Source organism: Psychrobacter raelei (assembly GCF_022631235.3).
Lineage (GTDB): Bacteria > Pseudomonadota > Gammaproteobacteria > Pseudomonadales > Moraxellaceae > Psychrobacter > Psychrobacter raelei.
The window spans coordinates 2,479,879-2,710,564 of record NZ_CP093310.2 but is presented as its reverse complement, the minus strand read 5'-3'; the positions used below and the strand labels follow the sequence as shown (position 1 = coordinate 2,710,564).

Annotated in this window: 180 protein-coding genes, 9 tRNA genes and 4 pseudogenes (2 of these 193 running past the window's edge); 110 read left to right on the top strand and 83 right to left on the bottom strand. The window is 44.3% G+C overall.

From position 1 onward, the window contains the following. Window positions 1–368 carry the beginning of a sodium/glutamate symporter gene (gltS, locus tag MN210_RS11365; protein ID WP_011961293.1) on the bottom strand. It extends 907 nt beyond the left edge of the window, so 368 of the gene's 1,275 nt are visible here — the first part of the coding sequence; the start codon lies at window positions 366–368; the stop codon falls past the left edge of the window. Window positions 369–1,121: 753 nt separating this feature from the next. Beyond that, entirely contained in the window at window positions 1,122–2,420 is a 1,299-nt protein-coding gene (locus MN210_RS11360) for a glutamate-5-semialdehyde dehydrogenase (RefSeq protein ID WP_241878612.1), read from the bottom strand. A gap of 363 nt (window positions 2,421–2,783) precedes the next feature. Between MN210_RS11360 and MN210_RS11355 the strand changes: the two genes are divergently transcribed. The 8 genes from MN210_RS11355 (at window position 2,784) to MN210_RS11320 (ending at window position 12,573) form a co-directional block, all read left to right on the top strand. Beyond that, window positions 2,784–3,596, top strand: a complete 813-nt coding sequence (locus MN210_RS11355; RefSeq protein WP_041773361.1) for an ABC transporter ATP-binding protein — start codon at window positions 2,784–2,786, stop codon at window positions 3,594–3,596. Between the two features lie 469 nt (window positions 3,597–4,065). Next, window positions 4,066–4,860 carry a transporter substrate-binding domain-containing protein gene (locus MN210_RS11350; protein ID WP_110817041.1) on the top strand — a complete coding sequence of 265 codons (795 nt, stop codon included), beginning with the start codon at window positions 4,066–4,068 and terminating at the stop codon, window positions 4,858–4,860. A 109-nt stretch (window positions 4,861–4,969) separates the two neighbouring features. Next, window positions 4,970–5,812 (top strand): ABC transporter substrate-binding protein, encoded by an 843-nt coding sequence (locus MN210_RS11345; RefSeq protein ID WP_011961288.1) that lies wholly within the window; start codon window positions 4,970–4,972, stop codon window positions 5,810–5,812. Window positions 5,813–6,072: 260 nt separating this feature from the next. Beyond that, window positions 6,073–6,837, top strand: a complete 765-nt coding sequence (locus MN210_RS11340; RefSeq protein ID WP_425605655.1) for an ABC transporter substrate-binding protein — start codon at window positions 6,073–6,075, stop codon at window positions 6,835–6,837. 354 nt (window positions 6,838–7,191) lie between these two features. Continuing rightward, window positions 7,192–7,932: an ABC transporter permease gene (locus MN210_RS11335; RefSeq protein WP_011961286.1), complete on the top strand. Its 741-nt coding sequence runs from the start codon at window positions 7,192–7,194 to the stop codon at window positions 7,930–7,932. Window positions 7,933–7,941: 9 nt separating this feature from the next. Next, window positions 7,942–8,667 carry an ABC transporter permease subunit gene (locus MN210_RS11330; protein WP_011961285.1) on the top strand — a complete coding sequence of 242 codons (726 nt, stop codon included), beginning with the start codon at window positions 7,942–7,944 and terminating at the stop codon, window positions 8,665–8,667. A 318-nt stretch (window positions 8,668–8,985) separates the two neighbouring features. Continuing rightward, window positions 8,986–10,929, top strand: a complete 1,944-nt coding sequence (locus MN210_RS11325) for a PhoX family protein (protein WP_241879748.1) — start codon at window positions 8,986–8,988, stop codon at window positions 10,927–10,929. A gap of 156 nt (window positions 10,930–11,085) precedes the next feature. Then, a complete protein-coding gene (locus MN210_RS11320) occupies window positions 11,086–12,573 on the top strand; it encodes an esterase/lipase family protein (protein ID WP_338412233.1) in 1,488 nt (495 codons plus the stop codon). Between the two features lie 141 nt (window positions 12,574–12,714). Here the strand turns inward: MN210_RS11320 and hslO are convergent, their stop codons facing one another. Continuing rightward, window positions 12,715–13,644: an Hsp33 family molecular chaperone HslO gene (hslO, locus tag MN210_RS11315; RefSeq protein ID WP_011961282.1), complete on the bottom strand. Its 930-nt coding sequence runs from the start codon at window positions 13,642–13,644 to the stop codon at window positions 12,715–12,717. A 603-nt stretch (window positions 13,645–14,247) separates the two neighbouring features. Between hslO and MN210_RS11310 the strand changes: the two genes are divergently transcribed. The 10 genes from MN210_RS11310 (at window position 14,248) to MN210_RS11265 (ending at window position 25,745) form a co-directional block, all read left to right on the top strand. Continuing rightward, window positions 14,248–15,948 carry an AMP-binding protein gene (locus MN210_RS11310; protein ID WP_425605654.1) on the top strand — a complete coding sequence of 567 codons (1,701 nt, stop codon included), beginning with the start codon at window positions 14,248–14,250 and terminating at the stop codon, window positions 15,946–15,948. Between the two features lie 111 nt (window positions 15,949–16,059). Beyond that, window positions 16,060–17,670, top strand: a complete 1,611-nt coding sequence (locus MN210_RS11305; protein ID WP_338412231.1) for a carboxyl transferase domain-containing protein — start codon at window positions 16,060–16,062, stop codon at window positions 17,668–17,670. A gap of 83 nt (window positions 17,671–17,753) precedes the next feature. Further along, window positions 17,754–18,227 (top strand): hypothetical protein, encoded by a 474-nt coding sequence (locus MN210_RS11300; protein WP_241878607.1) that lies wholly within the window; start codon window positions 17,754–17,756, stop codon window positions 18,225–18,227. A 23-nt stretch (window positions 18,228–18,250) separates the two neighbouring features. Further along, window positions 18,251–19,030: an enoyl-CoA hydratase/isomerase family protein gene (locus MN210_RS11295; protein ID WP_241878606.1), complete on the top strand. Its 780-nt coding sequence runs from the start codon at window positions 18,251–18,253 to the stop codon at window positions 19,028–19,030. A 42-nt stretch (window positions 19,031–19,072) separates the two neighbouring features. Then, window positions 19,073–19,501 carry a GFA family protein gene (locus MN210_RS11290; protein ID WP_338412230.1) on the top strand — a complete coding sequence of 143 codons (429 nt, stop codon included), beginning with the start codon at window positions 19,073–19,075 and terminating at the stop codon, window positions 19,499–19,501. 124 nt (window positions 19,502–19,625) lie between these two features. Continuing rightward, window positions 19,626–21,728, top strand: a complete 2,103-nt coding sequence (locus MN210_RS11285) for an acetyl/propionyl/methylcrotonyl-CoA carboxylase subunit alpha (protein WP_338412229.1) — start codon at window positions 19,626–19,628, stop codon at window positions 21,726–21,728. A 70-nt stretch (window positions 21,729–21,798) separates the two neighbouring features. After that, the gene (locus MN210_RS11280) at window positions 21,799–22,713 is read left to right on the top strand and encodes a hydroxymethylglutaryl-CoA lyase (RefSeq protein ID WP_110817033.1); all 915 of its coding nucleotides are present in this window, start codon (window positions 21,799–21,801) and stop codon (window positions 22,711–22,713) included. 50 nt (window positions 22,714–22,763) lie between these two features. Beyond that, on the top strand, window positions 22,764–23,951 hold the full coding sequence (locus MN210_RS11275) for an isovaleryl-CoA dehydrogenase (RefSeq protein ID WP_011961275.1): 1,188 nt from the start codon (window positions 22,764–22,766) through the stop codon (window positions 23,949–23,951). A 174-nt stretch (window positions 23,952–24,125) separates the two neighbouring features. Beyond that, window positions 24,126–25,004, top strand: coding sequence for an FAD-dependent oxidoreductase (locus tag MN210_RS11270; RefSeq protein WP_338412228.1), 879 nt, complete (start codon window positions 24,126–24,128; stop codon window positions 25,002–25,004). Between the two features lie 42 nt (window positions 25,005–25,046). After that, the gene (locus MN210_RS11265) at window positions 25,047–25,745 is read left to right on the top strand and encodes an FAD-dependent oxidoreductase (RefSeq protein WP_338412847.1); all 699 of its coding nucleotides are present in this window, start codon (window positions 25,047–25,049) and stop codon (window positions 25,743–25,745) included. A gap of 250 nt (window positions 25,746–25,995) precedes the next feature. Here the strand turns inward: MN210_RS11265 and MN210_RS11260 are convergent, their stop codons facing one another. From MN210_RS11260 to metX, 3 genes are all read right to left on the bottom strand, one after another. Further along, window positions 25,996–26,577: a tetratricopeptide repeat protein gene (locus MN210_RS11260; RefSeq protein WP_011961273.1), complete on the bottom strand. Its 582-nt coding sequence runs from the start codon at window positions 26,575–26,577 to the stop codon at window positions 25,996–25,998. A gap of 451 nt (window positions 26,578–27,028) precedes the next feature. Further along, window positions 27,029–27,649: a methionine biosynthesis protein MetW gene (metW, locus tag MN210_RS11255; protein ID WP_011961272.1), complete on the bottom strand. Its 621-nt coding sequence runs from the start codon at window positions 27,647–27,649 to the stop codon at window positions 27,029–27,031. After that, window positions 27,646–28,845, bottom strand: coding sequence for a homoserine O-succinyltransferase MetX (metX, locus tag MN210_RS11250; RefSeq protein WP_338412846.1), 1,200 nt, complete (start codon window positions 28,843–28,845; stop codon window positions 27,646–27,648). The genes metW and metX overlap by 4 nt, the downstream gene beginning before the upstream one ends. A gap of 437 nt (window positions 28,846–29,282) precedes the next feature. Here metX and hemH point away from each other — a divergent pair, with 437 nt between their 5' ends. Next, window positions 29,283–30,302, top strand: a complete 1,020-nt coding sequence (gene hemH / locus MN210_RS11245; RefSeq protein ID WP_011961270.1) for a ferrochelatase — start codon at window positions 29,283–29,285, stop codon at window positions 30,300–30,302. A gap of 111 nt (window positions 30,303–30,413) precedes the next feature. Here hemH and MN210_RS11240 read toward each other — a convergent pair whose 3' ends face one another. The 3 genes from MN210_RS11240 to MN210_RS11230 all read right to left on the bottom strand — a co-directional run bounded on the left by MN210_RS11240 (window position 30,414) and on the right by MN210_RS11230 (window position 32,023). Further along, window positions 30,414–30,632 (bottom strand): hypothetical protein, encoded by a 219-nt coding sequence (locus tag MN210_RS11240; RefSeq protein ID WP_110817030.1) that lies wholly within the window; start codon window positions 30,630–30,632, stop codon window positions 30,414–30,416. Between the two features lie 81 nt (window positions 30,633–30,713). Then, window positions 30,714–31,256, bottom strand: coding sequence for a ferritin (locus tag MN210_RS11235; protein ID WP_011961268.1), 543 nt, complete (start codon window positions 31,254–31,256; stop codon window positions 30,714–30,716). 344 nt (window positions 31,257–31,600) lie between these two features. Beyond that, window positions 31,601–32,023, bottom strand: a complete 423-nt coding sequence (locus MN210_RS11230; RefSeq protein WP_338412227.1) for a hypothetical protein — start codon at window positions 32,021–32,023, stop codon at window positions 31,601–31,603. A gap of 473 nt (window positions 32,024–32,496) precedes the next feature. On the opposite strand from MN210_RS11230, the gene MN210_RS11225 reads away from it, so the two are divergent. Both MN210_RS11225 and MN210_RS11220 read left to right on the top strand, forming a co-directional pair. Further along, window positions 32,497–33,735: an alkane 1-monooxygenase gene (locus MN210_RS11225; RefSeq protein WP_338412226.1), complete on the top strand. Its 1,239-nt coding sequence runs from the start codon at window positions 32,497–32,499 to the stop codon at window positions 33,733–33,735. Window positions 33,736–33,811: 76 nt separating this feature from the next. Beyond that, a complete protein-coding gene (locus MN210_RS11220) occupies window positions 33,812–35,080 on the top strand; it encodes an oxygenase MpaB family protein (RefSeq protein WP_241878601.1) in 1,269 nt (422 codons plus the stop codon). Window positions 35,081–35,099: 19 nt separating this feature from the next. Here the strand turns inward: MN210_RS11220 and MN210_RS11215 are convergent, their stop codons facing one another. From MN210_RS11215 to MN210_RS11205, 3 genes are all read right to left on the bottom strand, one after another. After that, window positions 35,100–36,251 carry a catalase family protein gene (locus MN210_RS11215; protein ID WP_338412225.1) on the bottom strand — a complete coding sequence of 384 codons (1,152 nt, stop codon included), beginning with the start codon at window positions 36,249–36,251 and terminating at the stop codon, window positions 35,100–35,102. Between the two features lie 604 nt (window positions 36,252–36,855). Next, the gene (gene polA / locus MN210_RS11210; RefSeq protein WP_425605653.1) at window positions 36,856–39,819 is read right to left on the bottom strand and encodes a DNA polymerase I; all 2,964 of its coding nucleotides are present in this window, start codon (window positions 39,817–39,819) and stop codon (window positions 36,856–36,858) included. Window positions 39,820–40,234: 415 nt separating this feature from the next. Next, a complete protein-coding gene (locus MN210_RS11205; protein ID WP_155587586.1) occupies window positions 40,235–40,645 on the bottom strand; it encodes an organic hydroperoxide resistance protein in 411 nt (136 codons plus the stop codon). A 309-nt stretch (window positions 40,646–40,954) separates the two neighbouring features. Here MN210_RS11205 and MN210_RS11200 point away from each other — a divergent pair, with 309 nt between their 5' ends. The 19 genes from MN210_RS11200 (at window position 40,955) to MN210_RS11110 (ending at window position 62,315) form a co-directional block, all read left to right on the top strand. After that, window positions 40,955–42,550 carry a peptide chain release factor 3 gene (locus MN210_RS11200; protein ID WP_011961259.1) on the top strand — a complete coding sequence of 532 codons (1,596 nt, stop codon included), beginning with the start codon at window positions 40,955–40,957 and terminating at the stop codon, window positions 42,548–42,550. Between the two features lie 324 nt (window positions 42,551–42,874). Then, window positions 42,875–43,699, top strand: coding sequence for an RsiV family protein (locus MN210_RS11195; protein WP_338412223.1), 825 nt, complete (start codon window positions 42,875–42,877; stop codon window positions 43,697–43,699). A 136-nt stretch (window positions 43,700–43,835) separates the two neighbouring features. Beyond that, entirely contained in the window at window positions 43,836–44,969 is a 1,134-nt protein-coding gene (locus tag MN210_RS11190; protein WP_338412222.1) for an FHA domain-containing protein, read from the top strand. A gap of 95 nt (window positions 44,970–45,064) precedes the next feature. Then, a tRNA-Thr gene (locus MN210_RS11185) sits at window positions 45,065–45,140 on the top strand. Window positions 45,141–45,209: 69 nt separating this feature from the next. Continuing rightward, a tRNA-Tyr gene (locus MN210_RS11180) sits at window positions 45,210–45,293 on the top strand. A gap of 101 nt (window positions 45,294–45,394) precedes the next feature. After that, window positions 45,395–45,468 (top strand) — tRNA-Gly (locus MN210_RS11175). A 25-nt stretch (window positions 45,469–45,493) separates the two neighbouring features. Beyond that, window positions 45,494–45,568, top strand: a tRNA-Thr gene (locus MN210_RS11170). A gap of 334 nt (window positions 45,569–45,902) precedes the next feature. Further along, window positions 45,903–47,093: an elongation factor Tu gene (gene tuf / locus MN210_RS11165; RefSeq protein WP_011961077.1), complete on the top strand. Its 1,191-nt coding sequence runs from the start codon at window positions 45,903–45,905 to the stop codon at window positions 47,091–47,093. A gap of 306 nt (window positions 47,094–47,399) precedes the next feature. Then, window positions 47,400–47,475 (top strand) — tRNA-Trp (locus MN210_RS11160). Window positions 47,476–47,585: 110 nt separating this feature from the next. Beyond that, complete coding sequence (secE, locus tag MN210_RS11155; RefSeq protein WP_241878593.1) at window positions 47,586–48,059, top strand: preprotein translocase subunit SecE; 474 nt, start codon at window positions 47,586–47,588, stop codon at window positions 48,057–48,059. Between the two features lie 166 nt (window positions 48,060–48,225). After that, complete coding sequence (gene nusG / locus MN210_RS11150) at window positions 48,226–48,756, top strand: transcription termination/antitermination protein NusG (protein ID WP_011961254.1); 531 nt, start codon at window positions 48,226–48,228, stop codon at window positions 48,754–48,756. A 120-nt stretch (window positions 48,757–48,876) separates the two neighbouring features. Beyond that, window positions 48,877–49,308 (top strand): 50S ribosomal protein L11, encoded by a 432-nt coding sequence (gene rplK, locus MN210_RS11145; RefSeq protein ID WP_007395730.1) that lies wholly within the window; start codon window positions 48,877–48,879, stop codon window positions 49,306–49,308. Next, entirely contained in the window at window positions 49,309–50,010 is a 702-nt protein-coding gene (gene rplA, locus MN210_RS11140; RefSeq protein ID WP_011961253.1) for a 50S ribosomal protein L1, read from the top strand. Between the two features lie 423 nt (window positions 50,011–50,433). Beyond that, entirely contained in the window at window positions 50,434–50,961 is a 528-nt protein-coding gene (gene rplJ, locus MN210_RS11135; RefSeq protein WP_011961252.1) for a 50S ribosomal protein L10, read from the top strand. A 138-nt stretch (window positions 50,962–51,099) separates the two neighbouring features. Then, complete coding sequence (gene rplL / locus MN210_RS11130) at window positions 51,100–51,477, top strand: 50S ribosomal protein L7/L12 (RefSeq protein WP_110817018.1); 378 nt, start codon at window positions 51,100–51,102, stop codon at window positions 51,475–51,477. Window positions 51,478–52,092: 615 nt separating this feature from the next. Next, entirely contained in the window at window positions 52,093–56,211 is a 4,119-nt protein-coding gene (gene rpoB, locus MN210_RS11125) for a DNA-directed RNA polymerase subunit beta (protein ID WP_110817017.1), read from the top strand. Between the two features lie 168 nt (window positions 56,212–56,379). After that, window positions 56,380–60,600 carry a DNA-directed RNA polymerase subunit beta' gene (rpoC, locus tag MN210_RS11120; protein WP_011961249.1) on the top strand — a complete coding sequence of 1,407 codons (4,221 nt, stop codon included), beginning with the start codon at window positions 56,380–56,382 and terminating at the stop codon, window positions 60,598–60,600. A 446-nt stretch (window positions 60,601–61,046) separates the two neighbouring features. Further along, a complete protein-coding gene (locus MN210_RS11115) occupies window positions 61,047–61,718 on the top strand; it encodes a hypothetical protein (protein WP_241878591.1) in 672 nt (223 codons plus the stop codon). A gap of 87 nt (window positions 61,719–61,805) precedes the next feature. Beyond that, the gene (locus tag MN210_RS11110) at window positions 61,806–62,315 is read left to right on the top strand and encodes a DUF6586 family protein (RefSeq protein WP_011961247.1); all 510 of its coding nucleotides are present in this window, start codon (window positions 61,806–61,808) and stop codon (window positions 62,313–62,315) included. 46 nt (window positions 62,316–62,361) lie between these two features. Here MN210_RS11110 and MN210_RS11105 read toward each other — a convergent pair whose 3' ends face one another. Beyond that, the gene (locus tag MN210_RS11105) at window positions 62,362–63,054 is read right to left on the bottom strand and encodes a DUF4442 domain-containing protein (RefSeq protein ID WP_241878590.1); all 693 of its coding nucleotides are present in this window, start codon (window positions 63,052–63,054) and stop codon (window positions 62,362–62,364) included. Window positions 63,055–63,273: 219 nt separating this feature from the next. On the opposite strand from MN210_RS11105, the gene MN210_RS11100 reads away from it, so the two are divergent. The 16 genes from MN210_RS11100 to MN210_RS11025 all read left to right on the top strand — a co-directional run bounded on the left by MN210_RS11100 (window position 63,274) and on the right by MN210_RS11025 (window position 77,997). Continuing rightward, entirely contained in the window at window positions 63,274–64,719 is a 1,446-nt protein-coding gene (locus MN210_RS11100) for an McrB family protein (RefSeq protein WP_241878589.1), read from the top strand. Window positions 64,720–64,826: 107 nt separating this feature from the next. Continuing rightward, window positions 64,827–66,344 carry a 5-methylcytosine restriction system specificity protein McrC gene (locus tag MN210_RS11095; protein WP_338412221.1) on the top strand — a complete coding sequence of 506 codons (1,518 nt, stop codon included), beginning with the start codon at window positions 64,827–64,829 and terminating at the stop codon, window positions 66,342–66,344. 157 nt (window positions 66,345–66,501) lie between these two features. Continuing rightward, window positions 66,502–66,578: transfer RNA gene (locus MN210_RS11090), tRNA-Pro, on the top strand. Window positions 66,579–66,656: 78 nt separating this feature from the next. Next, window positions 66,657–66,733, top strand: a tRNA-Arg gene (locus MN210_RS11085). 56 nt (window positions 66,734–66,789) lie between these two features. Next, a tRNA-His gene (locus tag MN210_RS11080) sits at window positions 66,790–66,865 on the top strand. Window positions 66,866–67,113: 248 nt separating this feature from the next. Continuing rightward, the gene (locus MN210_RS11075; RefSeq protein ID WP_338412220.1) at window positions 67,114–68,148 is read left to right on the top strand and encodes a hypothetical protein; all 1,035 of its coding nucleotides are present in this window, start codon (window positions 67,114–67,116) and stop codon (window positions 68,146–68,148) included. A gap of 231 nt (window positions 68,149–68,379) precedes the next feature. After that, window positions 68,380–70,683, top strand: a complete 2,304-nt coding sequence (locus MN210_RS11070; protein ID WP_338412219.1) for a cytochrome c biogenesis protein CcdA — start codon at window positions 68,380–68,382, stop codon at window positions 70,681–70,683. Window positions 70,684–70,882: 199 nt separating this feature from the next. Beyond that, window positions 70,883–71,500, top strand: coding sequence for a DUF3465 domain-containing protein (locus MN210_RS11065; RefSeq protein ID WP_338412218.1), 618 nt, complete (start codon window positions 70,883–70,885; stop codon window positions 71,498–71,500). 152 nt (window positions 71,501–71,652) lie between these two features. Continuing rightward, window positions 71,653–72,954 carry a phospholipase A gene (locus tag MN210_RS11060; RefSeq protein ID WP_011961240.1) on the top strand — a complete coding sequence of 434 codons (1,302 nt, stop codon included), beginning with the start codon at window positions 71,653–71,655 and terminating at the stop codon, window positions 72,952–72,954. Between the two features lie 145 nt (window positions 72,955–73,099). Then, window positions 73,100–73,708 (top strand): ComF family protein, encoded by a 609-nt coding sequence (locus MN210_RS11055; protein WP_227535202.1) that lies wholly within the window; start codon window positions 73,100–73,102, stop codon window positions 73,706–73,708. A 181-nt stretch (window positions 73,709–73,889) separates the two neighbouring features. Then, window positions 73,890–74,411, top strand: coding sequence for a type IV pilin protein (locus MN210_RS11050; protein ID WP_110817010.1), 522 nt, complete (start codon window positions 73,890–73,892; stop codon window positions 74,409–74,411). A gap of 34 nt (window positions 74,412–74,445) precedes the next feature. After that, window positions 74,446–74,988: a type IV pilus modification PilV family protein gene (locus tag MN210_RS11045; protein WP_241878574.1), complete on the top strand. Its 543-nt coding sequence runs from the start codon at window positions 74,446–74,448 to the stop codon at window positions 74,986–74,988. A 3-nt stretch (window positions 74,989–74,991) separates the two neighbouring features. Next, window positions 74,992–76,005 (top strand): prepilin-type N-terminal cleavage/methylation domain-containing protein, encoded by a 1,014-nt coding sequence (locus MN210_RS11040; protein ID WP_110817008.1) that lies wholly within the window; start codon window positions 74,992–74,994, stop codon window positions 76,003–76,005. Next, window positions 76,002–76,895 (top strand): hypothetical protein, encoded by an 894-nt coding sequence (locus MN210_RS11035; protein WP_338412217.1) that lies wholly within the window; start codon window positions 76,002–76,004, stop codon window positions 76,893–76,895. The genes MN210_RS11040 and MN210_RS11035 overlap by 4 nt, the downstream gene beginning before the upstream one ends. Beyond that, a complete protein-coding gene (locus MN210_RS11030; RefSeq protein WP_255016700.1) occupies window positions 76,888–77,460 on the top strand; it encodes a type IV pilin protein in 573 nt (190 codons plus the stop codon). Before MN210_RS11035 ends, MN210_RS11030 begins: the two co-directional genes overlap by 8 nt. Before the next feature lie 144 nt (window positions 77,461–77,604). Beyond that, entirely contained in the window at window positions 77,605–77,997 is a 393-nt protein-coding gene (locus MN210_RS11025; RefSeq protein WP_303623938.1) for a type IV pilin protein, read from the top strand. A 122-nt stretch (window positions 77,998–78,119) separates the two neighbouring features. Here MN210_RS11025 and fdxA read toward each other — a convergent pair whose 3' ends face one another. Both fdxA and mutS read right to left on the bottom strand, forming a co-directional pair. Then, window positions 78,120–78,443, bottom strand: coding sequence for a ferredoxin FdxA (fdxA, locus tag MN210_RS11020; protein ID WP_011961232.1), 324 nt, complete (start codon window positions 78,441–78,443; stop codon window positions 78,120–78,122). 223 nt (window positions 78,444–78,666) lie between these two features. Continuing rightward, window positions 78,667–81,711 (bottom strand): DNA mismatch repair protein MutS, encoded by a 3,045-nt coding sequence (gene mutS, locus MN210_RS11015; protein WP_338412216.1) that lies wholly within the window; start codon window positions 81,709–81,711, stop codon window positions 78,667–78,669. A gap of 393 nt (window positions 81,712–82,104) precedes the next feature. Here mutS and secA point away from each other — a divergent pair, with 393 nt between their 5' ends. Together secA and MN210_RS11005 are read left to right on the top strand one after the other, a co-directional pair. After that, complete coding sequence (gene secA / locus MN210_RS11010; protein WP_011961230.1) at window positions 82,105–84,882, top strand: preprotein translocase subunit SecA; 2,778 nt, start codon at window positions 82,105–82,107, stop codon at window positions 84,880–84,882. A gap of 66 nt (window positions 84,883–84,948) precedes the next feature. Then, window positions 84,949–85,293, top strand: coding sequence for a hypothetical protein (locus MN210_RS11005; RefSeq protein WP_241878569.1), 345 nt, complete (start codon window positions 84,949–84,951; stop codon window positions 85,291–85,293). A gap of 211 nt (window positions 85,294–85,504) precedes the next feature. On the opposite strand, the gene MN210_RS11000 is transcribed toward MN210_RS11005, so the two are convergent. The 8 genes from MN210_RS11000 to coaD all read right to left on the bottom strand — a co-directional run bounded on the left by MN210_RS11000 (window position 85,505) and on the right by coaD (window position 95,416). After that, entirely contained in the window at window positions 85,505–86,218 is a 714-nt protein-coding gene (locus tag MN210_RS11000; RefSeq protein ID WP_241878568.1) for a YsnF/AvaK domain-containing protein, read from the bottom strand. 229 nt (window positions 86,219–86,447) lie between these two features. Then, a complete protein-coding gene (locus tag MN210_RS10995; RefSeq protein ID WP_110817001.1) occupies window positions 86,448–87,296 on the bottom strand; it encodes a DUF2382 domain-containing protein in 849 nt (282 codons plus the stop codon). Between the two features lie 478 nt (window positions 87,297–87,774). Beyond that, window positions 87,775–88,956: a thiolase family protein gene (locus MN210_RS10990; RefSeq protein WP_338412215.1), complete on the bottom strand. Its 1,182-nt coding sequence runs from the start codon at window positions 88,954–88,956 to the stop codon at window positions 87,775–87,777. Window positions 88,957–89,075: 119 nt separating this feature from the next. Beyond that, window positions 89,076–90,413, bottom strand: a complete 1,338-nt coding sequence (locus MN210_RS10985; RefSeq protein ID WP_110816999.1) for a homoserine dehydrogenase — start codon at window positions 90,411–90,413, stop codon at window positions 89,076–89,078. Window positions 90,414–90,727: 314 nt separating this feature from the next. Further along, window positions 90,728–91,561: a DsbC family protein gene (locus tag MN210_RS10980; RefSeq protein WP_338412214.1), complete on the bottom strand. Its 834-nt coding sequence runs from the start codon at window positions 91,559–91,561 to the stop codon at window positions 90,728–90,730. Between the two features lie 188 nt (window positions 91,562–91,749). Next, window positions 91,750–94,203, bottom strand: coding sequence for a YgiQ family radical SAM protein (locus MN210_RS10975; RefSeq protein ID WP_011961222.1), 2,454 nt, complete (start codon window positions 94,201–94,203; stop codon window positions 91,750–91,752). Window positions 94,204–94,550: 347 nt separating this feature from the next. After that, window positions 94,551–94,802 carry a YfhL family 4Fe-4S dicluster ferredoxin gene (locus tag MN210_RS10970; RefSeq protein WP_011961221.1) on the bottom strand — a complete coding sequence of 84 codons (252 nt, stop codon included), beginning with the start codon at window positions 94,800–94,802 and terminating at the stop codon, window positions 94,551–94,553. 104 nt (window positions 94,803–94,906) lie between these two features. Continuing rightward, the gene (gene coaD, locus MN210_RS10965; RefSeq protein ID WP_011961220.1) at window positions 94,907–95,416 is read right to left on the bottom strand and encodes a pantetheine-phosphate adenylyltransferase; all 510 of its coding nucleotides are present in this window, start codon (window positions 95,414–95,416) and stop codon (window positions 94,907–94,909) included. Between the two features lie 429 nt (window positions 95,417–95,845). Here coaD and smpB point away from each other — a divergent pair, with 429 nt between their 5' ends. After that, a complete protein-coding gene (smpB, locus tag MN210_RS10960; RefSeq protein ID WP_011961219.1) occupies window positions 95,846–96,322 on the top strand; it encodes an SsrA-binding protein SmpB in 477 nt (158 codons plus the stop codon). A gap of 126 nt (window positions 96,323–96,448) precedes the next feature. Here the strand turns inward: smpB and gorA are convergent, their stop codons facing one another. The 5 genes from gorA to MN210_RS10935 all read right to left on the bottom strand — a co-directional run bounded on the left by gorA (window position 96,449) and on the right by MN210_RS10935 (window position 101,359). Next, complete coding sequence (gorA, locus tag MN210_RS10955; RefSeq protein ID WP_110816996.1) at window positions 96,449–97,804, bottom strand: glutathione-disulfide reductase; 1,356 nt, start codon at window positions 97,802–97,804, stop codon at window positions 96,449–96,451. A gap of 220 nt (window positions 97,805–98,024) precedes the next feature. Further along, complete coding sequence (locus MN210_RS10950) at window positions 98,025–98,477, bottom strand: threonine/serine exporter family protein (RefSeq protein ID WP_011961217.1); 453 nt, start codon at window positions 98,475–98,477, stop codon at window positions 98,025–98,027. A gap of 1 nt (window position 98,478) precedes the next feature. Next, window positions 98,479–99,267: a threonine/serine exporter family protein gene (locus tag MN210_RS10945; RefSeq protein WP_241878566.1), complete on the bottom strand. Its 789-nt coding sequence runs from the start codon at window positions 99,265–99,267 to the stop codon at window positions 98,479–98,481. A 238-nt stretch (window positions 99,268–99,505) separates the two neighbouring features. Continuing rightward, entirely contained in the window at window positions 99,506–100,480 is a 975-nt protein-coding gene (locus MN210_RS10940) for a DUF368 domain-containing protein (protein ID WP_338412213.1), read from the bottom strand. A gap of 246 nt (window positions 100,481–100,726) precedes the next feature. Continuing rightward, window positions 100,727–101,359: a nitroreductase family protein gene (locus tag MN210_RS10935; RefSeq protein WP_338412212.1), complete on the bottom strand. Its 633-nt coding sequence runs from the start codon at window positions 101,357–101,359 to the stop codon at window positions 100,727–100,729. A 350-nt stretch (window positions 101,360–101,709) separates the two neighbouring features. On the opposite strand from MN210_RS10935, the gene MN210_RS10930 reads away from it, so the two are divergent. Next, the gene (locus MN210_RS10930; protein ID WP_241878564.1) at window positions 101,710–102,222 is read left to right on the top strand and encodes an SMI1/KNR4 family protein; all 513 of its coding nucleotides are present in this window, start codon (window positions 101,710–101,712) and stop codon (window positions 102,220–102,222) included. Window positions 102,223–102,331: 109 nt separating this feature from the next. On the opposite strand, the gene MN210_RS10925 is transcribed toward MN210_RS10930, so the two are convergent. Then, entirely contained in the window at window positions 102,332–103,432 is a 1,101-nt protein-coding gene (locus MN210_RS10925) for an alpha/beta hydrolase (RefSeq protein WP_338412211.1), read from the bottom strand. A 60-nt stretch (window positions 103,433–103,492) separates the two neighbouring features. Beyond that, window positions 103,493–104,551: an alpha/beta hydrolase gene (locus MN210_RS10920; protein ID WP_241878563.1), complete on the bottom strand. Its 1,059-nt coding sequence runs from the start codon at window positions 104,549–104,551 to the stop codon at window positions 103,493–103,495. A 226-nt stretch (window positions 104,552–104,777) separates the two neighbouring features. On the opposite strand from MN210_RS10920, the gene MN210_RS10915 reads away from it, so the two are divergent. Further along, window positions 104,778–105,059, top strand: a complete 282-nt coding sequence (locus MN210_RS10915) for a DUF503 domain-containing protein (RefSeq protein ID WP_241878562.1) — start codon at window positions 104,778–104,780, stop codon at window positions 105,057–105,059. Window positions 105,060–105,108: 49 nt separating this feature from the next. Here MN210_RS10915 and MN210_RS10910 read toward each other — a convergent pair whose 3' ends face one another. The 9 genes from MN210_RS10910 to uvrA form a co-directional block, all read right to left on the bottom strand. Beyond that, window positions 105,109–106,212, bottom strand: coding sequence for an ArsO family NAD(P)H-dependent flavin-containing monooxygenase (locus MN210_RS10910; protein ID WP_338412210.1), 1,104 nt, complete (start codon window positions 106,210–106,212; stop codon window positions 105,109–105,111). 310 nt (window positions 106,213–106,522) lie between these two features. Beyond that, complete coding sequence (locus tag MN210_RS10905; RefSeq protein WP_338412209.1) at window positions 106,523–106,834, bottom strand: hypothetical protein; 312 nt, start codon at window positions 106,832–106,834, stop codon at window positions 106,523–106,525. A gap of 10 nt (window positions 106,835–106,844) precedes the next feature. After that, window positions 106,845–107,813, bottom strand: coding sequence for an IS4 family transposase (locus MN210_RS10900; RefSeq protein WP_338412833.1), 969 nt, complete (start codon window positions 107,811–107,813; stop codon window positions 106,845–106,847). 153 nt (window positions 107,814–107,966) lie between these two features. After that, a complete protein-coding gene (locus MN210_RS10895) occupies window positions 107,967–108,290 on the bottom strand; it encodes an MAE_28990/MAE_18760 family HEPN-like nuclease (RefSeq protein WP_338412208.1) in 324 nt (107 codons plus the stop codon). A gap of 48 nt (window positions 108,291–108,338) precedes the next feature. After that, a complete protein-coding gene (locus tag MN210_RS10890) occupies window positions 108,339–108,644 on the bottom strand; it encodes a transposase (RefSeq protein ID WP_489739898.1) in 306 nt (101 codons plus the stop codon). A 34-nt stretch (window positions 108,645–108,678) separates the two neighbouring features. After that, window positions 108,679–109,754, bottom strand: a protein-coding gene (locus tag MN210_RS10885; RefSeq protein ID WP_425605606.1) for an IS3 family transposase whose coding sequence is annotated in 2 segments (ribosomal slippage) — window positions 108,679–109,505 and window positions 109,505–109,754 — 1,077 coding nt in all. Because the reading frame shifts where the segments join, the coding sequence is not laid out codon by codon here. Window positions 109,755–109,804: 50 nt separating this feature from the next. Continuing rightward, window positions 109,805–110,176 carry a hypothetical protein gene (locus MN210_RS10880; protein WP_338412207.1) on the bottom strand — a complete coding sequence of 124 codons (372 nt, stop codon included), beginning with the start codon at window positions 110,174–110,176 and terminating at the stop codon, window positions 109,805–109,807. A gap of 12 nt (window positions 110,177–110,188) precedes the next feature. After that, window positions 110,189–111,349 (bottom strand): GmrSD restriction endonuclease domain-containing protein, encoded by a 1,161-nt coding sequence (locus MN210_RS10875; RefSeq protein WP_338412206.1) that lies wholly within the window; start codon window positions 111,347–111,349, stop codon window positions 110,189–110,191. A gap of 402 nt (window positions 111,350–111,751) precedes the next feature. Further along, window positions 111,752–114,730 carry an excinuclease ABC subunit UvrA gene (gene uvrA, locus MN210_RS10870; protein ID WP_338412205.1) on the bottom strand — a complete coding sequence of 993 codons (2,979 nt, stop codon included), beginning with the start codon at window positions 114,728–114,730 and terminating at the stop codon, window positions 111,752–111,754. 266 nt (window positions 114,731–114,996) lie between these two features. Here uvrA and MN210_RS10865 point away from each other — a divergent pair, with 266 nt between their 5' ends. The 6 genes from MN210_RS10865 to MN210_RS10840 all read left to right on the top strand — a co-directional run bounded on the left by MN210_RS10865 (window position 114,997) and on the right by MN210_RS10840 (window position 119,555). Continuing rightward, window positions 114,997–115,254 (top strand): hypothetical protein, encoded by a 258-nt coding sequence (locus tag MN210_RS10865; protein ID WP_241878559.1) that lies wholly within the window; start codon window positions 114,997–114,999, stop codon window positions 115,252–115,254. Between the two features lie 10 nt (window positions 115,255–115,264). Next, on the top strand, window positions 115,265–116,629 hold the full coding sequence (locus tag MN210_RS10860; RefSeq protein ID WP_338412204.1) for an MFS transporter: 1,365 nt from the start codon (window positions 115,265–115,267) through the stop codon (window positions 116,627–116,629). Between the two features lie 96 nt (window positions 116,630–116,725). Beyond that, window positions 116,726–117,409, top strand: a complete 684-nt coding sequence (ssb, locus tag MN210_RS10855; protein ID WP_241878558.1) for a single-stranded DNA-binding protein — start codon at window positions 116,726–116,728, stop codon at window positions 117,407–117,409. A gap of 121 nt (window positions 117,410–117,530) precedes the next feature. Continuing rightward, window positions 117,531–117,761, top strand: a complete 231-nt coding sequence (locus MN210_RS10850) for a hypothetical protein (protein WP_041773359.1) — start codon at window positions 117,531–117,533, stop codon at window positions 117,759–117,761. Next, window positions 117,751–118,641, top strand: coding sequence for a TatD family hydrolase (locus MN210_RS10845; RefSeq protein ID WP_338412203.1), 891 nt, complete (start codon window positions 117,751–117,753; stop codon window positions 118,639–118,641). Before MN210_RS10850 ends, MN210_RS10845 begins: the two co-directional genes overlap by 11 nt. A gap of 107 nt (window positions 118,642–118,748) precedes the next feature. After that, on the top strand, window positions 118,749–119,555 hold the full coding sequence (locus tag MN210_RS10840; protein ID WP_241878557.1) for a tRNA threonylcarbamoyladenosine dehydratase: 807 nt from the start codon (window positions 118,749–118,751) through the stop codon (window positions 119,553–119,555). Between the two features lie 39 nt (window positions 119,556–119,594). Here MN210_RS10840 and mnmC1 read toward each other — a convergent pair whose 3' ends face one another. The 4 genes from mnmC1 to ispZ all read right to left on the bottom strand — a co-directional run bounded on the left by mnmC1 (window position 119,595) and on the right by ispZ (window position 123,384). Continuing rightward, the gene (gene mnmC1 / locus MN210_RS10835) at window positions 119,595–121,814 is read right to left on the bottom strand and encodes an FAD-dependent 5-carboxymethylaminomethyl-2-thiouridine(34) oxidoreductase MnmC1 (protein WP_338412202.1); all 2,220 of its coding nucleotides are present in this window, start codon (window positions 121,812–121,814) and stop codon (window positions 119,595–119,597) included. Window positions 121,815–121,884: 70 nt separating this feature from the next. Continuing rightward, complete coding sequence (locus tag MN210_RS10830; protein ID WP_110816976.1) at window positions 121,885–122,451, bottom strand: SH3 domain-containing protein; 567 nt, start codon at window positions 122,449–122,451, stop codon at window positions 121,885–121,887. 36 nt (window positions 122,452–122,487) lie between these two features. Next, entirely contained in the window at window positions 122,488–122,784 is a 297-nt protein-coding gene (locus MN210_RS10825; protein WP_041773804.1) for a YciI family protein, read from the bottom strand. A gap of 30 nt (window positions 122,785–122,814) precedes the next feature. Further along, the gene (gene ispZ, locus MN210_RS10820; protein WP_011961200.1) at window positions 122,815–123,384 is read right to left on the bottom strand and encodes a septation protein IspZ; all 570 of its coding nucleotides are present in this window, start codon (window positions 123,382–123,384) and stop codon (window positions 122,815–122,817) included. Between the two features lie 237 nt (window positions 123,385–123,621). On the opposite strand from ispZ, the gene MN210_RS10815 reads away from it, so the two are divergent. Next, the gene (locus tag MN210_RS10815; RefSeq protein ID WP_011961199.1) at window positions 123,622–124,551 is read left to right on the top strand and encodes a PHP domain-containing protein; all 930 of its coding nucleotides are present in this window, start codon (window positions 123,622–123,624) and stop codon (window positions 124,549–124,551) included. Between the two features lie 23 nt (window positions 124,552–124,574). Here MN210_RS10815 and truD read toward each other — a convergent pair whose 3' ends face one another. After that, complete coding sequence (gene truD, locus MN210_RS10810) at window positions 124,575–125,744, bottom strand: tRNA pseudouridine(13) synthase TruD (protein WP_338412201.1); 1,170 nt, start codon at window positions 125,742–125,744, stop codon at window positions 124,575–124,577. 133 nt (window positions 125,745–125,877) lie between these two features. On the opposite strand from truD, the gene MN210_RS10805 reads away from it, so the two are divergent. Then, the gene (locus tag MN210_RS10805) at window positions 125,878–126,477 is read left to right on the top strand and encodes a GNAT family N-acetyltransferase (protein ID WP_241878550.1); all 600 of its coding nucleotides are present in this window, start codon (window positions 125,878–125,880) and stop codon (window positions 126,475–126,477) included. A gap of 40 nt (window positions 126,478–126,517) precedes the next feature. On the opposite strand, the gene MN210_RS10800 is transcribed toward MN210_RS10805, so the two are convergent. The 4 genes from MN210_RS10800 to lon all read right to left on the bottom strand — a co-directional run bounded on the left by MN210_RS10800 (window position 126,518) and on the right by lon (window position 132,847). Next, window positions 126,518–127,753: a regulatory protein RecX gene (locus tag MN210_RS10800; protein WP_338412200.1), complete on the bottom strand. Its 1,236-nt coding sequence runs from the start codon at window positions 127,751–127,753 to the stop codon at window positions 126,518–126,520. Between the two features lie 146 nt (window positions 127,754–127,899). Beyond that, window positions 127,900–128,949: a recombinase RecA gene (gene recA, locus MN210_RS10795; RefSeq protein WP_011961195.1), complete on the bottom strand. Its 1,050-nt coding sequence runs from the start codon at window positions 128,947–128,949 to the stop codon at window positions 127,900–127,902. Window positions 128,950–129,470: 521 nt separating this feature from the next. Then, window positions 129,471–130,022 carry a superoxide dismutase family protein gene (locus MN210_RS10790; protein ID WP_011961194.1) on the bottom strand — a complete coding sequence of 184 codons (552 nt, stop codon included), beginning with the start codon at window positions 130,020–130,022 and terminating at the stop codon, window positions 129,471–129,473. Window positions 130,023–130,267: 245 nt separating this feature from the next. Continuing rightward, entirely contained in the window at window positions 130,268–132,847 is a 2,580-nt protein-coding gene (gene lon, locus MN210_RS10785; RefSeq protein WP_338412199.1) for an endopeptidase La, read from the bottom strand. A 498-nt stretch (window positions 132,848–133,345) separates the two neighbouring features. On the opposite strand from lon, the gene MN210_RS10780 reads away from it, so the two are divergent. Beyond that, complete coding sequence (locus tag MN210_RS10780; protein WP_338412198.1) at window positions 133,346–134,740, top strand: Na+/H+ antiporter family protein; 1,395 nt, start codon at window positions 133,346–133,348, stop codon at window positions 134,738–134,740. Window positions 134,741–134,875: 135 nt separating this feature from the next. Here the strand turns inward: MN210_RS10780 and MN210_RS10775 are convergent, their stop codons facing one another. Together MN210_RS10775 and MN210_RS10770 are read right to left on the bottom strand one after the other, a co-directional pair. Then, entirely contained in the window at window positions 134,876–135,175 is a 300-nt protein-coding gene (locus tag MN210_RS10775; protein WP_338412197.1) for a hypothetical protein, read from the bottom strand. A 9-nt stretch (window positions 135,176–135,184) separates the two neighbouring features. Beyond that, entirely contained in the window at window positions 135,185–135,799 is a 615-nt protein-coding gene (locus MN210_RS10770) for a 5-formyltetrahydrofolate cyclo-ligase (protein WP_110816970.1), read from the bottom strand. Window positions 135,800–135,985: 186 nt separating this feature from the next. On the opposite strand from MN210_RS10770, the gene fumC reads away from it, so the two are divergent. From fumC to MN210_RS10755, 3 genes are all read left to right on the top strand, one after another. Next, window positions 135,986–137,374 (top strand): class II fumarate hydratase, encoded by a 1,389-nt coding sequence (gene fumC, locus MN210_RS10765; RefSeq protein WP_110816969.1) that lies wholly within the window; start codon window positions 135,986–135,988, stop codon window positions 137,372–137,374. A gap of 390 nt (window positions 137,375–137,764) precedes the next feature. Continuing rightward, a complete protein-coding gene (locus tag MN210_RS10760; RefSeq protein ID WP_241878546.1) occupies window positions 137,765–138,196 on the top strand; it encodes an ACP-like domain-containing protein in 432 nt (143 codons plus the stop codon). 241 nt (window positions 138,197–138,437) lie between these two features. Then, complete coding sequence (locus MN210_RS10755) at window positions 138,438–139,370, top strand: lysozyme inhibitor LprI family protein (RefSeq protein WP_011961187.1); 933 nt, start codon at window positions 138,438–138,440, stop codon at window positions 139,368–139,370. Window positions 139,371–139,567: 197 nt separating this feature from the next. On the opposite strand, the gene MN210_RS10750 is transcribed toward MN210_RS10755, so the two are convergent. The 3 genes from MN210_RS10750 to MN210_RS10740 all read right to left on the bottom strand — a co-directional run bounded on the left by MN210_RS10750 (window position 139,568) and on the right by MN210_RS10740 (window position 142,996). Beyond that, window positions 139,568–141,028: a lytic murein transglycosylase gene (locus MN210_RS10750; protein WP_338412196.1), complete on the bottom strand. Its 1,461-nt coding sequence runs from the start codon at window positions 141,026–141,028 to the stop codon at window positions 139,568–139,570. A 114-nt stretch (window positions 141,029–141,142) separates the two neighbouring features. Further along, complete coding sequence (gene ybeY, locus MN210_RS10745; protein WP_241878543.1) at window positions 141,143–141,700, bottom strand: rRNA maturation RNase YbeY; 558 nt, start codon at window positions 141,698–141,700, stop codon at window positions 141,143–141,145. A 156-nt stretch (window positions 141,701–141,856) separates the two neighbouring features. Next, window positions 141,857–142,996: a PhoH family protein gene (locus MN210_RS10740; protein WP_110816966.1), complete on the bottom strand. Its 1,140-nt coding sequence runs from the start codon at window positions 142,994–142,996 to the stop codon at window positions 141,857–141,859. A gap of 450 nt (window positions 142,997–143,446) precedes the next feature. Here MN210_RS10740 and MN210_RS10735 point away from each other — a divergent pair, with 450 nt between their 5' ends. The 4 genes from MN210_RS10735 to MN210_RS10720 all read left to right on the top strand — a co-directional run bounded on the left by MN210_RS10735 (window position 143,447) and on the right by MN210_RS10720 (window position 147,399). Further along, window positions 143,447–144,733 (top strand): UbiH/UbiF/VisC/COQ6 family ubiquinone biosynthesis hydroxylase, encoded by a 1,287-nt coding sequence (locus tag MN210_RS10735; protein ID WP_110816965.1) that lies wholly within the window; start codon window positions 143,447–143,449, stop codon window positions 144,731–144,733. Window positions 144,734–144,816: 83 nt separating this feature from the next. Continuing rightward, window positions 144,817–146,076: an FAD-dependent oxidoreductase gene (locus MN210_RS10730; protein WP_241878541.1), complete on the top strand. Its 1,260-nt coding sequence runs from the start codon at window positions 144,817–144,819 to the stop codon at window positions 146,074–146,076. Further along, window positions 146,077–146,769 (top strand): OmpA family protein, encoded by a 693-nt coding sequence (locus tag MN210_RS10725; RefSeq protein ID WP_110816963.1) that lies wholly within the window; start codon window positions 146,077–146,079, stop codon window positions 146,767–146,769. Window positions 146,770–146,793: 24 nt separating this feature from the next. Beyond that, on the top strand, window positions 146,794–147,399 hold the full coding sequence (locus MN210_RS10720; protein WP_110816962.1) for an OmpA family protein: 606 nt from the start codon (window positions 146,794–146,796) through the stop codon (window positions 147,397–147,399). Between the two features lie 681 nt (window positions 147,400–148,080). Here MN210_RS10720 and MN210_RS10715 read toward each other — a convergent pair. The 3 genes from MN210_RS10715 to nadA form a co-directional block, all read right to left on the bottom strand. Next, window positions 148,081–149,007: a LysO family transporter gene (locus MN210_RS10715; RefSeq protein WP_227535198.1), complete on the bottom strand. Its 927-nt coding sequence runs from the start codon at window positions 149,005–149,007 to the stop codon at window positions 148,081–148,083. A 225-nt stretch (window positions 149,008–149,232) separates the two neighbouring features. After that, window positions 149,233–151,104 (bottom strand): L-aspartate oxidase, encoded by a 1,872-nt coding sequence (gene nadB, locus MN210_RS10710; RefSeq protein WP_338412845.1) that lies wholly within the window; start codon window positions 151,102–151,104, stop codon window positions 149,233–149,235. A gap of 110 nt (window positions 151,105–151,214) precedes the next feature. Next, window positions 151,215–152,402 (bottom strand): quinolinate synthase NadA, encoded by a 1,188-nt coding sequence (nadA, locus tag MN210_RS10705; RefSeq protein ID WP_338412195.1) that lies wholly within the window; start codon window positions 152,400–152,402, stop codon window positions 151,215–151,217. 559 nt (window positions 152,403–152,961) lie between these two features. On the opposite strand from nadA, the gene MN210_RS10700 reads away from it, so the two are divergent. The 3 genes from MN210_RS10700 to MN210_RS10690 all read left to right on the top strand — a co-directional run bounded on the left by MN210_RS10700 (window position 152,962) and on the right by MN210_RS10690 (window position 155,992). Further along, window positions 152,962–154,035, top strand: a complete 1,074-nt coding sequence (locus tag MN210_RS10700) for an NUDIX hydrolase (RefSeq protein ID WP_155587444.1) — start codon at window positions 152,962–152,964, stop codon at window positions 154,033–154,035. 183 nt (window positions 154,036–154,218) lie between these two features. After that, the gene (gene nadC, locus MN210_RS10695; RefSeq protein WP_011961176.1) at window positions 154,219–155,115 is read left to right on the top strand and encodes a carboxylating nicotinate-nucleotide diphosphorylase; all 897 of its coding nucleotides are present in this window, start codon (window positions 154,219–154,221) and stop codon (window positions 155,113–155,115) included. A 235-nt stretch (window positions 155,116–155,350) separates the two neighbouring features. Then, window positions 155,351–155,992 carry a MarC family protein gene (locus MN210_RS10690; RefSeq protein ID WP_011961175.1) on the top strand — a complete coding sequence of 214 codons (642 nt, stop codon included), beginning with the start codon at window positions 155,351–155,353 and terminating at the stop codon, window positions 155,990–155,992. 190 nt (window positions 155,993–156,182) lie between these two features. Here the strand turns inward: MN210_RS10690 and MN210_RS10685 are convergent, their stop codons facing one another. Continuing rightward, on the bottom strand, window positions 156,183–156,776 hold the full coding sequence (locus MN210_RS10685; RefSeq protein WP_110816958.1) for a LysE/ArgO family amino acid transporter: 594 nt from the start codon (window positions 156,774–156,776) through the stop codon (window positions 156,183–156,185). 220 nt (window positions 156,777–156,996) lie between these two features. Here MN210_RS10685 and MN210_RS10680 point away from each other — a divergent pair, with 220 nt between their 5' ends. Beyond that, window positions 156,997–157,587: a hypothetical protein gene (locus MN210_RS10680; RefSeq protein WP_011961173.1), complete on the top strand. Its 591-nt coding sequence runs from the start codon at window positions 156,997–156,999 to the stop codon at window positions 157,585–157,587. 76 nt (window positions 157,588–157,663) lie between these two features. Beyond that, window positions 157,664–158,224, top strand: a complete 561-nt coding sequence (locus MN210_RS10675; protein WP_241878538.1) for a hypothetical protein — start codon at window positions 157,664–157,666, stop codon at window positions 158,222–158,224. A gap of 178 nt (window positions 158,225–158,402) precedes the next feature. On the opposite strand, the gene rluB is transcribed toward MN210_RS10675, so the two are convergent. The 5 genes from rluB to trpS form a co-directional block, all read right to left on the bottom strand. Continuing rightward, entirely contained in the window at window positions 158,403–159,440 is a 1,038-nt protein-coding gene (gene rluB, locus MN210_RS10670) for a 23S rRNA pseudouridine(2605) synthase RluB (RefSeq protein WP_011961171.1), read from the bottom strand. A gap of 196 nt (window positions 159,441–159,636) precedes the next feature. Next, window positions 159,637–160,644, bottom strand: coding sequence for an alpha/beta fold hydrolase (locus MN210_RS10665; RefSeq protein WP_338412194.1), 1,008 nt, complete (start codon window positions 160,642–160,644; stop codon window positions 159,637–159,639). A 137-nt stretch (window positions 160,645–160,781) separates the two neighbouring features. Continuing rightward, window positions 160,782–161,339, bottom strand: coding sequence for an SMC-Scp complex subunit ScpB (scpB, locus tag MN210_RS10660; protein WP_041773796.1), 558 nt, complete (start codon window positions 161,337–161,339; stop codon window positions 160,782–160,784). A gap of 175 nt (window positions 161,340–161,514) precedes the next feature. Further along, complete coding sequence (locus tag MN210_RS10655; protein ID WP_241879742.1) at window positions 161,515–162,390, bottom strand: segregation and condensation protein A; 876 nt, start codon at window positions 162,388–162,390, stop codon at window positions 161,515–161,517. 84 nt (window positions 162,391–162,474) lie between these two features. Then, the gene (gene trpS, locus MN210_RS10650) at window positions 162,475–163,572 is read right to left on the bottom strand and encodes a tryptophan--tRNA ligase (protein ID WP_110816952.1); all 1,098 of its coding nucleotides are present in this window, start codon (window positions 163,570–163,572) and stop codon (window positions 162,475–162,477) included. 500 nt (window positions 163,573–164,072) lie between these two features. Between trpS and MN210_RS10645 the strand changes: the two genes are divergently transcribed. After that, window positions 164,073–165,941, top strand: a complete 1,869-nt coding sequence (locus MN210_RS10645; RefSeq protein WP_338412193.1) for a calcium-binding protein — start codon at window positions 164,073–164,075, stop codon at window positions 165,939–165,941. A gap of 84 nt (window positions 165,942–166,025) precedes the next feature. Here MN210_RS10645 and MN210_RS10640 read toward each other — a convergent pair whose 3' ends face one another. Then, the gene (locus MN210_RS10640; RefSeq protein ID WP_049751110.1) at window positions 166,026–167,012 is read right to left on the bottom strand and encodes an LpxL/LpxP family acyltransferase; all 987 of its coding nucleotides are present in this window, start codon (window positions 167,010–167,012) and stop codon (window positions 166,026–166,028) included. A gap of 253 nt (window positions 167,013–167,265) precedes the next feature. Then, window positions 167,266–169,227, bottom strand: a complete 1,962-nt coding sequence (locus MN210_RS10635; protein WP_110816950.1) for an ATP-binding cassette domain-containing protein — start codon at window positions 169,225–169,227, stop codon at window positions 167,266–167,268. Window positions 169,228–169,394: 167 nt separating this feature from the next. On the opposite strand from MN210_RS10635, the gene MN210_RS10630 reads away from it, so the two are divergent. The 5 genes from MN210_RS10630 (at window position 169,395) to MN210_RS10610 (ending at window position 182,401) form a co-directional block, all read left to right on the top strand. Then, window positions 169,395–169,646, top strand: coding sequence for a SlyX family protein (locus MN210_RS10630; RefSeq protein ID WP_011961163.1), 252 nt, complete (start codon window positions 169,395–169,397; stop codon window positions 169,644–169,646). A gap of 377 nt (window positions 169,647–170,023) precedes the next feature. Beyond that, on the top strand, window positions 170,024–171,583 hold the full coding sequence (locus MN210_RS10625) for an outer membrane protein transport protein (RefSeq protein WP_110816949.1): 1,560 nt from the start codon (window positions 170,024–170,026) through the stop codon (window positions 171,581–171,583). A gap of 295 nt (window positions 171,584–171,878) precedes the next feature. Then, window positions 171,879–173,423 carry a hypothetical protein gene (locus tag MN210_RS10620; protein WP_338412192.1) on the top strand — a complete coding sequence of 515 codons (1,545 nt, stop codon included), beginning with the start codon at window positions 171,879–171,881 and terminating at the stop codon, window positions 173,421–173,423. A gap of 321 nt (window positions 173,424–173,744) precedes the next feature. After that, window positions 173,745–175,151, top strand: coding sequence for a transferrin-binding protein-like solute binding protein (locus MN210_RS10615; RefSeq protein ID WP_338412191.1), 1,407 nt, complete (start codon window positions 173,745–173,747; stop codon window positions 175,149–175,151). 215 nt (window positions 175,152–175,366) lie between these two features. Beyond that, window positions 175,367–182,401, top strand: coding sequence for a transferrin-binding protein-like solute binding protein (locus MN210_RS10610; protein ID WP_338412190.1), 7,035 nt, complete (start codon window positions 175,367–175,369; stop codon window positions 182,399–182,401). Window positions 182,402–182,456: 55 nt separating this feature from the next. On the opposite strand, the gene MN210_RS10605 is transcribed toward MN210_RS10610, so the two are convergent. After that, entirely contained in the window at window positions 182,457–183,758 is a 1,302-nt protein-coding gene (locus MN210_RS10605; RefSeq protein WP_338412165.1) for an IS4 family transposase, read from the bottom strand. A gap of 261 nt (window positions 183,759–184,019) precedes the next feature. Here MN210_RS10605 and MN210_RS10600 point away from each other — a divergent pair, with 261 nt between their 5' ends. Both MN210_RS10600 and MN210_RS10595 read left to right on the top strand, forming a co-directional pair. After that, window positions 184,020–186,842 carry a transferrin-binding protein-like solute binding protein gene (locus tag MN210_RS10600; RefSeq protein ID WP_338412189.1) on the top strand — a complete coding sequence of 941 codons (2,823 nt, stop codon included), beginning with the start codon at window positions 184,020–184,022 and terminating at the stop codon, window positions 186,840–186,842. A 326-nt stretch (window positions 186,843–187,168) separates the two neighbouring features. Then, window positions 187,169–188,722, top strand: coding sequence for a surface lipoprotein assembly modifier (locus MN210_RS10595; protein WP_011961156.1), 1,554 nt, complete (start codon window positions 187,169–187,171; stop codon window positions 188,720–188,722). Window positions 188,723–188,818: 96 nt separating this feature from the next. On the opposite strand, the gene putP is transcribed toward MN210_RS10595, so the two are convergent. Beyond that, a complete protein-coding gene (gene putP / locus MN210_RS10590; protein ID WP_011961155.1) occupies window positions 188,819–190,315 on the bottom strand; it encodes a sodium/proline symporter PutP in 1,497 nt (498 codons plus the stop codon). A gap of 446 nt (window positions 190,316–190,761) precedes the next feature. After that, window positions 190,762–191,637, bottom strand: coding sequence for a LysR family transcriptional regulator (locus tag MN210_RS10585; RefSeq protein WP_011961154.1), 876 nt, complete (start codon window positions 191,635–191,637; stop codon window positions 190,762–190,764). 331 nt (window positions 191,638–191,968) lie between these two features. On the opposite strand from MN210_RS10585, the gene leuC reads away from it, so the two are divergent. The 4 genes from leuC (at window position 191,969) to MN210_RS10565 (ending at window position 196,803) form a co-directional block, all read left to right on the top strand. Beyond that, complete coding sequence (leuC, locus tag MN210_RS10580; RefSeq protein ID WP_011961153.1) at window positions 191,969–193,405, top strand: 3-isopropylmalate dehydratase large subunit; 1,437 nt, start codon at window positions 191,969–191,971, stop codon at window positions 193,403–193,405. A gap of 56 nt (window positions 193,406–193,461) precedes the next feature. Beyond that, window positions 193,462–194,112, top strand: a complete 651-nt coding sequence (leuD, locus tag MN210_RS10575) for a 3-isopropylmalate dehydratase small subunit (RefSeq protein WP_011961152.1) — start codon at window positions 193,462–193,464, stop codon at window positions 194,110–194,112. An 86-nt stretch (window positions 194,113–194,198) separates the two neighbouring features. After that, entirely contained in the window at window positions 194,199–195,302 is a 1,104-nt protein-coding gene (gene leuB / locus MN210_RS10570; RefSeq protein WP_011961151.1) for a 3-isopropylmalate dehydrogenase, read from the top strand. A 247-nt stretch (window positions 195,303–195,549) separates the two neighbouring features. Continuing rightward, entirely contained in the window at window positions 195,550–196,803 is a 1,254-nt protein-coding gene (locus tag MN210_RS10565; RefSeq protein ID WP_155587493.1) for a L,D-transpeptidase family protein, read from the top strand. A 177-nt stretch (window positions 196,804–196,980) separates the two neighbouring features. Here MN210_RS10565 and infA read toward each other — a convergent pair whose 3' ends face one another. The 4 genes from infA to MN210_RS10545 all read right to left on the bottom strand — a co-directional run bounded on the left by infA (window position 196,981) and on the right by MN210_RS10545 (window position 200,611). Further along, complete coding sequence (gene infA, locus MN210_RS10560) at window positions 196,981–197,205, bottom strand: translation initiation factor IF-1 (protein ID WP_011961149.1); 225 nt, start codon at window positions 197,203–197,205, stop codon at window positions 196,981–196,983. Window positions 197,206–197,366: 161 nt separating this feature from the next. Further along, on the bottom strand, window positions 197,367–198,275 hold the full coding sequence (gene truA / locus MN210_RS10555) for a tRNA pseudouridine(38-40) synthase TruA (protein ID WP_338412188.1): 909 nt from the start codon (window positions 198,273–198,275) through the stop codon (window positions 197,367–197,369). Window positions 198,276–198,342: 67 nt separating this feature from the next. Continuing rightward, on the bottom strand, window positions 198,343–199,428 hold the full coding sequence (locus MN210_RS10550; RefSeq protein WP_338412187.1) for an asparaginase: 1,086 nt from the start codon (window positions 199,426–199,428) through the stop codon (window positions 198,343–198,345). Window positions 199,429–199,522: 94 nt separating this feature from the next. Continuing rightward, window positions 199,523–200,611, bottom strand: coding sequence for a FimV/HubP family polar landmark protein (locus tag MN210_RS10545; protein WP_338412186.1), 1,089 nt, complete (start codon window positions 200,609–200,611; stop codon window positions 199,523–199,525). A 437-nt stretch (window positions 200,612–201,048) separates the two neighbouring features. On the opposite strand from MN210_RS10545, the gene tgt reads away from it, so the two are divergent. After that, a complete protein-coding gene (gene tgt / locus MN210_RS10540; protein ID WP_011961144.1) occupies window positions 201,049–202,200 on the top strand; it encodes a tRNA guanosine(34) transglycosylase Tgt in 1,152 nt (383 codons plus the stop codon). 236 nt (window positions 202,201–202,436) lie between these two features. Then, on the top strand, window positions 202,437–202,574 hold the full coding sequence (gene ykgO, locus MN210_RS10535) for a type B 50S ribosomal protein L36 (RefSeq protein ID WP_011961143.1): 138 nt from the start codon (window positions 202,437–202,439) through the stop codon (window positions 202,572–202,574). Window positions 202,575–202,652: 78 nt separating this feature from the next. Here the strand turns inward: ykgO and MN210_RS10530 are convergent, their stop codons facing one another. The 4 genes from MN210_RS10530 to MN210_RS10515 all read right to left on the bottom strand — a co-directional run bounded on the left by MN210_RS10530 (window position 202,653) and on the right by MN210_RS10515 (window position 207,068). Further along, window positions 202,653–203,135, bottom strand: a complete 483-nt coding sequence (locus MN210_RS10530; RefSeq protein ID WP_110816937.1) for a GAF domain-containing protein — start codon at window positions 203,133–203,135, stop codon at window positions 202,653–202,655. A gap of 225 nt (window positions 203,136–203,360) precedes the next feature. Then, window positions 203,361–204,542, bottom strand: coding sequence for a tRNA preQ1(34) S-adenosylmethionine ribosyltransferase-isomerase QueA (gene queA / locus MN210_RS10525; protein WP_241878513.1), 1,182 nt, complete (start codon window positions 204,540–204,542; stop codon window positions 203,361–203,363). A 166-nt stretch (window positions 204,543–204,708) separates the two neighbouring features. Further along, on the bottom strand, window positions 204,709–205,821 hold the full coding sequence (gene dinB / locus MN210_RS10520) for a DNA polymerase IV (RefSeq protein WP_241878512.1): 1,113 nt from the start codon (window positions 205,819–205,821) through the stop codon (window positions 204,709–204,711). A gap of 545 nt (window positions 205,822–206,366) precedes the next feature. Beyond that, window positions 206,367–207,068, bottom strand: a complete 702-nt coding sequence (locus tag MN210_RS10515) for an IS1-like element ISPa14 family transposase (protein WP_015586042.1) — start codon at window positions 207,066–207,068, stop codon at window positions 206,367–206,369. A gap of 167 nt (window positions 207,069–207,235) precedes the next feature. Here MN210_RS10515 and MN210_RS10510 point away from each other — a divergent pair, with 167 nt between their 5' ends. From MN210_RS10510 to MN210_RS10495, 4 genes are all read left to right on the top strand, one after another. Next, window positions 207,236–207,775 (top strand): fimbrial protein, encoded by a 540-nt coding sequence (locus tag MN210_RS10510; RefSeq protein WP_338412185.1) that lies wholly within the window; start codon window positions 207,236–207,238, stop codon window positions 207,773–207,775. A gap of 95 nt (window positions 207,776–207,870) precedes the next feature. Beyond that, window positions 207,871–208,602, top strand: a complete 732-nt coding sequence (locus MN210_RS10505) for a fimbrial biogenesis chaperone (protein ID WP_338412184.1) — start codon at window positions 207,871–207,873, stop codon at window positions 208,600–208,602. Between the two features lie 74 nt (window positions 208,603–208,676). Further along, complete coding sequence (locus MN210_RS10500) at window positions 208,677–211,244, top strand: fimbria/pilus outer membrane usher protein (RefSeq protein ID WP_425605605.1); 2,568 nt, start codon at window positions 208,677–208,679, stop codon at window positions 211,242–211,244. Then, complete coding sequence (locus tag MN210_RS10495; RefSeq protein ID WP_338412183.1) at window positions 211,234–212,226, top strand: fimbrial protein; 993 nt, start codon at window positions 211,234–211,236, stop codon at window positions 212,224–212,226. Before MN210_RS10500 ends, MN210_RS10495 begins: the two co-directional genes overlap by 11 nt. Before the next feature lie 112 nt (window positions 212,227–212,338). On the opposite strand, the gene MN210_RS10490 is transcribed toward MN210_RS10495, so the two are convergent. Both MN210_RS10490 and MN210_RS10485 read right to left on the bottom strand, forming a co-directional pair. Then, window positions 212,339–214,897, bottom strand: a complete 2,559-nt coding sequence (locus MN210_RS10490; RefSeq protein ID WP_338412182.1) for a DUF2357 domain-containing protein — start codon at window positions 214,895–214,897, stop codon at window positions 212,339–212,341. A 31-nt stretch (window positions 214,898–214,928) separates the two neighbouring features. Continuing rightward, window positions 214,929–216,923 carry an MrcB family domain-containing protein gene (locus MN210_RS10485; protein WP_338412181.1) on the bottom strand — a complete coding sequence of 665 codons (1,995 nt, stop codon included), beginning with the start codon at window positions 216,921–216,923 and terminating at the stop codon, window positions 214,929–214,931. 73 nt (window positions 216,924–216,996) lie between these two features. Between MN210_RS10485 and MN210_RS10480 the strand changes: the two genes are divergently transcribed. Genes MN210_RS10480 through tnpC form a run of 3 tightly spaced genes read left to right on the top strand, consistent with a single transcriptional unit; the run spans window position 216,997 to window position 219,530 of the window. Next, window positions 216,997–217,392 carry a transposase gene (locus MN210_RS10480; RefSeq protein ID WP_338412180.1) on the top strand — a complete coding sequence of 132 codons (396 nt, stop codon included), beginning with the start codon at window positions 216,997–216,999 and terminating at the stop codon, window positions 217,390–217,392. Then, complete coding sequence (gene tnpB, locus MN210_RS10475) at window positions 217,389–217,733, top strand: IS66 family insertion sequence element accessory protein TnpB (protein ID WP_115342999.1); 345 nt, start codon at window positions 217,389–217,391, stop codon at window positions 217,731–217,733. Before MN210_RS10480 ends, tnpB begins: the two co-directional genes overlap by 4 nt. Before the next feature lie 42 nt (window positions 217,734–217,775). Beyond that, the gene (gene tnpC, locus MN210_RS10470) at window positions 217,776–219,530 is read left to right on the top strand and encodes an IS66 family transposase (protein WP_338412179.1); all 1,755 of its coding nucleotides are present in this window, start codon (window positions 217,776–217,778) and stop codon (window positions 219,528–219,530) included. A gap of 929 nt (window positions 219,531–220,459) precedes the next feature. On the opposite strand, the gene MN210_RS10465 is transcribed toward tnpC, so the two are convergent. Together MN210_RS10465 and MN210_RS10460 are read right to left on the bottom strand one after the other, a co-directional pair. Then, window positions 220,460–221,260 carry a COG4705 family protein gene (locus MN210_RS10465; protein WP_110817374.1) on the bottom strand — a complete coding sequence of 267 codons (801 nt, stop codon included), beginning with the start codon at window positions 221,258–221,260 and terminating at the stop codon, window positions 220,460–220,462. Between the two features lie 288 nt (window positions 221,261–221,548). Then, window positions 221,549–222,685: pseudogene (locus tag MN210_RS10460) on the bottom strand (IS3 family transposase). Between the two features lie 486 nt (window positions 222,686–223,171). On the opposite strand from MN210_RS10460, the gene MN210_RS10455 reads away from it, so the two are divergent. The 5 genes from MN210_RS10455 to MN210_RS10435 all read left to right on the top strand — a co-directional run bounded on the left by MN210_RS10455 (window position 223,172) and on the right by MN210_RS10435 (window position 226,123). Next, the gene (locus MN210_RS10455) at window positions 223,172–223,954 is read left to right on the top strand and encodes a tetratricopeptide repeat protein (RefSeq protein WP_241878506.1); all 783 of its coding nucleotides are present in this window, start codon (window positions 223,172–223,174) and stop codon (window positions 223,952–223,954) included. Between the two features lie 13 nt (window positions 223,955–223,967). After that, window positions 223,968–224,285 carry a YkgJ family cysteine cluster protein gene (locus MN210_RS10450; RefSeq protein ID WP_338412178.1) on the top strand — a complete coding sequence of 106 codons (318 nt, stop codon included), beginning with the start codon at window positions 223,968–223,970 and terminating at the stop codon, window positions 224,283–224,285. Between the two features lie 20 nt (window positions 224,286–224,305). Next, window positions 224,306–225,235, top strand: a complete 930-nt coding sequence (locus tag MN210_RS10445; RefSeq protein WP_338412177.1) for a hypothetical protein — start codon at window positions 224,306–224,308, stop codon at window positions 225,233–225,235. Between the two features lie 16 nt (window positions 225,236–225,251). Continuing rightward, window positions 225,252–225,677, top strand: coding sequence for a hypothetical protein (locus MN210_RS10440; RefSeq protein WP_241878503.1), 426 nt, complete (start codon window positions 225,252–225,254; stop codon window positions 225,675–225,677). Between the two features lie 314 nt (window positions 225,678–225,991). After that, window positions 225,992–226,123 (top strand): transposase, encoded by a 132-nt coding sequence (locus tag MN210_RS10435; RefSeq protein ID WP_241878502.1) that lies wholly within the window; start codon window positions 225,992–225,994, stop codon window positions 226,121–226,123. Here MN210_RS10435 and MN210_RS10430 read toward each other — a convergent pair. Beyond that, window positions 226,120–226,524, bottom strand: a pseudogene (locus tag MN210_RS10430) (RidA family protein). The gene MN210_RS10435 and the pseudogene MN210_RS10430 sit on opposite strands and share 4 nt — an antisense overlap. A gap of 302 nt (window positions 226,525–226,826) precedes the next feature. Here MN210_RS10430 and MN210_RS10425 point away from each other — a divergent pair. Further along, window positions 226,827–228,086 (top strand): annotated as a pseudogene (locus MN210_RS10425) (MgtC/SapB family protein). Window positions 228,087–228,271: 185 nt separating this feature from the next. Here MN210_RS10425 and MN210_RS10420 read toward each other — a convergent pair. The 3 genes and pseudogenes from MN210_RS10420 to MN210_RS10410 form a co-directional block, all read right to left on the bottom strand. After that, window positions 228,272–228,616: pseudogene (locus tag MN210_RS10420) on the bottom strand (PaaI family thioesterase); the annotation flags it as partial. Between the two features lie 233 nt (window positions 228,617–228,849). After that, window positions 228,850–228,936, bottom strand: a tRNA-Leu gene (locus tag MN210_RS10415). Window positions 228,937–229,056: 120 nt separating this feature from the next. Then, window positions 229,057–229,830, bottom strand: coding sequence for a ferredoxin--NADP reductase (locus tag MN210_RS10410; protein ID WP_011961133.1), 774 nt, complete (start codon window positions 229,828–229,830; stop codon window positions 229,057–229,059). A gap of 483 nt (window positions 229,831–230,313) precedes the next feature. Here MN210_RS10410 and tsaA point away from each other — a divergent pair, with 483 nt between their 5' ends. Beyond that, window positions 230,314–230,686 carry the 5' portion of a tRNA (N6-threonylcarbamoyladenosine(37)-N6)-methyltransferase TrmO gene (tsaA, locus tag MN210_RS10405; RefSeq protein WP_241878501.1) on the top strand. Its footprint extends 419 nt past the window's final position, so 373 of the gene's 792 nt are visible here — the first part of the coding sequence; the start codon lies at window positions 230,314–230,316; its stop codon lies beyond the right edge, outside the window.

Below are 230,686 nucleotides of genomic sequence, written 5' to 3'. Positions count from 1 at the left end.
TCAAGCCCCAATACACTGGCCATGGTCACACCCACCACGTCTTGCAAAATGATAAATACTGAGACCACAATGGTGAAGATTAATAGAGGGGAACCACCGGCTTTTAGGCGGCTAAAGTCAGCGCTTAGACCGATTGAGGCGAAGAACATCAGCATACAAGCGGTTTGAAGCTCCTGCTGGAAGTTAAAACTATACCCCCATATGATATTAAGTGCATAAACAATGGCGGCTGCAACTAAGCCACCTGCCACAGGCTCAGGGATGTTAAAGTCTTCTAAAAACTTCACCCTTTTTACCAAAAACCGTCCCAAGAGTAGGACGAGTGTGGCTAATATCAGCGTATAGTAGCCATTTAAAGTAACTTCCATTCGTTGCTCCTTTTTATAAAAATAAAGTTACCCTCATTGGACTTCCAGCATGAGCTGCTCCAAAATAAGGTTTGCTTTGTGCATTAGACTTTAAATAGTAGTTAAAAAATAATCATTAATTTAGCCAGAGCACGGGCTTTATTGGCTTATGATAAGCGCTACTGGGCCACATCTTTTGGCTAACTATTAAGACTTTAGGTATATGGTTAAAGATTAGAAAATCACTAACTAATAGATGTTACCGAAGCGGTAAACCGTAGATAACCACAAAAGATAACCACAAACTTTAGGTATCCCTGAGGAGAGTTGCAGCTATATGTTCGACAAGCCAAATATCTGTCTTAAGCAGATCACGTGACCCACTTTTACACACAATCAGCGTTGCCGGTTGTAGAGGATAGGCCTATATTACTAAAGATGCGGCTGTAAATCACTCTAAAACTTATTTAGATCGTTATTTAGAGGGCGCATTTTATCTCATAATTATCTTTTAAAAAAATAGCTACGCGGGTTTTGTGATGATTTTAACGCACAAGACTCAGTGCCAAGCTAGGTCATAAATGATCTTAAATGGCTGAATTTGATAAGATTATTTCGCAGCCAGTTAACCTAACTGCGCCATAAAAAAACGCCAGCATTTCGCTGACGTTTTTGATAAAGGGTCTGATGGAGTTTGATTAACATAATCACTTTTATCAACCAAATTACTCCCAAAAATGGCCACCTTGAGCCAATGGGCTAGGCAATCCTAGCCTAGCTACGCACCTCGCCATGACCATAGACAACCCATTTTTGAGAGGTAAGGCCATTGAGTCCGACGGGGCCACGGGCATGGATTTTGTCAGTTGAGATGCCAATTTCAGCACCCAAGCCATATTCAAAGCCATCTGCAAAGCGGCTTGAGGCGTTAATCATCACACTGGCTGAGTCCACTTCGCGAATGAAGCGCTGCGACTTACTATAGTTATTAGTGATAATCACATCAGTGTGATGGCTGCCATGGGTATTGATGTGGTCAATGGCGGCATCTAAGCCGTCTATAATTTTGACCGCTAAGATGGGTGCTAAGTATTCGGTATCCCAGTCGCTATCTGTGGCATCACTTAAGTGGCCGGCAAGCTTAGCATTGTCTTGTAAAATGGCTTTTGAGGCGGCATCTAAGCGAAGCTGCATGGCGTCATCGGCTGCGACAATGGCCTCGGCTATCTGAGGTAACAACTCATTAGCAATCGCTTGATCTACCAACAAGGTTTCCATGGTATTACAGGTGCCGTAGCGATGCGTCTTGGCATTAACACTGACCTTAATAGCAATCTCAGGGTCGGCGTCACTGTCAATAAAGGTGTGGCAGTTGCCATCTAAATGCTTAATAACCGGCACGCGCGCATCTTGGCTAATACGGGCAATAAGGCCCTTGCCGCCACGTGGCACAATCACATCAACATATTCTGTTAAGGTAATCAGCTCTCCCACTGCGGCGCGGTCTGTGGTCTGTAACACCTGAACACCGTGCTCAGGCAGACCGGCCTGTTTTAGACCAGATAAGATATATTTGGCAATCGCTTGGTTTGACTCATAGGCTTCTGAGCCGCCGCGTAAAATAATGGCATTGCCAGATTTTAGTGCCAAAGAAGCGGCCTCTAACGTCACATTGGGACGAGACTCATAAATCATGCCCACCACGCCCAAAGGTACCCGCATTTTACCCAGCTGAATACCAGAAGGACGGTAAGTCATGTCAGTGACTTCACCAATAGGGTCAGGCAAAGCGGCCACATCTTTTAGGCCTTGTAGCATCGCCTCAAAGCGAGATTCATTAAGTGCCAAGCGGTCAAGTAGGGCGGCATCTAAGTTGTTGCTTCGGCCATTGTCCATATCGATTTTATTGGCGGCTAATATTTCGTCTTTGGCCTGTTTTAATTGCTCATAAATAATTAACAAAGCGGCATTTTTGTCACCGGTATTGGCGGCGGCTAACTTTCTTGAGGCATTTCTTGCCTGTTTACCAACTTGCTGCATATAGGCTTTTATATCACTGATGGCTTGTGTCATTGTTGTCTCCTGATGCTTTTTTGCTTATTGATTGGGGTTGTTTTTTATAAAAATAAGATGAGGTTTAACATAAAGCAGATGTCCCTAATAGTAAAGTGACCACACAAAACTTGACAGTGATTTTTGGGCATAATCCACCGCATAAAGGCATCACAACATTTGCCTATGTGTGGCTAATAAGCGACAATATGCAGTTTTATTGGGCTATTTTGATCGCCCATAATTGAGCATTTTTATCATCACAGCTGCTATAGGCTTTAATACATCGTATTTTTTGAGGCGATTGTCTATTAATCTGCTTATTCAAAAGCCTTGCAGTGTTATAATCTCTTCTCAAACTTATTTTGGATGCGTGCCACTGTTATGCCACACACTACTTCAGATCGACCCATTGCCCTTGATTTGCAAAATATTCATAAAAGCTACGGCTCGCTTGAGGTATTAAAAGGGGTCTCCCTCACCGCTTATGATGGCGATGTCATCTCAATTTTGGGCTCATCAGGCTCAGGCAAGTCTACGTTACTGCGCTGTATTAACCTGCTCGAAAAGCCCAACCAAGGCACAATTACCTTAGGGGGTGAGTCGCTTAATTTGGTACCGGGTAAGTCAGGCGAACTACAAGCAGCCAACAGAGCCCAGCTTGAGAGCTTCCGTGCGCGCGTCGGTTTTGTTTTCCAAAACTTCAACTTATGGCCGCACAAAACCATCATTCAAAACATCATCGAAGGCCCAACACAGGTGCTAAAAATCAGCAAAGATCAGGCCATTAGTGAGGCTGAGCAGCTGTTAAAAAAAGTTGGGTTACTGGATAAAAAAGATGCCTACCCTGACAACTTATCAGGTGGTCAGCGTCAGCGTGTGGCCATTGCCCGTGCGCTGGCGATGAACCCGCAAGTCTTGTTATTCGATGAGCCGACATCTGCTCTGGATCCTGAGCTGGTCAATGAGGTGCTAGCAGTGATGCGTGATTTAGCAGCAGAAGGGCGCACCATGCTGATTGTGACCCATGAAATGCGCTTTGCCCGTGACGTGTCCTCACAAGTGGTGTTTTTGCATCAAGGCCGTATAGAAGAGGCGGGTACACCAGAGCAGGTATTTGATAATCCAAAGTCTGCTCGGGTTCGTGAGTTTATGGCCTCACATCGCGCTGATGCCAATAAGCTGCCTTTAAATTAGTTGGCCCAGACTGTAAACCTAGCTTTTTAGATAGATGAATAAAAAAGAGTGTGTGCTTCTTAAAGTGCGCATTCTTTTTTTTGGCTTATACAAGGCTTGAGCGCCGCATCCGCTTTTTTTGCGGGCATAACTGGGGTTGGAATGAGTGAAGTAAAGCATCGAAATGATTTGTTTTTAGCCCATTGCTCATGTATTATTTTTGTTTATAAAGTTTTACACAACTATTTTTCATTATATAGCCAGTCTCACCACAGTCGTACCACGAAAATCTAGTAATCTGGCCTAGGTAATACGCTTTGTCGTGAGTTATTTTTTTTATACGGCTCAAGTGGTATAAGTTCGGCTAAATCCATATCTAATAATCGATACCCCTTAATTCGTGCTTGATGAGCGCTTAATTAATCCAAATTAATCACGTTAAGCCAATTAAATAAGCAATAAGCCAATGTTGGCTTCGGAGAAACAACCCATGAAGTTATTTGAAAAAAAGTTATCACGAACGAGCTTGTCTGTTTTAGCCTTAGCCGCCGTAGTGGGGCTAACGGGCTGTTCAAAGTCTGAAGATACCAAAGCGGGTGAAGCCACTTCAGCAGAAGGTAAAACCATTCGCATTGCGACAGAAGGGGCCTACCCTCCGTTCAACTACACCAATAATGATGGCAGCTTAGGCGGCTTCGATGTTGATGTGGCCAATGCTGTGTGTGAACAGATGAAAGCCAAATGCGAAATCGTTGCTCAAGACTGGGACGGTATTATCCCTGGTCTATTGGCCAATAAGTACGATGCCATTATCGCCGGTATGTCCATCACACCAGAGCGCGCGGCAACGGTTGATTTTAGTGCCCCTTATTTCTCAAATACCATGGTTTGGTTGGCCAAAAAAGACGGGAGCTTTAGCCCTGATGATGTGACCAATAAAGACTTAGGCAGCCAGCGCTCAACCACTTTAGGCGAGTATTTGCTAGATAACTTCGATGGCAAAGATGGCAACAAGGTTAACTTATATGATACCTATGAAAATGCCTACCTTGACCTAAAATCAGGGCGCGTAGATGCCGTATTGGCAGAAAAAGTATCTGCAGCTGACTGGTTACCTGAGAATCCTGACTACGCCGTCATTGGTGAAGAGATTGATAACGACGATCACTTAGGGATTGCACTGCGCAAAAACGACCCTCTAAAAGCTGAGTTTGACAAAGCCATTGAAGCCATCCGTAGCAATGGCAAATTGGCTGAGATTGAAGCGGCTAATTTTGGCAAATAATTAAGCCACTTAGTTATCGCAGAGCATTAAAGATTATTCAATGGCTATGAGACACTTGTTAAATAGCCATTAAACGGTTATCAAATTTTATCTAAAGTTAGGACTTATCATGACAACTTTCCCAAAAGCAAAAAGTAAATGGGCTGTATTATCTATGGCCTTATCTGGTCTGATGCTGGCCGCTTGTAACAACAGCCAAGCGCCTGCTGATGCCGAAACTGGCGCAGCTGAGGCAGCTGATAGCGCAGGTCAGACTATCCGTATCGCTACCGAATCAAGCTATAAGCCTCTTAGCTATACCGATGCTGATGGTAAGTTAATCGGCTTCGAGATCGACTTAATCCATGCCTTATGTGATGAGATGAAAGCCAAGTGTGATATCAGCTCACAAGAGTGGGATGGCTTAATTCCAGGGCTTCAAGCTAAGAAGTTCGATGCCATTATCGCTGGTATGTCTATTACCCCTGAGCGTCTTGAAAAGGTCGATTTTACTGACCCTTACCTAAATAACGGCCTTATCTTAGTGGCCAAAAAAGGTGAGAACGTTAGCGTAAAAGATGATTTTAGTAATATTCCAGTCGGTGCTCAGCGCGCCACCATCGCCGCTCAGTATATCGAAGCGTCGCATCCTGAAGCTAAAGTAAGCTTATATGACACCCAAGAAAATGCTTATCTAGATCTCACTTCAGGTCGTATTCGTGCCTTGTTCTCAGATAAAGTTACTGCCGCCTATTGGTTAACCAGTGAAGAGGGCAAAGCTTTTGAACAAAAAGGCGAAGAGTTCAATAGCGATGATGCGATGGGTATCGCTGTGCGTAAAGGCGATGCGCTGGCCGGTAAGTTCAACCAAGCATTAGCCGCGATTAAAGAAAGTGGTAAATATGATGAGATTTCGGCGCCTTACTTTGGTACCAGCAACACCGCTGCGGCCCAAAAAGCGGCTGCTCAATAGGCCATTATCTCTATTCATTGCTGTCTATTGTAAGACAGCAATATAAGCACGTTAGCGCCTAAGGCAATGACAAGGTGCTGGTATTGCTGGCTGAAATCGTAAGTTTTTAATTTGCCATCTGGTTTTGATGGGGCAGATAAGGCGATAAGATTTCAGGCCAGCTTTTTTTAGATTTTTATAAGGACGTAAGGATGGTTAACTCACTACCTGCCGCGGCTCAATTCAAAAAAAGCCGTTTGCTTAAAGGCACCGCCACTGTCATGGCCACACTATCATTGTCGCTACTTTTGAGTGGTTGTAATAACCAACAGACTGAAGCGGACGATAAAGCTGCGGGCGCACAGGAAGGACAAAAAGTGCTGCGCATTGCCACTGAAGGCTCTTATGCACCCTTTAATTACACCGATGCTGAGGGTAATTTACAAGGATTTGATGTCGATATTGCCAACGCCTTATGTGAGCAAATGAAGGTGAGCTGTGAGATTCAGGCTCAAGATTGGGAAGGCATTATTCCAGGTTTAAAAGCCAAAAAATACGACGCCATTGTGGCCGCCATGTCAGTGACTCCAGAGCGCTCACAACAAGTCGACTTCACCGACCCTTATTTTACCAATGCCTTGGTGTTTATTGCCAGTAAAGACAGCACATTTGATCCCAGTCACAGCGATAATATAACCAGCAGCAAGATTGCCGCTCAGCGCTCAACCATCTCATCTCAGTGGTTAGAGTCTACCTATCCCAAGGCCAATATGCAGCTGTATGACACCCTTAATAATGCCTTTTTGGACTTAGAGTCTAATCGTGTTGATGCTATGATTTCTGACAAACTGCCGGCGATAGAATGGTTAAGCAAAAACAACTCACAGTTTGAAGTTAAAGGGGCGGATATCGAAATTGATGATAACTTTGCCATTGCGGTGCGCAAGCAAGATGCACTAAAAGAGCAGCTCAATGAAGCGTTGGCTGCGATTAAAGCCAATGGCACTTATGATCAAATTAAAGATAAGCATTTTTCGATCAAATAATCAGTGACATAAATAGCCAAAGTGACAAGTAAGTGCGTAAGCTTTAGGGCTAATTTAGAACAATTAATATAAAACAAAGACAGCCTCACTAAGCAGTGGGGCTTTTTTATGCCCGAAAATTGACTTAAGCAGTCAAATAAGCGCCATCGTCAGCGCATCTTATACTTAACGAACCCTAGTAGAATATGTTAGAATTCGCCGCTTGCATGTTTTTTATATGAAAAACTCGTCTCAGTGTGTTCTCCATGCTTAATGACAGCCGCCAGATTGAAGACGGGTCAATGAGCGTTCGGTTTAACGGCTCTTGTCAGCGCTTCTTTCCTTCTACTTCTCATTATTTAGGTATCTTCTCACGTGTTTGATTTGCAAGGTTTTGGACATCTCTTACTTAGTGGCTCGTTGATTACCATCAAACTTGCTTTATCAAGTCTTGCAATAGGTTTGGTATTGGGGCTATTGGGCGCTACTGCGAAGCTCTCAAAAATTTGGATATTACGCAAGTTGGCGACGGTATATACCGCAACCATGCGTGGTATCCCAGAGCTGTTATTAGTGCTGTTTTTATACTACGGCGGCTCCATGCTGATTATGGCCATATTACAAAAATTTGGCTATAACGACTATGTGGAAGTGAGTCCGTTTTTGGCAGGTGTGTTGGCACTATCTATTGCCTTTGGGGCGTATGCGACCGAAGTGTTTCGCATGGCGATCCAAGAGATTCCCAAAGGGCAATGGGAAGCAGCTGAAGCCATAGGTATGAAGCCAATGCAGCTTTATTTTCGCATCATAGTGCCCCAAGTCTGGCGCTTGGCGCTGCCAGGTCTGGGAAACTTGTTTTTGGTATTGTTAAAAGATACGGCCCTGGTTTCTGTGGTGGGTCTAAAGGACATCATGTACCATGCGGCGCGCGGGGCACAGGCCACGCAGCAGGCCTTTACCTTTTATATGGCGGCCGCTTTTATTTATCTGGGTCTAACCATAGTGGTGACCGCCTTTATGATGTGGCTTGAGTGGCGGGCCAACCCGTCAAAACGCTATGCAAAAAAATTGGCAAAGCAGCAAGTTTCACACTCACTAGATGCAGCACAAGGGTAGGGGGCAATTATGGATTGGAATTGGCAAGTAATTTTTACATACCTACCTGATTTACTAAGTGGGGTTGTGCTGACCACGCAGTTGGTGGTTATCTCTGGTGTGCTTGGCCTGTTTTTTGGACTGGGTCTGGCATTATTGCGCTTATCGGCTAGTCGCTGGGTTCAAGTGCTGCCATTTTTGTATATATTCTTTTTCCGCGGCACACCGCTGTTGGTACAGATTTTCTTGATTTATTATGGTCTGTCACAGTTTGAGTTTATCAAAGATTCAGCGCTGTGGGAGCCGGTGTTAAAGCAGCCCTTTTGGTGTGCAATTATCGCCTTTACTTTAAATACCAGTGCTTATACTGCTGAGATTATTCGCGGGGCCATTCAGTCTATTCCACCTGGTGAATTGGAGGCAGCTGACGCCATAGGTATGTCGCGTTGGCAAAAACTTACCCGAATTACCTTGCCGCGTGCTTTTGGCATCATGCTACCTGCCTACAGTAATGAAGTTATCTTTATGCTAAAAGGCAGCTCGCTTGCCATGACCATTGCGTTAATGGACATTACGGGTATTGCTAAGACCATCAGTGCGCGCACCTATACCATCTTTGAGCTGTATTTTGCTGCAGGTTTAATCTATTTAGTGTTGTCTTGGGTGATTTTACTAACGTTCCGCTTCTTAGAGAAGCGTATGAATCGTCATCACACTTATGTACCACCTGATGTGGCGACCACCACCATTCCTTAGTCCCTGATAAGCTAGTTACTTCATATAAGCGGCTAACCCTCACATTAAGTCAAAAGCCAGTGCCAAATCGCACTGGCTTTTTTGTCATCTGGGTGTCATAAATCTTTAAACAAGCTGTCATCTCATCGAAGTAGGCTAGGGCACTGTACTCTTTGTCCAGAGTTATCCCCCGTTGAACATTTTTTTGAGGAATCTATGATGCGCCGCCCAGTTGCCCTTTGTTCTAGCCAAGACAGCATTCGCCAAACACCGGCTGACATAAACTTAGACTTCGCTGATCACGCCAATATTGAAAAATCCGGCAGCAAATTGGCCAATATGTCAGCGACTCGCCGCAGTGTGATTGCCTTTTTGGCCGGTGTGCCCATGCTACCTTTGGCAGGCTGCAATACCTCAGCTCGCCTCAATGCTGTGCCTGTTGCAACCGGCGCTGCGCCTTTAGCTAAGGCGATTAAACAGGTGAGGTTTTTGGGTATGCAAGCGCCGTCGCTCGCCAATCCTGAGCAGATGGCTACAGTCTATGTCGATTCAAAAATGCAGGCAGAATTCACCGATGGCAGCACTCAAGTATTTGATTTGGCTTACACGCCGTTTTTTGTGACCGGTGATATGGTGCCCGATGGTCTAGGAGGACTCACCCGTGCTGGCCAGTTGTACGACATCAATAACCGACCGTTATATGATGCGTCAGCAGGCGAGCCGGTGCCTTTTTATTCTAATTGCCCAGATGGCTCTTCATTGATTGCTGTTAAAGGCGCTCGTGTACCGGGCGTAAAAGGCAATACAGTATTTGCGGTAGTGCAATTTGAATATGCCAGCATGAACCGTGCCGGTAAGGACACCTGGGGTCGCCTGCCATCTCCTATTGCAGTACTTACTTTGGATCAAAACCCAAATACTGGTGAGCTGAGCTTGGTGAAGTATCATAATGTTGATACCTCAGCTGTACATGGTCTATGGATTACTTGCGGTGCCTCATTGTCTCCTTGGGGTACTCATTTATCCTCTGAAGAGTATGAGCCGGATGCCCATGATTTAGCAAAGCAAGATGGGGGTAAGTTTTTGGATTTTAGTCAAGCGCTTTATGGGGATCAAAACAAAGCCAATCCTTATCATTATGGTCATATGCCAGAGGTGTTTGTTAATCCAGACGGTACAGGCTTTGTCAAAAAACACTATAACTTGGGACGTATCTCACATGAATTGATACAGATGATGCCAGATGAGCGTACTGCTATCATGGGCGATGATGCCACCAATGGCGGTCTGTTTATGTTTGTGGCCGACAAGCCCAGAGACTTATCAGCTGGTAATTTATACGTCGCAAAAGTCACTCAGACGTCAGCTAAGGGTGTGGGCACAGGCGAATTTACCACGCGCTGGATTCATTTGGGTCATGCCACCAGCAGCGAAATTGAAGCGATGGCCAACAGCTTTAAGCCTGAAGATATCATGAGTGTTAAATACACTGACCCAAAAGATGCCAGCTATACCAAGATTTATTATGGCGGCAAACCCAACTGGATTAAATTAAATACCAGCAACAGGCATGCTGAAAAAGCCGCTGCCTTCTTAGAGACCCATCGTTATGCGGCGCTAAAAGGTGCTTCTATGGCCTTTACTAAAATGGAGGGGACCACGGTGAATGTCAAAGATAAAATCGTATATTCGGCGATGGCAAGGATTGAAAAATCTATGGTCGATCCTACTAAATATGGTGACTATGATGTGCACGTGGCTGAAAATAAGTCAGGTGCAGTCTATGCCCATCAGCTGCGCAGTGGCCAAGTGACCCTAAATACTAAGCAGCCTATCCACTCAGATTGGGTACCAGTCAGTATGGCTGTACCACCGAATTTGGCCGGTCAAGATATCGAGGCGGATGCGTTGGGCAATCAATCGCATCCGGATAAAGTGTCTTGTCCGGATAACTTAAAATTCTCCGAAAAAATGCGCACGCTATTTATCGGTGAAGACTCAGGCACCCATGTTAATAACTTTTTATGGGCCTACAATGTAGATACTCATGAATTGGTCCGCATTTTATCGACACCAGCTGGTGCAGAGTCAACCGGCCTTCATGCAGTAGATGAAATGAATGGCTATACGTATATTATGAGTAATTTTCAGCACTCAGGTGAAGGGATCGAAAAAAACACTAAAGTGGCCGCTCAAGTTATGCCATTCATTAAGCGCAATTATAAAGATACTTATGGGGCAGCTGTGGGTTATTTAGGCTTTAAGCTTGGTGGCAATCGTTAAAGCAGCAAACCGTTAAAGACAAGCCAATCTTTAATTGTGAAAATAAAGTTATGATAATTATACTAAAAACAAACCTCAAGTTAACACTTGGGGTTTTTACTTTATCTAAATTAACAGATAATATGAAGCCATCCCAACTTATAAAATATAACTATTATGTCAAACAGCACTTCACCCACATCGCCTGCTTCTGAAGACTTATCGCAGCAATATTCTTTATATGAGACGTGTGAGCTTATTAATGCGTCCAATCCGGTGTATTTAGAGGACTTGCACCAGCAGTTAGACCATCTAGATTACCTCGATGAAAATGCCCTAATTAATATGGCCTATGAGCCGAGTGCACCATCAAAAAAACCACCACTGTCGGTGAGCAATGTACTTGAGGGTCTGGTGCAGCTTGCTACCACAGGTGCGGTGGGGGCCACTGAGATTATTGAGGCCATACACTCTGAGATTCTCTTGCGTCCTTTGGGCCGCTTTAATGAAGATCATCTCAATCGTTGGCAGCAAGGAGTGACTCGCAGATTGTACAATGTGGTGCGCTATACCATGCAAAGTGTAGGCCGTGGTGTCACGAGCAGCAGCATGCAGCTGTACCGAAAAAGCCTCATTAATCAAAGACGTCGCCTACTTCCTGAACGTCTAAAGCAGCTGGTTAACGTGATTAATGGTATGGTTGGCGATCATCTGGTTGCTCGCGACAATCCACTGGCGGTGCCCATGGTGCTCTATGATAGATATGGTCAACCGCTAGGCGCTAAGGCAGATCCGTTGTGCGGGCGTGTGATTGTGTTGTGTCATGGTCTGTGCTTGAGTTATCTAAGCTGGCATCCTTGTGAAGAGGACAGCTTAGGTGAGCATATTGCACTGAGTGTCCCTAAAAGTACGGTGCTTTACTTAGATTACAATACGGGTAGACGCATCTCCCAAAACGGTCATAATTTGGCCAATTTACTACAGCAACTGGTCATAAAAAATCCAGACATTACCCAAATAGATTTAGTAGGCTATAGCATGGGGGGACTGGTGTCTCGTAGTGCGCTGTTTTATGGTGAGCAAGAGCGCCAAGATTGGGTAGCGCGCGTGGGCAACTTAGTAACCATAGGCTCACCGCATCAAGGCGCCATACTTGAGCGCATCAGCTATCACCTATTAGATATTATGGCCAAAGTGCCCTTTGCAGGTTCGTTATCTAAGCTTGGTGATATACGTAGTGCCGGTATTATTGACCTTCGTCATGGCTGTATTCGCGATGAGGATTGGAAGGGGCTTAAAGTACGGGATGTATTGCCCGAAGACTTTCGCCATCCGACCAAGTTGCCACGTCACATCAATACCTTTTTTATTGCCGGCTCTATTGCTGAGGGGGTGTATGAATCTAAGGCGAGTAACTTGGTGGGTGATGGCTTGGTGATGATAGAATCGGCGCTCGGTGAGGCTGGCAAGACTCATGAAAATCACCATTTATATGTGCCTGAGGGTCGAAAAGCGGTGTTTTATGGGGTCAATCACATCAACTTGCAGTACGATGAGCGTGTGCATAATCAAGTCAGTGAGTGGTTACAGGCCAATAGAGACAGTGAGTCAGCCTTAAAGCCGCGTATTCACTCCTTTCCTGATGAGATTGAGGTGGTGGTCTAATACCGCGCAATCATAAGATGCGCCTATGACAAAGTAATCACGGCCATAATCGCTGTCACAAAACCACGCTGGAATTAAAAATCCCCCTTAGGCTCGAGCCTAAGGGGGAGGTATATTTTTGGGTAATTAACCGCTTAACGCTTAAGCAAAGATGTGCTCGACATCCTCTTTGGTAAATTTGTAGATAGAGCCACAAAAACCGCAATCCATCTCAAAGGTACCGCCTTGCTCCTCTACAATCTCTAAAACTTCTGCTTCGCCGATTTGCAAAATAGCCCCTTCACATTTTTCACGTGAGCAGGTGCAGCCAAATTCTAAAGAGATAGGCTCAGGGGCGACCACACTCTCTTCGTTGTATAAGCGGTAGATGATTTCGCTGGCCTCTAAGGTGGTTAGCTCTTCAAACTTTAAGGTACGCGTCAATAAGGTCAAGCGGGTCCATAGATCATCATCAATACCGGCCGTTTCATCTTGCTCAATAGCGTGTTGTTCCTCGGCAGTGCGGGGCAGCATTTGTACCAAGATACCACCAGTTTGCAGGCCATCACAAGCCAAGTTAATCAAAGTTGGGATTTGCGCCGATTGCAATTGATAATGGGCCAAGCATTCAGCTAAGTTGTCATGACTGCGCTCAACGATACCTTGATAAGCTTCGCCGCGCTCAGGTTGAATGTTGATAAACATGACGCCTTTACCCACAGCACCGAGCTCAGCAAAAGCATCATCGGCAGTCGCCTTGTTCGCCCAAGCTTGCTGCTGCTCTTCGGTGTCTTGCTTCCAGCTGGCTAAAGCGCGAATGATGCCAGACTGATTGCATTCAGCCATTGCCCAGTTCAATAAGCTGCTCTCATCAGAGGACTGCAACTGGATAGATAAGCTACCCTCAATTTTTAGGGTACCAATTAATAAGCTGGCTGCAGTTAGCATCTCACCAAGCAAACGCTTAATAGACTCAGGGTAGGGTTTTTGGGCAGTAATGGTGGCATAGCTTTGCTTTAAGCGCACCACATCGCCGCGTACAGGAGAGTCAGCGATAAAAAAGCGTTGGCGTAAATCAGTAAGTTCGGTCATAGGGGGTCTCAATTAATTATATAGAGCAGTTGTCTGCTAGATAGACTCATCTTTCATGCAATGTCATTTATATTGGGGTAATGGGGTATTTATCAACATAAAAATCCGCTCACAGATAAGTTTTTTATCACTAAAGCCTAGCACAGAGGCGAGCTGCCTTGGTTAACAGGGATATTGTAGAGGTGAATTTATCGGATTTAGTTAATTAATGATGAACTAAGTTATTGTTATTAGTAGTAGTTGTTGACACCAGTTGTCATTAGCCTTTATATTAGAACAGGAAACAACGCTAACCTAGAATAAACCGCAGTTTTTTAGAAGTAAGTGGTTGTTTTAAAATATGAAAGATGACGCGTTATCTGTCATATATCGCAGATATATTATTAAATGGATTTAGGTCATTATGGGGGATGATTGTGCCATCAACCTACAGATTGTAGGCTGCACAGTCGCATACCATAGTGACATTTTTTATCGAAATTTTTATCCAATATTGCAACGAAAGGATTCGTTATGTTTGGCTCTACCTCTTTTTCACATCCCTCCAATAACATCGATTCTTCCTCTGTTTCTATAGATTTAGATACGATCCCTCGCATTAGTATGGGCGCCAAATCGGGCAATGCGCCGCTTAAGCTGAGCCAAGATCAAGGCCCCCAAACGGCGTTAATCGAAGTCACTATTGGTGACTTTTTTGATGCCGTGGTAGAAAAATATCCCGATCAAGAAGCCCTAGTGGTGTGCCATCAAGGCATACGTTGGACTTACCGTGAGCTGCAACAAAAAGTCAATCAACTGGCCAGCGCTATGATTGAAATGGGTCTGGAGATTGGTGATCGCGTTGGTATCTGGTCACATAACAACGCTGAATGGCTGCTTATGCAATTGGCCACTGCCAAGGTAGGCGTGATTTTAGTAAATATTAACCCCGCCTACCGTAGCTTTGAGCTGCAATATGCGCTAAATAAATTGGGCTGCTCAGCTTTGGTGCTTATGCGCCATTTCAAAACCAGTGATTATGCCAATATCATTCGCGAATTATGTCCTGAGATTTATCACAAGCAGTACACCCAATTAGACTTGGTTGAGATACCTACTGTTGAGCGTATTATCTGGATTGATGAGTCAGACACGGATGAAGAATTTGGCTTTATGCAAAAATTCTCAGAGTGGATGAAAGAGGGCGATGCTAATGATCCACGGGTGGCTGAGCGTCAGGCCAAATTAAAAAATACTGATCCCATCAACGTTCAGTTCACCAGTGGCACCACAGGTACCCCAAAAGGGGCAACATTAACCCATCGCAATATCTTAAACAATGGCTATTTTATTGGCGAGGCGATGGATTTAAGCGAGGAAGATCGCTTATGTATCCCAGTGCCGCTATATCACTGCTTTGGTATGGTGCTCGGTAACTTAGCAATTTTAACCCATGGTGGTTGTATCGTTTATCCTAATGATGGGTTTGATCCATTAAGCGTGTTAGAAGCGGTACAAAACGAAAAGTGTACCGCGCTGCATGGCGTACCGACCATGTTTATTGCAGAGCTTGATCACCCAGACTTTGATAAATACGACTTATCGACCTTACGTACCGGAATCATGGCCGGCTCAAGCTGTCCGATAGAGGTCATGCGCCGCGTCATCGATGAGATGCATATGAATGAGGTCACCATTGCTTATGGTATGACCGAGACCAGCCCTGTATCTTGTCAGACCAACAAACACACCCCGCTTGATAAACAAGTCTCTACTGTGGGCTTAGTGCAGCCTAATTTAGAGGTGAAAATTGTCGATACCCAGACCGGAGAGGTAGTGCCTATCGGTGAAACAGGTGAGCTATTAACCCGTGGCTATTCGGTGATGAAAGGCTATTGGGGCAGCCGCTTTAAGACCCGTGAAGCCATTCAAGATGGCTGGATGCACACTGGCGACTTAGCGACCATGGATGAAGAAGGCTATATTAAAGTGGTTGGCCGTAGTAAAGATATGGTCATCCGCGGCGGTGAAAACATCTATCCGGTAGAAATTGAGAACTATTTATACCGCCATCCAAAGATTAGTGACGTACAAGTTGTGGGCGTTCCGGATAAAAAATATGGCGAGGTACTGGCAGCCTGGATTATTGCTAGAAAAGGCGAGCAGCTGACAGAGGATGAGGTTAAGCAGTTTTGTAAAGACAACATCGCGCATTACAAAGTGCCACAGTACTTTCGCTTTGTTGAAGAGTACCCGATGACCATTACCGGTAAAATCCAAAAATACAAGATCACGGAAATGATGATTGAAGAGCTGGGATTATAACTGCCCAGCATTTGTAACCATTAATTATAAATAACCAATTATAAATAACCGCCACTGTACACCAATACTTAGTACAAACAGTGGCGAGTAAAATCATAGATAAGGGATGTCATGAGTGCCATTATTACCAGTAAGCTGAGTCCAAATTCCAAAGAGTTTGCCGACAATACTGCTGCCATGCAGGCAGTGGTTGACGACCTACACGCGCACCTAAAAAAGATTGCTCAAGGGGGCCCTGAGCGAGCACGTGCCAAACATTTGGCGCGAGGTAAGCTGCTGCCACGTGAGCGGGTTGAACGCTTGCTAGATCCAGGCACTGCTTTTTTGGAAGTGGCACCCATGGCAGCCTTTGATATGTATGATGCTGACATTCCTGCGGCAGGGGTGATTGCAGGTATCGGCCGTATTAATGGTATTGAATGTATGATTGTCTGTAATGATGCGACTGTTAAAGGCGGCACTTATTATCCGATGACCGTCAAAAAGCATCTACGCGCGCAAGAAATCGCCCAAGAGAACAACCTACCTTGTGTATATCTAGTTGACTCAGGTGGTGCCAACTTGCCCAATCAAGATGAGGTATTTCCTGATAAAGAGCACTTTGGTCGTATCTTCTTTAACCAAGCCAACATGAGTGCGGCCGGTATCCCGCAAATTGCAGTAGTGATGGGCAGCTGTACCGCAGGCGGTGCTTACGTTCCGGCGATGAGTGATGAATCTATCATCGTCAAAGACCAAGGTACTATCTTTTTAGGCGGTCCGCCACTGGTGAAAGCGGCAACTGGTGAGGTGGTGAGTGCTGAGGACTTAGGCGGTGGTGATGTGCATACCCGTCTGTCTGGTGTGGTCGATTATCTTGCACAAAACGATTTGCACGCCTTATCGCTGGCACGTGACATTATCGGTAATCTCAATCGTCCGCCAAAACACATCCCCAATCAAATTGAGCCACGTGAGCCAAAATATGATGCCAAAGAGCTGTATGGCGTGATTCCGACCGATACCCGTAAGCCGTTTGATATTCGTGAAATCATCGCACGTATTGTAGACGCCAGTGAATTTGATGAATTCAAAGCCCGATTTGCGACAACGCTGGTTTGTGGTTTTGCTTATATTGAAGGCATGAAAGTCGGCATTATCGCCAACAATGGTATTTTATTTAGTGAGTCGGCTCAGAAAGGAACCCACTTTATTGAGCTGTGCTGTAAGCGCAATATTCCATTGGTGTTCTTACAAAATATCACCGGTTTTATGGTCGGCCGCAAGTATGAGAACGAAGGTATCGCGCGTCATGGTGCGAAGATGGTAATGGCGGTGGCCAATGCCAAAGTGCCTAAGTTCACGGTCATTGTTGGCGGCTCATTTGGTGCCGGTAATTATGGTATGTGCGGCCGAGCGTATAGCCCAAGATTCTTATGGATGTGGCCGAATGCACGTATCTCGGTGATGGGCGGTGAGCAAGCAGCGTCAGTATTGGCCACAGTCAAACGTGACAATATTGAGCGCAAAGGTGAGACGTGGAGCGCTGAGGAAGAAGAAGCGTTTAAAGCCCCGTACAAAGAGATGTACGAAAAACAAGGGCATCCTTATTATGCCAGCGCCCGCTTGTGGGATGATGGGGTGATTGATCCAGTCGATACTCGAAAGGTATTGGCCTTGGGATTAAGCGCGGCATATAACGCTGAAATTGAAGAGACTAAGTTTGGCGTGTTTAGAATGTAATAGTTTAAAGGGTAGTATCCAAATCAATCAAGGTCAATTGAGCAGTAACCCATTACCTTAAAATTAATATAACAGGAATAAAAATGTCTAAAAAGTATACGATTGATTTACCAGTCACTGATACTTGGCTAGGAAGTAACAATCCATTTAGTAACAGCAAGTTATTTGAAATAAGTTCAGAGTCTGATGTTGAGTTAAGGGATATTCTAGAAAGCTTTGCTAGGTACTTTAAAGAAGAGATGCACTATGACAATGTACAGTACTATTCTAATAGTCATAAAAGTAATTTAGTAGGGTATTTGTTTAGAAATTCAGCATTAGATGTAGTTACAGAGGAGCACACTTCATCGCCAACCAGGTGGTTCGGAGGGTGTCTATTTGAATATGAAAATGATGAATGGACTTTATGCTGGGTTTGGCTACATCCTTTCTTTAGAAATAGAGGTGAGTTAAGTACTGCTTGGAAAGAATTTAAAGATAAATACGGTGACTTTAAAGTCCAAAAGCCTCTATCGGCTCAAATGGAAAAGTTTTTAAGTAAAGAAAAGAGATATTAATAATTGAGCCCTAGAGGATTTGTATGAATGCTTTAAAAATTTCAACTCATGATTATATCGCTACCGTTACTCTGGCACGCCCAGACAAGCGTAATGCCTTTAATGATGACGTCATTGAAGAGTTAAACCAAGCGTTTACCCATCTAGGCAATAGCGATGCAGTGCGAGTTATTGTGTTAGCAGCCGAAGGTAAGGCATTTTGTGCCGGCGCCGATTTAAACTGGATGCGTGCCATGGCTGATTATAGCCGTGATGAGAACCTTGCAGATGCCGATAAACTGGCGCAAATGCTCAAGGTGATTTATAGCTGTCCTAAGCCAACCGTTGCCGCCATTCAAGGCGACGTTTATGCCGGTGGTATTGGTCTTGTCTCTGCCTGTGATGTTGCCATAGCCGTCGACTCAGCCAATTTTTGTCTTAGTGAGGTGCGTCTAGGATTGGTGCCAGCTACCATTAGCCCTTATGTGATTAGAGCGATGGGTGCTCGAGCCGCTCACCGTTATTTCTTAACTGCAGAAATATTTGATGCGGTTGAAGCACAGCGGACTGGATTGGTTCATGAGACTGTGGCTACTGATAAACTGGATGAGACAGTCGCTGCAATTACCAAAAAGCTGCGTAACAACAGCCCAAATGCGGTTAAAGAGTGTAAAAATCTGCTGCACTATGTCGCAGGAGAAACCATTGATGAGGCTTTAATTGCCCAGACCGTAGCTGGTATTGCCGATATTCGTGCCTCTGATGAAGGTAAAGAGGGCGTGCAGTCCTTTTTGCAAAAACGCAAACCTAATTGGTTAAATTGATAGTAACTACTAATTACTAACTACTTTTGGGACAAGACGACGATGCAAGGAAAGTGCTTGTGTGGCAATATTGAATTTAGCTGTGATGTCTCTACTACGCCGCTTAAAATTTATCAGTGTCACTGCTCCTTATGCAAAAAACAATCTGGTTCAAGCGCTAACTCAGCTACGATTATCGAAGCCACTCATTTTCAATGGATAAAGCGGCATAATATAAAGATTTGGAAAAAGCCGACTGGATTTAGTGCCCACTTTTGTGGTGAATGTGGCTGCCCAGTGCCAAATGACTTTGCGGGTAAATATGTATGGATACCTGTCGGTCTGCTGGAGATGGCTGACCGCTCAGTTACGGTAGAGGTCGTCGCGAATTTTTGTTTACGCTCAAAGTCTGATTGGCATAGCATCGATTCAGAAGCCGCTAATTTTGAGGGGTTACCCCCATTTAAAGAGGTGTTAGCGCTTTTGAGCTAACTGTGCTTTTATCAGCCAGATATCAAACCTGCTAAGACCTCAGATTAAAAGTTAATTCATTAATAGCCATGTAATAAATTCTACTCTTAAATTTTGCAATATAGATTAAACGATAAGGACTGTCATGTTTTCTAAAATACTCATTGCCAACCGCGGAGAGATCGCCTGCCGAGTGGCCGCAACAGCCAAGCGCATGGGCGTTCGCACTGTCGCTGTATACTCTGATGCCGACCGTTATGCCAAGCATGTCAGTGTCTGTGATGAAGCTGTCTATTTAGGCGGCTCAGCGCCAAAAGACAGTTACCTCAAAGGCGACTTGCTGATAAAAATTGCGCAGCAGACAGGGGCTGAGGCCATCCACCCCGGTTATGGGTTTTTAAGTGAAAACGCCTCTTTTGCCAAGGCGTGTGAGGAGGCCGGTATTGTCTTTATTGGTCCTTCTGCGGCGGCAATTACTTCTATGGGTTTAAAGGCGGAGTCAAAGCAGCTGATGGAAACCGCTGGCGTGCCATTGATTCCCGGTTATCATGGCAGCAACCAGGACCCTGAGTTTTTATTGCAGCAAGCGGACCGGATCGGTTATCCGCTGTTAATCAAAGCCAGCTCAGGTGGCGGCGGTAAAGGCATGCGCTTGGTTGAGCGCCGTGAGGACTTTATCAGTCTGTTAGATTCGTGTCGCCGCGAAGCCATCACCAGCTTCGGCAATGACGCGGTATTAATTGAAAAATATGCCTTAAATCCACGTCATATCGAGATTCAAGTCTTCGGTGACAGTCATGGCAATTATGTGCATTTGTTTGAGCGCGACTGCTCGGTGCAGCGCCGCCACCAAAAAGTACTAGAAGAAGCCCCTGCACCCAATGTTGATGAGGCGATGCGTCAGGCCATGGGTACTGCTGCCATTAATGCTGCGCGTGCGGTCGACTATGTGGGCGCCGGCACCGTCGAGTTTATTGTCGAGCAGCGCCCAAGCGCCGATGGTAAAGTTGAGATGAATTTTTACTTCATGGAGATGAACACCCGTTTGCAAGTAGAGCATCCGGTGACCGAAGCCATTACCGGTATGGACTTGGTAGAGTGGCAGCTTATTGTGGCCGCAGGCGGTGAGATTCCGGTCAAACAACAAGACTTGGCTATTAACGGCCATGCCATTGAGGCGCGCATCTGTGCTGAAAACCCAGACAATGGTTTTTTACCTGCTACAGGCACACTGTTTACCTATCGTAAGCCTGTGCACACGGCCTTTAGTGTTAGTGCGGTGCGAGTCGATGATGGGGTAGAAGAGGGTAATGTGATCAGCCCTTTTTATGACTCAATGATTGCCAAATTAATTGTGCATGCGCCAACCCGTGAGCAGGCCTTGGCAAAGTTAGATCAGGCCTTGGCGCAAACTCGTATTGTGGGGCTGCCCAATAATGTGGCGTTTTTACGTCATATCCTAGCCACGCCATCTTTTAGTCAAGCCAAGCTAGATACGGCATTGATTGAGCGTGAAAAAGAGCGCTTATTTGACCAGCAGCCTTTATCATTGCAAACGCTGGTTTCAGCCGCGGTTATCAACAAACTAAACCAAGAGCAGCGAGCCGGCCATGCGAACGTGGCCACACAAAATGCAGACCCCTTTATCAAGTTTGGCGGCTGGCGCGGCTATAGCGATTATCAGCGCCAATTTGATCTGGTAGTAACGCAAGGCGATAGCGAGCAGACCTATCAGGCAGTTATCCATCACGTTGAGCCGTTAAATCAGCAAACCGGCCAAAGCTTTGAGCTGACTATTAATCTGCTAAACTCAGACGCTGATGCCAAGCAAAGCGTTCAAAGCTGTTATCAAGGTCAGGTACAGTATCAAGCGGACGATGAGCACAGCTATGTGGTATGGCTAGAGGGTCAGCGTATTAGATTACAAAGCTTTACTGAAAATGAAACGGTACACGTCTTTACCGACAGCGGCAGTGGTGAGATTGTATTAATCGATGCCATGGCGCATGTTGATGGCGATACCCAAGCTGTCGGTAGTTTAAAATCACCGATGCCCGGTCAAGTGGTGGCCTTTAAAGTGGCCGCTGGCGATAGCGTAAAACAAGGTCAACCTTTGGCGGTGATTGAAGCGATGAAGATTGAGCACACCATCAATGCGCCTGCCGACGGGGTGGTGGCTGAGCTGTTATTTGCGCCAGGCGATTTGGTGGCAGATGGAGATGAGCTGCTGCGTTTGGATACCGAGTAGCTATATATAACCAATCGACTCACTTTGCATAAACGCCATAGACATAACCTTTATAAAAAAGAGTACGCCAATGAATGTTCCAGGTAGTGTTCAAATTATTGATGTCAGTCCCCGTGATGGACTGCAAAATGAAAAGCAAACCGTGCCCACTGAGATAAAGTTTGAGCTCATTGAAGGCCTAATTGATGCCGGCATTAAAAAGCTTGAGGCGACAAGCTTTGTCTCCCCAAAATGGGTGCCGCAGATGGGCGACAACAGTGAGCTTATGCAGCTGATTAATCAGGCGCGTCATCCTGAGGTTTGCTACTCGGTACTGACTCCTAATATGCGCGGTTTTGAGGGTGCTTTAAAATTTGCTGCAGATGAGGTGGTCATCTTTGGCTCAGCCAGCGAAACCTTTAGCCAAAAAAACATCAATTGCAGTATTGATGAGAGTATCGAGCGCTTTGCCCCCGTGGCAGCAGCAGCCAAGGCGGCGGGTATTAAAGTACGTGGGGTTATCTCGTGCGCCGTGGGCTGTCCTTATGAGGGTGAGATTGCACCAAGTCAGGTGGCTTATGTGACCAAGCGCTTGGTTGATATTGGTGCTGAACATATTGGGGTTGCCGACACGATCGGTGTTGGCACACCCATTAAAGTACAAAACGCGCTAAAAGCTGCCATGCAGTACATCGATGTCAAAGACATTTCAGGTCATTTTCATGACACCTATGGGCAAGCATTGGCCAATATCTTGACCTCGCTTAGCTTAGGCGTGGCGCAGTATGATACTTCAGTTGCAGGCTTAGGCGGCTGTCCCTATGCAAAAGGCGCTACTGGCAATGTGGCCACAGAAGATGTGGTGTATATGCTGCACGGCATGGGTATCGATACCGGCGTTGATTTAGACAAACTGATCCATGTGGGTCAGCGTATCAGTGATTTTTTGGGGCGTAATAATGGCTCAAGAGCAGCCAAGGCTTTGTTGGCGAAGCTGCAAGATTAGCAGCATATAATACTTAACTTCATTCTCCACCGACATAAAAAAGGATATTTATGAGTTTACCAGGATTAGATTTTCAATTGGGCGAAGACATTCAAGCACTGCGCGATTCTGTGAGAAGTTTTGCTGAAAAAGAGATTGCCCCACGCGCTGCTGATATTGATAGTAGTGATGAGTTCCCAATGGATTTGTGGCAGAAGATGGGTGATCTGGGGCTGCATGGTATCACAGTCCCTGAACAATACGGCGGCGCTGATATGGGCTATGTGGCACACATGGTGGCCATGGAAGAGATTAGCCGGGCTTCTGCCTCAGTCGGTCTAAGTTACGGCGCCCATTCCAACTTGTGTGTGAACCAGATCAAACGTAATGGCAGTGAGTCACAAAAGCAGAAGTTTTTACCCAAGCTGATTAGTGGTGAATTTGTCGGTGCTTTGGCGATGAGTGAGCCGGGTGCCGGCTCTGATGTCACCAGCATGAAGCTGCGTGCTGAAGCAAAAGATGGCGGCTATGTGCTAAATGGCAGTAAGATGTGGATTACCAATGGTCCAGATGCTGATGTCATGGTGGTTTATGCCAAGACCAATCCAGAGCTTGGCGCTAAAGGGATCACTGCTTTTTTAGTAGAAAAAGGTATGCCAGGATTTGGTACCGCTCAGAAGCTAGATAAGCTTGGCATGCGTGGCAGCCATACCGGTGAAATGGTCTTTGATAATGTATTCGTCCCTGAAGAGAACATAATGGGTGGTCTAAACAATGGCGTTCAGGTATTAATGAGTGGCTTAGACTACGAGCGTGCCGTATTGGCGGCCGGTCCGGTGGGTATTATGCAAGCGGTGATGGACAATGTCATTCCTTATATCCACGACCGCAAGCAGTTTGGACAGTCTATTGGTGAGTTTCAATTAATCCAAGGTAAAGTGGCGGACATGTATACTATTTTGCAAGCCGCTCGCAGCTTTTTATACACTGTCGGCAAAAACTTGGATATGTTAGATAAGCGCGGAGCAGGTCATAGCCGTGAAGTACGCAAAGATTGTGCCAGTGTGATCCTGTGGTGTGCGGAAAAAGCCACTTGGATGGCCGGCGAGGGCATTCAAATCTTTGGCGGTAATGGCTATACCAACGAATACCCACTGGGCCGTTTATGGCGTGATGCCAAACTGTATGAAATCGGTGCCGGTACTAGCGAGATTCGCCGTATGCTTATTGGCCGTGAGTTATTTAACGAAACCAAATAGCCTATACTCCCGCTAACAATGCAATTAAAAGCGCCCCATCTTTAGGATAGGGGCGTTTTTTTTGGTAAAATTTGTTGTTTTGACCTATAGTGGTCAATGACATATTGACGTCATTAAAATAATTGCCCAATAATAAATTACTTATAAATAGCTTTTGAATAAACAGGATGTTCCATGAGTGTAACCCGTTACGAATGCCAAGCCTGTGGCTGGATTTATCCCGCTCAGTCTGAATCTGCCAACCCCGAGCCCATCGCCTTTAATGAGTTGCCTGACACCTTTTGCTGCCCGCTATGCGGCGTAGGCAAAGCGCAGTTTAAGCCATTAGACGTAGATGAAACACCAGGTGCTGCTACCTTAACCTCTAGCATGCAAAACAGCTCACAGCAGTGTCAAGATGTGGTAGTCGTGGGCGCTGGCCTCGCAGGCTGGACGGTGATTGATGCGCTGCGTGCCAAGCAGCCAGATATTGGCATTACTTTAATCACTCAAGATATGGCCGATAGATATCATAAGCCGATGCTGTCGGTGGCCTTAAGCCAAAACAAAACCCCACAAGACTTGGTGCGTATGAGTGGCGTACAAGCAGCCCAAAAGGCTAATATCACCCTAATGAGCCAGACACAAGTTATCAGTATCGATAGCAAAAATCGTACTTTACAGACGAATAAAGGTGAGCTTAGCTATGGCAATCTAGTGTTGGCACTCGGTGCCGCACCTGCCATACCTGCTTGCTTTGCAGATCAGGATATTTGGCACATCAATGATCTTGAAGGCTTTAGCAAAATTCAGGCCGCCCTTGCTGGCGAGACTGGCGCAAACAAACACATTGCGGTGATTGGCGCTGGCATGATAGGCACTGAGATAGCAGAAGACTTGACCACTGCAGGCCATAAGGTGACGTTACTCGACATCAATGACGCACCACTGGCGGGTCTATTACCCCCACAGGCCCCCCATAAAAATATGCAGGCGCCACACAAGCAAAACAATACCTTCTTAGGCGGGCATCTGGTGCAAAAAGCGGGACCCCCCAGAGAAGGCGGGTTTTAGCTGAACTAAAGGGGAGATTTGTAAAAGAGACGGGCCACTGAGATAGCAGAAGCCTGGCCCCCGGCGGGCAAAAGGGGGACTTTCCCCACCACAAATGCCGCCCCACGGGGGGTTTTTTTACCGCCACTGGCCACCGATAAAATTCTGCAGGCGCTACACAAGCAAGACATTACCTTCTTAGGCGGTCATCTGGTACAAAGTGCGGCACCCCGCAGTGAAGGCGGTTATCAGCTGACTATAAAAAACTGCCAAAGCGGGGAGAGCCAAAGCCTGCAGGTGGATCACTTATTAATCAGTACCGGCCTAAAGGTGGCCGATACTCTGCCGCTGAGTGCTGGCCTAGATTTTGATGCACACGCAGGTATTATTGTAGATGAGGCCAGTCTGCAAAGTAGTGTGCCTCATATCTACGCGATAGGCGACTGTATGTCTATTGATGGTGTGCCTTGCCGCTATGTGGCTCCATTACGTGCTCAAGCGGCCAGTATTGTAGAGCATATCTTAGGTCAGCAGCAGCAAGATTATCAGCATCAAGCTTACGAGCATAAGCCCCCTATGATTCGCCTAAAAAACAAAAGCATCTCAGTCAGTGCCACCGGTACCCCAAGCGCCGATGAATCACGAGGTGTCTGGCAGGTTATCACTGATACTGAGTCGGATAGTGGGCACGAGCTGGTGCTGGCTCAAGTAGCCGATAATGGTGAGCAGATAGCCAAGGTGACTTTAAAAACACCGCATTAAATCAAGCAGTTCGTTGTCAGCAGTGGCGAAAATCTAACATTAAGATGATAATAGATACGGATTTTGTGGCCATCCTCCTTTTTTAGACATAAAAAAACCAGCTTTTAAGCTGGTTTTTTTTGGCTTACTTATATCATATCGTATCGTTAGATAGGCATTGACTTCCTCCCCTCCTTAAAGTGAGAGGATTCCTACAGCTAGACTGCCAAGCCCGACCGCAAGTCTTAGAGTTTGGCTACCTGTATCTTACTTATTTGCTTTGGAACCAGCTGTCTGCTTGATTGCGAGCAGAGGCCACATCAGAGCTTGATAAGTTTAAGGCCAATTTACCAATTTTACCGCGGGCTTTGTTACGTACTTGTTCATTTAACATACCGTCACGGGCAGATAGCTCATACCATTTATAGGCATCAACCAGCTTGCGCTGCTTTTCATCGATTAAGGCTAAGGTATAGCTGGCACGGTTGTCACCACGCTTGGCGGCACGCTCTAACCAGTAACGAGCTTGCTGTTCGTTAACCGCAACGCCTTCACCGCGAGCATACATGATGCCAAGGTTTAGCTGAGCAGGGGTTACATTTTGATTGGCAGCGCGGGTATACCATTCGATGGCTTTGATTGGGTTTTTGGCGATGCCTTCACCTTTTTGGTAGCGCTTGGCTAAATAAAATTGGGCGTGATCATTACCTTGGCTGGCACGGCTGATTAGCTCATCCATAGCCATCATTTCAAAGCGAGAAGTGTCTAAAGGTACGTTAGAGACTAAGTCAGCTTGAGCTAGGCCGGCAGTGGTAAACAAGGCGGTAAATAAAGTGGCTTTTAATAGTTTCATACGGGGTATATCCAGAAATTGACTGTATTTAAAAAAATTCAAATTAACGCGCAGTTATAAGATTTAATATAAATACTTAAAATCTAAAGTAAGCCAAGTTAACGTCTGCTTGGGCGTTAAATGGGTACCGATAATAATCGCAGTGTGAATTTAATGACTTAAATTGATTAGTGTCGATAACATATCATCGACAAGATTTACATAGCTTAACATCGACAATCACGAAACTCAAACGCTGCTAACCGACAAATACCCTATATAAACGTTTTAATAGCCAAAATATGGCAACCAGTTGTAACAAGGTAAGACGGGTAAGGTTTATGTAACAAATTAAACCTACTTGCTTATCTTATCACTACTTTTTGATAATTGCGGCTAAAAAATATATTTTTTGAACTGTCTTTTAGCCGCCGTTGTTATTTTAGGCCTTATTTACCTCTAATAACGCACCTTATTTGGCCTTAGTCACCCGATATATGGCCACATCTGCCAACAAGTTGGGGGCACGTCTGATGATAGAGGCCATTAAGGGCGAGTATTTTTTTGACCCAGAGGCAGAGTCGGTCACCGCAAAGCGATTGATAATTTCAATATCGTTGTCTGAGCACAAACGCTCAAAATCCTTAAAGGTACACAAATGAATATTGGGCGTGTTATACCATTCATAAGGCAGCGCTTCGGAGACGGGCATTAAGCCTTTTAAGCCTAGGTGTAATCGGTTTTGCCAGTGTGCAAAGTTTGGAAAGGTAATCACCGCTTCTCGGCCGACTCTTAGCATATCTAGCAGCAAGGTATCAGGGGACTTCACAGCCTGTAGCGCCCGTGCCATGACCACAGTATCAAAGCTATTATCAGCAAAACGTGCCAAACCATCATTTAAGTCTTGCTCAATGATATTTAAGCCTTTGCTAATACCGATGTTAATGTTTTCTTCATCAAGCTCAAGGCCATATCCAGTGACGCCAAGTGAGTACTGCATGTGCTCTAATAATGAGCCATCGCCGCAGCCTAAATCCAATACACGAGAGTATGGGGCAATCCATTGTTTGGCAAGTTCATGATCTATTCTCATGTTAAGCTCTCCTGGGTGTGGGGCTTAGTGGTAGCCGCAGGTTTGGCAGAGTCGGTGTTTGAGTGAGCACCCAAAAAAGGCGAGTTTAAAAACCCTCGAATGGCACCCATATAACGCGGGATATCAAATAAGAAGGAGTCATGGCCGTGCGGTGCATCGACATTGACATAGCTGACCGGTTTGTCATTGGCCATTAAGGCGTCCACAATTTCTTCAGAGCGGGCGGGAGCAAAGCGCCAATCTGTGGTAAATGACACAATTAAAAACTGGCAACGGGTGTGCTTTAAGGTCTGCTTTAGAGCTTCTAAGTCTGATAAGCTCTCATCGCTGACATAACCGCGAGTCGGATCAAAATAATCTAGTGCTTTGGTCATTAATAGATAGGTATTGGCATCGAAGTTTTTGCTAAAGCGCTCACCTTGATAACGCAAGTAGCTCTCAACCTGAAATTCCACATCATAACCGTACATAAATTTGCCAGACTTTAAGTCACGGCCGAATTTGGACTTCATCGCCTCTTCAGTCAAGTAGGTGATGTGGCCTACCATACGTGCCAAAATTAGGCCGCGGCGAGGATAAGTGCCGGCCTCTAAATAACGGCCTTGATTAAAGTCAGGGTCTGACAAGATAGACTGGCGGGCGACCTCATTAAAGGCAATGTTTTGAGCAGACAGCTTAGGGGTACTGGCAATAATAACGCAGCGTCTTAAGCGATCAGGGTAATCGACCGACCATTGTAGTGCTTGCATACCCCCCATTGAGCCACCGACTACAGCGTGCCAAGTATCAATGCCTAAGCGGTCAGACAGCATGGCCTGTGTGCGTACCCAGTCCTTAATGGTAATCAAAGGGAAGTCAGGGCCATAAGGGGTGCCAGGTGTACCCTCAGAGCTTGATTGTGGAATGGGAGTTGTGGGGCCAGTTGAGCCATGACAGCTGCCAATATTATTGAGGCATACGACAAAAAATCTTGTGGTATCAATGGCTTTACCAGGGCCAATCATATTGTCCCACCAGCCGGGCTTTACGTCCTCTTCGCTATGGTAACCGGCCGCATGATGACTGCCGGATAACGCATGGCAAATCAGCACCGCATTGGATTTTTGGTCATTTAATTGGCCATAGGTTTCATAAACCAAATCAAACTCAGGCAAAGTACGGTGACACTCTAAGGTCAACGGGGTATCAAAATGCATGGTCTGCGGGGTTACGATACCCACAGAGTTGGCAAGTTTTGGATCTGTCGCAGTCGATTGGATACTCAAAATTACCTCAATAAAAAGGGTTAAGATGTCAGCTTTAGGGTATATCGATTAACCAGGTGATGCAAGCCTTGAAACTATTGAAAACTATTCGCTTTTATCCGCTATTGTAGGCGCCTATGTCTTTGAGTACAACTGACATCTGGCAGCGCACTTTTTTGGCTTATGGCAGCTTAGATACCGCGCCTAGTCACGCCGGTTTTCGGGTATCAACTTTGGTCAAATGCCTCTTAATAATGGTACACTGAAGCTTTATGGCCAATCAATATGACCACTCAATTGGCTTTGATAAAAACTTGAGGTAAGCTTTTGTCAAAGTGATTGGCCTAAGTGAGTGTTGTGCCCCCACTATCAAGGATATCTTCTGTAATATGAAACCCAATAACCCTCCACGCATTGCTGTTTTATTGGTCAATCTCGGTACACCAGATGAGCCCACAGCCCCTGCGGTTCGCCGTTATCTTAAGCAGTTCTTATCTGACCCTAGAGTGATTGAGATTCCTCAGTTTTTGTGGGCAATCATCCTTAATTTATTTGTATTACCAACCCGTCCTAAGCGTGTGGCAGAAGCCTATGCCAGTGTTTGGGAAGGCGATTCCCCCATTCGTAAGATATTAAATCAGCAGGTAGATAAATTGCATGCTCGCCTTGAGGGAAGTATGGGACCTTTTAACATCAGTGTACATCCTGCCATGAGCTATGGTAATCCAGGCTTACCTGATGTGATGGATAAGTTATGCGCTGAAGGGGTAGAGCATTTTGTGATATTGCCGTTATTTCCACAGTACTCAGCCACATCAGGCGGGGCGGTCTATGATGCACTGACTAAATGGTCGTTAAAGCAGCGCAACCTACCCAGTTACACCATTGTTAAAGACTACTTTGCGCATCCTTTATATATCAAAGCCTTGGCTGACTCTATTCGCCGCTTTCAAGCAGTACATGGCAAGCCAGATAAGTTGATGTTTAGCTTCCACGGCATTCCGCAGCCTTATGCAGACAAAGGGGATCCTTATCCTAAACGCTGTAAATGTACAGCAGCCCAAGTGGCGCAGGAACTAGGGCTTAGTCAGGATGAATGGATCATTAGTTTCCAGTCACGCTTTGGCAAGCAAGAGTGGGTCAAGCCTTATACAGATGTGACTTTAGAGCAGTGGGGCAAAGCAGGTGTACGCTCAGTACAGGTGGTCAGCCCAGCGTTTTCGGCAGATTGCTTAGAGACACTTGAAGAGCTGGCAATGGAAAATAGAGACAATTTTATTAATGCTGGCGGCCAAGAATATCATTATATTCCTGCGCTTAATGATGATGAGGCACATATCGACTTAATGGAAGCATTGGCCAAGCCTTTAGTTGCTGGCTGGGCTTCTACTTTGGAGGGGTGGACCTAGCGTTTGTGACCAACTAGATTACCATTAACTAGCCTACAATAAAAAAGCACCCTGACTGACGCCAGGGTGCTTTTTTAGCTTTATTAGCTTTAGATGATTGACTATAAGTCATCACTCATCGTCATTATCATAGCTGTGCTTTACCGCGTCATTATCGGCGATATCACGAATGGTGGGATAGTCACTATCATCCAAAGCATCCTCTACCAATACCTCATCAATACGCGACTCATCGATACTCTGACGGTGTATGGGGGTGAGTCCTTCTGCAGGAATATCATTATTGTCCATAGCATCTAAGTCCATGGCAATATCTATAGGGTTTTTCATAACAATGTCCTCACCTATGCCTTAAATGACTTAGGCCTTGTAAATATACTTGTGAATATGAAGGATAAACCAGTTTTACGACTACAGTTTTTGATCACGAGGCAGCTCAGCTTCTTGAGAGGCGCCTGCCATATCGCGGTCTAAGGAGTAGAAGTTGGCATTGTTATCTTTACTCTCAGAGGCCAAGGCATACTTATCACGCAGACCATCAATTAAGGCTTCTTCTTCAATTTGCTCTTTTACGAACCATTGTAAAAAGTTGAACGTTGGCCAGTCTTTTTCTTCTAACGCTTTGTCTACTAGCGCATAGATTTTTTTAGAGTTATCAAGTTCGTGTTGCCACACATCTTCAATACAAGACTCAAGATCCACTGGGTTATCACGCGGCGCAGGGATAGAGCCGATTTTTGCTTCACCGCCACGTGCTTGGATATATTCTAAAAACTTGAACATATGCTGGCGCTCTTCTTCTGAGTGCTTATAGAAGAATTCAGCAATACCAGAGTAGTTATTTGAATCTGCCCACACACCTAATGATAAATAGGCTTGGGCTTGCGCAGCTTCATTATTCATCTGTTCATTTAGTGCTTTTTCCATACTGTCAGAAATACGCTTGTCGCTCATTATCTTATCCTTATAATTTATTTATTTTAGTCATTACAAAACGTTGGCCAACGCTAATCCGCTTTTTATATATCTAAATTATTTTTTATAGATCTAATTTATCAGGTATATAGTTATCAAATGATATATGTAAGGCCAAAGAGGTAAATATGACCAGTAAATTGCTAATGCTGCAATCATTATAAGAGCAGTACTTCACGTTATGAGTAAAGCTGAGTTATGAGTTGTGCGAATTGTGTGAGACACGTTAATAAGTTGTAACTTTTGTGGGGTGACCTACCGCTGAGTCTCACATCAAGCAAAAAAAGTACCAGTAGAAGTTGAGTCTTAGGCGCTGATAGCGATTACTCAACTAGCGTCTTAGATTTTAGCGCAGCTGTAGGCAAACGCTGCTGTAATTGCTGATTAAATTCTGTGAGCTTAAAGCGCCATAAATAAATCAAAGCAGTAAGGTAGATAATGCCTTCAGAGACCTCTTCTACCCATACTCCAAGGTTATGATCAAAGCCAATGTGGTGTTCTCCAAGATACTGAAAAAACAGTAGGGTACCTGTGAATGCATAAAGCCATTTAGGTACGCCTTTTAACACGGCAACCACATAGCGCCAGCTATAAATTAAACTGCCCAACGCGGTCAATGTCACAACCAACAAGAAGCTGTCTTCCCACCACTCATAGGACTGTCCTAATAAGATAAAGTCTTTAGGAACCAACATGTCTGGAACAAAGCTTAACTCTCGGCGTATCGCAGAGAAAAATACCAACACAGCGCCGAACCAGAAATATCGAGCGATCTTAAGTTGGCTATTTAAGGCATATTTGGCGCAGGGAATTAAACAGATCAACAAAGCAATGGCTTCAAAAATCTCGATGAGGCTATCTTCAGTAATAATAAGCGACTCCTAGTACTTTAATAATAATACTTTAATAAAGGTTAGACAATTCAGGGATAGGCAGGTTGTCATCGGATACATACAAGAAATGCTAAAACAAAAAAAAATTTAATTTAAGTTTATATTAATAATTACCATTAATTTTTGATGTATTCTTAATTGTAATACTGAATTGGAAAAATTTCTATATTTGAGTCATGACTATTTAGTGCTAGCAAAACTATCTATGAAGATAGATATAAAAGGCTATTTAATTTAAGTTGCGCTTATATTTTAAATATTCTAATCTAGTGTTAAGTTAAGGATGAGCTCACTTTGATGAATTCTGGGCTGACAAGGAGTATATAATGACGACAAATTTACAACCTGAACACAGATATCAGGTTATCAAAGCCGCAAGCTATGCCCAGAGCCAAGACCCCAAACGCAAATTGTGGCTACTGAGTCCACTGGCGCCTATTATCGGTTGGGCGATGTACTTAGGGGTTAAAGATCAACAAGGCTTTGATCTAAAAAATACAATTGCAGCGTGGTCGGGCAGTTTGTTTACTTACGGCTTTATACCTGCCTTGGATGTTCTGATTGGTAAAGACAGTGACAATTTACCAGAGCCAGTATTTAAAGCATTACAGACCGATGCGTATTATCAAAAAATTGCCCATGCTTTTATTCCTCTAAATTATATCGCCCTGTTTATTGCTGCCCATCAATTTACCCACAGGCAGCTGCCTTGGTATAACAAGCTGGGGTTGGCAATTACCACCGGTATTGGTAGTGGTATTGCCATCAATACCGCACACGAGCTGGGACATAAAAATGATAAGTTGAATCGGACACTGGCCAGAGTGAGCTTGGCGCCTTCTGCCTATGGGCATTTTGCGATTGAGCATAATTATGGGCATCACCGCTGGGTGGCGACACCCGAGGACTCTGCCAGTAGTCGTTATAATGAAAGCTTTTGGCAGTTTTTACCACGTACGGTAATTGGCGGGCTGCGCTCAGCCATTGCTATTGAGCGTAGGCGGCTGGCGCGCAGAAACAAAGGCTTTTGGCACAAAGATAATGAGTTATTGCAAGGCTGGGCGATTACCGCGGGCTTGTATACCGCTTTGTACCAACTAAATGGCAAAAAGGTGATTCCGTTTATCGCTATTCAGGCGTTATATGGCTTTAGCTTATTAGAGTCTGTTAATTATCTTGAGCATTATGGTCTATTACGTCAAAAGGACTCCAATGGCCGTTATGAGCCAACCCGTCCTGAGCATAGTTGGAACAGTAATAACACGGTGACTAATTTATTCTTATACCAATTACAGCGCCATTCTGATCACCATGCGCATCCCAATCGTCCGTATCAAGTACTGCGCCACTTTGATGAGTCCCCGCAGTTGCCCAGCGGTTATGCCAGTATGATTGTGCCAGCTTATATACCGCCGTTATGGTTTGCCATCATGAATAAAAGGGTAGTCGCGCATTACAAGGGTGACATGAGCAAAATCAATAAGCATGACAAACCGCTGAGCCCGCGTATGCAAAAAGCCACCAATCTTGTTCGCAAAGGGTTAGACTGGCTGGGGTATTCATAGGCCGCTATTTAGTCAAAATAGGCGCATAGCGGGCTAGACTAATCATTGGATAGAGCGAATTAAGGACATCAGTATTATGCCCTCTCATACCACGCAGCTTGACTCGATAAGCACCTTAAAGATTTATAATTATGGGCGTAGTGCAAGCTTTGGTGCTAATGACACGCTACAAGTATTACAGCGCATGCGCCGATTTTTATTGCCAAAAGATTATACGCTCAAGCCTGAGTTGTTAGAGCAGATTGCTGATGGTTATGAGCTCACCGATCCCATTGTTGATAATCTCATCAAAAAGCATGGCAAATTTGCAGATGCGTTGCAGCAGTCAATCATCGATAAAGAGGCGTTTGTAGCCTCTGATAAAGCCTACTTAATGGATGACCCTGATTTTAAAGATCTGCACGATCAATTTGCCACCCATCCTGATTGGTTCGATGCCAAGCTCGCTGAAAAAGGAGCCGTTGCCTACAGGCGCTATCCGCTGACCTTGGTCTGGCTGCTGCGTAATGTGGCGTTAATGGCAGGCTATAGCATTCCAGCTTTATCGTTACCGCTGATAAAAACCGGATCATTGGTGCATGATGCGTTAGCACGCCTGTATCGTACGTATGGCTATATGATGGCAGTCTCCGAGCACCCTAAGGTGACTGACGATGCGACGGTTTTAGCGATTGGTGGGGAGGCATGGCGACAGACCATTAGAGTGCGCCAGCTGCATAGCTTTATCCGCAAAGGTCTTATCAAAGAGGGCTGGGACAGTGAGTATTGGGCGCAGCCGGTGAATCAGTCAGATATGATTGCGACTCATTTGCAGTTCTCCTTGCTAATCTCACGCGGTTTGAAGTGGCTAGGTGCACGCATCACCGATGAAGAAGCAAAAGGCATTATGCATCTGTGGCGTTTAGCGACTTGGTGGATGGGGGTGGATCTAGCGCGTATTCCTAAAACAGAGCAAGACGCTTGGGAGTGGCTATATACGTATTTATCCACTCAGAAGCTTGACTTTGAGGTAGGCAGACCACTGGCAAAGGCGCTGCATGATTTGCCATCAGAGATTATGGGCGAGACCAATTGGCGCGGGCATGCCGTTGAGCTGGTCAATGCCAGTGTGACCCGCACCTTTGTTGGTGATGATATCGGTGACGGTTTGAACCTACCCAAGCTACCACTGCGACAAGGGATACTACTAAGTGCGCCCGTGTTGTTTGGTATTGATACCGCACGCCGGCTGCACCCAGTACTGGATAAGCAAATTGAGCGGTTTAGACGTAGTCGCCAGCATAATATGAACTGGTGGCTAAGAGAGAATGACCCTTACTATGTCAATAAACCGCCACGCCTATAACACTTAAAAACCACGCGCATTAAACAAAAGCGGACGTATCAAAAACTTGTTCAAGACTGGCCGGCTCACGGCGCTGCACCGCATTTTGCTCATGGCGAACTTTAGATGAGGTGCGATAGGCTTGCAGGCGAGACTGTTGAATACGTCCAATTGGACGGTTTTCTTCCAAGGCTCTAAACACAGAGAAGGATAAGTGTTCCATGGCCGCAAAGTTACCATCGTCAGTGACCTCTTGCTTAGGGATGGTCAGCTTGCCAATGGTCACGAAGGGCGCTTTAGACTCATCCCACTCTTGAGTGATTTTTTCGATAGGTTGTTTTTTGACATTACGGCACAGCTGAATTTGAACGTCATACTCATAATCGTGGGTACGAATTTCATCCAATAATACCGGTCTAATCGCCTCATCTTTTGTAAACAAATGAATCTTGGGCTGTTTGATTTTTTGTTTGGCGGATTTGGTTGGGGTGATTCTAATTTTACCCATATAGTCGCCATGACGTACTACACCTTGTGAAAAGTAATCGTACAGCCAAGGGTTTTTGGGCTTAACCGTCGCTATTTTACGAAACGCATTTAGGGTTTGCAGTCCTTGTAAATCAGGAAGCTCTTTGCCGTATTTAGTGAGCCAGTGAAAGCCAAATTTTAGTAAGCCAAGATTGTTATTGCCCAGATACTCATTGACGCCAAACACCAGCTTCGATAAATAAGCATAATCTTCTATAGAGTTGGTAAAGAATATCGGTGAGTTGACCAGTGCATAATCAAAGGTGGTGCAATCTGGGTCATCAGGGGTCAGCTTTTTACCGGGAACATCAAATATCTTGAAGGCCAGTCCAATGCCCATACCAAGTCGTCTATCTGGGGCTATATTGCCTTGGGCATTAGAAAAACGAATCACCGCATCATGGGTGCCGGCTGTGGCATACAAGCCTTGTGCATAGGCCTTGGGTATATTATCCAGTACTTCAAACTTGGCTTTTAGTGCGCAATAGCCTTTGGCATGAACGGCGCGCGTGTGATGATCAAGGTTATTAATTTTTTTGGACTTTTTGACGTAGTCGGTGATGTCGGCGACTACCATTTCCATAATCGATTCGTCGTGAGCGCTCAACGTGGTATATTTTTCATCGAATTTGGCAAATTTTGGCTTAAATAATTTTTTTAGCATATTAGGCTGCCTGTAATAGGTTGTGGGTAGCCTATTTATAATAAAAAATATTTTATGAATAAGGTGCTAACTTGTGATTAGGTTCTGCCATTAATATGTAACATGAGAGCCGCTTTAACGATAGCCATAGCGTTTTGTCAAAATCAAGGATAAGTAAAACAAGATTTTAAACACTATCTTGACTGGGACTGACATTAAAAAATCGTCTGTACTCACGGCTAAATTGGCTAGGGCTTTAAAAGCCTCAATATTATCGAGATGTTTCAAGCTTTCTCTTAGATAAACTAGGCATTTATCTTCGCCATTTTGAGTCGATTTTAATAAGGTATTGATTCTCGACTTTAAGCGTTTGATGTTTTGGTTTTGGGTATAAATTATAATTACTAAGTCAATTGCAAAATTGGGTAAGCGATTTGTTCTAGTAGCATAAGATTTCCATTAAAGGGTTAGAGCTTTATGATTAGGATTATGGATGTAGGCTACATATTGAGTACCTATGAAAGTCCTATATAAAATCAAAGTTATTTTGTTAAAAAATATAGCACTAAGAAGCAGGGATTAACTACTAAGAATTAATCCCTGCTCAAAACTAAAAAAACAACCTCTAATGCGCCTCATCCCAGTTATCACCGACACCGGTTTCCACCAATAACGGCACCGCAAAATCAACATCCCAGCCCATCTGCTTAGCGGTATCGCTCAGTACATTTTGCATCGCATTTTTAATAAGCTTAGCAATGTGATCGACCTTATCGGCATCCACCTCAAATACCAATTCATCATGCACCTGTAATAGCATTTTGGCATTTTGTTTGGGCAATACGTTATCCACCGCAATCATCGCAAGCTTAATTAAATCAGCGGCACTGCCTTGTAGTGGGGCATTAATGGCAGCACGTTCGGCGCCGCGGCGTACCATTTGATTGCTGTGCTGAATGTCTGTGGTATAAAGCTTACGCCCTAAGATGGTTTCGATATAGCCATTGTCTACCGCGCTATTTCGAGTCTCTTGCATATAACGCTGCACGCCAGGATAACGTGCGAAGTACTGATTGATATAGTCTTGTGCTTCACTGCGTCCCATTTGAATTTGCTTGGCCAGACCAAAGGCGCTCATACCATAGAGCAAACCAAAGTTAATGGCTTTGGCGTTACGGCGCTCGGTTGGGGTAACATCAGCGACGGCCTTACCCAGTACCTCTGCTGCGGTGGCACTATGAATGTCCAAGCCTTCATTAAAGGCGCGAGTCAGGTTATCGTCACCTGAGAAATGTGCCATTAAGCGCAGCTCAATCTGTGAGTAGTCCGCCGCCAGTAGCACTCGGCCTTTAGGTGCAATAAAGGCTTGGCGAATTAAGCGGCCAGTCTTGGTGCGAATAGGAATGTTCTGCAAGTTTGGATCAGTAGAGGATAGGCGACCGGTACTGGTTAAGGCTTGATGATAGCTGGTATGCACACGGTCAGTATCGTTATCGGCTACCGCATCGAGTGCATCGGTATAGGTGTTTTTGAGCTTAGCTAAGCTACGATATTCTAGGGCAATCTCAGCCAGTGGGTGCTCAATCTTTGACAATACTGCCTCACCGGTTGAGTATTGACCCGATTTGGTTTTTTTACCGCCAATAACGCCAAGCTTATCAAACAGCATTTCACCCAATTGCTTAGGTGAGCCTAGGTTAAACACTTCTCCGGCTTCAATGTAGGCTTGCTTTTCAAGCGCAACAATCTCTTCATCAAAGCGCTCAGACAACTCGTTTAAGAATGAGCGTTTGATCATAATGCCTTCGGATTCCATCTGACACAATATCTGTGCCACAGGAATCTCAAGCTCATGCAATAGGCGTTGGTTGACCGCGTCATCTTTGAGCTTATCTTGGAACAGCTCAAACAATTGATAGGTAATATCGGCGTCTTCACACGCATAGTCACTGGCAATGTTAATAGCGACTTTATCAAAGGTCACCTGCTTAGCCCCTTTACCCGCGACGTCTTCAAAGCTAATGGTTTGGGTATGTAAATAATGGCGGGCAAGATCGTCCATGCTGTGACGGGTAGCTGCTGCATTTAACACGTAGCTTGCCAGCATGGTATCCATTTCCCAGTTTTTGGGCGACATATTTAACTCGATACCATACTTGCTCAATACATGAGCATCATATTTTAGATGTTGACCGATTTTGCCAATGTTAGGGTTCTCTAAAATAGGCTTTAATTTGGCAAGCACTGTATCACGGTCAAGCTGTTTGGCTATTAGCGGATCAACTGTTGCATTTGCAAGTAGTTTTGCTTGCTCGGCTTCTTCTTTTTTGTTCTTCGCCTTTTTTTGCGGTTCGTTATAGTCCACATGTGCCAGTGGTAAATAATAAGCCCCATGCGCTTGCACAGAAAAGGACAGGCCCACGATCTGTGCTTCACGCCAGTTGATACTGGTGGTCTCTGTATCGACAGCAAAGTAAGGCGCTGCCTGTAGTTTGTTTAATAAATTATCAAAGGCAGACTCATCAAGGATGGTGTGCCAAGCTTTGTCATGCGTGTTGCTATTTTTGATATGCTCAATAATAGAGCTCTGTTTTTGCTGTTGTAGGGTTTTGGCCACTTGTGCTTGTGACTCAGCATCGGCTTTGCTATCAGCCACACTATGGACGCTTGAGTTGGCAGGGTGATTGGGATGATCCAATGATGCCAATTCATTTTTGAATTCAAGCTCACTATATAAGTCTCGCAATTCAGCCACAAAAGCGCTGCTATCGGTATTAATGCGCAGGTCTTCCCAGTCCTGACCGATATCTAGGTTGGTCACAATGGTGGCAAGCTGCCGATCACGGGGAATATTATCTGCAAACTCCACCAACTTTTCGCCCACTTTGCCTTTGATGTTGTGAGCGTTAGCAAGGATATTGTCTACGGTTTGGTACTGATTAAGCCATTTAACTGCGGTTTTTTGACCGACGCTAGGGATGCCTTTAATGCCGTCAGAAGCATCCCCCATAAGAGTAAGTAGGTCAATGATTTGATTGGGTTTAATACCAAATTTTTCTTCAACCGCTGGCACATCGACCACTTTGCCGGCGAAACTGTCCTCCAATATGACACAGTCGTTGACCAGCTGCATCATGTCTTTATCACCGGTTGAGATGACCACATGATGACCCTCTTCAATAGCGCGGTGGGTCAGGGTACCGATAATGTCATCAGCCTCAGCGCCTTCAATACGCAGCAGTGGAATGCCAAGCGCCCGTACCAAACGGTGAATATAAGGGATTTGTTCGGCCAACTCAGGATCCATTTTTGGCCGATTGGCTTTGTATTCCTCTGACATGGTGTGACGAAACGTGGGTGACTTGGTGTCAAAGCATACGGCCATATGGGTGGGATGATAGCGGCGCATTACTTTGAGTAGCGCATTGAGCGTGCCGCGAATGGCATTAGTAGTCAGGCCTTGAGTGGTCATCATGGTCTTAGGCAGCGCATGGTAAGTGCGAAACAGATAGTAAGAGCCATCTACCAGCACAAAAGGTGGCTGCTGTTTATCGATATGATCTGTAGGCATCTGTGCCACATTAGGCATGGCCTCGAAATCCGGCAATATATTGGGATCTAATGCCGCATGGGAGGTGTCGGTTGTGGTATCGACAGTTTTGAGGTTAGTGTCTTTAGTGGTTTTATCGGTCATAGGAGATCACTTTTAGTCAAAGTTTTAATAATCAGAAGTTGGTTTTAAAGGAAGGAGGCTTAATAATAGTTTTTTTATTTAAGCAGCTTAGTGGCCCATCTAAGCGTTGTGCTATGAGGTCATCATAATTAGCCTCATTATAACTAAAATTTTCACTGTCGTTAGGATCATTAGTGAGTGATACCAGACAGTTCATCATGCTCTCTAGAAAATCAGCTGAATAAAAAGCCCAAACGGCGCAAAGGCGGTTTGGGCTATTAAAGGTAGAGAATGTACTTAGAGCACTTAAAGATGGTTGGCGTTAAAAGCTCTATTTAAGCTCAGAGCTGACTTCAACGTCGATATTGCCACGTGTGGCTTTAGAGTAGGGGCACACTTCATGAGCCGCTTCTACGGCCTTTTGAATCTCCTCAGCACTTGCCTCGGTGTTAGACGCGATCACATGTAATTTAACTGCCAGATTGTAGTCATGACCATCACCTTGTAATAGGCGAACTTCAGCTTGCGTAGTAGAATCAAATTTAATCTTTTGCATTTGCTTGACCACACCTAACGCACTATCAAAGCAAGCGGCATAACCCATAGCGAAGAGCTGTTCAGGGTTATTACCTTTACCGGTACCTGGCGCTTTCATGTCAATGGTTAAATCACTGTCATTTAATGCCGCTGAACCAGTACGACCGCCAGTTACTGTGGCTTGAGTGGTATATAAAGTTTTCATATCATTCCTTTTTTATAATTTATAGTCATTGCATTTTAAGAGGTTTTTACAACATCTAGGCTTAGCATAACAAAATGCTTGCTATGTTGCGTTGATGGCTGGTAAAGCTTTACCTCTTGTTTGTAACGTTATCTTAATCTGTCATAGGCGCCAACATCTTTCTGCAGTCTTAACTGAAATCCGTTACAATACGCACATTCATTTTCCCTATTTAGTTTAAATAGCATTTTTAAGCGGCCATATTAAAGCTCTGCTTTTTAAAACCAGTTATTTTTCATATATTATCACCTAACAGTTGAAGCCCAAATTATGAGCGTAGATCCAAAAACCTTAAATAAACAAGTGGCCAAGCGCCGCACCTTTGCTATTATCTCTCACCCCGATGCCGGTAAAACCACCATGACCGAAAAGCTCCTGCTTTGGGGTCAAGCCATTCAGGTCGCTGGTGAGGTGAAAGGTCGCAAAACAGATCGCCATGCCACCTCAGATTGGATGAGTATGGAGCAAGAACGTGGTATTTCAATTACCACCTCGGTGATGCAGTTTCCTTATAAAGACCATATCGTAAACCTACTAGATACCCCAGGCCACGCTGACTTCTCAGAAGACACGTACCGCACATTAACTGCGGTAGACAGTGCATTAATGATGGTCGATGGCGCCAAAGGTGTCGAAGAGCGTACCATTAAGCTGATGGAAGTGTGTCGTATGCGCGACACCCCAATTATCTCATTTGTTAACAAGCTAGACCGCCAGATCCGTGATCCGTTAGAGCTGCTTGATGAAATTGAAACCGTTTTGGGTATCAAGTGCGTGCCGGTGACTTGGCCGATCGGTATGGGACAGGACTTCGTTGGGGTGTATCACTTAACTGAAGATAAAACCTATTTATATAAAAAAGGCCACGGCGGCGAGATTACTGAGATTGAAACCCGCGAAGGCTATGATTATCCTGACGTGCGTCAGCGTTTGGGTGAGTTGGCATTTTCAGCCTTTGAAGAGTCGCTTGAGCTGGTACAAATGGCGTTAGAGAACTTCGATGTTGATTTGTTCTTAAAAGGTGAGATGACACCTGTATTATTCGGTACAGCGCTGGGTAACTTCGGTGTCAATATGGTGCTAGATACGTTAATTGAACATGCACCACCGCCAAAAAGCCATCCTACCAATGAGCGTATTGTGGCCGCTGACGAGACCAGCTTTAGTGGCTTCGTGTTTAAAATTCAGGCCAATATGGATCCGCGTCATCGTGACCGCATCGCCTTCTTACGAGTCTGCTCCGGCAAATACGAAAAAGGTATGAAGATGAAGCACGTACGCCTAGGTAAAGATGTACGTATCTCTGACGCATTGACCTTCTTAGCCGGTGACCGTGAGGCATTGGAGGAGGCGTATCCTGGTGACATCATTGGTCTACATAACCACGGTACGATTAGCATTGGTGACAGCTTCACGGAAGGCGAAGAGCTAAACTTCACCGGTATTCCACATTTCGCGCCAGAGTTATTCCGCCGTGTGGTGCTAAAAGATCCACTAAAGTCAAAAGCGCTACAAAAAGGCTTACAGCAGCTGAGCGAAGAGGGTGCCACTCAGGTGTTTATGCCACAAATTAACAACGACTTAATTTTGGGCGCTGTGGGTGTGCTGCAGTTTGAAGTGGTGGCACATCGTCTAAAAGAAGAGTATAAAGTGCAGTGTATCTTTGAGCCGGTATCGATTGCCACAGTACGCTGGATTCACTGTGATGATGAGGCAATATTGGCCAAATTTAAGAAAAAAGCGCATGATCAACTGTCGGTTGATGGCGGTGGGCATTTGACCTATCTGGCTCCAAGCCGTGTTAATCTACAGCTGATGCAAGAGCGTTATCCAGAAGTGACTTTTAGTAACACTCGTGAGCACTAATCTCACGACCAAAAATATAACCACTAGCAATACGACCACTAACAAAGCGATATAAACCGCTTACCCGTACAAAGACGCTCTTAGCGATAAGGGCGTCTTTTTTTATAAGGTGTTGCATTAATGTCAGTCAGTATAAAGTGGCCAACTGAGTAACAGATGCGTGATTTTTAAATTTTGTAGCAATAAACACAGTTTAAACATAGTGAGCACCCGCTTTGCTATATATTTAAAGCCATATCTAAAGCGCTAACCCTAACGCCGCTAAATGATAATAATAAGGCTTAGGATAAAAATATCGACAAGTTAACCAAATCAGGAGGCGGTATGTCATCAACACACTTGATAGGGGCTCGCAGCTTACGCCTTTTTAGTATCTGCGCTTTAGCGGCCTTGACCCCTTTTCCCCTATACGCTGCCAACTTAGTGTATGCTGAGGATTATCTGGACTATCGTTTGCCAAGCTTAGTCACCGACACGTGTGAGAGTCGCAGCGACTACAGCTGTCCGCAGATTGATATTAAATATGCAGCCAGCAGTCAAGGCTGGATAAATACCATGATTAATGCCCGCATCAATCAAATTGTACCGGGCTCACAGTCTGAAACTGAGCGAACGCAGCCGCCATCAAACGCTAAAGTCTTGACCCAAGCTGAGGTAAAAAAACGCTTGGATGGCTTTGCCAAATCGCAATTAGAGGACATCCCAGAGGGCAGCAGTCTCAACTATAGCTTTGAGGTCTCACCCAGTTACCTTGGGCATATGGGGGAGGTTGAGCTGTTTGAAATCAACAGTTATATTTATCTAGGCGGGGCTCATGGGCTGGGCGCTTCTGAATATATGATGTTTGATACCTCATCTAAGCGTCATATCCAGTTGGACGATATGCTGCTGGCAGGCCAAAAATCTAAATTTAAAGCGTTGGCTTATGAGCAGTACAAAGTTTGGGTGCGTAAAGATAATAACGAACTCAAAGCATACGAAAAAATGTGGCCCTTTACGCTAACTGATAATGCCTTGTTAACCGATAAAGGGGTGGTACTAAGATACCAGCCTTATGAGATAGCTGCTTATGCTTACGGTATGCCGGAGCTGACAGTACCTTATAATCAGCTAAAAGGCATATTAAAGCCCAAATACATCCCGCATTAAAATTAAAATAAATAAACTGGCTTATTTTGAAGAATAACGCTATATAGTAAGACATCGCATTAAATAGATAAAATAGGCGTAAGCCGCCAGAATTGATAGCAAAATTAAATAAAATGGAATCTATGAGGAGATTTTTATGAGTGATTATAACAACACAAACCAAACTCAGTGGCAACTGACCGCCTTAACCGAAGCTTTGGGTAATCTAGAGCTCAACGTAGACCATAAGTTAACCGTTGGTCGTGGTCAAGACAATGATGTGGTACTAGGCAGCAAGCAGGTCTCTCGACAACATGCTGAGCTAACTGTCGTTGATGATGAGCTACTGGTACAAGATTTAGGGTCATCAAATGGTACTTTGGTCAATGATGTCAGACTTGAGCCGCATCAGCCAAAAAGCTTGGTGGTAGATGATGTGGTTACTTTCGCCGCTTTTAGCTTCCAAGTAAAACAAACTCAGCCAGTAGCCTCGGCGGCGGTATCATCACTTGAGCCTGAAGTTGAAACTATCGAGCCTGAAGTTGAAATGGTAGAACCCGAAGCCATCGAGCCTGAAGTTGAGACGGTAGAACCTGAAACCATCGAGCCAGAAACGGTCGAGCCTATAGAAACTGCAGAAATAGTAGAAGCGCCAGCGACTCATTCAGTAGAGCCGTTAGCTGAGCCTATCACACCTACTGCGCAACCAGAAAAAACCGACAGTGAATTTGATAAATTTGAAGCCGCTGAGAGGGCAGAGCACCAGGCTGAAGAAAACGCAGAAGCTATTGAAAAATCGGGTATTAAAAACATGACCGAAGCTGAGCTTGAACAAAAGCTAGAAGAAGAGCTTGAGCAGCCTACCGGTGTTTATAACTCAGAGCAAAGTCATCTGCATAAAGATGACGCTGAGCACTTTGCAGAGTTGGCTCGTGAGGCAGATCCTGAAGTGCATAAGTCCAAACAAGCAGCTGCTGCCCAGATGTCAGCCACCACTAATTTGCATGACACCGTAGAGCCAGACGCTAAAAAACCCGTCAAAGAGCTGACAGGCGATGCAGAAAATGAGATAAATACCCAAACTCAGGCACCCGTATCTGAAAAAAATCCAGCCAACAGCTTTAATACGGTGAATGAGCAGCCGCAGCACAAGGTGGCACACATTCATAAAACGGATTCTGCACCACAAAATGCAAATTCTGGCTCAAACAAAGGCTTTTTGTGGATGGCCTTGATTTTATTGGTCTTAGCCGTAGCTTTATGGCTTTATAACAGTGGCACATTGGCCTAAAAATAAAAAAAATTGCATTTTTTCTAAAAAAAATGAAATTAGGGGTTGTGTTTTAAAAAATATTTGCTAGAATACACCCCACTTCGAGAGAACAAGCCGACTTAGCTCAGTTGGTAGAGCAACTGACTTGTAATCAGTAGGTCGCCAGTTCGATTCCGGCAGTCGGCACCATTCGTCTCTCAAAGTACTTTGCTTTAAGCAATTTTAGTAAAACTATCAATAAGTTAGTTTTACAACCTAGGTGGGGTTGGGGAGCGGTCAAACCCAACAGACTGTAAATCTGTCGCGAAAGCTTCGAAGGTTCGAATCCTTCCCCCACCACCATTTTCTAGTTACAATTTCAATTAGTGTTCAAGTATCCGTCTACCTAGAGCAGCACACTGCCAAATCCCATGCATATGGCAGCTAAAAAAAGCTGTGATACTGCGGGTGTGGTTTAATGGTAGAACCTCAGCCTTCCAAGCTGATGGCGCGGGTTCGATTCCCGCCACCCGCTCCAACTTATTTAAAATAAAGCACATTAAGCTCATATAGCTCAGCGGTAGAGCACTCCCTTGGTAAGGGAGAGGTCTCGAGTTCAATTCTCGATATGAGCTCCATTATTTTAATTCTTCTAATTCCTATATTTCATTAGAACTAAGTTGGTAAGCGAGCTTACTTGTTTAAACATTAAATTAAAAAAATCGGCTAGGCCTATAGCAGGCTAAGCAAATAAAGTTAGGTGACTATTTAATAAAGTTGAAACTTTAATTAAAAATTTACAAGGGCAAATAATGACCTTGCACCATATAACATCTTATAGTTAATTGTTTGATAGGCAGCACTTAGTGTTGCCTTTTAGTGTTGTAATTTACTAAATAATAGAAAATAACAACCGTTATAACCTTAGTAGTACTATTTATTTTAGTAAACCCATAAAAAGAGGACACACTCATGGCAAAGGCCAAGTTCGAACGTAACAAGCCGCACGTAAACGTCGGTACCATCGGTCACGTTGACCACGGTAAAACCACTCTAACAGCTGCTATCGCAACTGTAGCTGCAAAAACTTTTGGTGGCGAAGCCAAAGACTACGCTGCAATTGACTCAGCACCAGAAGAAAAAGCCCGTGGTATTACAATCAACACCTCACACATTGAGTATGACACTGCTGACCGTCACTACGCACACGTAGACTGCCCAGGTCACGCTGACTATGTTAAAAACATGATCACTGGTGCTGCTCAGATGGACGGTGCTATTCTAGTCGTATCAGCTACTGACGGCCCAATGCCACAAACTCGTGAGCACATCTTATTATCACGTCAGGTTGGCGTACCATACATCATGGTATTCATGAACAAATGTGACATGGTTGACGACGAAGAGTTACTAGAGCTAGTAGAAATGGAAGTACGTGAATTACTTTCAGACTACGACTTCCCAGGTGATGACACACCAATCATCAAAGGTTCAGCTTTAGAAGCACTAAACGGTAAAGATGGCAAATATGGTGAGCCAGCAGTTATCGAATTACTACAAACTCTAGACACTTACATTCCAGAGCCAGAGCGTGACATCGATAAGCCATTCTTGATGCCTATCGAAGACGTATTCTCAATCTCAGGTCGTGGTACTGTTGTAACTGGCCGTGTTGAGTCTGGTATCGTTAAAGTTGGTGACGAGATTGAAATCGTTGGTATCCGTGACACTCAAAAAACCACCTGTACAGGTGTTGAGATGTTCCGTAAGCTACTAGACGAAGGTCGTGCTGGTGAGAACTGTGGTGTACTACTACGTGGTACTAAGCGTGAAGACGTACAACGTGGCCAAGTACTAGCTAAGCCAGGTTCAATCACTCCGCACACTAAGTTTGACGCTGAAGTATACGTACTATCAAAAGAAGAGGGTGGTCGTCACACACCATTCCTAAACGGCTATCGTCCACAGTTCTACTTCCGTACAACTGACGTAACTGGTGCTATTTCTCTACAAGAAGGTACTGAAATGGTAATGCCAGGCGATAACGTTGAGATGAGCGTAGAGCTTATCCACCCAATCGCTATGGACAAAGGTCTACGTTTCGCAATCCGCGAAGGTGGCCGTACTGTAGGTGCTGGTGTTGTTGCTAACGTTAAAGACTAATCTCTTTAAACGTTAATAACGCTATCAAGCAAAAAAACCGCCTCATTGAGGCGGTTTTTTTATGGTCACTACTTTTAGTCTGTTTTTAGTCTATGTCACAGGTTATTTAAACGCTTTAATCAGTGCAAAAATCAAGGTAATTGAGTAGACAACTTAATTAAAATCGCTATAATACTACACGACTAAATATAGTGATCTGCAATGATAGCCGCTGTTAGAAGGGGTTATATAAAAGAATCCTAGTTTCAAGCACTCACAAGGCTTGCAATCCATAAAAAAGATTGTATAATAGTCAACCTTAACTAAAGGCGATTGGCTCAATTGGTAGAGCATCGGTTTCCAAAACCGAGGGTTGGGGGTTCGAGTCCCTCATCGCCTGCCACTTATATGACTGATAACTGTCTACGCTTAATTAACTAAACCAGTACTCTTCTTTTACCATACAGATAGGCGGCTTTAACTCTATCGTCTACGTCGTAAGGCAATTCAACTATGAGCAATCAACAAGATAACCTAGATAGTAAGGTATCTGACGCTAAGCAGGGCGCTCATAATACGTTAAGAAAATCGCTTAATGGTAAAAGTGCAGTAGAAGTAGCCAAAACACGCTCTCCAAAAGACATCATGCTTTGGATTATCGCGTTTGCTGCTCTAATTGGTGCCACGCTAGTTAATTATAAGCTGCCTGGTATTTGGCAGCCTGCTAACGATATTTGGGTTCGTGTTGGTATTATCGCCTCACTGATTGTGTTGGCCATTATTTGTTTTGCACTGACCAATCAAGGACGCAGCTTTAAGGTATTGCTTAAAGACGCCAGCATAGAGTTACGCCGTGTTACCTGGCCAAGTAAGAATGAAACCATTCAGTATACTTGGCAGTCTTTATTGGTAATCGGTATCGTAGCCGTTATTGTGTGGTTACTTGATAACCTATTTAACTGGTTGGTTGGTATCTTTATCGGTTAATCACTGGGTTAGTGATAAATAAGATAAGCGGCAGTACAAGTTAAAAAATTAGTTATAAAAAAGAATTGTTAGGGCTGGGCTTCATATAACTTCATAAGGGTTATATCAGCTTTACAGCCTGTTTTTTTTAATCAGCAATCGTTTGATTGACGTCATGGAGAAACATATGCGCTGGTATATCGTGCAGGCATTTTCAGGATATGAAAAGCAAGTCCAACGCTACTTGACGGATCGTATCAATCGCAGTGAGTTCGCTGATAAATTCGGTGAAGTACTGGTACCAACCGAAGAAGTCGTTGAAATGAAAGACGGCAAAAAGCGTAAAAGTGAGCGTAAATTCTTTCCAGGCTACGTATTAGTAGAAATGGAAATGAATGATGATACTTGGCATATTGTAAATGACTGTCCGCGTATTACCGGCTTCATTGGCGGTACACCAGAGAATCCAGCACCCATTACTAAAGTTGAAGCCGATCGTATCTTAAATCGTCTTAAACAAAGTGAAGAAGCACCACGTCCTAAGACTTTATTTGAGCCAGGTGAAGAAGTTCTGGTTATTGACGGACCTTTCACTGACTTTAAAGGTCTAGTCGAAAAAGTGGATTACGAGAAATCTAAGCTACAACTGACTGTAAACGTATTTAACAGACCAACTCAGGTCGAATTAGAGTTTAGTAAAGTTGAGAAGTTAAGCTAATTGGCTGACGACGATAGCAACTGAGCTAAATATTTTAACCCCCGGGGAGCGGATGGCTCTGCTTACATCAAGATAGTAAGTGTGAGCAGAAAGCGTTATCACCCGTAAAGGAGAAAACTCATGGCTAAGAAGATTGATGGTTACATCAAACTACAAGTGCCTGCTGGCAAAGCAAACCCTTCACCACCAATTGGTCCTGCACTAGGTCAAAAAGGTGTGAACATCATGGCATTCTGTAAAGAGTTCAATGCGGCAACTGCCAGCATGGAACCAGGTCTGCCAATTCCTACTGAAATCACAGTATACGCTGATAAATCATTCACATTTATCATGAAGTCACCACCTGCTGCCTTCTTGCTGCGTAAAGCTGCTGGTATCGCTAAAGGTTCTGGTGTTCCAAATACTACTAAAGTAGGTAAAGTTACTCGTGCACAGCTAGAAGAAATCGTGCAAACTAAAAATGCTGATTTGACTGCTGCTGACCTGGACGCTGCTGTACGTACCATCGCTGGTACTGCACGTTCAATGGGCATCGATGTGGAGGGTGTGTAAATGAGTAAACTTACTAAACGTCAAAAAATGATCGCTGAGCGTGTAGAAAGCCAAAAGCTTTACACGCTTGAAGAAGCGGTAAGCATTTTAAACGACCTACCACCTCTTAAATTCAAAGAGTCAGTTGATATCGCTATCAACCTAGGCGTAGACCCACGTAAATCAGACCAAGTGGTTCGTGGTGCAACTAACCTACCTGCAGGTACTGGTAAAACTAAGCGTGTTGCTGTATTCGCCCAAGGCGCTGCTGCTGATGCTGCTAAAGAAGCCGGTGCTGACGTAGTGGGTATGGATGATCTAGCGGAACAAGTTAAAGCGGGCAACCTAGACTTTGACGTTGTTATCGCAGCACCAGACGCAATGCGTGTTGTTGGTCAGTTAGGTACTATCCTAGGTCCACGTGGCCTAATGCCTAACCCTAAAGTAGGTACCGTTACTCCTAACGTTGCTGAAGCAGTTGCAAACGCTAAAGCAGGTCAGGCGACTTACCGTGTAGATAAAGCAGGTATCATCCACACCACTATCGGTCAGGTTGGTTTCACTGTTGAACAAATCCAGCAGAACGTACAGGCTTTATTAGCAGACATCCGTCGTGCTAAGCCAGCTACTTCTAAAGGTATCTACATCAAAAAAATTACTTTATCTAGCACCATGGGTCCTGGTATCGCATTAGATCCACTACCATACCGCGTAGCTAAGTAAGCTTAAAAGATAAAGAAAAAACATAAGGAATAGGGCGAATAATCGCCCTAATTCCTACCGAATTTAAAAATTTATAATATTAGGTCAGCTTAGCCAAAGCTATGCTGTCTAAGACCGTAGGTAGGTATCTTAGGTTTGCCTTCGATGCTGTTAATTGATGTCAGTGTTAAATCGAACCATTGTGTTTTATTTAGCCTAGCATTGGCCTACGCAGACGGTGACCCAAAAAAGTTTGATCGTGGGAATGGGTTAGTTTACTAATTTGGTTTCTCCTTCATTCTGATAAAGGTGCCGTATTCAGCGTTATTAAAGTCGCTGGTTGATCACAAGTACGTCTTGGCTTAACCGGTATTTATACTTTAGTAATAGAAACGTCAATTCAACATTGCTGCGGCAATGATGATGAGATCAAGGAGTCAACTCATGGCATTAACGCTAGAACAGAAACAAAAAGTTGTGGCTGAAGTGTCTGAAGTTGCTGCAAATGCTTATTCAGCAGTTGCTGCTGATTATCATGGCCTTGAAGTAGCTCAGTTAACTAAGCTACGTAACCAAGCTCGTGAGAAAGGTGTTGTACTTAAAGTTGTTAAAAACACGCTAGCTAAGCGTGCTTTTGAAGGTACTAGCTTTGAGTGCATGTCAGATAAGATGGTTGGCCCATTGTTACTGGCTTTTTCTACTGAAGATTTAGGTTCTGCTGCTCGTGTAATTCACGAATTCGCTAAAGAACACAAAGCTTTAGAGCCAAAGCTTGTATCAGTTGGTGGTGAGTTGTTTGGTCCTGAGGAAATTGAGCGCGTAGCTAAACTTCCAACACGCGACGAAGCACTATCTATCTTGATGGCAACAATGAAAGCACCAGTAACCAAGCTTGCACGTACTATGAAAGAAGTACCAGGCAAGTTTGTACGTACTGTTGCAGCAGTAAAAGACGCAAAAGAAGCCGCTTAGTTTATAGCTACTTAATTTATATAAGTAAGCGACTAAGTTATTTTCGATCGATACAGCAAGACTATCGCCTAGTGGCATAATTAAACTGTATTGATCTTAATTAATCCCTTTAAATTTATCAGAAAATGGAGAAATCCCATGGCACTATCTAGAGAAGATGTGTTAAACGCAATCGCTGAAATGTCAGTAATGGATATCGTTGAACTAATCAGCGAAATGGAAGAAAAATTCGGCGTAACAGCTGCTGCTGCTGTTGCTGCTGCACCTGCTGCTGCTGCTGGTGGCGCTGCTGCTGCTGAAGAAAAAGACGAGTTTGACGTAATTCTTGCAAGTTTCGGCGACAAGAAAGTTGGCGTAATTAAAGCCGTACGTGAAGCAACAGGCCTTGGCTTGAAAGAAGCTAAAGAACTAGTTGAAGGCGCTCCAGCTCCAATCAAAGAAGGCGCTAACAAAGTAGAAGCAGAAGAGCTTAAGAAAAAGCTTGAAGAAGCTGGCGCTACTGTAGAACTTAAATAATAGATTTTTATCTGTTATGAGTTCGGTTAAGCAGGGATCAAACCCTACTTAACCACGAAGCCAACAATGTACTATGCATTGTTGGCTTTTTTTATCGAGCACTTTAGGGGTTGTGTTTGGGAATGAGGTATTGTATAATCTCGCACTTGACCTTTTGTATTAGCCTAAATGGTTGGCAAGCGTCACGTTAATATCTTATTTATTTTCAGCTTAACGAACGTTTAGCGATTAATACAGACCAAGGGACAGACAATTTGCATGTTTAAAACATCGTTAGCTTCTATCCTTTTTATTTAGACCTAGGTACGCTCGTGCTTGGGGTTTTTTTGCATCTGTCATTTGGCTTCTTTTAACCTAATTTAACCACATTTTTTGTATCAATTACTATAATAACCATTGGCTATTAACGTTTGTAATGGGTTTGGCGGCGTCGACACTCAAATAATGAGTCAAAACGTCATGATTGTTATGCACAACAGGCATTTATCAAAGGTCATTCTCACTGTTTCAATCTGATGATTCCTATTTAGAATTTGGGTCTTTTAGTTAATTACTGATCGCTTAATTTTTAAAAATGAATCATTTTTATTTTACTGTCTACTGTAAGGACTCTCGATGGCATATTCCTATACTGAAAAAAAACGTATTCGCAAAAGTTTTGCCGAGTTGCCACATGTAATGGATATTCCCTATCTGTTGGCAATTCAAGTGGATTCCTATGAGCAATTTTTGCAGGAAAATAAAAAGCCTAAAGCGCGTGAGAATACAGGCCTACAAGCTGCATTTTCATCTATTTTCCCAATCGAAAGTAATTCAAACAACGCCGAACTACAATTTGTTGAGTACTACTTAGGTGCACCAGAGTTCGATGAGCGCGAGTGTATTTCTCGTGGTTCTACTTTTGCAGCACCCTTACGTGTCAAAATCCGTCTGGTTATCAAAGACAAAGATAGCAAAGACAAAAATAGCAAGGCTGCTATTAAAGACATCCGTGAGCAAAATGTATATATGGGTGAAATCCCATTAATGACCGATAACGGTACCTTTATTATTAATGGTACTGAGCGTGTTATCGTGTCGCAATTACACCGTTCACCTGGTGTGTTCTTCGACCACGATAAAGGTAAGTCACACTCAAGTGGTAAGGTGCTTTATAACGCCCGTATCATTCCTTACCGTGGTTCATGGTTAGATTTCGAGTTTGATGCTAAAGATTTAGTATTCGCTCGTATTGACCGCCGTCGTAAATTGCTAGGCACTATCATTCTACGTGCTCTAGGCATGGACACTAATGAGATCCTAGATACCTTCTTTGAAAAAGTATCGGTTTATAAAGGCGAAGAGCAATTTGAAATTGACCTAGTTGCAGATCGCCTACGTGGTGAAATGGCTCAGTTCGACATCGTATCACCAGACGGTGAAGTGTTGGTTGAGCAAGGCAAACGTATCAATGCGCGCCGTATTCGTCAAATCGAACAGTCTGGTATGAAAAAACTGGCTGTGCCTGATGAGTACCTATATGAGCGTATTCTTGCCGAAGATATCGTTGTCAATGATGAAGTGATTGCAAAAGCAAACACCCTAATTGACCATGAGTTATTGGTTAAGCTAAGTGCCTTTGAAGCCAGTGAATCAATCAAAGAATTCAAGATTTTATTCACCAACGACATCGATCATGGTGCGTATATCGCTGATACCTTACGTGCAGACAGCACCGGTAGCCGCGAAGAAGCATTAATCGAAATCTATAAAGTGATGCGTCCAGGTGAGCCACCAACGATTGATACTGCTGAGAAGTTGTTTGAGAGCATGTTCTTCAACGCCGATCGTTACGACTTATCTAACGTTGGCCGTATGAAGTTCAACCGCCGTTTAGGTCGTGAGTTTGTTAATAGTGATGATCCAGATGTTAAACGTGAGCAGAGCGTATTAACCAAAGAAGACATCATTGATGTGTTAAAAGAGCTTATCAATATCCGTAACGGTATTGGTGAAGTGGATGATATTGACCACTTAGGTAACCGTCGTATTCGCTCTGTTGGTGAAATGGCTGAGAACCAATTCCGTGTTGGTCTAGTGCGTGTTGAGCGTGCGGTGAAAGAGCGTTTAAGCTCTGCTGAATCTGATAATTTGTCACCACAAGATTTGATCAACTCAAAACCTGTTGCGGCTGCGGTAAAAGAGTTCTTTGGTTCAAGCCAGTTGTCTCAGTTCATGGACCAAAACAACCCGCTATCAGAGATTACTCACAAGCGTCGTATCTCAGCATTAGGCCCAGGTGGTCTAACTCGTGAGCGTGCAGGCTTTGAGGTTCGTGACGTACACAATACTCACTATGGTCGTGTGTGTCCTATTGAAACGCCTGAAGGTCCAAACATTGGTCTAATCAACTCATTAGCCACCTTTGCTAAGACCAACGAATTTGGTTTCTTAGAAACCCCTTATCGTAAAGTAGTAGATGGTAAAGTTACTGACGATATCGAGTACCTATCAGCCATCGAAGAAGTCGGCACGGTTATCGCTCAGGCTGACTCTGAGTTGGATGAAAACGGCGTACTGGCTGAAGAGATGGTAATGGTACGTAGCGGTGGTGAATCGGTACGTATGCCAAGTGATAAAGTGACGCATATGGATGTATCACCTAGTCAGGTTGTCTCTGTTGCAGCAAGCTTAATTCCATTCCTAGAGCATGATGATGCTAACCGCGCCTTGATGGGTTCGAACATGCAACGTCAGGCGGTTCCTACCTTACGTGCTGATAAGCCGTTAGTGGGTACCGGTATGGAGCGTCACGTAGCTCGCGACTCAGGTGTGTGTGTTATCGCTCGCCGTGGTGGTGTGATTGAAGACGTTGATGCGTCGCGTATCGTGGTTCGTGTTAATGAAGATGAGATGCAAGCGGGTGAAGCGGGTATCGATATCTATAACTTAATCAAATACACCCGTTCTAACCAGAACACCTGTATTAACCAGCGCATCATTGTTAACCAAGGTGACGAAATCGCTGGTGGTGACATCCTAGCTGATGGTCCATCAACTGACTTAGGTGAGTTGGCTCTAGGTCAGAACATGCGTGTGGCCTTTATGCCATGGAACGGTTATAACTTCGAAGACTCGATTTTATTATCAGAGCGTGTGGTGAAAGAAGACCGTTTCACAACCATCCACATTCAAGAATTAACCTGTGTGGCGCGTGACACAAAACTAGGCACTGAAGAAATCACTGCCGATATTCCAAACGTGGGTGAAGCCGCGCTATCTGCTCTTGATGAGTCAGGTATCGTTTATATCGGTGCTGAAGTAGATGCAGGCGATATCTTAGTTGGTAAAGTAACGCCAAAAGGTGAGACACAATTAACGCCAGAAGAGAAGCTACTAAGAGCCATCTTCGGTGAAAAAGCAGCAGATGTTAAAGACACCTCTTTACGTGTGCCAACCTCTACCAAAGGTACGGTTATCGATGTTCAAGTCTTTACCCGTGATGGCGTAGAAAAAGATGCTCGTGCAAAATCAATCGAGAAGTCGCAGCTGGACAACTACCGCAAAGACTTAAAAGAAGAGCTACGTATTTTTGAAGAAGCCGCACGTAGCCGTATCAGCCACTTATTAGATGGTCAGGCCATCAGTGGTGGTGCAGGTCTTAAGTCAGGTACAGTACTGGCTGAGTCTGAGCTACTAGAAATGTCTTTAGAAACGTTATTAGACATTCAGCCTGTTGAAGAAGAAATCGCTGAGCGTTTGACTCAAATTCAAGAGTTCTTGGTCGATAAGCAAAAAGACATCGATACCAAGTTCGCTGAGAAAAAACGCAAGCTGACTGCTGGTGATGACTTAGCACACGGTGTACAAAAAATCGTTAAGGTTTACCTAGCGGTGAAACGTCGCATCCAGCCAGGTGATAAGATGGCCGGTCGTCATGGTAACAAGGGTGTGGTATCTCGCATCATGCCGGTTGAAGACATGCCTTATGATGAAAACGGTAATCCAGTTGATATCGTACTAAACCCACTGGGTGTACCTTCTCGTATGAATATCGGTCAGGTACTTGAGACTCACTTAGGTATGGCAGCTAAAGGTCTTGGTGACAAGATTAACGGCATGATCAAAGCGCAAGCGGCAGTCACTGAGCTACGTGAATTCTTAGACAAGATTTACAACAAAGTAGGCGGTGAACAAGTTGATTTAGACAGCTTGAGCGATGATGATATCCGTGCATTGGCTCAAAACCTACGTGATGGTGTGCCTATGGGTACCGCTGTATTTGATGGCGCCCGTGAGGTTCAAATTGACGAGCTACTAGAGCTTGCCGGTTACCCAAGCTCAGGTCAGCAGACTTTGTATGATGGCCGTACTGGTCAGAAGTTTGACCGTCCTGTGACGGTGGGCTACATGTACATGCTGAAACTAAACCACTTAGTAGATGACAAGATGCATGCCCGTTCGACCGGTTCATACTCATTAGTAACACAGCAGCCATTAGGCGGTAAAGCACAGTTTGGTGGTCAGCGTTTCGGTGAGATGGAAGTTTGGGCACTAGAAGCATATGGCGCAACTTACACGTTGCAAGAGATGCTAACAGTGAAATCGGATGATGTTGAAGGTCGTACGCGTATGTATAAGAACATCGTCGATGGTGAGCAGTACATGGACCCAGGCATGCCTGAATCGTTCAACGTATTGACCAAAGAGATTAAGTCACTGGGTATTAATATTGAGCTAAAAGAAAGCAACTAGTGTTGAATCGGGTAGATGCAGAGCATTTTGTTAAATGGTTTGCATCTACTGCGTTAGTCGTTCCCTTAAACTCAGCCTAATTCATTGCCTTCAAACGGTAGCTTAGGGTCATTATTCAAATTATTAATCTGACCCAGATACTGTGAACACATATAACGGAGAAGCAACTTGAAAGATTTACTCGATATTATGAAAAGCCCTGCCGACAACGGCAAACGTGAATTTGATAGCATTCAGATTACATTGGCAGCTCCCGAGACTATTAAATCATGGTCACATGGTGAAGTAAAAAAACCAGAAACCATTAACTACCGTACCTTTAAGCCTGAGCGTGACGGTCTATTCTGTGCCAAAATCTTTGGTCCAGTAAAAGACTTTGAATGTTTATGTGGTAAGTACAAGCGCCGCAAATTCCAAGGCGTAATCTGTGAAAAATGTGGCGTAGAAGTGACCACTGCCAAAGTTCGTCGTGACCGCATGGGCCACATCGATCTTGCCAGCCCTGTTGCGCACATTTGGTTCTTAAAGTCATTACCAAGCCGCATCGGTTTATTACTTGATATGACACTACGTGATATCGAGCGCGTATTGTATTTTGAAAGCTATGTGGTAACCGATCCTGGCATGACGTCTTTAGAGAAGTATCAGCTTCTTGATGATGAAGACTACTACAAAGCATTAGAAGAATTTGGTGATGAGTTCATCGCTAAAATGGGTGCTGAAGCGGTTCAAGATCTGTTAAAAGATATCGATATCGATTTAGAAATTGATGATCTACGTGAAGCGATTCCAAATACTGGTTCTGAAACCAAGCTTAAAAAGATGTCTAAGCGTCTAAAATTATTAGAAGCTTTCCGTGACTCTAATAACAAGCCTGAGTGGATGGTTATGAGCATTTTGCCCGTACTACCACCAGATTTACGTCCTCTAGTACCGCTAGAAGGCGGCCGTTTTGCGACCTCAGATCTAAACGACTTATATCGCCGTGTGATTAACCGTAACAACCGTTTAAAGCGTCTATTAGAGCTTAACGCCCCTGACATTATCGTACGTAACGAAAAACGTATGCTACAAGAGTCAGTGGATGCGCTACTTGATAACGGTCGTCGTGGCCGTGCCATCACGGGCAGCAACAAGCGTCCATTAAAATCGCTTGCTGACATGATTAAAGGTAAGCAAGGTCGTTTCCGTCAAAACTTACTAGGTAAGCGTGTTGACTACTCTGGCCGTTCGGTGATTGTTGTTGGTCCAACACTGCGTCTACATCAGTGTGGTCTGCCTAAGAAAATGGCACTTGAGCTATTCAAGCCATTTACTTACTCAAAACTATTGTCACACGGCATGGCAACAACCATCAAACAAGCGAAGAAGATGGTAGAGCGTGAAGAGCCACAAGTTTGGGATATGCTGGCCATGGTTATCCGTGAGCATCCAGTATTACTAAACCGTGCGCCAACGCTACACAGATTGGGTCTTCAAGCATTTGAGCCTGTACTAATTGAAGGTAAAGCCATTCAGCTGCATCCGCTGGTATGTACCGCGTTCAACGCTGACTTCGACGGTGACCAAATGGCAGTACACGTGCCATTGACTCTAGAAGCACAGCTAGAAGCCCGTACGTTGATGATGTCAACCAACAACATCCTATCACCTGCTAACGGTGATCCGATTATTGTGCCATCACAAGACGTTGTACTGGGTCTGTACTATATCAGCCGTTCAGCAGTTAACGCTAAAGGCGAAGGCATGATCTTTGCGACCGTTAACGAAGCATTACGCGCTATTGGTTCAAACGACTTACATGTAAACGCCAAAATTAAAGTACGTGTGACTGAGACCATCTTTGATGAAGAGGGTAACTCGACCAAACAAACCACGCTGCAAGAAACTGTGGCCGGTCGTCTACTTATCTGGAATGTCATGCCAAAAGGTATGCGTTTTGCTGAGTGTAACGTTGAGATGACTAAGAAAAACATCTCAAAACTAATGAACTCTTGCTACCGTACGCGCGGCGTGAAAGAAAGTGTTATCTTCGCTGACCAATTAATGTACCTAGGTTTTGCTCAAGCAACCCTATCAGGTGTGTCTATTGGTATCGAGGATATGGTTATCCCGCCAATGAAAAAAGAGCTTATCGAAGCGGCTGATGCTGAGGTTCGTGAAATCGAACAACAGTTTGAGCAAGGTTTCGTAACCGCTGGTGAGCGCTACAACAAAGTTGTCGATATCTGGTCACGTACCAACGACAAAGTGGCTAAAGCGATGATGGATAACTTGGCGACTGATATCGTTATCAACGCACAAGGTGAAGAAGAAGAGCAAAAATCATTCAACTCTATCTTCATCATGTCAGACTCTGGTGCTCGTGGTAGTGCGGCGCAGATTCGTCAGTTGGCCGGTATGCGTGGTCTAATGGCTAAGCCAGATGGCTCTATTATTGAAACCCCGATTAAGGCCAACTTCCGTGAAGGTCTATCGGTTCTTCAGTACTTCATCTCGACCCACGGTGCGCGTAAAGGTCTTGCCGATACGGCACTTAAGACAGCCAACTCGGGTTACTTGACTCGTCGTCTGGTTGACGTGGCGCAAGATTTGGTAATCACTGAGAACGATTGTGGTACCGAAAAAGGCGTTCGCATGACACCACACATTCAAGGCGGTGAAATTATTGAGAAACTAGGTGACCGTGTTCTAGGTCGTGTGGTTGCTCGTGATGTGATGAGCCGTGAAGATGAGGTGTTATTAGCCGCAGGTACGCTGATTGATGAGCATGGCGTAACGGTTATTGATGACAATGGTATCGATGAAGTATGGGTACGCTCAGTCATTACTTGTGATGTACCACACGGTGTGTGTGCTCAGTGTTATGGCCGTGACTTGGCACGTGGTCACAAAGTGAATATTGGTGAGTCTGTGGGTGTTATGGCCGCTCAGTCAATCGGTGAGCCAGGTACTCAGTTAACCATGCGTACGTTCCACGTGGGTGGTGCCGCAAGTTCTACTTCAGTAGACAATAGCATCTCTGCCCGCAACACAGGTTTCATCCGCTTCCATAACATGAAGACGGTGGACCACGTGGATGGTCACTTAGTTATCGTATCGCGTTCAGCTGAAATCGGTATTGCTGATGATGTTGGCCGTGAGCGTGAGCGCTATAAAGTTCCTTATGGTTCAAGCGTACTGGTGAAAGACGGTGATGAAGTTGAAAGCGGACAAGCGATTGCTAAATGGGATCCGCACACGCACCCAATTATCACAGAATTCGCGGGTAAGGCACGTTTCAGCGACATTATCGATGGCTCAACTGCCACCGTTAAGATTGATGAAGCAACCGGTATGAGCTCGTTTGAAATCTTGGGTTCAAAAGACCGTCCAAGTAACTCAAAAGACTTACGTCCAGCGATTATTCTAGATACTACGGGCGGTAAAGAAGTGGTTTACTTCTTACCTGCTGAGACCATTATCCGTGTTTCTGATGGCGAAGAAGTGACAGCAGGTTCGGTATTAGGCCGTGTACCACAAGCCACGTCAGGTACCAAAGATATTACCGGTGGTCTACCACGTGTTGCTGACTTGTTCGAAGCACGTCGTCCGAAAGATCATGCCATCATGGCAGAGATGTCAGGTGTGGTAAGCTTCGGCTCATCAACTAAAGGTAAGAACCGCTTCATCATCACTAATGAAGATGGCGAAGTACATGAAGAGCTGATTCCAAAATGGCGCCAAATCAACGTGTTCGAGAACGAAACAGTTGCCCGTGGTGAAGTTATTGCAGATGGCCCATTAAATCCGCATGACATCTTACGTCTACAAGGCGAAACTGCGCTGGCTAACTACATTGTGGATGAAGTGCAGGATGTATACCGCTTGCAGGGCGTTAAGATTAACGATAAGCACATTGAAGTGATTATCCGTCAGATGTTGCGTAAAGTAGAAATTACTGATGCCGGTGATTCAAACTACTTCAAGGGCGATCAGGTGGAATACGCTGATGTGAAAGCCACTAACGAAAAACTGCTTGCTGAAGATAAATTCCCAGTACAGTTTGAACGTCAGTTATTGGGTATCACCAAAGCCAGCTTGGCAACTGAAAGCTTCATCTCAGCGGCTTCGTTCCAGGAAACCACACGCGTATTAACTGCTGCTGCTGTTGAGGGTAAAGTTGATGAGCTACGTGGTCTAAAAGAAAACGTGGTTGTGGGTCGTCTGATCCCAGCGGGTACAGGTCTTGCTTATCATGCGGCGCGCAAAAAAGCCAAAGAAGGCAAACCTGCTTATGATGTTGAAAGTGCTCTAGATGCCGCTTTTGATATCGAAGCCACGACCTCAGCTCAAGACTTCAGAAGCTTCGATGAAGCGTTTGCTCAAGAGTTGAGTCAAGACAAATAGGCCAAAGCTGCTATTAAATGAGCTTCAAGCATACTGTTATGAGATAAAAAAAGCTGGCGCTATGCCGGCTTTTTTTGTGCCTAAAAATTATGCTATAGTGACTTAATCCACTCAAAATATATAAACCAAGCTTGATTGACTATTAATTAACCTTTATCAGTGTAAGCTAGCTTTTAGAATATTAACCAAAATGACGACTAGGTTAAGGTGTCTGTATGGTTACTGAGTTAAAATTGTGGACTGAGTTAAAGTTATGGTTAGCCTAGTGATAGGCATTGAATAAATAGATTGAATAAATAGACAGATGCTCGATAAGCTGTTGTTTGATAAATTTTTATACCCTATAGTTTTGGATAATTAGCAATTTTGATTATGTTTGATTTTATTTTGAGGCGGTTATGAAAAAAATTATATTAATAACATCCGCTGTATCCTTAGCTTTGAGTATGCCAGCTTACGCCTCAGAGACGGTGCCAGATTGTGATAGTCTAAATATCATGCTCATGTCGATGAAAGATGGCTTAGATGTTAATGCCAATTGGAAAGTTGCCAGCAGTGTGCCAAATCGCTCAAAGACCGTGAGTATGGGCGATCTGAATAAAGATGCTGATCCAAGCTTTAGCATTAGCTGTCCAGGGTTTAGCGTCACGTATGATGGCAAAGCTCTTAAAATGAAGGCAGACAGCTACAAAGGTATCACTGATCATTTATACAAGCAGCTCAATCGCGGTGTGGATTTATACAATTACCGCTGGTATACCGACCCTAAAGTACGTACTGATTTTAAGGTAGACAAATATAGCTTTGACTTAGAGCGTTTACTGTTGACCGATGGCTATGTCAAGATTCCTGAGGGTAGCCGATTAGGCTCAAAACAATCATTTATTCCCAACTCGGCGGTGATTGCTTATCGTATTAATGGCAGTGAGCTAAAGCCGTTGATGCAAAACAGAGGCGTAAACAGTTATTCATCTGACTTTAAAGCGGCCAAAACCATTGATATTTACCATAAAAACCCAGACATGATAAATCGTGGGTTTGGGATTCAAAGACTGTTTATTGACAAAGAAAAGGGTGTGCTAGAGATTTATAAGAGCTATGATTTTCCGAGTAAATAATGAATCTTGAGTGCGTTTAACTGTCTGCTGCAATAGTATTTTTTATGCTACAGTTATGTTTTAAATAAGTGCCAACTGGGGATGATTATGGCAGACAAGGGCAGAGTGGCGCGCTATCAAGCAGACCGCACCAACCAAAAGTTCTATTTTTGTAGATTGGCTTGTAAACAGGCTGGAGAGACCACTGATAAGCAGCTGTATCAGGCGCACTGTGAGACTGCGATATTTCATTTGCAAGGCGCACTATTGGCCTTTTTACAAGAGTTGGCCTATTTTTATAATTTGGATACCAGTGCCCCGAGTATTGAGTATATTGAGAAGGCTCTGCACAACAAAACCTTAATATCTCCTGAGCTACAGCGTATTAAGCTGTCACTTGAGTCGGGCGTACTGGCTAATATCACTAAAGCTTATCAGCGCTGTCAGTATGCTCCGGCCCCAGACAGCACGGGTATGGACACCTCAACTCATGATTTAATCGTCAATGTGGTGACCTTGTCCAACCAGTGGCTGCCTGATGAGCAGACCATTCGCGAGTGGCGAGGCGAGTTTATGAGCTTGATCGATGAGATGCGCGGCGGAATGGTGGAGTATTAGCCCGTTAACCTGCCGGCTTATTCAGCTAAATCGATCAAGTGGCGCATTATTTTGTAGTAGAGTTACTGTTATCTTTACCTTCACGGCGCTGCTTTAGCTCGGATTTAGGAATCCACGCCCAGGTCATCTCAACAGTAATCGGGGCGCGTTCGCTATCTGATTGACGGTCTTCAATCACACAAGGAATGACCATTTCACCTTTGGCATTGTCCAATATATATTGGCGCTGCTCGTCGCTTAAAGTGGCAATGGCGGCAATTTGACCTGTCTTAATAGGGCGATAGAAATTTACCTCGTAAGATTTGACCAAGAGCACTCTATCTGACGGCAAGTTCACTCCTAATATAAACCCTGTGGCAGTCTCTGCCAATAAAGTTACTGCCACAGCGTGCACCGTGCCAATGTGGTTTTGCACGCCTTTTTTATTGTTTAAGCTGACGACCAATTTATTGGGCGTGACTGTTTCATAGACAATACCTGTGGTGCCCACATAGGGTACAATCTTACTAAAGACTTTGGTTAATACAAAAGACTGAGTGCTGTCAGGAAACCGCTGAACTGTTTTTAGGATTTTGGTAAAAGGGTTGTTCACATCTAAAGGTTGATGCGACGTCTCAGTAGCTTTTAATTGAGCACCTTGTAATGGCAGATTTAGGCGAGTGGCCGCTTTTGTGGCAACTTTGCCCGCGCTTTTGCTAAGGCTTGTGGCTTGCTGTAATAAACTTCCTAACTGACTCATAACGCGTCCTTTCATTCATCGAATGTTGTCATGATAGACAACTGTGGTGTTATACCTTGTGTTTTATTATAGCAAAGCGCTTCACCAACTCTAGGTGACAGTCAGTTCACAAAAATAGGTTGCCGATTAAGTAATTAGCAGGACCATTGTGCTACGGCATTGAGATATGGCTTAATATACAACGCAAATACCGACATCTGATAGTGAGTGAAAGATATTTTGAATGCCCCAATAGCTGCACTGCCCACTGAGCCGACCAACGTGATTTTTACTGGCGTCGCTGGGACAGGTAAGACCTACCGTTTGGTTGAGTTACAAAAGCGCTATGATGACAGCATCGCGGTCTGCTGGGACAGTTGGCGCGTACAGCAGATCAGTCATTATGGCTGGTGTGATGTGGTCTGTGCGGTACTGCTGCTCGAAGATCGGCTGATGACCGTTCCAGAGATGATGCAGCATCCGCTGATTATCGATAAGGCAGCAGCCAATAAGCGCAATGAAAACATCAATCAGACCTTATGGGTACAGCTCAACACGCACACCCATCCTGACTCAACCACAGTCAATAGCGCCCAGCGCTCAGCCAATTATTACTTCGATAAGACCGAAACGAGCCAGTGGTATTTGCTCGATGAGCTAAAACCTATTTTAACGGAGCAGCTGTCTGAGTTACTGTCGTTATATGATGACAGTGCACGCCAGCATTATCATCAGACGCATACAGTTAGCCGTAGCTGCCTAGTCAGTTTCCATCAGTCTTATGGTTATGATGAATTTGTGGAAGGCATTCGGCCGCGTATCAATGCACAGACCGGTCAGATGCAATATGAGATTCAGCAAGGGGCATTCTTGGCGCTGTGTGCTAAGGCGGCAAGTGACCCTGAGCACCGTTACGCAATGCTTATCGATGAGATAAATCGGGCCAATACAGCGCAGGTGTTTGGTGAGCTTATGAGCGTGATTGAGCCGAGCAAACGTGCGGGCGGGGCAACCCCTATGAGTGTGCGTCTGGCCTACTCAGGAAGGCAGTTTATGGTGCCCAGCAACGTAGATATCTATGCCACTATGAATACCCAAGATCATTCGCTCGCTGTGCTTGATATGGCCTTTAGGCGCCGCTTTGATTTTGTCACTTGCTATCCGGATGCCAGCTTGCTTAGCGTATTAAAAGATGATGCAGGAAAAGAGGTTGATTTAGCACAAATGATGCTGAGTATAAATCAGCGATTAACCGCCTTGTGCGGTGAGCAAGCACAATTAGGGCAGTCCTATTTCATGGGTATTGATGACATACGCCAGCTTGCTAAGCGTTTGTATCGCCAGATTGTGCCACAAATCATGGCCTTTATTAGCTTACATAGAGGTGAGGCGTATCTACTACAGAGCCTACATCAGAGCTTGTATGGTGATAACTCTGTGTCCTATAGCTTACTGTATCACCCAGATGCGCTCAACTATGCTGCAGATGAACCTCATGCAAGCCTCTTTGCTGCTGAGGCTTATGAGCAGCGCCATTCGGCCGAATCTGGCTTATTTGCACAAGCCTTTGTGGCGGTGGCGGAAAACCCAAGTTTAAGCCTCGAATCACAATCTATTTATCTCACAGCAGCGCCATATCAGCAGCTATACAGTGTCTCAAGTGAAGACCCCTATGACGCCCGCTAGCTGGCCAAACAAAGACAGTGTTCCCCCAAGCTTAGCACCCAGCGTCTCCAAGCAGTCTTCTGCTAACCGGCCTAGGGTGAATAGGGTTGAGTAGGGTGAATAGTCGAGTGAAAGCAGTGATAAGCTGCTTGGAGCATCAAAGGCTGACGATAGCGGATTTTGAATCTCCCGGTGACTTTAGATATCTTATTGAGCAAGCGTTGCCTTGCTTTCGTATTGAAGTTAGCCGAGGCGAAATGAGTCTGGTTGTGGGTCATTATCTGGCACAACTAGTCTTGCCCAGCGGTGCTTGTCTGGAGATTTTGCCCAAAGTAACAGCGCTGAGTCAGACACAAGATCAGGCGACGTCACAAGCGTTGGCTGAAGCACGTGCCTGGGTGGCACAGATGCTCGCAGATTTGGCTAGTGATGGCTTAGCTAAACCTCTATCTGCATTGAGTATGGGTGTCGTTAATCAGCGGTACCAAGCGGCCTTTTTGCCGTCACCGCCTCTCATTGTAGGGGCAGGCTCGTCATCAAATCAAAACAGCCATTTTAAGGGCAATAGACCTTGGTATGAAGGTGTATTAAAAAAAGCTGAAATGCAGCTAAGGCAAGGGGCGGATATTCTGCCCAGTCGCTATCAGAGCAAAAGCCAAAATCAGCCCAAGGCCCAAGGCAAAATAAAGATGTCTGCCCAGTTAAAAAACAACTGGCATCGGCCGCATTATTTGTACAGTGAGCAGACTGTTTTTGATACTGACAAACGCTTGGCACAATTCTTATTCACGGCTTGGCAGCAGCTGCGTTATCTCCTGCATCCGTCTCAAGTAGACAGCAATTATGCAGTCAGTGCCCACAGTCATAGGCAGCAGCATCTAAATCATAGCCCACACTCTGCCACACCAATAGCTTTGCAGCAGCTAAAAGCACTTGCTGGCGATCAATGGTTGCCGACTTATAAAGCGCTGCAGTCTGAAGCATTAACATGGCGTGCCACGCTTGGTACAAGACAGGCTCAGCTGTTAACACAGGCGCTTGATTGGGCGTGGTGGCTGTTGTCTCATAACTTACAAAGTCAGCCGCCTGACCCAAGTGCTCGCAATAGCACTAGCTTATTGCCAACCGCTGCTTTAATGATCAATATGCAATTTGCATTTGAGCGCTGGGTACTCGGTAAGCTCTCTGTTTGGGTACAGCAAACCTTGCCTGGAAGCCGGCTGATTGTGCAGCCAAGTTTTGAGTGGTTGTATGCCCACTTAGAGGATTCAAACCACTTAGCCTTCGTCTGTGGAAAACCTACAGCGGCTTATCATCTGGTTCAAAGGTTGCAGCCTGATGCCTGTATTTATGACAGCCGTGCTAAGATAACCCATGTTATTGATATAAAATATAAAGCTTTGAGCACAGTACAGCAGGTGAGTGGCAGTGATTGGCAGCAGCTTTATGTGTATCAGCACTATCTAAATAGGCCGCAAGCTTGGCTTATTTATCCCAAAAATAAAAATTTTAACCAAAGGCTTGACGTTTTAAGTAATTTGAACGAGAATAGGCACCCTAATCAGGATGATGCTAAACCGGCATTAAATAGCACGCAAATGAGCGTGATACCGTTTGATGTTCAGCAAGGTGTGATACTGATTTGATCGCTTTATAATAGGAATGACACTTTTTGAAAATAAATTGAAAAAAAGTGTTGACAGAATTAAGGTTTCATCCTATTATATGCACCTCGATAGCGATGACAGAGTTGATTAACAGTCAATGATGATTATCAAAATCGTAAATAAAAAAGTAAGATATCGGAGTGTGGCGCAGTTTGGTAGCGCATCTGGTTTGGGACCAGAGGGTCGTAGGTTCGAATCCTATCACTCCGACCACTTTTTAATAGAGCCTTACAGGCTTTTTTTTATGCTTTAAATAAGACAGTCTTTTTTGTAAGAGTGTCAGCACCATGAGCGCCTGTAGCTCAGTTGGATAGAGCATCTGCCTTCTAAGCAGGTGGTCGCAGGTTCGAATCCTGCCAGGCGCACCATTTACGCCTGTAGAAGTTAAGTACTGCACTTCTCAATACACTCTGTGTTGATTATGGCGGCTGTAGCTCAGTTGGTAGAGCCCCGGGTTGTGATCTCGGTTGTCGTGGGTTCGAGTCCCATCAGTCGCCCCATTATTTCTTATCTTCTCTCATCTGTGCATGATTCTATTTTAGTTAAAAAATCCCTCGTTATATTCTGTTATAAACACTTCAATCGTATTAAAAACTCACTAATCTGACCTACGTCTTGATTGGTTTTTTTGTGTTTGTATCCCCCAATTTTAGTTCATTCGCTTTGTTTGCATTTCGCTAAACAAGGATGCTGCAATTTGGCAATAGTGCTATGATAACCCCATCTATCAAGCATTTGAGATAAAATTATGCCCCAATCTTCAGTTACGATTACGGTGCAAAAAGCATCAGGCGCTGAAGCCAATAATGAGTCAAAACAAGAAGCCAAACAAGCGCCCGTTATTGCCGATGACGAGCAGCTTGGTGTCGCTGATGCGGTAATAAAGCCCCCTGCTAGTAAGGCAGAGCTTTTGGCGTTATATCAGGTAGACGCTTTACCTATCAATAACGCCATACAGCCCAAAGAGCTTGAAAAAGTAGCTCAGCTGCGTGTTGAGCTGTATCAACAACAGCTTAAGCGTACTGAGTTTTTTTATACCGTTAAGCCTGAACTACGTCCCACTTATATGGTACAAGCCCTAAAGCCGCAATTCATTGAATATCAGCAGTTTCAAATGGCGCGTGCGTTAGATCAGCGTGGTTTAATTGATTTGGATAAGACCGATATGATGTGGCAGCAGCTGCACATTGTTGATGACTTGATAGCTGATATTGTTTATTCCATGCCCGCCCAGAATCCTGTAGGTTGGCAGCTGACGTCAGTCAATAAAAACCATTTAAAGCTGCCAACAGTGGGTAGATTAAGAGATAACGATAGCGTTGCTGATCAAGGCAGCCTAAATAGCTACGTACTCAGTCACTTTGGGGTGATGAGCTATACTTATGATCGAGCCTATTTTATTGGTCATGTTTTAGGTTATCTGTTTTGCTGTTATTACCTGGCACATTTATCCATTGCTTACGGGGTTACGCCTTTACCAAGTGATACGGTAGCAGACTATGACTATGCCTCGCTGGATACTGCCAAATTGGTACGCTTATTACACAGCATTGATGTGCACTGTAAGCGCCGTATTTATCAGTTGGCCGTATTGTGTGCCCGCTTGAGCTGCTATCAGCTAGATAAATATATCGAAAAAATGCTGATAGCTGAGGTCAATGAGTTTGACAAAAAACAGCAAATTGATCACTTAGATCTATTATTAAGCCGTGGCATCATGCCTGAAATGCCAGATAGGGTAATACTCCAAGACTTTCCGGGTAGCTTTGGTAAAAAGGACTAAGGTGGGCAGCACGCTCGTAATATTTGTTATACAAATTTATATTGTGTAGTAAGTTAAATGGTCTACAGTCGCAAGTTATCTTTACAATAAATTAGGGTTTGTGTCTAGATATTGAACTCCAAGCAAATAGACTGTCATGACTTATCATTTAAGGGCCTAGATATAGCAACAGGCCGCTTTAAGCGTTAAGTGATAGTGATAAAAAACTCAGTAGAAATAAATAAGGCTTTTATGGCAGATCAAGTGGCAACAAAGATGCAAGCACAATGCTTAAAACTTAAAAGCTCAGACTCAGAGCCTGGGTATTTAGCAGGTATAAAACCCGCCAAGCCAATAGGTCAAAAAATCAAAACCGCCTCATTAGCTTTTGGGTTAAGTCTGGCTGGATTAACCCTGACGGCTGCCTTGCCTGCGCAGGCAGCAAGCTTGGGGGATTTATTTGGCAGTGCTGAAGTGGAGTCTGGTCAGCAAAAATTCTTGAAAGTGGAGCAAGCATTTTCGGTAAAGCCCAGTCAAAGCGGCAATAAAATTACCATTGCCTTGAACATCACACCCAAGCACTATCTTTATAAAGACAAGCTCGGCTTAAAGTTACCTGAAGGGGTGAGCGCCAGTGCCATAAAGTTTTCGCACGTCCCGCAAAGCATAGATGACCCCACTTTTGGTAAGGTTCAGGTGTTTAAGCAGCCTCAAGTAATGGCGACGGCGACGTTGACCAATACGACTGCTGCGGCTATCAATGACGATGTCATAGTTACTTGGCAAGGCTGTGCTGATGCCGGTCTTTGCTATCCTCCGCAAAAAGAAATATTAAGCATAAATCTGCCGCCGACTGTCGCTGCCAAAGCGGCTCCTAAGGTTGACAAAGTAGCCATCGAGCCTGCACAGAGTAGTAAGGTGCCGGCTACCACCAAAGCGCAAATCACACCTCAAGTGGCTCAAGCGGCCGCCGCTACCTCTGCAGCAGTGGCTGAATCTAGCGCGCCAAATAATCAAGTCCAAGCTGAAGCCACGCCGCCAGATCAGTTGGCGGGCAACCAGTCAGATCCCAGTGAGCTAAAAGATGGCAGCGTGATGAATACCGATTTGGTTGCCCCTGCTACGGATAAGGCTGTAGCTGAAGATGAGAGCCTGACTTATTCAGCCGCTGCCAGTGCTGAAGGTAGTGCAGATGCCGATGCAAATACAACTAATGTGAGTGCCGCATTGGTCGGCGATGGGGTGGTGGATCAAGATCCTTTTGGTCTTAGCGAACATCCATGGCTGGCGCTGGGTTTACTATTTTTGGCAGGCTTAGGTCTGGCATTCACCCCTTGTGTACTGCCGATGCTGCCCATTGTCAGTAATATTGTTGCCCGTCAGCACAAGCCCACTGCTAAAAAAGGGCTTATGCTGAGTGGCAGTTACGCTTTAGGTGTGGCGGTTGCTTATGGGATTTTGGGTGCAATCATTGCCATATTTGGTCAACAGCTGGGCATTATCGGCTGGTTACAAAATCCGGTAATCTTATTGGGTTTTGCCGCAGTATTTGTACTACTTGCCTTGTATATGCTTGATGTCATAAGCTTTAGCCTACCCAGCGTGTTACGTCAAAAAACCCAAACATTGAGTCAGTCCGGAGATAAGTATCTGGGCAGTAGCACAGGCAGCTTTATTGCAGGCCTGCTGTCTGCCTTGGTGGTATCGCCTTGTGTATCAGCGCCCTTATTTGGTGCATTGCTCGCGGTCTCTACTATCGGCAATCCACTACTGGGCTTTGCTGCTTTATTTATGCTGGGCTTTGGTTTGTCGGCACCATTAATGCTGCTGGGCATCAGCCAAGGCAACTTAATGCCCAAAGCGGGTGAGTGGATGAACTGGGTTAAGCAAGGTTTTGCTTTATTGCTATTTGCAGTGGCTTTGTTGTTGGTTGAGCGGGTGATTATCCATCCTGGCATGCTGCTGCTGTGGGCGTTATGGTTTATGGTGGTGGCAGCCTGGGCTTGGAGCTGGCATGGCCGCGGTGAGCTATTGACCAAGCCACTTGCCCTATTATTTGGATTATGGGCAGGTGCAACTTTGGTGGGTGCCGCCGCCGGCAGTAACGATGCTTGGCAGCCGCTAAAAGTGTTATCACAAAAGACGCCTATGCCAGTCATGGCGACAGTGCAGACACAGAGCGCCGCTGCAGATGGTGGGTATGGGGTACCAGCCGCCGCACAAAGTATTAAAGATGTGCATATTAATAGCTTAGATGCATTAATTCCTTTGGTACAAAATAATCCTAAGGTCTTGGTAGATGTCACTGCAGAGTGGTGTATCGAATGCCGCATTATGGACAAGACTCTGTTTACCAACCGTCCAGCTGCCATGCAACAGTGGCAATTGGTACGACTGGATGTGACTGAGAGTAATGCGGAGTCTGCTCGTATCTTATCGGAGCTTAAGTTGTTTGGTCCGCCAGCACTGCTATATTTTGTGGATGGTAAATTGCAAATTCAGCAGGTGGGCACCATAGAGCGTGATGAATTTGAGCAGACTTTGGCTAAGCTCTAAGCGTTAACGTCGACAGACTGTCATTAATAAGAGATACTAATCAGTAATAGGCGCCTTATTGTTAAGGCGCCTTGTTTTTTTAGGGAATCAATAAGTCGCAAATTGTAACTATTTTTGTCTATACCTATGCTGGTTTATTACTTGATAAATACATAACATTACACTATATTACTTATCAAAACATAGGTAGGTAGAGTGTGTGAAAAATTATTTACAGCATCGCCGCTTGCTAGCAAGTAGTGGCAAATTACACCTCACGCGCCCATCCTCTGGCTCAGAGCATAAGCTTCCTGCGGCCTTACTAATCTTTGCTTTGGGTTTAGTTATGCTCAGTGGCTGTGAGCCTGAATCTGGTGAAGTGCTGGGTACGCAAGACAGCATAGTGAGTATTAGCCCTATTGAGATAGAGTTGGATTCTAAGAGTCTAGATAGTGCAAATGCCTCAGGCAATAATTTAGCTATGCCTTTGTCGTGTCGCAATAGCTCGATTATCAACGCGTTTAATGCGCAGCAATCTTCAGTACAGGTTAAAGGTTGTGGTCAAGTCACAGCCATCTTGCCTGATGACAATGACGGCAGTCGTCATCAACGCTTTATCGTACAGCTAGATGGGGTGGATGCCCAACACACCATACTTATTGCGCATAATATTGACTTAGCACCTAAGCTTGGGAAGCTAAATGTAGGCGATGATGTACTTTTTTATGGGCAATACGAATATAACCCGAAAGGGGGCGTGGTACATTGGACGCATGCTGATCCCGCTGCCAATCATCAAAATGGATGGATTGAACACAACGATCATCGCTTCGAATAACCTCTAAACCTGCCAAATGTAGCAGGTTTATTTTTTTGCTTACCTAATTAATCTGTCTTTATTGTGTAGCAATGTATTGTTTATAATATAGTTGGTTTAGAGTTTTTTTTAATAGTATAATGGCATTTTTACCATATTCATTAGGAACAGGCATGACAACTTCGCGGCCTTCGACCCAGCTCTTTGCAGAGCCTTCGTCTACTCTTAAAGTTTTAGCGCTTTCTATTACAGCAGCCTGCTGTACTCCAATGCTGGCTATGACTGCTGCGCATGCTGAAAGTGACTCCTCTATGTCTATGTCAACTGCGGATCAGCAGGTGACTGTGGATGATTTTTTGAAGTGTTCAGATTTAAAATTAGCAGCCGCTCGTTTGGCCTGTTATGACAAAGTGACCACAGGGGATCCGATTACTGTAGGCCGTGAGAAAAAACCGCTTGATTTAGCGCAGTCTGTTAAGGCCACTTTTAGTGACTTGCGTCCCACTGCCGTCTTCGCTGATGAGAATGATAAGCGTGAGTTCGCTGAAGAGGCAGAGGGCGATATTATAGATGTCGGTGCGCCTACTGCCTCTGGCAACCTTAAGTTGGCCAAAGCTGGGTTAACGGTGGATGATTTTTCACCCTATACCACCCTAAGCTTGGCTTATGATTTGGATAAAAATAGCGAAAATGGTACGTGGACAGTAAGACCCCATAACCCCATTTACTTAATGCCGTTATACGCTCATTATGATCCTAACCGTAATCCGAAATCACCGACTCAGCCTGAGCCAACGGCCAAAGATTATGGCGATCAATACGATCCTTTAGAGCTAAAAGCTCAAATTTCTTTAAAGACAAAAGTGGCTGAAGATGTCTTTGATACCAATGCAGATGTGTGGTTTGGCTATACCCAGCAAATGCATTGGCAAGTCTATAATGAAGATAACTCGCGTCCTTTTAGAGCCACCGACTATATGCCTGAGATATTCATCACTCAGCCAGTAAAAGCCGATCTGCCGTTTAACGGTCGTTTGCGTATGATAGGCGCCGGTGCCATTCACCACTCAAACGGACAATCTGATCCATTATCGCGCTCATGGAATCGTCTGTATTTAATGGGGGGTGCTGAGTGGGGTAAGCTTAGCGTGATACCGAAAGTCTGGACGCATATTAAAGAGAAAAAATCAGGGGGAAAACGAGGTGATAACCCAGACATTACCGATTACTATGGTAATGGGGAAATCCAAACCCTTTATGACTTTGGTAAAGGTGAAACATTAGCCGCAACAGGTCGTTATAACTTCGATACACAAAAAGGGGCGATTCAATTAGATTATACTCACCCGATTACCCGTGATGTACGCGCCTTTATCCAAGTATTCCACGGTTATGGTGAGTCTATTATTGACTATAATGATGAGACAACCGCTGTGGGTGTGGGTTTATCATTAAACGATTGGAAAGGGCTGTAAGTCTTTCTTGCACTTCACTTGGCAAAGCCCCACGCGTATGATTCCCGCTTACTACCAACTGGGTATGTGGCGGGTACAGTACTTTCAACAAACCTGCTGTGTGTGCCATATCCATTGTAGAGCAATAACCAAAGAGCGCCTTCCTATGAGGCGTTCTTTTTTTTCATCTTTGCTTTGTCAGTGGTGCCATGATGATGTCAGCTGGTTGCCAGATGCGCTGCATCAGCAGCTACCGGTCACGCAATTAGGCGCCAACCACCATTTCGTTATTCAACCTGCCGCTGCACACGTGGGCTACCTACGCTCAGCACTCATTGCATTTAAGTACAAGCAGCAGCTAAGCGCACTGCCGATATTAGTGCATGCTATTCGTCAGTTACCAAGACCACAAGGCTGCCACAGTACAAACAGTGTGATTGTTGCCACACCTACCACAAAGCATCGCTTGGCCACCCGAGGGTTTAGTCCGTTATCTGTGTTGGCTTATTACTTATCACGGCACTGGAAAATTCCGCTTTGGCAGGGCATACACCGTATTGATAAGGCCGGTAGTCAGCAAGGGCTTGATAGACAATCGCGTCAACAAAACATCCTTAATGCCTTTGAAGTGACTCAAGCGGTACCGACTCGGCGCGTTATTTTATTTGATGACGTGGTCACCACCGCAGCGACGTTAACTGCTTTAGCTGTAACTATCAAACAGGCCTGCCCTGAGACACATATCATGGCTTATGCACTCAGCCATGGTCATTAGGGCATCGTTATCTTAATCTAAAATTCGCTCAATTAGGTAATAAGTGCAATTAAATCTATTAATAGTCACTATAAGATGTTAAGTTAAATTTAACTTTTTTATTATAGAGTTTAAAAATTGGATGCAGCAAGTGCTCTAGCGTATTTATTTAAGTTAACACTTAAGTTAAGTGGAAGGTTGCATGCATAGCAATGGCATCCAAGGCTATGGGCTAATCGACATTTTAATAGTCATGACCCTGATTGGAATATTGACCACTGCCGTTTATCCCACCTATCAGCAGCACCACATCAAAGCCAATCGCCTAAAGATGATGTCAGAGTTGCAGCGTTTGGCGGTGCAATTACAGCACCACAAGCTGGTTCAAGGGGATTACCGAAAAGTGCATATGGCACTGCTGTTACAAAGTGCGGGCACCCATGCTCCTGATCATAAAAACAGTACTGCATCCAAGGCTTTGCTGGTGAAGTTTCCCTATACCCATCAGCAGCCCAACAGCGGTAACAGACAAAACTCTCAAGCGCTTTATATAATTTCGCTCACCCCCTTAGACAATGAGGGGTATCTCACCTCTGCTCACTGGCAGCTGATAGCCACCCCAACTGCAGCTGGCAAGATGGCGTCAGATGGTGTACTGAGCCTTAATTATTTGGGTCAGCAGTGTCATCAGCAAAGCTGTAGTAGGGTTCAAGCCATACCTTAAGACGTTCCGTCATCTGATTTAGGAAGAGACAGCGATGCAAAGTGGGCCACCAACGCATATACCCGTATCTAGTCAACAAGGTATGGCTTTCATTGAAGTGTTAGTGGCTCTAGTTTTATTTAGTGTGGCAGCGCTCGGTTATGTTGGTTTGCAGGCACAATCTTTGGCAGCGGTAGATGATGCGGTGATGCGGACACAAGCTTTGGTTATATTAACGGAAGCTGCAGAGCGTATTCGGACTAATATGGGGTGGGTGGCACTAAGGGCGTATCAATTACAGTTTGATGCAGCCACTATTCCAGCTATGACCAGCTGCACTGTAAGAGCGGGCTGTAATGCGACTCAAGTGGTACAAAACGATGTGGCGGTATTACGCCTACAAGCCAAACAGCAAGGTATGACACTTGCCATGCTCGGTTGTCCTGGCCGGTTGTCCACCACTGAAAACTACTGCTTAGTCGCTGCATGGCATGGAACACAGGCTGAATATGTCAGCAGCGAGGTCTTAGACGGCTGCTTACATCTTCAGGGCAATTATCGAGTAGGGTCGGATTGCTTGTATATGGAGGCCTATTAATCCATGCCATCAAAACCGCCCAACCCCAAGCATATAGGGCTCGACTCTATCACCGCTCAACAAGGGGTTAGCTTGATTGAGCTTATGCTGGCACTGACTTTAGGGCTTGTGGTAAGTGGCGCCGCATTTGAGTTGTTCGCTCATAGTCTGGCGGTGCAGCGTATACAGTTAGCAGTCTCTGAGCTACAAGATGATGCCGTCTTTCAATTGCCTGCGATTCATAAAACCATTAGAAAGGCCAATTTAGGGTCTCATTCGACCATGCATCAAGCATCTGCATGGACCGGCATAGTGTTGACCGGCTCCTATGATAATGCTCCGTTGAATGCTGTAGGAGGATCTGAAAAATGGGGCAATCTTCGCGGCGTGGTCAATCTCAATGAACAGTTATTTAGTCGTAGCAACCTAGGACCCAGTAACTTGGTTGCGCCGACCAACAGTGATCAACTAACCATACAGTACCAAGCTGCTTTTCCAAGCTTTGACTGCGAGGGCAAAAAAGTGCATCCAGGCGATATGATTATTGAGCGTTTTTTTACCCGATTCGATAGACAGCGTGCCGCCAATGAAACCAAAGACTTGGCAATCGTTCTGGCCTGCGATGCAGGGCGCTATCAATTACCAACGGCCATTCGAAATAGCCCTGCCAAGGCGCATCAGTTATACATTAAAGATTTTGGTGATAATGGGGTAGTGCTGATGAATCGGGTGGATTATTTTGGCGTGCAGCTTGGCGTAAGATTAAAGCAAGGCGTATCTTATATGTCCATTGAGCAGTACTTGACCCAAAGTAGTCCCTTGGATGCTCACTCTGAGTATTTATATCACGCCCCCATCGTATCGGTGCAACTTGGCATCATTAGCCGGGCCAGTACCGCACAGGCGAAGTCGATGCCGGGCAAAAGTGTGTTTTATTTACAAGGCAAACCGCATACCATTCGACACCAGCATCCCAGTTATTTACGCCGCTCATTGACCAGTGTGGTGGCGCTCAGAAACAGTCGTGAGTCATTATGACCTTCCCAGTATCGGTGTTCGCACAGAGTGACCAGCAGCAAGGGTCAGTACTTGTGATTGTGCTGATGCTGGTAGTATTACTCTCTACCGCCAGTGTTATTGCCTTAAAAAACTCTCAAACATCATTAGAGGTCATAACAGCCGCTCAGGTCAATCGATTGCTGTTTCAAGCATCAGATGTACCGTTAGCACACCTAAAGACGATGGTCGATCAGCCTGATAATCTGGCGCAATTAATGTCGCCGCAAGGTCCTATGGGCTATCTGATCAAGCAGCCTTTTATTAAGGCCAATCAGCACAGCTGGGCTGAATACGTGGTGTGTTATCAGCCGACGCGTTACAAGTCTTGGTTAGAGGGCAGCGCACGGCACAAGCGTGTTGGGGTGCAAGGTGGCATCATAAATCCACAAGGCTATTGTAATATTGCCAATCGACAAATGAATCATTACACCAGTGATCGCCAACTGATTGCCACTCAATTGTCTTTTACTCGGCCTATTATGGCGGTATCAGAATCTGCTGATAATACGATAAGCGGGGCGGTAGATGGTATGGCCATTGTGCTCGATGCCTTAGGCAGTCCTAAACCTGCTCATCATACAAATCCTGTGGTGCAAAATCATGGCTCTGTAACTGACAATACAGTGCCGCAGCAGACTTTGATCCGAGTGTATGTGACCTCGGTCATGCCTGTGTTTAGTTCTGCAAAATTAAAGCAAATAGATGACTGTTTGGCTAAGTCTATGGTAGTGATCACCGCTGATGACTCAAGCCATAGCTCACAGCAACAAGAAAGCCAAATGGCCTGTTTGAGTAGAACCAAGACACCTCATGATGTACAGGTACAAGACTATCTTTATATTTATCAAACGCCTGTGAATAATGAGTAGCAGTCAGCTTAAATCAAGTCTCAACAGACCCTTAGGGTATACCTTGATAGAGCTGCTTATCGTAGTGGCGCTGATGACACTATTAACCGCCATACTGTTGCCCAGCTATCAGCAATATCTCAATCAAAAAGTGCAATGGCAGGCGCAGCAGCAAGCGCTACAGCTGGCCCATGACTTGGCCAAGTGGCGGGGTAAGTATTTGACTTATGCAGGCTTTAGTTTGTCACAATCCTCATTACAGCTCTCCTCAAATCAGCCTTTATTGGCCAGTAACTTAGCAGAGCGGCTGTATCTGCCTTTGGGTTCAAATGAGAAGACACATCATTATGAAATTCGGTTAAGCGATGCCACTGGGCAGTTTGTCTTAACTGATCTTCAGGCCAATGGACAAGGATGGCAGATGTGGGTTGTGCCCAATGTACACGCTAACTTTTTTGAGCTTACCGATGCCCATTTAGACAGCTATTACTTGGACAGTCTTCATCAGCGCTGCCGTTACTCCAGCGCTCAGACTGTGGCACTTATAACCTCCCAAGGTCAGGCAGACTGCCGCTTAACTTGGTAGGATTAGGAAAGCGCGGAGACAGGGTAGGGTGCACGCTTTAAAAAATTTATCAACTTAAGTTTAGCAATATAGCTTTTTGTGTTATTGTTTATTTTTACTTAATTTATAATTATTATTTTATATTAAAACCGATAAGGAAGTGCAATGTCTTCACAGAAAGGATTTACTTTAATTGAGCTGATGATAGTGGTGGCCATCATCGGCGTGTTGTCTTTAATTGCCATTCCTGGCTATCAAAGCTATGCCCAAAAGACCTCTGAAGCTGCCTGTTTGTCACAGACCAAGGCGTTTAGTAATCAGATATTTTTAGAGCGTAATGATCCTACGAATGAGTTTGATGCTGATAAAGCGACCCGCATATTGAATACAGCCAGTGATAAAACAGCTTGCGAGACTATGGTTTATAACGATGGCACGAGTGTAACACCGGCAGTGATGCCAAGCGTGCAATCAAAAATTAAAAACCCAGGCTCTGATCACACCCATATTATCTGTAATTTAGATAAAAGCGTACAATGTGAAACCAGTAATCTATAATTCGACGATAAAATACACAGTTGAACGTAAAACATAGTCAATAAAAAAAGCGACCTAGGGCCGCTTTTTAAATTTTTAGTCAGATAAAATAAAAAATTCAGAGCTTGAGTGTGGGATAGGGTCTAACGCTCTAGGTACTGAATTTTGCCCTCAACGCCATCCCACTTCTCAGCGTCAGGCAGCTGACCTTTCATTTCAGTGATGTTAGGCCACTCTTCAGCCAGCTCAGCATTTAGTTCGATAAACTCTTCTTGACCCTTTGGCACTTCATCTTCTGAGAAGATGGCATTAGCAGGACACTCAGGCTCACACAAAGCGCAGTCAATACACTCATCAGGATGAATGACCAAGAAGTTAGGCCCTTCATAAAAGCAGTCCACAGGGCAGACTTCAACACAATCGGTGTATTTGCAGCGAATGCAATTATCAGTGACAACAAATGTCATAGCGAGCTACCTTTATAAAAGTTATCTTCAAGCATCGGCAATTATTTTGGCGGACTGGGGGCAAGTAGCACAGCCATGTAGCTGTGATGTCTTCTTGAGCCAGTATCGGGCTAAATAATCGCACTTATACCTGCTTATAAAAGATAAGTAAGTTGGGAGTAAGAGAGAAGATTTATTTTAGGGGTATATTTTACCCTTTTAATGCATTTTTCACAAATTGCTGTTAGCCCAAGCGTGCTTGTTTTTTTAATTCATAAATTAAGTCCAAGGCTTGTCTGGGTGTCAACTCATCAGGATAGATGTCATTTAGCGTATCTAAAATCGCTTTGGCCTTAGTATTTAAAGGGCTAAGCACTTTAGATTCACTTGATAAATGAGGGCTCAAGTCAGGCGCTGTTGACAGGCTATCTTGTGTCACAGAATCAAGAGCTGAGCTATTTAAATCTGCTGCGTAGCGGCTATCGTCGTCATTAGCATAAGCTTTATCAAAATTAGCATGATTATCCCTAGGCGTTATTGAGGGGTGATGACGCTCTTGGGTGGCTGCGTTTAGGGATTTTTGTAAGCTTAAGTAGCGTTCGGCGGCGATTAAAACTTTGTCAGGAATACCGGCCATCTTTGCCACATGCAGCCCAAAGCTTGAGTTGGCAGCACCTGGCTCAATTTTGTGCAGTAATAACAGCTGGCCATCGATGTGACTGGCGGCGACATGAACGTTTCTTAGCTTACCGCTAAGATTGCGTTGTTGACTAAGCTCGGTTAATTCAAAGTAGTGGGTGGCAAATAATGTGAGACTACCCATTTCACACAGCTGGACGGCACAGGCATGAGCAATCGCTAGACCATCCGTGGTGGACGTACCGCGGCCGACCTCATCCATTAATACCAAAGAGCAGTGGCTGGCCAGATTTAAGATTTGTGCGGTCTCAATCATTTCCACCATAAAGGTAGATTTGCCACCAGCTAAGTCATCGGCTGATCCAATACGAGTAAAAATGCGATCAATGTCACCGAGGGTAGCTGAGGCGGCCGGCACGAAGCTGCCACAGCAGGCAAGCAGCACAATAAGGGCAGTTTGGCGCATATAGGTAGATTTACCACCCATATTTGGCCCAGTGATGAGTAGTAGACGCTCATTAAATGATTCCGTGCCCAGTTGACAATCATTGGCCACAAAATGCTGCGGCCCAGAGGTGGGTTGGCTATTGCCATGGGTTGCTTTGGGCTGACTCATGGCTTCTACGACTAAGTGCCGGCCTTGGCGAATGTCTAAATAACTGCCACTTGGGTCAAGCGTGGGGCGTACCCAGTCATTATCTTTGGCAAGTACAGCCCAGTTAAGCAGCACGTCAATCTGAGCGATGGCTGCGCTAAGCTGTTGTAAATCTTGAAGTTGTTCACTTAAGCGCACCAGTAACGCTTGATATAACGCCTTTTCACAGCTGAGTGCTAAGCTTTGGGCGTCTAGATATTCTACCTCCAGATTCTTCAACGGCTCAGTAATAAAACGCTCGCTGTTTTTAAGGGTTTGGCGGCGAATAAAAACATCCGGCGCTGTAGACGCTTGCGCTTTGGGTAATTCAAAGTAAAAACCGCTGACTTTGTTAAAGCCTACTTTTAGGCTGGGGAGCTGATAATTTTGACGGGCTTCATCAGCCATGTCATCAAGGGTTTGCTGGATATTGTCATGCAGATGAACCAGGCGATCAAACTCACTGTCATACCCCTCTGCAATCATGCCACCGTCACGTATATGTGCCGGCGGCTCCTCTATAATAGCCGACTCGATGTGTTCAGCGATTTTTAATAAAGTGTTTTTTTGCAGTGGTAAGTTTTGTAGCAGGCTTGGCAGTAGACCCTCACTGTCCGCCTGTAGCCCTAAGCTCTGTAACGTGTGGGCCAGCTGCTCACTGTGTCTGATACTGTCTGCTAAGCGTCGCAGGTCTCGGGGTTTGGCGCTGTGTAATGCAATGCGGCTACTGATACGCTCAATATCAGCGATACTGTGTAAGCTTTGCTGCAGCTGAGTTATCTCAGCGCTGGTGGGTGTCTGTATCAGCCACTGGCAGGCATCAAGACGCAAGCCTAACGACTCAACATGAGTGGCCAGACGTAGCGGGCGCTTGAGCTGGTTGATTAATAAGCGTCTGCCCATGGCGCTTTGGCACTGATTGACCACGCTTAATAGACTGGTACCCGTGGGACTAACGGGGGTAAATAACTCAAGGTTGCGGCTGCTAATGTCATCAATGATTAAATAGTCTTCATCACGCTCAACAATCAGTTCAGTGAGCTGCGGCGTGTGGCGCTGCTGGGTTTGCTGAGCATAATGGATTAAGGCGGCACTGGTGGTTTGTGCTACCAAACTTTCGGCGATGCCCAGTCCCTCTAAGGTTTGTACATTAAACTGTCGACATACTGTTTCGCCGGCATGCTGGGGGTGAAAGTCGCTGGCCGCCACACTAATAACTGGGCAATATAGCTTGTCTTGTAGCCAGTGGCGCCAGTCATCGCTTAACGTCTCTGGAATAATCACTTCACTTGGGGCAAATCTGTTGAGTACGGTGAGCAGACGCTGCTTTAACAGTACCTCATAATCCACCTGTGACTCAGATACATAAGCAATATTGGCCTCAGCCGGCTTAATAACCTCAGAAAGTGGCAGGGTTTGCGTACGAATGGTACCGGCATTGATGTCTAGCTGGCTGATACCTATCTGGTTTAGGCTCGCTTGATTTGAGCTACTCTTTAGGTGTTGCCAATTTTTCTTTAAATTGAAATCAAGTGCCACAACGCTTGGGGTGTGATTGGGCGCAATAAGTGCATCATCGGTGAGAGTGCCAGCGGTTAATGTTTTGACCACTTCACGGCGCATGATACCTTTGGCCGCAGTGGGCTTATTCGTGTCAAGCTCTTCATTCAGCTCAGGGGCATCCTCGACTTGCTCACAGATAACCACGGTTTCACCCGCTGCAATAAGACGTGCCATATAGCTTTCGGCAGCATGAAAGGGCACGCCGGCCATAGCGATATTGTTACCTGCTTTATCGTTGCCACGGCGGGTTAAAGTAATGTCTAAAATATCAGCCGCTCGCTGAGCATCGGTAAAAAAAAGCTCATAAAAATCGCCCATACGGTACAGCAAGAGCGCATGCGGATACTGCGCCTTGAGGGTTAAATATTGCACCATCATTGGGGTATGGTCATCAAGATTGTATTCAACGCCAGCTATATTGAGCAGTGAGGTGGTGTGCACGGTGTCAGACATAATTTTTGCTTATTTGCTTAAAGATTAAGTGGCTTAAAAGGGGCGTAGTTAAAAGACCAAGCGGTTTACATTATTATATGATTTATATTGTGGGTCATTTAGCTGATACGCATTATCTAAAGTAGGGGGCTTATTTAGTGACCGCTTTGAATGCGGTAAATGAGGGATAAAACCACCCTCTATTTTAGCATTTATTGCCGCATTGATTCTGCTCATAAATCTAAGGCGGAGAAATACAACGCCTGATTTGCTAAAAAGCAACAAATAATTTGTGATTACAGAATCAATTACCCTTGTATCTATCAAGGCTGTTACCATATATAATAGATAAAATTTTTTTATGGTCTGCGCAGATGTGCGTCTGACTGAGTCGATATGTAGGTCTACAAAGTTATGTTGTCAAAAATAGTCGGAAGCGTAATTGGTACCAAAAATGATCGTGAGCTAAAGCGGATGCGTCAAATTGTCGCAAAGGTAAATGCTCAAGAAGCGGCAATTAGTGCGCTAACAGATGCACAGCTTCGTGATAAGACGGCAGAGTTTAAAAGTCGTTTTGATGAGGGGGCAAGCTTAGATTCATTATTGCCTGAAGCCTTTGCGGTCTGTCGTGAAGCCTCAAAACGAGTACTGGGTATGCGCCATTATGATGTGCAAATCATCGGTGGTATCACCCTTCATGAAGGCAAAATTGCAGAAATGCGTACCGGTGAGGGTAAAACCTTGATGGCAACCTTAGCCATTTACCTCAACGCCATTAGTGGCAAAGGGGTACACGTGGTTACTGTGAACGATTACTTAGCGGCGCGTGATGCTGAACTAAACCGTCCTTTGTTTGATTTTTTGGGACTAACCGTTGGGGTTATCTACTCTCAGCAGCCCCCTTATGAAAAAGTCGCGGCCTATCAATCCGATATTACCTATGGTACCAACAACGAATATGGCTTTGATTACTTACGTGACAATATGGTGTTTAGCTTGGCTGAAAAAAAACAGCGTCCACTAAACTACTGTATTATCGATGAAATTGACTCTATCTTAATTGATGAGGCACGTACGCCGCTGATCATCTCAGGTCAAGCCGATGATTCTTCAGCCACTTATGCTTTGATTAATAATATTATCCCGCGTTTGACTCGCTCAACTGACGAAGAAGCCAATAAAGAAAATGAAGATGGCGACTTTTGGATCGATGAGAAAAACCGCCAGATTGAGATTAGTGAAAAAGGCTACGAGAAAATTGAATCTTTCTTAATTGAAGTGGGTGAGCTTGGCGAAAATGAAAGCTTATACAGCCCAATTCGCTTGCCTCTACTTGCGCATGTACAAGCCGCCATTCGTGCGCATCACATCTTTATTAAAAACGTACATTACATTGTTGATAATGGTGAAGTCATCATCGTAGATGAAAACACCGGTCGTACCATGCCGGGTCGCCGTTGGTCAGATGGTCTACATCAAGCTGTAGAGGCCAAAGAGGGGGTTGAAATCCAAGCGGAAAACCAAACGCTTGCCACCACCACTTTCCAGAACTATTTCCGTCTTTACGACAAGTTATCAGGCATGACCGGTACCGCCGATACCGAAGCGGCAGAATTTAAATCTACTTATGATATTGATGTGGTGGTTATTCCTACCCACAAGCCAATTGCGCGTATCGACTTAGAGGACCAGATCTTCTTGACCAAGCTGGGTAAATACAAAGGTATTATCCGTGAGATTAAAGAGATTCAAGCCAAAGGCGCACCTGTGTTAGTCGGTACAGCGACCATTGAAGCCAGTGAAGAGCTGTCTTATTTGCTTGACCAAGAAGGTATTAAGCATAACGTCCTAAACGCTAAGCAGCATGAGCGTGAAGCAGAAATTATCGCTCAGGCAGGTAGCCCCAAAGCGGTGACCATCGCCACCAACATGGCGGGCCGTGGTACAGACATCATTTTAGGCGGTAACTGGCAGGCACACATTAGTGATCCGGATAATGTTAGCCCAGAGGAAATGCAGCGTCTAAAAGCAGCCTGGCAGAAAAAGCATGACGAAGTATTGGCTGCAGGCGGGTTGCATATTATTGGCTCAGAGCGTCACGAGTCACGCCGTATCGATAACCAGCTGCGTGGTCGTGCCGGTCGTCAAGGTGACCCTGGCCAGTCTCGCTTCTTCTTATCGCTAGAAGATGACTTGATGCGTATCTTTGCCGGCGACCGCGTGGTAAATATGATGCGGGCTATGGGTTTAAAAGAAGATGAAGCCATTGAACACAAAATGGTATCTCGCTCTATCGAAAATGCTCAAGGAAAAGTAGAGAGCCGAGATTTTGATGCGCGTAAAAACCTTCTAAAATACGATGACATCGCCAACGAACAACGTAAAGTTATCTACTCTCAGCGTGATGACTTGCTGGCAGAAGCCGATCTTAAACAGGCCATCGAAGCGATGCATCGCGATGTCTATGATGCGCTCATTAGCCAGTTTGTACCCCCAGGATCTATTGATGATCAGTGGAATATTGATGGCTTAGAAGATGAGCTTGAGAGCGAATTTAAATACTACATGCCAATTAACGACTGGTTAGATAGTGACCGCCGCTTAGATGAAGAGGGGCTGCGTGAGAAGATTGTTCAAACCGCTATTGCCCGTTATCGTGAGCGCCGTGAGCTGATGACCCCAGAAAATGCCGCCCAGCTTGAGCGTCATTTTATGCTACAAAGCCTAGATCGTCACTGGAAAGAGCATTTAACGCAGATGGATCAGCTGCGTAAAGGTATTCATTTGCGTGGTTATGCACAAAAAGACCCACAACAAGAGTACAAACGTGAGTCGTTTGAGCTGTTCCAGATGATGCTAGGTGCCATCAAGTCAGACACAGTACAAGACTTATCACGCGTGCATATCCCAACCCGTGAGGAGCTTGAGGCGATGGAAGCGGAGCGTTTGGCTCAAGCTGAGCGCCAACAGATGATGTTTGAACACGATGAGGTGGACAGCCTAACCGGTGAACGTCATAGTGACCCTGATGTTGAAGCGCGCAACTTAGCGGCTGAACAACAGGCAACTGCAACTAAGGCACCTGCTGCTGCCAATGGTAATAACCCGTACGCAAATATGAATATTAGCCGTAATGCCCCCTGTCCTTGTGGTTCTGGCTTACGCTATAAGCAGTGCCACGGAAAAATTTAATAATTTTTCGTGTATAAACTCCCGACATAACTAGACCGTAATTTTGTAGACGGTGAGGATAAAACTATGACTATAAATAATAAATCATTAAAACTAACCGTATGGATAGCGGCACTTACAGCAGTACTGGGGTTAACGGCTTGTCAAAAGCAAGAGCAACCAGCCCCTGCACAAGATGAAGAGGCAGAAGTAGCCATGTCAGCTGAGCCGGCAGAAGGCAATGATCCTGCCATCGTAGCCGACGATTTAGATGACGTAGATGCGCGCTCTGCCAATGCAGATGAGGCCGCAGCCGATGTGGCGGCAACAGACGTGGACGCCGCACCTACCGCTGAAACTCCAGCACCAGCTGATGTAGATACTCAGTCAGAGGCTGCAGCTGAAACTACTGAGACAGCCCCTGCCCAATAAGAGGGCTCAATAAGAGGTTAGTGGCTTACTGTCGTATTAAAACGCTATCGTATTAAGATGCTCACTATTTATATAACCTAGCATTAAAAAAATAGCCGATACTTGTATCGGCTATTTTTTTTATTAAAGTAAAAATTCTAAGTCAAATAAAGCCAATCATTGTGAATTATTGACGCAAAATCTCATCAGTTTATATTGGACTTGCAGGACGTTAGCGTTTGCGGCGCTCATGTTCAAAAAAGCCTTCTTCTTGCACATCAAGCTCTTCATGCTTAAGCTCCACCTCAAAGGTATCTTGATGCAAATGAGTCGATTTTTCGATACGCACATCTTGCACCGCATGAGTCTCTTTTTTGATGAGTGCCACTTGGCGTGAGATCACGATCTCTAACGGCTCATTACTATCTAATAAAACCTGATTGCCATTGACCATAATGCTAGGCTGACTGTCTAAGGTAGGCTCGATGTGACGCACTATGTCCTCATCGCTCACCTCATTGGTCAAAAATGCTCTTGAGTCGGCATCATAATAGTCAGTTTCAATAACTAAGATTTCCTCCATGAGCTCAATGGGCACATTCACCGTCTTTCTACGCACTTCTTTGCGGACTTTGACTTTACCAATATCCAAGCGCTCTTTATCTACTACTGCTCTTTCTTCTAATAGCTCTAAGCTGCCTACCACAGTGCGTTGCCCATTAGGATTAGCTGAACTATGGCTTTGTAGGTTATCCTCATGTGATAAGTCAGTGACGCCTTGACGTGGGGCAGCTTTGTCAGGCAAGCCATTTATGCTATCTGCTTTGTCTATGCTTGTACCTATGTTTGTACCTATGCTTGTGTCTAAATGGTTTTGGGTCTGTGGTGTATTGGGATTGACAAAAGGGTCGGTTTTGTTTTGATTGTCTGAATTAAAATCGCTCATGATGATTTCCTATAATGATTAGGGATGGGTATCTGAAGATGGGAATGTTATTGATATGATTAGCCGCTATGGCCATTTAACTAATGGCAAGGTATAACTAAGCTTTAGACGTTAAAAAAGCCAGAGCATTGCCCTGGCTTTTTACGTCATTGCTTGTACCTATCTGCTTTCATTATCGTAAAAACTAATTTACTAATATTATGCTAGGGCAGATAAGAAGGCTTTGGGCTTATTTGCCACGAGCAGCGCGTACATCATCAGCAGTTAGGTCATCACGCTCTACAATGTTACCTTCACGGTCGACAATGTTACCATCACGGTCAATATCTAGCTCTTCGCGCTGGATAGTTTCATTGATAGTCTCTGTGTGACGCTCAGTAGTTTTGCCTACGTTCACTTCTTCAGTAACATAAGTTTCTTTGTTTACATTAGCACGCTCAGCTTCTAGCTCAACTTCTACTGAGTCAGCACCGGCATCATCACCGATACGGCGAGTGGTAGGACGGTTAACTTCAGTACGCTCAATATGGGCATGCTCTTCTTCAAGCTCTACATCTACAGCACGGTTCTCTGTAACCACATGTTTGCCTACTTTTACCAAGCCGGCTACGATGCGATCTTTGTTAACTGTTAGACGCTCTTCTAATAGCTCTAAAGTGTTTGGTGCATTGTAGTAATCTTCTTTGATATCTACACGCTCAGCGGCAGGTACAGTGTCAGCAACAAAGGCGGCGCGGTCTTTGTTCGCTTGCTCTTTATAGCTGTACTGATAGTCATGGTCATACTCTTCCATGGCTTCTACTTGAGACTTAGTTAAAGAGTCAAAGAACACATCATCACCAACAATACGGGCAAGACCTGCAGGAACTAAAACTTCTTTTGAGCTAAACCAGCCACCCACATCTACGATTAAATAACGGATACGGCCAGTGATATCTTCAACTAAAGCGCCTTCAATTTTACCGATTTTTTCTTCACCAGCACCATAAGCAGCTTTGCCAGTTGGATCATAGTAGTCATCACCAATAATATCACGGTGAGTTGATTGGATGTCTTTTAAACGAATTAGTTGGCTCATTATAGTTTTCCCTGTCTTATTATTTAAATTGAAAATCCATCAAGGATTTATTGCTAAAGTTAATTTCTCGCACGGTAGTCATTACCAAAATCATTGACAGTACTCAGTAAGGCGTTTTAGATTGAAGTTGTATTTTATTGTCTAAAATTAAATCTTCAATTTAGTGTTCTTATAAAATGTCAAACAGGTGATATAAATTTTTGTTTAACTATTCTTTAAGCTGTGTCGATGACTTGATTTATAGATTAACAACTGAATTTGGGACTTTATATAGTAAACGAGTATCACTGTATTAAGTTGCGTAAAGCGCTGTAAGTTGCTGTAAGCGCAATAACATAGCTTGGGTCTAGCTTTACAAACCGATAAGATAAGTAGGATAAATGTTGCTACGGTGTGATAAAAAAAAGAGCCTCCAAATTTGGAGGCTCTGTTTAAGAATTTTTATAAATAGATTTTGGCCTAACTTGGCCGAATGGCTCTAAGCAAGTTCAATGGCGACAGCAACGGCTTCACCGCCACCGATACATAATGAGGCAACGCCTTTTTTGCCGCCGGTGCGCTTCAATGAGTTGATTAGAGTAACCAAGATACGGGCACCCGAACAGCCCACTGGATGACCTAGGGCACATGCACCGCCTTCAACGTTGACTTTGGCATGAGGAATATTTAGCTCATCCATTGCCGCCATGGTCACCATAGCAAAGGCTTCATTGATCTCCCACAGATCCACATCTTCTACTGACCAACCTGCTTTTTGTAGCAGTTTTTCGATTGCACCAATAGGGGCAATGGTGAATTTGCTAGGGTGCAGCGAGTTGGTAGCGGTAGAGATGATACGCGCTTCAATATTTAAGCCTTTGTCCTGGGCTACTTGTTCAGAGGTCACCACAACCGCAGCAGCACCATCAGAGATTGAGCTGGCATTAGCGGCGGTGATGGTCCCCTCTTTTGCGAAGGCTGGACGTAGGGTAGGGATACGCTCAGCATTGGCTTTAGCAGGCTGCTCATCGGTCTCGATAACCACTTCGCCTTTACGCGTTTTTACAGTAACGGGCGTGATTTCATCTTTAAAGTGACCTTCTTTGATGGCTGTCAGCGCACGGTTTAATGACTCAATAGCGAAGTTATCCATTTGCTCACGAGTATAGCCTTTTTCATCGGCCATCTCTTGAGCAAATTGACCCATCAATTTACCGGTATCGGCATCTTCTAGGCCATCTAAGAACATATGGTCTTTGACTTCTTTGTGACCCATGCGGTAGCCGTCACGTGCACCTGGCAGAATATAAGGCGCATTGGTCATAGATTCCATGCCGCCTGCCACGATAATCTCAGCACTGCCTGCTTTAATAGCATCATGCGCCTGCATCACTGCTTTTAGACCTGAACCGCATAGCTTGTTAATGGTCACAGCGCCAGTGCTATCAGGGATACCTGCATTACGCATGGCTTGGCGAGCAGGGCCTTGGCCTACGCCTGCGGTTAAGATACAGCCCATGATAACTTCGTCGATTTCTTCAGCCTTTACACCCGAGCGCTCTACAGCAGCTTTAATAGCAGCTGCACCTAACTGCGGAGAAGTTGCGCCAGTAAGGTCACCTTGGAAACCACCCATTGGGGTACGGGCGCCACTAACAATAACGATTGAATCTGATGACATAGTATTATCCTTAATTAATATTATTTATTTAAGAGCCAAGCGACTTGATAGCTTGGCCAAATCGATCACTTAATTTGCTTCTGTTAATGTCTTAGTCTAACCCTTTTAGTCTAAGTTTTTTAGTCCAGCTCATTTAAGCGAATACGTACCACATCTGATGTAATCGCTTGCAAGGCTTCAATCTTCTTAATGGCGACATTCATCTGACTTTCAATAACCGGTAGCGTTAAAATGATGATAGGCACCTGTCCTTTTTGATGTGCCGGTTTTTGTAAAATGGCATCAATGTTAATGCCGGCATCACTTAAGATACGAGTCACGTCAGCCAGTACACCTGGGGTATCGGTGGCCTGCAAACGTAAGTAATAGCCGGTTACCATCTGCTCAGCAGGCAAGATGGGTGTGTCTGATAATTGGTTGGGCATAAAGGCTAAGTGCGGTACATGATGGCCATTTTTTACGGTCAATACCCGAATTAAATCCATCACATCGGCCATGACCGCAGACGCAGTGGCTCCGGCACCTGCGCCATCGCCATAGTATAGAGTCTGACCTAAAGGATGCGAGTTGACCAGTACCGCGTTTTTTACACCATTAACATTGGCCAACAGCTTATCTTGTGGGATAAGGGTCGGATGGACGCGCAGCTCAATACCGGTTACTTTTTTGCTAACCGATTGAGGGTCTTGCCCATCATAACGACGTACCGCAAAGCCTAAGTGCTTGATACGATAGCCCAACTCTTCAGCGTATGTGACATCCTGCAAAGTGATAGCGGTAATGCCTTCACAGTAAACTTTATCAAATTGTAAGGGGATACCAAAGGCAATTGAGGCCAGTAGCGCTAATTTATGCGCCGCATCAATACCCTCGACATCAAAGGTAGGATCTGCCTCAGCATACCCCAGCGCTTGGGCTTCTGCTAACACATCTTCAAAGGTGCGGCCTTTGTCGCGCATCTCTGACATAATAAAGTTGCCGGTACCATTAATAATACCGGTGAGCCAATCTACTTTATTGGCCGCTAAAGCTTCACGCAGCACTTTAATAATAGGAATACCGCCTGCCACAGCTGCTTCATAAGCCACATGGACGTTGTGCTTATCAGCGAGGTCAAAAATCTCATTACCATGTTCGGCCAGTAGCGCCTTGTTAGCAGTAACCACATGTTTGCCATTTTTTATGGCGTGGATAATCACCTCTTTGGCTACGGTTTGGCCACCAATTACCTCAACAATAATATCCACATCGTCGCTTTGGGCAATGGCCATTAAGTCACTTTGTTGCTTAATACTGGGATCAATGTCATCACGCTGACGGCGGGTACCGACTTGGGTAATAACAATGTCGTGACCACTGCGCCTCTTTAGCTCTGATAAGTTATCTTGAAGTAGGTCTAAGACACCTGTACCTACAGTGCCCAGCCCTAATATAGCCAATTTAATTGATTTACTCACGGTATCCTCAGTAGTGTTATCCAACGTTATTATCGATTGTTCAAGCTTGCAGAGCGCGTGATACAGCGCCGTATGTACGCCTCTTATGCATCATAGTGTATTACTATCAGGGCTTATAATACTATTGTTTTAAAAAACTAAATAGTGCACAAACTTATGCCTAAATTTCACAAACCCACTGCATTTGCTTGAACATTTTTCCCTAAACGACATTTATATTAGCAGCCAATGCTAGGTGAATAAAGTGTTAACTTATCGACTAGACAAAGCATCAGATACTGACTTGAGCACAGCCTTTATCTGTTATTAGAATCTTAGTGAGCAAGGGCGGCGGCGGCCAGCTCTTTGGCAGGCAAATAGCCGCCAATTTGATGACCAGATTCGGTAAAGATAGCAGGTGTGCCACTCACGCCTAAGCTCATACCCAGCTCAATGTGTGAACGAACAGGGTTATCACACTTAGGCGAGGATAATGGCTTACCGGCTTTGGCGTCGTCCATGGCCTGCATACGGTCACTGCTACACCAGATGGCTTCCATTTTTGGAATACTGGCATCACTGCGTGGCCAAGCAAGATAACGCACCTCTATCCCTTGGGCATTGATATCACTCATTTCAGAATGCAATTTGGTGCAATAAGGGCAGTCGGCATCGGTAAAGACATAGACTACAGCTTTGGTGGCGCCTTTGGCCGGATAAATAATCATCTCTTTTTTATCCACGGCTGCCAGTTTTTGCTTGGCGCTCTGTGCTATCAAGTCGGCACTGATATCAATCGGATGCGCTTGACCAATCTCGACAATCTGACCTTGAATGATGTGCCTACCTTCTTTATCACTAAAAAAGGCGGGCATGCCCTCGGCAGTCACCCAATAAATATTGTCCATTGAGGTGGGGATGGCCGAGATGATTTTTTGCTCAAAACCTGAGGCCTTAAAGTTGGCTTCTAACGCGGCCACTACCTTCGGATCAGAGTCAGAACTGGCACTGGTATTTTGCTTGGCGCTCGTGGGCGTCTTGCTCGGCTCGTTTCTAGCTTCAGTGCTGTTGCTGTTACAGCCAGCAACGGCGATGGCCAATGCTATCAATGACGCTTTGGTGAAAGCGGGTGATTTTTTTAATAAGTTTTGGTGAAATAAAGGGGTCATAACAGGTGTCTCTTAGCGGGTAATGCTCAAATGAAGTTAACAAGCAGCGCTCAGTTTAGCATATTATATCGGTGATAGAATTGAGATAAACAAAAGCCCCACTGCGGTTAACAGTGAGGCAATTATTGGGTAAAAACGCCGATTACTTTGCTAAAAATAGCCCGTCTAAAACTCAGACTTTGGTCTGCCTATTTGGTCGCGCGTGGCGGCAATCCGGTATGCTGGGTTTGAAAGTTGCCTTTTTTGACCTGTTTGCTTGGATTTCGGCCCAGCTTGCCTGCAGTGGCGGCGCCGGTACTGCGCTTATTAGCATTTGAGCGCTTGATGGAGTCTGAGCCCACACGGCTGTTCTTTTTACGGGCCGATTGATAAGTGTCTTGGCTGTCTTTGCCCTCTAAGCGTGAGTTAAACGGTGGAATCAAGCAATGACGAGCGGTACCAATTAAGTCCTCGCGGCCCATACGTTTTAAGGCTGCGCGTAGCATTGCCCAGTTTTTTGGATCATGATAACGTAAAAAGGCCTTGTGCAATTTGCGCTGCTTGCCAGATTTAACGATATCCACATCACCGCCTTCACGAGTCACTTTATGCAGCGGGTCTTTGTGAGTGTGATACATGGTGGTCGCCGTTGCCATAGGGCTTGGGTAGAAAGCCTGAACTTGGTCGGTTCTAAAGTCATTGCGCTTGAGCCACAATGCCAAATTCATCATGTCTTCATCCGTTGTGCCAGGGTGCGCGGCGATGAAATAGGGGATTAAATACTGCTCTTTACCGGCCTCCTGACTGTACTGCTCAAACATTTGTTTGAAGGTGTCGTAGGAGCCCATACCCGGCTTCATCATCTTCGATAAAACGTTGGTTTCAGAATGCTCAGGAGCAATTTTTAGATAACCACCGACGTGGTGGGTGACCAGTTCTTTGACGTATTCAGGGTCTTTGACCGCCAAATCGTAGCGTAGACCTGAAGCGATGAGAATCTTCTTAATGCCCTTGATATCACGAGCCTTACGATACAGCTTGGTTAAGTTGCTGTGATCGGTCAATAAGTTGTCACAAATATCAGGGTACACACAAGAAGGTTTACGGCAGTTCTTCTCGATGGCCTCATCTTTACAGCTGAGTCGGTACATATTGGCAGTTGGGCCACCTAAATCTGAAATCACGCCGGTAAAATTAGGCGCGGTATCACGAATGGCTTCCACTTCACGTAAAATCGACTCTTCAGAGCGGTTCTGAATAATACGACCTTCGTGCTCAGTAATAGAACAAAAAGTACAGCCACCAAAGCAGCCACGCATGATATTGACCGAAAACTTAATCATGTCAAAAGCTGGAATACGTGCTTTACCATAGCTGGGATGTGGCACACGCGCATAAGGCAAATCAAAGACGTAATCCATCTCCTCCATAGATAAGGGAATCGGTGGCGGGTTTAACCACACATCAATGTCGGTTCTTGAATTGCCACCGCCGGTGCCATGACGCTGTACTAAGGCGCGGGCGTTACCTGGGTTGGTCTCTAAATGCAGAATGCGGTTGGCATGGGCATACAACACTGGATCTGATTTTACTTGCTCATAATCGGGCAGGCGAATCACCGTCTTTTCGCGTGGTGGCAGCTTTAGTTTGTGCTTACGGGCAGTTTTTGGCTTATCTGCTTCAAGACCGACCATTTTAACGACTTGTACATCTTCATTAACCTGATCGGCATTTAGGACTTTGTTATCCACTTTTTCAGCGACAAAGCCTTTGTATTGACGTTCCATTGAGGATAGGCTTTCATTCACCTTACGCTCAGAGTTGCCTTTTTCTTTTTCAATCGAGCAGCTGTCTAAATCCTCAGTCATCACATAAGGGTTGATAATGGGGTCGACACGGCCAATGGTATCCACATCATTACTGGCCACCTCAATCATGTCCGCTTTCCAGTGGCGGCGTGATGGCGTCAATAGATAAGCCGTCCCTCGTAAATCACTCATCTGCTCGAAGGTATAACCCTTTGACAGACCATGCACGATATCGACAATGGCACGCTCAGCATTACCGTATAGCAGCACATCAGCGCGGCTGTCTAGTAGCACACTGCGGCGCACTTTATCTGACCAATAATCGTAATGGGCAATACGGCGCAAACTGCCCTCAATACCACCCAAAATAATCGGCACATCAGGATAAGCCTCGCGGCAGCGCTGGCTATAAACAATGGCCGCGCGATCAGGGCGTTTGTCTGGTGCATTGTCCGGTGAATAAGCATCATCACTGCGAATACGGCGATCGGCGGTATAGCGGTTAATCATGCTGTCCATATTGCCAGCAGTTACACCATAAGCATAAACTGGCTTGCCAAGCGCCATAAAGGCATCTTTGCTGGTCCAATCAGGCTGTGCAATGATGCCCACACGAAAGCCTTGCGCTTCTAACAAGCGGCCAATAATCGCCATGCCAAAGCTTGGATGATCGACATAAGCATCACCTGAGATGATGATCACATCACAAGCATCCCAGCCCAGCTCGTCCATCTCGGCACGGCTCATGGGTAGGAAGGGGGCAGGCTCATAGCAACTGGCCCAGTGCTTATCATAGTCGTATAAAGGTGTAATACCTTGTTTAAAAGCGGTGCGGGCGATGGTTTCAGCAGACATGGTAATGACCTAAATAATGATTTATAGACTTAATCTTTGGGTTTGTTTTGTATCGTTTAGCTCTCGGAATAAACCGATAGGGATCGATAAATCAACGTCAAAAGAGGGTAGTAGTCAAAAAATATAGTGATAAAACTGAGGGATTATAAGGGGTACAGTAAACGGCTTAAAAAAGCGCTTATAGAATTGGGCTCATTTTAACATGAATCTGCTTCAGGTTGTGATAAAAGCATAACTTGATATGGCATTGTGATGGATGCAATAGGTATAGCCAATAAAAAAGAGCCCGCATCCGAAGATTAAAGCTCTATGGTCTTTAAGTCGCGTTATCTTTTAAGAATAGACGGTTAATTCTGACCCACAATCCGTTTATACTTAGCCATTAAGTCCCCTTCAGATTCCACATGATTGGGGTCATTAGGGATACAGTCTATTGGGCAAATTTCAACGCATTGTGGCTCATCGAAATGGCCGACGCACTCGGTACACAGATCAGGATTAATTTCATAAATCTCTTCGCCTTCATAAATGGCGTCATTGGGACAAACTGGCTCGCAAACATCGCAGTTAATGCATTCATCAGTAATCATTAAAGCCATTATGCTGCTCCAAATCTAAGTCAAAAAATTAACAAACCGCCCAAAAAGACGGTTCATAGGACGTATTGAAGATATAGGGGGTGTAAGGGGATAAATAGGGAAAGCTATTGCCAGTTATTAGCGCGCTTATTATCAAATGCTTTTTGAACACAAACAGGAACAAATTTATCCACATCGCCATTTAACTTGGCAATCTCGCGGATCATCGTTGATGAGATAAACGAGTACTCAGGGGCAGGGGTCAAAAATACGGCCTCAAAGTTCTCATCAAGCTCTCGGTTCATATTGGCCAATTGAAACTCGTACTCAAAATCAGACATGGCGCGTAGACCACGCAGGACAGCGGTCGCCTGTTGCTCACGCATGAACTCAACCAATAATCCCTCAAACCCTACCACAGATACTTGTGGCAAATCCTCAAATACCGATTCGACCAACTCAACACGCTCTTCAAAGCTGAACATGGGTTTTTTATGATGGCCTAAAGCAACGGCGATTACCACCTCATCAAATAGCTTAACGGCGCGTTTAACCAGATCACGATGACCATTGGTGATCGGATCAAAGGTCCCTGGATAGACGACTTTAGTATGGAGCGATGATGGTTTATTCATGATGATAAGCTTAGATGATAAATGAATTAAAGAGGCGCCTATCGTAACAAATTTTTGGCCTAGAGGTAAGTTTATTCAAGCAAGGTTTTTTAGTTTTACTGTAGTAATCGGCCAAAAACAGACAACCAGATTATCTAAGATAGAGCCGTATTATCTAAAATGGAGTTAGTGATTAAAGCATGACAATTGCTTTGGCATAACAACCCAGATAAAAAGGCTGCTTACAAAGCTACGAAAAATAGTGGAGGACAAATTTGCTATACTAAAGGCTCGACCTATCTAGTCTTTATAGAGCAGCACTGTGTAGCACACTGGTTTATGGCTATCTAACAGCGGCTTAAAGGCTCAGTAGGGACATGTACGACAAGCAGGCCCGTATAAATGATTTAAACACTAAGGCGCTGCTTGGCTTAAATAAGAGACAATAATATGGCGAAAAAGACCAAAAAACCATCCAATCAGATTGCCGCTAATAAAAAAGCGCGGCATGAGTATTTTATTGAAGAAACCTATGAAGCCGGCTTGGTATTACAAGGCTGGGAAGTCAAAGCCATCCGTGCTGGCAAGATGAGTATCACTGAAGCTTATGTCGTATTCCGTGGTAATGAGGCGTTTTTATTTGGCGCACATATTCAGCCGTTATTATCAAGCTCAACCCATGTCGACCCTGACAGTATCCGTACTCGTAAGCTCCTGCTAAATCGTAAAGAGATTGATACTTTATTCGGTGCGGTGAACCAAAAAGGCTATGCTTGTGTGCCGCTTGAGGTTTACTGGAAAGACTCATTGGTGAAGTGCAAAATTGGCCTAGCTAAGGGTAAAAAGCTTCATGATAAACGTAAGACGCTTAAAGACAGGGACTGGGAGCGTGATAAAGAGCGCGGCTTTAAGCAGCATTTGGATTAAAGTGCTTGGTAGGGTTATTTATTGCCGAGCATAGCAAAAGGCCACTCTAAAATAGAGTGGCCTTTTTTTGTAGGCTGTCCCGTCTTAAAATATAAAACAGTAACCAATGCCCAAAATAGTAATGACTTATCGCATCGTCACAAATTCTTCAGAGCCGGTAGGATGGATGGCAACCGTATTATCGAAATCGGCCTTGGTAGCCCCCATCTTGATAGCGACCGCAAAACCTTGAATCATTTCATCGACACCAAAGCCAATGCCATGTAAGCCAATGACTTTTTCTTCGTCACCTAAGCACACCAGCTTCATGGTGCATTTTTGGCGGTGCTGAGTTACAGCGCTATACATCGGGGTAAAGCTTGAGGTGTAGCATTTGATAGCGTCTTCACCATATTGCTCAATGGCCTGCATCTCAGACATACCAATAGTGCCAATAGGGGGGTGAGTGAAAATCACTGTGGGCACTAAGCTATAATCAAGATGTTCATTTGGCTTATTGTTAAACAAACGTTCAGATAAGCGGCGACCGGCAGCTATGGCCACAGGGGTTAGGTCGATACTGTTTTCGATAATATCACCAACGGCATAAATGCCTGCCACATTGGTATTTTGGAACTTATCAACTTTGATTTTACCGATAGAATTGGTCTCAACCCCAGTCACTTCCAAGTTAATCTTATCGGTAGCAGGCTCGCGGCCCACCGCCCAAATTAGGCAGTCTACAGTATTTGTGCGACCATCTTCTAATTCTATAGTAAGACTGCCATCTTCATTTTTAACAATCTGTTTAATCACCGTATGGGTGTGTAACTCGATGCCTTCTTTGGCCATCTCTTCAAGCAAGACATTAACGATGCTGTGGTCAAAAGAGCGTAAAGGAGAATGCTGGCGAACGTATAAATCGACTTCTGACCCTAAGCTGCGCAACACGCCTGTTATCTCAACAGCAATATAACCTGCGCCGACGACAGCCACTCGTTTAGGAAGCTGTTGCAAAGCAAAGAAGCCATCAGAGTCTATACCGTACTCAGCGCCTTTAATGTCTGGGTAGATAGGGCGGCCGCCGGTAGCAATTAAGATATGATCGGCAGTAATGTGCTCACCATTGACTTCGACGGTTTTGCTATCGACGAATTTGGCAAAGCCATTGATGACCTCTACGTTATTTTTGGCCAAATTATTCTCATAAGAGCGGTGGATATTGGCAATATATTTTTGGCGGGTCTCAACAAGCTTATTAAAGTCAAAGCCTTTTACTTCGACATCAAAACCATAATCTGGTGCATATTTGTGCATGGCCTCGGCCACTTGGGCACCATACCACATCACTTTTTTTGGAACGCAGCCTAAGTTTACACAGGTGCCGCCTAAGTGATTGGCTTCAATAATGGCGCATTTTTTGCCATACATGGCCGCGCGGTTAATAGAGGCGATACCGCCGCTACCGCCCCCAATAGCGATATAGTCGTAATGTCTACTCATAACGGATCCTTTTTTTATTGGTGTGTATTAATTTAACAGTACTAACACTTTACAAGATGCGGATAATTGTAACGGTTATTGGCGTTGATTTTTATCCAAACCGCTTATGTTTAACTAAATCAATACCTTTAAAGGTAAAAAATCACCATCAAAAGTACCGAAGTTGTCAATGGGAGGCAAGTGTTTGACGCTTAGTGCCTTTAATCAGGGCAATCTTTATTTAAACAATAGGTCTGCGTCGATAAAACAGTAAACCTGGGATAGACAAGCCCAGCACCAAAGCTGATGTGATGAATAAGGCTTCAAAAAAATAACTCATCATCTGGCTAAATAGAGCATCTGAAAACCCGAAATAGCCAATCTGTACCATACTTACCATCGCCTTATACGCTGGAATACCAGGCATCATACAGATGACACTGGGTGAGATGAGAGCCTTGGGCGGTAAGGTGTATTTTTTGGAAAAATAAACCCCCAAAAAGCTCGATAGCATGGCTCCAAAAAAGCTGGCCACTGGCAAAGGTAGATGGTAATGCTCCAGTGCTGTTTTTAACCCAAACCCAAAGCCAGTCATCAGCAAGCAGGGCAAAATATAGCGCTTAGGCACAGTAAACATCAAGGTCCAGCCTAGGGTGATGATGCAAGAGAGGAGGACCGTTTTTAATAGCCACATATCAAAACCCCCAATGCCGAATTTGCAGTAAGACCAGCGCAATCACAATGCCCACACAGGCCGATAAGCTAAGCATATAAGTGAAGACAGCACGGCCAATACCAATATTGACATAGCCCTTTAAGATATCTGATAACGAGTTGATTAAAGGAAAGCTTGGTACCAACAGTAGCACACTGGAGGCCACCGCAATATCCGCATTATTACCGATATCAAAATAATAGGTGGTGGCGCCAATAAGTGAGGCAATAAAGGCGGTAATAATGACGGTGATAAAAGGATTAAAGTGGTGTTTGGATAAAAAAATACGGGTGAGCATCGCCACCATGCCGGCTATAAAAGTGACCGCAACAATAGAGCTGCTGTCACCATGCAAAGCGGCAAAGGTAGCACAAGAGCTGCCGACGAAGAGAGCCACCAGCCAGCTGGGATACACGGTTCTATCAAGCTCATCAAAAGCTTGAGAGGTGGTAATCACCAAGTCGCCGCTGCACTCAGTGGCCTCGGTCTTATTCACAATCTGCTGAATTTGTACCAATAAGTTGACGTTGATACTTTGATTAATCGTATCGCGGGTGGTGGTGATGCAGCGCTCATTAAAGATGGTGGTTAGGGTCAGTGCATTAAAGCTTAACGCACACTCGACACTGTCCATACCAAGCGCTAGACCAAGGCGCTTGGAGAGGTCAACCACCACGGCTGACTCTGCCCCGTATTGCATCAACAGTAATCCACAGCGCACGCATAAGCGGGTAATGAGCTGTTGCTGGGCGTAGGTGATAGGCGTCATATAATAATCGATACGCTCGGTTGATAAGATGAAAATGAGCAGTTAAATAAGCTGATCTTAGACTAACTTATCTTATATTAATTAAACTTAAGCCCATTACGCTTGGCTGAATTGAGTCGTAAAAAAGGCTATGCCAGATAAATGGATTTATTTAGGATAGCCTATTAATGGGTAAGGTTAAATCGTTTTAGAACTTATTTTGCCACTTATTATAGCCAGCTTACAGGGTTGATTCGTGTTACGCCGCTTTGCTCTTTTTGCCCCATACTGATAGGGCGGTGACTAATACGGCGCCTAGTAGCATAAGGCCAATAGTGACTAGCCACTGCGCACCTGTGGGATAATTCCAAGGCGCCACATTGATAATGGCATCACTGTTTAAGGTGCCCAAAGCATCTACTTTCCACGGCCACACCTTGACCAAAGAGCCGGCGATAAACCCAGTTAATAAAGCCAAGGTACCTTGATAGTAATTGGCCAATAGCCACTTTAGCGCTCGGGTAAATAGCAGTAAACCGGTGGCCATGCCGGCCATAAGGGTAAAAATAACACTAAAGTTTAGGGTGTGCACGGCTTCAAGCACCGTGTCGTAGACCCCCATCAACAGCAGTATAAATGAGCCTGAAATGCCAGGTAATATCATGGCACAAATAGCTATAGCCCCAGCAACAAACAAATAAGGCAGGCTTGGCTCCGTGGCCATTATAGGTAAGCTACTAATTACTACAGCGGCGGCAATACCTGCGGCAAATAACACAGCTCGAGATAGCGTCCACCGCTGAATCTCTGTTAATAAAATCAGCACGGTGGCGACCACAAGACCGAAGAAAAAAGACCAAATATAGAGCGGCTGATTTTCTAATAGATACTTAATCATACCGGCCAATGTGGCGAAGCTGGTGGCAATGCCTAGGATTAGCGTCAATAAAAAAGTCGCATCTACTTGTCGCCAGACTGCAAGCAGCCCATTAATGCCGCCATGCTGACGAAACACTTGCCATAAGTTTGGGCCAATGCTGCCCAGTGCATTGATTAAACGCTCATAAATACCGGCAATAAGCGCGATGGTACCGCCTGAGACGCCCGGCACGATGTCTGCTGCGCCCATCGCCATGCCTTTGACATAAATGGTCGCTAAGTCTTTTGGACCATCTTTAGTGGTCAGCTCTGGATTAGATTGCTCTAAAGGTCGCTGTGAATTGGGTGCCGTCATCGACATTCCTTTTTAGATAATGATTAAAAAAGAGGAGGTATAAATGTGTGTACAGGGGATAATAAATGTTTGCGCTATTTTAGCAAGCCTGCATTTTACCGCATCTACCAAGCTTAGGTTTTGTTTATTGATGAAAAGTTAATGCATTATGACGGTAACCTCTGCCCCAAAATCAGTTAACACGCTCAATAAAAAGGCCATTCTTAAAAGAATGGCCTTTATTGGTGCACACAGACTGTCAAATGCTTAGTATTTAATCACAAACTCTTCAGCAGCGTTACGGACTTTGGCCATCGGTGCCATCCAGTCACGCTCAGGGTCTGCCACGCCGACATACATCAGTACAATACTTTTGAGACCTTGCTTATCGAGCTCAAGTACTTCGTCTACTAAATCCGTGCTAAAGCCTTCAGCAGGGCAGCTATCTACTCTAAGCTCAGCCGCTTGCGCCAAGGCAAAACCCATAGAAATGTAAGCTTGGCGCGCGATGTGCTCAAAATTCTTATCGGTACTTTGATTGTTATATATCTCTTTTATCTTATCGGTATAGCTACTAAAGCGGCCTTGCGGTAGATCGCGCTGATCGGTGGTCATGTCATACATCTCATCAATCTTTTGATCACTGTAATCATGCCAACCCGCGAAAACAAGCACATGCGAACACTCACGCATACAGTCTGGATTGAATGCACCCTCAACCAGCTTGTCTTTGATTTCTTGGCTTTCTATGACCAATAATCTAAATGGTTGTAATCCTGAAGAGGTCGGTGCCAATCTGGCGGCTTCGATAATTTTATCAATGTTTTCTTGGCTGACTTTTTTGGTTGGGTCAAATGCTTTAACCGCATGCCGCCAGTTTAAATGGTCTAGTAATGACATGGTTGCCCTTATCTTTGATTGTTTGATTGAGTGTTATCTTTTTTATTTTAAAGTGTCTTGGTGTATGTTTAAAAGCGTGAGTATCTCACACAGTGCATAGATGAGGACGTCTTTATATTTTACAACTGGTTAAATTAGGTTGTTAGTGAATGATTGCAATTCAAAGAGTCACTTTTGATATATTTAAAAAGAAAGTTGATAAAGCTATCGAACGTTATTAGTTTTACAGCTGACGATTTAACGATATTATATGATAAAGACAGCCACCATATTTGATAGGTTCGAAGTGTTAAATTCTCAAAACCTAGTATCCTAGTTTCAAAGGTATATTTAATTTATAAGGAAAAATTATGCAAAAAACTATTGAACAAATAGAGGCTGTATTAGCGCAGAAAATACCTCAGTTTGCAAAGACACTAAATCCACCTGCGACAGAGTCTGATTTTGAAGCATTAGAAACGCTTGTGGGCAATAAGCTTCCTGAGGAATTTAAGATATTTTATAAGTGGCATAATGGGCAAAATCGGTCGCCTTATGTGGCTTTTCATGTTGAGACACATGAAATTTTGATGCCAATAGCAGACATAATTGAATGGTATGATGAGTTGAGTGGACAGCTAGATACAGGGGACATCGAGCAACATAGATGGCGAAGAATCTGGGTGCCATTTAGCGATAATGGGTCGGGTGACTCTACCTGTATTGATATTTCAGAGGAGAATTTTGGTCAAATAGTTATCCAAGATGGTTGGGATGATGAAGTGAAGGTCATATTCAATTCTTTAACAGATTGGTTAGAAGATTTATTAGTTAAAATAAAAGAGTTTGATTATTCAAATTGGGATTATCTAGATAGACTATAAGGTTTTATTCCTTATAGCTAACCCTCCTAGATGTGCTAGTCATTTTCTGCTGTATTTTTTTATGATAAGCAGTGGGTTAGCTCTAGAGATGATATGACTTATCGGAATCTTAACTATAATTTTTGACTGTATATAACCGCCTTAATGCTTGTACCGCATCCTCAAAAGCTGCTTTGGCATCTTTTATGACGCCTGAAAATAGAAGAAACAAATGCGGTAGGCTGTGATAGATATGCAGCGTGGTATCGACGCCTGCTGCTTTTAGTTTATCCGCATATTCAATGCCTTCATCACGCAGTGGGTCAAAGCCTGCGACCATAACCACCGCAGGTGCCACGCCTTGCAGGTCACCATATATTGGGGAGACCATCGGGTCTGTCAGCAGCTTAGTATCATCTGCACCGTCGCCTAGATATTGCTGCTTGTACCATCGAGATTTGGCCGTTTCCAAAAAGAATCCCGATGCAAAAAGGGTATGCGACTTACGCTCATGGCTAAAGTCAACCTTAGGCACCCATAGCAGCTGTAATTTAGGTGCATAACTCTCAGATTTGGTCTGCTGTGCCACAATAGCGGCAAGGTTACCGCCAGAGCTATCACCACCGACTGCCAGACGATTGGCATCAATGCCAAATTTATCCGCATGATTGGAAATATAGCGATAGGCTGTTAGCCCATCATTGACCGGCACAGGATGCGGATATTCAGGAGCGCGGCGGTAGTCAACAGCAATGACCGTGCATTTGCCATCATTGGCCAAGTGCTGACAGACCAAGTCATGAGTGTTGAGCGAGCCACCAACATAACCGCCACCGTGATAAAACACTAAGGCTGGCTGGTTATCAGAGGGCGCATTTTGGTGGCGGTAGCGGCGTAAAGTAATTTGGCTGCCGTCTGATACCGCCATCTTAAAGTCGTCAGTTAAGATGTCATTAATAGGCGGCGGCGATAGCATAGGGCTTTGTGCCTCCATCATGGCACGACTCTCTGCGACGCTACCTAACTCATTGTGTTTATCATCTGAAGGTGTGGTGAGCTGCAACATCAATTGCAATGAGACATCAAAGGTGTGTCCCTCAATAACAATAGGCGGCCCTGCCAAGTCACGCTGCATCGATTGAGGCAATTGAAATAGCTCGGTTAAATAAGTTTGTTTTTGGTTTGGCGAAAGCTTAGAGAACTCAGTCTTATTCAGTATTTGCATTGACATAAGAGGTGACCTTGTTTGTTTTATTAGTGGCATCTGCTTTTGGTATTTGGTTTCAATGATTTATAACCGCTTTAGTGCTTGTACCGCATCCTCAAAAGCCACTTTGGCGGCATCAATTTCACCAGCATAAAGCATAAACAGATGCGGCATGCTGTCATACACTTTAAGCGTGGTATCGACACCTGCTGCTGTTAATTTATTGGCATATTCAATCCCCTCATCACGCAGTGGGTCAAAGCCTGCCACCATAACTACCGCAGGCGCCACGCCTTGCAGGTCACCATATATGGGGGAGACCATAGGATCAGTGGTATCAACCTTATCTGTATCACCCAAATAGTGATGGGTGTACCAGCGCATCTGAGCCTGCTCTAACAAAAAGCCTGTGGCAAACAGCTCATAGGACTCATGCTCACCGCTCATATCGACCCAAGGTACCCATAATAATTGCAGCTTGGGCGGATGCATGTCATTTTTGGTTTGCTGTGCCACCACTGCAGCCAAGTTACCACCTGCACTGTCACCACCGACTGCCAGACGATTGGCATCAATCCCGAATTTATCCGCATGACTGGCAATATAGCGATAAGCGGTTAACCCATCGTTAACAGGCGTAGGGTAGGGGTATTCAGGTGCCAGACGGTAATCAACAGCAATGACCGTACACTCGCCGCCATTGGCCAGATGCTGACAGACCAAGTCGTGAGAGTTGAGCGAACCACCCACATAACCGCCACCGTGGTAAAACACCAAGGCTGGCTGATTGTCACGTGGCGCATTGCGGTGACGATAGCGGCGCAAGCGAATCGTTTCGCCATCAGACATGGTTAGTGGGAACTCATCTTTGATAATGTCATCCAGAGGTGTCTGACTGAGCACAGGGCTTTGCGCTTCAATGGTTGCCCGAGCTTCTGTGACACTGGGCAGATGATTGGGCGGTGGACCGAACAGCTGTAGCATCACTTGTAGGGATAAATCAAAGGTTTGCCCATCAATGACAATAGGCTCACCTGCTATGCGTTGTTTGGCTGCTGTTGGCAAGCGTAGCATGTTTTTTAATAAGCTATTTTGGGCTTTTGTACTTAACTGATGGAGGTTGGATTTATTAATAATAGTCATTCAACGCCTCTTTTTCGATTTAAAACGATAAAACGGGATATTTTTTAATACCATATCAGATGATGAGTGGTGTAAACAAAAGTGCTCTATAAGTCACCACATAATTTAAACGTTTGGTGACACTTTATGCCATTTAGCCTTTTGTGCATGACAAAAATAATTCTAATAAGCTAGGATAGGTCATTGTGCGTATTGTTTTGATTGCTTTGATAATAAGGAGATGCTGATGCCAATTGGAATATTAACCCTGACATTTTCACTGCCCGGATGCCGCTCACTTAAAGAAAAACGGATGCGAATGGGCGGATTGCATGAGCGCTTTGGGCGCAGTCCTGCGGTAGCGGTGTGTGAAAGTGGGGAGCGTAACCGCCATGATGCCAGTGAATGGACGTTTGTGGTGGTGGGGCTCAAAAGACAAGAGATTGAGTCAGAAATGAGTCAGATTGAGGATAAGATTCAGCAGGTGGTTGAGGCGCGAATCGTGGATGTGAGACGGGAGGTTATTTAGGTGAAAAGGGTTGTTTGAGGCTTGGTGGGGGTTGGGTCTCGACGCCAACCTACAAACCCTGAACAAACTCAACCAACGCAGGCACGTTTTCTCGCGCACTACGCCCAGCACCAATGATGGTCGCCGACGCTGGGCTGACCCAATCGCCGTAGCCAAATAACCATAAGCGAGGCTCTTTTATCGACTGCCCTTGTTCGGTTAATACTTTGCCATCTTCTTCAATCACACCCAAAGGCGCTAAATGCTCAAGCTCTGGGTTAAAGCCAGTACACCAAATAATCGCATCGACTGATCCCTCGGTACCATCAGACCAAACAACGCCTTGTTTGGTTAATCGCTCAAACATGGGCCGTGTCGTTAATAACCCTTTATCTCGAGCTTCTTTAATCGCTGGCATCATGACGATATTGCCTTTGGGTCCTTGTTGGTCAGTATCATCACCTTCAGACTCATCACTGGCGCTGCTTCTAATACGTTTTGAGGCTCTTTCAAACAACACTCGACCATCGACATCATCGGGCAAAAATTGTGGCGGCGTGCGTGTCACCCAGCTGGCATCGGTCACTTGCACCAATTCTGCAAAGATTTGCGCGCCAGAGTTACCACCGCCGACGACCAAGACTCGTTTGCCTTTATACGCATCTGGATCCGCATAATGTGCGGAGTGAGTTTGCTCACCATTAAATAGTTGTTGTCCTTCAATCTGTGGAATATAAGGATTGCTCCAGATACCAGTAGCACTAACCACTGCTTTGGCAAGCCACGTGAACTTACCGTCGCTGACTCTCAAGCAGTCGTTATCCTCATCACGCTCGACGCTTTGAACATCATAGGGGCGGTAGATGGGCAACTTATAATGCTTTTCGTAGTTATCAAAGTAATCTAAAACGTCTGTTAAATACGGACTGCTGTCGTCTTTGGCAGAGGTCATCATTCTGCCCGGTAGTGAGCTGACCGATGCTGGCGAGAACAGGCGTAATGAGGGCCAGAAGTGTTGCCAAGCACCGCCGCTGTCAGGTTGATTGTCTAGGATAATAAAGTCGAGGGGTTGCTTTCGGCTGGCACGTTTTAGATAGTAGCCAACTGCTAAGCCTGCTTGACCGCCACCGATGACGATGACGTCGAATATTTTGGTGGTGGGTTTTGAGGGCATAGTGTTTCTCGGTCTTTAAGCGATAGAGTAGAATATGAGTTTTATCTAAGAAACCATGGCTTTATATTAACTTAAAAGAATGAACTTTTAAGAAGTTTGGACTCTCTTTATTAGAGATGCCTTCATAAGACAAACCTAAGGTATCAAGGTAGGCACCGCTTAGTAGGTAACCGAAGAGCAATCTTTTTTGGGGCATGGGCACTGTTAGTTCAGTTATGATAGCTATGTTGGATGCCACAAGCTCTATTCAACTTTGTCTATTAACTAAGTAAATAATAGTTCAAAATTAAAGAGGTTATTCATACTTAATTTATTTATTAAAAATATAGAAGCTTTGCCCTTTTGAGATTCCACCACCTAAATTCACTCCGATATCTTCAGGACTCGTTATCGACAACTTTTCAAAGTTTACCTTATCCTTTTGGATTTCTAGTACCTCTTTTTTTACATAAGTACCATCTAGCTGTTTAACTATAAAAAAATCACCTAAACATACCTCACTATTCTCAGTTTCAAAACATAAAACTGAACCATTTCCAAAAAAACCCTTTATATTATTTATCTCCTTGCACAAATGCTCGGCTTCAAGCTCATTTAATTTATCAATTAAAGCTCTGCACACGACAAAAAAATTATCCCCACCCAATTTTCATAGGTTTAGGGGTTAAAAAGCTAACTAACTGTCGAAGTACAGTCTTATCATTGTTAAAAAACACCAAGCGCAGGCCCTCAATCAACACATCCAGGCCAAGCACAAACAAACTGGCTTGAGGTCGAGCGTTTGACTTCAACTTGCGTTTTAACGGCTTATCTTTGTCTTTATAAATACCGACATGATAAGCCCAACAAAATGCTAAGGCGTTCACTGCGACTAATTTACTGACCCGATCAAGATGGGTTAAGTGGGTATCTTCAAGATTAAAGCCACGCCCCTTTAAACAAGCAAATAAAGTCTCAATCTCCCAACGCTTAGCATAGCTTGTCATCGCATCCACTGTTTCTAGTTGATTGGTTGCGACAATCACTAAACCATAGTCTTTATCACGCTTGGCAAATACTCGAACCAAACAACCATCGACAGTCAGTATTCGCCCATGTCGATATGTTTCTTGATGGCTAACATGGCGCAATAACTCTTTAATCTGTACCAACTTGCCATGATGATTCTTAACTTTACTGTTCTTCTTAATCCGTATGGCAAAGGGTATGTGATTATTGGTGAGCCAGTTAAACCATTTTTCGCCAACAAACTCTCTGTCCGCTACTATCATCTCAAGGTTATCTTTGCCAAATTGTTTGATAAACCGCTCAATAAGTTCACAGCGTTCAAGATGGTTTGTATTACCTCGCTTATCTAGCATTTGCCAGTATAAGGGGATGGCTATCCCTTTATATACCACCCCTAGCATAAAGATGTTGAGGTTACTTTTACCCCATTTCCAGTTGGTGCGGTCAATGGTTAAGGTGACTTTGCCTAGCCCAAATAGTCGATATATCATTAAAGCTAATTGATCGTAGTCTATCCTCGCTTCGGCAAAAAATCGCTGTAGTCTGCGATAGTGGCTGTCGGTCTTGCCACCCTTAGGGAGGTGTCTTGCTATTTTTTTTAAGATTACTGCTTTGAGCAGTAATCAGGGCTATTATCATTAGGCTCAAACATGTGATTCTTGCCTTGTTCATACTCAGGTTTTGGGTTAAAGTTTCACTAAGTCTGTTAAAGTTTGGCATGGTCTGATTCGTCTTAAAAATCACTATTATGCCTTTGCTTTAACAGACTTTTTTGTTTTTTTTGTCGTGTGCAGAGCAATTAAAGTTTCAAATACCGCACGACCATAGCCTTCGAGATAATCAACATAATTATGCAACTCTTCAATACTTAAAATATTATCTATATGCTGACCATGAGCAATATCATTTCTACGAGATACAATATCATCAACTAAATTGAAAAAATTTTCACTTGTATTTATTGTATCTGTTGAGTTGCTACTTAAAAACCCACCTGAACGTTGACCTATAGCTTTAAGCTTAGGGGTTAATTTTATGTCTAAATAGTTTAAAGCTTCAGCTATTTTCACATGCTTCTGTAAATACCCCATTCTTAACACAACATCATCGTAGAATAATTAAGCCACCTGCCTGTACTCAGCAGGTGTCATATCATTAAGTGAATCATGGGGTCTTTCGGTGTTATAAACCTTGATCCAATCCTCAGTCAGCTTACTAACCTCGTTTAAATTGTTGAAAAGGTAGCAGTCTAAAACCTCATTACGATAACTGCGATTAAACCGTTCAATATAAGCATTCTGATAAGGACAGCCAGGCTCGATATAGTCAATATAGATGCCGTGAGCTGATGCCCAATCAGTGAATGTGCTAGATGTAAACTCACTGCCGTTATCCACACGAATTTGCTTAGGATAGCTGTAAATACCCCATTCTTAACACAACATCATCGTAGAATAATTAAGCCACCTGCCTGTACTCAGCAGGTGTCATATCATTAAGTGAATCATGGGGTCTTTCGGTGTTATAAACCTTGATCCAATCCTCAGTCAGCTTACTAACCTCGTTTAAATTGTTGAAAAGGTAGCAGTCTAAAACCTCATTACGATAACTGCGATTAAACCGTTCAATATAAGCATTCTGATAAGGACAGCCAGGCTCGATATAGTCAATATAGATGCCGTGAGCTGATGCCCAATCAGTGAATGTGCTAGATGTAAACTCACTGCCGTTATCCACACGAATTTGCTTAGGATAGCCATGCCACTCGGCTAGCTGGTCAAGGTAGCGAATTACTCGGAGTGAAGGCATACTGGTACCAATATCAATGCCTAATACTTCACGGTTGTAATCATCAATCACATTAAAGGTTCGAAAGCGAATATTGTTGTGCAGCTTATCGCTCATAAAGTCCATAGACCAAGTATGACCCAATGCGTTTGGCACACTTAGCGGCTTAGGGTTGCGCGTTGGTAGCCGTCTTTTAGACTTACGGCGTAGGTTTAAGTTTAACGCGGTATAAACACGGTGTACTCGCTTGTGATTCCATGAGTAGCCAAGCTTGCGTATACGCTTAAAACACTTTGGGAAACCCCAACGATTGTGCTTGTCAGTAAGCTTGTTTAAGACATCAATAATCTCACTATCATCAGGTAGCTTAGGCTTATAGTAGTAAGCGGTTCGACTCATACAGACCACCTGACAACTAACTGCAATGCTGACATCATACTGCGCCTGTAATTCTTGCGCCCAGACTTTGCGCTCGGGTACAGGCGCTATAGCTTTTTTATGATATCTTCCTGCATTTGCGCTTTAAGGCTTAAATCAGCATACATCTGTTTAAGCCTACGGTTTTCTTCTTCAAGCTCTTTTAGTCGTTTGACATCAGAGGCTTCCATACCGCCGTATTTAGACTTCCATTTGTAAAATGTCGAGCTAGCTACCCCGTATTTACGGCACAGCTCTTTAGCAGATATCCCAGCTTCTGCTTCTTTTAATATTGATACTATTTGGGTCTCGGTCATTCGTTTGCTCATATTAAAACTCCTTATGCGTATTTTATAAGAAATTCTACGTTTGAGCTGTGTTATTTTAGGGGATAGTTACACTCACTAACGAGTGTAAGTAATTTCGCTGATAAATAAAAATGATTATCACGAAACTTTTCTGGTAAATTATTATAGTTACTAACAATTTCGGGCACTTTATTGATAAACTCTTCAATCCATTCACCTATATGTTTCTCTAAAATTCCATATAACGAAATTATTAGGGATTTATACTCAAATATTTTTTTTGAAACACGAAATCCATTTAAGTGCTCTCTATATTGAATGAGCTCATTGTTAGTCGAACTTTGACTTACAGTACCGATACTATCTATAAGTCTGATATGTTGTAAATAATCTCTAATACTTCTAATATCTTTAATAAATAGTTCTAAAGTTTCGTCCTGCATATCAACAACCCACTATAAATAAGGTGCAAATAAATTATCAAAATACTCTATTCTTGCTTTGATTACTGATGGACTTGTATTGCGTCCATAAAATAACCTTTCACCGTCTAAAACTGTAGGCTGATTATATTTACTATTTTCAATTCTATCTGCTGATAACAAAAGTTTATCTTTCAACTCAATATGTTTAGCTACCGACTGCATTAAAGGGTCGTATATAGCCTTTTGAGGCTTTGTTACTCTCCTTTCATATACAGGAGAGAAAAATGCTTCATCACCAAATATACGATAAACTGTATCGACAACATCATTAAATAAACTCTCCAAAGCCTTAATCGTTGCTTCTGGGAAACTATTAGCTTGCTTTAAATATTCGTCTAGAAAGTCTTCAACTGTTCCAGTTAAGTCATCAATAAAGCGATAAGCAAAAAATCTAAGTACTAACTCTACATCGTCCATCTTTCTGTAAGCTTCACTAGTAAGAAGCTCTTCTTCTCCATCACTTTCTAAAGGAATCTGCCACATAGTTCTAAACTTTTCATTCTGTGAAAGCTTTATACACAGTTGATTAAATCGTCCATTATAAAGTGCGTTTCTAGTCTCTTGTGGGGTCAGTTTTTCACCCCCACTATTCAAACGTTCAAATACAATTTGTTTTAACTCTTCAGCTTCTTCAGGAGTTTTCGCTGTTTCTTCAAGCAATACAATCGAAGATATATATCTCCTATCTATACCTTTTTGTACTTCTATAGGTAGTTCATCGTATTTCTTTCCTTCTAATTCCTTCCAGTAACCTAAATTTTCTAAGGCAAAATTACCACTATAGTAATCATATACTGTAGTTAAACGTTGTAAGCCATCCATGACTTCATATTTAGAATAATCGTATTCATAAAGAAATACAGGGGGTAATGGTACGTTCATTATGAAGGACTCTATTAATCTAGACTTTCTTCCGTTATCCCATCTTTTTCTTCTCTGATACTCAGGGTTTAGCTTATAATCTCCACTATCAAGCATGGCCTTTATACTTTTAACTGGATATCTTGCTTGCTCTGTGACAATTCTTATTTCACCTCTTTTATATTTAGCGTTTATCTCTTCTTCAGTCATATCTGTTACTTCTATCTTCACTTTGTCTTTAATGAAGACTTCACCATCTATTCTATTCATACTAATTCTGCTCCATTAGAAGTTCTCAATAAGTTTTATTTAAACTTAATACTTAATGTGTAACTTTTGATTTTTCTGATTTTATTAAAACTATCTACAATATAACAGTAAAAATTACTCTATGCATTTACGTATAAACAGAGAATAAATAATTATATTGTATTTATTTTACTCACTGAACAATTTCATATCATTTTCAATAGTGAGTGTAAAACGTATAGTACTCTATTGACTACTCTTTAAATTTAAAGTTACTATTTATTATTGCAATAATTTTTTTGCAACTGAGTATTGGTTAACCAAGATAGTAGCGAAAAGCGGGAAAAGCTACCAAATAACCCCCACAAAAAAGGCCATCCCAATCAGGACGGCCTTTTTCTTATTCAAACACTCAAAAACAATCTACGACGCTTTATCAAGCATGGGCTTTAAGAACTGACCAGTGAACGACTCTTTGGTATTCGCTACATCTTCAGGCGTACCTTCAGCGATAATCATGCCGCCGTTTTTACCACCTTCAGGGCCCAAGTCCACAATCCAGTCCGCGGTCTTAATCACATCCAAGTTATGCTCAATCACCACAATGGTGTTGCCCTTATCACGTAAGGTGTGCAGGATGTTGAGCAGCTTATAGATATCATGGAAATGCAGACCAGTGGTCGGCTCATCCAAGATATACAGCGTCTGACCGGTATCACGCTTGGCAAGCTCACGTGCCAGCTTCACACGCTGAGCTTCACCGCCCGATAACGTCGGTGCAGACTGACCTAAGCGGATGTAGCTTAAGCCCACATCCATTAATGCTTGCAGACGACGATGAATCGGCGGAATGGCTGAGAAGAACTCAGTGGCATCTTCAACCGTCATGTCAAGCACTTCAGCGATGCTCTTGCCTTTGTAATGAATCTCAAGCGTCTCACGGTTGTAGCGCTTGCCATGACAGATGTCACACGGCACGTACATATCCGGTAAGAAGTGCATTTCCACTTTAATCAGGCCATCACCCTGACAGGTCTCACAGCGTCCGCCTTTGACGTTAAAGCTAAAGCGGCCGGCTTTATAACCACGGGCTTTGGCTTCTTGGGTCTGTGAGAATAAGTCACGAATTGGAGTGAATACGCCAGTATAGGTCGCTGGGTTAGAGCGAGGCGTACGACCGATAGGGCTTTGGTCAATATCGACCATCTTATCTAGATACTCAAGACCAGTAATGCTGTCGTATTTATCGGGAATTAAGGTCGAGGCGTTATTTAACTGAGTGGCAGCAAGCGGCATCAAGGTGCGGTTAATCAGTGTTGATTTGCCTGAGCCTGATACCCCTGTGACACAGGTAAAGGTACCGATTGGAATGGTCAAATCCACATCTTGTAAGTTGTTGCCGTTGGCGCCTTTTAGCTCAATTTGCATCGGCACAATGTTTTTCGCTTTTGGCTTTTTGTTCTTCGCCTCTTTTGCCGCAGCGGCCGCTTTGGCTTTGCCCATTGGCATAATGCGCGCTTTTTCTGGCGGATTATTTAGATCAATGGTTTTGGCTTTGTGACGCACCTTAGGAATGGCAATCTCTTTTTTACCGGACAGATACTGACCGGTTAGCGACTCTTCCACATCCATAATCTCTTGCATCGTACCTTGTGCAATCACATGACCACCATGCACACCGGCACCGACACCGATGTCAATCACGTGGTCAGCTTGGCGAATGGCATCTTCATCATGCTCAACCACCAATACGGTGTTGCCCAAGTCACGTAGGCGAGTTAGAGTTTGAAGCAGGCGGTCATTGTCACGTTGGTGCAGACCAATAGACGGCTCATCGAGCACATACATCACGCCCATGAGACCCGCACCAATTTGGCTGGCCAGACGAATACGCTGAGCCTCACCGCCTGATAAAGTTTCGGCAGAGCGGGCAAGGTTAAGATAATCTAGACCGACGCTGACTAAGAAGTTTAGGCGCTCGTTGATTTCTTTAAAAATCTTTTCACTAATTTCGCCTTTGGCGCCTGACATTTTTAAGTCGGCATAATAATCTGCGGCATCGCCAATCGACATTTGCACGATATCAGCAATGCCTTTGTCATCGACACGCACGTTACGGGCAATCTCATTAAGACGTGCGCCATCACAGACGTTACAGGTGGTGTCAGCTAAGTATTTGGCCAGCTCGTCACGTACAAAGTTACTTTGGGTCTTGGCATAACGGCGCTCAAGATACGGCAGTACCCCTTCAAATGGGGTGGTCTTTTTGGTTTTACGCCCCCGCTCATCAGTAAAGTTAAATTCGACTTTCTCTTTGCCTGAGCCATTTAAGATAATATCGCGGTGTGCTTTATCCAGCTCTTGCCACGGGGTATCCATATCAATATTAAAATGATTGGCCACCGTGCTTAATAAACCAAAGTAATAAGCATGGCGCTTATCCCAACCATTAATCGCCCCTTGGTTTAAGGATTTTTCAGTATTGGTGACTAATTTGTCAGCAGAGAAGTATTGACGTTTGCCGAGACCATCACAGGCAGGGCAGGCGCCATACGGGTTGTTAAAACTAAACAGGCGAGGCTCAAGCTCTGAGACCGCGCGGTCACAGACTGGGCAAGAATGCTTGGCGGACAATACTTGATCATCGCTATCTTGGTTTGACGCATCGGGATTGGGGTTGCCATCCATATAATGCAAAATAGCCAAATCACCGCCTAAGCGCAGCGCCGTCTCTAAGCTCTCTGCCACGCGATTGCCTAAATCATCACGGACTTTAAAGCGGTCGACCACCACCTCAATGGTGTGTTTTTTATTCTTCTCAAGCGCAGGCAGCTCATCCATATCATAAACGTGGCCATCCACACGCACACGCACAAAACCTTGACCGACCAATTGCTCAAGCAGCACTACATGCTCGCCTTTGCGGTCACGAATCACAGGCGCTAAAATCATCAGCTTGGTGTCTTCAGGCAGCGCCATAATATCATCGACCATCTCAGTAATGGTCTGTGCCACCATGGGTAGGTTATGCACCGGACAAAATGGGGTGCCGACGCGGGCATAAAGCAGGCGCAGGTAGTCGTAAATCTCGGTAATGGTACCCACTGTCGAGCGGGGGTTGTGGTTGGTTGATTTTTGTTCAATGGCAATGGCAGGAGATAAGCCTTCGATGCTATCGACCTCAGGCTTGTCCATTTGTGATAAGAACTGACGCGCATACGCCGATAAGCTTTCGACATAACGGCGCTGGCCTTCTGCATACAAGGTGTCAAATGCTAAGGACGATTTACCCGAGCCTGACAAGCCGGTGATCACCACAAATTTATCACGAGGAATGTCAATGTCGATATTTTTTAGGTTGTGGGTGCGTGCGCCGCGAATCTTAATGTGTTCGTGTGCCATAGAGAGCCTTTTGTTATAAATTTAATAAGTAAGTAAATAAATAGGGGTAATTGGGTTTATGGATGATGAGGTGATTTAATTGGGTTTGAAATATAAATTAGTTATAAAAGTAAGCGGAGTGCTATTGCCCCACTCATTTAATGCTCGGCCAATTTAATACCTAGTAATTGAGCCAACAATAGCCCAGTTACTCGCTAAGTTAAATAAGAGGTGAGTTTAATAAATGTATAGGTTAGTTAGAGTTTGTTTAGAGCAATAAATGCAGTATGAATAAGCTATTAATGGGTGTGATTTGGCCAAAATTCAAGAGCAAGCAGCGGCAAGATGGCTTAAATAGCGTTGCTAAAATTGAATACATACACCGATACTTAACGGCAGATAAGGCAGCAGCCACTTATGTTGCAGAGCAGAAAAATGGTATAACCAAATTTGAGTATAATGTCGCTGCGCATAGCGGGAGTGAATCCATTATAATGGCACAGTTATTTGACAGTCATCACCCCATCATGTGGGTGCCGCTATAGTGGGAGCAATATGAATAGCATCGAGAAGCGAGCCATTGCCGGTATAGGTGGTATCTTTGCACTGCGTATGATCGGCCTATTTATGATAGTGCCGGTCTTTTCGGTTTATGGTAACAATTATGCCCATGCCACACCCTTATTAATTGGTTTGGCTGTCGGTATTTATGGGTTGGGGCAGGCCCTATTCCAAATCCCTATGAGTATGGCAGCGGATAAATTTCCGCGCAAGCCGATGATATTTTTAGGGCTATTATTATTTGCCATCGGCGGTGTGGTCGCTGCGACTGCCACTGATATTTATCAAGTCATTATCGGTCGGGCGCTGGCAGGTAGTGGCGCAGTCTCGGCAATTCTTATGGCATTATTGGCCGATGTGACCCGTGAGCAGCAGCGTACCAAGGCTATGGCCACTATGGGACTGACCATTGCGACTTCTATTATGCTGTCGTTTGCCATTGGACCGATGATGGTAGCCAGCCTAGGTATCTCTGGGCTATTTTGGTTGACCGCAGTATTTGCGCTGGTTGCCATGCTGCTGTTATTGTTTGTGCCTACCCCGCTTAGAGTACTGCGACACAATCTGGCCAATCAATCGATAGGGGAGCAGCTAAAAGAGGTGCTGCGTATTGGCGATTTAAACCGGCTGCATATCGGTATCTTTGCACTGCATTTAACCATGACTGCCATCTTTGTGATTGTGCCTCAGCAGTTGGCAGACGTGCTAGATTTGAGTGTGCGTCAACAGGGTATGGTGTATTTACCGCTGCTGTTTATTGGCTTTGCCATTGCCATTCCCTTTATCATTATTGCCGAAAAAAAACGCAAAATGCGTCAGATATTCTTAGCGGCATTAACTTTGTTGGTCGCAGCGTTTGTCTGTCTGGCGCTAGGCAGTAAGTTAAGCTATGTATTGCTGTTTGGGCTCGGTCTTTACTTTATCGGTTTTAACTTACTTGAGGCGACGATTCCCTCTTGGATTTCTAAAAAAGCACCTGTGGCCAATAAAGCGACGGCGATGGGTATTAACTCCTCCAGCCAGTTTTTAGGAGCCTTCTTCGGTGGGGCCTTGGGCGGTATGTTACTTAGCCAAGGTCCGATGCTGGCCTGGGGGCTACTCGGTGCAGTAATGGCTGTGGCGTTGGTCTTAATTCTACCGATTTCGCAGCCCCCTTACTTAACCAGTACCACGTTAGCGATCCCCAAACAAGTAGATGTCACGGCGTGGTCACAGCAAGTTATGTCAGTCGGTGGGGTGGATGAAGTGGTGGTTATGCCCAAAGATGGGGTGGCTTATTTAAAACTTGATAAACAAAAAATCGATGATTATTCACGACAGTTACTGTCGCAACTTACCGAAACTAAGCTAGATATTTAGCCAAAATTTCGGTACAGTGAGGGCAAGTGCTAGCAAGTATGATACAGATAGTTTATATTAACTCACTATTTAATAAATATACAAAAAGGATAACTTATGCGTGGTGTAAATAAAGTCATTATTATTGGTAACTTAGGCAATGACCCTGAGACCCGCCAGTTCAGTAATGGGGGCAGTGTGACCAATATTTCGGTGGCGACCTCTGAGCAGTGGACTGATAAACAAACTGGGGAAAAGCGCGAGGCCACTGAGTGGCACCGAGTGACCTTATTTAATCGCTTGGGCGAAATCGCAGCTCAGTATTTACGTAAAGGCAGCAAAGTATACATCGAGGGCAGCCTACGTACCCGTAAATGGCAAGATCAAAACGGGCAAGACCGTTACACTACCGAAATCCGTGCCGATCAAATGCAGATGCTAGATGGCGCAACCGGTGGTATGGGCGGTGGCGGGTTTACGGGTAATCAGACCGGTGGCCAATGGGGTCAAGGCGGCCAAGGTAATCAGGGCAATCAAGGCTTTGCTGGCAACCCGAACACCACTCAAGGTGGTTTTCAAGGTCAACAAGGCGGTGGTTTTCAAGGTCAACAAGGCGGCAATCAGGGTGGTAATACCTTTAATGCACCACCTGCTGCTACTTCTGGTCAAACTAACTTTGCGCCACAAGCACCGGCTGCACAGCCACCTCAGCCTCAGCAGACCCCTGCCTTTAACAATCAAACAACCACCCCTGCAGGTGGTATGACTGATACGCCTAAAGATGACGATATCCCGTTCTGATGTTTACCTAAGACGATATTGTAAATAACAAGATGTTGTATTTAGAAACATATGGCCCATTGATATAACTGTCATTGGGCTATATTTTTATATCTCTTGTTGTGATGAGATGGGGGCGGTAATGAAATACTCTAAATTGATTCAGTTAACTGCCATAGGTGTGGCGTTGTTATTAATCCCAAGGCGCAGCAGTCGTCAGCCACAACAGACTGTGGTCCGGCCATCTGATCTAGAGGCAAACTCTGATTTTGTATCTGATGATATATCGCATGCCAAGCCAAAGTCATCTAAGCGCTCTGATCAATCCACGACACAAAGCAATACGGATAGGGATACCTCCAGTGACAGATAAGCCGATAGATTACGCGTTAATAGATACTCACACTCATTTTGATGACTTTGTGTTTGATGAAGATAGGCTGAGCTTGGCAACTGCAGCTTATGGGTCTGGGCTACGTCATTTATTACTCATTGGTTATCTGGCCAAATATTTTGAGCGCATGCGGCAAACTCAGCAGCAGCTATCAAGCTATTCACATAACATACAAGCCAATAAGGCCGCAGTACCCAAGGTCTATCTTGCCTCAGGGCTACATCCTGCTTATATCTTTGAGCATACTGAAGCGGATTTAGACTGTCTGGCTCAATTTTTACAACGCCATCCTCATGTTGCTATCGGTGAGATTGGTCTGGATACCTTTAGCGATGAATTAAAAACAGATGAGTCGTTAAAAAAACAAAAACGCTTCTTTAGCGCTCAATTGGATTTGGCCGTTGAGCATCAGTTGCCGGTGTTGCTGCATATTCGTAAGGCTCATGCTGAATGCTTGGCGCTATTAAAACAGCACAGTTATAAAGCCACTGAACTTGGCGGTATCGCCCACAGCTTTAGTGGGGGTGAGCAAGAAGCCAAAGCCTTTGTTAAGCTAGGTTTTAAGCTTGGCGTTACCGGGCAGATTACCAATACCAATGCCAAAAAACTACGCCGAGCCATTACTGCCGTGGTAGAGGAGTTTGGCCTACAGAGCTTGGTATTAGAGACAGATTGTCCGGACATGACGCCTGTGTGCTGTCAGCAAGGAAGTACGCCTACCCGAAATGTTCCAGGTAATTTAGGCTTTGTGCTACAAGGGTTGAGTGAGCTTCTTCACGTGGATAAGGCCACCTTAGCACAGCAGCTATGGCAAAACAGTTGTGAGGCGTTAAAAGTGGATTGGCCTTATCCCGCCTAACGAATACTGTATAATAGCCTGTCGTTTTTATTTTAAAACCAGGTGATCGTAACTCTATTCATTAAATCTGGCCCTAAACCCATCATTTTATAAAAAGTAAGCGCTTTATGACCTCAACTTCAGCGACAGACAATAGCCAATATGATCGACGCTTCAAAGGCACTCAGACCTTATATGGTACAAAAGGCTTTGCCAATTTTGAAAAGGCGCATGTCATAGTCATCGGCGTGGGCGGTGTGGGTACTTGGGTGGCAGAAGGGCTAACACGTACGGCAATTGGTCAAATGACTTTGATTGATATGGATGTGTTGGTGGCCTCCAATGTCAACCGTCAGCTGCCAGCCATGGACAGTGGCTTTGGAAAAAGTAAGATTGAACAGATGGCCGGGCGGGCGCGTCAGATCAATCCAAAGATACAGCTCAACTTAGTTGATGACTTCTTAACCGCAGAAAATGTCGCTCAGCTATTGCCAAGCCGAGAGCAGGCCAAGCAAAGCGCTGAGCAAGGGACAGCGACCATTGTACTTGATTGTACCGATGACATGTCGGCAAAGCTTGCCATTGCCTTACACTGCCGATTTAACAAATTAAAGCTAATTTGTGCTGGCGGTGCTGGTGGTAAAACCGATCCATTACAAATTACAGTGAGTGACCTAAAAGACACCTATCAAGATCCATTGCTGGCACGCCTGCGCACCAAGCTGCGTAATGAGCATGGCATTAATAAGGCCATGAAAGAGAAGTTCGGCATTAAATGTGTCTACTCCACCCAGCCGCCTATTGTCAATAAATCAGCCGATGGTAGCGTGCAGACCGGCGGCCTACATTGCGGCGGTTATGGCTCTGCGGTGGCCGTCACTTCGGTGGTGGGTATGGTCATGGTCAGTGAGACGTTAGCGATGCTAAGCCGCTAGTCTTGGTAGCCATCATAAAACAAACATCAAAAAAAGCCGTTATGATAACGGCTTTTTTAAACTGCTTCGATGCACTGATAGCTTAGCGAGCAGCGCCGCCGGCAGCGGTACAAACTGTGCGGTCATCATATCAGCTAATACCTGAGCACATAGCGGTGCAAAAGCATAGCCCTTAGAGCCCATGCCGCTCAGTGTCCAAATCAGACCCTGCTCATCGACTGCACCCACCAAAGGGTGATAATCTGGCGTCTGTGATCGAATACCCACTCGTGCCTGCCATCGCTGATATAAGTCAGCCTCTGTATCTGGTAAGGGTAGAACCGCCGAAAGCTCAGGCAGCGCCGTTAGTAGCTTTTGATGGTTAATCGCATGCTCACTAAGCCGAATCTCATCATCCAAATCATTGCGAATAAAGCTCGCCCCAAGCAAAAAAGTAGGCACAGAGGGCGTGACTGAGTTAATGGCTTCATCACCGGGCTGCGGTATAAAAGGGGCGCAGTAGCCTGAGTATTTTAGTGGTAAGGTTGGCAGTGCTTGCAGCTGCTCGGTAGTGGGCTCAAACCATGATAATTGACCCCGAATTTTACGAAACTCAAAAATGCGCGCATCCAAGCTTTGACTTTCAAAAGCGGCAGCAATAACCACTCTATTGACCGACAACACCTCCCCACTTTCGCAGTGCAGCATAACTTTAGTACGCTTAGCAGGCTGCGCCGTTATATCCGCAGTGACTTCAATGACTTCACTTACTTCAGCTACGTCATCAAAAGCCTTTGCCTGTAAGGGGGTAATGCGCTTAATATTCGCTTGTTTAAAGCTGATGTTTGGGTGGGTAAGTACCTTATCGGCCAGTGCCTTAGGGTTAATAAGCCCTGATTGAGGCAAGTATAAATTCGCTGTCAAATCCTGCTGCTGTAAACCAGATATATCTCGGGCGCTATCAAGTGATAAGGTGGTGGCCATTTGCTCAGGATATTCAGCGATTTGGTGCACATCGACGTTGCTTTTTTGTAGCAAGTCTAAGGTGGTGGTGGGGGTAAAGATTTTATGCTCACCTTGATCGATTTGACGATAAAAGCGTTGGCTATAAAGGTAGCTGATGCTGTGCAAATGCTCAGCCACATGAGCAAGCGGCGTCATCTTAGGAGCAAGCAGCGCCCTTGGGTTGCCAGAGGCACCCGCTAACGGGGCCTCTTTGTCTATTAAGCTCACCGCATTACCACGCTGCGCCAATGACCAAGCCGCCATTAATCCACAAACACCTGCACCAATCACTGCAATCTGCTCGTTGGGCGTCACGGCATGTGTATCCAGTGTGACTTGCTTCTTAGAGCGTAATGCTAAAGTTGACTTGGCATCATACTCAGTAGCACCTTGGTTGTCACTGGTATCGTCACTGACTGCTACCGGCTCAAGCTTGGTGGCGGTTAGCATTTCACGTTTGCGTCCAAAGCCTTTGGTTTTTTTGATCTCAAAGCCTGCCGCCATCAAGCCGCGTTTGACCACGCCAGCACTGCTAAAGGTCGCCGCAGTAGTACCAGGCTTAGATAAGCGCTTTACCTGCTCAAAGATCTGATCTGCCCAAAGCGACTCATTACATGCAGGCGCAAAGCCATCTAAGTACCAAGCATCAATGTGAGCGCCATAGGGCAGCGTGTCATAGCTATTGGCCAATTGTTGTAAGCTGAAACAGGCATCACCAAGCCATAAATCTAACGTGACATCTTCGGCCAACTGTAGGCGATGACAGCCAGATATCAAGGTGGGATATAAGGCGAGTAGCTGATCGACAAAGGGCACCAGACTGGTGTCTTTATGCTTCCAGCTTTCAAGACTGCGGCTTAAATCGGCATGAGTGAGCGGATACTTTTCGGTACTGATGATATGCAGCCGCGGTGTTAGCGAGCGTGAGCCCTTTAAATGGTCTTGCAAGCTCGTTTGCAGGTTAGTTTGTGAGTTGAAATAAGTATGGAACTGCTGCTTACTGTGTTCCCAAAGCTGCCAAGTGGCCAGTATATTAAGACCGGTACCAAAGCCTAATTCAGCAATGCTAAAGTTAGACGCTGTGCTACTATTCGCTCGGCTAAATAAGGCTTCAAAGCGCTCAGGTAATTTATTTTGGGTCAAAAATACATAACGCGACTCATTTAATCCATCGACCAAAGAGTAATACACATCGCCGAATATCTCAGAGACGGGGACCACGTTACCGAGTTCATCTTCACGCCAAGACAGCTTGGCAGGGGTGACCTTATCCATTTTGTGCCTTATGTTATTGCTTGGGTTATGGTTTTTGTACCAAATCTTGCCTTAACTTTAAGAGTGCCCATTACCAGCGGTCACGGCGACTAAAGATAAAGCCGCCCAACAAAACGCCTAAGAATAAAGAGACGGCGACCGTCACCGCACCATACATAAACAGCTGACCGCTGCGCTCATTGATAAGTACATTAACGCGAGTCTCAAGATCATTAACATCACGCTGCAACTGAGCATTGCGGCTGAGCAGCTCTTGATTGGCCGCTGACAAATCAGCATCACTGGGCTGCATTTTACTGGCTAAGCTTTTTGGGTTTTTTAACACATCGGTATCAGCAGCGGTGCCTGATGCTTGTGCGGCGGCATCTTGTTGCTCAGAGTGAACCGTCTTTGGCAGAGTATCCCCATTAAACGGCGAGGCAGGTGGTGGCGCCACTTGTGGGTCTGTGGGTGATTGCTCGGTAGCCTGAGCGCCGGGCTGATTGACCACCACTGTCGGCGCAGCCACCGCAGTTAGCGGCAATGCAAATGCCATGCTTAATAGGCCGGCACTGAGCATGGCAGCTAGGCGATAGCGGGTTTTTGGAGACGATAATGAGGGAGTTTGAGACTGAGCAAAATCTGAGGCAGCGCGCATAGCTAGGGATTCCAAGAAGCAGTGAAGCTTGAGCAATTAGGCAGAGGGTAGGACTTTAATAAAGGGTTTGATATCGACATGGCTATATACGCCCGCTGTGAGATAAGGCTCTTGGCTGGCCCAGTCTTGGGCCGCTTCTAAACTTTCAAAAGCGGCGATGATTAAGCTGCCTGACATGGCCGTTTGACCCACTTCAAGAGGCGTTGGTCCAGCGATAACCAAGCGGCCTTGTGCCTCAAGCTCGTGCAGACGAGCCAAATGAGCCTCACGGGTTTGTTGTCTAAGCTCAGAGGAGTTGGCCACATCATGGCCCATAATCATAAATAACGGCATATTCATTCTCAGTTAGTGTATTAGCCTAGCTTATTTTGGCTTGTTTGATTTATTAGATTTGTCATCTAGCATTTCAGGGTTAATGTGGCTTTTTAGTATCACAAACTGACCCACCATGAAGACTAACATGAAAGGTAGCCAGCCGTAGGTTTTGAAGTTGATCCAAGTTTGCTCGCTGGTATAAAAAGCAAAATAGTACTGCAATCCGGCCATCAATACAAAATAGCCTACCCAGGCCAAAGTCAGCTTATTCCAGCCAGAGTGAGTCAGATTAAACACGCTCTTCATGGCCATCTCTAACAAAGGTCGGCCGATTAATACACTGATTAATAAGGCCACGGCAAATATGCCGTTAATCACCGTCGATTTCCATTTTAGATAAATGTCATCATGGAACAATAAGGTAAGACCACAAAAGACCACGGTAAGCACTAAGGTAATCGCTTGTTGCTTGGTCAGGCGCCCCTTCTGGGTGATCAAATGGATCACTGCCACTGCGACCGTAGCGATTAAAATAGCCCCTGCGCCCGCCAAGATGCCTTGGGTTTTGGCCACATAAAAAAAGGCAAGTAAGGGGATAAAATCTAGCAATGCTTTCATAAAGGTCACAATAATAGAAAAAGAAGAGTGGGGGATGACTTGAGGCAATAGTTTACACGGCCTGACCCACAAAAAAAAGCATTGCGCATACAATACCTTGTAAGATGAGGTTTAAAGCGGGCAGTTATCTTTTTGCGAACTTAATTAAACACAGCTTTTACCAAAACATCGACAAATACCGCTCATTAACCGCTACAATAGTCACTCTATTTTATTGTAATTTTTAAGACTGCTATTATGCCGCACTGCTCACCATCACAACCCTCTACCACAAATCTTGCTTACAAACGCATTGACTTACACAGTCACAGTACCTGCTCTGATGGCAGCAATAGCCCAAGCGAGCTACTGCACAAAGCCCATGCTGCCCATATCGACATCTTTGCGCTAACCGATCACGATACTTTGGCGGGTATCCCAGAGGCCAAGGCCACGGCGCAGGCACTGGGTATTACTTTAATTAATGGGGTGGAGATAAGCTGTCAGCACACGCTTACTGGCGGCTATGGCAAGAATAAAGCCAAAGACAAAATCATTCACGTACTGGGTCTAGGTTTTGATGATTTTGAGCAGATGAATAACACCTTAACTCACATCCAAGTGAGCCGTGGCAATCGTGGCCGGATGATTGTACAAAAAATGGCTGAATTAACGGGTCATGACTTCGATGACATGTGGCAAGCTGTACTGCTCAAGGCAGATGGCAATGCCGATGCCGTAGGACGAGCACACATTGCCAAGGTCTTGTTAGAACAAGAGATTGTACCTACCATGCAAAAGGCTTTTGATAAGTATTTGGCCGATAATAAAGCCGCTTATGTGCCCATTGAAACCTTAAGCATGCAAGATACCATTGAGCTGATTCATCGCTGCGGCGGCAAAGCGGTATTGGCGCATCCCACCCGCTACAATCTATCGGCGACTCGGGTACGTAAATTGATAGCCGAGTTTGCACAATTTGGCGGTGATGGCTGTGAGCTGCCCAGCAATGATGAGCCATTAAGCACACGGCGCATGGTGGATAGAAGTATTGCAGAGCATGGACTGCAAGTGTCAACTGGTAGCGACTTTCATGGCAGCAGCATGCCTTGGCGCAAGCTTGGCGACGTACCAAGCTTGGCTGAGGGGCAGACATTGGTGATTGAAGCGTTATTGAGTGCCTCTTAATTAAGGTCTACTTGCCGCGGTTGCTATTTTAAATGAGTTACCAAAGCTGACAGTACGCTGGTGGCAAAGGTGCCGGTGGGTAAGGTAAATTGCAGCACCAAACTTGGCTTATCCGCTTGCTCTGTTGTCCATGACCAGCTGAAATCACTCACTGCTAAGCGGGTTGCGCGGCGCATGGTTTTTAACTGTTTTTTCTCAAGGCCTTGAGCCAGTCTTTGTAACACAGCATCTTGACTCACCACTTTATCTTCTAAGGCTTTTGCAGCCTCGCTGACTTTGTCATTTTTGATGCCCCACAATGGCGCAGTTGGGTGAATATCGCCACTGGCCAGCCGCTGGTGTATCTCTTGATCAATCTGCTCAACACAAAACACAGACCCCGAACCATCCAGATTAAACACATCGCCGTCTATGGCAGTATTCCAGCCTCCCAGCTGAACTCTGGCTGAGACGATTTGATTAAAAATAGCGCTGCGGGCTGAGGAGAGTAATAAAGATTGCGCATCACGGCTTTTTTTTGGATGAGGCGGACGGCCATTTATTGTGCCCTGTTCAAACCACTCCAAAGCGCTGACAATGTTGTTGCCCTGCCTGCCAAAGCGCTGCTCACCAAAGTAGTTGGGCACCCCTTCTTTGCTGATAAGCGTTAGGATCTCATCAACTGTAGCAGGGGCAGCTGCCACCTTAGGGTTGAGCTCAATATCGGTTAAGCGAATGACAAATCTATTGGCCTTGTGCGTACCGCGATTGAGCTTTTTGCTGTGCCAGGTTTGCTGTCGTACTTCTATCGATTCGGTGGCAGTGGTCAAGTGCGCTTTGGCAAATTCATCAAAGCTTATATCAGGCAGCTTGCCTTTGGGTAGACGCAAGCTAAACCACTGGGTGGTCACTGCATGACGATCTTTTAGCCCAGAGTAACCCACATCCCGACTGGGTATCTTGGCCCATTTAGCAAGCTGATCGGCCACAAAGCTGGTATTCATGGCGGTCTTTTTAATCAATAGCCACAAATGCTCCCCTTCACCAGACAGACCAACTTCCAGCAGCTCATCTACCTGAAAGTATTCAGGGGACTGCTTAAAACAGGCGCTTAATATAGGGGCAGGCAGGGGCTGAGCTAGGCATTGACTGCTGGTCAGATGCTTGATTTGATCGGAAGTAATTTCAGGTAACAGAGGCGTAGCGGAAGTCATAAGCGGCTCAAATGATAAAATGATTTTGGAAAATAGGGGTAAATAACTGCGATAATAACATGTTTACTTGCCTGCTTAATTTTTGGTTTAATAGCTTAACGCGTTATTTTACTCAGCCTTTGGAGAATGAGTCATGCCAAGCCCCAATGTTTTTTTGCGTCAAGCCACCCTAGAGGATAGTGAGGCTTTACTGCGTCTGTTAAATCAATGCTATCGCGATGATGTGGGATGGACCAATGAAGCACATTTGGTGGGCGGTATTCGAACCACAGTGGCTGAAATTGAAAAGGTAATTAATACCCCTCGGCATTATTTATTTGTTTTTCCTCAAGTCACCGAAGGCAAGGAAACTGGGGATATTTTAGGCTGTATTGCTGTTGATTTTGGCCAGGCAGATAACCGCGAGCACAGCAGCCAAAATAATGATGCTTATATTGGTATGTTTGCAGTTCATTGTGACTTACAAGGTCGGGGCGTTGGCAATCAGATTCTGCAAGCGGCTGAGACCTTTGCCGGTCGGCATTTAAAATCAGAAGATACGCAAGGCAACGCCAGATTAACCATGAGCATTTTGAGCCAACGCCCCGAGCTGCTGGCTTACTATCAGCGCCGAGGCTATGTGTTAACTGGTAAGAGTATGCCGTTTCCTGTAGATGGCAATAATGGTGAGCCCAAAGTTGAGGGGCTACAATTGCTTGAACTAGAAAAGAGGCTATCTGCCATAGGCTATTAGACACACCAAGGCTTGGCTTATCACGGCAACAGATTTGACTTTAAAACCGCTCATCAAGTGTTTGTAGGTTATATTTAATCGCCTCAAAACAAATACCAGGCTTAAAGCCGCGGTATTGTAAGAATCGAAGCTGACGCGCTTTTATTTTTTGGTCAGTGGGAATCTCATCGCCATATTTTTTGACCCGGGCTTCAACGGCCAAACGCAGCCAGTCGACGCATTCTACCAATGTATTGTCTGACAACACATCGACAAACTCTTCGTTATCCGCCATCGCCATATCAATCAGTTCATCGATGTTCGCAGGCACCTCAACTTTGCGTTTATAAAAGTCATTCTTGATCCGAACACGGCCGCGGCCTTTACGAATGCCTTCACGGATCAGCATGAGCGCTGTGCGGTGGTCGCTTTGATAGCCTTTATCTTTAAACTCTTGTAAAAGGGCTTCTATTTTTTTGGGGTCTTGCTCTTTATCGAGCAATTTTTGGCGCAGCTCTCCTGCAGAGTGTTCGCGTCTAGACAGATAATAAAAAGCCAGCCAGCGCAGCCGACTTTCCGCTTTTATCTCCTCTTTTTCTGCTTGACGTTGCTCAGGTGTTCTTAGGTAAGCTTTTAGCGCAGCAGGTAGATTATCTATGCCTAAGTCATCGGTTATGAGGGCATTATCTGCAGAAGAATCATCAGAGTAGGACTGGAATGTGGATACCGATGCCTCAGCCAAGGGGACCAGAGCGTCTGTTTGCTGTTGGGCTTCGGCCTTCACCTGTGCCAATAAGCTTTTAATACTATTGGGGTCGACTTCTTTGATGGGCTCAGCCAGCTGGGTTTTTGGCTGATAAGGGGCGGCCGGATGGAATGTTTTGTTTTTACGCTGTTTAGGCTGAGCCGATAGCTTGTGTGCAGTGTCTGGTAATACATCTACTTGATTATCACTGCCAACATCAGTGTGAAACTCATCGGTATGGTCTGGTTTATTTCCTAAGCTTGGTTTTTTGGCATAAGAGCGTTTGCGGTACGAGGGTTTCGCCGCCTTAGAATGCTGTGAGGGTTTGGAGAGTTTAGAGCGCTTAGCGTCAAGCCGCTGCGGCTGACAATCTTGCAGCGTATCTACCGCACAATCATTGGTATTACCGGCAGAGCTGGTCTGTGCCCGTGATGTTGTCTGGTGCGCGCTGTTTTTTGACTTTGCTTGCCCCGATTTTGACTGACGTTGAGTGGATTTCTTATCACCAGTCTCGTTTTCTGCCAAAATCTGAGCTAAGGTTTTTATCTGCATAATATTGTCTAATAAGACCTCATAGAGTAAATAGCCTTAAATAAAAAGGTAGGGGCTTAATATAGTTATCAAAGCCACCTACCCATTAAATCAAAGCGTCAAATCACAAACCAGATCGCTACACAGTATAGCGACTTAAGCCAAGGCTATTCGACTTCAGATTCAGGCTCAACCTCATCTACAGCTTCAGCCCCTTTTTCTGGCTCTACCGCCAGCTTTTCGGCACGGATTTTGGCTTCAATCTCTTCAGCAATGGCGGGATTGTCTTTTAAGAACAACACTGAGTTGGCTTTACCTTGCCCAATTTTTTCATCGCCATAGCTGTACCATGCACCGGCCTTACCGACCACGCCAATCTCAACCCCTAAGTCGATCACTTCAGCCAAGTGGTTGGTGCCTTCACCATAAGTAATCTCAAACTCAGCTTGACGAAATGGTGGCGCCATTTTGTTTTTAATAACTTTAACACGGGTTTGGTTACCAATGATTTCATCACCGCTTTTCACCGCGCCAATACGGCGAATATCTAGACGTACTGAGGCGTAGAATTTAAGGGCATTACCACCGGTTGTGGTTTCAGGCGAACCGAACATAACCCCAATTTTCATACGAATTTGGTTAATAAAGATAACCATACAGTTTGAGCGTTTGGCGTTACCGGTGATTTTACGTAGCGCCTGACTCATTAGACGCGCCTGCAAGCCCATGTGGCTGTCACCCATCTCACCTTCAATCTCCGCACGCGGGGTAAGGGCAGCGACCGAGTCAATAACAATCATGTCTAATGCGCCTGAACGCACCAGCATGTCGGTAATCTCAAGCGCTTGCTCACCATTATCAGGCTGAGACACCAATAAGTCATCAGTATTTACCCCAAGTTTACGGGCATAGATGGGATCTAAAGCGTGTTCGGCATCGATAAAGGCACAAGTACCGCCTTGTTTTTGACACTCAGCAATGGCTTGCAAGGTCAATGTGGTTTTACCTGAGCTTTCTGGGCCATAAATCTCAATAATACGACCTTTTGGCAAACCGCCAATACCTAAAGCAATATCTAAGCCAAGTGAGCCGGTAGAGACCACGTCCACATCCAGCGTGGCTGAGTTATCGCCCAAATGCATGATGGTGTTTTTACCAAATTGTTTTTCGATTTGGCCTAAGGCTGCTTTTAACGCTTTGGCTTTATTGTCATCCATAATGATGTCCTAATTAAATGATTTTAAAAGAGTATATTATTTAATAATAAATGGTGAGTTAAGAGGGGAAAACGGCAGTTCGACCCAGTATATCGCTTAATTGACCTATTAACAGAACTAATTAGTAAAACGCTAACAGTATATATCAGTTAATGTGCAATAAAGGAGGTTAAGACAAAAAGTTTATCCGCTTATAAGGCAATAAGCACGTGATGATTAGGTCGATACACACCGCTTTTGTATACGGTAAGTATAACAAATTATCGCTCACTTAATAGAGTCGCTCTCATACTATACGACAGGTAGTGTCGTATAGTATGAGAGCGACTAACCTCATTGATTTATGCGTGCAAAACACCCGTATATAAGGGCCTAAGCGAGTGGATATAAGACAGATCAAATCAAAAAAACCAGCGGCGTCAACACAAATTAGATTTGTATTAAACACCGCTGGTTTTTTAATCAACTATCGACTATTAACTATATGCTGTTAAAAGCGAGTCAACCTAGTACTTCTCGATCTAGTACTTCTCGATAATGCCACAAGCGATACGAGCACCGGCATTACCCGCAGGCTGGCTGACATAATCATCTACACCGCCATGAACGATAAAGGCACGACGATAGACACTATTATCGCCTTGCATCGCTACAGAGATGTCTTTTTTGACAAAATTCATGGAGGCCACACCATTGGCATCAGCAGTCAAGTTGGGTAGGTCGCCTGCATGGTTCTCTGCACCCATAGGGTTGCCATGCAACTTATGGTAAGGGTTAAAATGACCACCGGCCGCTTTACCCATATCGGCACAGCTGCCCGTCTCATGAATGTGCATCGCAACGGTGGCGCCTGGTGTCAAGCCTTGTAGCTTACCAAAGACTTGAACGCCGCCGGCCACAGGACGTAAGAACATATCACCTATGTGCTTATTGCTGCCATCTGTGGTCATAATTTGTGATTTTAAAACCGGTTGGGCTTCATCAGGCACGCTTTGTTTAGTAGGGGTGCTCTGACACGCACTTAATGCTAAAGCTGAGGCTAAAAGGGTAGAGGCTGTGAATAAGGTTTTCATTATTAAACTCCAAAAATTATGGTGAAAAGTCAGACATCCCTGTCTTAGAATAAATGAGTGACAATACTGAGTATAACTTTATCTCTACAGAAACAATTATGCCAAGCGTTGCAATACGTTATGATATGTAAATAGCGTAAATAATCGTGAAAGCTTGAGGAATAAAAAAGGCCGTCCAAGTTAATTGGACGGCGTTTTTTACGTCAATGATTTGATAGACGGCGGTGGCTAAGCCCGCCTTTAGATTAGCTGCGTAGTGCTGGCTCAGCTTTGGTCGTGTCTACCGCCACCTTAACTTTATTGGGAGCCAGTGGCTTTGGCATCTCAACCAAGGCCGCCTGAAGCACCTCATCAATGGTAGATACCGGCTGGATGGTCAAGCCCTCTTTAACATTATCTGGAATCTCAACCAGATCACGCTCGTTAGAGGCTGGGATTAGCACGTGCTTGATACCACCACGGTGAGCCGCTAATAGCTTCTCTTTAAGGCCACCAATGCGCAGTACTTTGCCACGTAAGGTCACCTCGCCTGTCATAGCGATGTCTGGGCGGATGGCAATGCCAGTCATCGCAGACACTAGGGCGGTGGTCAAGGCAATACCGGCTGACGGACCATCTTTTGGTGTGGCACCTTCTGGCATATGTACGTGCACATCTTTTGACTTAAAGGTCTCGTAGTCAATGCCAATCATCTCCCCACGGGCACGCACCACACTCATCGCAGCACGAATAGACTCTTTCATCACATCACCCAGTGATCCGGTATACACAAAGTCGCCTTTACCGGGCATAGTGATGGTCTCAATGGTGAGTAACTCACCGCCCACGCTGGTCCAAGCTAGGCCAGTGACACGGCCCACTTCAGGCGCTTCTTCTGCCAGACCAAAGTCGTATTGATGCACGCCTAAGTAGTCGCTGATGTTATCGGCATCTACCACAACGGTCTCAATCTTGGTCTTTTTGGTCGGCTTAGCGCCATATTTCTCAATAGACTCGCGTACCACCTTACGGCAAATCTTGTTGACCTCACGCTCAAGATTACGCACACCAGCTTCACGGGTATAACGCTGAACGATGCTGTGCAAAGCTTCTGGCACAATTTCAATCTCGTCATTTTTTAGCCCGTTTTGCTTAATGGCCTTGGGCACCAAGTACTTCTCAGCGATGTTGATTTTTTCGTCTTCCGTGTAGCCTGGCAGACGAATTACCTCCATACGGTCGAGCAGGGCAGATGGAATGTCCATGCTGTTGGCGGTACAGATAAACATCACTTGCGATAAGTCCAAGTCTAAATCTAGATAGTGGTCGTTAAACTTATCGTTCTGTGAGGGGTCAAGTACTTCAAGCAGTGCTGAGGCTGGATCACCACGGAAGTCTTGCGCCATTTTGTCGATTTCATCAAGCAAAAATAGCGGGTTTTTTACCTCAACTTTGGCCAGTGACTGGACAATTTTACCCGGCATAGCCCCGATGTAAGTACGGCGGTGACCACGGATTTCTGCCTCATCACGCACGCCGCCTAAGGCCATACGCACAAATTTACGGCCAGTGGCTCGGGCAATCGATTCACCCAGTGAGGTTTTACCCACACCTGGAGGACCTACCAGACAAAGAATGGGACCACGTAGCTTTTTGACCCGTGATTGAACGGCCAGATATTCTAAGATGCGGTCTTTGACATCTTGTAGACCATAGTGGTCCGCATCAAGCACTTCTTCTGCCTTATCAAGCTTGATAGATACCTTACTGGCTTTGTTCCAGGGGGTATCTAAGATCCAGTCGATGTAGTTGCGCACCACTGAGGATTCACTTGACGCCGGCGGCATCATTTTAAGCTTCTTAAACTCTTGCTCCGCTTTTTTGCGCACATCTTCAGGCAGGTCAGCTTCTTTTAAGCGGGCCTCTAGCTCTTCAAGATCATCTTCACTGTCAAAAGAGCCATCACTGATTTCAGAAAGCTCATTTTTGATGGCTTTCATCTTCTCGTTTAAATAGTACTCGCGCTGGTTGCTCTCCATTTGACGGCGAACCGCATCTTGGATTTCTTGCTCAATCGACTGCTCAGCACTTTGCTTGGCCAAATACTCAGTGATGGTATTAATGTGCAGCGCGATGTCGTCTTTTTCGAGTAATTGCTGTTTGGCCTCAAGATCCATAGAGACACGAGTGGCGATAAAATACACCAGCTCTAATAAGTGATCGATGCGTTCAGAGACGCGGATTAATTCGCGGCTATTGCGCAGGCGAGCTTCAGCGTAGTTAGCGAACAGCTGACGCAGTGCCTCTAAGGTGTTTTTTTGCTGCGACTCATTCATCGTCAAGGTAATGGCGCTATAGGTATAGTCACCCACAAGCATTCCATCGTCTTGTTCGGTTACCTTATCTAAGCGCACGCGGTTTTCGCCTTCAATAAGCACCTTAATACAGTTTTCATCACTGTCGTGTGGCATGGTGCTTACGATACGGCACACCGTACCATACTGATATAGGTTCTCTTGATGGATGTCTTCGCTCAGCGAATCCTTTTGGGCCACGACCAATACTTGGTCATCATGGCTTTTTTTAGCGGCGTTAATGGCTTTAATAGAGGGGTCACGACCGACAAACAAGGCAATTTGCATGTGCGGATAAACCACCACGTCACGCAGCGCAAGCAAAGGTAGCGAGCTGGCTTCTTGGTCAATACTCAGTGCCACATCCGTCGGCTCAAAATCTGTCACTACGTCAGACTCTTGAGCATCGGCTGTAGAATCAACTTCGTTATCGATGTTGTCTTCAAATTGCTGCTCAAAATCACTGTCATAGTTGTTATCGGATTTACTCATATTTTTTCCTTATCGTGTGACACAACCCATTTTTAGGGAAGTTTTTTATGCTATGACTAATTAAATGGTGGTGACTGAGTATAATTGCAAGCTTATTTTGCAGCTTAAGGCCAGCTTAAGCGACCTGCCGCATAAAAATCGGGTAGAATAGACAGTTTGTAACGCTATATTTGCGCACAGGTTACTTATAAATATACGCTTTTTTAATGGCAGGTTTAAAGCTAATTTACCCTTAATTGAAAAAATAATCAGCAACGTTCCGTTCAGAGGGCGGGGATAACTGTGTGCTGAGCTTGACTGTTTTTTTATTTATAGCGTCGATAGGGCTAAGATATAAGGGCTAAGACATATCAAACCAATAGCCGGCGCAAGAGAGTAATAACGCAAGATATGGGGTTGGCGCGTAACGTTTTAAATTATGATGTTGGAATACTGACAGACACTCAATCAAGGTATGCGTCGTGGGGCAGATCACAGGCCATATCTAGGGGATAGATTATGATAAATGCGGTATTGTTGGCAGTGGTAGTCATGCTTGGGCTATCCGTGGCTCGGGTACACGTGGTACTGAGCTTGCTGATTGGAGCCATGGTGGGCGGACTGGTGGGCGGATTGGGCGTGGATGCCACACTAGCGGCTTTTCAAGAAGGGATAAAAAATGGTGCCCAAATTGCACTGTCTTATGCCTTGCTAGGCGCTTTTGCGGTGGCTATTGCCCATTCAGGACTGCCACAGTCGCTGTCAAATGGGGTGATTAACCGCATTAACAATCAACAAACTGGCAGCAGCATCTCCTCTATTAAGTGGCTGCTGTTCTTGGGTTTGGTATTGATGAGTGTGTTTAGTCAAAACCTCATTCCCATTCACATCGCCTTTATTCCTCTGATTATTCCGCCTTTGTTAGGTGTGTTTAATCGTCTACAAGTGGACAGACGCTTGCTGGCATGTCTGATGAGCTTTGGCTTGGTCACCACTTATATGTTTATTCCTTATGGGTTTGGTGAGATTTACTTGGACCAAATCATGCTAAAAAACGTGGGAGAGGCGGGGCTGAATGTCGAGAATATTTCGGTCATGCATGCCATGGCCATACCTGCACTGGGTATGTTGACCGGCCTGTTGATAGCGGTGTTTTTTAGCTATCGTAAGCCGCGTAGCTATGCAATGACAGCCGATGTCACCGCTATGACAAACAATAGCATCAGTGCCAATAACGGTGTACCAAGTGGCCATCAAGATACCCTAACCAATGTGGCCGCCAATGCCATTGTGCCCAGCCGTGGTAAGACCCTTGTTGCGCTACTGGCCATTATCACCGCCTTTGTGGTGCAGTTATACACTGAGTCTTTGTTATTGGGCTCGCTGTTTGGCTTTGGGATATTTATGGCAACCGGTGTGGTTAAGTGGAATGAAGCCGACAGCGTGTTTAATGACGGTATTAAGCTGATGGCAATGATTGGTTTTATCATGATTACCGCGCAAGGTTTCGCTGAGGTAATGAAGGCCACCGATCAGATTGCACCGCTTGTCGATGGCGCCACCAGTCTGTTTGCCGGCAATAAGGGTATCGCAGCCTTTATCATGTTATTAATTGGTTTGGTTGTCACCATGGGTATTGGCTCGTCCTTTTCGACCATTCCTATTATTGCTGCCATTTATGTGCCGCTTTGTATCTCGCTGGGCTTCTCGCCGCTTGCCACAGTGGCCATTGTCGGTACGGCCGGCGCGCTGGGAGATGCCGGTTCACCTGCTTCAGACTCAACCCTAGGTCCTACCTCGGGCCTGAGTGTCGATGGCCAGCACGATCATATTAAAGACAGTGTGATTCCCACCTTTTTGCACTTTAATATTCCGCTGCTTATCTTTGGCTGGATTGCAGCGATGGTGCTGTAATTAAGCGCTTAATTAGTCGTTTAATACATTGCTTAATCGATCATGCTCAAAAAAAGCGAGGCTAGGTATCTGCCTCGCTTTTTTGTTTTTTAAGCCTCGGAAAATAGCTTGAATTAGGGCATGGCGGACTCTTATTTAATCCTCAAACTTGTTAATCTCACCGGTTAGATACCCCAAAAAATCATCGCCATTACTCATCAAGGCTTTGAGTTTATCGGGATTGACCAGCCGCGCCAGCTCATCTTCAGTAAATAGCTGCTCCTCAGGTGACAGTTGGCGCCGCTGGGCTGCTCGACTGCTGTTTTCTAGTGTTTGTAGATAGATATCAACATTATCAGCGACACTGTCAGCCACATTGTCTGTACTAGAGTTTTCTTTTTCCAAGTCTAAAGGGCTGGGGTCAAAATTTTTATCATCGGGCATATTATTGCTCATGGGCATCCCTTATGAAAACCAACGTAATTTTTTAGGGGTGATTAACGCATTCAAGGGCACATCCCATGGCTGCCTCTCAAGCTGATCCACTACCTGAAACTCATATGCCCAGCCGACACGCAGCGGATGACGGCGATGGTTTTTTGAGCTGCTGTAGTGATATGACGTGGCAAGCGTGGTGTCATAAAAGCCGCCACCCATACCCATGCGATTGCCTTGTTCATCAGCGGCGACCAGCGGACACAGTATCAAATCTAATTGGTCGGCAGTTAACAAATGGCGACTTTTGGATTCTTTCATACCAAAGCTGTGGCGGACGGTGGCAAGGTTGGCCAATTTGCTTCGATAAATAGGTGCAAATCGGATCTGTCTGTTGCCGCGGCCTAGCGTATTAATCACCGGCAGGTAGGCCTGATAGCCCATACGCTGGCACCATGTTAACAACGGCTGGGTGGGTAGCTCACCAAAGTCATCGATATAAATACCGACTTTAGCGCCTTTAGGCAGGCGAGGGGTCAGCTTCGACAGATGATGGCTGGCAAGGGTACCGGCACTACGGCGCTGCTGCTCAGATAAGGCGCGGCGCTTACGGTTAATTTCACGGCGAGAGGGTATATTGGTCATAGTTTGGTTTATAATAGTTGGGGTCAAAAGGTGAAATGCGTTTAGCAGTGAGTCATGCTATCATAATTGCGCTGTATTTGATTGAAGCCTGCCGCATAAGCAAGCTTAATAAGCCATGTCATGCATTTTATAATTAGTAACACCATAAAAATTCTTTTAGATTTTATATAAAAAACAGGAGACATTATGTCAACTCGTATAGAAAAAGATACCATGGGCAACGTGGAAGTACCAAGTGATGCGTATTGGGGTGCTCAAACTCAGCGCAGCCGTGAAAACTTCAAAATTGGTGGCGAAACCCTACCTCGTCCAATGATTGAAGCTATGGCACTGGTAAAAAAAGCTGCAGCCATTACCAACGCAAGTCTTGGCCGTATCGAAGAGAGTCAACGTGACCTAATTATCCAAGCGGCAGATGAGGTCATCAATGGCGGCTTAACAGATCAGTTCCCACTTGTGGTGTGGCAAACTGGCTCAGGCACTCAGTCAAACATGAACATGAACGAAGTACTGGCTAACCGTGCCAACGAAATCGCTGGCAACCCACGTGGTACTTACAAGCCTGTCCATCCAAACGACCATGTAAACCATGCTCAATCTACCAACGATAGCTTCCCAACGGCTATTCGTGTGGCGGCAGCACGTCAAATCAACAGCCTGCTCATCCCAGCGGTTAAAGCACTACGCGATACTTTGGATAAAAAAGCCAAAGAATTTGACAGCATTGTTAAAATTGGCCGTACTCATTTACAAGACGCCACACCATTGACTTTAGGCCAAGAGTTCAGCGGTTATGTGAGCCAACTTGACCATGCTCTAGTGCGTATTGAGAACGCTCTAGATGGTCTATATCAGCTGCCTCTAGGCGGTACTGCAGTCGGTACCGGTCTAAACTCGCACCCAGATTATGCGGTAAAAGCTGCTGAGCAATTATCAGAGCTAACTGGCCTACCATTTGTCACCTCTCCAAACAAATTCGAAGCACTAGCGGCTCGTGATGCCGAAGTATTTGCTTCAGGCGCTTTAAAAACGCTAGCTGCCAGCTTAAACAAAATTGCAAACGATGTGCGTTGGTTGGCCTCTGGTCCTCGCTGTGGTCTTGGCGAATTAACCATTCCTGAAAATGAGCCAGGCTCATCTATCATGCCAGGTAAAGTAAACCCCACTCAGTCAGAAGCGATGACTATGGTTGTGGCGCAGGTTATGGGTAACGATGTCACCATCAGTATGGCGGGTGCCTCAGGTAACTTTGAGCTAAACGTATTTAAGCCAGTCATTGCTTATAACTTATTACAATCTATCAAACTACTAGGCGATGCGTGCAACAGCTTCAATGACAACTGTGCGGTAGGTATCGAGCCTGTTAAAGAAAAAATCGATGACTTCCTACATAACTCATTGATGCTAGTGACCTCACTAAACCGTCATGTCGGCTATGAAAATGCGGCTAAAATTGCAAAAACCGCTTACAAAGAAAACAAAACTTTGAAGCAAGTCGCGGTTGAATTAGAGCTGTTAACCGAAGCGCAATTCGATGAGTGGGTTATCCCTGCAGATATGGTTCATCCTAAATAAGTTTTATCCCTATTTAGGCGTCAACCATTGACGTTAATACGCGTAATGTATACTCAAAAGACCTTATCATATAGATGGTAGGGTCTTTTTTTTGATGAGACAAAAAATGAATAGTTGGCAAATTTTGAGCGACAGCAACAGTATGTCAATAAAAAATGAGTAAAACGCTACATATATTGTTATGTTATAACAAAACAATATATTAAGATTACGCTGCACCAACAGCTGTCAAAAAATAATAGGTTTATCATATAACTACAGTCCAAATGTTGATAATAAACGTTATAACTCAGTGCTGTTAAAGGCCATAAACATATAATATTTAATCATTTGGATGTCAGGATGGGCTTTCCGTCTTGTTTATTGTGCCAATTATAAAAGGTGTTTTTTATGAAAAAATTAACGACAGTATTATCCTCTGCAGCTATTCTATCGGCCGCATTAAGCTCAGGCTCAGCCTTGGCCTATTCTGAACAAGTGATGGATGCCGCAACCAGCCATGATACTGCAATTAAGGTAAGACAAGTCAACTATAGCTGCCAAAATAACGCTAAAGTGAGCGTAACTTATGGCTTTAATAAACAGAATTTACCCACTTATGCTTCAGCCTATTTAAACGGCAAAGACAGATTTTTACCGATCAATCTCGCGCGCACCGATAAGGTTGATACCGTCTTTGGTGATGAAGACAACTTTAGCATTATGAGTGGGGCATTAAGCTTAAATAATTACCACAAATCAAGCATTAACGTACAGGATGCCAGCAGCAAAATCGTCTATAAAGGCTGTCATGTCAAATCAGTAAAGAAAATTAAAGGCTAAGCCTACCGCGCCATATATACAGTCGTTGTAGAATGCGTGGTTTGACTCAAATCAAAAAGACCCTGCTATAGATTGGTAGGGTCTTTTTTTTTTGGACGGGTAGGCCAGCTATTTTTATAATCTAAACTAAATACACTATTTCTAAATTTGACTATTTTTGTTACTATAATCTTATCACAATGTTACTTTGAATTTATTAATGTGTCTTCAGATTAAGTAGAGGCCAAATTAGGAATAGCCCATGCAAAAAAATCTATTGAAAATGGCTGTATTAAGCACAGTATTGGCCGTTGTCGGCTGTGATAAAGTCTCGGAAAAAATTGCAGGTAAAAGTAAGATTGAGTGCTCCGACCCAGATGCGAAAAATCTGGTCATTGATTCTATGCAAAAGGCGATTAACTCTAGCGCTAAGGGATATGCGTCATCTTTTGAAAAACCCACTTCAGGCTCTAGTATTCGAGCGGGCATTAATCAGATTAAAATGAACTTAGATCACATCAGAACCTCTCAAGATGATCCGCAGAGTACCAAAAACTTCTGTAAAGGCACCTTGACGGTGACACTACCTGCTAAGCTGATTCAAAACGCAGATATTACCCGAGAATATAATGGCGAGGTGGATGTACAAGAAGATGCCTACCAGCAGGACATTGAGCTTGATGCCAATAAGATTGACTATGAAATGGAGTACTCCGTACAGCCCACAGATGATGGTGAGGTTATCTTTGTGGAGTCTCAAAATGGCAGCGATTTGGCCATGTTCTTAGCGTATGTCTTGGTAGATGCCGATCAAAAAAACCATGTGAAAGGCAAAAAAGTCGTAGAAGCCAAGCAAGAGGCTAAAAAAGTATCTGAAACACAAAGTGCGGCTGATAAAGCTGCTGCCGCCGCTGCCAGTGCCATGGCTGCCACAGCTGCAGAGCAAGCTAAAGTAAAAGCTGAGATGGATTATAAACGCAGTGAATTTAATAAACTGTGGGGCAAAGCCTCTAAAGAAGCACAAGACTCTTTAGAGTATGATCAAAAAGATTGGGTAGAGTGGCGTGATGAGGTTTGTGTGGATGAAGCTCGAAGTGCCGAGCCTGCGCGTCAAGAGATTGTACGCATGCAATGTATCACCCGTCTACTCAGTGAGCGTTATTATGAAGTCAAAGAGTACTTCGATAATTATTAAAAAAGTACTTCGATAACTATTAATTGGTAGCTAAGTCGTGACAGGTCTTGATGGGCCACACCTAATAACACCGCCAATTAATAACACTGACAATACAAAATGCCAGGCTTAAACTCGCCTGGCATTTTGCTATTCATATTCCAACATCAATCAACCTATTTCATTAACAACCAACGAAACTCAAAAACGTGTCGCCATTAGCGTTTGCGTCTACTCACCAGTGCAATGACCAGCACAATAAACAGGCCTATCAAGATGGCCGTTAGGCTTTTAATTTGCAGCAACTTACTCAGACCCGACTTGGTTTCGCTGATTTTTTTGCTGGCACTGTGGGCATTGCCGGTAGCCAATTGATCATCATCGGCTGTATGCTGCGCCTCATCAGCGGGCTCACTTCCATGCTGCGGCATATTGGCGGTAATGTTCATCAAATGCTGATGGATTTTTTTACCGGCTCTGCCATCGGGGGTTAAGCCATTATCGGTCTGATATTGCTGAATGGCGCGGCGGGTACCATCACCGATGATGCCATCAACTTCGCCAATATCATAACCCAATAAATTAAGCGCCTGCTGCAGCTCTCGAGACTGTTTACGGCTTAAGCCTGGATCATCAGTTGGCCAAGGCGTAGCAAAGTCCACATCGGTGTTTTGCTGCTCAATACGATCAGACAAATGAGCAATGGCTAATGCATAGTTCTCAGAAGCATTGTAGGCATAAAACGCATCGAAATTACGACCGACTAAGAAAGCGGGGCCATTTTTGCCGGCGGGTAACAACAAGCCAGCATTGCTGAGTGAATCAGGCAGCTCACTGCCATCGACCAAGGTAATGCCTAAGTTGCGCCAATGCGAAATGGGCTGTTTGTTTTTGCGATCATTGCTGGCATTGATATTGGCTGGTAAGCGCACCTCATAGCCCCAAGGTTGTCCAGACTGATAGCCACTGTTTTTTAAGAAGTTGGCGGTGGAGGCTAGGGCATCGGCTTGGCTATTGACCAAGTCTTTTCGGCCATCACCATCGAAGTCTTGTGCCAGTTGCAAGAAGGTTGAGGGCATAAATTGGGTCTGCCCAAATGCACCCGCCCAAGAGCCTTTAAAATCATTGGGGGCAATGTCGCCTTGCTTTAAGATTTTTAGGGCGCTGACATATTCACTGCGAAAATAGCTTTGGCGGCGACCAAAGCAAGATAAGGTAGCCAAGGACTGCACCACCTCTTTTTTGCCAAGGGTAGTTCCAAAGTCAGATTCAACGCCCCACACGCCAAGCACATCGTAACGGTTGACACCGTATTGCGCTTCAATACGTGCTAAGACATCGGCATAACGCTCACTGGCCGCAATGCCATCGATAACCCGCTCTTCGTCTACCAAGCTTGCCAGATAATCCCAAGGCTCTTTTTGAAATTCAGGTTGATAATCGAGCGACTCTAACACGCTAGGGTCGCCTTGTGCCGGGCGATACTGAGCCAAAGTGTCTTTAACACTGGCAAAAGCTGAGGACTGGCTCAGATTATCTAAACACACATTAAACTGGTTGTTATCCAGAGTGGGTAACGGCTTTTGCTCAGCATAACTGGTAGGTGCAATAAAAACTAGGCTGGCAAGCCCTAGTGTGGATAATACAGGCAACACAGCAGATAACTTAGTGGATGACATGGCAACAGGCTCAGTAGTAATAAAATCTAAACCTATATATTAGCAGATAAGCTACCATTTGAAACAAAGAGTTTCAGCTTTGTAACGCTTATCTGTCAGCTATCTGCCAGCACTCTATCTGGCGAGATAAGGATTACCAATCCCAAGCTGCTCTAGAATCGCAATTTCAAAGCCTTCCATTTCATCTTGCTGTGCTTGCCCGAGCTCATGATCAAAGCCGAGTAGATGCAAAATCCCATGGACCAATAAATGGGTCACATGCTCTGCCACCGTTTTGTGCTGCTCAGCGGCTTGCTGCTTAACCACGTCATGACAAACGATCAGCTCACCTAAAGCCAGCTCAGGCATTTGCTCAATAATAAATGCCGGCAGCTCACTGGGATACGACAATATATTGGTCGCATAATCTTTATCACGCGCCTCTAAATTAAGCGCACGACCTTCTACTGCATCGGTGATATATACCCCAAGCTGTTTGGGTTTATGTTGCCAAACACTGGGCTCAACCTCACTAAAATACGGCAAGACTATGTCAGATTGCGCCTGCATAAAGTCAAGCGTAGTGGTCAGCACCTTTTGTAATAGCTGTGGCGTGTAGAACTGCTCAATTATCTGCGTATCTACAAGCTCAGAGGCGCTGATATCAATTAAAGGGATGGCGGCAGAGGTCATAATAAAGCTCACAAAAAATAGGGTGTCGTAAGGCTGTTTAAAGGTATCAATCGACAGTGGTAAAACAGCTAAGTAATGCGGACAAATAAAAAAGCTGGATATCATACCCAGCTTTTTAAATGATAGCCAATTAAGATAGGCCAGTCTTAAAGGCAGTTAAGACTGAGAGCCGGACGCAAGCTCAGCATCAATTTGCTTACGCTCTTGTTCCGCGATACGTGCTTGTTTGCGCGCCTCTTTTAAGGCTTCTTGCTCTTCATCAAACTCGCCGTAAGCTTCAACAATCTTCTGTACCAGTTGATGGCGTACCACATCTTTTGAGTCAAACTTAGTGATATGAATCTCATCAATATTGCTTAAGATTTGTAGTGCTTGAGCCAGACCTGACTTATGGCCGCGCGGCAAATCTACCTGCGTCACATCACCTGTAATCACCGCACGTGAGCCAAAGCCTAAACGGGTCAAGAACATTTTCATCTGTTCAGGCGTGGTGTTTTGTGCCTCATCAAGAATAACAAATGAGTTGTTTAAGGTGCGGCCACGCATGTAGGCTAAAGGCGCCACTTCAATGATCTGCTTCTCAATTAATTTGCCTACTTTTTCAAAGCCGAGCATTTCATAAAGCGCATCATACAAAGGACGCAAATAAGGGTCAATCTTCTGGGTTAAGTCGCCAGGTAAGAAGCCGAGTTTTTCGCCCGCTTCAACCGCAGGGCGCACCAGTAAGATACGCTCAATCTCATTACGCTCTAACATATCAACGGCACAGGCAACCGCCAGATAGGTTTTACCCGTACCGGCAGGGCCAACGCCAAAAGACACATCTGAGGTCAAGATACGCTTAACGTATTGCTGCTGATTGCCGCCACGGGGAATAATTTTGCCTTTGCGGGTACGTAGCGCAATGCTGTCGTAGTTGGCCTCGGCATCGTACTCATAGCTTGGACGCTGATAGCTGTCGCCTTCGCTATAACCAGATTTGGTGTCAGCGTCACTCACGCTTACTGCACCTTCAAAGTTACGAGATAAGCTAGATTGAATGATTAAATGCAGCTCTTCTGGAGTGATGTCATCGGCACTTTGCGCCTCATCGGCCAGTTTATTTAAGATGTAATCGCCACGCTCTACTGCTGTTAAATCACCGGCTAAGGTAAACTTGTTTTGGCGCTGATTGATAGTAATACCCAAACGATCTTGGATGTACTTTAAATGGTTGTTGTATTCGCCTACCAAAACCTTGAGTTGAGGTGAGGTTAAAAAATCTAGGTTTACTTTGCGAGTTACAGTATCAGTCAAGTGATGATCCTTTTTTTTATGAAGTATGGTTATCAGGTTTTTGTTTTACGACTGTGTTTTGTGGTGTCAGATGGCCAGTCTTTGCCATCCGCTAAGTGTAAGTATCGCTAAGATAACGGCAAGGCGTAGAGTTAACATTAGGGTTAAGGGGCTGACATCAGCCCAAAAATAAAACAGTTGCTTATGTTTATTATGGCTGTTTCATACCGAAATTCAAGCGATAGCCACTTAGCAGTTGGTCGATTTTTGTAACCCTCACTATTTTACCCCCACTTGATAAGCATTCAGTATGCACAATCTGCTCGAGTTTGAAATTTGCATAAAATCACAACAGGTTTTGGCCGCTTAGACGCACTATATTAAAGCCACCCAAGGCGCTAACATGGTAAGATAATAGCCAAAGATAAAATGAACGAACGATGAATAATTAAAAATAAAGCGAGCGATATTATGACCGAGTTAACCTGTAAATCCTTTAGCAAACCAAGCAACTGTATTACCGACCAAAGCGTCATTATCACTGGTGGTGGTCATGTTGGCCTATCGTTTGCCTTGCTATTGGCGGATAAAGGCATTGCCAGTACACTAGTTGAGCGCAATAGCTATCCTAACATTGGCCCAGAACAAGATGCCAAAAGAACCCATTATTTAGACAGCCGCAATACCGCCTTGTCACGACGCACAGTACAGATCTATCAAGAGATTGGTCTGTGGGATGAGCTGCAAAGCCATGCTTGCCGTATCGATTCAGTGCAGGTCAGCGAACAAGGCAGTTTTGGTTATGCTCAGTTGAATAAAGAAGAAGAAAAAGTAGAGTCGTTTGGGCAGGTGATGGAAAATGCTTGGCTTGGGCGCAAATTGTTACTGGCGGTGCAGCAAAACCCTTTAATTAGCCTAGTTGATGGTGCTGTGGTGACTCAAGTTGAGCAGACTGCCACAACGGCCACAATCACTTATGATACCGAAGAGCAGCAGCAGCAAACCTTGAGTGCAGACTTGGTGGTGGCCTGTGACGGTAGAGACTCAACGGTGCGTAACTTGTTGGGTATTGGTACCCAAGAATACGACTATGGCCAATCGGCAATAGTGGGTGTGGTACAGACCGATAAGCCGCATGAGCATGTGGCCATCGAGCGCTTTAGTCCAGCAGGGCCATTGGCAGTACTGCCGTTGACCGATGCAGAGGGCGATGGTAATAATGCGCAGCAGGCCGGCTACCGCCGCTCGGTGGTGTGGATCTGTAAGCGAGGCGAGGAGGCGCAGTATCTGGAGGATGAAGCGCTGTTTTTATCCACCCTGCAACAAGGCTTCGGCCAGCGTGCCGGCAAGTTTATCAAAGCGGGCAGACGCGGTGCTTATCCCTTAACCCGAGTATTGGCCGACAAGCAAGTAGAGGGCCGCGTGGTCATCATGGGCAATGCGGCGCATACCTTGCATCCTGTGGCAGGACAAGGCTTTAACCTCTGTATGCGTGATGCACATGTACTGGCAAAAATGCTGGCCAATCAGGTGATGCGCGGCGAGGATATCGGTGATAACCGTATGCTACAAGACTATGAGCAGGCCCGTAAAAAGGACCAAAAACGGGTTATTCGCTTCTGTGATGCAGTGGTTCTTGGCTTTACCCATCCCAATCCTGCAATCAAGCTGGCGCGCAATGTGGCGCTTATTGCCTTTGATAAGCTGCCCAACATCAAGCCTTTGGTGGCCAACTACGCCATGGGTCTTAAGTCGTGATAACGGGCATCATATCACCTACAATGATCTGATTAAAACTTAACACATCCCACTTTGATAACTTTAATAATACGGCGGCTTTTATGGCAACATCTGCACAAACCCTAATCATCGGCGGCGGCATCGTCGGGGCAACATTGGCTTTGAAGTTAGCGCAGCAGCAGCACAAAGTGACTTTAATTGATGCGCGTCCTGCATTAACCGAAGCGGACTGGCAACAAAAGCTATTGCAGCGTGATGCCCGTGTCTTTGCGCTTAGTATCGCCAGTATTGAGTTGTTAAAACAGGTCGGGGCGTGGCAACTGATTGCCAAATCAGGGCGCAAAGCCGATTACACCCAAATGCAAGTCTGGCAACAAGATGGGCGCGGTGAATTAAACTTCGGAGATGAGGCGGTGCCACAATTGCTGGGCAGCATGGTTGAGCCTTTTGTCATTGAGCAGGCATTATATCAGCGCATGGCCGCGGATGATGTCAGTGAGTATCTGACCTTGGTCGCCGGTCACAAGGTCACTTTGCTTGACTGGCGGGGCACTCAGCAAGGCTATGAGGTGCACTTGGACAATGGCCAGACGCTACAAGGTAAGCTGCTTATTGGTGCCGATGGCCGGGGGTCATTGGTTCGACGCGAGGCAGGTATTGAGCTAGATACCTTGGATTACCACCAGACTGCCATTTGCTGCGCCATTAAGACCCAGCAGCCGCATCGAGCCACGGCCCGTCAGTTGATGTTGCCTACGGGTACTTTGGCCTTACTGCCGCTGGCTGATGTCACTAAGGACGATAAAGCCAATCCGCAGCATTGGCAGTCTGTGGTCTGGAGCTTGCCTCGCAATAAAGCGCTTGAGTTGCTGCAATTAAATGATATCGACCGTGATAGTCTACGCACCGAGCTTGCCGCTGCCAGTCAATATGCTTTAGGCGATATCGAGCGGCTAGAGTCTGTTGCCAGTTTTCCGCTGACAGCGCAGCAAGCCAAGCAGTACGTCAAAGACAACCTAGCTCTTGTTGGTGATGCAGCACATGGTGTTCATCCACTGGCAGGTCAAGGTCTAAATCTAGGTATGCTTGATGTGGCGGCCTTGGTTGCCACTTTATTTGAAGATTATCAGCGTAGTGGCGGTAAATGTTGGGGAGAGCTTGCCACGCTTCGTCGCTACGAGCGAACCCGTCGACCACACAACAGCGTGATGATGCACAGTTTTTCATTAATGAATTGGCTGTTCGCTGGAGACTTTGCAGCGCTGCGCCCTGTGCAGCAAATTCGTAGTGAAGGCATGTATCAAGTGGGCAAGATTAAACCGTTAATGCGGTTTTTTACTCAAAAGGCGAGCGGGCTATAAATGAAACTTTCATCACTAATTTCAGTCGCTGTTTTAAATATCAGTGTGTTAAGTCTGGTTGGCTGCCAGGCTGTGTCAACAGATACAGACAGTCCAAAACAGATAGTGACGACTGCTATTGAGGCAAGTCAGTTAGACAGTGATGAAGATGGCGTGCCTGATATCAATGATGAGTGTCCGAATACACCACCATACAGGGTAGTAGATGAGAAAGGGTGCATTGTTATTGTCAGTGATTTTACCGATACACTTGAATTGGAGATGACTGTCTTTTTTGCGCCATTAAGCAGTCAGTTGCTTGAAGATTATAATCTTGAGTTTGTTAAAACTGGAAAAAAGCTTAAAGAGTTTCCTAAAGCCCATGTTTTCATATTTGGTCATGTGTCATCCAAAGAGAGGGATGTAATATCAAGATCTGGGGCTTTATCAATAGAACGTGGTCTAGTCATTAAGAATATATTGGTTGAAAGGCAAAATATAGCCCCTGAGCGAATTTCAATTTATGATTGTTCGGATAGACTACGCATGCAAGCCACTGCTTCAGCGATGGCAGATAGAAATATTGAATCCCCTAATAGTAGAGTGACTATTAGGGCCAGTAATGTTATTAATGACTTAAATAACATTACTGGCCTAGCTGTTACTTCTAGTTATGAGAAGTTTTCACAGCACTGCGATTTGGTAAATAATTGAGATATCAAAGAATAGGGGTTATAAATGAAACTTTCATCACTAATTTCAGTCGCTGTTTTAAATATCAGTGTGTTAAGTCTGGTTGGCTGCCAGGCTGTGTCAACAGATACAGATAGTCCAAAAGAGATAGTGACCACTGCTATTGAGGCGAGTCAGTTAGACAGTGATAAAGATGGCGTGCCTGATATTATTGATCAATGCCCAAATACACCGTGGAATATAGCGGTTGATAAAGAGGGATGCCCACCAACTCCTATAGGAACAGATTTAAAAATGGAGTATAGAGCTTATTATGAGGCCGGAAGTAATCAGTTAACTCAAGAAGATCTAATAGAATTAGATAGGGTTGCAGATATTATGAAGCAGTATCCAGACTCTAAAGTGTTTTTTGAAGGTCATATCAGTAATCATGAAAAGAGCACTAATAATGCTGCTTTGGCTCAAGAAAGAGTAGAGTATGTTAAAAACTATCTGATCTTAAACCATGGGATTCATCCCGACAGAATTAAGATAGAAGTTTATGGCGCTACTCGACCGCTTTCTGAAAATGAAGATAATAAAGAGGAGCTAAGACTTAACCAAAGAGTTTATGGTTTATTAACTGGTGAGATTGAGACTAATGAAGACTAAAAGTAAAAGTTATAAATTTGCTTTAGGCTTTGATAAGGCGTATATGTTGTAATAGTGATTGGAATGGATTTTATAAAAGAAATTTGTAGTACAAAGCAATTAACCTTAATGGTCAGGAGACGATAACATGAGTAACAAGGATGAAGAAAAATTGCTTAATGAAGAAGAGTTAGAGACACCTCATAAAAAAGATAAAAAATAAGACAAGGATAAAGATCACAAAAAAGATAAGAAGCGTAAAGAAGAGAAAAAGGAGAAAAAGCACAAGAAAGACAAAAAGCACAAGAAAGATAAGAAGGATAAAAAAGATAAAGACCGTAAAAAGGACAAAGACCACAAGAAGGACAAGCAAGATAAAAAAGAAAAATCAGCCAAGAAAGCGGCTAAAAAAGAAGTTAAAAAGCAGTACCATAAAGGCGTTAAGTTACTGAAAAAACAACCGGCTAATAAGCGCCCTATTAAGAAAAAAAGAATTAAAATCTCAATCAATAACAAGGTCAGTTATAAAAGAAAGTTAAAGTCTTAATTCTTTAATTTCTATGCTAAAAAAAGGTATGGTTTCTTGGTCTAATGTTGGCCAAGAAACCATACCTTTTTGCGTTTCTAGAGAGAGTAATCTGCGTTTGAGCTGTTTTATCGTTTTTTTGGTGATTAGCATCTTAGGGGGCAGTTAAATACTGATTATCCGAAAGAAGAGAAAACCACCATCAATACTGGCGCCACAATGTTGATAATAAAGCCAAAGCTAATGGCTAATGGAACCACACCAAGTCCACCTGACTGTTGAATAACTGGTAAGGTGAAATCCAGGCTAGTAGCCCCGCCAAGACCTACTGCGGCAGATGGTGTCTTACGCATAAAAAATGGGATAAATAACAACGCGAAGAACTCACGCACCAAGTCATTAAATAGCGCCACACTGCCCCAAACTGCGCCATAAGCATCGGTCATCACAATGGCCGACAGCGAGTACCAACCAAAGCCTGAAGCCAACGCCAGGCTTTGAGGTAAAGACACCTCATCGAAGATTAACCAAAAGATAATGCCGCCCATGAGTACGGCAAGCGTAAAAATCACGCTGGTTTGCATCCCACGTTTGCTCAGCAGTACCTCTTTTAAAGTGATACCAGATGCCTTTAAGCCAATGCCCACCAATAATATTAACAACATCAATAGGCCGGTCATGGTGTTACCTGGCGGCATGAAGCTTGCGGGCAAAAATTGCCCGATAACAAAGCCAATCAGCACACAAGATACCTGAATAAGGCTGCCTCGAACACTTACCTTGTGCTTAGTAACAGACTGCTTGCCTGGTGGCGACCAAGGCACCATTCGATCAAACACCATTAGCCCGGCCAGCCCCCCACCTATGGTCAACACAGACAGCACGGTGACATACAAGGCGATACTGGCGATTTGACTGCCAAGCCCTTCTACTTGCGCCAGCTCAATACCGATTAAGGTGAGGATAATATAGACCAAATAGCCAAGTAGACGCTCTGAGAGTTGTACCAAAGTGCGGTTTAGTGGCAATGCAAACCCAATAAACAATGGAGCAAGTATGAGGACAAGGGTAATAAGATTGTCTATATTTTGAGGTGTTTGCATGATAAAAAGGACACACAGGCTGGTTGAGAAGAAATGAAAAAGTGATTCTATCATAGCTGGGTGAGACTGGGTGGTTTGCTGATCGACAATCCTAGATTTTGCCTAAATACTCGATCAGTGTTATTTGGTTTAGTGGTGTCAACAAAAATACCCCGCTTAATCAACGGGGCAATTTTATTAGCTTTTAGCTAGACGGCTTTTTTTAGCTAGACGGCTTTTTTTTAGCTAGACGGCTTTGGGAATAAAAGCTGTGCATCGGTCGGCTGACAGGGGCATTGCTTTAGGCCGCACTGAATTTTGCTCTGCTGCTTGCCCCGCTATGTTTTGAGCGTAAAGCGGGGTTAGCTGTCCAAAGCTGCCAGTGCCATTGCGTAAACATAAAGCGTTACAGTCCAGCTGCGGTGGCTGCAAGCCTTGTACTAAGCTCATGGCGGCTATGTCGGCAAGGCTTGGGTAGTCATTGCGGTAATGACCACCTCGGCTTTCAAGGCGGGTAAGGGCACAGCCGAATAGTAAGCTTGCCAGCTGAAGTAGGCGCTGTAAGCGTCTGCTATTAAGCAGTGCCACTATATCTTGACTGTCCACACCTGCTTTATTTGGGATGGGCGCTGACAGCTGTTGTTGCCAAAAAGACAGTTGCTTTAAGGCCATATTTAGACCTGAAGCGCTGCGTCTGATGCCCATGTGCTCGCTCATTAACTGCTTAAGAGCGGTTAAACTAAGCGGCGGCTGATCGGTGTCGTTATTGGTGGTATTGAAGGCTAACGGTGCAACAGGCGCATCGCGGCTAGGCTCAATAACCAATGGCTTATAAAGAGACTGCGGCGTTTGCCAATTGTCTTTATCCAGCAAGTAACTGGGTAAATGATGGGCAATTGCACGGCCCATTACCACGCATTCAAGTAAGGAGTTACTGGCCAGACGATTGGCGCCATGTAATCCAGTATTGGCGACTTCGCCGGCAGCATATAAGCCTTTGATATCGGTCTGTCCCTTCGCCGTCGACAGTACGCCGCCACAGGTATAATGAGCCGTTGGCGCTACCGGAATAGGGTCTGTGGTAATGTCGATGCCTAAGCTTAAGCAGTGGGCGTAGATATCGGGGAAGTGCTCACGAATAAATGCAGCGGGTTTATGCGAGATGTCCAAATGAACGTAGCCTAAGCCGTTATGAGCAATCTCATTAGCAATAGCACGAGCGACAATGTCACGGGGGGCTAATTCTTCGCGCTTATCATAGCGTGGCATAAAGCGCTCATGGCTAATGGGACAGCGAAGTAGGCCGCCTTCACCGCGCACGGCTTCAGAGATCAGAAAATTGCTGCTGCCTTGCGCATCATTATAAACCAGACCGGTTGGATGAAACTGGATAAACTCTAAGTTAGCCAAACGGCAGCCTGCTTCCCACGCCATCATAATACCATCGCCCATGCAGACATTGGGCGCTGTGGCTCGGGTGAATAATTGACCCAGCCCGCCGCTGGCAAGTACCACCGCTTGGCTATCAAATTGAACCAGCTTCTGGGTCTGTGTTTCCACCACGATAGCGCCTGTGCAGCGATGATTGTCAGTCAATAGGCTAAGCGCCTCATGATAGGTGTAGAGCTTGATATTAGGTGCCGCGGCGATTTGCTGTTGTAGTGCCTGCATAATGTGCTTGCCAGTGGCATCATCAGCATGTGCCACACGTCGACAGCCATGACCGCCTTCTTGAGTCAGATGTAGGTCAGCGAGCGTAGGGGAGGGCTTTAAGTCAGCATCTGACTGAGGTTGCTTGGTGGTAAAAGGTACCTTATGTTTGAGCAGCCAATCAATAGCGTTGGCACCTTGGGCGAGGATTTGGGTGGTGGCCGCCGCATCACACAAGCCATCGCCGGCGATTAACGTGTCGCTGACATGATCGGCGACGCTGTCCTCGCTATCAATCACTGCGGCAATACCGCCTTGAGCGTAGTGGCTTGAGCAGGCCTGAAGGTCTTGCTTGGCAAGCACAGCGATGCTGAGGTGTTTTGGCAACGAAAGCGCTGCCGAAAGCCCTGCCAACCCCGCGCCGATAATCAACACATCACAGTTTTTATGAGGGGCAGCACTGGCCATCTGTGCTAATGCGGTATCCACTGAATAAGTTGGCATAGGGTGCTCTCTGGTTAAAAGGTGTTATGGGGACTACATTTAGCCTGCCAGCAGCAGCTTAATATAGCGAAAACTTAAGCTGGGCCAACGTTTGCAAATAACGCACGGTCTTCAATAATATCGCCACTGGTGGCCACACGACGTTTTTGCTCAGCGGCGAAATCCAACATACGCTGTAGTGGCTTTAAAGCCGCCTGTGCCAATTCGGGCGCTAATTTAATCTCGCCACTGCCAGTCTGTAGACAGTTTTCGATACCTTTTAGACCATTCATGGCCATCCAAGGGCAAAACGCACAGCTCTTACAAGTTGCGCTTTCACCAGCAGTAGGGGCTGCCAAAAACAGCTTATCTGGTGAGTGCTTTTGCATCTCATGTAAGATGCCAAGGTCAGTGCCCACGATAAAGGTTTGGCTATCCATCTCTTTGGTGGCGTTTAATAGCTTGCTGGTTGAGCCCACCACATCGGCCAAAGCCACCACGCTATCAGGAGACTCCGGATGAACCAGCACCACAGCCTCAGGGTATTGTGCTTTTAATTGCTCAAGTTCACGTGCTTTAAATTCGTTATGTACAATACACGAGCCTTGCCACAGCAGCATGTCAGCACCGGTCTGTTTTTGAATGTATTTACCCAAATGACGGTCTGGTCCCCAGATTATTTTTTGACCCTGCTCATGCAGATGAGTCACAATCTCAAGACCCACAGATGAGGTCACTACCCAATCTGCACGTGCTTTGACTTCTGCGCTGGTGTTGGCATAGACCACCACAGTGCGGTCGGGATGCTGATCACAAAATGCACTAAACTCGTCTATAGGGCAGCCCAAATCCAGCGAACACTCAGCTTCAAGATCTGCCATAAGTACGGTTTTTTCCATACTCAGAATTTTGGCAGACTCCCCCATAAACCTTACGCCGGCCACCACCAAGGTTTGCGCCTCATGTTCTTTACCAAAACGCGCCATCTCTAAGGAGTCTCCCACACAGCCGCCAGTCTCTAAGGCTAAGTCCTGAATGTAGGGGTCGACATAATAATGCGCCACCAGTACCGCATTGTGCTGTTTTAGCAGGCGCTTAATGTTTTCTACCAGTTGCAGGCGCTCAGTACGAGACAGCTCAGCGGGTATCTTAGCTTTGGCATAGTCGATATCAATGCTTTGAATGGCAGAAGACTGGTTGCTTTGGGCCAAAGTTGGCGCGTCATAAGCAAAAATCTCAGTCTTCTCAGCGGGCGTGTACGAGCTGGCTTGTGAGGTAGTCATAAAAAATCCCTGTCGTTGTGTGCTCTAAAGGCGGCACTTAATTAATCAAAACTTGAGAGCCAAAACTTGATAAGCAAATAATAAAGCGATGGCTATAATTATGCTCATTTTGAGTATAAATACAAGAATTTTTTTATAATTGCTTTTAAAGCCTTTTTAGTCATTATTTAAGTCACTGGGCTTAAATGTCCCTTTAGATAAGCCGCATGCTGTTGATTTTGAGAAATAAAAATGCTCTGTTAGTCTCAAAACGAGGGGATAACTTGGTTGTCCGGCAGGATGATTTTAAGCGCCGCCTTAGTGCATAAAACCAACAAAATACAGGTGCTCAACAGCTTGATACATAATGTCAAGCCGTGTAATTATCACCATTAACGGCTATACTAAAGTGACTACATAGCGAATCATTGCACCATTTGTCCAGACAACTACAAATAGCTGTTACCAAGACTAAAACTGGAAAAATAGAGCGTATGTTTGCTGCTCTAAGATGTTTTTGTGTCTGCACTACGATTTTTTGATATGTTCATTCACCCTTTTAATAAGTATTGATATTTTTATGAGTTTGTCTTTTTCTCACGCGCATAGCCAAGGCAGTGGAACCACAGAGGTGGTTGCGGTGTTGATTGCTATTACCAATAACAGTGCCCGTGTACTTACGGTAGATGGCGGTAAGCTGCTTCCTAATGGTCCATTGATGCCTTTGCACCGATCACTACAGGCCGGCGTGCGTCAATGGGTGGAGGAGCAAACCCGCCAACCTCTAGGCTATATTGAGCAGCTTTATACTTTTGTTGATACCAATCGCCGCAATAAACAGGGGCATGCTCTGGTGTATGTAAGCTATATGGGTCTGGTGCAAGAGGTGGCGGCACAAAGCCCAAATTCTGAACCTCCTCACTTAGAAGCTCGCTCACAAAGTGGCGCTAAGTGGCGAGACTGGTATGACTATTTTCCTTGGGAAAATCATTTGGATAAAAAGGTACAAAAACACACTCAGCTGATTACCCAGAAGCTGAAGCAGTGGGCAGATTTGGCCGATACAAATGATGAGCGCATCAAGCGCTTGCAACGCATTTATCTGTGTTGGGGCGGTGATTGGGAGCTAGATGACTCAGAGTTTGAAGCAGTAATCGCCAGTGATAGCAGCCACAGTAGCAGTGTCAAAGAGATGTTTAGTAAGTGGATTGCTGAGCATGCCCTGCTGCGTTACGAGATGCTGTATGAAGCTGGATTATTGCCTGAGTCGCCATATTATAATGCCGCAAAACTGCCTGATGACTGGCAACAAGCCACAGGAGAGCCGATGTATTATGACCATCGCCGCGTGATAGCCACGGCCATATCTCGCCTGCGTGCTAAGATTGAATATCGCCCGCTCATCTTTGGCTTGATGCCAGAGGAGTTTACCTTATTGCAATTACAACAAAGCGTTGAAGCGTTATCTGGTGTGGCTCTACACAAACAAAACTTTAGACGTCTGCTTGAGAGCCAGAACCTACTAGAGCCGACAGGTAACAGTAGTCAAACCGGTCGCGGGCGTCCTGCTAAGCTGTATCGTTTTCGCTTCGATGTTGAATTACAAAGCTTGCTGATGGACAGTAAACTGCCCAAAAGTGCCATCCGATCTTAATTAGTGATTGCTAATGTCAAATTTCTCCGCTATATTTATGCTCATAATGAGCATTATTAGCCTAGGTTTTATGTCGTTTTTTAGCTTTATTTAGCGCCTAAAATCAGCTGTCATTGAATCAACTTTATCACCGGTCGCCGTAAAACCACCCATTTTCTATCGCTTTTTAAATAAGGACGCTTTATGTCAATATCTGCCGCCCATGAGCCCGCCACTGTAGTAGAGCCACCATTGAATGATGTGTTACTGCTACCCTTAATTCAGGCCGCACTACTAGAGGATTTGGGCCGCCGTGGTGATGTGACCTCGCAGGCGACCATTCCGGCAGATAAGCAAGCAACTTTGACCTTAACTGTGCGCGATGATGGCGTGGTGTGTGGGCTTGATTTGGCCAGATTGGCTTTTGCGCAAGTAGATCCAGATATCGAATTTAAAGCGCATACTCAAGATGGTGCAGCGGTGAGTAAGGGTGAGGTGCTGGCGACCATTAGTGGTAATGCTCGCAATTTGTTGACCGCGGAGCGCACCGCACTGAATTTTATGACGCATCTTAGTGGCATTGCGACAGCCACACGTAAGGTGGTAGATTTGGTGGCTGACTATCCGGCTCAAATTACGTGTACCCGTAAGACCATCCCAGGTCTGCGCACTGTTCAAAAATACGCGGTACGCTGTGGCGGCGGGCGCAATCACCGTCTGGGCCTCGATGACGCCATCTTAATCAAAGACAATCATATTGCTATTGCCGGTAACATTGCCAAGGCCTTACAACAAGCCCAGCAATTGGCCGGTCATCTTATTCCCATTGAGATTGAGGTTGATACCCTAGAGCAGCTGCAACAAGCAATAGAGGCAGGCGCTGAGCTGGTATTATTAGATAATATGGCTCCAGAGACGTTACGTAAAGCAGTGGCCTTGTGCAAAAATCATCCCAGCGGACGTATTAAGACCGAGGCATCGGGGGGGATTACCCCAGATAGTGTCGTCGCAGTTGCCCAAACGGGTGTTGACTTTATAGCCATGGGCTATTTGACCCACAGTACCACAGCCTTAGATATCGGTATGGATTTTACTGCTTAATCCTCTACAGATACGCCAAATCTTGTGTAAGTCATTGTATAGATTTGATTTATAGCAAAATAGGGTAAAAATACTGCTTGCTATCAACGTGAAGAAAGTCAGTATTCTTGTCGATGCCTTGTAATAATATGATACACAGCTAATACACAAAGCCATTATTGCTCTATAATATAAGGTATTTGCACGGCTTGGCATGTGCTAAAATCGCTCCTTTTTTGCAAACTGAGGCGCCCGTATGGACACCGAAATTGTCAAAATAATTTTGGCATTTGTGGTACTAATTAACCCCTTTAGTGCCTTAACGCTATTTTTAGATTCGACTCGTGGCTATAGCATGACTGATAAGCGCCGCTTTGCGCGTATCAGTAGTTTGACGGTGTTTATTACCATTGCTTTTTTTACCGTCGCTGGTGAGACCTTACTTAAAGTGCTGGGCATCTCAGTGGGCTCGTTCCAGATTGCTGGTGGGGTATTGGTATTTTTGATTGCCATTAACATGATGAATGGCGAGGGTAATCCGGTAAAGCCCAATCAAGAAAACGTGGAAGTTGATGACAGCTTTGAGAGCATAGGCAGTACCGCCGCTGCCGTTGTGCCTTTGGCCATTCCGATGATGGTGGGACCAGGCGGGATTTCTACCGTTATTATTTACTCAGCACAAGTGACAGGTTGGCAGCAGAAGTTGGCCATCATTATTGCCGGTTTGCTCATTTCTATATTTTGTTATTTGGCTTTAATGGCCGCCGGTCAGCTAAGCCGGTTCTTAGGTGACACCGGTCTTAATATTATTAGCCGTATCATGGGTATGCTGCTTGCAGCGGTGGCCATCGAAATCTTGGTCAATGGTATTAAGACTGTTTTTCCTGGTCTGATCTAAAGGCCGATAGATATAAGCTTTACGCTTAGCTATTGGTTGCTCATTTATGGTGTTATACCAAAAAGCCCCTGTTTAATTGAACTAAACCGTCCAAGATTTGGGGGTCAGTTCATCAGCAGGGGCTTTTTTATCAGGCTTAGTCTAACTGGACAATTGCTCAAACATCGCTCTAATTTGGCGCAGATTTAGATTAACTGTTGTATAGATGCCAAGATAAATAAAGCATTAATACGCCCACTAAAGCATCTAAAATATTCCAAGATTTAGGCTTGGCAAACAGTGGGCCGAGTAGGCGCGCGCCATACCCTAAGCTGAAGAAAAACACAAAAGAAGCACTCACCGCACCGGTGGCAAATAGCAGCTTACTATTGGCACCGGTAGACACCATACCGACCAGTACCAAGGTATCTAAATACACGTGTGGATTAAGCCAGGTAAACCCAAAACACAGCATAAGCGATCTATTTAAGCTGCTTTCGGCGGCAGCATTACTGTCTAGGGCATGCGACTTGGTAAAGCCTGCATATAAGCTTTGCAGACCATATACTAATAAAAATAAAGCCCCAGCAAGCTTCGCAATATTCACAATATTGGGATGTTGTGCCGTCATGGCGCCAAATCCTGCAACCCCTGCCGAGATGAGAAGCGCATCTGATAGGGCACAAAACAGGCATACGGCAAACACGTGCTGCTTTTTTAGACCTTGCTTTAAGATAAAGGCATTTTGGGAGCCAATGGCGAAGATGAGTGATAAGCCGAGCGCAAAGCCTGATACATAATCCATCTGGTTATCTCATGGTAAATTATTAAAATAGAGCCATAGCTTACAATATGAGTGATTTACACCCATCAACAGCAGCGGCTTTGCCATCTGTCTTGTTTTATAAGTTTTGGGTGCAATTATAGTCGGGTGTCAGTCGAGATGATATGACCAAATGAGCCTATAGAGCTTGGGTAAGGGCACTCATTGGTCAAATGATAAACATACACGAAGGGATGAGGTTATGACGCAAGCCACTGCAATGTTTGTGATGTTCATTTTATATGGCGTGCTGCCTGCAGCCGGTATTTACTTGGGCTATCGGGGCGTAAAAAAACTTACTCAGCCCAAGATGCTTGAGTATAAAGCCATGCCGCAACTGGGCAGCATTCCCGAAAAAAGCATGCCGCAAGAGGTCGCACAAAAGCTGGCGCTCATTAATGAAAAAGGTGAAAAGCTAAAGCGGCTATATGGCGATACTAACAATGATGGCGTTATTGATGACAAAGATGCGGTCAATGAGACCTATGTGATGATAAAAAACGTCATGGATATCCATATTCCTGAAGCGGTGGCCGATTATCGACGCTTGCACGACTTAGATAGTAACGTCAACAAAACCGTGGTTATCTCTGCTGAAAAAAGCGGTGACGCCTTAAGCCGTGCTGATACCACTAAGATTAAAAACTCGAACATGACGGGCAGACAAGCTTTATTGGAAGTATTAAATACAGTGGATACACAGTTTGATGGGTTGCTTGATGCCGCTTATCATCAAGATGGTCAAAAGCTGTTGGCAACCAATCGCTATTTGCAGCAGCGTTTTGAGAAATAAAAGCTTTGAGAAATAAGATGAGATGTGTACTTATCGTCGCTAAGCTCAAACTTTATAATCCATAGGTGACAAAAAAATGAGTGTGGTTATCGGTGCAGGTGTACTTACCTTAGTGGCAGCCGGCTATGTGGGCCGTAAGGGCTGGCTCGCCTTTCATCGTGCAGTGGGTATTACACCAGGCAAAATGAAATATATAGAGCCCTCACAGCAGCAGCCTAGAATGCGCCAATTGTCTTTGTCGGCTGAGCGGATGCAAGACTTACCACCCAGTGTATTGCAGCAATTACAGCGCATAGACACCAAGGCACAGCTGTTACAGCAGTGGCGAGATGAGCTGACACAGTTGGGGCAAACACCCGCTGTGAGCGAAGAAGAATTCTTAGTTAATAAGCTGCTAAAAGAGCGGTTGCCTGAGCTGTTGACCAATTACCAACGCCTTGCCCGTCATGATACCGTGTTACAACAAACACAACCTGACTCACCTACTCAGTCGCACGGTGAGGGCAGTGCGTTAAATCTAGTGTTTGAGCTATTGATAACGATTGAAGCTAAGTTAGACGCGCTACTAACCCGTTATCAGCATAATACCTTGCAGGACATGCAGGTGATGCAGCGCTATTTGCAGCAGCGTCAGTAATGCCTTTACAAGCCCCTTTTGAGTTAAATATGAACGTCAGTTAAATATGGATATCAGTTAAATAGGGAGCATACCACCCGAAGCTGACAAAAATACCCCATAAGTTGTGTCCAACTTATGGGGTTCAGTTCATCTACTAAGGGCTTTTTATATAAATGCGCTATAAATAAAGTCGTATTTAACGCTTAGAGCCTCTATTACCAGTATCTCTACCACGAGTGGCACTGGTATTTTTGCCAGTTGAGGTGCTGGCACGACCGCTGCGAGAGCTGGTACGAATGGTACGGGCTTTCATCGGTTTTTTCTGGAAGCGCTCTTTTTTCTCTTTGGCTTTACCATGCACACCCATGTCCTCACGAGGACGTATGCCGACCAGATCAATCAGACGGTGAATGTCTTTTCTATCAAGCTCGATAAAGCGGCCGGTACGTAGCTCTTTGGGTAGATCCACTGAGCCATAGCTGGTACGCAGTAGACGGCTCACTTTTAGGCCTTGTGATTCAATCAGACGGCGTACTTCACGGTTACGGCCCTCTTTTAGCTTCACGTGATACCATTTGTTTACGCCTTCACCGCCGCCTTGTTTGATGTCTTCAAACTTAGCAAGGCCATCCTCAAGCATAACGCCATCGGTTAAATTGCGCATCATTTCAGGGGTCAGCTCGCCTAAGATACGTACCGCATATTCACGTACAATCTCGTTTGATGGGTGCATTAAACGGTGCGCCAATTCGCCATCGTTGGTGAATAATAATAAGCCCGTAGAGTTAATGTCTAGACGACCCACCATAATCCAGCGATCATGAGTCAGCTTAGGCAGACGCTCAAATACCGTGGTACGACCTTCTGGATCATTGGCAGAACAGATCTCACCTTCTGGCTTGTAATAGGCCAAAACGCGGCGGCGTTTTTCACGCTCAGATTTGTATTTAATTAGGCGGCCATCAACACGGATTTCATCGCCTTGTTCGACACGATCACCGATGCTGGCAGGTTTTTGGTTAATAGAAACACGGCCTGCTTTAATGACCTCTTCCATTTGGCGACGTGAGCCTAGGCCCATACGAGCCAGTGCTTTTTGTAGCTTTTCGGTGCCGGCTGTGCTGGCAGAAGTGGTAGGCGCTGCGAACTGATAATCGCCATTGTGGTCAATGGTAACATCGCTTTGTAGTGTATCGGGAGCTTGGGTTTCGGGGTTTTGATTTGACTGAGGCATGGTATGCATCCTGGAATCGGTGGGTGACTACATTTCACAATGTAGGTTATTCAGTTTTTAGAATTAACGCAGCTATTGTACGTGATATTGTGGCTATTGTGGATATTTTCTCACCACCCTTGAGTAATCTGGCCACTTTATAAGTGTTATGAGGGGTTACCAGCTGCATTTTTTATTGTCCACACAAGAAAAAGCATTAGCGGCTGTGCTTTTCAATCCAGTTAAGTACTGTGGGCCAAACTTCGGCGGCAGCATTACGGCTTAAAAATATACGGGTATGGTTATAATTCTCTAAATCGCCACTGGCAATACCAAACTCCCGAAAGTGATTGTTAGCATTGTTAAAGGCTTGTAAAAACTTTAAACACCCTTGTGGTGGTGCAACAGAGTCACCTGCTGCACAAATAGCATAAGTGGGCGTAGTGATATAGGGCATCACAGTACGGTAATCGAAGGGTTGCTGCGGGATAACAGCGGTATGACGACGTTGAAAACCCTGGCCTGAGCGTTTATCAATCAGTCGATGCATTCGCTGATTAAAGGCCTGTTTTAACTGATGTCTTATCGGGGTAGGCGAGTAGCTACTAAAGTTTTGGTTTAAGTTCCAGTCCATCCACTGTGACAGTAGATAGTAACTTTCATTCATGGTGCCAAGCTTTAGGCGTTTGCCTCTTACAATCCCCATTTGACGGGTGGCAGCTTTACTTAGCAGTAATTTGGCGTAGCTGACTGGGGTGGTCGCTGCAGCAAAAGCTTGGCAGGCAAATAAAGTGATACTAGATATTTTATCGACATACTCAGTATGGCGGGTCAGAAGCATGGTTAGGCAAATACCACCACCACTGTGGGTGATACAGTGTAAATTATCGAGGTTTAGCTCGTTAACTAAGTAATCAAGAGTGGCCCTGATATCATAAAAAGCGATATCTTCTAAATGATAGGGCGTTTTGGGCTGGCTGCTACTGCCATGACCACGCCATTCCATAATAAAACAGGGATAACCTAAAGACGCAAAATAACTGGCAATACCGAGGCAGACCCCTTTGTCCGAAAAAGCGCCATGAAGCAACAATAGATTTTGTCTTTTATGATTGTCTACAGACGGATTTAGGGGGTTTTTAATGGCCTCATTATCTGTAATTTTCCAAACAGCAATTTGCTGATGGTCTGCTGTGGTCACAAGATTAAGCGTTTGATGTATCATCGTTGATCACTTTATATCCTTATAAGCTATGCAAAATAAGCTATGCAAATATGACTGCCTGTCTATTTTTACATCATAGTCTGTTTTTACATCATAGATAGTTATCAATGAGATGCCTACCGCTTGGCTTGAATGCCCTAGTCACTTTGCAAATTTAAATCAGGAAGTGGCGGCAACTGCTCTAGGCTCTCAAGCCCAAAGGCATCCAAAAACTGTGGCGTGGTATGCAAAAGGGCAGGGCGCCCTAGAGTCTCTCGATAGCCTTTTTCAATAATCCAGCCTTTATCAAACAGCTGCCTTAAGATATTGCTAGATACGGTGACACCTCGCACCTGCTCAATATCACCTCGGGTCACCGGCTGTTTATAAGCAATCACGCTTAAAGTCTCAAGCAATGCCTGACTTAAGCTCTCTAATCGCTGCGGGAAGACGTGTTGAATTAATGCACTATATTCACTGCGAATCTGTAGCCGATAGCCGCTGGCAGATTCACTTAAGCTGAGTACACCTGTGGTCAGTCTTTGCTGTAAGACTAACAGAGCAGTCTCAAGCTCCGGCTTTGATAAAGACAGATGTTTTCTAAGCTGGCTGTCGGTCAGAGGTGATTCAGAGGCATGTAGCAACACTTCAATACGGCGGCTTAGCTGATCATAACGGTGAAAATTGTTAAGGTCAGTTTGCGCTGTATCGCTCATGTCAGCCTGTGCCGATTGACCTGTTGCTGCCACATCATTGTCCTTATGGGGGTCTGAAACTGTGGTAACTGTAAGGGGCGTGTTAAAAGGCGTATTGGGCATAATCAGTAAGGCTTTTAAAAATTAAAGGGGGGTCACACAGACGAGGAGGATTGGCATCATAGTCAATAAAGAATTAAGCGACCCAGCGCAGCTTTAAACTTGATAGGCTATAAGTATGCGGCTTATGCTCAGCCGGTACTGCGCCATCTGTAACGGCATCTTGTGCGGTATTGGCAATGTTATGGGTGACGAGTGGTTTTATGGCCGCAGACGCAGTTGTTAACGCGCTGTCTGTCTCAATCACATCAATAATCTGACGCTTCATTAGCTCAAGCACAGCCACGAAGCTGACCACCACCCCAAGACGTCCCTGACTCTGATCAAGAAGCTCAATAAAGGCGCCTTCACCACGTTCACTTAACTGGCGACTGATGCTGGCAATACGATCTGATAAGGGAATAGGATCAACTTTGATACTGTGCATCTGATAGTCAGGTTTAAGCTGCATTTTTAATAAGCTCTCCACCAGTATTTCAGCAGGGTAGCTGGGTAGCTGAGCAGCCATAACCTCAGGGTCTGGCAGGCTAGCCATTGCCAAAAATACATCACGCTCTAGACGTATCAGATTGTCCAAACGACGAGCAGCCTCCTTAATTTGAGCATAGTCCTCCAAGCGAGATATTAATTCAGCTTTCGGGTCGCGCTCATCTTCTAACTTCTCAGGCGCCGGTAACAATAGCTCGGTCTTAATGGCAATCAAAGTCGAAGCCATCAGCAGATAATCACCAGCCAGCTCAAAATGATCAGCATCAAGCTCATCGATATATGCCAAATACTGCTCAGTAATTGGCAAAATAGCGGTGTCTGTGATGTCAAAATTGTTCTTTTTGACCAGATATAATAAAAAGTCGAGTGGGCCTTCAAACTGATCAAGCCAAATGGCAAAAGCTTGAGGTGGTATGTACAAGTCTTCTGGCAATGACTGTACAGGCGTGGTATAGATTCTAATACCAGCGCCTGAGTCTAAATTTGGCTCAGAATAGGCCTGCGTGTCTGAGCGGCTATCATTTACAGTTGTCAAAAAATGCCAACCTTATTTAAGCTTAGCTAACGGCTTAATACCGATAGCACGGCGTGTTTTATCCAACTGTTTGCGGCTGTGACGGCGGGCTTTTTCGGCCCCCATGAGCAAGATTTCCTCTAGCTCTTTAGGGTTGGCCATCAGCTCAAAATAACGCTCGCGGAAAGGGGCGATTTCACTATTAATTTTTTCAAATAAAATCTGCTTAGCATCGCCCCAAGCAATCCCCGCCTCAAACTGAGCACGTAAATCTGCAATCTCTTCTGTGCTACCAAAGGCTTTATAGATCTCAAAGATTACCGAGTCATCAGGATTTTTTGGCTCTTCAGGGGCTTGTGAATTGGTCACAATTTGCATGATGGCCTTACGCATCTGCTTTTCGGGGTCTACTTGTGGGTTATATTCACCAAATAAAGGAATGGTATTGCCGTAGCTTTTGCTCATCTTGCGACCATCAAGACCGGTGAGTAGCGCCACATTTTCATCTACCACCGCAGAGGGTAGGGTAAATAATGACTTGTACTTGTGGTTGAACGTACCGGCGATATCGCGCGCCATTTCAATGTGCTGGATTTGGTCACGGCCGACAGGCACATGGGTGGCATTAAACATTAAGATGTCAGCGGCCATTAATACAGGATACCCAAACAGACCCATGGTGATACCTTGGTCGGGATCCACGTCACTTTTTTCATTATTAATGTCGACCGCCGCTTTATAAGCATGGGCTCGGTTCATCAGTCCTTTGGGACATGAACAGTTTAAAATCCACGCAAGCTCTGGAATCTCAGGCACATCAGATTGACGATAAAACACTACCTTTTCAGGGTCAAGACCACACGCAAGCCAAGTGGCGGCAATGGCTTTGGTTGATTCGTGAATTTGTTTTGGGTCATAGCATTTGATAATGCCATGGTAGTCGGCCAAAAAGAAAAAAGACTGATCTTCTTCATTTAGGCTGTTTTGCGCAGATTGAATCGCAGGACGAATAGCGCCCACATAGTTACCTAAGTGTGGGATACCGGTTGTGGTAACACCAGTTAAGATACGTTTTGGCTGAGTGTCTTCGGCTTTTTGAGTGTGCTCTGAAGTATTTTGTTCTACAGTCATAAGGGGTCTACTTTTACAAAGAGAAGTGGTTTGGCTGGCTTTAGATATAAGAAGCTATTTTAAGTAAATGCAGTATAACAAATTCTGATTTATTTGCTTAGCCTATTGGCCTTAGGCATTAGCATAAAAGGACAGCGAAACAAACTACAATAGCAGGTTTACGCAAGTTTTTTGTCTTAGCTTGCCGTCTTAATGACTGCGTTAATAGCGTGACTATCAAGGGGCTGTATCTGCTTGATAACTTAAGCTTTATTTTATTTAATATAAACTAATTTTTTATTAAGTATTTGATTTTATTGTGTTAATTATTTTTATTTAATTGAAGCAAGGTATTAAAGTAAGGTATTAAAAAATAATTTAATATGGGCAACACTTTGTAGAAAAAATGAACTCATTGGTTTACATTCCGCTATATTAAGACTTGCATTAGTGTTTTATAGTCAGGTCTCAACTTAACCCAGTAAAATGGATTTACTACACAATATAAGGATATAACGTGTATGGGAATGTTCGACTATAAAAACTACTCAAGTGAAGAGGCCGCCAAATTAGTAGACGATGCCAGTCGTCTCTCAGCCTATACCAATGCAGTCAGCTTTTTTGGCTTTATCCCAGGCGCTGATGCGCTAAATGTTGTTGGTAAACTGACCGGTGATTTGTTCCCCAATGAGACTAAAGTGGGTATTCCTGATGGTTGGGCGCAGCTTACGCCTAGCGACTTAGGTGTCAGTGATTCTTTAGTAGATAAGGAAGGCTACTTTCAAATAGATAGCCTGTTCAGTGGCAAGACTGTGGGTGGCCCGCAAGCGCTTATCTTCGGCCAATATGACAATGCCGGCAAACTGATAGGCATTAACCTCAACATTTCGGGCACCAATAATCTCATCGATGTCTTAGACTATCTGGATTTTAATAGCCGTAAAGGCATCACTTTATTAGAGCCTATTTTAACTATCGTTAAAGACTTTGCTGTTGCCAATGGTTTAGACGGTAGCGATGTCCTTATTAGTGGATATAGTGCAGGCGCTGCTGTAACTAATATGATCGCCGCTGAGCGTGAAAATTTGGCAGATGGTTTTTTTGAAGATGCTGACTATATGGCCTTTGCCGTACCTACCATTTATGAAAACTCCGACGTTATTTTAAACTTTGGTTATGAGAACGATGTGGTACATCGTATTACTGGCAGCGAGTCTAGTATTATTGATGCTATCAAGGCAGCAGATTTTGGATTGGTCAACCCAGATAAAGATTTTGATGGCTCAACTGATAACGTGGTGTTATTCAATGATGTATATGCATCTCCTATTTGGGATGTGAGCTTATTTTCACTATTAAATATCCCTACTGGCTGGTATGCGCACATTAATGGTATTACCACAGATGCCATCAGCCGCATTAGCAACTCTACTTTCTATGAATATACCAAGCAAGACAGCACCGTTATAGTGGCAGATTTAACCGCCGTAAGCCGAGCGACAACATGGGTGCAAGATGACAAGTCGCACACCTCAAGCCATTATGGCAGCGCCGCCTTTATTGTGGGTAGCGAACACAATGATTTAATCGCTGGTGGCAAAAACTTTGATTATATCGACGCAGGTTTGGGTGATGATATTATCAAAGCAGGTACAGGCGTTGATCATGTTGATGGCAATGAGGGTCATGACCAAATACGCATCGAAGGTAGAAGTGGCGACTGGGATGTCTTTAAGATGGCCGATGACACCTTATTTTTCTTAGATAAAAAAGGCACCAATTTGGTTGAGGCCAATAATGTTGAATCAGTCAGCTTCAATGGTGAATTGGCAAGCCACCTAAACAACTATGATATTGGTAGCACAGGTCTGATTGAGAACCGTCCAGTAATTAAATGGTTCAGCAAAGGCAAAGAGTATGGCATCCACACCGAAGGCAGTGATGCAGATGATAATTTAAGTGGTAATATCGTTTTCGGTCGTGATGGTGATGATACCATTCAAGGTACCAAAGGTAATAACACCTTACATGGTGGTGAAGGCAATGATGTGCTGTATGGTCTTGGTGGTAATGACAAGCTGTACGGTGCAGAAGGTGATGACCGCTTAGATGGGGGTGCGGGCAATGATTGGTTGATTGGTGGTATCGGCAATGACACCTTTGTTGTTAATAATAACGCAGGCTCAGATACTATCCTTGACTTTAATAACGACATTGGCTATCACGATATTATTGAATTCTCCTCATCGTTATTTAATGATTTAACCAGTCTGGCCAGTCACACCATTCAGTCTAAGGCTGATGTTTTAGTGGCCTTAAATGCTAATGACTACTTAACCGTATTAAATTCAACGGTTGACGATGTGTTGGCCAGTGCGGTTATTATTTAATCAATAGCTTCTTGACCAAAAAAGACGCCTCTTTCAAAGGGGCGTCTTTTTACTTAGATGTCTGACTGAATGAATCGGTGTCAATCAACGATAGTAGTCACTGCGGCCATTAGGCGTATTTTTATAACGCTTGTGAAACCACATCCACTGGGTGGGGTCAATACGAATAAGACTCTCTAATACCTCATTGATACGAGTAGCATCAGCGACTTCATCAGCTGAGGGATAGCCGTCTATTATCGGTGTAATAGTAAGGTGGTAATGCGGACGCTTACCTTTTGGCATATTATCTGGCGTCTGACGGTAAGTATGTAAAGCCATGACCGCTGGGGGAGTAGACTTCTTGCCCAGTTTTGCCAGTCGTCTAGGCGCAGTAACGGTGGCAGCAGGTACGCCAAAAAAGGGTGCCATAACCCCATGCTTTAAACCGTAATCTTGATCAGGGGAGTACCAGATAATTTTACCAAGCTTAATACGGTTTACCAGTTTGCGCATATCGCTGTGATCAATCTGCTCATCAAAAATATTGCGGCGACCATTATAAATGAACCAGTCAAGCAGTGGATTGTTTTGTGGACGATACACACAGTCAGTGGCAGCAAACTGCGTAAACAAACGGCCACCCAAATCCAACATGGTATAGTGAGCGCCTAATAACAACACCGCTCTACCTTGCTGCTGAGCTTGCACTAAGTGCTGAAGCCCTGAAATAGAAAAGGTACGCATAAACACATTCGGGCGCAGCCAAGCACACAAGGTTTCGAAGATACCAATGCCTTGATTGACGAAGACCTGCTTTGCCATACGTTCACGCTCAGCCTCCATTTTTTCAGGAAAGGCCAATCTTAAGTTCACCAAGGTATCCCTACGTCGACCTTGTAGCAGATGATAGAGGATGATACCCAGCTTACGACCTATCCAAAATTGATAGCGTAGAGGCAGATACATCAGCAACAAAAATAAAGCCAGCATGAGCCAGATCAGCCAGTACTGAGGCAATAAAAACTGCCACTTAAAAGGCTTCTTATCTGCTATATGTGCCTGCTTATGGTTATCAGTAATGCTTGGCATCCCAGCAGGAATAGGCAGCGCCTTTGATCCTGCGGCCTTGTCACTGGTCTGGTTAACCGAGCTGTTAACAGATTGAGCCACAGAGGTCTCAGCAGGCGAGGCGTGCGCGCTTTGTTTGGGGTCAAACTGCTGCACAGAAGTAACAACAGGAATCTTATTAGACTCCTGTTTTTTTGGATTGGGAGTGGGGGTATTGGAATCAGTCATATTAACTCATTAAGGACTTGCTTTGCGGACAATGAGCTTGCGGCAGTTAGCTGTCTAGCTCATCCCAGCGCTCTAATTTGGCCATGAGCGCTTCATCGATCTCTGACAGTCTTTCACTGGCAGCAGTGGCAGCTTCTAAGTCCGTGGTAAACCACGAGCCGTCGGCCAATTTTTGTTGCAGCTGATTTTGCTCTTTTTCAAGCTCAGCAATTTGCTTGGGTAAGGCGTCAAGTTCACGCTGCTCATTATAGCTAAGCTTACGTTTGGGGGCTGTTGTCGCTTTGTCATCAGTATTATTAGATGTAGGCTGTGCCACTTTAACAGGTTTTTTTTCGGCCTCGACTTTAGCGCTCGGGTTTTTGCTGGCAAAGCTGTCTTCGCGCTGTTTTTGAACCAAGTAATCTTGATAGCCGCCGACGTATTCTTTAACGATGCCTTTGCCTGCTTCGTCCTTATCAAAGACCCAAGTAGAGGTCACCACGTTATCCATAAAAGCACGGTCATGGCTGATAAGAAGGATAGTGCCATTGAAGCTGGCAACCGATTCTTCTAATAACTCAAGGGTGGCCATATCCAAGTCGTTGGTCGGCTCATCAAGCACCAGAATGTTGGCAGGCTTTAACAGCTGCTTGGCCAGAAGCACGCGGTTACGCTCACCACCCGACAAGGCTTTTACGGGGGTACGTGCCCGCTCTGGTGCAAATAAGAAATCTTGTAAGTAGCTCATAATATGGGTTTTTTTGCCACCGACTTCAATGAAGTCTGAACCTTCAGAGACGTTTTGAGCCACACTGGCCTCAAGATCTAATTGATCACGCAACTGATCGAAAAAAGCAATCTGTAAATTGGTGCCCAAAGTTACGCTACCAGTTTGGATAACCTCATCATCAGACATATCTAAGATGGCTTTAATCAGGGTAGTTTTACCCGCGCCATTTGGTCCAATAATACCGATTTTGTCACCACGCACGATTGTGGTGGTAAAGTTATCGACCAATACATTACCATCATATTCAAGATGTAGGTCTTTCACTTTACACACAAGCTTCCCGCTCTTATCGCCGCTGGTCATGGTGATGTTGACATTGCCTACTTGTTCACGGCGTTGTTTGCGCTCTTCTCGCAACTGTTTTAGCTCACGTACACGGCCTTCATTACGGGTACGGCGTGCTTTAATGCCTTGGCGAATCCATACCTCTTCTTGAGCGAGTTTTTTATCGAAATTGGCATTGTTTTTCTCTTCGGCGATCAATTGCTGCTCTTTTAGCTCTTGATAGCGTGCGTAACCGCCAGCGCCTTGGGTCACGTCATAGCTGCTGAGCTTGCCGCGGTCTAACTCAATAATACGAGTCGCTAACTTATCAACAAAAGCCCTATCGTGGGTGACAAAAAGCAGGGTAAGACCTTGCCAGTCTTTTAAGAACTGTTCTAGCCATTCGATACTGGCCACATCTAAGTGGTTGGTTGGCTCATCAAGTAGCAAAATATCCGGCTTAGTCACCAAAGAGCGGGCAAGAAGTACACGGCGTTTACGGCCGCCTGATAAGGAGGATAAGTCATCTTCAGGATCTAGCCCCATAGTGGTAATGATTTGGCGTGCTTCACGCTCTAAATCCCAACCATGTGCCGCATCAATATCATGCTGCAAGTCTGACATAGCCTCACATGCTGTCATGTCCCCTGACGCGCAAGCATCGGCCTTTTGGTTATAAGCAATGAGCAGCTCTGCGGTTTTTTTGTCGCCGCCCATAACAATGTCTAAAATGCGCCCACTGGTTTCGGGCACGTCTTGCTCAAGCATTGCCACCTTGACGCTGCTGTTAATAACCACCTCACCACTGTCAGGAACAATGCGTCCATCGATGAGCTTAAATAAAGTAGACTTTCCCTCGCCATTACGGCCAATCAAACAGACGCGCTCACCCGCCTCAATGCTTAAGTCGATGCCATCAAGAATGGGCGCGACGCCGAAGGCTAAGTGGATGTTTTTTAAATTAATAAGTGCCATAACTGTATTATCACCGTGTGCTACATGCTAAAATTAAGCACAGTATATCATGCAGGCAACAAATCATAACCTGTCAATACTGCCGCTTGAGATTAATTGACTTCGCCCTTGTCTCTATACCCATTTGTTAACTTCTAAACAATTGATTCACAAAAAAAGCCATTACCATGTCAAAGCCTAATGTTGTTCAGACCGATCCCATTTATCAAAGCCTACAGCAGCAGATAGCTGACTTACAGTCTCACGTGGCTTATATGGAGTTGACCATAGATAGCTTAGATACAGTGGTGACTAAGCAAGATAAGCAGCTACAAGACATGCAGCGTCAGTTGCAATTGGTCTATGCACAGCTCAGCCGTCAGATCGATTCAGGCATTGCTCCCTTTGATGCTGCCTCTGAAGTTCCGCCCCACTATTAAACCCTCCTAAAAAATATTAAAGACTCACTGGTCATAATAAAGATAATGACCTTTTTGCATGGCTTTTATTGCACCGCTACGGCCTTGTCTTAAGCCTTATAAAACCGGTTTGTCTCAAAAAAATAACACCATAAACACCAAAAATTTATTTCCTTTAGGGTCTCCAAAAAATTGTTAAAACAATAAGTATAAATATATCAAAGTGTTGCAATTCATTTCTTAGTTAAGTAGTATTGCCGATAACTGATTGTTCGGTAGGTAATAAGTAACCCAACGATAGTCAGTGTCCATCCCTGTTTTATGACCTCATATTTAATGAGAAGCCTAATCATAAAGCTCAAGTGCCCATCCTATAAATGGAATTTTTGGAGAAATAAATGCGCTCATCCTTTACTATTAAACCCCTCGTTACTGCCATAGCGGCTTTCTCAGTTGCAAGCGTTGCTCAAGCAGCAGGCCTTGATCGTTCAGGTCAAGATACCACTGCGTTTTTCCAAGATGGCACCTATGCAGAAGCTGTTTATACTTACATCGATGCCGATGTGACCGGCCGTGATGCTGCAGGCAATAAAGTAAAAGATATTGCTGAGGATTATGACTTCTTCCGTTATGGTGTAAAAACAGATATAGATAATAAATTCAGTATTGGTGTGTTATATGACGAGCCTTGGGGCGCAGCTGCTGATTACCATGGTAATAATGACTTTGTGGGCTCACCAAGTCGAGTAGCAGATAGCCTTATCTCATCACGTTTAGGTAATGGTGCACCTGAAGCTGATAATATAGGCGTTAACAACGTTGAGCAGTTCAAAAACTTTGTAAATGCAACACCGGATAGATTGGCAGCAGGTCAACAGCAGCTAGCAACTTTGCAAGGCTTTGAGCAGCAACTTGACGCGGCCATTGCAAGTGGCGCGCCGATAGCAGCGATTGATCAACAAGTGGCACAGACAGCAGCACAATTAGGTCGACCAGATATAGATAGTTTTGCCGCTTTTCAGCAGCTGGTTACTGAAAGTGAGCAGGCGCTTGCAGAAGGACAAGCAAACTATCAACGCTTGAGAGGCTTAGAAGGGGTATTAGATACCGCTCTTGCGAACACAGAGGCGACAGAAGTTGAGGTGCGCTCTGAAAGCTTAACCGGTTTATTAGGCATGAAGTTCGGTCAAAATAACAATTACCAGATCTATGGTGGTCCGGTTGCCCAGCGCTTAAAAGCCAAAGTAAAATTACGTGGTAATGCTTATGAAACCGCAACGGGCTACGATTTAAATGTTAATCCAGATATTGACTATGGTTGGATCGCAGGTCTGCAATATAGTAAGCCTGAGATTGCATTAAAAGCATCTTTAACCTATCGCTCAGAGATTGATCATGAGGTGACAGCTAGTGAGTATTTACCTTTAGCGGCCTTGCGTGGCGTGCCACCAAATCAGGCTAATAAAATGGAAATCACCACTCCTGAGTCTGTGAACTTTGATTTCCAAACCGGTATTAACCCAACAACACTAGCAACAGCCAAAGTGCGCTGGGTGCCTTGGGGTGACTTCAAAATTACACCTCCTTTGTATAACGCCGCATCACAGTTTGATTATGGACCTAAGGGTTTAAATCTAGTGGATTATGATGATGACCAGTGGGTTGTTGAATTAGGCTTAGCAAAACGTCTACAACCCAATCTAGCCATTTCAGGAACTATTGGATGGGACAGCGGCTCTGGTGATCCTACCACTTCTTTAGGTCCTATTGAGGGCTACTATAGCGTAGGTGCTGGTGCTAAATATAATCTTGATGAAAACTGGGCCATTTCAGCCGGTGGTAAATACCTATGGTTTGGTGATGCCAAAGGTCAGATTCCAAATGGCAATATCGTAAGTGATTTTAAAGACAATGATGGCTTTATCTTGGGTGTAAAACTGTCTTATCAAGATAAATAATATTTATAGTAAAACGTCCTATTTCTAAGCAGCCAGCTTTGCTTAGATAAGCCATAAAAAAGCAGCCTTAGGCTGCTTTTTTATGTTTTTTGATAAATTACTAAAACAAGTGTTGCTATAAATACTTATTTTCACTATCCTTATTACAAGAATTACGTATTTTTACATATATTGAATATTTTTTATCAGTATGTTAATAATATATACACATTTGGCACAGGATTGCCTGCGACTCTCATCGCTATTTTATAAACAGATAGCATAGAGCCAATAACTTTCATGGAGAATTCCCAATATGTTACACAAATTCCCTATCTCTAAGCTGACGCTTGCTCTTTTAACATTACCCCTAGCTTCTTTAACACACGCTGCCGGCCTTGATCGCTCAGGGCAAGATGTTACCGCTTTTCTTCAAGACGGTACTTACGCTGAAGCGGTTTATACCTATGTAGATGCTGATGTTTCAGGTGTGGATAATTCAGGTAATAAAACTGGAGATATAGCGGAAGGCTATGACTTTTTTCGCTATGGTGTAAAGACCGATGTGAATGATAGATTCAGTGTGGGTGTGCTTTATGATGAGCCTTGGGGGGCATCGGCTAAATATAGAGGCGATAATAATTTTACTGGTGTAGCAAATATGACTGGGGCAGGGGCTATTCAGAAAATTGCTCAGCAGGCCATTGCTAATACAGAAAATAAAATTGAGACCGTTCAGGGCTTACAATCCAGCCAGAATCCACAAGGTTTGGATGCCGTAGTATATAATACTGCTCTAGCGGGTCTAAATAGTACCCTCGATAGTTATAAAGAATTAGCTGCGGCACCTTCTTTAGAGAAGTACAACGGCATCATAAATCAAACTAATGAGACACTAACTAACACAGAGGCCACATTAGGTGCTATAGGTCAATCCCTAAGTCCAGAAGTACTTGCTACTGCACAACAACTTCTACAATCTAATAAATCAGATGCTGCCACATCTGAAAATGCTAGAGATGCAGTTGCTAATCTATTAAGTATTGATGGAGCCACAAATGTAGAAGTTCGTTCTAATAATCTATCTGTAATTGGCGGGGCAAAATTTGGTGCTAATAATGAATTTCAGGTTTATGGTGGTCCTGTAGCGCAACGCCTTAAAGCTGATGTTAGATTAAAAGGCGATGCTTACAAGCAAGCTGCTGGTTATACTGCCCATATTTCTCCTGATATTGACTATGGTTATTTAATAGGGGTTTCTTATAGTAAGCCAGAAATTGCTCTGAAAGCGGCATTGACATATCGATCTGAAATCGAACACTCATTAACGGTCGCCGAAAGTTTCCCAGCATTGGCTATTGTAGGTCAAAATCCAGAAGCTTTTAGTAATTTTAAAGTAAAGACACCTGACTCTTTCAACTTTGATTTCCAGACAGGTATTAACCCCACCACATTAGCCACAGCTAAGATCCGTTATGTGCCATGGAGCGACTTCTCTATTGTGCCACCACTTTATAATAAAGCGTCCAATTTACCTTTAGTTAATTATAGTGACGATCAATGGCAAGTAGAATTAGGCTTAGGTAAACGGCTGGCTGATAACTTAGCTGTATCTGGTTCAGTCGGTTGGGACAGTGGCGCTGGTGACCCAACTTCTTCATTAGGCCCTATTGAGGGTTATTATAGTGTGGGGCTTGGTGCCAAATATGACTTAACCAAAAATTGGGCTGTATCGGCTGGTGGTAAGTATTTATGGTTTGGAGACGCAAAAGGATCATTACCAAGTCGTGAGGTTGTTTCAAACTTTAAAGATAATGATGGGTACATTGTAGGCGTTAAACTGTCTTATCAGGACAAATAACCACAAAACTTATTATCTTTTATAAAAAAAAGCAGCTCTGATGGGGCTGCTTTTTTATTTGCTTACAATTTATTATTTATTAAGTATCCGCTTAATAAAGGAACGCTATCCCTTAATGCACAAGCCTTAAGCCACAATAAAGCATGTTATTTAATTCAACTTATTTTAGTTGTACAGATTACCTATTCTAAAAATAATTGACTTGTGGTATTAAGTCTGTCTAATATAAAAGGTAGAAATAAACGAAGTTAGTATTTCATTTCGATTTATTTGAACCAAACGAAATAGTGGATTATACCTAATCTTCATGGAGGAAGATGAATGTCACCAATGAATTATTCTGTGCTGAACAGCACCACGGCAAAAAAACTACAAACACCGCTTAAAGCGAGTGTTTTTTTACTAACCACAGTTATTCTGGCTTCCTGTGGACTAGACAGTAGCTCAACCTCTTATTATACCTCTCCTTCTGAGGTTCCTAGTAGCCCAGGTACGCCAACGCCAACGCCAACGCCAACGCCAACGCCTACACCAACGCCAACGCCTACACCAACGCCAACGCCTACACCAACGCCAACGCCTACGCCAACGCCTACACCAACGCCAACGCCAACGCCTACACCAACGCCAACGCCAACGCCAACGCCAACGCCTACGCCTACGCCTACACCAACGCCAACGCCAACGCCTACACCAACGCCAACGCCAGAGCCAACGCCAGAGCCGACACCTGAGCCGACACCTGAGCCGACACCTGAGCCTACACCTGAGCCTACACCTGAGCCTACACCTGAGCCAACGCCAGAGCCGACACCAGTACCCGTTAACCCAGACGTTGCCCCTGATAGTGAAATGACAGGCTTCCAATCTAGTGCATTTAGTAGCCTTAAAGCTAACTCATCTACTTTCAAAAAATTTGAGGATGCTATTGGTTATGTAGCTATTCGTGATGACGCTTCAAGTTTCACTGAAACTGAGTTCGTTACAAGTGCTGATGGTGTAGAGTCAGAGGTACCTCTAGATAATCGTGAGGGTGATAACTTCACTGCCTTTGATAAAGGTGTTGTCCGTGGTGATATGGTACAGCCAGCCAGTGTTAAAGCGCCAATCGCAGTAAATCTACAAGCAGATAGTGGAACGGTTAAAGTTGATGCGGGATTAGGAAGTTTCTTGAATCCTGATTTTAACTATAAGGCTGTGTATCAAAACTTTGATTCGCAAATGCAAGTGGGGCATGTTTATGGCATTATTAATTCGAGCGTCGTTGGAGAAGTTTCTCGCGTTGCCAACGTTTATGTCCAAGGTCATTTAACGAATCAAGCAGACATCGACTACTTAAAGCAAGTTAACGATGGTAAAGCGTCATATACAGGTAATGCCACTTATATTGAGAACATTCACTTAGGTGATACCGGAGCATTTGAGCCAGTTAATGGGTCATCAAGCTTTAATGTCGACTTTGTCAATAACTTAGTGAAAGGTGAGCTTGCCTTTGACGGTGACTTTAAATATATGCCAGCAGGTAATAAGATTGACATTGAAGCGACCATTGACGGTAATACCTTTGCAGGAAAGGCAAATGGGATTGATACCGCAGGTGGTTTCTATGGTGAAGATGCTAAGTTCTTAGGTGGTATTTATCAAGACGCTTCAGTGGAGGGCGGTAAAGGTACGACTCCAGGTACTGGAACCAAATTCCAAGGTACTTTTGGCGCAACTAAACAGTAAGTAGTAAGTTTAGCCTACATTAACTATTTGAAACAAAAAAAAGTATCGTTAGATACTTTTTTTGTTTGTTTTTTTTAGGTCACTATTGTAATCTAACTAAAGTGCTTGTTTAAATTCAGTAAACATATGTACCTTATTATTAGCTACATTGTACTATATAAACAAGTGAGAATATCAATTATGGAAAACCTCATAATCTTCATGGAGGAAGACGAATGTCACCTATCAGTCATTCAATATCAAACAGCTCAGCTATTTCTACTGCAAAAAATCTATATACTTCAAAAAAGTTAAAAACACCTTTAAAAGCCAGTGTGGTTATTCTAACTACACTAATATTAGCTTCTTGTGGTTCTGATGGTAGTTCTACTTCCTATTATACAGCGCCTTCAGATATTCCTTCTAATCCTGGAACCGGTAATGGAAACGGTGGCGAAACCGGTAATGGAAACGGTGGCGAAACCGGTAATGGAAACGGTAGCGAAACCGGTAATGGAAACGGTGGCGAAACCGGTAATGGAAACGGTGGCGAAAACGGTAATGGAAACGGTGGCGAAACCGGTAATGGAACCGGTGGTGAAACCGGTAATGGAACCGGTGGTGAAACCGGTAATGGAACCGGCGGTGAAGCAACTGATGCAGAGCTGCAGCAGGCTTTAAAAGATTTAGATGATGCAAGAGCAGAAGCCCAAAAAGCTCAACAGGAAGCTGCTGCCGCAAAAGCAGAAGCTGAAAAGTTAAAACAGGAGTTAGAAGAGGCACAAAATGCTGGTGGCAGTGGTAATTCAGAACAATTAGAGGCCATCGCGGAAGCTAAAGCAGCAGCAGCTGAAGAGGCTGCTAAGGCAGCGGTGGCTAAAGAAAAAGCGGCTCAACAGGCTATTGCCGCAGCTGAAGCTAAACAAAAAGCTGCTCAGGATATTATAGATGCTGCACAAAATGCCAAAGATAATGCCCAGATTAAGAATGCCCCTGAATCAGCGAAGAGTGGTGTACAGACCTTAAACGTAGACGTTGTACCACTTGGTAAAGTCTTTAAAACAACCACACGCGACTTTGAAGCAGATAGCACTAGCGTTGTTGCCCGAGCTGATCTGGCTTCACAAGACCCAGCTACTCCTGATAAACCTGGACTATTAGGTCAAGTACCAGTGACCATTTCAGGTGATAATGATGCAGATATTGCTGGAACCAATGGCTTTAAGTCTCATGAAGACAGCGCCGTTGTTGGTGCGTTAGGTCAAGAGCTACCACTAACTTACACCTCAACGTATAAGGACTTTGGCGATGACATGCGCATTGGCCACATTGATGGTAAAGCGGTGTTTAGTGGTCTTGAATTGCCAGTAAATGGTGCAGCGGTTATTGGTAACGCGACCAAAGCTGAGAACATGCCAACCGAAGGTACAGTAGGTTATACCGGTGATGCGACCCATCGTAAGTTAGGTCTTAGTAACGCCATTGAATTTGGTTCATCTGTATTTACCGCAGACTTTGTGAAAAAAGCACTAGATGGCAAACTAAGCTTTGCCAAAGCGGGTGATATTAATCTTAAAGCGAACATCAGCGGCAATAAGTTTTCAGGTGGCGCAGCAGACAACGCAGGCTACGCAACCGAAGGTGGTTTCTACGGTGGTGACGCCCAGTACCTAGGTGGTGTGTATGAAGGTAATGGTGCTCAAGGTACTTATGGTGCGAAATCTGACAAGCAAACTGCAGCAGAACAAGCAGCCGTAGACGCACAAGCAGCAGCAGATGCAGCACAAAAAGCAATAGCAACAGAACAAGCAAAAGCGCAAGCAGCACAGGCAGCAGCAGAGAAAGCGAAAGCGGATGCAGCGAAAGCACAAGCAGCATTAGAGAAAGCTCAAGACGCCTTAGCAAATGCGGGTAGTGGTGAAGATCTACTAGCGGCAGCATTAGAACGTGCAGATGCAGCCGAAGCGGCACAAGCTGCAGCCGAAGAGTTAGCAACCAAAGCACAAGCAGCACAAAAGGCAGCTGAAGAAGCGAAAGCTGCTGCAGAAAGTGCACAAGCAGCGGCTCAAGCCGCAGCCGATAAAGCAGTGGGTGAGGCTAAAGCAAAAGCTGAACAGTTAGTTGCTGAAGCTAAAGCAGAAGCAGAAGCTGCTAACGAAGCAGCTAAGATCGCGAAAGCAGATGCTGATGCAGCCAATGTTGCCGCTGAAAAAGCGAAGACAGATGCAGGTGTTTTAGTTGCTGAAGCGAACAAACAGAAAGAAAAAGCAGAAGCAGAAGCCGTTAAAGCTAAAGCTGACGCCGATGCCGCCAACAATCTAGCAGCATCAGAGAAAGCCAAAGCGGAAGCTGCTCAGAAAGAAGCAGAGACGGCTAAATCAGAGTTAGCGCAAGCTCAAAAAGATCTAGAAGCAGCAGAGCAAGCCTTAGCTGATGCCCTAGCAAGTGGCGGCGGTAACACAGAAGCGCTCCAAGCAGAAGTGGATCGTAGACAAGCGGCTCTAGAAGCAGCCAATGAGTCAGCAGCCCAAGCACAACAAGCTTCAGCAGCAGCAATCGCAGCGGCACAGAAGCAAGTTGAAGATGCTCAAGCAGCACTACAAGCAGCAAACAATGCAGCAGCAGCGGCAGAGATTAAGAACGCCCCTGAATCAGCGAAGAGTGGTGTACAGACCTTAAACGTAGACGTTGTACCACTTGGTAAAGTCTTTAAAACAACCACACGCGACTTTGAAGCAGATAGCACTAGCGTTGTTGCCCGAGCTGATCTGGCTTCACAAGACCCAGCTACTCCTGATAAACCTGGACTATTAGGTCAAGTACCAGTGACCATTTCAGGTGATAATGATGCAGATATTGCTGGAACCAATGGCTTTAAGTCTCATGAAGACAGCGCCGTTGTTGGTGCGTTAGGTCAAGAGCTACCACTAACTTACACCTCAACGTATAAGGACTTTGGCGATGACATGCGCATTGGCCACATTGATGGTAAAGCGGTGTTTAGTGGTCTTGAATTGCCAGTAAATGGTGCAGCGGTTATTGGTAACGCGACCAAAGCTGAGAACATGCCAACCGAAGGTACAGTAGGTTATACCGGTGATGCGACCCATCGTAAGTTAGGTCTTAGTAACGCCATTGAATTTGGTTCATCTGTATTTACCGCAGACTTTGTGAAAAAAGCACTAGATGGCAAACTAAGCTTTGCCAAAGCGGGTGATATTAATCTTAAAGCGAACATCAGCGGCAATAAGTTTTCAGGTGGCGCAGCAGACAACGCAGGCTACGCAACCGAAGGTGGTTTCTACGGTGGTGACGCCCAGTACCTAGGTGGTGTGTATGAAGGTAATGGTGCTCAAGGTACTTATGGTGCGAAATCTGACAAGCAAACTGCAGCAGAACAAGCAGCCGTAGACGCACAAGCAGCAGCAGATGCAGCACAAAAAGCAATAGCAACAGAACAAGCAAAAGCGCAAGCAGCACAGGCAGCAGCAGAGAAAGCGAAAGCGGATGCAGCGAAAGCACAAGCAGCATTAGAGAAAGCTCAAGACGCCTTAGCAAATGCGGGTAGTGGTGAAGATCTACTAGCGGCAGCATTAGAACGTGCAGATGCAGCAGAGAAAGCACAAGAGGCTGCAGAAGCTGCAGAAGCGGCAGCTAAGACAGCAGCCGAGACTGCTAAAGCTGCAGAAAACGCGGCTAAAGAAGCTCTAGTAGCGGCTCAAGCAGCAGCAGACAAAGCTATTGGTGACGCGAAAGCTGAAGCTCAAAAGCAAGTAGACGCAGCCAAAGCGGCAGAAGCGGCTGCGAAGCAAGAAGCGGTTACCGCACAAGCAGCAGCAGACAAAGCTAAAGCAGACGCTGATAAAGCTAAAGCAGATGCTGACATTGCGGTTCAAGATGCTAAAGACCGTGCAGACAAAGCAGAAGCAGAAGCCGTTAAAGCACAGCAAGATGCTGTAAAAGCAAAACAAGATGCAGAGACTGCCCAACAACAGGCTAATGATGCCAAAACCGCAGCAGCAGAAGCTGAGCAAAAATTAAAAGCTGCTCAAGATAAAATTAAGCAGCTTCAAGACGAGCTGGAAAATAGCGGCCCAGGCGGAAACGTTAATATTGAGGAGCTTAAAGAGCAACTAAAAGCCGCTCAAGAAGATAAGGTAATACTAGAAAGCGAGTTACAAACTGCTAAAGATGCTGAAGACAATGCTAAAGCAGCTGCTGAGGCTCAAATAGCAGCGGCTAACCAAGCAGCAAAAGATGCCCAAGATGCATTAGCAGCGGCACAAATTAAGAATGCCCCTGAATCAGCGAAGAGTGGTGTACAGACCTTAAACGTAGACGTTGTACCACTTGGTAAAGTCTTTAAAACAACCACACGCGACTTTGAAGCAGATAGCACTAGCGTTGTTGCCCGAGCTGATCTGGCTTCACAAGACCCAGCTACTCCTGATAAACCTGGACTATTAGGTCAAGTACCAGTGACCATTTCAGGTGATAATGATGCAGATATTGCTGGAACCAATGGCTTTAAGTCTCATGAAGACAGCGCCGTTGTTGGTGCGTTAGGTCAAGAGCTACCACTAACTTACACCTCAACGTATAAGGACTTTGGCGATGACATGCGCATTGGCCACATTGATGGTAAAGCGGTGTTTAGTGGTCTTGAATTGCCAGTAAATGGTGCAGCGGTTATTGGTAACGCGACCAAAGCTGAGAACATGCCAACCGAAGGTACAGTAGGTTATACCGGTGATGCGACCCATCGTAAGTTAGGTCTTAGTAACGCCATTGAATTTGGTTCATCTGTATTTACCGCAGACTTTGTGAAAAAAGCACTAGATGGCAAACTAAGCTTTGCCAAAGCGGGTGATATTAATCTTAAAGCGAACATCAGCGGCAATAAGTTTTCAGGTGGCGCAGCAGACAACGCAGGCTACGCAACCGAAGGTGGTTTCTACGGTGGTGACGCCCAGTACCTAGGTGGTGTGTATGAAGGTAATGGTGCTCAAGGTACTTATGGTGCGAAATCTGACAAGCAAACTGCAGCAGAACAAGCAGCCGTAGACGCACAAGCAGCAGCAGCAGCAGCTCAAGCTCAAGCTGATAAAGCTAATACTGCAGCACAAGCAGCACAAAAAGCAGCTCAGGAAGCACAAGCGCAATTAGCTGATAAGCAAGCTGAGATTGAGCGCCTGCAAAGAAGAATTGACAATGCAGGGTCAGGTAATGGTGATGCATTGCAACAGTTGCAAGATGAGTTAGATGCAGCAATCGAAGCGGCTAATCAAGCTAAACAGCAAAAAGATGATGCACTTGAGCAATTAACTGCTGCGCAGACTAATATTACTGAACTTCAAGCTACAGTTGATGGCTTAAAAGGCGATAATACTCAACTTCAAGAAGACTTAGCGCAGGCTAAGAAAAATCTACAGGCACAAATAGACAGCTTAAAGGCTGATAATAAAGATCTTCAGGCCCAAGCTGATGCATTACAAGAAGAGCTTGATAAACTAAAACCAGATGCGCCTGAAAATAAAGACTATGCAGTAGATAGCAAAATTACAGGTGTTCAGAGTAATAAGATTTCTGGATATAAAGGAAAAGATGGTGCTCTGAAAGCTGACAGTCAAGGTAGCTATGAAACCTTAACGATAAAAGCACAAGATCTTGATACAGACTATGTCCGAGGCGAGTTTAAAGTTATTCTGAAGGATAACGAGAAAGATGAGGCTTATATCAGTGCTGACGGCAAAAAAGTCGAAGGATTTAAAGTCTATAGTAATGGAAAGGCCGAAGTTCCAGGTACTACAACTGGTAATGCAATTAATACTAGTAGAACACTTAAATATACTTCCGTATACAACAAGTTTGCTGACATGCAGATAGGTCATGTATATGGAAATATACCAAGTACAGCGCCTGCTCAAGATGGTAAGTTATCAACGGTTTATGCGCAAGGTAATGCAACTGCTGCTGAAGACATGAAGTACATGCAAGAGCTTGCTAAGCATAATTTACAGCAAGGCCTGCAGAATGGTGAGGGCGTAGATAGCGGTAAAGTTGGGTACGCAGGGGTTTCCACCTATCAGAAGAATGCCGATTACTCAGGGTTAGTAGTGGGTACATCAGAGTTTGATGTAGACTTTGTAAATCAGCAGTTAGACGGTACTCTAGCATTCAAAGGTACGGATATTGATAACAAGAAAATCAAAGCTGAAATCAACGGTAATAAGTTCTCAGGTAACTGGAATGGCCTAGATACCCAAGGTGGATTCTTTGGCCAAGATGCGGCTGAGTTAGGTGGTATCTATAAGGATGCTGGTGGTAAAGGTACTTATGGTGCTGAAAAAGGTAAAGAATTGCCAGGAACAACCGAAACTGACATAACAGGATTCCAGTCGACTGCCTTAAGTAGCGTTGCCAAAAATGTTGATATTGCGAATGTCGTGTTAGAGGATGCCATTGGATATGTGGAGATTCGTAACGATAAATCTAACTGGTCAGGAAACCAAGCTGATTTGGTTAATAAAGACGATTCATTAATACCTGTAGATACCAAAGATGGTAATAACTTCACTGGCTTTGATAAGTTATCAGTACGTGCTGATATGGTAAAACCTGAGTCAGTCCAAAAGCCATTGGAGGTGTCATTAGGTAAATCTGGTAGTACTGGTAGTGTCACAGTAGAGGCAGGTAAAGGATCACTAAACCCTAACTTTAACTATAAGTCGGTATACAAGGATTTTGATGCCCAGATGCAGGTCGGCCATGTTTATGGCGTGATTAATTCTGGTTTCGTAGGCGACTTATCTCGTGTAGCTAACGTATATGCTCAAGGTTATGCAACGACCGAAGAGGCAATGGCCGACCTTGCCAAGGTTAATGACGGTAAAGCCAATTATACAGGCAACGCCACCTACATTGAGAATATCCACTTAGGAAATGGTGCAGGTTTTGAACCAGTAAACGGTACTTCAAACTTCAATGTTGACTTTGTCAATAAATCTGTGAAAGGTGAGCTTGCCTTTGACGGTGACTTCAAATATATGCCAGAAGGTAATAAGATTGGTATTGAAGCGACCATCAACGGCAATACTTTTGCAGGAAACGTAAACGGTATCGATACTGCTGGTGGCTTCTACGGTGATGATGCACAGTTCCTAGGGGGTATTTATCAAGATGCTTCTGTAACAGGTGGTAAAGGTACTACTCCAGGCACAGGCACTAAGTTCCAAGGTACCTTTGGTGCTGAAAAGCAACCAGTAAAATAAAAGTTATAGTAAGGTGATTTAAAAAAAGCGTCCTAATAGGGGTAATGCCAGTCAGTTAACGCTGACTGGTATTTTTTTTGGGATATTTTTGTGGTTTCCCCTTAACTACCCTCGGGCAAGATCGCTTTCTACGTTCAGGAATAACAAACAATTTTCCCTCCTCTAAAACTGCATCTAACAGCTTAGGGAAGAGTCCTGCAGCCTGTAAAGGCGCAAACCGTAACAGATCAACAATCGTAATAGACGCCATATGGAAGCTAATTCGTAGAGGGCTAACCTTAGCTCTAAGGGCCATATAGCGCATCAAACGTCTTATTAGATTATAAGCAATCATAAGCCCCCAGAACTCTTGTAATACAAGCTGTGGCAGCTTACTTCTTAACAACAGCCCCTGCTGTAAATCAGACTTAATTTCCCTAAAAGCCATCTCGATCTCCCAGCGCTGCAAGTAGAGCTGTGCCACTTTATCCTTAGTAAAGCGTTTATCATCTATTAAAGAGGTGATGTATCGTCTTGTCTTGCCCTCATAACGACACTCAATTAATCGAGCTTGCCAAGTAGCAGGTAGGTTTGGATTTTTCTTTTGTGCCTGAGGAGAGACTGGCATTTGTATTAAGTAGTCCCCTTCACTAAAGGTCTCAATCACAGTGTAACGCAGATTATCTTTAGCCCGCATGAGCCAGTGACTGTTTGGATGGGCTTGTTGCCAACTAATCAGTAGGTCTGCTGAGAAATAGGCTCTATCAAAGAGCGTAATGCTGTTGTCTTGAACATTTAGCTGACGGGCTAAGGTGATCTCTCCTTGACCCATATCTGCAAGGGTTGTGTCAATGACCTCATGCGTGTCAGTATTGATCAGACATACTGAACGCATTTGGGGATAGGGCGCCTCTTTAGTTCTGCCTTTGCTTGAGCTAAAGTACTGAAGATTCTCATCAGTGGATGGGAGTGAGTATACGACGCCATCTACAGCGTGGACGCTAAGTCCCATGAAGTCTTGCTGCTGGGCTCGTGATTCTGTTTGGTAGTGAGCACTTAGTTGATGAAATAGCTGCTTTAGAGGCTCATGCCCGAGGCGTTGTCTTGCTTGTACCACAGCGCTGGGCACACAGGCCTGTGAGTCTAGATTAAGACGCATCTGCTCTGTGATATACCAAATTGAACGGTTTCGATATAAAGCTGTGCCGATGACTATCCAAACAACGTGTTCGGCAGGTAGCTTACGTCTTCTAATGCTCGCTTTGCCGGTATACTCTAAAGCTTGCTGTATCCACTCAGGGTCTATTAATTCACTAAATTGTTCTAGGGTGTCTGGAGTCCTTTTATGCGTCTCATTAATAGCGTCTTGTAGTCTCATAGTAAAATAGCCCATCTACTTATTAGATGGGCTATTTTATTACTTTTATTGAGTTTTTGCCTTAACTGACTGGCATTAGTCCTAATAGGGGCGCTTTTTTTGGGTTAATTAAAAAGAGCAGCTACGTTTATTAATTTCACTGATAAGTCTGTTTAATAAGTTGACTTTATTGTCAATATCGATAATATAAGTATTTGTTGTCACTTATTAAGTTATAGTAACAAAATTGGAATGTATTTTTATCTTCATGGAGGAAGTCGAATGTCACTTCACTGTCATTCAAATTTGGTTGTGTCTTCAGCTAAAAAATTGAATACCCCTTTAAAACCAAGCGTTGTCTTATTAACCTCTTTTATTTTCGCTTCAGTATCAGCCTATGCAGGCACAAGTACTAAGCAAAACACACCTACCAATCCTGATGTTGCTGCTCAATCTAATTTAACAGGAGTCCAGAGCAACGCCATTGGCAAGTCTGGTCTAGGTACCAGTATTCGCTACACTGAAATTTTAGAAAATAATTCTAATAGCTATAATCAAATAGCCGTTCGAGCCGATAAAGTTGCTTCAAAAATGGCCAAGCAGGGTCCTATTGATATTCAACTAACGGGTGCAAATGACAGTGACTTGGAGAATGGCTTTAAGCAGCATTCTGGATTCACTGAAGTAGTAGGGCAAGACTCAGCAGGTATCGCTCCACGAAAGCGCCGTATGGATTACACCACCACCTACAAGAACTTCGATGATCAAATGCAAATTGGTCATGTTCATGGTGACCTAAAAGCTCCGCTAATAAACGTCGATGAATATCGTTTATCGAATGTCTACGTACAAGGGAATGCCACAGATGAGGCAGATATTGAGTTCTTACAAGGCTGGGCAAAGCATCATCAAGACACCAATCTAAGTGAAGGAGTGGTTCAGTACACAGGTGATGCGACCTATATGGAGAATTTACATCTTAAGGATGGTCAGCAAAGTAGCCCTGTTGTGAATGGTACCTCTGAATTTAACGTTGATTTTGTCAAAGCTTTGCTTGAAGGGACGCTTAGTTTCCAAGATGGTGACTACAAGTATATGCCTGAAGGCAATAAAATCGGTATTAAAGCGGGTATAACCGGCAATACTTTTAAAGGCAATAATAATGGTATTGATACTGCGGGTGGCTTCTTTGGAGAGGATGGACGTCTGTTGGGCGGTATTTATCAGCAAGCGTTAATACCTGGAGGAGAGGGTAGTGCACCAGGTGAGGGAACCACGTTCCAAGGCACCTTTGGCGCAAGTAAAACTACTAAGACGCTCGACCCTGTAGCCAATCCTGATGTTGCAGTTGATTCGAATGTTACTGGCTTTCACAGCAGTGCATTAAGTAATGATAACTTAATCGGCCCAAGCATACACTACGGTGCTATTCGTGATAATAAGACAGGCAGCTATGATCAGTTGTCTATTCGAGCTAATGAAACTGATTCACGAGAATACTATGCAGCAGTGGGTGTGAACTTAACGGGTAGTGAAGACGCCAGCTATGGCAACGGCTTTAAGCAGCATACAGATGAGACATTGATTGAGCTCGGACCAATTTTAAGAAGAGATTTTGAATATCAGTCTATCTATAAAGATTTCGATGGCGAAATGCAAATTGGTCATGTCTTAGGGGATCCTAAAGTTCGCTGGACAATCATCACTCCAGGTCGCTTGTCTAACGTCCATGTTCAAGGTAATGCTACCAACCTTACGGACATGCAGTACATGAAAGATTTGGCTCAATATAAGGTAGACAGTGAGCTTAATGACGGTAAGGTTGAGTATAAGGGTGTTGCCACTTATATGGAGAACCTGCACTTAAAAGATGGGAAGCGTGCTGGACCTGTAGTTGATGGTACCTCTACATTTGATGTTGATTTTATCAATGCCAATCTTGAAGGGGAGCTAGCGTTTAATGCTGGTGCCTATAAGTATATGCCAGAAGGCAATAAGATCAAGATTAAAGCGGATATTACTGGTAATACCTTTGCTGGTAATCTAAATAATATTGATACTGCAGGCGGTTTTTATGGTGAGGATGCTAAGCTTTTGGGCGGAGTTTATCAACAAGCTCTAACCACAGGTGGAGTCGCTAAGAAAAAGGGTGAGGGGACTACATTCCAAGGGACGTTTGGCGCCAGTAAAGTAGAGACTAGGGGCTCGAATGCACCAAGTGAGCCAGAGCTGCCTACGGTTGAGTCGGATATGACGGGCTTCCAGTCTACGACGCTAAGTAGCAAGGAAAAAACACTACCGTTTGGCCTAGGTAAACTCGATAATGCTGTGGGTTATGTGGCTATTCGTGATGATCAGTCTGACTTTACCACTACAGTAGATAAAGATGGTAGTTTAGTACCAGTAGATAATCGTAAAGGCGACAATTTCAAGAGCTTTGATAAAGGCGTGGTACGTGCTGATATGGTGAAGCCTGACTCGGTGCTTAAGCCTATTGACGTATCATTAAAGCAATCAGGTAGTGTGAAGGTTGATGCTGGAAAAGGTAGTTTTAACCCTACATTTAATTATAAATCTGTTTACGAAAACTTTGACAGTCAAATGCAAGTAGGTCACGTTTACGGTAACTTTGACTCTGCTGCAGGAGAGGTATCTCGAGCTACTAACGTCTATGTCCAGGGGTACTTAACTGCTACAGAGGCAATGGATAGGTTGAAAGATATCAATGAAGGTAAGGCTCAGTATACAGGAGTAGCGACCTATATCGAAAATATCCATTTAGGAGATAATGCAAATACAGCTCCTGTGAAAGGCACATCAGCCTTCGATGTTGACTTTGTGAATAACTCAGTGAAAGGTGAGCTTGCCTTTGACGGTAACTTCAAATATATGCCAGAAGGTAATAAGATTGGCATTGAAGCGACCATCGATGGTAATACCTTTGCAGGTAATGTTAATGGTATCGATACTGCTGGTGGCTTCTACGGTGAAGATGCTAAATTCTTAGGTGGTATCTATCAAGATGCGGCAATCGAAGGTGGTAAAGGCGACTTACCTGGTACAGGAACTCGTTTCCAAGGTACATTCGGAGCTGAAAAACAGTAAAGTAAGCAGACTTTTGTTATCTTTATAAAATTCAAGCAAGCTCAATTAACTATTTTAAACACTATAGTAAGAAAAAGCGCCTAATTAGGCGCTTTTTCTTCTCGCAAAATTATCATTATTATCTTATAGTTAAGTTAGTAAAATACTTTGGTAAATATTGAAATATCTTTAATGTCAAATGAGTGACTACTGTTTATATCTCAATTATTTACTGTCGTATGACTCAGCATACCTCGATAGGAACACAGGTATACTAAAGCGGACTTGGCTTTAATTATAGAAAATAGACTGAATATTGGATTTTAGTAACACTGTTAGGGATAACTATGACACATTCGCACCTCTTAAGAACCCTCACCACTTCTACCTTATTGCTCAGCGCAGTTTATAGTCCTCTGGTCTATGCGGCTGACGATATTCCTCCTGGATTTATCGAGGAGACTAGAGATAATAATGACCAGGCAGATGAATTAATTAAACGTGAGCGCCAAGATATTACCTTAGGCACGAACGTACCAACAGCAACCGTATCTAAGCAAGAAGCACAAAAAGCACTAGATGAGCGCAAAAAAGTTCAATCTATACAAGGCTATGATTTAGAGGCTTTAAAAGCGGACCCTGTAACTTTTACAAAGTTTTTAAATGCCGCATTGGCAGCGCAGGATATGGCCACTGTTAAAGAGCTGCTCCCATATTATAGGGCATTAGAAGTTAATGATCCCATGCTAATTAAGTTCGCTGATGCCTTGGTATATCGTAGTGAAGGACAAAACAAAAAAGCTATTGCGATATATAAAGACATGTTGGCAGACAACCCTGACTTTCATCCAGTGCGTCTTAATATGGCCCAAGCGTTGTATGCTGATAAGCAGTATACCGCTGCTGCAGACCAGTTGCAGAAGCTGCGTGGCGCGGATATTCCACCACCGGTAATGGCCAATGTTGATCGCTTAATTGAGCGCATCAAAGAGCAGGAGCAGTGGCGCTTTAGTGCTTCTGCCAGCTATGTTTATGATAAGAACTTAAATGGGGTACCTGAAAGGCAAATTGTAGATGCTCAATTAGGTGCCACAAGTAAGCCTGAATCCGGCAAAGGTTTGCAGGTATCAGGAAGTGCGAGTAAACGTATTAACCTAGACAAAAACTTTTATGCTGAAGTGGGTGGTAATGCCTCACTAAGAGGCTATTGGGATAATAGTGAGTATAATGATTATCTGGTCACAGCCTCGACAGCCTTGGGTTACGATGATGCCAAAAATGATGTGTCTATTAGTCCTTTTGTGACCAAGCGCTTTTATGGGGAAGAGCCGTATAGCTGGCGAAAGGGGGTGACGCTTAGTGGCTCACGTTGGGTACAGCCAAAGCTCAAGCTGACGGCAACAGGTATGTACTCTAATGAAACCATAGATGATGATGACAAAGATCTGCGTGAAGCAGATGGCCTGTTTTTAGGGGTCAATGGTCTATATATTAAAGATGCCAACGAGTATTTTTATGGTGGTTTGGGTAGCTATAAAAACGATGTCGATAAGACCAGCTTCTTAAGTTATGATAGAAATTCAGTAAACGTGGGCTGGGGGCGTGAATGGAACCAAGGTATCTCTACTTTAGCCTCAGCAAGCTATGCTATTAAAGACTATGATAAGCCTTCAGATGATATCGCAGATTTCTTTTACCGAACTTATCGCGTAGAGGGCAATGATACCCATCGCAAAGACAAAACCAGCTCCTTAGGGTTGCAAGTTTGGAAGCGTGATTTGACGGTACTAGGCTTAACCCCACGCTTGGTATTTGATTATGAGAAGACCTCAAGTAACTTCAAATACTATGATGACCGTGATGACAAAACAGCCACCATTTTATTTACTAAGACTTTCTAGCGGGCAGGTAAAATACATTTATCTCTAGATAAAAAAGACCTCGCATCATGCGAGGTCTTTGGTGTTGATGAAGTGTGGTTTGAAGTGAGGCTATGGTTATAGATTGGTTTCCATCTCTTCAAATTTGGCTTGAATTTTGGCACTTGGTGCAGCAGTGGCCAAGCTGACGACCACAATAGCAATAGAGCTTAAAATAAAGCCTGGGATAATGGCATATAACCAGTCATTTAAAGCGACGCCATCAGGAGTTTGTATGCCTGCATAGACCCAAATAATCACGGTTAGGGCACCGACAATCATACCTGCCAGCGCACCATTACGGTTCATACGTTTCCACATTAAGCTAATAATAACCAACGGACCAAAGGCAGCACCAAAGCCTGCCCATGCGTTAGACACAAGCGATAATACTGAGCTGTCAGGGTCGGAAGCTAAGAAAATAGATACCAAAGCTACCACGACAACAGAGATACGACCTACCAATACTTGACGTGCTTCTGGGGCCTGTCTATCAAAGAATAATTTATATACATCACGGGTTAGAGAGCTTGACACTACCAGTAACTGTGAGGATATGGTACTCATAATGGCGGCTAAAATCGCTGCTAACAAGAAGCCTGAGACTAAAGGATGGAATAAGAAGTTAGTGAATACTAAGAAGATGGTCTCTGGGTCATCTAAGGTCATGGCAGTTTTTTGGACATAAGCACGGCCAGCAAAGCCTGTCATTAATGCCCCGATTAAGCTGACAATCATCCAGCTCATACCAATTCTACGGGCAGTTGGCACGTCTTTTACTGAACGAATCGCCATGAAGCGTACGATAATGTGTGGCTGACCAAAATAGCCTAAACCCCATGCCATCAATGACAAAATGCCTAAAAAGCTCATGCCGCTAAAGATGTTAAGCATTTGGGGGTCAATATTGCGAATGGCTGTGGTTGTGGCACCCACACCGCCTAAATCTGTAAAGGCCACGACAGGTACAATAATCATCGCCAATAGCATAATGACGCCTTGCACAAAATCCGTGGTCGAAACTGCTAAGAAGCCACCGAATAAGGTATAGGCCACAACCACACCTGCCGTTACCCACAGGCCTGTGCTATAAGACATGCCTAGGGCGCTGTCGAATAATTTACCACCGCCGGCTAAGCTGGCTGCAGTATACACGGTAAAGAATAAAATAATAACGATGGCTGAGATGACACGAAGCAGGTGAGACTTGTCTTCAAAACGGTTGGCGAAATAATCGGGCAGGGTGATGGCGTTGTCAGCGACTTCTGTATAGACACGCAGTCTTGGGGCCACTAAGAGATAGTTCGCAAAGGCGCCGAGGGTTAAGCCTAAAGCAATCCAGATACTAACCACACCTGAGCTGTACATGTAGCCGGGTAGGCCTAATAATAGCCAACCTGACATATCTGAGGCGCCTGCAGATAAGGCGGCAACCCCTGGGCTTAAGTTACGACCGCCCAGCATATAGCCTTCTGAGTCGTTTTCGGCCTTAAAATAGGCCCAAATACCGATGGCAATCATCAGTAAAAAGTAGAGGGCGAGCGAGATGAGCACGCCAGGTTCAATTCCATTCATAACAAAATCCTTATGTAATATGTTTTTTAAGCACAAAAAAACCATTATGGTATGGGTATCATAATGGTTTTTTTATAAAAACTAAAAGAGTATCAACAAAAGTTAAGGTAATAAGGTAAAAGTTTTTTTATTTAAACCTTATGCCCTGAAAACTGCTGTGCAAAAACCAATAATAATCTATTAATGGATAAACAGCTCAGTATTCACAACGCATAGGTTACGCTCCATTAACTTTTGGCAATATAAGTGCATTATAAAGTAAAAAAAAGGCGATTACGAACGTAATTCACAAAAACAATTAACATAAGGTTGACTGCCACCGCCAGCGACTGATTACAGTCGCTGGCAGAAAGCACATAGGAGGCTAAAAGTGGCACGCTAACTGATTAGCTCAATAAAGCGGCAAATAAATTAAGAAGGGGGATTATTAGCTACTTATTAGTTACTTATGAGCTAATAGGTGCCAGCATTTGCATTAACGCATCAACACTGGCTGAGCGGGTTAAGCTTGGGTTGATGACCACCCCAAGATGCCGCTGCAATTCTAAATCCTTTGCCATATCAACGTAGGCCAACTCGTGGTTGATCAAGGTTTGCGGTAATACTGACCAACCTAGACCGACCGATACCAGCATACGAATAGACTCTAGAGGGTTGGTAGTCATGGTGGCATACGGTTTTAGGTTTTGTTTGGCAAACTCTGCCAAAGTAATCTGACTGGTGAACGTATTGGCTGCCGGCAAGATGGCTGAGTAGTGTGCCAGTTGCTCTAAGGTGACATTGGATTTTTGTGCTAAAGGCGACAAGGTCCCCGTCACAAAAAACAGGGGGTCTGACCAAAGTGTATGATAAGTCAGGCGTTTGTCATACACAGGGGGTAGGGTCAAAAAGGCCAATGACAGCTCACCATCCAACACCGCTTTGTGTGCCGCTTCTGAGTCCACAAAGTGCACCTCTAGCTGCACAGACGGATAGGTCTGGATAAACTGTTTTAGTACTGGAGATAGGTGATGAAGACCGATATGGTGACTGGTACCAATGACCAGTTTTCCCGAAATGGTTTGCTGAGAGTTTTGGATATTGATCTTGAAGTTATCGTAATCATCCAGCCAGCGCTTGGCGTGCGGCAGTAGCTCATTAGCAGCAGCGGTGGGCACGATACCACGACCTAAGGTATCAAATAAGGTAACCTTAAACTCATCTTCAAGGTTTTTTATGCGCTTACTGACAGCAGGTTGGGTGATAAAAAGTTTTTCAGCCGCGCCCGAAATACTGCCCGTTTGCATTACAGTGATAAAGGTGGTCAAATTTGTGGTATTCATGGTCAGCCTAAAACTATCAAAAGGGTTAAAAGTTTAAGTATAATATAAAGTTTGCTTTATGATAAAAATCATCAATTATTATTATATAACTAAGCTGTTATAATCTCAATAGATAAGGCAGGTTATGTTGCACTCATTTAGCGCTTATAAAGCCAATGTTATTATTATATATAATATTGAGAGGCTAAATCTGATTAAATGACCTTGAGGGGCCAATTGCGCCACAAGTTAAGCGGCTATCAACGGTGCAATGTTCTTGCGCTTTATACCTTTTTTATTAATGATTTTTTTATTTAGAGCTTAATTTTATAAGCCAGCAAGGATACTTTCCATGTCAGCAATAACGATAACGACTGCAAAAACACTTTATGACAAACTTTGGGATGCGCACTTGGTCAGTCAACGTGATGACGGTTCAAGTCTAATTTATATTGACCGCCACTTGTTGCATGAAGTGACTAGCCCGCAAGCTTTTGAAGGTTTAGCGCTGGCCAATCGTGAACCTTGGCGTCTATCAGCCAATATTGCGACGCCTGATCATAACGTACCCACAGTGCGCAAAGAGCGTCTTGAAGGCGTCAGTGGTATTAAAGATGAAGTGTCTCGCTTGCAGGTCAAAACGTTGGATGACAACTGCGTTAAGTTTAATATTGCAGAGTTTACCATCAACGATGTGCGTCAAGGTATCGTACACGTAGTAGGCCCAGAGCAAGGCCTGGTATTGCCAGGTATGACCGTGGTATGTGGTGATTCACATACGGCAACGCATGGCGCTTTGGGCTGTTTGGCTCATGGTATTGGTACCTCTGAAGTCGAACACGTGTTGGCCACTCAGTGCTTGGTACAAAAGAAATCTAAAAATATGCTGATCCGTGTCAATGGTGAGCTAGGCGCTGGCGTGACTGCCAAAGATGTGGTGTTGGCCATTATTGCTAAGATTGGTACGGCAGGCGGTACCGGTTATGCCATTGAGTTTGCTGGTGAGGTATTTGAAAACATGAGCATGGAAGGCCGTATGACTGTGTGTAACATGGCCATAGAAGCTGGTGCTCGTGTGGGCATGGTTGGTGTGGATGAGACCACCATCGAATATGTCAAAGGCCGTCCTTTTGCACCAACAGGTGAGCAGTGGGATCAAGCGGTTGAGTACTGGAATACCTTGCACTCAGATGAGGGCGCACATTTTGATGCGATTGTTGAGCTAGATGCCAGTGACATTGCCCCGCAAGTGTCTTGGGGCACGTCACCTGAGATGGTGGTGGATGTGACTCAATATGTTCCAACGTTAGCTCAGGCAAAAGATGAGGTGCAGGCTGAGGCATGGGAGCGTGCTTATCAATATATGGGTCTTGAGCAAGGCCAGCCGATTACCGATATCAAGCTTGATCGTATTTTTATTGGCTCGTGTACCAACTCTCGTATTGAAGACTTGCGCTCAGCGGCATCGGTGATTAAAGGCCGTAAAGTGGCAGCCAACGTTAAAGAAGCCATCGTGGTTGCCGGCTCGGGCCAGGTAAAACAGCAAGCGGAGCAAGAGGGATTAGATAAGTTGTTTATTGAGGCAGGATTTGAATGGCGTGAGCCTGGCTGCTCAATGTGTTTGGCCATGAATGCTGATAAGCTTGAGCCACAAGAACACTGCGCCTCAACCTCAAACCGTAACTTTGAGGGTCGTCAGGGCAATGGTGGTCGCACCCACTTAGTTAGCCCAGCAATGGCGGCGGCGGCGGCCTTAGCCGGTCATTTTGTGGATGTGCGAAGCTTTTAATCAGTGATTAAGGCCATACTCCGTTTTATCAGATACCCTATGTTAAGGAACCTCTAATGCAAGCTTATAATACCCAAACTGGCATCGTATGCCCCCTTGATCGCTCGAATGTGGATACCGATCAGATTATCCCAAAGCAGTTTTTAAAATCTATCAAACGCACAGGTTTTGGCGTCAATTTATTTGATGATTGGCGCTATCTGGATGAAGGCTTCCCAGGACAAGACAACTCTAAGCGTCCGATTAATCCTGATTTTGTGCTTAATAAACCGCGCTATCAAGGTGCAACTATTTTGCTGGCCCGTGATAACTTCGGCTGTGGCTCAAGCCGTGAACATGCACCTTGGGCTTTATCAGAGTATGGCTTTCGCACCGTAATTGCCCCAAGCTTTGCCGATATCTTCTATAACAACTGCTTTAAAAATGGTATGTTGCCCATTGTATTGACCGAAGCGCAAGTTGACGACTTGTTCGAGCAATGCCTTGCCAACGAAGGCTATGAGTTAACCGCTGACCTTGAGCGTCAAGTGGTCGTCACCCCTGACGGCACAGAGTATCCGTTTGAGGTTGATGAGTTTCGTAAGCACTGTTTGTTAAATGGTCTCGATGATATCGGTCTTACTTTACAGCAAAGCGAGGCGATCAAAGCTTATGAGGCCAAAATGCAGCAAAATACGCCTTGGATTTTTAAAGAAGTACGCGCCTAATCAATAGGCCTTATCCGCGACTTCATTTGATGGCGTAATCGATAGCTCATTACAATTTATTTGATAAAAACTTAGGAATAACAACTATGGCAACCGTTTTAACCCTAGCTGGCGATGGCATTGGCCCTGAAATTATGACTCAGGCTGTGGCTGTATTAGAAGCTGTAAATGACAAGTTTGACTTAGGTTTAAGCTTGGAGACGGCAGATATCGGCGGTATCGCTATCGATAATGCTGGCGTGCCACTGCCTGATGAAACTTTGGCGAAAGCCCGTGCGGCAGATGCGGTATTATTAGGTGCTGTGGGTGGGCCTAAATGGGATGGCATTGAGCGCAGTATTCGTCCTGAGCGTGGTCTATTAAAAATTCGCAGTGAGCTGGGTTTGTTTGCCAACTTACGGGTGGCCAAGCTGTACCCTCAGCTGGCTAATGCCTCAAGCTTAAAGCCGGAAATCATCTCAGGTCTAGACTTGCTTATCGTGCGTGAGCTGACGGGTGGTATTTATTTTGGGGAGCCACGCGGTATTCGCACCTTAGACAATGGCGAACAGCAAGGTTACAACACCATGGTGTATAAGACCTCTGAGATTGAGCGTATTGGTAAAGTGGCCTTTGATTTGGCGCAAGTGCGTGCTAAAGCCAATGGCACACCCGCCAAAGTATGTTCAGTGGACAAAGCCAATGTGTTAGAGGTCACCGAGCTTTGGAAGCAGACCATGATTAAGCTGCAACAGGCTGACTATAGCGACGTGGACTTAAGCCATATGTATGCCGATAATGCCTGTATGCAATTGGTAAAAAATCCCAAGCAGTTTGATGTGATGGTGACGGGTAATATGTTTGGCGATATCTTATCGGATGAGGCCGCCATGTTGACCGGCTCTATCGGTATGTTGCCATCAGCGAGCTTAGATGAGCATGGTAAAGGCATGTATGAGCCTTGCCACGGCAGTGCACCAGACATTGCTGGTCAAGACAAAGCCAACCCCTTAGCCACCATCTTATCGGTTGCTATGATGCTGCGTTACACCTTTAAGCATGAAGCTTCTGCTGCGGCAATTGAGCAAGCTGTAAGCGATGTGCTAGATGATGGCTTGCGTACGGGTGATATTATGGATGCTGATGAAACAGGCTTAACCTTGGTAGGCTGTAAACAAATGGGTGAGGCAGTATTGGCCAAGCTAAGCTAAGCCAAAATCAGCTAAGCTAAGCTAAGTTAAATTAAATTAAATAACAGTTAGACTAACTTAGCTCTAATCAGTAGACTCGAGTCTTCGGATTCGGGTCTTTTTTTATTGGATTTTGAGGAATTGGCGAGGCTTTAGATATACATAACTTTGCATAACATAACGCTTAAGCCGTTCATTTATAAGCACTTAGGTTGTATATTAATAGCTTATAAAATAAAACCAACAATAAGAAAAAAGAGGCACATAAATGCTTACCCCCTCGACAAATAGTTTAAAACAGGCAACGTTAAAAACACTCACTGTGGCCATATTAGCGGCGTTGACATTGCCTGTAGTGGCCTATGCTCAAGCTGATAATGATGTTGTACAATCAAATACTAACACACCGCCACAAGTAACCAGCATGTCTGAATCTGCTGCAGATCAAGCCTTAGCTGAGGATACACAGACTGATGATTTAGATAATGAAGAGGACATGGCGCAAGCGGCTGATGACGCTCAAAGTGACGCTAATGTAGAGGCATCAGGCCCCACTACCAGTGAATCAGCGGCCACCCAAGCCACTGCTCAATCAGATGCTGCCGCTAATGCGGCAAAAGATACCAGCTTATCGGCCATGGCAAAGCAGGTCAACAGTAGCGAGTGGAAGCCGGGCGTGAAGATGACTCAGGCTGTGGGCACCAAAGTACAGGCGTTATTAAACTGGAATCAACATGGTGTCGGTGCTGTCGATGGCTATTGGGGCAAAAATACCCAAAAAGCGATGCAAGCTTTTCAGCAGGCCCAGGGGTTACCCGTCACGGATACTTTGGATCAAAAAACTTGGGAGGCTTTGTTAAAAGGGTCAGGACAAAATGACAATCTTGGGCAAAAGCCGGTATTGATTAGCTATACGCTAAAAGATTCAGATGTCAATATTAAGACCACCACGATACCAGCTGGGGTAGAAGCCAAGTCTAAACTTGAAGGGCTGTATTATGAAAGCATTCCTGAAGCATTGGGTGAAAAATTCCATATGAGTGTCAGCTATCTTAAACAGTTAAATCCCAATGCAAAATTTGTCACTGGGGAAACTTTGACGGTTTATAACCCCGGCCGTGCCAATACAAAAGCCATTAGTCGGGTAGTGGCAGATAAAAACCAGCAGACCTTATATGCTTATGACAAAGACAATAAATTGGTGGCCAGCTATCCCACAACTGTAGGCAGTACGGCAACGCCTTCACCCACCGGTACCCATAAAGTAAAAGTTAAGGTAAGTGATCCCAACTACACCCATACCGATGCCGATGGCAAGCAGACCGTCTTGCCTCCTGGACCTAATAACCCTGTTGGCCGAGTGTGGATTGGACTGGATAAACCCTCTTACGGCATTCATGGATCACCGGATCCTGAGCGCATCAGTCGTCAAGCCTCCGCCGGCTGTATCCGCCTAACCAACTGGGACGCTATGGCATTATTAAATACCATTGAAAACGGCGCGACAGTTGAGTTTAAATAAATAGGCTATATTTATATTGATGTAGCTGCATTGACGTACAAGTCAATCCGTCTAAACGGTAGATTTTAGCCACAAAAAAGACCGCTCTGTAAGGAGCGGTCTTTTTATTGAGAGGGTTAGATGATTGATATCTACTCCACACTCAACCTGTCGCGAGCACTAAATAAAACCTATAAATTAGGTTTTACCACGGTAAGTAATACGACCTTTGGTCAAGTCGTATGGCGTCATTTCAACTTTAACTTTATCACCGGTTAAGATACGGATGTAATGTTTGCGCATCTTACCTGAAATATGGGCGATGATTTCATGTCCATTTTCTAGGCGCACTTTAAAAAGTGTGTTTGGAAGGGTGTCAATGACTTCGCCTTCAAATTCAATAATGTCGTCTTTTTTTGCCATAATTATTTGGGTTAACCCGTTCAAATAGAATTGTAGGTCGTTATTATACGCAACATCCGCTGATTAAGCAAATTTTGTTGTGGTATCACTTGATAAAATACGTCGAATTTGCTAGTTGCTTATTAATGGATGGTTCGCATGTTAATGGATGGTTAGAGCGCTTATTGTTCGGGCAGATTTAGCCACTGCGGTGCTAGTGGCACCTTTGGTAGTAGGGCTTGCATTGGCTCAGGGTAATAGGCGTTAATAAAATATAGCCCATCTGGCGGCGCTGTCGGCGGGGCAATGGTACGGTCTTTGGCCTGCAAAATCCGTAAGTAATCCTCAGGTTGAAGCTCACCTTTACCAATGGCAAACAAGGTGCCCATCAGGTTTCGTACCATGTGATGCAAGAAGCCATCTGCCTGAATATCAAACACAATAAACTCGCCATGCTTAAATAGCTTAGCATGATGAATATTGCGTACCGGCTGCTTAGATTGGCAGGCAGCGGCGCGAAAGCTGCTAAAGTCATGGGTGCCGACGATATGCTCAGCAGCCTGCTGCATCAAGGCCAAATCTAAGTGCTCATGAATGTGGGTCACCAAGTGATTGAGGACCGCCGGGCGCTGCGGCTGATTGAGAGTAATATAGCGGTAACGGCGGGCGATGGCGCCAAAGCGGGCATGAAACGTATCGGGCATGGGCTGAATCCAGCGAATGGCGATGTCATCAGGTAGCAGACTGTTGGCACCGCGCAGCCAATTATATACGCCGCGCTTGGCAGAAGTGGTGAAGTGAGCCAGCATATTACCGCCATGCACGCCAGCATCTGTACGACCGGCTGCCACCACTTCAATGGGCTCATTGGCAATTTTGCTCAGTGTCTCCTCGAGTACCTGCTGTACACACAACACCTCTTGCTGGCGCTGCCATCCCCGATAGTTGGCGCCATTGAATTCAACACCTAGCGCATAGGTTTGAGCAGGGTGCTGAGGGGTGCTACTAGAGGGTGCTGTGGTCGTCTCAAGCAAATCACTTGAGGCAGTGGGTAGTTGTGTATCGCTTCGATCTGAGGGGGTAAACGTCATGGGTAAAGCCAAATTGGTCGGTAAAATAGGATAAAAAGGGGGCATTATAAAGATTTTTAGGCAAAGTTTATGCCTTATTTACGCTGTATTGCCAGCGCTGACGACGTCTGGCGGGTGTGTCATAAGCCAGATGTAACCACAGCAGTCGGGCATACACAGCAGGAATGGTCAGTCTGCCGGCCGATAACACTTGGTGCTCATATTGCCAGCTACCAGCAGCATAAGCCTCACTGACTCCGCCATAAGGGCACTGGGTCGTACAAACGAGGATATGGCCGTGTGCTGCTACCGTATCCATAGTAGCAGCAAGCTTATCGCTATAAGGGATATTGCCTGCACCAAAGCCCATTAAAATCACCCCAGTCGGCGGCAAGCTTAATAAGTTATCTAACTGAGTGGCCAGCCAGTCTGCGCTATTTGGGACACAATAGAGGGTGGGAATGATGGTGTCTTTAGCAGCCTCTAACACAGCAGGCAGCTTGTGCTGAGAGTCCCCGATCCAGTTATGACGGCGTGTGGCAGGCAGTATTTTTTGATAACTGTTGGCCGGATAGCCAGCGCGTTGGTGACCGGTGAAGGCCATGAGGTCATGGCTATGGATTTTTTGTACGGTTTGCGCCGGCCAAGACTCACCTGCAAAAGTGATAGAAACTCCAGGCTCGCCATGGCTGGCAAGTCCGATGGCCTCTGATAAATTACCCCAAGCATCACTGTGTGCATCGATATGATAATTATGAATGTCATTGGCATCAAATAGCGGGCGCATGCTGGCGGTCAATGCTAGGCACAAATCGCTACCGGCGAAAGCTTCTGCCAAAAATGACCCCAGATAACTAAGGGTATCAGTGCCAGTAATCAGTACAAACTTACGATACCCCTGCGCATAACGCATCAAAATCAGCTCAAAAAAATGTGCCAAATCAGCCGGTGACAATTGACTGCTGTCTTTGACACAAGTATTTGACAACACCTCAATTTTTGAAGTTAGGTTTTGATATATTTTATCCAAAAGTAGGGGCAGAAAGGTATCAGCAGGCAGTGCAGATAACGGCTTGCCATAGCTACCAAAAGTACCGCCGGCATAGATAAGTTGGACTTGATTCAGATCTGAGGTGTTGTCGGTGGTGACTGTGCTGTTAATGTGTGCGGTCATGGTAGGTCGTTGTCTCATAAGTTAATGGCAGTGGTATAAACATAGTATAAATGCAGTATAGACGTGGTATAAACCCAATGGCTTAACATTTAGATCAGTAAAGCTGGCCAAGTATTTGCTCAGCAGTTGCCTTTTGAGCTTGGTTGGCCGAGCTATTAATAATTTCTTGCAATAAGCGTTTGGCACTGTCGTACTCACCCAATTCTATGTACTGTTCTGCCAGATCTAAAGTCAGCTTAGCGCCATCTATATCTTTAACGAAATCAAACCCCTGCAGACTGTACGCGTCGGGTTGTGAGCGCATCACTTGGCGCAGCTCATCTGTAGCAGGTGTCGGTGTGCTGTTTAGAGCAGCTTGACGCTCTTCATAGCTTTGAATTTTTATCGCAGGTGATTTATGTGCAGGCTTGTTACTAGCCGCAGTAGAAGAGGGGGCAGCTGCAGTAACTTGAGCGGCTTTTGGCTCGGGGTCAGCTAAAGTTACAGCGTCATGCTCGGCTTTAGACGCAGGTTCAGCATGGGGCTTAGGCTCTTGTGTGCTGGTGTGTTGTAGATTTTCAACAACGGCTTCGGCCATTTTAGTTGCTTCAGGCTCAATGGCTTTAGTTTCAACTGCTTTAGGTTCAACTGCTTCAGGTTCAACTGCTTCAGGCTTAACTGGTTCAGTGGATTTGGTAAGCAGCTGGTCTCCGTGTTCTTCACCCGCAGCATGTGTCATTGCTGATTTTTTGGACGCTATGGCCGGATCTGCTTGTAAGATATCCGCTTTAGACTGCGCTACCTCAAGCGCTTCTGACTGCTCACTGATGGCCAGCATCTCTGCCAACTCTGCTTCGACTAATAACGGCTCCTCTATGGCTGTCTGCTCTGGCAGCTCTGCTAAGAGGGTGTGTTTAGAAGGTACGGCGTGCTCGGCATCTTGGCTGGGGTCTATGACGCCATCTGCTTGGCCGCTTGGGGTGTTCTTTTGCGGTAAGGCACTGCTGGCAAAGCTGGTACGATCAACAGCTGTGCTTTGGACAACAGACGTGTCCTCTTCATTAGTGGTATGAGCATCAGCCTTGCTCTTATCTTGAGTCACTGTGCGTGATTTTTTTGAGGAGGGTTGGCCACGAAGCATAATGAACAACAGCACGACGATCAGCAGAATAAAAATAATGGCAATGATGACTCTTAAGCTCATAGAAGACTCCTCGCCTTACTGATAGGCTCATTATCAAGAGCAGACAGACGATGTTATAAAGTAAAAAAAAGGAAATAGCCCCCTGTAATTAATCAGGTCTGATAAAAGGCCGTCTTGCTTTTATAGCAAAGTAAACTTGTGATTACTAGCAAATTTTAAAATAAGCCGGATGCATTTTTGGCTGCCAGCTTTGTTAATATCATTACTTATTGGCAGTATTAAATCACTTATGGGCAGTATTAAACCTTGGGAAATAAAAAACTCAGAGCAACTGCCCCGCAAATATCCCAGCAATGTTATAATTGCGTCTATTGGCGAGTGCCGATCTCAACTAACCCCTGTGTTAGCCCAAATCAATCGCATGACGACTTCTTTTAGCTTAAGCGCTCCTTTGTTTGTTTATCTTATTTTTAACCTAATTACTCTGAGTTAATGCTATGCAATTTACCCTACATAAAACAGCCGCGGGCGAGTCTCGTGCGCGCCGAGGTACTGTGACAGTCAATCACGGTGAAATCAGAACCCCAGCCTTTATGCCAGTAGGTACTTATGGCACCGTCAAAGGCATGCTGCCTCGTGATATTGAAGATATTGGCGCTGATATTATTCTTGGTAATACGTTCCACTTGTGGCTGCGTCCTGGCACCGAAGTGATTGATAAATTCGGTGGTCTACATCAATTTATGAACTGGAATAAGCCTATTTTGACCGATTCAGGCGGTTTTCAGGTATTTAGTCTGGGCGCCATGCGCAAGATTACTGAAGAAGGTGTGGCCTTTAAGTCGCCCATTGATGGCGCTAAAGTGTTTTTATCGCCTGAAAAATCAATGCAAATCCAGTATTCATTAAACTCAGACATCGTGATGCAGTTTGATGAATGCACGCCATACCCAGCGACTTATTCTGAAGCCCAAAAATCACTTGAGCTCTCCCTACGTTGGGGTCAACGCTGCGTCGATGAGCACAAAAAATTGGGCAATACCAATGCACTGTTCGGCATTGTGCAAGGTAGTATGTATGAAGATCTGCGTCGTCAATCTATGGATGGCTTGTTAGAGATTGGCTTTGATGGCTATGCTATTGGTGGTCTGTCTGTGGGTGAGCCCAAAGAGGAGATGATCAGCGTTTTAAATTATATGCCAGAGCTTATGCCAGCCGATAAGCCTCGCTATCTAATGGGTGTGGGCAAGCCTGAGGATATTTTAGAAGCGGTACGCCGCGGGGTCGATATGTTCGACTGCGTGATGCCTACCCGTAACGCGCGTAATGGACATTACTTTGTCACTGGTAATGAAGACAACCAAGGCATTGTACGCATTCGAAACAGTCAATATCGTGAAGATCAAGGCCCATTAGATCCAGAGTGTGACTGCTACTGCTGCCAAAACTTTAGCCGTGCTTATTTATATCACTTAAATAAGTGCAAAGAGATGCTCGGCGCTCAGCTGGCCACCATTCATAATCTGCGTTATTATCAGCGCTTAATGCAAGGCATTCGTGATGCCATCGATGAAGACAGATTTGATGAGTTTGTGGCGGACTTTTACCACAGACGTGGTCAGGATGTGCCGCCTTTAGAGCTCAAATAAATAACAAACCACTTAAATTTTCAATGATATACCCATGCTCTTTAATCTAATGATTAGAGGGCATTTTTATGTCTGTAGAGAGGAGGAGCAATACAAAAAAAAGGGTGGCTTTCATACTAACTGGGAATTTTCCTTTGCTATCTTTAATGTTATGTTATAACATAATTGTATAAGGTCGATTTGTTTAACCTATTTAACCTATTTATCTATTTAAAACTGTCTAAAAGGATTCTGCCATGCAAGTCTTAAGCTCACTAAAATCTGCCAAAAACCGTCATCCTGATTGCCAAGTGGTGCGTCGTCGTGGACGGGTGTTTGTGATTAATAAAACAGATGGCCGCTTTAAAGCGGTTCAAGGCAAAAAAAAGAAATGACAAGTCGGCTTTATATGACATAAAAAAAATAGGGTCAGCACTATCGGTGCCGACCCTATACTATTGCCGACCCACATACTATTTTAGTAGGTCAACCAATTGCTGAAGATACTCTCCATCGACCTCATCAAAGGTGGCTAACGTATCTGAATCAATATCTAATACTGCGATAATCTCACCCGCCTCATCTGTTATCGGTACCACAATCTCCGACTGTGATAGGGAGGAGCAGGCGATGTGATTGGGATGCGCATTGACATCATCGACAATTTGAGTGGTACCCGTCGCCCAGACCTCACCACATACGCCCTTACCATGCGGGATACGGGTGCAAGCCAGCGGACCTTGAAACGGACCAAGAATGAGCTGATTGGCACTGCTATCGACCCGATAAAATCCAATCCAAAACCAGTTAAAGGTGTCTTTTAACAACGCCGTTAGATTGGCCATATTGGCAATCAAATCACTTTCACTGCTGACAATGGCTTCAGCTTGTTTTAATAATAATTGATACTTTTCGGCTTTGTTGGTATTGGGATCAATGGGGTTTATTGCTTGCATAGTATTCTCTTATCTATTTTATTATTGATGCTCATTATTAACTAAACTTACGCATAACCAGATGATATGGCGGCTGGTGATCATTTTAAATCGTCTGAGGATAAAGCCAGTCAATACAAAAATAATCACCAGCCATTTGTAACGTTCAGAATCTTTTATTTGTGTAAATTAAGGTGTTGATGCTTATTATTGATACTAATGACTTATTTTATGACTGACGGCTTATCACAGGTTACGTTCAAGTAGCATGGCATCACCATAGCTAAAGAAGCGGTATTTTTGGGCAACCGCATGCTCATAAGCCTGCTCGATAGGGGCTTTGCCGGCAAAAGCGGAAACCAGCATGAGTAACGTTGATTTTGGCAGATGAAAATTGGTTAGCAGTTTATCAATCACCCCAAACCTAAAACCTGGATAGATAAAGATATCAGTGTCACCAGACCACGTGGAGATATGGCCGTGCTCGTCGGCAGTCTTTTGGTAAGCGGTCTCTAGCACACGAGTCACTGTGGTACCAATGGCGATTACTTTATTACCGTTTTTATGGGTCTGATTAATGAGATCCGCGGTGGCCTGCGGCAAATTGGCATACTCGCTGTGCATGGTGTGATTGAGTAAATTATCGGTCTTCACTGGTGCAAAGGTGCCAGCGCCCACATGTAAGGTGACGTAAGCGGTGTTAATGCCTTTATCGGCCAGCTGCTTGAGTACTTTATCATCAAAGTGTAGGCTTGCGGTGGGGGCAGCCACGCTGGCAAGCTTGGTCGGGTCATGAAATACGGTTTGATACCGCACATTGTCAGTTTCATCGGCATGACGTTCAAAATATGGTGGAATTGGCAATTCACCATACTGCTCTAAATCTGGCAGGATAGGGTTTTTAAAGCTTAAAATAAATAGGTTTTCATGACGGCCAATCATCACACATTCGATATTACCATCGCCTAATAATAGCGTCTGCCCCATTTTCGGCGCTTTGCTGGCACGCACATGACACAGTGCGACATTATCATGAATATCGCCATCTGCTTCGGTGTAATCGCTATCGTCCGTCAGTCTTTCAACCAAAACTTCTACTTTGCCACCGGTGTCTTTTTGCCCAAATAAGCGTGCTTTCATCACCTTGGTGTCGTTAAACACAATCAAGTCACCTGCCTCTAAAAGGTCAGGCAAGTCAGCGAAGTTTTTGTCCTGAATATCAAAAGTACCGTCCGTTTGCGCCGTATTAGAAGCGGGCAAATACATCAAGCGTGACGCACTGCGCTCAGCCAGTGGATAACGGGCGATATACTCATCAGGCAGGTCATAATCGTAATCAGCAACACTGAGATAGCCTTGTGTTTCGGCGTTGTCAGTAGGCATATTGCTTGAGCTGTCATGTTGGTTTTGAGAGAGAGGCTGAGTCATAAGTTGTCTTTAATCGGGTCAATATAAAAGTGGGGTGTGCCGCAAGCCAAGGCTGTGCGCAATGCGGAGTAGTTTAACAGAAATAACTGTTTTTTGAGTTGAGTTTTGGGTCAGTTAAGTTGCTATGAGTGCTTAACAGGGGATTTTATGGACTAAAGAGCCTTTGTTATAAACCAAACAGATCAGGCTGCGTGTTTAAGTCATCTAAGCTTGTGAGGTTTGAGTAGGTGACCCCGACCAAGCGAATGGGCAGATGGCGCGGGACATCGGCGAACAGCTTTTGTAACCAATAATGCGCCGACTCAGCAGAAGGGAACGGCGTGTTCAAAGTGTGTGAGCGGGTGATTTGAGTGAAGTCAGCATACTTTATCTTAAGGGTAATGGTGTGGCCCAGACGCCCCTTTTTGGACAGTTGCTCAAAGGCATCGGCATTTTGTTCAAAGATTTGTACCAGTAAGTTGTCTGTGTCACGTAGGTTATCGCGAAAGGTGGTCTCTGAGCCCACTGACTTGTGTTTGCGTTCTGCTTTAACAGGTCTATTATCGTTACCGTGAGCAATCTCGGAATAAAAGCGGCCACGCTTGCCAAACTCATACTCTAAAGTGTCCACTGGCGCTGCGCGCAAATCAGCGCCGGTATATATGCCCATTTCATGCAGGCGCTTGGCGGTGGCTTTGCCGATACCATGAAACCGCTCAATCGGCAGTGTGGCAATAAAGGCATCGGCCTGATCGGGTGTGATGACCGCAATGCCATTGGGCTTATTAATATCCGAGGCAATCTTGGCGAGCATTTTGTTAAAAGACACACCGGCTGAAGCGCGCAGCTGGGTCTGCTCATAAATCTGTGCTCGCAGCCAATTGGCCATCAAGGTCGCCGAACCGTGATGTGCCTTAATCCCGGTCACATCAAGATACGCTTCATCAAGTGATAAGGGCTCGACCAAGTCGGTTAGGCTGAGCATAATGTCGCGGATCTGTTGGCTGACCTGACGATACACCTCAAAGCGGGGACGCACGAATATGGCCTCAGGGCAGCGCCGCTTAGCTTCATAGCAAGACATGGCCGAGCGCACCCCGAATTTGCGAATCTCATAACTGGCAGCGGCCACCACACCGCGGCCGCTGGGGTCACCGCCAACCACCAACGGCCTTCCGCGCAGCTGTGGGTTATCACGCTGCTCAACACTGGCATAAAACGCATCCATGTCGAGGTGAATGATCTTGCGCTGCGGCTGGGTGTCTTGGATTAGGCTTTTGATGTCATTAGAGGTTGTCATTGTCTCAGAGCTTTTATCAAAGATTAGCAATCTGGATATAAGACTTACTAGCTATTATAAGGTAATAATGAAGAGACCGACAGGTTGACTGGGCTTGAGCCTTTATTAATAAATATTTGTAATTTTACAATATTGTTATAGATTTATTTAATAGGAAGATTTATAATTTTTTCTGTCCACCATAGAACATTCCACCATAGAACATTCCACCATAGAACATTCATATTAGCAATTCCTCTAGATTTGTAATAGAGGTTCATTTTTAGACAGCATAGACAATTCCAAATAAGTTTTCACCAGAAATAATCACTCTTAGATAAATTAGTTACATCCGAAGTTAGTAATTATTTAATTGGTGTAAATAAACCTGCAATATGTCATTAAACTTCAAAAAATAGTATCTATTAAATAACAAGCGCTAACCGCCTATAAGGTTCATTGGTTATGAATCTTATAGGCGGTGGCTCGATTGACCCTAATTTTCAGGAGAGTGTAAGACCGTAGCCCATAAAATCTTAGGTGGTGTTTCAAAAAGTATGCTGACATTAAATGAAGCCATTATTGATGTAAAAAAAGGTTAAGTCGAAAGCTTTAAAATGGTTTTCAATCTTTTTTGAAAAATTACAACTCCTTCTAAAACCGCGCCTAATTCGATGCCTTATTTTGCAATTATTACCTTCAATACCTACAGTAAAAAATTTACCAATACTTTGCTTGCAGTTTTTAAAAGCAGTTATGAAACTGTCCCAATGATCACTTGCAATTCGGGTGTAGTGAATACCTAATTGTTTAAGCTTTGCCTTCAATCGTTGAACTGTAGCTAAGTCTCTTTTACCCCAAACATAAGCAACAATCTCACCTGTTTCTCGATGGTAGGCGTAAATAAGCCATTGTTTATTATTTTTATTTCCCACAAAAGTCCAAAACTCATCAACTTCAAGAGACTCATAATGACTTTGTTTAGGCTGAATTTGGTAGGTCGATTCGGTTAAAGTACGTAAAACTTTACCGATACTGATTCGCTCAACTTCAGCGATATCTCGTATACCACTACCTCTGACCATCAACTGTAATATTTTTCGAGTAATGCCTGAATGACATCCTAGATAGCTCAGAGCATGGTCACCAATAAACTGACGTTTACAGTCTTTGCACTGATAGTTTTGTTTCCCATCTACTTTGATGCCATTTTTCTTTATACTGTCACTGAGGCAGGTTGGACATTTGATTTCTAGAGTTATTCGCATTTCTCTATTTTATCAAAATTCAACCTGCTTTGTTTCAGCATACTTTTTGAAACACCACCAAATCTTAAATATTGACCCGTTACATATAAACCTATTTACATATAAACCTATGTGTTTTTATAAAAAATACATAAATTATTTTTTAAACCTTAAAGGTAATAAATATCATGAAAAAAATTATTTTAGCTACTTCAGCATTAGTTCTAGGTTCTGTAGCTGCACACGCTGCAGACGGTACAGTAACCATTAACGGTGTGGTAACAGATCAAACTTGTAAGGTAACCAGTGGTAGCAAGGATATCAGGGTTACTCTACCAACTGTTGGCGTAAATTCTTTAGCAACTGCAGGCACTACTGCTGGTCGTACTCCGTTCACTATTAATCTAGAAAACTGTAAAGCGGGTAATGTATCAGTATTCTTTGAAACTGGTGGTAATGTAGATGCGGCTACTGGCAACTTAAATAATGCAACTGGTACTGCTAAGAATGTACAAGTTCAACTGCTAAGTGATAAATCAATAGTTATCCCAGTGCTGGCTAATGCCGCTCAGTCTCCAGTTACTACAAGAGCAGCAGTGGTAGGTGCTACTGAGACAGGAACTACAGGTACAGCTGCACTTAACTACTATGCTCAGTATTTAGCAACAGGTGCAGCAACGCCAGGTACAGTAGCTACTTCGGTTCAATACACAGTTAATTATCAGTAATTAACAAATTATAGAATTGTATTTATTAGAAGTAAGAAGGCTAGGATGTCATCATCATAGCTTTCTTTTATAGTTCTCACGTAGGAAGTGATATTATGAGGTTCAATAAACAGTTACTTAAAGCCGGTCTCATGGTTTTATTAATCCCCTTCACAGCGGCTAATGCACAGATTATCTTGCATGGTACGCGTGCCATTTATCCTTCCGATGCTCGTGAGATTACGCTGCAGTTGAGTAATGACGGTGATAAACCCTCACTAGTACAAGCTTGGATTGATGAAGGTAATCCAGATACAACGCCTGATAAATCAAAAGCACCTTTCGTTATTACGCCTCCCATAACTCGTGTTGAAGCAGGAGAAGGTCAAGCCTTACGTATTAGTAAGCTGCTAACTACCGAAAGCTTAAGTAAAGACCGAGAAACCTTATTTTGGCTTAATGTATTAGATATTCCCCCTAAGCCTGCGAAAAACGATAAAGCAGCACCAGAAAACTACTTACAACTGGCGATTCGCTCACGTATTAAGTTCTTTTACCGTCCCGATAGTATCAAAGCAGACAGGTCGGTGGCTCCTAAGTCGCTACGTTGGACAGCCAAAGGCAATCAGTTGACGGTGGATAACCCAACCCCTTTTTATATTACTTTAACTTCTATTGTGCAACAGCAAAAAGATAGTGAACAAGTAGTTGTTTTATCCGATGGCATCATGCTGGCTCCTTTCTCTGAGCAAAAAATTAGTGTGAATGGCTCTAGCATTAATATCAAAGACATCAAGTTCACCACCATCAATGACTACGGTGGTCGTGTAGAAAGTACAGTTGAGTAAATGGTATTTGCTAAAAGGAGAGGCTAAAAGCTTTCAAAAAACAAATGAGTTAATCAAAATTAGATGGTAGAGCTATGAGTAAACTGCTGATGATAACTAAAAGTATGGCACGTAGTTTTGACTATCCTCTTATTTTTGGTGTGATAACTCTGAGCTTGTCAGGTGTCATCAATGCTCAAGATTTGGGACAAGAGAAAGCCTATTCGATTGGCATGGATGCTGATTTTGACTCTAGTTTTCTTATTGGTGATGCCAAAAAAATCGATATAACAAAGTTTGCTAATGGCAATCCAATTTTGCCAGGTGAGTACAATTTAGATGTTTATATTAATGGCACTTGGTACGGTAAACGTCAGATTGAGTTTAAAGCAACTGCTGATAACAGCCCTGCCAGTACCTGCTTTACGGCTAAGCAGCTGCTTGAGTACGGGGTTAAAGCTCAAGTAATAAAAGAGCAATTGCAGCTGGCATCAGATAATTGTGAGGTATTAGGCTCCTGGATCGAAGGTGCCTTTTATAAGTTTGATAGTTCAAGATTGCGCTTAGACCTCTCCATACCTCAAGTTTCTATGCAGCAAAATGCACGAGGCTATATTGATCCTAGCGTTTGGGATAGGGGTATCAATGCTGCATTTGCTTCTTATAATGCCAATGCTTATAAGACTTTCAATAGTGAAAAAGGTGCAGATAGAACAAACGCCTTTTTGTCCTTAAATGCTGGAGCTAATCTTGCCAGCTGGCAACTGCGTCATAATGGTCAATGGAATTGGTCTGACGGTTATGAAAACGAAAAGTCAGAATCAGACTATACTGCGGTAAACACCTATCTTCAACGTGCTTTTCCTCAATACAGAGGGGTATTGACGCTAGGAGATAGTTTTAGTGATGGCAATATATTTGACTCATTTGGCTACCGCGGTATTGAATTTGCCACCGATGATCGAATGTTACCCAATAGTTTGGCAGGATATGCTCCACGTATTCGTGGTAATGCTAAAACCAATGCCAAGGTTGAAGTAAGGCAGCAAGGTCAGCTGATTTACCAAACTACAGTTGCCGCTGGTGGTTTTGAGATTAATGATTTATATCCTACCGGGTTTGGTGGTGAACTTGAAGTTTCTGTTATTGAAGCCAATGGTGAAATACAGAAGTTTTCTATCCCCTATGCTTCAGTTGCAGAAATGCTACGTCCTGGCCTAAGTCGTTATTCCCTGATGCTAGGTAAATATCGGGACAGTAATATGGATAAGGACCCTGTTGTTTTTCAAGGACAATATCGACGCGGTGTGAATAACTTTGTGACAGCATATGGGGGTATACAAGCCTCTGAGAGTTATAAAGCGGCTACATTAGGTACTGCTGTGGCCACACCGATCGGAGCAGTATCATTAGATATCACCCATTCTGATACAGATTTTGAAAATCGTAACTCAGAATCGGGTCAAAGTTATCGTCTAAGCTACAGTAAGCTAATTAGTCCTACTAATACCAATGTAACCTTGGCAGCCTATCGATATTCTACTGAAGGCTTTTATAAGCTACGTGATGGTCTTATGGCACAAGAGCAAGACGAACAAGGTATTGGCTCTGCTTATATTGGTAAACAGCGTAGTGAGTTTCAGGTTACTTTAAACCAAGGTCTACCCAATCAGTGGGGTAACTTCTATTTAACCGGTTCTTGGACAGACTACTGGCATGATCAGCAAGATACCAAGAGTTATCAGGTAGGCTATAACAATAGCTATCGTGGGGTTAATTATGGTTTGTCTGCAAATAAAAGAGTTGTAGAAAGTCAAACAACCGGTAGGCGAGAAGACGACACTGAGTATATGCTGACCTTATCCTTACCGCTATTCACAGGAAAAAATCCTGCTAACTTAAACTCTTATACCACCACAGATAGAGCCACAGTGGGTGTAACGGGAGCTGTTGGTGATCGTTTCAATTATGGAACAACCTTAGCTACAGAGTATGGCGAGAACCCAAGCCTAAGCACTAATGCTGAGTATAAAACCAATGCTGCAACCTTAGGGGGAACATATAGTGTCTCAGAGGATTATCAGCAGGTTGGACTATCAGCACGTGGTAATGTAGTGGCACACTCAGAGGGTGTTGTGTTTGGTGCTGAGCAGGGTCAGACTATGGTTTTGGTTTATGCCCCTGATGCACAGGGCGCTAAAGTGAATAATACCGCTGGTCTAACTATCAATAAGTCAGGTTATGCAGTTATTCCTTATGTAACCCCTTATCGTATTAATGATATTAGCCTTGATCCAAAGGGGATGTCTTTGGATGCAGAGCTTGATAGTACCAGTCAGCGTATCGCTCCTTATGCCGGATCCATTTCTAAAGTAAGCTTCTCGACTACGGCTGGCAAGGCTATTTATATCCATGGAGTAAACTTAAAAGGTGAACCCTTACCTTTTGGGGCAGACGTCTATGATTCTAAGGGCGAGCATGTTGGAATGATTGCACAGGGCAGTTTGGCTTATATTCGAACCCATAACTTATTCGATACAATTACGGTAAAATGGGGTGCGGATTCATCAGAGCAATGTCAGATTGAGTATGATATTAGAAAAGAATCGAATGATAGTAATAAAAATATGATGATGCTTGAGGGATTGTGCCATGAGCTATAAATATCTACAAGCTATGTTGCTGCTCATGGGGTTAGGGTTTGGCTCCGAGGCTTATGCGAAGTGTAGTTTAAGTAAGCCATTTGAAACAGTAAAAATAAATATGAGCATTGGTAAAGTTGTTATTAGGCCAAGTGATACTGTGGGTACAGTGCTATATAAAAAACAAATCCCTATCCCTGATAATAGATCGTCAACGGTGTCTTGTGATGGAAACAGTCCTGGAAAGTTGATAGCAGAACTGGTTGGTAACCCACAGTTAGCGATGCAGCCCAATATTTATAGAACCAATATCCCAGGTATTGGGATTCGCTTGTATAGAACAGTTAAAGGTAACTCTACTTTTTCAGGCTACTATCCTTATACAAGACAATTAGACGCTAATAATAATTATTATATTGGGGCAGGTGAGTTTGTCATTGAAATTATAAAAACAGCGATGACAACTGGAACAGGTAGTTTGGCACAAGGTCTATATAGTACTTACTACTTAGACACTGATGCTACCATACCTTTATTAACAAGCTCGGTAATAGGGGAGACCATTACTATTACATCTTCCTCCTGTGAGATTGTAGGCAATAAGGATAGAGTGGTACAGTTGCCAACCATTAATAAGTCAGGTTTTAAAGGGGTAGGTTCAACTCAAGGAACTCAACCTTTTGATATGAATATTAAGTGCGTGGGTGGCAAAAATGCTTCAGATACGATTAGTCTAAGTTTTGATTACGATGTTGCTACCGGTACAAATAATGTATTGAAAAACTTGTCACCAGATAATGTAAAAGCAAAAGGAGTAGGTACTCAGCTACTATCGAATAATAAGCCTATTGTGGACCAAGGAACAGTTATACTTGGAAGCTTAGGTTCAGAACAGCAAGTTACCTATAATGTGCCCTTAGAAGCCAGATACTATCAAACAGAAGCGACAGTTACTGCAGGTGAAGTAAAGTCTATGGCCACTGTGACTATTGAGTATGATTAGCAATCGCTAAATGCATTAAAAGAAAATTGTTAATAGAAGAGGGCTGAGCTTTAAGGTTCAGCTTTTTTTTATTTTGGCTCCTTTGTGCCAAACCTAGCATAAAAAATAGTATCTACGATTTAGCCAATGCTTTTTGGTATACCTGTTTTAGCTGGCTAAAGTGACTAATCTGCTCAAGACTTGCTAGTGTCGTGAGGCTCATTGAAGCCATGAATGATACTTGGGAAATACCTTTTATGGGATTAATTAATGTAAGCGGTTGACCAAGCTCAAATAAGTAATATAGCTTAGTGCTTCTACTAGAGGAGCCTGCTTGTTCAATGGTTATCTCATTTCTAGGAAGCAGTCGAACATTTTTGATCGGCCATAGCTTATTGATCTCTTTATTATCATCACGGCCTGAATCGGTAGCTAACGCTAAATAACTTAATTCATTAATGACATGACGCTGATATTTACGTAAAAAAGTGCTTTCAGGAATATGGTACCAACGAGCAAGGCCCTGCTCGAATTTCTGAAAATAGCTTTCAGTTCGTCCCTCTTTATTTCCTAAAGCAACGGTTAGGGTTAAATCGGGATAGAGAATTTGACTCATGCCACTATAAGGAATTCGGGCAGGTTCTTGAACATATAGCCGCTCGGCAATATGATTGACACGACTGGTATAGTCAACCTCATCTGATAATGACAGTTGTGTAGGTAAGCCTTCATCAGACCTGCCAATCTGTTGGATTAAAAATTCAGATAGCCAGTGATGACCCTGATGGGAAGTGGTCAATTCACCAGCTTTAGTATTATCATTAGAAGAAGTTAAATTTGGTAGTAGAGCAAAAGCGCCAATACCTACCTCATCGATTTCGTTCTGATAAGGGTTTTTCATGTTAGCTTGGTCAAAATAACCAGGGTAGAGTGCAAACGCACCAACTACCGGACGACTTTTTCGTATATTATTAATTTGCTCATTTGAGTTTCTATCATCTGTGATGATTCGAATAAGGGCATCTCGATAACGGTGCATTTGATTAATGGCATCATCGGGTACATAGTCTTTATGTTCTACATCAGGCTCAATATCGAAGCTATTTTGAGGGGTCTTAATACGATACTTGGCATCAAATATCCAGATGAAGCTTTGTGTATTCTTAGCTTCTGCAGCTTTAGTCTTTTCAGATATCGGTAGAGTTACTTCAAGTACGATATCTGGTCGCTGAGTAGTCAAATAAGAACGAATCTTCGCTCCCTTTTTTCCAAAGTTTGGCTCGTGGGCCAACCGCGCAGTAACGCCATCATCACGTTTGAACGTAATAGCTCCTGCAAACCCATCTTTTAATTGATACTCGAAAAAGCTATTTAGGGTCAGGTTAGGCTTTGTTAGGCTTACTTCCTGAAAACCCAATTCATCAGTTAAGATGTTCCTTAACATCAAAAAGCACCAGATTTCGTAGATTTCAGCAACAGACTTCATAGAGATACTGGTTTGATTGTCAAACACATCTAGATAAAATTTTAGATCCTGCCATATGCGGTATACCAAGCTATAGCCTGATTTTTGTTGTAATACTAAAGACTCATGGCTTAGTCCTTGATAGTGACCAACTTCTTGCATGAAACGATGTTTAAGCGTTTTTTGTAGCGGCCGTTGCCAGCTATGCAGCTCTGTCAAAAAAGCATCAGACAAGCGTTGATTATCAGGGGCAGCATTAGCTGCTCTTAATTTCTGCTCAAAGCCAGATAGTCTTTTTATAGTACTGTTGACCACCATCTTAATAAATCGGTTTTCAGGCGTATCCACACTAAGTTGCTGTTTGACCACAGGATAGCTTTTATCATGGCGGCCATTATTAAAGTCTTCTTTAATCTTAGTACCTAAGTGGTGTGGTATTTTTCCTTTTAGTCGAGCGGCTTTGTTATATGAAAGGTGAGGCTGTAGTCGACTATGCGGTGCTTGGCTAATAACTTTTAAACCATACTCGAGCTGATCACGCATTTGAGTAAAGTTGGCAAGCCACAATAGGGGGAAATAATTGCGTTGTTGTCCTTTTCCTGCTTCTTGCTCAGTTGGAGCAACTAAACTAAAGCGCCAGAGTGGAAAAGTACGGTCAATGGTGTGATACATCGCTGGCAAGTCGTCATGCAAGCTCATTTTGGTTGGTAATACCTCAAAAGCAATCTTGCTGTGATATGTTTGATACTCGGTAATATATTCCAACGGTAGGCGCATCCAGCCCAAGTGATTGGCAGTATTTACACTACCTGTCAAACGTGCGGGGAGTGAGCGATGTGCTTCAGCAAAACGAAAGCCTTCATTAATCAGATGGCTGCGATGAGTTAAATACGCATTATTGACGGATATAGGAGAGGTGTCTGTAAAAAATAGCCATTCAAATTGATATTGAATGTTTTCAAAGAATACAGGCTCATTTAGCCGTATTTTAGTTTCGGCAGCTGACTGCAGAATATCCTTGTCTGCTTCTAATGGCTCACCCATAAAGCTCACACTAATATCTAATATGGGCGGTGAGACACGGAGCGTAGGCCTGTGAGTTTGCTCAGTGCTGAGCGCTTGGCGCTTACGCATTGTATGGTCGTAAATCGCTTGGCGTTTACTGATATCTTTACACCAAATTGATAATTCAAAATGTGGTGTCTGAATATGTAATAACTCTGGCATAATCTGCGCTCCATCAGCCTAGTTGAATGACTTAAGGCCAGAAGCTAGTAAAGCCTGAGCGTTGTAATCGTTGCTGCATCCATTCGAGTTTAGCTTTACTACGACAGGCAATACCAATTCGGGTATCACTTTGAGTATCACTAACTGCTTGTCGATATAAGTCTGGGCGAGCTTCAGGTTGATCCCATATTTCGCTCAATGATCTTTTTAGAACTGTTGAAAGTTCAGTCAGTAAGGTATCTGATAAAATGCCATCTGCACTCAATTGGTTTGAGTCGTTAGACTGCTGGATCAGCATAAGTTTATCGTGATCACCATCAATACGAGGCAATACTTTACACATTAAGAAATCATCCCAGACGGCTTGTAATTCAACATCGCTAGTAGGGTTGGTGCTAATTACTGATAATAGCAACTCATTCAACGCTCTAAATGCCAGTTTAAAAGGCGTGTTATCTAGAACATGGTTTACTGATTTTAAAAAGGCGATACTTTTTTGACCTGTACTATCTATGGTAGGTAGGTCACTGGGGCTAGCGTGAGAATAAATGGGATAGCTTAGTGTTTTGTGTTGTACGACTGGATTAAAAAAATGATCAAAATCATTAGGGAAGAAGTCACCAAAATCAAAGCTTAATGCGCGGTCAATAACCTTGCGTGAAAAGCCATGAGTGGTTTCATCCATATTAACGGTGCCTGCCACAATAAGGTTAAAGGGCAGGCTCATACCATGCTGACAGAATAACGCCCAGACTTCATCATAAATACCGTCCTCAAAGCCTAATTCTTGGCGTAATTCTGTTATGTTGGCGACTTGGTTAAACACTGTGGGTTTTAGAATAGCATCACAACGGTAATCAAACTCATCGTCTGTCCACTGCCATTCACGGGTCTCTAAAATAGATAAATAATCAGCAAAATACTGTTCGACAGGGGCTAGATTCATCTCGTCTAAACATAGCCAGTAGGGGCGTATTTGCTCTAATTCTTCTTTATTACCTAGCACACTAAGTCTATTATCCTGATCCACAACGATATCAAGGTCAGCGTCAATAATGGCACGCCACGCTTTAGCAATAAACTTCAAAACATCGGTAGTTACGTACTGAGCATGACCACTTAAGCGTGAGATATAACCCAATAAATCACTCGGCTCATGCCAATCTGGCCGTACTGAAGTTAGGCAATAGGTCTCACTTAGGCTGCCCGTCACCTTAGCTTGCTCGCGAACGAATCTTGTTTTCCCTGTGCCAGATATACCAGCTAGGAGTAGAAATGGTTTGGAGAGTTGGGTTAGATTGTTAAAACTTATATTTTTATAATTCTTAGGTGTTTCTTTTATAGCAGGCTGCTCTGAAGAGTCAAAATCAAGGCTTTCTATATACTGATAGATAGTCTCTATTTCTTGATAAAAGCCGAGTAGCTCTGACAAATCATTTTTTAGCTTATCCTCACTAAGTTCAGTATGAGCATCGTAGTACTTAGCAATAATATTATAGCTTTCATATGATTTACCTAGAGAGGTTGTAGCACGTAAATCTATGGTTTGTTGGCCCCAATTACTTAACTGAGGTAAGTGAGCTAAGACATATTGTTTTATATAGTTGGCACGATGTTCGGCTTTAGCCTTACCTAAGGTCTGGGTTGGTACTGTCGTACCTTGATTTAGTGATAGGTAAAATCCAGATCCATCTGCACGGAAAAGATAAACAGGATAAATGCCGTCCTGGGTGCTATCTGTCAGATTAGGGTTTAAGATTGATATCCAAGGAATATTAGCCCAGTTTCCTGCACCGACACTTGCTTTCACTAAGTAAGATGGGTTGAACATATGTACAAGTGAAGCAACACTATTTTGTACTTCATTTCTAAAAAACTGAGCTAAATTGTGACCAGAAAATGGTTCTTGAGTTGCTTGCACCCAGTTAGAAGTAAAATAAGTAAGCTGTTGGGCAAGCGTATTTTGCGTCATTGTGCACTTCATCCAAAATATAAGTTTAACGAGGCGAGAAAATAATGTAAGCATCCGACCATCCCATCTTTTTTTCTATTAAAAAATGCGAGATAGTGTCCACGAACAAATAATCGTGGACACTAACATGACAACACAACCCCCTAATAAGCCCAAACGCAGAACTTACAGCGGCGAGTTTAAAGCACTTTTAGTAAAAGAAGCGACAGACTCAGATCGATCAATTGCCAGTATCGCTCGAGAGCATGGCATTAACCAAAACCTTCTGCATAACTGGAAACGCCAGTATCAGCGGGCACATGCTCAAGCTGACACATTACCTGGTACTATAAACAGTCCTCATGATCCAAACCCGCACTTTATCCCAATCCATCTTGAGCCTGAAGGTGCGCATCTAGGCTCAGCCTCCGTCATAAAGAACATCAAACTGCAAATCACAGCTCGAGCATCTGGGACGATAAACCTCAACATTGCCCAAATAGACACTCAAAGCTTGATTGACCTACTACGAGGACTGCAATGATACCCATCACTCACATCTGGCTATCCACCACGCCTATGGACATGCGATGTGGTAGTGGCAAACTACTGGCCCACATCCTCACCGAACACCAAAGCATTCGCCCTCACTGTGCCTACCTGTTTTACAACAAAGCAGGCACACGCCTAAAAGTATTCATTCATGATGGGCTTGGCGTATGGCTTTGTAGCCGTCAGCTCGATGACAATAAATTTCATGGCTTAACCAAGCCGCTCACCACCACTCAAACTGGCATCAGCATCAACCGTGAACAATTTAATGCCTTAATCAGTGGACTGCCTTGGCGTAACATGGGCAAAGATAAATTAACCCCCATCCTATAAATAGCAGATGACAGGCAAATAAAACTCTGGCAACATATCGCCATGACTGTTGCCAACTTATCCGACTTATCAAAAGACCCCATTTACGCCGAGCTTTTGGTGAAAATCCACCTGCTTGAACAGCGTAATGAGCACCTGCAGCAACAAATTGATCAAACAAACACGAGTCACAATCAACTACAGCAGCTTTTTAACCAAGTGGTTAAGGAAAACCACAAGCTGTATGAAAAAGTGCTTGAACTCATCGAAAAGCAAAAGCAGCTTATTCACCGGCTCTATGGACAAAAAAGCGAAGGCATCACTGCCAGACAAACCCACTTAAATTATGAGGCGGCGCAAGAGGACTTAGCGCAGCTTGAACAAATCCGAGATGACTACCTTAGCGGCTTAAGCAAAGAGGAGCTTGCCAAGCTGCCTGCGATTGATCGTAGTCAGGCAGAAACCCTCATTGATGAGGCTGAGCTTAAAGCCGCCAAAGAGATCACAGATGAGCTGCCCTCAGCCACTGATCAGCCTAAAAAAATAAAGCGTGCCAAATACACAGTGATTCCTGACAACCTTGAGGTCAAAACCCTGGTTCATGAACCACTTACCACCGTCTGTGACTGCGGCTGTCAAATGAAGCGAATTGGGGAGGATAAACAAGACAAACTTGGCATTATCCCTAAGCAGTTTTATATTGAGCGTCACATCTACCCTAAATGGGTATGCCGTGAGTGTGACATCATTCATCAATCGGCTGCCCCCAAGCAGATTATTAACAAAAGCATCGCCACCCCAGAGCTGCTTGCACACATCCTTATTAGCAAATATGCAGACCATCAGCCTCTATATCGGCAGAATATTATCTATCAGCGAAGTGGGGTAAATATACCCGATGCTACTATGGCAGACTGGGTAGGACGCTGCGGCGTTGCCCTTGAGCCTTTAGTCAGTCGCTTGCATGAACTATTACTGTCTGAGCCTATCTTACATGCCGATGAAACCCCGGTATCTATCATGAAGAACCATGTAAAGGTAGGTGGTAAATCATTAAAAAAAGGCTATGTCTGGGCGTATCTTACGCCACAGCACAGCTCCTTAAAGGCGGTGGTCTATGACTTTGCCGAAAGTCGTCGTAATGAGCACCCTAAAGCCTTTTTAGATAAGTGGCACGGTAAGCTGGTTTGCGATGATTACAGCGGGTATAAGTTCTTATTTCATCAAGGTGTGACAGAAATCGGTTGTCTGGCCCATGCACGGCGTAAATTTCATGAACTGCATATCACTGGGCAAAGTATCGTGAGCATTGAGGCATTAACGTTATTTAGGCAGTTGTATGCTGTTGAACGTGAGATTGATGAGCGATTTGAAAAAAATACACCCCCAATACCAAGAGATCCCCAAATAGTTCGGCAAATCAGGCAAAAAAAAGCCAAACCGATTGCCGATAAGCTGCACCAATGGTTACAAGAAAAAAGGCAGTTAACCACTAAAAATGCCAGTATTAGTAAGGCGATGGATTATTGCCTGAAACGTTGGCAGGCGCTGACTCAGTATCTAGATGATGGCAGGCTGCCGATTGATAATAATTGGGCGGAGAATCAGATGCGTCCATGGGCACTTGGGCGTAAAAACTGGTTGTTTGCCGGTTCGCTGCGAAGCGGGCAGCGGGCTGCGAATATTATGTCCATCATTCAGTCAGCTCGCTTAAATGGCTTGGATGTGTCTGCTTATTTGACAGACGTGCTAAGACGCCTGCCTACTCAAGAGGATCTGGATGAGTTGTTGCCTCATCGCTGGGTGCCACCGCAATAGGGGGTTGGTCGGATGCTTACAAAATAATTTTGCCCACCCTTTAAGCTGGGATATAAAACGGGCCATTAAATATACATCCTAGTGTACATCAATGCCTAAAAATCATCACCCCCAGAAGCTGGCGTACTCAAACACGTCAAATATGCTTTAATCAATTAGCTGCTGTTTATTAAGTCATAACCACTAGAGCCCATTTGAGTGGTGATCTGCAAGAGGTAATATATCCGTATTGGCTAGACTAGAGGTAGCCGATGTATAAAACGACAAAGGGCAGCCAGTTGTCCATTTTAGATTTTGGCTTGATAAGCCTGTAGAAGACACGCTTTATGATTATCTAATTTAGGAGTAGGTGCTATTGAGTATGTAATCAATCTGCTTTCTAGTGCTAACACTCCGCCCATAAGCGCAGTGAAGTTCAGCTAGTGATTGGAGTGTAGTTTCTGCTAAATGAAGCTGCTCAATTTTATCTGTCATTATTACCTGCTTTTATTAAATCAACTATTAAAAGATAGCTATATAGTATAAAGGATCGAAAGGATGATAGTTTGTAATGCTCTATTATCGAATATGGAGCCAAAAGGGGTAGGTCGTATATTATAGATTACCTAAGACCGGATATGAAGGTAATAGCGATTTAGTATGGCTAAACCTAACAAGCCCCTATCAAAGGGGCTTATTTTAGTTAAGCCATAATCTGTCATTCAAACCCCAATATTAAGCACATCACCTAAGCAAAATGCTAAATATAAAAAGGGTGCTAACGTACTATGATATATAGCGTTAGCACCCCTTTTTACTACTGCCAATATTTAATTATTATCGATATTTATTCATCAGACTAATAATCGTAATCCCTCGTTAATAAGGCTATTAGCATCTAACAAATTATCATTTGAACCCTAAGATAAATCTTACTAGATGCATTATCATCAATGTGCTTTGGCACTAGCCCTTTGCTTGAACACTAATAGACAGACAATTATGAATATCAATAGCGCAGCTGATGCACCAAAACGGCTTAGTGCAAGACCACCATGATCAATAGGCTTATCTAAAAAGTCGCCTAACACCGCTCCTAATGGACGAGTTAGTACGAAAGCACTCCAAAATAATAACGTTTTAGATATCTTAGTATAAAAATGAGCTAGAGCAATGAGTGCTAACAAAGACCCAAAGATAATCGCGCTGGTGGTGTAGCCCATACCTTTGCTATCGGCTACCCAGTCACCAAGGGCGGTGCCGAGTGTTTGCGAGAACATAATAGTCGTCCAGTAAAACACCTCAGCTTTAGGTTTGCTGATACTATCGACGGCGATACTACCCATCGTTTTTTGCCAAGTGATCAAACACAAGCCGAGTAAGGCTATTAGTAACACTGAGCCGCCAGCGTAGCCAATCCCTAACGATCTGGTCACATAGTCTGCTATTGTTGTTCCTAAAGTGGTGGTTGCGATAATCGTCGCCCAATACAACCATTTGTTGAACGAGTTGGCTTTTATCTGGGTAGCGACTGCTATTGCAAAAATTATAGCGAAAATACCAGTACTGACAATGTACCCTAGATTTAATGACATTGATAAAGCGTCACCTGCAGTCTCGCCCAATGTCGTTGCTGCAATCTTTATTATCCAAAACAGTAAAGTAACTTCTGGTACTTTTGACAAAGCGTTCTTTATCGGATCGTGATCTGAAGCGGTAATTGGGCTTGAAGACTTTAAAGGTGTGTTCATGGGTGGATTCGCTCTGTTAATAATCAAATTTAATATCATATTGTAGACATTAATAGGTTATCGATAGAGGTGTTAAGAAAGCGTCAAGATTACCTGCCTTTATCAAAAGCTTTTATTAACTTAGAAAACTAAGGTAATACAGAGTCCTTTATTATTGCTTTGACTTGAAAGGCTAGCGGTAGAGTCATTCATTAATACATCGATACCTGCCTGCTCACAGATTGATTTGACGATAGAGAGTCCTAAGTGTAACTATCCCATTCTTAACACAACATCATCGTAGAATAATTAAGCCACCTGCCTGTACTCGGCAGGTGTCATATCATTGAGTGAATCATGGGGTCTTTCAGTGTTATAAACCTTGATCCAGTCCTCAGTCAGCTTATTAACCTCGTTTAAATTATTAAAAAGATAACAGTCTAAAACCTCATTGCGGTAACTGCGATTAAACCGTTCAATATAAGCATTCTGATAAGGACAGCCAGGCTCGATATAGTCAATATAAATACCATGAGCTGATGCCCAGTCAGTAAATATGTTGGATGTAAACTCACTGCCGTTATCCACACGAATTTGCTTAGGATAGCCATGCCACTCGGCTAGCTGGTCAAGGTAGCGAATTACTCGGAGTGAGGGAATGCTGGTACCAATATCAATGCCTAATACTTCACGGTTGTAATCATCAATCACATTAAAGGTTCGAAAGCGAATATTGTTGTGCAGCTTATCGCTCATAAAGTCCATAGACCAAGTATGCCCCAATGCGTTTGGCACACTTAGCGGCTGGGGATTACGTGTTGGTAGCCGTCTTTTAGACTTACGGCGTAGGTTTAAGTTTAACGCGGTATAAACACGGTGTACTCGCTTGTGATTCCATGGGTAGCCAAGCTTGCGTATACGTTTAAAACACTTTGGGAAACCCCAACGATTGTGCCTATCTGTTAGCTCATTTAAGACATCAATAATCTCACTATCATCAGATAGCTTAGGCTTATAGTAGTAAGCGGTTCGACTCATTCAGACCACCTGACAGCTCAATGCAATACTAATACCATACTGCGCCTGTAACTCTTGCGCCCAGACTTTGCGCTCAAGGGCAGGCGCTATAGCTTTTTTATGATTTCTTCCTGCATTTGCGTTTTGAGGCTTAAATCAGCATACATCTGTTTTAGCCTACGGTTTTCTTCTTCAAGCTCTTTTAGTCGCTTAACATCAGAGGCTTCCATGCCTCCATACTTGGATCTAACTTCGCTGTCGCTCCGTCTTGCGTCACTAAAACAGTCTCCCAGACTGTTTCTTGACGTTCCTCATTATAAAAGTCGAGCTAGCAATCCCGTATTTACGACACAGATCTTTAGCAGGTATTCCAGCTTCTGCTTCTTTTAATATCGATACGATTTGGGTCTCAGTCATTCGTTTGCTCATATTAAAACTCCTTATGGGTATTTTATAAGAAATTCTACGTTTGAGCTGTGTTATTTTAGGGGATAGTTACAGAACCGACATGTTTTTAAAGGCGACAGCATTTAAGTGTGACTGATTTGGATTTTATGTTCTTTTTGTCAGAGCAGAGCTTTCTAATTTTGTATTGGATTGCAAGGTAAGGTCGTCATTATTCGTTTTGACATAAAAGGTTTGGATTAAGTTTGAAGCGGCTTGTAATCTAATTGCTATGTTAGCGTCTTTAGTGATTGCGGGTGAGCGTTTTATTAATTCTTTTGTTTCAATTTTTATGGTTGGGGTGATATAGTTGATAGCCTATACAGTATATACGTTAAGCACTTAGTCTTGTGGCAAGTATTTACGGGAAATGCTGTCCTTTTATTTACTCTGTTTATCTTCTTTAGTATTAAATAATAAGCTTCGTGTCAGTGGGTCTCTTATATTATTTCAATGGATTGGAGTTATGCCATGTACTATATCCCGCCTTATAAAAACTATCTTCAAGCTCAAACACTCATTGGTGTTGATTATGTAAATGGTAATGGGGTTCAGCAGAACTACAACGAAGCACTTAATTGGTTCAAAAAAGCAGCGAGTGAAATGTATGCTCCTGCTCAAAATCAGATTGGATTACTGTATAAAAATGGCCATGGGGTCTATGAGGATTTATCACAAGCTTTTGAATGGTTCCAACTAGCAGCGGATCAAGGCTATGATGAAGCACAAATTAATCTAGCGCTTATGTATAAAGAAGGCTTGGGCACTGAAAAGGATGAGGCCCAAGCAATACAGTGGCTTGAGCAAGCGGCAAGTCAAGGTAATGATATCGCCAAATACAATCTTGAATTAATCCATAAGCAAATGATGACAGCGGTAAAAGAGGAAGATAGCGAGCAAGATAGCGAAGATGCTTATGTGTTTACAGGGGTCTTAGATAATATTGATGAACGCATTAAAGAAATTGAAGAAAAGATTGCTCTGCTGTTAGAAGATGAAGACTTACATAATGAAGAACAAGCATTGTTAGATTTGATATATAAGACAGAGAGTACGCTTGAGCAAATAGAGAATTATGATTTAGAAGAAGGTGACGAGCAAGAAGTGATACGCTTGAGCGAAGAATTAGAACAAGGCATTATGGAAATATATGAGCGCCTCATGAATATGAACGAAAAAGGCGTAACGTTAGAAAAAGAAGAACATATAGACGAGCTAATACAGCGCTTAATGGAGAGATTAGAAGCGCTATAAATTAGGAGTAGCCGTGACAGAGTCATCAACTGGTTTAGATATTAAGCATAAAAAGCGTGCTTTCCCTTGCAATCAATGCGGATGGTGTTGTCAAAACCTACAAAATCATACGCTATATAAAAGTTTAGATGATGGCAACGGTGTTTGTATTTATTTTGATACAACCAATAATAGCTGTATGGTTTATCACAATAGACCTTTAATATGTAATATTCAGGCAATGTATGAGGCTGTATTTTCTAGTATGGACTATGATGATTATATAGACCTTAATATTCAAACCTGTCAGTCGGTTCAAATAGCAAATAAATTACCTATGATACAAATTTAAATCGTATAAAGGAGATGATTATGCCCATTCCATTTGTATTAGGAGGACTTGCTCTTGCAGCTGCAGGCGTTGGAGTGGCTTCTGGTGCCAAAGGAGTATCAGATATATCAGATGCTAAAAGTATTATTGAATGGTCAAAAACACAGTTTGAATTGCAAAAAAATTTGTTAGAGATCGCAGGTATAGATGCTAATTATGAGCTGCAAAATTTGGGTGAGCTTAAAGTCGAAATATTTAGTACTCAAATTAAACATATCATCGAAGTATTGAGAAAGCTTAAAGATGCTGGATCTACTATTGAGAATTTTAATCAAGCCCTAACTCATGATGACTATGTACAGATGAAACAAGGCGTGGCTACAGCAGTTAAAATTGAAAATGGTCTAGCAACGGGTGTCACGGCGGGTGTGCTTACTGGAATGGGAGCTTACGGAACTGTAGGCATATTAGGTACAGCCTCTACAGGGACTGCCATTTCAACTCTTGCAGGTGCTGCTTCAACGAATGCAACACTGGCATGGCTTGGTGGCGGCTCATTGGCCTCAGGTGGTCTTGGTATGGCAGGGGGCACGATGGTTCTAGGCGGTATAGTAGCTGGCCCTGCATTGGCTATTACAGGACTTCATTTAGCGAGTAAAGGTGAAGAAGCGCTTACAGAAGCTCGAGAATATGAGGCAAAAAATGCAGTAGCTATCGCTGAAATGAAAACTACAGAGGTAGCAATGAAAGCGATAACCATCAATGCCCTTGAGGTTCAAAAAGTATTACTTGAGACAGTAAAACGATTTGAAAAGGTGAAAGTAAACGATGCGTCTGACCCTGAAGCTTTCAAAACTATGCTCGCTGTAGGTAAGTCGCTTAAGAATATTCTTGATCAACCTATTCTTAATAGTGACGGCAAGGCTGTAAGCAATATTCGCCATAAATGCGAAGGTTATCTACAAATCTGATAAAGGAATCTGATTTATGAAAGACATTATTACAGGGACTGCGAAAAAATCTGTTATTACCAAGGCTTCTAGTGATCCTCTATCTAAGGCATATCAGGGCTTTGAGATGCTAGTTAAGTCTTATACTGACTATAAAACTATCTGTCAAACTGAAGGAACTAAGCGTGCAGCGATTTCTGCTTGGAAAGAGGCGCAAATAACAAAGTCAAACAACCAGCGAGAATTTTTGCAATCCTATTTAAAGGAGCGTTTTTCTGAACGGAGGCATGTGATTGATGAGATGTTCAAAAAACTGGATCAAGGCATTGAGTCTAATAATCCTGAGTTAATATCTATGGCCATGAATGCTATTGAAAATACAGTGAAGTCATCACCACTTCAGGAAGCCGCTCAGGTACTTTTGGCTATAAATGATTCTAGTGTTGAGCGAATAGAGTTCTAAAATAAAAAACTTACTGCGCCAAAGACAAAAAAGCCCCTAAAACAATTTAGGGGCTTAATTATATATGTTACTGGGGATCGGACTTGGGCAGTAAAATCAAGTATTTGATTATATTGTCTTTTATTTACTTAAAAATTATTGGTGTACATGTCAATGTACATGATATTCAAGGTTTGAAAACAGTCTCAATATAAATCCTTCCCATTTTTACCTACGCAGTTTCTCTCATCAGCTGTATTAATCAGAACTGAGTTGTGCTGAAAAACCTGTAGACAAAAAATTGGTAAACCAAAAAAGACAAATAGGGGTTTATCATGACTAAGAAAGTTGAAAGATACAGTGAAGAACTTAAAGCAGAAGTGGTTAAAGAAATAAAGAATAATGATAGGGATATCAGTACCACAGCAAGCCAGTTAGGACTACCAATGCAGGCGCTAGCTAATTAACTGATATCACTGGGCAGGCGTGCAATGACCTTTATTTCAAAATCAAATCCGGCAAGCCACGTCACACCAACCGCAGTCCAAGCTGGATAGGGCGGCTCCTTAAAAATAGTGTTCTTTACCTTCATCATTACATCAAGTTGATTTTCAGGGTCAGTATGGAAGGTTGTAACATCGATGATGATGTCCTCGAACGTACAGCCTGCCGCCTCTAGTGTGTTACCTAGATTTTCAAATGCGAGTTCTACTTATTTCTCATAGCCTATTTCTGGACTAACGTTCTGAAGACTTCCTACTTGGCCTGAAACGAATAGTAAATCTTTTGATTGAATGGCTGCAGAGTAACCATGCTTCTCATAAAGAGCATGTCTACCAGCTGGGATAATTGCTTTTATTTGAGTCATAAAGTGCTCCAACATGTTTGGATTAATTAAGGATTGAAGATAAAGAGTACTTCTAACTCTACTCGCTAGCATACAATAAACACTACTTATGCTAACTTAACACATAAGAGGTGTATGTGAAGTAGTATAACTGGCGTATTTATTTTTTAGAGTGTACTTAGCAACGTAGCAGGTGTCTAAAAAGCGGGCAATGCCCATTCGAAACTAGACGGCAGTTCTTAATCGCTTTATGATTAGATTTGGTGAACGTGTTAGCAAACCTCTAATCTAAATCGCAGTTGCACAGAATTCGGGATGGGCTCATGAATTTCATAATAGACAGTACATTTACGATTGAACCTGTCCAAAACTTAATTACTGCATCTACCGCAGCACTAGGTTGTGGACTACTCATTGGTCTAGAAAGAGAGCGTAACAAACAACGTCAAAATCAACACAGCTTTGCCGGCATTAGATCTTTTGCAATTTGCTGTCTATTAGGGGTGATTTGTTTCTCTTTCGGTCCTTTTATGGGACTCATAGGGGCATTGATAATAGGGGGTATAAGTATCATCTCTATCCCTAAACAAATTGAAGATCTAGGGGTAACCACTGAACTTGCTTTTATACTCACCTATTTTATAGGCGGACTATGTTTATGGCATATTCCTTATGCAGCTGCACTTACAGTAGTCCTTACCTTCCTTCTAGTGACAAAGGATTCAATGCATGGAGTAGCGGTTAAATGGCTTACTGAACGTGAATTCAAAGATGGTATCTTTTTACTTGCTTTACTTTTAATTGCACTTCCTTTAACCCCTAATAGGGATCTTTGAGGTTCAGTACTCAATCCTTATGTTATTTTAAAATTATTGATATTGATTTTAGCCATTCAAGCACTAGCACATATGGCAAAGAGGCTTTTACCGTCACGCCATGCTAAATTTTTATCTGCTTTGGCATCAGGATTTATATCCAGTACAGCCACGATTGCAAGCCTTGGAGTAGAAGTTCGTCAGGGTCGTGCAGCTGCAAAAGAAAATGCTGGAGCTGCGCTTATATCCTGTGTCGCAACATTGGTACAACTTCTTATTATTGTTGCAGGTGTCAGTGTCAGTTGGCTTAAAGTTTTATTATTTTCCTCTATTATTGCCATGCTAGTTTTAATTATTCCTGGCATATGGTTGATCAGAAAAACCCAATCCGAAGAGGAAGTTAAGCTAACTGATACCCCCATGTTTAGTTTAAAGGAGGCAGGTATCATTGCAGTGACACTTACTATTATTCAAGTGCTTGTTTATGGTTTAGGTTTATGGCTGGGTGACGCTGGTCTTATTGCAGGAACCGTAGTCAGTTCTATGTTTGAAGTGCATGCAGCAATGGCTGCCGTAGTAATGCAAGGGAGCCCAACTAACCTTATTTTATTGCTCGCCTTATTATTAGGTTTAGCGACACATGCAATTTCTAAATCAATTAACGCGGCAATTACGGGTGGTTTTCAATACGCACTTGCTTTTGTTCCAATCCAAATTGTTCACATGACTGTTTTAATTGTCTTAATATATACCATGATGAATAATTAAAAAATCTTTCTTAATTATTGGTGTAATAGACATTTTTCATGCTAATACTAATAGAGAATCTAAGGAATATGTACCTTTAGGTCAGAGCGTTTCTAACGTTTTTGCTTGTAGAGCATGACGACCCTATATTGAAATAAAAGGACCGTCCTAGATAACCTAAACTACCGCCTTAATTTGATGTATTTTTACAGACCTTCAGGCTTGTTCTTGATTGGCGGCACTGAGTAAGTTCCCACAACATGGGCAACTAATTCTTCAGATCCATCTGAGTATAAAGAAACCTCACCTACGATTAGAGTTCTTCCCACTTTTAGCAGTTTACACTCAGCAATAATGCGTGATTTTGCAGTGGGCTTACGTAAAAAGTTGATAGTTAAACTTGTGGTGACTGCTAACGGTACTATGCCAATTCTACCTAATATGGCCACATAAAGCGCCACATCTGCAATTCCCATCATTACCGGTCCTGATACCGTACCGCCAGGCCTCAACTCATCTATACCAATGTCATGAGTTAGAATCGAGCCACTGGGTTATCTCTATTTTATCTTAACTTTGCAGCTTAACACGATCAGAAATTGCAGAGCTGTTTACGTTGCTTTCAAAACCTAGCTGCTCATACCTTTAAAATTACTAACGAAAGCTGATATTTTCTAAAAAAGGCTTTGTTTTTTGGTTAAGTACTGCGGATAAAGAGGTTGAAATATGGACATACAAGACAGGCAATAAAAAACCCTCACAGACTCTGCGAGGGTTTCGTATATGGTACCGGTGGTCGGACTCGAACCGACACGCTTTTAAAGGCAACGGATTTTGAATCCGTCGTGTCTACCAATTCCACCACACCGGCATGTAGGGTTAGCTTGATCTTATTGAATTCAATAAGTGGGTAGATAAGCTAGGATGCGTATTATAGCAACTTCTGAAATAGGGTCAAGAAGTTTTAATGCTATTTTTACGCCAAGGGCTATTAACCTACGAAAGCACGTTCAACCACATAATCAGCAGGCACGCCCATACGTGGAGAAACCGTTAAGCCTGCAGCATCCAAAATCTCAGAAATATCAGCGTTAAAAGGCATACTACCACAGATCATAACGCGGTCATCTTCTTTATTGATAGGTGGTAAACCGATGTCTTCATACAACTTGCCTGAGCGCATCAAATCAGTGATACGGCCGGTATTGCGGAAGTCCTCACGAGTAACCGTCGGATAGTAGATAAACTTTTCACGATACCATTCACCAAATAACTCATCATTAGGTAAGGTCTCTTCGAACATTTCGCGATAAGCTAAGTCTTCAACTTTACGCACGCCATGGCAAAGAATAATTTTATCAAACTTCTCATAGACCTCAGGGTCACGAGACAAAGATAAGAAGGGTGCAAGACCGGTACCGGTAGAGAGCATATACAGATTTTTGCCGGGCAATAAATCGTCGACTACCAACGTGCCGGTAGGTTTTTTACTGATAATAAGCTCATCGCCCACTTTAATATGCTGTAAGCGCGAAGTTAATGGGCCGTCTTGTACCTTAATTGAAAAGAACTCCAAATGCTCTTCGTAATTTGGGCTGGCGATAGAATAAGCGCGCATCAGCGGCTTACCATCTACCATGATACCAATCATAGCAAATTCACCGTTACGAAAGCGTAAGCCGGCATCACGAGTGGTTTTGATAGTAAATAATGAGTCATTCCAGTGGTGTACGTAAGTCACTGTTTCGGTATGAAATTTTGACATAAAGGCCTCAATAAATAATGATGGCGAGAAGAGTTTAAAAGTGAGCTCTAATAGATAAGGTTTAACAACTGGTCATAATAATTTATGACGCCTCAGAGCCATGTGGCCGCTGAGATAAATAGATGCCTGATGACAGTTCGCCAACAGCGGTTCACATCGCGGCGAGTTCAGGCATAATTTTTAAGCTGCACATCATAACAAATTATTGCTTATCATAACGGCAATAAGTGTAAAAATGCATTAAAGCATCATAATAAAATGGAATAACGGATGTTAAAAAAATTATAAGCCAGTATTTTTGGTCAATGAGTTAAGGATATTCTGCCTTGCGAGGGTATGCCTCAACGATTACTGTGCGGTTTGATGTCCGTTCAGATTCAAATAATGTATTAAAATAGAGTCAAGGCGAGGCGTTAGCGTGATTAAGCCTAACATGAGTCAGCGATTAGCCATCGAAATCAACCACAAGGTGTTAAAGACAGTATGTCACAAGATGATTTTCACCCAGATACGCAGCAGATAACCTTGCCGATTATCGGCTATCACCGCTCTGCGTTGTCTCAGAAGTTTGGTATTCCCCGCCAGCCCAATCTTGTGGCGTTGCCCAGTGTCATTGAGATGGTGACGCCGTATGATATGCCTGAGGCCTTTCTTGGCATTGAAGACTTTAGTCATCTGTGGATCAGCTGGCATACCCACCACAATCATTTAAATAGCCCTCAAGACAACGCTGAGTCAGGCCATAGGTTTAAACCCAAAGTTCGTCCGCCAAGATTGGGCGGCAATACTAAGCTTGGGGTGTTTGCCACACGCAGCACGTACCGCCCGTCGCAATTGGGGTTATCGGTAGTAAAGT

Coding starts and splice junctions, on each gene's coding strand:
- MN210_RS10910 (WP_338412210.1), bottom strand. CDS start 106,212: ATGCCCTCAAAACCCACCACCAAAATATTCGACGTCATCGTCATCGGT.
- tgt (WP_011961144.1), top strand. CDS start 201,049: ATGCAATTTACCCTACATAAAACAGCCGCGGGCGAGTCTCGTGCGCGC.
- MN210_RS10920 (WP_241878563.1), bottom strand. CDS start 104,551: ATGACTATTATTAATAAATCCAACCTCCATCAGTTAAGTACAAAAGCC.
- MN210_RS10435 (WP_241878502.1), top strand. CDS start 225,992: ATGACTAAGAAAGTTGAAAGATACAGTGAAGAACTTAAAGCAGAAGTG.
- MN210_RS10610 (WP_338412190.1), top strand. CDS start 175,367: ATGTCACCTATCAGTCATTCAATATCAAACAGCTCAGCTATTTCTACT.
- lon (WP_338412199.1), bottom strand. CDS start 132,847: ATGAGTAAATCCGATAACAACTATGACAGTGATTTTGAGCAGCAATTT.
- uvrA (WP_338412205.1), bottom strand. CDS start 114,730: ATGGCACACGAACACATTAAGATTCGCGGCGCACGCACCCACAACCTA.
- MN210_RS11110 (WP_011961247.1), top strand. CDS start 61,806: ATGGCAGACAAGGGCAGAGTGGCGCGCTATCAAGCAGACCGCACCAAC.
- rplA (WP_011961253.1), top strand. CDS start 49,309: ATGAGTAAACTTACTAAACGTCAAAAAATGATCGCTGAGCGTGTAGAA.
- rluB (WP_011961171.1), bottom strand. CDS start 159,440: ATGCCTCAGTCAAATCAAAACCCCGAAACCCAAGCTCCCGATACACTA.
- recA (WP_011961195.1), bottom strand. CDS start 128,949: ATGGATGACAATAAAGCCAAAGCGTTAAAAGCAGCCTTAGGCCAAATC.
- smpB (WP_011961219.1), top strand. CDS start 95,846: ATGGCGAAAAAGACCAAAAAACCATCCAATCAGATTGCCGCTAATAAA.
- MN210_RS11300 (WP_241878607.1), top strand. CDS start 17,754: ATGTCTAAAAAGTATACGATTGATTTACCAGTCACTGATACTTGGCTA.
- MN210_RS11240 (WP_110817030.1), bottom strand. CDS start 30,632: ATGAAAAACCCTATAGATATTGCCATGGACTTAGATGCTATGGACAAT.
- MN210_RS11075 (WP_338412220.1), top strand. CDS start 67,114: ATGCCCCAATCTTCAGTTACGATTACGGTGCAAAAAGCATCAGGCGCT.
- truD (WP_338412201.1), bottom strand. CDS start 125,744: ATGACTTCCGCTACGCCTCTGTTACCTGAAATTACTTCCGATCAAATC.
- MN210_RS10935 (WP_338412212.1), bottom strand. CDS start 101,359: ATGTCATTACTAGACCATTTAAACTGGCGGCATGCGGTTAAAGCATTT.
- MN210_RS10700 (WP_155587444.1), top strand. CDS start 152,962: ATGAGTTTGTCTTTTTCTCACGCGCATAGCCAAGGCAGTGGAACCACA.
- MN210_RS10550 (WP_338412187.1), bottom strand. CDS start 199,428: ATGACCGCACACATTAACAGCACAGTCACCACCGACAACACCTCAGAT.
- nadA (WP_338412195.1), bottom strand. CDS start 152,402: ATGACTACCTCACAAGCCAGCTCGTACACGCCCGCTGAGAAGACTGAG.
- metX (WP_338412846.1), bottom strand. CDS start 28,845: ATGCATTTTGATACCCCGTTGACCTTAGAGTGTCACCGTACTTTGCCT.
- MN210_RS10600 (WP_338412189.1), top strand. CDS start 184,020: ATGTCACTTCACTGTCATTCAAATTTGGTTGTGTCTTCAGCTAAAAAA.
- MN210_RS10505 (WP_338412184.1), top strand. CDS start 207,871: ATGAGGTTCAATAAACAGTTACTTAAAGCCGGTCTCATGGTTTTATTA.
- hslO (WP_011961282.1), bottom strand. CDS start 13,644: ATGACCGAACTTACTGATTTACGCCAACGCTTTTTTATCGCTGACTCT.
- leuC (WP_011961153.1), top strand. CDS start 191,969: ATGTCAGCAATAACGATAACGACTGCAAAAACACTTTATGACAAACTT.
- MN210_RS11280 (WP_110817033.1), top strand. CDS start 21,799: ATGAATGTTCCAGGTAGTGTTCAAATTATTGATGTCAGTCCCCGTGAT.
- MN210_RS10940 (WP_338412213.1), bottom strand. CDS start 100,480: ATGACGGCACCCAATTCACAGCGACCTTTAGAGCAATCTAATCCAGAG.
- gorA (WP_110816996.1), bottom strand. CDS start 97,804: ATGAGTAGACATTACGACTATATCGCTATTGGGGGCGGTAGCGGCGGT.
- secA (WP_011961230.1), top strand. CDS start 82,105: ATGTTGTCAAAAATAGTCGGAAGCGTAATTGGTACCAAAAATGATCGT.
- MN210_RS10840 (WP_241878557.1), top strand. CDS start 118,749: ATGACCTCAACTTCAGCGACAGACAATAGCCAATATGATCGACGCTTC.
- polA (WP_425605653.1), bottom strand. CDS start 39,819: ATGCCTAATGTGGCACAGATGCCTACAGATCATATCGATAAACAGCAG.
- MN210_RS10630 (WP_011961163.1), top strand. CDS start 169,395: ATGTCAAAGCCTAATGTTGTTCAGACCGATCCCATTTATCAAAGCCTA.
- truA (WP_338412188.1), bottom strand. CDS start 198,275: ATGACGTTTACCCCCTCAGATCGAAGCGATACACAACTACCCACTGCC.
- nadB (WP_338412845.1), bottom strand. CDS start 151,104: ATGGCCAGTGCTGCCCCTCATAAAAACTGTGATGTGTTGATTATCGGC.
- MN210_RS11235 (WP_011961268.1), bottom strand. CDS start 31,256: ATGAGCGACAAGCGTATTTCTGACAGTATGGAAAAAGCACTAAATGAA.
- MN210_RS11345 (WP_011961288.1), top strand. CDS start 4,970: ATGACAACTTTCCCAAAAGCAAAAAGTAAATGGGCTGTATTATCTATG.
- MN210_RS11060 (WP_011961240.1), top strand. CDS start 71,653: ATGACAACTTCGCGGCCTTCGACCCAGCTCTTTGCAGAGCCTTCGTCT.
- MN210_RS10980 (WP_338412214.1), bottom strand. CDS start 91,561: ATGACCCCTTTATTTCACCAAAACTTATTAAAAAAATCACCCGCTTTC.
- MN210_RS11070 (WP_338412219.1), top strand. CDS start 68,380: ATGGCAGATCAAGTGGCAACAAAGATGCAAGCACAATGCTTAAAACTT.
- MN210_RS11050 (WP_110817010.1), top strand. CDS start 73,890: ATGCATAGCAATGGCATCCAAGGCTATGGGCTAATCGACATTTTAATA.
- MN210_RS10515 (WP_015586042.1), bottom strand. CDS start 207,068: ATGCGAATAACTCTAGAAATCAAATGTCCAACCTGCCTCAGTGACAGT.
- MN210_RS11295 (WP_241878606.1), top strand. CDS start 18,251: ATGAATGCTTTAAAAATTTCAACTCATGATTATATCGCTACCGTTACT.
- metW (WP_011961272.1), bottom strand. CDS start 27,649: ATGAGAATAGATCATGAACTTGCCAAACAATGGATTGCCCCATACTCT.
- leuD (WP_011961152.1), top strand. CDS start 193,462: ATGCAAGCTTATAATACCCAAACTGGCATCGTATGCCCCCTTGATCGC.
- MN210_RS10850 (WP_041773359.1), top strand. CDS start 117,531: ATGAAATACTCTAAATTGATTCAGTTAACTGCCATAGGTGTGGCGTTG.
- MN210_RS10465 (WP_110817374.1), bottom strand. CDS start 221,260: ATGAACACACCTTTAAAGTCTTCAAGCCCAATTACCGCTTCAGATCAC.
- MN210_RS10620 (WP_338412192.1), top strand. CDS start 171,879: ATGTTACACAAATTCCCTATCTCTAAGCTGACGCTTGCTCTTTTAACA.
- MN210_RS10625 (WP_110816949.1), top strand. CDS start 170,024: ATGCGCTCATCCTTTACTATTAAACCCCTCGTTACTGCCATAGCGGCT.
- ybeY (WP_241878543.1), bottom strand. CDS start 141,700: ATGACCTCTGCCGCCATCCCTTTAATTGATATCAGCGCCTCTGAGCTT.
- MN210_RS10565 (WP_155587493.1), top strand. CDS start 195,550: ATGCTTACCCCCTCGACAAATAGTTTAAAACAGGCAACGTTAAAAACA.
- MN210_RS10800 (WP_338412200.1), bottom strand. CDS start 127,753: ATGCAGATAAAAACCTTAGCTCAGATTTTGGCAGAAAACGAGACTGGT.
- MN210_RS10725 (WP_110816963.1), top strand. CDS start 146,077: ATGAAACTTTCATCACTAATTTCAGTCGCTGTTTTAAATATCAGTGTG.
- rplK (WP_007395730.1), top strand. CDS start 48,877: ATGGCTAAGAAGATTGATGGTTACATCAAACTACAAGTGCCTGCTGGC.
- MN210_RS11340 (WP_425605655.1), top strand. CDS start 6,073: ATGGCCACACTATCATTGTCGCTACTTTTGAGTGGTTGTAATAACCAA.
- MN210_RS10455 (WP_241878506.1), top strand. CDS start 223,172: ATGTACTATATCCCGCCTTATAAAAACTATCTTCAAGCTCAAACACTC.
- MN210_RS11005 (WP_241878569.1), top strand. CDS start 84,949: ATGACTATAAATAATAAATCATTAAAACTAACCGTATGGATAGCGGCA.
- MN210_RS11035 (WP_338412217.1), top strand. CDS start 76,002: ATGACCTTCCCAGTATCGGTGTTCGCACAGAGTGACCAGCAGCAAGGG.
- MN210_RS11220 (WP_241878601.1), top strand. CDS start 33,812: ATGCCCTCTCATACCACGCAGCTTGACTCGATAAGCACCTTAAAGATT.
- MN210_RS11045 (WP_241878574.1), top strand. CDS start 74,446: ATGCAAAGTGGGCCACCAACGCATATACCCGTATCTAGTCAACAAGGT.
- MN210_RS11325 (WP_241879748.1), top strand. CDS start 8,986: ATGTCAGCGACTCGCCGCAGTGTGATTGCCTTTTTGGCCGGTGTGCCC.
- MN210_RS10675 (WP_241878538.1), top strand. CDS start 157,664: ATGAGTGTGGTTATCGGTGCAGGTGTACTTACCTTAGTGGCAGCCGGC.
- queA (WP_241878513.1), bottom strand. CDS start 204,542: ATGACTCAGCCTCTCTCTCAAAACCAACATGACAGCTCAAGCAATATG.
- MN210_RS10950 (WP_011961217.1), bottom strand. CDS start 98,477: ATGTGGCTATTAAAAACGGTCCTCCTCTCTTGCATCATCACCCTAGGC.
- MN210_RS10440 (WP_241878503.1), top strand. CDS start 225,252: ATGAAAGACATTATTACAGGGACTGCGAAAAAATCTGTTATTACCAAG.
- MN210_RS10735 (WP_110816965.1), top strand. CDS start 143,447: ATGACCGAGTTAACCTGTAAATCCTTTAGCAAACCAAGCAACTGTATT.
- MN210_RS10410 (WP_011961133.1), bottom strand. CDS start 229,830: ATGTCAAAATTTCATACCGAAACAGTGACTTACGTACACCACTGGAAT.
- MN210_RS10585 (WP_011961154.1), bottom strand. CDS start 191,637: ATGAATACCACAAATTTGACCACCTTTATCACTGTAATGCAAACGGGC.
- MN210_RS10545 (WP_338412186.1), bottom strand. CDS start 200,611: ATGAGCTTAAGAGTCATCATTGCCATTATTTTTATTCTGCTGATCGTC.
- MN210_RS10730 (WP_241878541.1), top strand. CDS start 144,817: ATGGCAACATCTGCACAAACCCTAATCATCGGCGGCGGCATCGTCGGG.
- MN210_RS11205 (WP_155587586.1), bottom strand. CDS start 40,645: ATGAAAACTTTATATACCACTCAAGCCACAGTAACTGGCGGTCGTACT.
- tnpB (WP_115342999.1), top strand. CDS start 217,389: ATGATACCCATCACTCACATCTGGCTATCCACCACGCCTATGGACATG.
- coaD (WP_011961220.1), bottom strand. CDS start 95,416: ATGAATAAACCATCATCGCTCCATACTAAAGTCGTCTATCCAGGGACC.
- MN210_RS10925 (WP_338412211.1), bottom strand. CDS start 103,432: ATGTCAATGCAAATACTGAATAAGACTGAGTTCTCTAAGCTTTCGCCA.
- dinB (WP_241878512.1), bottom strand. CDS start 205,821: ATGACAACCTCTAATGACATCAAAAGCCTAATCCAAGACACCCAGCCG.
- MN210_RS11190 (WP_338412222.1), top strand. CDS start 43,836: ATGAGTGATTATAACAACACAAACCAAACTCAGTGGCAACTGACCGCC.
- trpS (WP_110816952.1), bottom strand. CDS start 163,572: ATGACTGTAGAACAAAATACTTCAGAGCACACTCAAAAAGCCGAAGAC.
- MN210_RS10880 (WP_338412207.1), bottom strand. CDS start 110,176: ATGCAGGACGAAACTTTAGAACTATTTATTAAAGATATTAGAAGTATT.
- MN210_RS10530 (WP_110816937.1), bottom strand. CDS start 203,135: ATGCAAGCAATAAACCCCATTGATCCCAATACCAACAAAGCCGAAAAG.
- MN210_RS10485 (WP_338412181.1), bottom strand. CDS start 216,923: ATGCTTACATTATTTTCTCGCCTCGTTAAACTTATATTTTGGATGAAG.
- MN210_RS10680 (WP_011961173.1), top strand. CDS start 156,997: ATGACGCAAGCCACTGCAATGTTTGTGATGTTCATTTTATATGGCGTG.
- rplL (WP_110817018.1), top strand. CDS start 51,100: ATGGCACTATCTAGAGAAGATGTGTTAAACGCAATCGCTGAAATGTCA.
- leuB (WP_011961151.1), top strand. CDS start 194,199: ATGGCAACCGTTTTAACCCTAGCTGGCGATGGCATTGGCCCTGAAATT.
- MN210_RS10775 (WP_338412197.1), bottom strand. CDS start 135,175: ATGAGCAATAATATGCCCGATGATAAAAATTTTGACCCCAGCCCTTTA.
- MN210_RS10685 (WP_110816958.1), bottom strand. CDS start 156,776: ATGGATTATGTATCAGGCTTTGCGCTCGGCTTATCACTCATCTTCGCC.
- MN210_RS11320 (WP_338412233.1), top strand. CDS start 11,086: ATGTCAAACAGCACTTCACCCACATCGCCTGCTTCTGAAGACTTATCG.
- MN210_RS10805 (WP_241878550.1), top strand. CDS start 125,878: ATGCCAAGCCCCAATGTTTTTTTGCGTCAAGCCACCCTAGAGGATAGT.
- MN210_RS10790 (WP_011961194.1), bottom strand. CDS start 130,022: ATGAAAACCTTATTCACAGCCTCTACCCTTTTAGCCTCAGCTTTAGCA.
- MN210_RS11275 (WP_011961275.1), top strand. CDS start 22,764: ATGAGTTTACCAGGATTAGATTTTCAATTGGGCGAAGACATTCAAGCA.
- MN210_RS11030 (WP_255016700.1), top strand. CDS start 76,888: ATGAGTAGCAGTCAGCTTAAATCAAGTCTCAACAGACCCTTAGGGTAT.
- MN210_RS11305 (WP_338412231.1), top strand. CDS start 16,060: ATGAGTGCCATTATTACCAGTAAGCTGAGTCCAAATTCCAAAGAGTTT.
- nusG (WP_011961254.1), top strand. CDS start 48,226: ATGCGCTGGTATATCGTGCAGGCATTTTCAGGATATGAAAAGCAAGTC.
- MN210_RS10930 (WP_241878564.1), top strand. CDS start 101,710: ATGCAAAAAACTATTGAACAAATAGAGGCTGTATTAGCGCAGAAAATA.
- MN210_RS11040 (WP_110817008.1), top strand. CDS start 74,992: ATGCCATCAAAACCGCCCAACCCCAAGCATATAGGGCTCGACTCTATC.
- infA (WP_011961149.1), bottom strand. CDS start 197,205: ATGGCAAAAAAAGACGACATTATTGAATTTGAAGGCGAAGTCATTGAC.
- scpB (WP_041773796.1), bottom strand. CDS start 161,339: ATGAGCGATACAGCGCAAACTGACCTTAACAATTTTCACCGTTATGAT.
- MN210_RS11360 (WP_241878612.1), bottom strand. CDS start 2,420: ATGACACAAGCCATCAGTGATATAAAAGCCTATATGCAGCAAGTTGGT.
- MN210_RS11105 (WP_241878590.1), bottom strand. CDS start 63,054: ATGAGTCAGTTAGGAAGTTTATTACAGCAAGCCACAAGCCTTAGCAAA.
- MN210_RS10690 (WP_011961175.1), top strand. CDS start 155,351: ATGGACACCGAAATTGTCAAAATAATTTTGGCATTTGTGGTACTAATT.
- MN210_RS11290 (WP_338412230.1), top strand. CDS start 19,073: ATGCAAGGAAAGTGCTTGTGTGGCAATATTGAATTTAGCTGTGATGTC.
- MN210_RS11215 (WP_338412225.1), bottom strand. CDS start 36,251: ATGCTAAAAAAATTATTTAAGCCAAAATTTGCCAAATTCGATGAAAAA.
- MN210_RS11270 (WP_338412228.1), top strand. CDS start 24,126: ATGAGTGTAACCCGTTACGAATGCCAAGCCTGTGGCTGGATTTATCCC.
- MN210_RS10665 (WP_338412194.1), bottom strand. CDS start 160,644: ATGATACATCAAACGCTTAATCTTGTGACCACAGCAGACCATCAGCAA.
- rpoB (WP_110817017.1), top strand. CDS start 52,093: ATGGCATATTCCTATACTGAAAAAAAACGTATTCGCAAAAGTTTTGCC.
- nadC (WP_011961176.1), top strand. CDS start 154,219: ATGTCAATATCTGCCGCCCATGAGCCCGCCACTGTAGTAGAGCCACCA.
- MN210_RS10970 (WP_011961221.1), bottom strand. CDS start 94,802: ATGGCTTTAATGATTACTGATGAATGCATTAACTGCGATGTTTGCGAG.
- mnmC1 (WP_338412202.1), bottom strand. CDS start 121,814: ATGGATAAGGTCACCCCTGCCAAGCTGTCTTGGCGTGAAGATGAACTC.
- ssb (WP_241878558.1), top strand. CDS start 116,726: ATGCGTGGTGTAAATAAAGTCATTATTATTGGTAACTTAGGCAATGAC.
- MN210_RS10605 (WP_338412165.1), bottom strand. CDS start 183,758: ATGAGACTACAAGACGCTATTAATGAGACGCATAAAAGGACTCCAGAC.
- hemH (WP_011961270.1), top strand. CDS start 29,283: ATGAAACCCAATAACCCTCCACGCATTGCTGTTTTATTGGTCAATCTC.
- MN210_RS10615 (WP_338412191.1), top strand. CDS start 173,745: ATGTCACCAATGAATTATTCTGTGCTGAACAGCACCACGGCAAAAAAA.
- MN210_RS11225 (WP_338412226.1), top strand. CDS start 32,497: ATGACGACAAATTTACAACCTGAACACAGATATCAGGTTATCAAAGCC.
- MN210_RS10750 (WP_338412196.1), bottom strand. CDS start 141,028: ATGTCATCCACTAAGTTATCTGCTGTGTTGCCTGTATTATCCACACTA.
- MN210_RS10830 (WP_110816976.1), bottom strand. CDS start 122,451: ATGCGCGCTGCCTCAGATTTTGCTCAGTCTCAAACTCCCTCATTATCG.
- ykgO (WP_011961143.1), top strand. CDS start 202,437: ATGCAAGTCTTAAGCTCACTAAAATCTGCCAAAAACCGTCATCCTGAT.
- MN210_RS10495 (WP_338412183.1), top strand. CDS start 211,234: ATGAGCTATAAATATCTACAAGCTATGTTGCTGCTCATGGGGTTAGGG.
- MN210_RS10865 (WP_241878559.1), top strand. CDS start 114,997: ATGAATAAGCTATTAATGGGTGTGATTTGGCCAAAATTCAAGAGCAAG.
- MN210_RS10720 (WP_110816962.1), top strand. CDS start 146,794: ATGAAACTTTCATCACTAATTTCAGTCGCTGTTTTAAATATCAGTGTG.
- MN210_RS10595 (WP_011961156.1), top strand. CDS start 187,169: ATGACACATTCGCACCTCTTAAGAACCCTCACCACTTCTACCTTATTG.
- MN210_RS10760 (WP_241878546.1), top strand. CDS start 137,765: ATGAAAAAATTAACGACAGTATTATCCTCTGCAGCTATTCTATCGGCC.
- MN210_RS11355 (WP_041773361.1), top strand. CDS start 2,784: ATGCCACACACTACTTCAGATCGACCCATTGCCCTTGATTTGCAAAAT.
- MN210_RS10640 (WP_049751110.1), bottom strand. CDS start 167,012: ATGCCAAGCATTACTGATAACCATAAGCAGGCACATATAGCAGATAAG.
- putP (WP_011961155.1), bottom strand. CDS start 190,315: ATGAATGGAATTGAACCTGGCGTGCTCATCTCGCTCGCCCTCTACTTT.
- fdxA (WP_011961232.1), bottom strand. CDS start 78,443: ATGACATTTGTTGTCACTGATAATTGCATTCGCTGCAAATACACCGAT.
- MN210_RS11260 (WP_011961273.1), bottom strand. CDS start 26,577: ATGAAACTATTAAAAGCCACTTTATTTACCGCCTTGTTTACCACTGCC.
- MN210_RS10860 (WP_338412204.1), top strand. CDS start 115,265: ATGAATAGCATCGAGAAGCGAGCCATTGCCGGTATAGGTGGTATCTTT.
- MN210_RS11195 (WP_338412223.1), top strand. CDS start 42,875: ATGTCATCAACACACTTGATAGGGGCTCGCAGCTTACGCCTTTTTAGT.
- MN210_RS10915 (WP_241878562.1), top strand. CDS start 104,778: ATGCCAATTGGAATATTAACCCTGACATTTTCACTGCCCGGATGCCGC.
- MN210_RS10770 (WP_110816970.1), bottom strand. CDS start 135,799: ATGACCAATATACCCTCTCGCCGTGAAATTAACCGTAAGCGCCGCGCC.
- ispZ (WP_011961200.1), bottom strand. CDS start 123,384: ATGAAAGCATTGCTAGATTTTATCCCCTTACTTGCCTTTTTTTATGTG.
- MN210_RS10975 (WP_011961222.1), bottom strand. CDS start 94,203: ATGTCTGCTGAAACCATCGCCCGCACCGCTTTTAAACAAGGTATTACA.
- MN210_RS10645 (WP_338412193.1), top strand. CDS start 164,073: ATGGGAATGTTCGACTATAAAAACTACTCAAGTGAAGAGGCCGCCAAA.
- MN210_RS10825 (WP_041773804.1), bottom strand. CDS start 122,784: ATGCCGTTATTTATGATTATGGGCCATGATGTGGCCAACTCCTCTGAG.
- MN210_RS10510 (WP_338412185.1), top strand. CDS start 207,236: ATGAAAAAAATTATTTTAGCTACTTCAGCATTAGTTCTAGGTTCTGTA.
- MN210_RS10945 (WP_241878566.1), bottom strand. CDS start 99,267: ATGACGCCTATCACCTACGCCCAGCAACAGCTCATTACCCGCTTATGC.
- MN210_RS11000 (WP_241878568.1), bottom strand. CDS start 86,218: ATGAGCGATTTTAATTCAGACAATCAAAACAAAACCGACCCTTTTGTC.
- fumC (WP_110816969.1), top strand. CDS start 135,986: ATGTCAACTCGTATAGAAAAAGATACCATGGGCAACGTGGAAGTACCA.
- MN210_RS10635 (WP_110816950.1), bottom strand. CDS start 169,227: ATGGCACTTATTAATTTAAAAAACATCCACTTAGCCTTCGGCGTCGCG.
- MN210_RS11200 (WP_011961259.1), top strand. CDS start 40,955: ATGAGCGTAGATCCAAAAACCTTAAATAAACAAGTGGCCAAGCGCCGC.
- MN210_RS10995 (WP_110817001.1), bottom strand. CDS start 87,296: ATGAGCCAACTAATTCGTTTAAAAGACATCCAATCAACTCACCGTGAT.
- MN210_RS11285 (WP_338412229.1), top strand. CDS start 19,626: ATGTTTTCTAAAATACTCATTGCCAACCGCGGAGAGATCGCCTGCCGA.
- MN210_RS11330 (WP_011961285.1), top strand. CDS start 7,942: ATGGATTGGAATTGGCAAGTAATTTTTACATACCTACCTGATTTACTA.
- MN210_RS10445 (WP_338412177.1), top strand. CDS start 224,306: ATGCCCATTCCATTTGTATTAGGAGGACTTGCTCTTGCAGCTGCAGGC.
- MN210_RS11055 (WP_227535202.1), top strand. CDS start 73,100: ATGAGGCGTTCTTTTTTTTCATCTTTGCTTTGTCAGTGGTGCCATGAT.
- mutS (WP_338412216.1), bottom strand. CDS start 81,711: ATGTCTGACACCGTGCACACCACCTCACTGCTCAATATAGCTGGCGTT.
- MN210_RS11310 (WP_425605654.1), top strand. CDS start 14,248: ATGGGCGCCAAATCGGGCAATGCGCCGCTTAAGCTGAGCCAAGATCAA.
- secE (WP_241878593.1), top strand. CDS start 47,586: ATGAGCAATCAACAAGATAACCTAGATAGTAAGGTATCTGACGCTAAG.
- rplJ (WP_011961252.1), top strand. CDS start 50,434: ATGGCATTAACGCTAGAACAGAAACAAAAAGTTGTGGCTGAAGTGTCT.
- tnpC (WP_338412179.1), top strand. CDS start 217,776: ATGACTGTTGCCAACTTATCCGACTTATCAAAAGACCCCATTTACGCC.
- MN210_RS10875 (WP_338412206.1), bottom strand. CDS start 111,349: ATGAATAGAATAGATGGTGAAGTCTTCATTAAAGACAAAGTGAAGATA.
- MN210_RS10780 (WP_338412198.1), top strand. CDS start 133,346: ATGATAAATGCGGTATTGTTGGCAGTGGTAGTCATGCTTGGGCTATCC.
- MN210_RS10815 (WP_011961199.1), top strand. CDS start 123,622: ATGCCGCACTGCTCACCATCACAACCCTCTACCACAAATCTTGCTTAC.
- tuf (WP_011961077.1), top strand. CDS start 45,903: ATGGCAAAGGCCAAGTTCGAACGTAACAAGCCGCACGTAAACGTCGGT.
- MN210_RS11350 (WP_110817041.1), top strand. CDS start 4,066: ATGAAGTTATTTGAAAAAAAGTTATCACGAACGAGCTTGTCTGTTTTA.
- MN210_RS10480 (WP_338412180.1), top strand. CDS start 216,997: ATGACAACACAACCCCCTAATAAGCCCAAACGCAGAACTTACAGCGGC.
- MN210_RS11115 (WP_241878591.1), top strand. CDS start 61,047: ATGCCAGCTTACGCCTCAGAGACGGTGCCAGATTGTGATAGTCTAAAT.
- MN210_RS10755 (WP_011961187.1), top strand. CDS start 138,438: ATGCAAAAAAATCTATTGAAAATGGCTGTATTAAGCACAGTATTGGCC.
- MN210_RS10715 (WP_227535198.1), bottom strand. CDS start 149,007: ATGCAAACACCTCAAAATATAGACAATCTTATTACCCTTGTCCTCATA.
- MN210_RS11025 (WP_303623938.1), top strand. CDS start 77,605: ATGTCTTCACAGAAAGGATTTACTTTAATTGAGCTGATGATAGTGGTG.
- MN210_RS10500 (WP_425605605.1), top strand. CDS start 208,677: ATGAGTAAACTGCTGATGATAACTAAAAGTATGGCACGTAGTTTTGAC.
- MN210_RS10490 (WP_338412182.1), bottom strand. CDS start 214,897: ATGCCAGAGTTATTACATATTCAGACACCACATTTTGAATTATCAATT.
- MN210_RS10990 (WP_338412215.1), bottom strand. CDS start 88,956: ATGTCATCAGATTCAATCGTTATTGTTAGTGGCGCCCGTACCCCAATG.